Genomic DNA, 224,301 nt, shown 5'->3' with positions numbered 1-224,301 from the left:
CGGCGGCGCCGCCAACGCGGCCTCGGCAAGCTCACCCCCGTCGAGTACGAGCTCGCCTTCGCCCCTCACACCACCGACACCCCAGCCGCAGACGCGGCATGATCACTCACAACCACCGTCAACCGCACTCGCGGCAGTCCCTGGGTCATGGGGTGTACCGACGTGCCGCAACGGGCTCGCATGCCGCTCCGCCGGTGCCGATACTCAGGTCCCCGGTGCCCCGTCCGCCAGCCTCGACGCCAAGTAGCGGCCAACCGGAAACCGGACGCCACGCTCACTGGGCGTGGGAGGGCAACGTGCAATCCACTGTGGCCTCGGCGCTGGCCGCTGCGGGCTGGCAGCTGCGTTCCTTGGCCGACACCGCCACTCGGGCCCACGGTGTCGACATCACTGCGGTACGAGACGACCGCCGCCTGCTGGTCGAGGTCAAGGGCTACCCCGCCGGCTCATCGAGCGCCAACACCCAGGCCCGCCACCTATTCGGCGGCGCGCTTCTCGCCGGGATACTGATGGCGGAGGACAAAGGGGCGTGCCGCGTGCTGGCCTTCCCTGACTACCAGACGTACACGACGCTCGTGCGCCGAACCACGGCAGCACTCCAGCAGCTCGCAATCGGCGTGTTGCTCGTCGCCGAGCACGGCGAGGTCAGCGAAGCGATCTCGCCACCCGATGGCGCGGTGCTCTAACCGTGAATCGCGCGATCGTGCTTCTTTCGCCAGGTCCGCCGAATGGCTTCGATCTCCGCTCCGTGAATCTGCGTCAGGTCTGATCGCAGGCCTGGATCGAGCGACTTGTAGAAGGACCGCCGTATCTCCTTGCGGATCCGGTCGAACTGCTCTGGTGGCATGCCCGACTTCGTTCGGACGTCGGCGACAGCGTGCCAACCGTTCGGGCTGAACGCGACCGCGGCAGCGACGTAGCCACCCTTCGATCGCGTCGCCTCGACCGCCCTCTTGTCGCCACCCGGCACGGTCCCAGACGTGGATTCGTCCAGATTGAGATCAGCAGCGACGAGACGATCGATCCGGTCGAGACGCTTGCGCACCGGGTGGTAGCTCGACGCTTGGTGAACGGCGTCCTCGACGGGTCTCCCTGGCCATCGATGGTGGACGACTCGTCCCGCTCCGATCAGTACCTCGTCCCTCCCTCCCACCTCGGACTCTTCCGGCGTCGAGCGCACCAGGATCGAGATGGCCAAGGCCTGCTTGTCCTTGTCTCCCGACACCCGGAGGATTCGTCCCAGTCGCTGGATGCGCTGGCGTCTCGTTCGCGAACCCGCGGCGATCACGGCCACGGATGCATCCGGGACATCGATGCCCTCGTCGAGCGATCGAACGGCGACCAGTACGGTTGCTCGGCCCGAGCGGAAGCGCTTCAGGTCCACCTGCCGATTTGCTGCGGGCCGTTGTGAGTGGTCCAACGCCACGTTCGCTCCGAGCGCCCGCAGCTCTTCGGCGGCGTGCTCGGCGGCGTTGATGGTCTCGTGGAAGACAATCGACCGATGGCCCTGTTCCACGATCCATCGTTCGATCGACCCAAGACACGCTTGCCTGCTCCTCGCCTCGCTTATCAGCTTGCGCCGCCCTGCGACAAGGGCGACAACGCGCATTGCGGCGAGCTCTTCCTTCGCCGCAAGGTCACTGATCCGCTTCCACATGCGGCGCTCATCGCTGGTGATGCCCGGGTGCTCAGACTCGAGCCGCGCTAAGGCCACCCCCAGCTCGCGCCCCAGATGGTGCCATTCAAGGTCTTCCGATCGAGTGAAGTCGACGTACAGGTTCACGGACCGAAGGGGCGCGAGAACTCGGTCGTCAAGGGCCTTGAGGAGGGTGTATCGGTAGACCGGGTTGCCGAGACCGGGATAGATGTGCGTCTCGTGTCCTCTGTCGGATCGCTCCGGAGTGGCGCTCAAGCCGAGCGTGCGGTGAGCCGCCGTGCCCAGGATCTTCGAGTTCCAATCGCTGCCGACACGGTGGCACTCGTCGACCATCAGGAGAACGGTTCGGCCCGACTTGGCCCATCCGTCGATGATCTCCGGAAGCTTGGTCCGCGCCGTGTTGATGACCGTGATGAGCACGACGGTCCCAGAGTTGAACTCCCTCTGAGCCGCGGAGTGAAGCTCGCCGATGATCTGTGCCGGCACACCCAACGTGGTCTGGAACGATCGAACCCATTGCGTGGCCAGGGCCTGGGTCGGTACCACCACGACGATCTTCGCCATCGAGCCATGGGTCTCTCGCAGGCGGGCGGCGGCGGCCAGGGCGACGGCAGTCTTGCCGGTGCCCGTCGCTGCTTCGATGACCCCGCGCCAGTCGGAGCCTTCCCATGCCTTCAGCGCCTCGTTCTGCCATGGGCGAAGGGGGAACGCCAGCTTCCACGGCCTCAGCCGAGGGTTGGGCGGCTCTGGGTTCGCCGTCTCCGTCACCACCATCGAGGTCCTCTGACGTCCAGTCCCGAGCGGCCGAGTCTTCTTCGGCTTGCACAGTGAGCACCATCCCATCACGTGCTTCTGGCACTCACCGCCTGCCTGCCACGTCTCGAAGTTCACGCGTCTCCCCACGAAGATGTGCCAGCCAGCAGGTCGCGGGTCGGTCCAAATCCCACACACCCAGCTGCCCTGGATCGTGACTTCCATGTCGACCGTTTGGGCCTTGAGTTCACCACGAAGGACAACGCGAGGCTCGGCGCCAACCGCAACGGCGGAGCGCTAGCTCACGATTTCTGTCGTTGAGCCGCTAGGAGTTGGACACCGAACGGGAGATCAGACGTGCACATGCCTGCGGAGTGGGACCACATCGTCGTGATGAAGGCGGACGGCAACAACAACGTTCGACTGGCAGTACCTGCAGAAGCGTTCGACGCGGCAGACGTGAAGCCGTCGGAGCATCGCGAGGTCGTCGAGCCATCCAGCCGGCCCGGACATTTCGAGGTCACGGTCGGCGCCGCGGGCAGTCGCTACTTGGCCGACATGGCCAGACTTCCTGCCAAGGCCAAGGAGTGGCCCGAGCAGGTCGAGGGCATCGCGGCGGTGGTGGCTGAGGCGGTTCCCTTCACGACCGACCGCGTTCGTGGCGAACGCGAGAACGGGCAGAACCGGCGGGTGGCGATCTACTCCGGTGACCTCGCTCGTGGGCAGGGCGACTCGGTAGAAGAGGTCAGCCGTAAGTTCGGTGGTAGCTCGGCTCCCTCGACCGCGAACCGGGATCGTTCCCCGGCCGGCAGGAGCAAGGCCGAGATTTTGGCCGATCATCCGATGGCCGATCGGATCCTCGACGTGACCGCTCGCTTCATCGCCCTCGTCGTACCCGACCCAGTTACGACTGCCGGAGAATGTTGGGGCGTCACTGCACCCGGCCAGAAGTCCAAGGCGACCATCCGCGTCAACTGCGGGCGGCAGCATGTGTTCTGGGGCCGGTTCCTGTCCGCGGATGAACCCACGTGGTCCTTCTGCGTCGCATCAGGCGAGGGTCGCGCGGCTGCCCAGCAGTTGGCCCGAGAGCTGCCGGCCGAACTACTCGACTACGACTACACCGGTCCTCCTGTGAACGTGGCCTTGAGAGTCGGCGATTCTGAAATCGACTCGGTGCTCGCGTTGGATTCGGTCCTGACGACCACCCGCCACGTCACGCAGTCCTTGTGCGGTCGCCGGCTCCCGCAAGCCAACTTCCACGATCCCGCCGTTTACGAACTCCTGCTACCAACGCTCGGCGCCGGCTGAAAGTAGCGGTCGGACCGCGACGGGAGCGGCGCTCGCGGCCACCTGCGCAGCCAGTCGAGCGATGTGGCCCAGCAGATCCTTCGGCGGCTGGTCGAGGTCCAGCGCGGTGACCTCGATACGGGTGCCGGCGTTGAGGACTTGGTGAGTGGCCGGCTCCTCGTTTCCGGCGGCGTAGATCAGCTGGCCGGTGGGCAGGTCGAGGGCGGTGCAGTACGCGAGCGCCTGGTAGGCGTCGGCGTTGGGCATGTCGGCTTTGTACAACGACTTGTACTTGATGTCGGCCACGCCTCGGCATCGCCCCGCTGACCACCAGGTGAGGTCGGGCTTGATCGTGACGCGCCCCGCCTCGTCGAGGTAGCCACGCCACTGCGGCGTCACACGGAGGCCGAGGCGGCCGAACTCGACGGTGAGCGCGGCGGTCACGAAGTCCTCGAACACCTTGTTCATGTCGAACAGAAAGGACACTGCGGTGTGTCCGCCCCGGTGGAGCTCGACCGACAGGTTGTCCAAGATGAGCCTGGCCAGGGTCGTCGCACCGCGGTATCGATCGTTGAGGCGACTGAAACGGATCTCCGGTGGGCGGTGACCGGGGATGAGGTAGCTGACGCCCTCGAGCACCGCGTCCAGCCGAGCCAGCCGATGCCGGCTGCGGTCGTCGAGATCGCGCAGTTGGCGAAGCCTGGCTGCCGCCGATCGGATGAGCAGGTTCTCCGCGATATCGGTGGTGAAGTCGTCGTAGGCCACTTCGACGGGAAGGGCGAGCCCGAAGCGGCGTCGCACCTGGTCCGCCTCCCTGATGCGTCCTCGCACTGCCGGTATGGCCTCCTCCACCCGCCGATAACCCTGGAGGATGCCCTGGCTGAACGCACGATCGGTCTGATGGAGGAAGCCGTGGACCATCGCCGACACCAGGTCGTCCGCCTCTCCGAAGTCAGCGGCGTCCTGGTGCCAGCCGGTGCTGTCGGCTGCGTAGCCGAGCAGGAAGAACAGGCGCTCGACCGCGACCTTGGGGCGGATCCGCACCTCGCAGTCCCCAGCGAAGACGATGCCGACGTGCTGGGCAGCAGTGACGTCCCACCGGTCGGGGTCGAGTGTCGAGGGTGCGACAGACACAGCCTTCGATCCATGCAGTGCTGCCGCCGTGGGCTTGTCGAGCTCCACGCCTGCTGCGGTGCCGTACTCGACGAGATCGAGGTGCCTCATGGCTCGGGCTGGGCTTCGACCTGTTCCTGATCGCTCTCACCCATCCGGGCGAGGGCGGCCTCGATGGCTGTCAGACCGAACTCGCGCTCGACATCACGGCCCGATCCGGTGAAGTGCTCCTCGAGCAGCGGGAGGATGGCGTACCGCCAGACCCGTTCGAGTCCACCGTTCTCGTCGACACCGTCACCCATGACGTATGAAGGGCCGACCGCGAAGTCCTTGTCATCGATACGACGATTCAGCTCGTCGAGTACGTCGGCCAGATGGGACGATCGACCCGCCGCGGTCAGATGTGCTCGCAACATTCCGTTGACCGGCGGCGTCAGGGGCGAGAACTCTATGACGTAGAAGCGGCGGCGCATGGCCGCGTCGACGAGGGCGATCGAGCGATCGGCGGTGTTCATCGTCCCGATCAGGAACAGGTTGTCGGGCAGGGTGAAGTCGACCTCTGGGGAGTACTGAAGGCTTACCGCTTGGTCTCGATACTCGAGCAGGAAGTAGAGCTCGCCGAAGACCTTGGCCAGGTTGGCTCGGTTGATCTCGTCGATGATCAGCAGGTGGGGGACACCAGGCTCCTCCGCGGCGAGCTCGGCGATCTGGCGCAGGGGGCCTGGGACGAGCTCGAAGGACAGACCCGTGGACTCATCGGCGCTCTGTCGCGGGCGGAAGCCCTCGAAGAAGTCCTCGTAGGCGTACGACGGGTGGAACTGGAGCAGCTTCCACGACCCGCCGTCCTCGGTGAGGTGACGGGCTAGCGCCCTGGCGATGTATGTCTTGCCGGTCCCCGGCGGCCCGTAGAAGATCACCTGGCGCTTCTCCTGCAGGAGGTCGATCCACTCCTGCAGGTCAGCCCAGGGCAGGCTCAGCGTCTGGGCCAGGTCTGGGGTCGCGGCGGGAAGCATGGGTTCGCGCTCGCTCTCTGCGGCCGGTGGGTCGTCGGTATGGGTGACGGCCGCTTGGAACTCTTCGATTGATCTGGTCACCTCGGAAACCGCGGGCCGAAGGTTGAGCGCATCGACAGCAGGTCCCGGAAGGTCGTGGCGCTGGACCGGCGAGTCGGCGTTCAGCCACTCCACATCGCGGTGGCGTCGCTCGCTGGGACGCTCAGACTCGACCCAGTGCGCATCCGAGGTGATGGTGCCGAGGTAGACGTTGGCCCCGTCGACGGTCACGACCAGATCGCCAACCTCGATCTGGCTAAGGAACCGGTGGAGATTCGAGGCGCGGGCACGCACCGTGCCCACGGGCTCGTCCGGGTACGCCTCCTTAGTTAGGCGCGTGATGGCATCTCTCGACGCGCCAGTCGGGACATCACCGACCTCACCCCAGCCGATCGAGCAGAACCCTTCATCCAGCCATCGAGGCACGAGGTTCCGGTCCTTGACGGTTGCGCCACGCACCAACCAGGCGCGTCGTTGGCGGCCCCTGCTCGCACCCGATCCCGACTGTCGTGTCACCTGCCAGAGCGGCTTGATCGCGTCTTGGTAGAAGTCGAGCGGCTCGCCGTGCTCGGCGACCAGGCTCTGGCGGATGGCGAGGATGGCCTCATCGAGGTCATCGGCACCATCGGCTCGATCTGTGAACGCCTTGGCGATCGCCTGCTTGTGGTCGTTCGACACGATCGGCTCGAAGGTGTCCGGGTGGACGAAGTGCATCAGAGCATTGGCCTGTGCCTGGGAGGCGGGTACCTCGATGGTCTCGATTGCCTTCTTGAACGCCCAAGGATCGGTGAGCAGTCGCTCGCGCGCGGCAGGGTCGGCCTGCTTCCAGGCAAGGGTGAAATCGATCAGGAACTGGAATTGGTTCTTGCGGTATGTCTTGAACGCGATTCCCGTGTTCGCCAGGCCCGTCCCCAAAGCGTCGCCCAGATCGGGCGGGATGATCACCGTGCTGCCACCGACGCCCAGGATCCGTTCGATCAGCCCCCGCTTGGTCGGCTCCTGCATGTCGTTCGACATGACGAGGTGGACGAAAAGCATCTCGCCCGCGAGCTGAACGACTGCTGGCGCCGCCCCTTGCAGGTTGTCGCGGAGCTTGTCCTCGAAGCCGTCACCAGTGATCGTTCCGCGGGTCCTGAGGTCGGTGACGTTGGAGAGGGACCAAACGCTGGCACCGGGCGTGAACAGCGAATCGTCAGCGCGGAGGCATCGGTCGATCCACTGCTGCACGGCGGCGTACACCGCCGCCGTGTTCGGTCGCGCACTGACTGCCATCGAAAACCCCCGAGATGATCACCTGGCCCGCCGCACCGTACATGGAGTCGCCGAGCGCTCCGCCGCTCCCGAACTTGTCCAACTTGGCGAGTCCGCGGTGAAGCAGTGTGCCGTCTAGGTCCTCAGGGTCGTGAGCGGTCGCGGCGACGGGGAACCCATGCCTTTGAGTGCACGAGTCGCACACGCGGCGAAGACCTTGTCGGCGCCGGCGGCCCGAAGCGTTCGGGCGCACTCGCTGAGTGTCGCACCCGACTGCAATAGGTCGTCGACCAGCAAGACCTCGCCTTCTATGGGGCCCGCCACCTCGAAGGCACCGGCAACGGCTGCTGGACGTTGCTCCTCAGGGATGTGCTTCATCTCGGAGATCTTTCTGGCGACGACAAGTGAAGTGGGGTCGCTCCGAACGCCGGTTGCATCGCTGATCCCTCGGGCGAGGACCTCAGGCAGATTGTGAGGCCACCGCTGTCGCAGCGACGGCACCGGGATGATCAGGCTCAGCGCCGAACCGTGGCGCCCGTTCGTGGTCATGCAGCGGTACCACCAGCCGAGGTTCTCGGCGAGAACGGCGGCTGCGTCGGGATCTCCCGGCTTGTTGCCGTAGTGCTTGGCGTCGTACGCCAACCGTCCGGTCTGGGTCCGTTGACCGGCCTTGGTGTGGTGGTCCAAGACCCAACAGCACTCGATTTCAGGAACGCCCCGGATGCAGAGCATTCCCCTGATAGCGAGGTCATTCGGTGGATTGCCAACGTCGTGTGTCACTCGTTCCCCCCTTCGAGTGTCGCAACGAGTGTCGCATGCTTGTTCCAAAGGCGCTCCAGAAGCCGAATACCGGCCGGTGGTCATCGCTGTGGGCCTACCCTTCGTGGAGATGATGCCTGAGGACCGGTCCACGTACCGCGACCGAAACGCGAGTTGCCGTTCAGCGACGGGCGAGGGCAGCTGATGGCTGCGGTTAACGACCGGGCGTGCGCAGTCCTGGCCCTGTGCAGCCGCATCGTGCCGAGCGACAGCGCCGATCCACTCAAGGCCAAGGAGTACTGGGAGCTCGCCAGTCGCGTGGACGACGTCGCGTCCCTCCTGGGGCGGTCGGTCGAGGACCTCGTGCATGCTGGCTTGGCTCCAAATGAGGCGACGCGATGCGCCTCGCTGCTCGACCGGGCCAGCGCACTCGGGCCTGCCCTGGAGGAGCTCGAGGAGGCTGGAATCTGGACGGCCGTCGCAGGGGACGAGCGCTACCCCACCCGCCTGTGCGACTACTTGGGTCCCCAGGCCCCGCCGATTCTCCACGGTGCTGGCGCCGCGGATCTGATGACCCGACCATCGCTCGGAGTCGTCGGCTCGAGAAACGTCAGCGAGGAGGGCGCCGATGTAGCGAGGTCAGCGGCTCGCTTCGCGGTCGCTCGCAGCGAAGCGCTGATCTCGGGAGGCGCCCGAGGTGTCGACCAACTCGCCATGCTCGCCGCACTGGAGGCCGATGGCGCCAGCGTTGGTGTCCTCGCCGAGAGTCTGGTCAAACGCCTTCGCGAGTCGGGGGCGCGCCGTGCCGTCGACGATGACCGCCTGTGCCTCGTCACGCCGTACAAGCCGACCGCCGGCTTCAGCGTCGCGACTGCCATGGGGCGAAACAAGGTCGTGTATGCCCTTTCCGATGTCACGCTCGTCGTGGCGTCCGACCACGACACCGGCGGCACCTGGGCAGGGGCGGTCGAGGCCATCCGCAAAGGATTTGGAACAGTGGCCGTGTGGCGGGGGCCAGGGCAAGGTGACGGAAATGAGGCTTTGGTGGCGCGGGGTGGACACGCCGTCAACGCCATCGAAGATTTGAACGCCGTCGGCCGTGCACCAGTCGTAGCGCCCGAGAGCAACGACCAGCTGCAATTCGGTCTCTGAGGAAACCCCAGGACTGATCTCCTCCAGCGCAGCGTTGCTACCGTTCCGAGGTGGTGCGACGCTCCAACACTCCCCGCTATAGGGGGTCGGCTCCACCTGCGGCACCTCAAGCCCCGTTGCGAGGTCAGGCCGCCAAGCTCACGGCTGCGCTCGATGACGTGGCGAAGAACGTGAAGATCGCCGTCGATGACGCCAAGGGACAAGACCGCATGAGCACACAGCTCGGTCAGGCAGCGAACGACTGGAGCAAGGAGGTCGCCCGCCTCAGACACGAGATCGCCGTTGCGGCTCGCCTCACCGGACCGGCACAGAAGTCCGCGCTGAAACGTATCCGTCCGCAAGTCAACGCCGTCGAGCAGATCGGTCAGCGCCTAATCGAGAGCGCCTTCACCGAGCGCCTGGTGGACCCGACGCCGCTCCAACACGTGTCTGACAGCTTGGACGCCCTCGATCAGGCGTACCTCGAACTCGCAGAACTCGAGGGGACGCAACTGCCGCGAAGCACCAAGAAGACGATGGGTATCCGTCGGAACCGCAACGGCTGAAATCGGCGGATCAAGGCCCAGGGCGGCCCCGGCCCAACTCGTTGATCACAAGTCTGGATCGGAGCGGCGACCCTCGACGATGCGCACCCGGCCGTCCGCCCAGAACTCGGAGCCGCAGTTGCCGCACAAGTGGCTGGGATCGTCGCCGGTGACGACGCACCCGCCCAGGGCGACGTAGCCCTCCTCCCAGCCATCAGGCGGGCCCGTTGGCATACCCCAGAGGATGCTTGCGACCGGCGTGTGCCCGCAGACGGAACAGGGTTCGGCGAGGCTCCCGTGTGGGCCGAGGCTCGGCGTTCCGGTGGTCGGCACTACCTCAAGTCTCGCGCCGAAGTGCGCATCTCACCCGTCGGCATACTCGACGAACGCGCAAAGCGTGGAGATGAGGCGCATCTCCTCGACGGTGCGGGCTCGGCTATTCAAGAGCTCCTCGGTGCAGACGAGGTAGGCGAGGCAGCGGGCCCGGCTGATGGCCACGTTGAGACGGTTGCGGGAGAACAGGAAGTCGGGACCGCGGGGCATGTCCTCAGCGCTCGACGTGGTCATCGTAAAGAACACGACGGCCGCCTCGCGGCCCTGGAACTTGTCGACGGTGCCGACCGCCACGCCCTTCGTCCGCCTGTCCGCCTCGAGGCGGTCGCGGATCAAGCGGACCTGGTCGTTGTAGGGGGCCATCACCATGAAGTCGGCGGCCGTGAGGGGCGCCTCGACGCCCTCCTGATCGACCCTTGGGGCACCAATCATCCGGCCGATCTCGGCGGCGACGAGCTCGGCCTCCTCCATCGACTCGGTCGACCGGCTGGCATGGTGGGCGCGGATCCATCGCAAGCCAGTACCGAACTCGGTGCTCTGGGTGGCGCAGCTCGGATGGCTGGTCAGGCGGCCCTGGTAGATCTGCTCGGAGATGAACCGGCAGACGTCGGGGTGCATGCGACGGGTCTCGGCGAGGAACACGCCGCGGTCGGGTGGGATCGTCACCTCGTCGCGTAAGACGTGTTCGAGCACGCTGCTTCCGCCGCCGCCTGGGTGCGCTGCTTGCGCCACCTGAGGCAGCTGCAGCGGATCGCCCAGCAACACGAGGTTCCGGGCGGACCTCGAAGCCGCAAGCGCGTCGGCGATTGCCAGCTGTCCGGCCTCGTCGACGATGAGCACGTCGACCGGAGCGTCCTTCATGGCCTCGTTGGCGAACAGCCACGTGGTTCCGGCGACGAGGTTGACGTCGTCCTTCGTGCACTGGGGAACTGTCCCGTCGTAGGTGACAGCAGGAAGTCCTCCGCCGGCGGGCTCCTTGTGCCGTCGGACCGCTTTCAGCATGGCGAGGTCGCCCGCCTCCCTGAACACCTTCACCACTTCCTCGAGGAGGTTGTCGATGGCGCTGTGGCTCATCGCGGTGATGCCGACTCGCTGGCCGCCACTGATGAGGCTGTGGACCATGTGCGCGCCGCGAAAGGTCTTACCGGTGCCGGGTGGTCCCTGGACGGCGACGTAGCTGCAGTCGAGGTGTCGCACCCAGTCGGTCATCGCATCGACGTCGTCGGTGAACAAGTCTCCAACCGGACCGCTGCCCGACTTGAAGGTCGGCGGGTCGCTTCGGAGCAATGCCATCGACGCCAGGTTCGCCGGGCCGGCGGAGCCTGAGTCGAGCACCGACGCTGCGAGGCCGGCGAGCGCCGCCGGCTTGGGGTTGGGCGACACCCAGTCGTTGAGCACGATGACGGTCGGGATCGTCCCGAGCTCCTGGGACCGTTCGCTCCACAGGAGGTCAACCTCCCGCTTGGCTCGGTCGAGTCGGTCGACGCTCGAATACCCAACGGGACCATCCGGCCGTGCTGTAAACGACCGACGACATGCCTCCCGGCTCGAGATCGGCGGCGATCTCCTGGTCCGGCCAGCGGAAGGACATGGCAGGCGTGAGCACCCGGTCGTTCTTGCCGAGGCGTTCTGTCTGACCCATCAGCTCCATGCCAGCGATGACCTCGGGATCGTCGAGCAGGCTCGGGGTGTCGTGCGCAGTCTTGGCGAGCTTCGGGGCGATGTGTGCTCGGTACTCCCGCAGCCAGTAGCCCAGCAGATCGCCGAGAAGGTGCTCTGGCGTCTCCGGGCCGAAGGCATGCAGCGCTGCCACCTGCGCGTCGAGCTCCGGCTTGGCTTCTTCGGGCTCGATGTAGGCGGCCCGCCAGGCGAGGGCCGGCGGTCGCTCAGCGACGAGCCAGTCGCGCAGTGCTCTGGTTGCCCGCACGTCGTCCTCGTTGTAGGCGGCGATGCGGTCCAGGTGCGTCGGGTCGAGATCGCCGATGTAGGTCTCGTACTCGACGACCGCGCCCGATCCCTGGTCGATGTCGTGGCCGCGCGCGTACTCGGTGAGCTGCTCGATGTGCTTCAGACCGTACGACTCGGTGCCCACCTGCAACGCGTTGCGGACGATGACCAGCAAGTCGACGAACAGGCCCGTCTCCACCAACGTGTCCAGCGCTACCTCGCCGACGCCATGGTCGGCGGCGAGACGCTCGAGGGCCGAACGCTCCGTGTGGTTGTAGTGATACACGTGCATGCCAGGGTGGGCGGCACGACGCTGGACGAGGAAGTCGATGAGTTGCTGCGTAGCCGCGGCCTCCTCATCGCGGTCGTGGGCCCAGATGGTCTCGTAGCACCAGTCCCCATCGCCACCTCGGACGATGTAGCCGAGCAAGAAGAAGAGACCGGCGTCCGCCTGCCAGAACGGGTGGCCCTCGAAGTCGAGGAACACATCGCCGTCGTCGGGCTCGGGCAGGACGTCAAACCCGTGGCCCCACATGGGGTCGTCGCCCGGCTCGATGATCCTAAAGGGTGGCGGCGGACCGGGGTCATCGCGCGCCTCAACCTGCAGCGCCGCCTGTTCGACGAGGCGGCGGAGGCGCTCGGGCTGAAGGTCATCGACCGGTTCATCCCGGACCGCCAGCTCGCTGAGGGTCCTAGCGCCACTTGACTCGAGTGCCGCACGATCGGACTGTCGGATGCCGGCGACGTAGATCAGCGAATCGGCGCTTCGCCACTCGTGCTCACACGTCTCGAAGAACTCGCAGAAGTCACAGTGCGAGCACGGCTGTGGAGTCGACGCCGTGGTCGCAGTCTCGCTGTCGAGAAGCGTTGCGAGCTGACCACGGAGGCGGTTCCAGTAGGAGCGGAAGTCAGCGGTCAGAAGCGACTGCACCTGTCCCGAGCCGAGCCAGAGGTGAATGCGCTCTGGAGGCGTGCCGGTCGCCGCCTCCAAGGCCTCGGCGTAGAAGCACAGTTGGAGGACGTGGCCAGGCTTCGCTTCGGCTCTGGCCAGCTTGGCGTCGACGGGCTCGTACGTGATTGAGCCCGTCGCCTCATCCTCCACCCGGACGAGGAAGTCTGCGATACCGCGTACACCCTCGTGGACGAACGGCATCTGGTAGATGACGTCATAGCCCGCGTCGAACGGGCTGCCGACGCGGGCAATCCAGTCGGCGAACGACTCGTTCCGCAGTCGGGCTGGGATTTCGAGGACGCTTCGGCCCTGCCTGCGGTACTCCGCCAGACAGTCCGCCTCATGCTGCAGACCCTTATCCAACAGGAGCTGTGCAAGCGCGCCGAACGGTTGGCGCGGGATGCTCAGAGTCCCCGCCTCCACTTGGTGCCTGAGCGTGAGGTAGTGCGCGCAATCGAGCCACGCGGTGATCTTCGAGGGCGTGAGCAGGCGGTCCGTCATCGGACGTCGGCCATGCCGGCGAGGGATCGCGCAGCGGGGATCGTGGCCTCGACACACTGGTGTCGCTCGTCCCTGCTGTTACCAGCCGTTCGCCGACCGCGACGGGGCTGGCCCTGACCGGTGAGTGCATCCGCTGGGTGAACCGCAAGGCCACCGACCACCACGTCCGCGCCCTCGGGCAGCGCAGCTTCCTCCATCAATCGATAGAAGACCACACCAACGGCCGGATCCATTTCCGCCATGCACTCGCTCCTCGCGCGCCTATTGTTCTGTGGAGGCAGTGTCTCTCTACTACGTCGGGTTCTACAGCGGCGCCGTGACCGGCGACCCTCTCTTCATGTCATCCGTGACCCGCAGCAACGCGAGCCGGTTCACGGAAGACCTGGGTGGCGTGCCAGTCAAGGTTGATCGGCGCAGGCGGGGTCTCCCCGGCCTGAGGCTCGAGCATCGAGCGGCCGGCGAGATCGAGGACGAGGGTCTGGGCTGCGGCGCCTCGACCCACGAAGCGCTTCGACACCTGAACCTCGTAGTCCGCCGTTACGCCAAGCACCCCTTTGTCGAACAGCACGTGGTGGAGGCTGCACAAGCAAGCTGCGTTCTCGATGGTGTCGGGACCGCCGTCCGACCACCAGCGGACGTGGGCCGCCTCCAGCCCGACGGCGGCCCGGTCCATCCTCCCGTCGTAGCCACACATGGCGCAGCGGTACTCGTAGGCCATCAGGACCCGCTCCCGGAAGTGCGGGTCCCGGCGCCGGCGATCCTCGGCGAGGCGCTCGCGGACCAGGGCCACGTCCGCGACGTCGAGGTCAAGGCCGACCGAGGCGGCGATCTCGACGTGCAGGCTCTGCGGCCAGTTGTCCTCGAGCAGGAATCTGGCGAGCAGTACGACCAGGCCCGGGTCCGCCTGTAGAGCGCCCTCGAGCTCGGGACTGAACGATCCGACGGCGTCAAGCGCATTGAGCCGGCCGGCGGAGTCCCCCGGGTCCTCACCGCTCGGTGTGGTCAAGACCCAGATGCCATCGTCGTTCGCGAGCCGGCGGAAGGGATAGGAGGCGTGGCTCTTGCGCGGCGGCCCGAACTCGTCGAGCAGGAGGCTCACTTGGGGTTCGGCCTGGCGGTACGGGATCGGACCGCCGGCGCCGCTAGCCACTCGGCCAAGGGCATAGAGGAGGAGCAGCGGCTTGTGTGGCGCCCGCTCGCCGTGCTTGCGGAACTGGCGGACCCGAGCGACCCGACTGAGCCAGAGGTCCCGAGTGGCATCTCGGCTCAGGTCGGTCATGTGGCCAGTCGCAGAACGACCGGCCGGGTGGAGACAACGGTCACCCCTGGCAACTGGCGTAGAAGCGCCAGGACAGCCGACGACCGTTTGACCGTCTTGATGAGGTCGGTGTTCGAGAGCGACCGATCCGCCGTCAGATGTGCCCATGCCTCATTGAGCATCCACGCCGGCACTAACTGTGGGCCACGCTCGTTCGACGACTTGTCGGTGTTGATCCACACACCGTCCGGACCGATGTCCACGACCTTGTTCGGTTGGGAGTTGGCGATCGTCAGGATCGTGGTCCCGGCCTGCACCGCCGCCGACAGGCGACGCAGCAAGTCCGGCTCCATCTTCTCGTCACGAGCCCGGGCCACGTCGGCGACGGTACTGCGGTCGGGCCGGCGGCGTTCGGGAGAGCTACCCGGCCGCTGCGACCTGCGCGGAGAGGTCGTCTGGCGGCGAACGTCGAGCTTCCAGGTGATGGTCATCTCACTAAGCGATCGTCAGCTGGAGCGGAGGCGCCCGGTCTTCCTTGCCCAGGCCTCGACATCCGGCCAGGACCAGACCATGGCACGCTTCAACATCGCGACCGGCTCAGGGAAGTCGGGGTATCGGTTACGCCACGTGTGGACCATCTGCGAGTGCGCTAGGGAGAGCCGCTCGGCGATCTCGGCGGCACCGACGAGCTCATCTGCATACACCCGCCTTCGGCCCATCCGCTTTCCTCCCGACCGCTTCGGGTGCATGTGGTGATAGATTTCGAGTACAAACCAACTCAGCCCTAACTGAGTGGCCCCGGCGGTGCGGCAAACACCCCGGGGCCTGGCCGGCACCCCGGGAGGTACCGACATGCCAGATCCTACGGACTCATCCGAACCCGAGACCGTGACGCTCGCTGAGTTCGCTCGAGGCGAGTGGCTGCCGTCGATGCGGGGTCGCCTGAAACCAAGCACCTGGGATTCCTACCGACGGAACATGGAACTCCACGTGCTGCCACAACTTGGCAGTTCGTTGTTGACCGAGCTGACGCCCCGAAGTCTGAACGTCCTCTACGGGGGCCTCCTTGAGCACGGCAAGCGAAACGGTCGCGGCGGCCTGAGCGCGACGACAGTGCGATATATCCACGTCATCATCCATGGAGCGCTGGCCGACGCAGCAGACCTCGGTCTGGTCGCCGCAAATCCTGCCAGCCGGGCAAAGCCCCCAAGGGTGAACCGGCCGGTTCATGAGTCCAGTGCTTGGAACGCGGACGAGCTACAGACGTTCCTTCGTTCGGTGGCTGACGATCGCATCTATCCAGCGATCCACCTTGCTGCGCTCACCGGGATGCGACGCGGCGAGATCCTCGGCCTCCAGTGGGGCGACGTTGATCTTCCGAACAGTCGGCTCGTCGTTCGCCACACCCTGGTGTCCATCGGCTACCAGGTCCAGGAGTCGACACCGAAGACCCACAGGCCACGACAGGTGGAGCTTGACGAGGGCTCCTCGTCGACCCTGCAACGTCACCGGTCCGCCACGATCACCAGTGGTCAAGAGACTGGGTTTGGCGACCTCGTCTTCACCGATGACGCCGGAGAGCGGCTCCACCCTGATCTCTTCACTCAACGGTTCGACCGCCTCGTCGCCCGGTCGGGACTGCGGAGGATCCGGCTTCACGACCTCCGACACACCCACGCCACCCTCGCCCTGGCCGCCGGTGTGCCCGTCCGCGTCATGAGCGAGCGACTCGGCCACGCGTCGCCTGAGTTCACGATGAGGCAGTACCAGCACGTCCTCCCCGGCATGCAGGCAGCGGCCGCCCAGCAGATCGCCGACCTCGTCAGCGGCGGCGCCAACTGACGCCGGCCACTCGGGTCATGGGCCCGATCGCCAGACGGGCTGTCCGCTCCGGCCCACGGCTCGTCTTACGCGCGCCAAGTTCCCCCACGGAGCGTAGGAGAACCTCTTCATTGCTTGTCGCGGGATCCCGACCACGGCGCATCAACAGGCGTAATGGAAGCTCAACGACAACTGGTCTCCGAACTGCGCGGCTGGCGCTGTCTGGATGGCAGAGTGGTGGCTGGTCCGCGACGGCGGAACGGAAGCGGACGTCGCTCAGTCAGGGGTCATCCATGCCAGCCAACTACTACTCGGAAGCATGCGTCTGCCGGCGCGGCCACGTCTACGTGACCGATACGTCCCGCATGCCGCCGTCGGACCATTGCGAGACATGTGGCGCCATGCTCATAACGCACTGCGTTGACTGTGACGAAGCGCTTCGAGGTCTCTCGGCGCCTCCGGGAAAAATGGTGGCCTACAAGTCCCCTTACGATCCCCCGTCGTTCTGCTTCAACTGCGGAGGTCCGTTCCCGTGGGCGAGTCGCCAGGCGCGACTTTGGGAACTCGAGAACCGGCTCGACGAAGAGGCCGGGCTGACGGAAGCCGACCGTCTCACGATTCATGAGCAGCTGGAAGACCTGCGGTCCGGCGAACTCTCTGATGAGGAGGCAACCGAGCGGTGGCAACGACTGCACGATGTGGCACCGGGGGCCCTGGCGAAGGCCGTGAAGGTGGTGGAGACGGTGGCAACTGCGTACACGATGAAAAAGCTGGGGCTCGTTACCTAGCTGCCTGAGCTCATTTCGACTTATTGCCGCACATAACTCGCGGGACGGCTGCTTCCGAGGCACGTGGTGCTCGGCGTTCAGGCCCCTGACTTTCGGCTGGATCTCAGTTGGCGCGGAGTATTGAATCCAGCCGGAAGCCTCAGAGAGGTGCGGCGGCCCGTGATCCATCCCAGTTTGGCCGGCGAACACGGCGCCGATGAGGCTGAGCGCCTAGGCATCATTGTGGACGACCCGACCACGAGGGAGCGGCAGACCAGGCGTTCGACAGCGTTGCTGGAATAGCTCCTGTACCGGTTCGCGTGTCGGGCGTCGCGGCAATAGGGAGAACGTTCTGCGGGTCGCCGACATCATCTCGGCGGCCTTCGGGAGTGTTGAGCATGGCGTGCGCGATCGAGTGCCGACACCTCGACGCGCATTCGGACCGGCGTCGCTCAGCCAATCGGATGATGCATCCGAAGGCCGATCAGGTGTTTCGTCCGACTAGCGCTCGGGTCATGAGTCCGAGGTTTAACGGAGCCCCATCCGGGTCGAAAGATCGGCAACGGCCTGCGCCACTCGGCGGCATGGAGTCAATCAAATCTACGAAACCACGAGACCAGATTCGCCCCGATTGTCGACCTGCGGAGGTCACCGTCGACAGGCGAGGGCCAGTGGAACCAGACGGCTCTACCCCGTGGTCCTTCACCGAGTCGCCGCCACGAGCGAACGAAGACGCGGATCACAAAGGCCCGGGCTGACCGACCCCAGGGTCGGGCGCCGCTCTCGGCCACGCCTACGTGGCCTTCACCATGAGCACTGACCAGCACGTCCTCCCCGGCTAGCAGACCGAAGGTGCACGCGCCCTTTTCGATGCTGATCAACCGCCGACGGACGAACGAAACCGCCCCGTGGGGATGGCTTGTCGTGGGCGGCCATGCCGGCAGACGTGATGCCCCAACTGAGGAGCGCCAGACGACGCGTCAACGATTCCTAACCGCAGCGTGCAGCGAGCTGAAGTAGCTTGCGAACAGGCATCCCCACCCGGGGACCATGCCTAGATCTCGCGACGCCTACCGTTGTTGGGACACGTTGTGCTGCAAGCCTGCCCGGGATGTTCGTATGCCGGCACGACCGCCAAGGACGCCAGTTGGACGATCAACGCGAGGATCACGAAAAGAGTCACTTAGGGACAGTCCCGCCGAACCTCTCAGCAGCCTCACGCCGTCCCGGCGCTTCGGTCTTCGGCGCCTTCCAGTCGCAGTTTCTCATGACCGGCCTGGCGGACACCGTAGCGACAGCGGCGGGGGGAGTTCTTACCGAGGCTCCACTGATCATCGACTGCGGGTCTGGGGGCGGACGGCTGTCCGAGGCGCTCCTAGATCGTCTGCCAGAAGCGGGCTTGCGAATCGTGCTGTTGGACGTTGACCATGGTGCCGTGGCGGAGGGCGTCGGCCGTATGCGAGACCGAATCGTGGCTGGTCTGTGCGCAGACTTGGAGGTACTACCGTTTCGGCGGCGATGCGGGGCGGTCTTCATGCTCAGTCACGTCCTCTACTACACCCGCGACCGAGAGACTCTGCTCCAGAGATTGCTCTTCGAGTGCGCCTCATCGTGGGTGGTTGCGGTCGTCCGCGATCGGGAGTGCGTGACGGCACGGTTGTGGCGACACGTGACTGGCGGGGGACGACGAGCGACAGATTCTGTGTGGCTGCGCGATTTTATCGAACGGGACCCGAGAATTGAGGCGGCCGTGGTTGAGAACATCACCGACGCGCGCGGCATCCTGACTGATCTTCCCGAGTTCTTGGTTGATGCCCGCTCTGCTCCGAAGACGTCGGCCTTCGTGGAAGCGACCGTGTACCGCTCACCGCTTGTTGATCAGGTCTTGTACGACCAAGCGGTGGAGTTCTTCTCAAGCAGCAGCGATTTCCTTATTCGAGAGCACGTGTACGTGCTCAATTCAGCAGAGGTGCTCAAATGATCGGCCTCGTCGTCTGCGGTGGCCAAGGGACGCGACTGGGCCCCTTGGGTTCTGCCATTAACAAGTGCCTGTTGCCAGTGCGAGGGCGTCCGGCCCTGAGCTGGGCTATCGACCTGACACGCGACGTTGGGTGCGACCGGACTGTTCTCCTTGCCGGTCACCTGATCGGTCAGATCCGGACCTACGTCACGACTGAGGGCTTTCGAGATGTAGAGGTGCTCGATGCTGGAACTGACTCGACGGGTGTTGCAGTCGCTCGGGCGCTCGAGGAAGACGGCTCCGAACGGGTCGTGTACTCGCATGGCGACATCGTTCTCGGCGGCGTCGCCCGCCGGCGGCTCCACGCGGCGATCCATGGATTGGCTGATTCCGAGGGTCTGGTGGCAGTCAGTCGGCGTGATCGAGCTCCGACGCATCCCCACGCGGTTGTGGAGCGCGGTCGCGTGACCTCGTTCGTTCCCGCACGCGATGGTGCACGCTGCTGCGTGGGGGTGGCGTCCTTCACGCCAGCCATGCTGCCGACGGACACGCGTCGATCTGGAGCGCTTGAGTATCTGATCGACGAGAGTGCCATATCCGCCCGGCTTGTACGCGCCGCAGACATCGGCGCAGACTGGACGCACCTCGAGCGCCTCGACCTTTATGACCAGGTACGGTGAACCAATGAGGGGGGCGTCAGTCCCGGCGGAGTTGGTCGAGGAGTTGGGTTCCGCCTTCCGCACGGACGACCCCGGCCGCTGTCGGGAATTGGCAGCGGCGGTCGCTCAGCAGTTGCTCGAGACGCGCGCGGTCCCTGAGAGCATCTGGCATCCGCTCGGGTTCTATCGCATGGAGTTCGGCGCCGATTCGGCGGGCGACAGGTACGCATTCCACGTCTGGCCGGCGGGAATGCGGTCCACTCAGGAGCCGGAGTGGCTGGTGCACCGCCACGTATGGCCGTTGAAGAGCTTCGTTACCCTGGGACGGCTGCGCGATGACCAGTTCGATGAGCCCGCTGTACAGGCTGACGAAGTAGGCGCTCGCTACCTCGCCGTCGTCGTGCCGGGCAAGTCCACTCTTGTTCGAACCGGCGAGGAGCTGGCGCTCTCCGGCCTCGAGTCAGCGCTGTTCGAGGATGCGTTCTACGAGATCGATCTCAACCGGTTCCACCGCACCACGGTCCTGCTGGACGAGCTTTGCATCACGACCGTCCGTATCGGTCCTCGATCGAAGCCCAACTCGGACGTTCTCGGCGATGTTGATGGTCCGGCTGAGGTTGCCTACGAGCGGCGACCGGTGGACCTCGATTCCCGCATCCATGCTCTGCGTGAACTCAGGTCAGCCGCCGACTAGCGAGATGCCACCGTCGAGGACCAGCTCATGGCCGGTCATGAAGTCAGCGCCAAGAATGAACTCGACTGCATCTGCTACCTCGATCGGCGCGCCCAGGCGGCGCCAAGGTGTCTTCTGGACCACCTCGGAAACGTAGTCAGAGCCCGCCGACTGGGTCATCTCAGTGTCATAGTTACCCGGACTTATCGCGTTGACTCGAATGCGTCCGCCCGCCAATGAGACCGCTAACGAACGAGTCGTGCTGAGAAGCGCTGCTTTGGAAGCGGCGTAACTCACGATCTCTGGACACGCCAACGACCCATACACCGAGGTTATGTTGATGATGTTGCCGCCGCCGGCCTCGGTCATCGGCTGGGCGAGGAGCCGGCAGAACTCCAACGGAACTAGCGCATTGACCGAGAACGTCTTCAGAGCCGTCGATGGATCCTCCGATGGAAGGCCCTCATAGGCAAGTATGGCGCCAGCGTTGTTCACAACCACTGATGGGCAACCGTTCTCGGCAAGGACTCGGTCGACGACCCGACGCGGCGCATCAGAATCGCTCAGATCTACCGCGATATGCTTGCTCGCGCTCGAAGGGTCACGGTGTCGGCTGCAGCTGACTACTTCGTATCCGGCCGCGGCAAGTCGATCGGCGATGAGTCTACCGAGGCCCCGCTCGCCGCCGGTGACAAGGGCAACACCTGTCACGAAGTGCTCTCGGTCTCTTCGTCGAAGGCTGGGCTATCGACAACGAAGAGCCGCATCTCTGAGTCCGACCAGAAGTCATACAGAGTGTTCTTTGGGACGATGACCATCTCGTCGGGAGAGACCGCGACCTCCTCTCCAGCGACTGCGAAACGCCCGATCCCGGTCAGGACGAAGTAGACGCGGTCGTTGATTGGGCTGCTTGTCTCTCCATGACGCCCGGTAACAGTGATGACGGCTCCGCTGATTGCAGCGCAGTCGTCCTTGGTGGAGAGGGACACCCCGGCGATGTCCGCCCACCCCCAGTGCTCGCCATCGGCGACAGTGAAATGGAACCGGTTCATGCGTGTTTCCTCCTTCGATTCGGCGGTGCTGGCGTAGCGGCGCCTCGGCGCAACAGCGTTGATAGGGACTCAAGCCTGCGGATCTTCGCGTACTGACTCCGACGCGCACTATCCCACGACCTGAACAGGCCGTGCTCAGCAGTCTCGTCCACGTGACGGCGATCAGCCACCAAGGCGGCGAGTTCCGGCCACAGCGCCTCCGACACGCGTGCCGCTTCCGCGATCATCCGTCGCCCGTAGAACACGTTGAACCTGAGAGCGGATGCGACTAGCGCCGTTGTGAGGTCTGCTAGCTCCTCCAGCGACGCCCCAGCGGAGATCTGGACCTCGAGGATTCCATGACAGGCCACTGCTGCGACGTCGTTCGACTCCGCCGTTGGCGCTTCGAGGGCGACATGGCGGAGGTCGTCGATAGCGCCAGCTAGGTACGCCTCCCAGTGTCGCGCCAGGAGTCGCCCGCGGACGTTCTGCGACTTGCCGAGCACGGTGCACGCCTCTGCGAAAAGGCCTTCGTCCGCCGTCATGCGGCGCCGTGCCGTCGCCAGGTGCAGGAGGCAGAGCCCGTAGTGGTACCGATCGTCGGTGTAGAGGTCGGGTGCGTCGTGCGCGAGGAAGTCGAGCAGCTCGACAACTTCCTGCGGCCTACCCCCGAGGAGCAGAGTCTCGGCTTGGTGCGAGAGGATGTTTAGGCGGTATCCCTCGCCGTCGACATCCGCGAACCGAGTGAGGACCAACTTGGTCCATCGTTCAGCGGCAGTGATGTCGTCTGCGCAGCGCAGCAGTTCGGCTGTGTTCAGCGTTGCCACCGCTACCTGGAACTCGTCTTTCAACTCTCGAAAGAACCGTCGTGCTCCGCGCGCTCGCACGAGCCCGTGTGCGACATCGCCATCCATGGTGTGGGTCCACGAAGCCAGACTGTCTGCGAGTGCTCGAATGACCGCTTCATGGAGCTGTTGAGCGCGAGCTACAGCAGCGTCAGCGCGGGCACGAGCGAGCGCCCACTCGTTGCGCATCGCGTAGACGTAGCTGAGGACTATCAGGGCCTCGGCGGCGACGTCTTCCGCGACTGCCCCTTCCGCGAGCAGGCGCTCGCACTCCTTGATCGCCTGAGTGCTTGCAACTCGCCGACCGAGCACACCGTAGGTTTCCGCCAATCGCGCGAGGAAGACGGCTTCGGCGTCAACCAACCCTTCGGCGCGAGCCAGGGCGAGCCCTTCCGTGCACCAGGGCAAGGCCTCGCCGACGGCCGCCCGCCGGTGGCAGACATCGACGAGTCCCGTCAGCGCCGCGATTCTCGTCTCGGTTGGAAGGCGCGGATCATCCCCGGAGAGAACGTCTTCGAGTTCGAAGTACCCGGCGTCATACCGGCCTGAAGAGAGGTGGGCCAACCCGCTGATCGCCTTTAGCTCAGGGTGCTCTCGAGCGTCTATGGAGGTCGCGCGCACGGCATCGACTAGATCCGAAACGTCGTCGGCGACGAGAACGCCACGAACGCGGCTCGTCGCCAGCCGGAGTTCAGCTATCGCCGCTGGCAAGTCGGCCTGCGCGAGGAGAACCAAGCGCAGCGTTCGTAGCCGCTGACCCCGCGAGGTCGCTTGGTCGACGGATAGCAGCCGCTCCTCGCAGGCTCTTGTCGCCTTTGCGCACAGCTCCCTGTACCTGTCAGGCGCTCGGACGCGAAGGTCGGAAGCCACGTGGTCCGCGATGGGATCGTCAATCGTCCACCCGTCCGGGGAGGGCCGAAGGAACGACACGCGCGTCCTGAGAAACGCCAGATGCTCATGCGCCGGCCGCCCGATGACGTGGGCAACCATATCCTCGTCAAACTGACGGAACAGCGCCGCCGCCTCGATCACGGCCACCAGCCCTGGCTCGCTGGCGTCGAAGTGTGACAGGACTCGGGGTAAGAGCCTCCCGCGAAGAATTTCGTCAACGGTGTCCGCCGAAGCCTCGGGATGAGCGAGCAGTTCATCGACTGCGATGGCGAGAAGCCACGGCACCCCGCTCGACGCCGCCGCTACGGCTTTCACCACTTCGGATGACGCCGTGGGTAGGCGTCGATCTACGTAAGAAGCAACTCCGCTGTCGTCCAACGGTCCGAGGGGAATCTGCTCGATCGACTCGTGCCATTGGCCCCAGTCGCGAGCAACCTCCTCGAGTGGTTGGCGACCGCTGATGAGGATCGCTATCGGCCCGACGAAGTTCGGAGACGAGAGCAGAACAGCCCGAGTCCAGTCGTCCGTCGCTCTGGAGGCCAAGTGGTAGTCGTCGACGATCAGGCAGACGCCGTCGTGTGTCGCGAAGAGCGGATGCAAGTCCTGGAGGAACGCGTTCGTCAGCCGGCGCCGCGCCTGCGTGAGGATGTCCGCAGCGGCACCACCGAGTTGTGCGCCAAGGTTGTACAGCTCAGCGGCGTCGCCCATCGCTCCGGTGACCATGCCCCCGACCGGCGGGAGAGTGTCGCCGTTGTCAGTGGCATTCGTGTGCGTGGCAGCTGCCTGCTCATAGTCCACGACGGCTGCGCCGTAGAGCGGTCCTGGGTGCGGTTCAAGACTTGACTTCCACTGCGACATGATGTCGAACGGGCCCATCCCGAGGCGCAACTGCGCGTAGGCGGAGGTCCACCGACGATCGTGCGCTTCCTGCCTCAACCGCGCGATCAGAGTCGTCTTTCCGTAGCCGCCATCGGCGGTGAGTGCCAGAACCGCCACCGCACGCCGGCCTCTGGCGTCGTTAAGGAACGTTGCAAAGTGGGCCGTCTCCTCGTCGCGAGCGACGAAGTACGCGAGACGGTCGTGTTCGAGTCGATCCTGCAATGAGGCGGACGAGCGCACTGGGCGCCGCGCCTGTTTCGGCACTGACGTCGTCGGGCCACCCCTCACGGCGACTGCGATGCTGTGAGCCGAAGCGGACAACGCCTCGAGTCGCTGCTTGCGGTCGTCGCTAGATGTGCTGCTGCGTAGCTCATCGATTGCGGCCGCCAAGCGCTCGACGGTGTCGATCGTCACCGGTCGGCTGCCTGATAGTCCGCCCGACAGGGTCGCTGAACTCACTCCCATCGCCTTGGCAAGACCCGCCTGCGACAGGTGCAGAGCGTCTCGGACGGCAGCGACGACCGATCGAAACGCCTCCTGAGACGGCCCTTCGATGATTTCTCGTTTCACGAAAGCCTTTCGCCCCCTACGCCGCGGCGTGAAACGAGTGCCTCGCCACCGTCGACCTCATGACTTCCAAGCAGCAGCGTACGTCGGCAGAGCCGACCCAGCCCATGTGCTCCCACTCTGGCGCACTCCATACGGCCGTGCCCCTGACTGTGCACGGCGTCTCCGGTCGACGAGATCAGCTGCGACGCCTTCAGGCGCTCCGCGAACTCGTGGCGCATCTCGAGGCGAAGGACCAACTCTCCTCTCACGAGGCGGTCCTCCTGTTTCGCGTTACCGGAACGTCTTCGGCGTCGGGCGCCAACGAGGTGGTCGGCCACCGCGCTTCCGAGGTGCCGCAATGCTGAGTGCTGACCTGGCGCAACGCCTGGTGGACTTCTTCACGGAGCACCCGCCCGAGTGGTTGAGCCGCTATCAGCTGCCACCTCGTGCAAGGATGGCTCTCGCGTTCGCCGCGATGACCGGAGCGGGCTACGACTACGACGAGATCGCCGCCGCCGCCCACTACTCCGTTTGGACACCGAAGACCTACATCCGGGACGTCGCGGAATTCTGTGTCGATGGCCGGCACCGAACCAAGAAGGAGGGGCTCGAGCTCCTCGCCCACGCGCATCTAGTGTCCGCTAATCCAGCGCTCCTCGCCGAGTTGATCCGAACGGACCTACTTCGGTCGACCGCTTGACGGGTCGGGGGGAGACTTCAGTCAGACGGTGGACACAACGCTCGGAGTCGAGGCGGCCACCGCCCACACGAGCAGATTGCTGGTTCGGAGGCCACGGCTCTGATCGATGGGTCCGGTACAGGTGACCAGCAACAGCCGGGGCTCAGGTGAGAAACTGAACAGGCCAGGATCGAGCGCTCCTTTGGGGATTGTCGCCCAGCCCTGGACGGTGAACGGGTGACGCTCGCCCAACTCGTCGTCCACTATGACTGGTGAGCCGAGATCCAACTGGTCCAGATCGGCAAAGACCCCGTCGCTTCCTCCCCAGACGACGTGACCCGCCAGCAGCGCCGTGCCCAACTCGCCAGGCCGCGCTGACCCTTCGAACCACGCGACAGCATCGCCACGAAGATCGTCGGGCAGGCTGGCACCAGCGTCACGGTCCACCGGCGTAATGGCGCCATCGATGTCGGCGGTAGGCGCTGACACGAAGGCTGGAAGGCCTACGTGCTCACCTTCGTCCGGCGAGGGCGTGACCGTTGTCGCTGTCGGTTCAGCGGGTGCCGTCGGCGGCGTCGATTCCGCCTGAGGCTTGGGTGCGCAGCCGGACGCCAGCAGCAAGAGGGCGAGGACCGTCGTCGGCCGGCGCCGAACCAGCAGTGCTGCCGTCACCGCCAGAGCACTCAACCCTGCGGCGATCGCGGCGGTGTGCGGGCCGTGCGGCGCCGCGGGCGCGTCGGTGTCGATGGGAATTTCGGGGGGCGGTGAGTCGTGTGGCTGCCGCCCGTCCTCGACCCACAGGAGTCGCAACGGTGTCTCGGCACCGCCAGCCCACAGCGCGGTGTAGGCCGTGTCGGGCGCGGCTTCGACTGTCCGGTCCCCGAGTTGTTCGCCGGAAGGTGACAATGCCCGCAGGTCGAGCCGGCCCGAGAGTGCCTGGTGCCGCTCCGAGGAGGAGTAGGGCTCCGCAGGTGAGCCATCTCCAGCGGTGCCGTCATCGAGCTGCACGGTGCCGCTGTCGGCGGTGGCGTTGATGAACCGCAGAGAGGCTGCGCCTGGGGCGACTCGGCTGGCGGAGCACTCCGGGAACTCCCGCCACTGCCGACCGTCGTTGTCGGGCTCGACGAGGATGACAGTCACCAGGCACCCTGCGCTCGCCGTCTCGAGCCGAACCGACTCCTGCCCGATGTTGATGACCGGGTTCGCCGGCAGCCGCGCGAAGGTAGTCGCGGAGCCGAAGCCGAGACTCTGCGGGGTGGCGTCACCGAGAGTGACGTCAACGACGGCGTTGGAGGAGGCGGGGTTCGTGTTGATCACCCTGACCAACACGCCCGGGTCGAGGTCTGTCGGTGAGGCGCCCGCCGTCGGTGTGGCCAGAGCCACGCCGACGACGGCGACGAGGAGGCCGAGGAACACCTTGCGGGCACTCACGCTGACCGCCGACTGTCGGGCTCCTCGATCTGAGCGGTCTCCTTGGTCCACGCCCCGTCGACCCACGAGCGGGCGTCGTAGGGCAGCAGGTGGTGTGGAAGTGTGCCGGCGGCGATCTCCCGCTCCTGCTCGACCCAGGCGGGATCGGGCGCCCTGTAGAAGGGCTCGCCAGGCTTGCGCTCCTCGAAGGAGTAGGTGCCTGAGGCCACCGCGGCGTCCCACCGGGCGACGCGCTCGCCGCTGATGGAGATGCGCTTCTGCCCGTCGGAGCGAACCGAGGCTGCCTGCTTCTCGGCCTTGCGTTCCCGCTCGTGCTTCCGGCGGATGGCCCACCAGCGGGCCCGCCTGGCTCGACCGAGTTCGGCGGCGTCGTCGTCCGCGTGGCGGAAGGCCAAGTACGTCATGCCGGCGAACAGGGCGAGGGCGATGATGCCGAAGAGCAGGCCCCCGAGAAGACCCGAGCGCAGGCCTCGGATGACTCCGACGACGACAGCGTGGGCGACCCCGAGAACGAGGGCAGCGATGCCCATGGCGTGCTCGCCGGGGCTGATCTCCACGTCGGACGAGATCGCCTCGTGGCGCCGCCAGTAGTAGCCGCCAGCGGTGTGGGCGCACAGCAGGTCGACGGCGGGGACGGCGATGGCTAGCGCCATCGTGAGGCCGAGCGACAGCCCGAGCGCGAGCAGAGCGCCTCGGTCGACGATCTGCATGATCACGTAGAAGCCGAGACCGCAGAGGGCGTACATCCACGTGGGGACGGTGCGGCCAGTTTCACCGCGGCGACCGAGGTGGACGCGCCGGGCGGTGCGCTCGCGCACGTCATTGATGCGCGTCTCCGCCTCGCCGACGGAACGCTCGTGCTCCTTGACCTCCTCCACGGTCGCCTTGAGCTTGCCGAGCCCCTTACGGATCTTTGCCTCGACGGCATTGACGATCTTGCCGAACCGCTTGCGGTCAGCCTCGGTGGCACGATGCTTTGCCTCCGCGAGTTCCGGAGGTTCGCTACGGGGCCACTTGCTCCAGTCCCCCGAGATGGGGGTGACTTCACTCATCAGGATGGTCTCCTTGGTCAGTCCGAGTCGCGGCGGTCGCCGCTCCTCGGACCGTAAGAAAGGAAACCTGATTGGACGATCCCCCTCGGGGGACAACTCCTAGCTACTGCGGGCGCTCGCAAGCGCCGCCGAGTGCAGCGAGACCCTGAAGGTCGCCAGGGCCATAGTGGGCCGGCCGGGTGGGGACAACGTCGGGGTACATGACCTCGCCGGTGTCCTGCACGTGCGCGAGGCCGACGGCGTGCCCGAATTCGTGGAGGTAGGTGACCCCCCAGGAGCGGGTCCCGAAGCCGGGCGGGAGTCCGGCGTCCGCCGCCAGCGTGACGGTGCCGGAAGTGATGGTCAAGCCGATCGACATGAATTCGCCGGTGCCGACGGTGTCAGGCTCGGGCTCACCGGGAAGTTGCCACGGGGCCGACACCCACCTGACAACGATCGTTGGACCGTCGGCCGATCTGCCGGTCTGGAAGCCGACCGGCCGACCGTTTGCGATCGCGAGTCGAGGTACCGCTTCGGCGACGTCTCTGGATGCAGGGTACGGCTCGCCGTCCAACTGGTACCAGACCGACACGGTGTCGCAGGGGTCGAAGGTCACCGGCTTCCCGCCGTTGGTCTCGGCGAACGCGTACACACCCGGCGGGGAAGGGGCTGCTGGAGGCTGCGGCACCCGCCCGTTGCCGGTCGAGCCGCTACCTTCACCGCCTCCGATCGCCGGGATCCGTGCGCCTGGAAACGCCGTCGCACCCGCAGCGACCCCCATCAGCACAGCGAAGGCAATGACGTACACGCGCAGGAGGCGGCCGAGAGTGGCCGCCTCCCTACCGAGGATTCGGAGCGCGAATACTTGTCGGCTTAGGTGTCGGGGAGAAGGGTGGTTCCGGCCCGCGTGACCTGGCCATGCTTCTCGGCGACGAACCATGACCAGAAGTCCTCGAGTTCCGAGGGCGTCAGCGTCCCTGTTGAGTCCGATCCCGAGGAGAGACCCACGCCGGCCAACCAGACCTCCGTGGCGTCCAGGCCAGAGAAATCGGCGCCGCCGCAGTCAGCCATGACAGCGGCACGACCATCCGGGGAGTCGATATCGCGCCCCGTAAGGTTACAGCCCTGAGTCGTGTTGATGGCATCGCTGAGCATGACGATACGACGCATCTCTGCGTGGTCCGGCAAGAGGTTCGAACCCCAGGCGAGCGCACCGAACACGTCACTGCGATCAGCCGGTTCGCCCAGGAGTGCCGACCGCGTGCACCGGACGAACACCTCCTTCTGGTCTTCGGCCCAAGTCTGCTGGTTCTCTGGGTTGTCGGACCCGTCGCCCGTACGCAGGAAGCTGATGTCAGCCACGAGCGTCGGCGAGCGTTCCGAGTCGCCCGAGATCGTCCCCTCAATGACGCGCGCACCGTCCCGAGCCGCCTCTGGAAGGACGACCTCTTGGAGATGCCGCAGGTGGGTGTCCACCAGGTTGGCGTCGGACGCATTGGTGCCCAACAGCACGACGATGGTCGCCTGGGAGTCTGACGCCGGCTCGGTCCGGCACTCTCCAAGTTCCGATGTTGGCGGCTGATGGATGAGATCAGCCCCGGTGGCCACTGCGATTCCACCGGCGAGCACCAGCCCGGCTGTCGCAGCACCGATCCATTTCCACATGTGAGCCTCCAGAGGTCAGTCGATTGAACGAGTTGGAGGTCAACGTACGAACGGAAAGCTCCCCGCTCGATCCCCCGTGGGGGACATCCGCTCGCGACTCGCCAAGCAGCCGGGCGAGGTCCGTTCGAGCGCGCTCAGTTCGGCCTACCTTGGAGCAGTGATAAGCGTCCTAGTGCGTGAAGTCAGCTGTGGCGCTGATCGATGCTGTCTCGAAGCCGCTCCCGGACTCGCTGTCGATGCTTTCGGAGGAACGACGACGTCGGGTGTGATGGGTCGAAGCCGGCATCATCCCACCGCTCCGCGATCTCCGGGTCGGTCAGGCCCTGGACGTGCCACCACAGTGGCCACGAGTCGCGCGGATCAAGCTGGGAGAGAGCGTCCAGGACGCCAGCGAGCTTGAGTTTCTGCACCACGCGTTCGGCGGGATCGATCGCGTCCAACGCCCACGTTGCGTCCCGAGCGTACGCCTCCTCCCGTTGTCGGCGCCTGTCTTCGCTCCGATAGCGATCGATCGCACGATGCCTCAACGCTGTGAGGACGTATGGTGTGTCCGCTTCGAACAGCGCAGGGCCGAACCGGAACCACAGCTGTTGGAGGTCGTCGGGGCTGTGGGCCGCGTCGAGGAGTTGCTCGTACAGGCGTCGCCGGTCGGTTCGTCTCTCCTCAGTCACCACCGCATGCCTCGTACCTCATCACCGGTCGTGCTCAAACTAGGGGGCGGAGATCGCAATTCAGGGGAGGCTCGCACAGGAATCTTGTCACAGCCTGTCGCTCCACTCCGTTCACAAGGTGAAGAGCTCCTACAACCACTCTGGAGTGCATGATGGACCTACATGACCCACAGCCGATCGCACCGCTCTCATACTGGGCAGGCACCGAGGATCGGAGCCTGCCCCTGGGACTGAGCCCGGCGATTCTTGACTCACACGAGGGCTTGCAGGAGCGCGACTGGCGCGCGGAGCGCTTGGTTGAGCGCGCGTTCGACGTCCTTGCCACGGACACTGAACGATGCCTTGACGCCATGACGCTCGCCGCCTGCTCTGGGCTAGCGGAACAGATGAACGATCTCGCCAATTCCTCGGACGGAGAAGTCGCAGCAGTCGAGGCATTCCTTGCAGATCTCGGTATTGAAGTCGGTGCGTTGGAGCCGATCGCCGAGTCCGTCAAGGAGAAGGACTGGTTCCCTGCGGCCCAGACAGCCCTCGACGCGCTGCTCGAGTACTTGGTTGCCCACCGATCGACACGGGTCGAGCCCGAGGTGTGGGCAAAGGAGTGCAGCGCGCAGACTGACCTCGACGAGTTCTCATTCTTTTCGGGGCTGGATGCGTCCGGGGGCGACCTCGCCCTCGAGATCACGGCACGTTGCACCGCGAGCTGGCTCGGCGAGAATGGGAGACAAGAGCTCATGTACCGCAATCGCTTCGTTCAGCTGAGCGCGGCGGACGTGGGGGTTCAGGTCGACTCGTTCGTGCCCGGTGTACTCGTGGTGGATGCGGACGCCGTTAGCGACGGGGTCGGGGATAGTGGCACCCCGAGCATCGCGGCCATCCCCGTCGGTCCCGATGTCGAGGTTGAGCTCGATGTGAGCCTGGCGACGTTTCGCTTGAACGGCTGCCCTTCGGGCGAGGGTGCGTTCCTGCGGTTCGAGATGTCGTCTGGGCCGTCGCTGTGCGGACGTTCCTGTATAGCGCTCGGCGAGTTCGGGCCGCCGTCGACGAAGGGTGTCGTTCCCTGGGTGACCTCGGCAGGCACGCTATGGCAGTGGCAGGTTCCGGACGAGGAACGGGTCGACCCGGTTCCGATCGTTAGCACCCGAAGCGACGATCCGACGTTCGATGTGAACGACGTCCTCCGCTTCGTCTCTCTGCAGCCGCAGTATGGAGATCCCCCGATGTGACGGATCGCCAACGGTAGGACTGCCGGAGGTGATCTGTATCGACCCGGGCCACAGAGGGAGGTGCCGGTCATCCCGGCCATCCACCGAGCTGTCGGGGGGTGGAAAGATCCGATGGCGATGTCCGGCTAGCACGAGACTGACCTTGATGTCATTCAATGCTGCGCAAAGCTCGTCGGCATCGTCAAGGGCGCAGGTCGTTAGCGCTTGGAGGATGTGGTTATCGAACATGTGGGGAGGATGGTGCATAAGCGCGACACGAAGCGCGCCTGCTTGGGGAGCGCCGATAGCGCGGATCTCGCCCAGGGGGTCGGTGGCGGCGCTCAATGGCAACTCCGCACCGGGGAGATGGCCAGTGACGCGTCCCGATCCGCACACGCCTCCGCGAAGCGCTCCCATCAGGCCGGCGGCCCAAACCGTATTGACTAGGACAAAGGACAGGTCGTCACTGATCTCGACCAGGCGTGGCAGAGGTGGCGGCATGTGACCGTCATCGGCCAGCCGTCGCACAGCACCCATCTGTCCGATTGGGCGAAATAGAGGCCAGGTTCCAGGCCACACGTCGTGATTGCCGAACAGATCGATGATGTGCGCCACCCCCGCGTCTCGCAGTCGGGGATAGAGAGTCTCTTGAAGGAAGTCGAAGCCTTGGAATGGTTCTGTGCCTAACTGACCATATGCCTCTACATCTCCGGTCTGAACGACGATCACCGGGCCCGCCCCATCGATCCATTGCACCTCGCTTTCAACGGCTTGGGGAACAAGTCGCAGCAGGTTGCCAACGTCCCGGGGCCCCGCGTGGGCGAGTTCGTTCGCGAGAGGTCCTGCGAGCCGTGTCGCCCTCCGGGTGGCGGTGCGCTGCTCTTGTGGTGGTTTGGTGGCACCACGATGGTCAACAAAGAGATGAAGATCCGTGAGCTGCACGATGCTAGCGAAGGGCCTTAGATCCATGGTCTCTCTTGTGATCGAAGTTTGAGGGCCACGAGGGCGGATGCGCCAAGGTAGCGCTGAGGCAACCCTGCCCGCAGCTATCCAGCTACTTGCGTCAAGCGCAGACGCTCAGAGTCTTGTCCGACATCGATTTGTCACCACAGCCCTGGATCCCCTTCGACACCGCTGCAACGATAGGCAACCCAAGTCAAACTGAAGTGGCTTACTCGACCGTTGCGTTATGCGCGTGACGTGTCCCACATCCGGTTGCCTAACGGTGGCTTGGCGATATGCACTTGACGCATGGCGTTCACTACTCCCTGAGCAGCTTTTCGAGCGTGGTCAACTGTATCGCCGGCCGAAGGGCTGGTGCTGACGACATCACATGCGGGGTTTACCCGAGATCCCGCAGGGCTGGCCGAGCGGCGGCGGATGGCGGCGCCTGATGTCCACGCGGTGGCTGAACGACGCACAGCAGCAAGCAACCACCTCGCGAGTTCGCAACACAGTCGCGACGCTTGAGCAGTTACCGGAAGAGGCGCCATGGGCATGGCCCGTTGGGGTAGTCAGTCGTTACGACAGCCCGAGAGCGAAACGAACTAGCGGGGGACGCACGAGGTGTCGCCGCACACGCATTCGGACCGGCCCTCCGATCGACGGTCATCTCACCTACGGCGTGGGTAGAAGTTCGTCTGCCTTCGCAAGCCTGGGCGCCGTCGCGCGCCGTGGCGCGCCCGAACCACCACCGACAAGGCGGAACGTCCCATGGAGCTCTCGATCAAGCCGCGCCACGTCGCCCGTTACGGGGAGATCGGCGCGCTGCTCGTCAAGCATGCGCTGCGGGTGCGGCAGGCGAACGGTGACGTGCTGGCCGAGGGTGACGAGCTCGAGGCGGTCGACGAGGATGACGTCGCCGCCGCCGAGAAGCTGGCGGCGTCGCTCGAGTCGATGGGGCCCACGTTCGTCAAGCTCGGGCAGCTGCTGTCGACCCGGGCCGACCTGCTCCCGCCGGTGTACCTCGACGCGCTGGCGCGGCTGCAGGACGAGGTCGAGCCGTTCGGCTTCGCCGCCGTCGAGGAGATCGTTACCCGCGAGCTCGGCGTCCGCCTGTCCGACGCCTTCACCTTCTTCGACCACGAGCCGCTCGCCGCCGCCTCGCTCGGCCAGGTCCACCGGGCGACGCTGCGCAGCGGCAGGGACGTGGCGGTCAAGGTCCAGCGGCCCGACATCCGCGACCAGATCGTCGACGACATGGCGGTCATCGCCGAGCTGGCCGCCTTCGTCGACGAGCACACCCAGCTCGGCAGCGACCTCGGCTTCTCGGCCATGGTCACCGAGTTCCGCCGCTCCCTGCTCGACGAGCTCGACTACCGCCACGAGGCCGCCAACCTCGTCCTCCTCCGGGCCAACCTGGCCGACTACCCGCAGCTGATCGTGCCGGCCCCCGTCGACGACTACACGACCTCGCTGGTGCTCACCATGGAGTTCGTGCCCGGACGAAACGTCGCGTCGCTCGGCCCTCTCGCCCAGCTCGAGATCGACGGGCCGGCGCTGACCACCGCCCTGTTCGACGCCTACCTGGACCAGATCCTGGTCGACGGCTTCTTCCACGCCGACCCGCACCCCGGCAACATCCTGCTCACCGACGACGGTCGCCTGGCCCTGATCGACCTCGGGATGGCCGCCCGGGTGCAGGCGCCGCTGCAGGACCAGCTGGTGCGGCTGCTCATCGCCGTCGGCGAGGGTCGGGGCGACCGGGCCGCCGAGGTCCTCACCAAGATCGGCGACCCCCAGCCGCACTTCGACGCCGCCGCGTTCACCGCCGGCTGCGTCGACCTGCTCGACGAGTACCGCACCGCCCGCCTGGAGCAGATCCAGGCCGGACGCCTCGTCGGCGAGCTGGCCCGCACCTCCGCCGCCGCCGGCCTGCGCCCACCTCGTGAGCTGACCATGGTGTCGAAGGCGCTGCTCAACCTCGACGAGGTGGCCCGCCGCCTCGCCCCCACCTTCGACCCCAACGCCGAGATCCGGGACCACCTGCAGTCGATCATGCAGCGCAAGATGGCGGCCGGCGCCTCCCCCGGGAACCTGCTGACGGCCGCGCTCGACGCCAAGGAGTTCGCCGAGCACCTGCCCTCCCGGGTCAACAAGGTGATGGACGCCCTCGCCGAGGGCGAGCTGACCCTCAACGTGCAGGGCATCGACGACGCCGAGCTCATGCGGGGCATCCAGAAGATCGCCAACCGGGTCACCGCCGGCGTCATCACCGCCGCCCTGATCCTCGGCGCCTCGCTCTTCGGCCGCGGCGACGCCCGCCACGAGCTGTTCGGCTACCCCACCCTGTCGATCATCCTCCTGGGCCTCGCCGCATCGGCCGGCGTCTGGCTGCTGTGGTCGACCTTCCGCAACGACCTCCCTCAGCGCCGACGCCCCGGTCGCCCCTGACCGATCGGAGGCCACGCCGGCGCGAACCACCACCGCCGCCAGGCGAGGACCCGCTTGACCGCCCCGCCGGAGAGCCGTCGCTCAGGTCGGCCGGCGGAACTGGCGCCGCTTCTTGTCGGAGGCGATGTTGGCGAAGAGCCGGGCCGAGGAGTGGGCGGACTCGATGTCGCCGAGGGTCAGGCCGTCGGCGAGCTGCTCGGACTCGGCGTCCATGTCGATGCCCTTCTGGCCCAGTAGGACGACGCCTCCATCCGGTGGCGGCCGCTACGTAGGTCGGTGCGCTGGAGGTAGTAGTGGCTGATCATGTGGAACACCTCGCCTTCGCCCTGGCGGAAGGTGACGGCGACGGCCTCCTCGCCCCACTGGTCGCCGAGCTCGGGGCTGCGCAGCAGCACGTTCACCCGGGCGGGGTCGAGGACCGTGATCGGGTAGGACGACGCCTCGAGCCACCACTGCGGGTCGTCGCGCTGGTCCATCACGCCGGCGAGGTACGGGCTGGAGGGGTCGAGCACCTCGATGGGCACCACCGCGTCGGACGTGGGCCGGTGGTTGTAGGCGAGCACCCCCGGGAAGGCCGGCTCGATCACGTGGCGCAGGGCCCAGTCGGTGGTGAAGAGCGTGCCCCCGGTGTCGACGAAGCGCCCGACCGCGGCCAGGTCGATCTCCGACAGCTGGCCCGGGCAGTTGATCACCAGCAGCTGTCCGGGGTGCAGCCCGGCCGACGCGAGCTGGCCCGGGTGGACCATCACGTGCGGGAGCCCGAGCGCTTCGAGCACCTGCTCGACGTGGTCGTAGCCGCCCGGCACCACCACGATGTCGGACGCCTCGATGGCGGCGAGGGCCTCGGCGGCAAGGGGCGCCTCGGCCGCCATGCGGTCCCGGGTGAGCTTGGATGCGGCGGCGTAGGCACGGCGGCGATCGTCTGGCGGGGATGGAGGCACGGGCGGCTTCTGGAAGGTGGATGGACCTCTGTGGGTACGGCTCCGCTGTGACCGGTCGCCCGGCACCGTCGGTCGAAGGGGAATATTTAGTGCTAAATCGAGGTAGGAAGTCGGGTACGCCCCGAACTCCGACGGAGGATCCGTTCCATGGCCCGCTACGTGACCCGAGTGCAGACGCCGCTCTCGGCCGACGAGGCGTTCGACTACGTCGCCGACCTGACCAACTTCGCCGAGTGGGACCCCGGTGTGCGGCGGTCGGTCCAGGTGGCCGGCGCAGGATCGGAGTTGGGCGCCGCTTACGACGTCACCGTGGCGGCGGTCCCACGGGACCTGACCCTGCGCTACGAGGTGGTCGAGCACGACGCGCCCCGCAGCTGCCTCGTGGTGGCCCGCAGCGGGGTGTTCACCTCGACCGACCGCATCACCGTCGTGCCCGACGGCGACGGGTCGATCGTCACCTACGACGCCGAGCTGACGCTGAACGGGCCGCTCGGTCTGTTCGACCCGTTGCTGCGGCTGGCCTTCGGGCGCATCGGCGACCGGGCCGCCGCCGGGCTGCGCCGAGCGCTCGACGGCGTCGCCGTTCCGACATGAGCCACGCCGCCTTCTTCGACGCCGCGGCGGCGTGGGCCCTCTCGCCCGGCTTCAACCGGGTCAATCCCGTCGACGCATCGTCCATCGACAGCGCGGCGGCGCTCGAGGCGAACGCGGCGGACCCGAATACGGACGGGCGGCACTGCGGGGCGGCGACCGTCCCAGCGAGGCGGTGGTCCCCCAGGGCGGAGATGCCGGACCCGATGCGCAACCGGCGACTGGTCCCCGCCGCGGCGTACGACACTGCCCGCCGGGCGCACCGGTCCGCCGCACCCGAGCTCGACGGACGCCGGCCCATCGCCTCCGAGCCCCAACTGAGCACCTGGGGCGAGAGCGAGGCGTCGTGAACGCCGCCGACGTGGTCGACGCCGCACTCGAGTGGCCCATCGCCCCCAGCTTCACCCGGCTCGGGTACGACGTCCGCTCCTGCACCGAGGGGTGGAAGCGCCTCGACGAGTACGACCAGCGCGACCAGGTCGTCGTCATCACCGGTGCCACCTCGGGGCTCGGGCTCGCCGCCGCCCGGCAGATGGCGGCCAACGGCGCCACCCTCGTGCTCGTCGGCCGTGACGCCGCCAAGACCGATCGGGTGCGCGACGAGGTCGCCGACGCCACCGGCAACGCGCGGGTCGAGTCGGTGGTCGCCGACCTGTCCGAGCTCGACGCCGTCGAGGCTGCCGCGGCCGCCATCGCCGGCGCCCACGACCGGGTCGACGTGCTCGTCCACAACGCCGGTGCCCTCGACGCCGAGCGGCACGACAACTCCGATGGCATCGAGCGCACCGTCGCCGCCCAGGTCGTCGGGCCCTTCCTGCTCACCGCCCGGCTGCTCGACCGGCTCGGCGGCGGCGAGGACAACACGGGAGCAGCCGCCTCTCGGGTGCTGACCATGTCGTCGGGCGGGATGTACAGCGCCGCGCTCGACATCGACCACCTCGAGATGGACGCCGACCACTACAACGGCACCGAGCAGTACGCCCGGGCCAAGCGGGCGCAGGTCACTCTCAACGAGCTGTGGGCCGAGCGACTCGCCGACCGCAACGTGGTGTGCCACGCCGTGCACCCCGGCTGGGCCGACACCCCGGGCGTCGAGCGCTCGCTCCCCCGCTTCCGCACCATCGTCGGCCCACTGCTGCGCACGCCCGAGCAGGGCGCCGACACCCTCGTCTGGCTCGCCGCCGACACGGGCGAGCCGCTGGACACGTCGGGCCGCTTCTGGCTCGACCGGCGCCCCCGCCCCATCCACCGCCTGCCCGCCACCCGTCGCTCCGACACCCCCGATGAGCGGGCCCGCCTGTGGGACTGGTGCCTCGAGCGCAGCGGCGTGGGAGCCGAGCTGCTCGGCTGACCACGTCACGGCGGCGCGTCCGGCCGCCCCGCCGATGACACGCCCGAATGCGGGCCCAACGCCGATGGCCGCGGCTGCGCCCCCGGACCCGCCGTTATGACTCGTTCTCGAAGGCCACCGGGTCGAGGACAGCCCAGGCGGCGGCGAGGGCGACGCTCTGCGCCTCCCACTGGCCGTCGGCGCTGCGGAGGCGATGGACCGGGCCGTCGGCCCAGTCGCCGGCGAGGGCGTAGGCGGACCAGGAGCCGTCGGCGGCGGACTGGTCGACCACCGCGCGAGCGGTGCGGCCGTCGAGCGGGCAGGTCGCCACCAGGCGCCGCCCGTCGACCACGGCCACCTCCTGCCATTCGACCTCGGTGAACCCGGGGCCGAAGTGGGTGGCCTCGAAGCGCAGGCGGTACTGCCCCATCCGGTGGTTGAAGGCGTCGGCTTCGTCGGCGAGCTGTCGGCCGAGTGAGCGGGCCTCGCTGCTGTCGGGATCGATGTCGGGCACGGATGTTCCTCCTGGGTTGCCGGCGGGGTCGCCGGATCGGAGCCCCCGTGGCCCCGACCGCCGCCCCTACGCCCGGCGGTGTGACAGCGACTCGACCCGTCGGCGTTTCCCTCCGACCGCGGCTGGCGCCACCTGCGCCTGGAGAAGGAGTTCGCACGGCACGGTCTGCTGGTCACACCGGCCGGCGGCGGCCTCGACGCCACCCCGGCGCGGGGCGAGGGTGGCAGCGCCTCGACCCGCCGCCGCGGTCAGGCGCCGGCGGGCGCCAGGTGCTCGTCGAAGAAGGCGATCGTGCGGGACCAGGCGTCGTGGGCGCTGGGCTCGTGGTAGCTCTCCCGCTGGTCGCAATGGAAGCCGTGGCCGGCGTCGGCGTAGCGGACGACCTCGGCGGCCTGTCCCGACGTGGCCGCGGCCGCCCGCAGGCGCTCGACGTCGTCGACGGGGATGCCCTCGTCGAGGTCGCCGAAGAGCCCGAGCCACGGCGCCCGCAGGCGGGGCGCCTCTTCGATCAGCGGGTCGAACCCGAACCGTCCGCTGCTGAGCCCGCCGCCGTAGAAGGTGACGGCGGCACCGACGTCACGCCGGGTCGCCACCGCCAGCGAGACCGTCCCGCCCATGCAGAAGCCCACGACGCCGGACTGCGCCTGCGGCACTCCAGCCTCCGCCAGGTGGGCGAGCGCGGCGTCCACCTCGGTGAGGATGCCGTCGGCGGTGAGCGCCATGAAGTGGGGGACGACCTGCGACAGGTCGTCGTAGGGCAGGACGGGGTCGCCCGACCGGTGGAACAGGTGCGGAACGACAGCGAGGTACCCGGCGTCAGCGAACCGGCCGGCGACGTCGACGATGTGGTCGTTGACCCCGAACGCCTCCTGAACCACGACGACGCCGCCCTTCGGCGACGTGTCGGGCTCCCGGACGGTCAGCGGCGTGACGTCGGCCATCGCCGAACCCTAAGGCGCAGCGGCGATCTCATCTCCACGAGCAGCGAATGTGACGGTGGGACGCTTCCCCGCTTCCCGCAGGGGCCTGCGAGCTCGTCCCTGTCCTCCGGAGACCGCCGCTCTGGCTGACCGGCGCTCGTCGACGCTCTCGGCTGATCAAGCGGCGAGCAGCGCCGCCGGGATCACGGCGATGCCGTCGACTCGCCGATATGCCTCGGTGCCGGTGGTGACGATGGCGGCATCGAGGAGATCGTCGCCGATCGTGTCCGCGAGCCACCGGAGATGGCGCACGTCCTGGTCGCGAACAGTCGCCGCGAGCTTGACCTCCAGGGCCACGATGCGGCCATCGCCGCGCACGATGATGAGGTCGACCTCGTGCTCGCCGCCCCGGGTGCGCAGGTGGCGGACGTGCGCTTCGTGGGCCTGGGCGTAGGTGCGGACGGAGAGCGTCACGAGGGACTCGAACAGGGCTCCCAGCAAGGTGCCGTCGCGGGGCATCGGCGGCCCCGCCGGTCGGTCCTCGAGCAGTGCGTCGACATCGACGCCCAAGAGGCGGGCGGCGAGGGCCGGATCGGCCAGCTGGTGGACGGGCGACACACCGAGACGACGCAGCCGATGCCGGGCGGGTGCCCATGCCGGGACGTCCTCGATCATCCAGAGCTGCTCCAGGGTGGTCCGGTACGGGCCCGTGGTCGTCTTCGCCGGCTTGTCGTTCTCGCCCGCTGACGCCGCGTCCCGGATGGTCTCGAACGAGGCGGTCGTGGAGGACGCCGCTGCGTAGGCGGTGAGCCATCGACGAAGCGAGCCCCGATCCCGAACCCGGTGCCCGATGTCGGCGACGTCGCGCTCGACGATCCGATCGAGGTAGCCGTCGAGCTGGGACCGGAGGAGTCGACCGGACAGTGGGCGGATGGCGGGGAATCCCGACGCCGTGATCTCCGCGGCGTACTCCGCCAACCCGACGGTCGTGGCCCCGGCCACCGCCGGTCGTGAGCCGCTGAGGAGGTCGCCCAGCCGCACCGACGGCGCCTCGATGCCGCGCTCGGCGAGCGACATCGGCCGCATGCGCACGGTCACGATCCGCCCCGCGCCGGAATGGACCGGCGCCTCCGTTGGCGCTGCCGAACCCGTGAGCAGGAACCGCGCCGGTGCCGGGTCGCGATCGACGGCGCGGCGCACCAGATCCCACGAGGACGGGAGGCGCTGCCATTCGTCGATCAGCACCGGGGTCTCGCCTGATGTCAGGCGGTCCGGCGCGGCACGGAGGATCTCGAGCTGCCCGGGGTCGTCGAGCCTGAAGATGGTTGCCGCGCGACGCTTCGCCGTCTCGGTCTTGCCAACGGCCCGGGGACCCTCCAACGAGACCGCGGGCAGACCCGCAAGCAGCTCGTCGAGCTCGCCATCCACGATGCGCGCCTGGTAGCTCATGCAACGAACAGTACTAGTTGGACGGTTAGTACCCTACTATTCGGACGCTGCAAACCCTACTATTCGGACGCTGGTAGACCGCCGCCGCCGCCCCTCACACCTCGAACGTCGTGCCGACCAGTTCCTCGCTGAGGTCCCAGAGCGCCGCCGCCTTGGCGTCGTCGAGGAGGTAGGGCAGGAAGCCGTTGGCGCCCGGGTTGGCGCCGAGTACGCCGAGGCCGCAGTCGGCCAGGTAGGCGCCGTTGTTGGCGAGGAGATCGGCGTCGGTGGAGGTGGCGGCCCAGGTCTGGGTGGCGGCGCCGGCCTCGACGGACTTCCAGATGATGCCGCCCTCGATGCCGTGCTCGGCGGCCCGCTCCTTGGCGGTCTCCATCATCTCGTTCATCAGGTCCTCGGTGAGGTGGCGGCCGAGGTCGGTGATGATGGCGCCGGGGTGCACCGAGTACGACAGCAGCCCCTGGTCGCCGGCCCGGCGGGCGAGCTCACGGGCGAACAGGGCGTTGGCGGTCTTCGCCCGGCCGTAGGCGTCCCACGCCGAATACGGCGTGTGCTCGAAGTTGGGGTCGTCCAGGTCGACGTCGCAGCGCGAGTGGCCCGCCGAGCTGAGGGTCACCACCCGGGGGGCGTCGCCCCGCAGCAACGCCGGCGCCAGCCGCGCCGTCAGCAGGAAGTGCCCCAGGTGGTTGGTGCCGAACTGGGTCTCGAAGCCGTCGGCGGTGTGGCCGAACGGGCAGGCCATCACGCCGGCGTTGTTGATGAGCACGTCGAAGGCGTCATGGTCCGCCAGCCAGCTGTCGGCGAAGGCGTTGATGGACGCAAGGCTGCCGAGGTCGACGACGCCGGCGCCCACGTTGGCCCCCGGGACGAGCGTCGCCACCGCCGCCGCACCCTCGGCCGCCCGCTCGGCGCTGCGGGCGAGGACGGTCACCTCGGCGCCGTGGGCGGCCATGGTCCGGGCCGTCTCGCGCCCCAGCCCGACGGCGGCGCCGGTGATCAGCACGCGCCGGCCGGTCAGGTCGACGCCCTCCAGTACCTCGTCGGTCGTGGTCTGGTTGCCGAACTCGCTCATGGCGTCAGCATCCCAGGTTCGGGAGGACGCCGGCGGCGGTGCCCCCACTTATCGTTGGCCTGGTGCGATCTCGCGACACGAGTGCAGAGGCACGAGCGGTCCAGCTCGAGATCTACCGGTCGATGTCGCGGGCCGAACGCCTCGAGCTCGCCTTGTCGATGAGCGACGAGATGATGGCCGTGACCACCGCCGGGATCCGATCCCGTCGACCCGGCATCGCCGACGACGAGGTCCTCAGGGAGCTGCACCGCATCCTCGGCCACCGTGAACTGACCCGGTGACCGCCGCCGAGCTGCTGCGAGCGACGGTCTCCCTCCTCGACGACGCCGCCATCCCGCACATGCTGGCCGGTTCCGTGGCCAGCAGCTTCCACGGTGAGCCACGCTCGACCCAGGCCATCGACCTGGTGATCGATCCCGACGAGCGCTCGCTGACCCGGTTCCTCGACCACCTGGACCGTCATCGGTACTTCGTGGACGATGCCATGGACGCCCTGCGCCACCGTGGGCAGTTCAACGTGATCGACACGATGACTGGCTGGAAGGTCGACCTCGTCATTCGCAAGGAGCGCTCCTTCAGCCGGGAGGAGTTCGCCCGACGACGCTCCGTCGAGGTCCTCGGCCTCGCGACCTACATCGCGTCGGCCGAGGACACCGTCCTGGCCAAGCTCGAGTGGGCGAAGGCAGGCGGCTCGGAGCGCCAGATCGAGGACGTCGTCGGCGTCCTGTCGATGGCGCAGGGCTCCCTGGACGAGGACTACCTCGACCATTGGGCGGCAGAGCTCGGGGTCACCGATCTCCTGGACCGCGCCCGCAGCCTCAGCGACCAGTGACGGTCCAGCCCTCCACCTGCAGAGCCACGCCGCCGTCATCGAAGTGCTCTGGGGACACGGTTCGACGGGGACTCCTGCCGCCAGCGTCGTCCGGAGCAAGGATGCGCGCCCCGTTCGGGACGTAGCGTGCCCGGCGGAGGGATGACGTGAGCGCAACGACCGCAACGGACGACGAGCAGGGGACCGGGACGGCTCGCACGGTGGCGCGGGTGCTGTTGGGCGTCGCCCTCGCCTACGCCGGCCTCGCGCACCTCTTCTGGTCGCGTGACACCTTCCAGGCCCAGGTGCCCGACTGGGTGCCGCTCGACGCCGACCTCGTCGTGGTGCTGTCGGGCATCGTCGAGATCGCCCTGGGCGCGGCGCTGCTGTTCTTGCGCCGGCGCCGGGCACTGGTCGGCTGGGTGGTGGCCGCCTTCTTCGTGGCCGTCTTCCCGGGGAACATCTCGCAGTTCGTCGACGGCGACGCCGCCTTCGGGCTCGACTCGGACCTCGCCCGCGGCGTCCGCCTGCTGTTCCAGCCCCTGCTCGTCGTGTGGGCGCTGTGGTGCACCGGCGCCTGGGCGACGTGGCGGGCCTGCCGCCGGGCCTGATCCGGTCGGGCGCCGACCGGACTTCGAGGACGACCGGGGTCGCTGTCGCTCGCCCGGGACGTCCGCGTGCTCTTCCAGGCGCTGCTCGTCGTGTGGTGCACGGCGCCTGGGCCACGTGGCGTGCGTGCCGCCACTCGGCCAGGGTGTCTCCGCCGGCGCCGACCTGACGCCGGCGTCGCCGTCGGCGTCGACCACGAGGCCGCCGCCGCTCAGCCGATCGGCGTGGCCCGGATGAGGAGGCGTCCGTCGCCGGCGTCGCCGCCAGGGGTGGGCACGTCCTCGACCAGCTCGCCCTGCCAACCGGCGTCGGCCATCCACTGGAAGGCGGTCGACCGTGGCGGCAGGGTCAGGACGGTCTCGCCCAGGTCGGCGAGGAGCGCCTCGCGGGTGGCGGTCTCGTGGGTGACGGCGGCGTCGTCCTCCCGGGTGGAGAAGGTGAGGGCGAGGACGCTGCCCGGCGCCGACCGCTCACGGGTCGCCCCGAACACCTCTTGGACCGTTGCCTCGGGCAGGTAGCGCAGCAGGCCCTCGGCCAGGAAGAGCGTTGGCCGGGACGCGTCGTGGCCGGCGCCGGCGAGCGCCGGGGACAGGCCGCCGGCGGCCAGGTCGTGCGGGGCGAACACGATGCCGTCGCCGTCGATGGCCAGGCGGTCGAGTCGCTCGCGCTTGTCGGCCTGGGTGTTGGGGTGGTCCACCTCGAAGTAGGACACGCCCGGAGCGCGGAACCGCAGGCCGCGGCCGTCGTAGCCGGCGCCGAGGATCACCACCTGGCGGACGCCCCAGGCCAGCGCGTCGAGGATCTCGGCGTCGAAGAACCGGGTGCGGGCCGACACCCAGCCGAACACCTCGTCGCGGGCGTCGCCGAACCCGTCGATCAGGTCGGTGCAGAGGCGGTCGTCGCCGTCGGGATCGCCCGTGGGGGTGGACGGCCGGTCGAGCTCGGCCCGGTGCACGGCCACGATCCGTGCCGTCAGCGAGGGCCCGTCGGTGCGCACGATCTCATCAGAGCACAGCCGCCGACCGCCCGTGCGACCCGGTGGACGATCCCGCGAATCACCCGTTGAGCGGGGCAGCCCGAGCCGGTAGGTTCGCCGCCGCAGTCCTCCCGACCGGAACCAGCGAGATGCTCGGAGGGCCATCTCACCGGACTCCCGGGAGTTGACCCATGCCCGACCACCTCGTACTCGTCGAGGGCCTCGTACCCATCTGCCGCGATCGCACCAACCTCGGCGAGGACCCATGAGCGAGATCTCGCCAGCGACGGCGCCCTCAGACGACCAAGCGTTGTCAGGCGCAGGCGACGCACCATGGGGTGGCGGGGAGGACCTCGAGGCGGGCCGGGGCGATGGCGCCGCCGCACTCGTCGCACCGGCCGTAGGTGCCGGCCTCGATCCGCTCGATGGCGGCGTCGAGCTCGTCGAGGCGCCGCCGCGCGCTCTCCAGCAGCGACGCCACCTGCGCACGCTCGTAGGCGATGGTCGCGCCCTCGGGGTCATGCTCGTCGTCGGTGGACACGAGCTCGCTCGAGTCGACGATGTCTTCGAAGCTCTGCTCGAGGGAGGCGACCTGGGCGGCCACGGTGGCGCGTTCGTCGGCGACGACGTCGGCGTGGGACGAGTTGTGCATCCCCGTCCCTACCCAGGAGCGGGAGCGAGCATCGCACCTCGGTCGGCCAACAAGCGGCGCAGGACCGAGCGGTGACACCGGTCCGGGTCCTCGCAGTAGCACCCGACCGCGAGGTCGACCGCCGCCGACGCCGCCGCCAGCAGGTCCAGGACCCCGGCGGCGTCGGACCGCGCCATTTCGCGCTCGTAGCCCCGCACGAACTGCTGCCACTCCCGGTCGGTCGCGGCGGCCCGGCCCTTCGCCATCAGCTCGGCGCTCGGGGCGAGGACCGGCAGCCAGACGTCGTAGTAGTCGAGCCGCCCGAGGTCCTCCTTACGCACGCCCCGGGGCGGCCGGCGGACGGTCCCGAGGCGCAGTCCCTCGGACTGACCACGCGGCGATCCCAGGCGGACGACGTGGACGGCCACGACGCCAGTGTGCCCGGCGGCGCCGGCCGTGGCTCAGGGCCGAGACGCGACGAACTCGACGCAGTAGCCGTCGGATTCCGACAGCCATTGCGTCGAGTTCGAGTGGGCCGGGACGGGACGGGCCAGCCGGCGGGAAGGCGCCGGCGCCGCCGCCCCCGGCGCCTCAGACCGTGACGGGCGCCGCCGCGTCGGTCTCGGCCAGGAGCTCGCGGACCCTCGGGATCACCTCGGTGCCGTAGAGCTCGATGCTGCGGAGCATGGCGTCGTGGGGCAGGGTGCCGTGGCTGTACTTCAGGTCGAAGCGGGACAGGTCGAGCGTCGTCGCCGTCGCCGCGATCTTGGCGGCGACGGTCTCGGGCGAGCCGACGTAGAGCGAGCCGCCGGGGGCGGCCATTCCCGCGAACTCGCCAGGCGTCATCGGGCCCCAGCCCCGCTCGGCGCCGATGCGGTCCCGCATCTTCTTGAGGTGCGGGTACAGCTGCTCCTTCGCCTCGTCGTCGGTGGGGGCGATGTGGCCGGGCGAGTGGACGCCGACGGGCAGGCGAGGTGAGCCCGACTCGTCGAGCACCCGGTGGTAGAGGTCCACGAAGGGGCGGAAGCGCTCGCTGTTGCCGCCGATGATGGCGATCATCAGGGGCAGCTCGTAGCGGGCGGCCCGCACGACGGACTGGGGGCTGCCGCCGACGCCCACCCAGGTGGTGAGTCGGCCCGACTCGGTGGTCGGGTACACCTGCTGGTGGTCGAGCGCGGCCCGGGTGGCGCCCCGCCACGTGACCGGCTTCTCGTCGCGGAGCAGGGTGAAGAGGTCGAGGCGCTCCTCGAACAGCTCCTCGTAGTCCTCGAGGGCGAAGCCGAACAGCGGGAACGACTCGGTGAACGAGCCCCGGCCGACGATCACCTCGGCCCGGCCGTCGGACAGGGCGTCGAGGGTGGCGAAGCGCTGGAAGACCCGGACGGGGTCGTCGGAGCTGAGGACGGTGACCGCGGTGCCGAGGCGGATGCGCTCGGTGCGGGCGGCGATGGCGGCGAGGACGACCTCGGGGGCGGAGATGGCGAAGTCGTCACGGTGGTGCTCGCCGAGGCCGAGGAAGTCGACCCCCACCTGGTCGGCCAGCACGCCCTGCTCGACGACGTCTCGGAGCACCTGGGCGTCGGACTTCAGGCGCCCGTCGTCGTCGAAGGTGGCGTCCCCGAAGGTGTCGAGCCCGAGCTCGAGGTGGCGTCCAGTGGGATGTTCCATGCCGGCGATCCTCTCACAGTTCCTTGCGTCTGCAAGTATCAACGCAGGAGGGCGCCAGGCATTCCCGTCCGCAGGTGGCGGTCAGGGGCAGGTGTCGGGCGGGGTGTCGCCGGCGAGGATCGACTGCATCCACGCCAGCGCGTCGGGGGCCGACTCGTAGCCGATCACCGTGTGGCTCAGGCCGGGGTACACCTTGTAGTCGACGGTGTCGCCCTGCCGGCAGAGGTGGTGCACGAGGCGGTTGGTCGACCGCTCGGGCACCACCTCGTCGGCGCTGTCCTGCGCCAGGAACACCGGCGCGCCGGCGGGGTCCCCACCCGGGCTGTTCTCGGTGAGCAGGTCGCCCCACGGCGCCACCGACGCCGGGTCGTCGGTGGCGTAGAAGCCGCCGATGAGCGGCGTGGCGATGCGCTCGATGCGGGCGTACTGGCGGGGGATGACGTCGCACAGCCGCTCGAGCCGCGGGAGCGCGTCCTGACCGGCGCTGGTGACCATCTGGTCGATGTCCATGTCCGGGTTGTCGTCCTTGTACACCTGGTAGAAGGCGTTCATGGCCCACCCACCGAGGGCGATGCCGTCGACGGTGTTCTCGTCGAGGTCGAACACCTCGGCCAGCTCGCCCGCCGGCGCCGCCGCGGCGACACCGGCCAGCTCCAGCTCGGGGGCGTAGTCGGCGGCCATCTGGCCCGCGAACAGCGACGCCTGCCCACCTTGCGAGTGGCCCCACGTGAACACGGTGCTACCGGCGTGGGCCTCGTCGATCTGGCGGGCGGCCCGGACGGCGTCGAGCGTGCCCCGCCCCTCGGACTCGCCGATCAGGTACGGGTGCAGGCCCGGCGTGCCGAGGCCCTGGTAGTCGGTGGCGGCCACCACGAAGCCCGCGTCTAGGAAGGCGTCGAGCCCCGCCACCAGCGACGGGCCGTCGGACAGCACCGACGGGGCGCAGGTGTCGGCCACCCCCGTCGTCGGGTGGGCCCAGGCCACGACGGGGCGGTCACGACCGTCGCCGCCACCGCTCGACGCCGTCGTCGTGGTCGCGTCGGAGCCGGTGGTCGTGGTCGCCCCGCTCGCGGCGGTGGTCGTCGACCCGGACGAGGACGACGCGTCGTCGGGGGCGAAGACCATGCCGGACACCGCGATGGGCTCGTCGTCGAGGCCCGTGGACAGGTAGAGGATGCGCCACGCCCGGCTGCCGTCAGGCGCACCGTCGAGCGGCTCGGAGCGGATGAGGTCGCCCGGGTCGCCGTCGGGCAGCGGGTCGGGCGGCTGGTAGAACGGGCCGGCGGCAGGGTTGTCGCCGAGGAACGACGTGGTCGGCCCCGACGTGTCGTCGGACCCGGACGAACAGCCCGCCAGGGCCGCCGACCCGACCACCACCGCCAAGGCGAGACCGGCCCACCGGGCCCGACGCGCGCCAAGAGATCCCGCCCCTGCCTGCGATTCCGCCATGGCGCCATGCTCCCACACGCCCTCGGCTGGAGGAGATGACCCGCGACCGGCAGCGCGTTGCACTGCTCGGATCCGGCAGGCGTCAGAGATCGAGCAGCGCTCGCAGGCGGTTCACGTCGAAGGTGCCGCTGTTCTCGGGGGCGTCGCCGGCACGACGCTCGAAGTCGCGCAGCAGGCGCTCGAGGGCGTCGCGACGCGTGGGGTCGGCGGCGCACTCACGGGGCGTCTTGCCGTCCAGCGCCGGCACGGGCTCGTCGCACCAGCGCCGCTCCATCTCCACGATGAACGACTGGAGCGCCTCGGCCACCTCGGGGTCATCAGGATCGAGGGTCACGGCGGCCTCGCCGTCGTCCTCGGCGGCCGCGAATTCCTCCAGTTCGGCCACGGTCACCCTGCGGCCGTCCGGCAGCACCAGCGTCGGCGGTCGTTCGAGGTCGGCGACGTAGCCGGCGATGGCGACGGGGTCGCCCTCGTCGAGAAGGTCGAACACCCGTGCCTCGGTGCCGGGGGCCACCGCGAAGACCCCGCCGGCGATCTGGTGGCCCTCGCCGTCGGGTACCACCCGCAGGCAGTAGCGATCCCCCACCCGCGCCGTGTGGGCGAAGGCGTGGTCGACCACCACGTGGCGCTCACCGCTGCGCAGGTCGAGCAGGGTCAGGTGTGCCCCGGGCGCCGCCTCGACCAGCTCGTGGACGCTGCGGTCGACCAGCAGCCAGCTCGCCGCCAGCAGGGCCTCGTCGTCGGGCAGCAGCGGGCCCCGCTCGGTGAGGAACTCGTCGAACCAGCCGCCCTCGGTCAGCACCAGGTCGAGCACGAGCGGGTCCTGGAAGGACTCGACCACGGCCGACGGGTCGACCAGGTCGACGGTGCGGGCGAAGGCCACGGCGAGGGCGTCGTCCTCGGTGCGGTCGAGGCGGCGGGTGACGTAGGCGACCGACTTCCGCATGAGCCACGGCACCCGGTCGGCGAGGGGCGGCACCGGCACCTCGCCGAGGTGGCACTGCTTGTACTTGCGCCCCGAGCCGCACCAGCAGGGGTCGTTGCGGCCGGGTTCCGACCCAGCCGACGACCTCGCCATCTCGAGGAACGGCGCCAGGTGGGCGAGGTCCTCCTCGATGACGGGGGTCGGCTCGAGCCGATGCCACAGCCGGGCCGCCCGCAGGGCGTCGCCGCGGTCGGACACGTACCAGGCGAGGCGGTCGACCACCGCGGGGTTCTCGGGGTCGGCCTTCTCGGCGAGGACGAGGTGCTGCTCGGCCACGAGCGTCTCGCCCGCCCCCTCGGCCACCCGGGCGGCCAGGTAGCGGGCGGCGGCGACGTCGTGCGAACGGGTGGCGGCGTCGACCAGCACGTCGACGAGGCCCTCGGCCCAACTCGACGTGTCGGGGTCGCCGAGCGCGTCGGCGAGCTCGTCGGCCACGAAGAGCAGGACGAGCTCGTCGTCGAGCGCGGCCAGGGCGCGACGGATCGTCGTCGGGTTCACCCCGTCGAGGCCCGCCAGCCCGATGTCTTCCGGGTCCTCGCCGTCGATGACGTCGGCCAGGTACAGGACGAAGCGGGCCTCGTCGCCGGCGGCCTCTTCCTCCCGGCCGAAGAAGTCGAGGATGCGGCCGAAGCGGGCCAGCTGCCGACCTGACCGCCAGACGGACTCGTCGTGGGCGACCTCGTCGCCTCGTCGTTCGAGCCCGGCGGCGGCCGCCAGCTCGGTCAGCGGCGGGCGGGGACGTCGGAAGGTGTCGGGGTCCTCGAGCTGGAGACCGAGCAACAGGTCGCCTGCGGGGATGGGTACCCACGGCTCGGCCACCTCGCCGTCGTAGACGGCCCGTAGGCGCTCGGCGAGACCCGGGTCGGCCTCGGACTCGGCGACCACCTCGATGGCCACCCGGCCCACGGGAGCACCACGGCCCTGCTCCTCCGCCTCACCGCCGCCGGCCGGGTTGACGTCCTCGACCCGCACCGCAAGCAGGTCGCCCGGTGCGAACCCATCGAGCCACCCGTCGGGCCCCACCCACAGGAGGTCGCGTGCGTGCTCGCCCGAGAGCTCGACCGGCGAGCCGTCGGTCAACTCGAGGAGCTCACGCTCAGCCACGATGGGCAGGTCGAAGGCCACGTCGAGCACCCCCGTCCGCTGCTCGTCCTCGCTCAGGCGGTGGGTGAGGACGAGGCCGCCGGTGAGCGCGAACGGGCTGACCACCCGGTCGCCGGCGAGCAACTCGAGGACGCCGACGCGAAGGAGCTGGTCGGTCACCGTGTCCAGCAACATCTCGACGACCGGGTCGTCGGCGACACCCCCGAGCGCCTCGACGACCTGCGCCTGCAGATCGTCCAGCCCGATGCCCGGCTGTGCCCCGGCGCGCTCGACCAGCGCCGCCTCGACCTCGCCGGCCTCGGGGAGGGGGAGACGGGCGAGGGCGGCGGTGTAGGCGTCGGGATCGAACAGGGCACGCTCGGCGAGCGCGTCGCGCAGTTGGGAGGCGAGCACCATGGTGAGCTGCCGGAAGGCCGACTCGGGCTCGACGCCGGCGGCCAGCAGGCGCTGGGCCGTGGCCCACACCTCGGGCGGCTGCCCGTCGAGGATCTGGTTGGCGATCACCGACCGCGCGACGTGCTGTGGCCCGCTCAGGTCCTCGGGGAAGCGCTCGTCGTAGACGTACGAGCGCTGGTCGAGGTCGCTCGGGTCGTCGAGGTCGTCGAAGACGTCGGCGCCGACGTCGGGCCCGAACACGAAGGCGATGCGCTCGGCGTCGAAGGTGCTCATGGCCCGAACCTACCGGCGCGCCGCAGCGCCGAGGGGCGCCGCGCCGAGCGTCGGCGCCGGCCCGTCAGCTGCCGCCTGCTACCAGAGGGCGTTCCAGTCGAGGATGGTGAGCTTGCCGATGGGGGGCAGGTCGGCTTGGGCCTTGTCGATGCGGCGGGTCTCGGCCTCGATGTAGGTCAGGCCGTCGAGGCCCGCCTCGCGCCAGTCGCCCACCTCGTGGGACTGCCAGTCACGGGCCCGCCGGCCGCCCTCGCTGTAGCCGGGGCGGACGAGGAACTCGCGGTCGTTCACACCCACGACCACGCACGGGCGGCGCTTGGCCTCCATGCCGCCGGACTCCTCGTTGTCGAACCAGATCTCGGCGATGACGATCGAGCCCACGTAGGCGTCGTCGACGTCGAAGTCGCGGGCGTCGTCGCCGGTGAGGGCGGCACGCCGGCGGGCGACGGGCGCCCGGGACGCGGTGCCGGCGCCGGTGCTGACGGGGCGGGCGCCGGGGGGCGGGCCGACCGGACGGGCACCGGGGGGCGCGCCGAGGGGACGGGCACCGGGCGGCGCGCCGAGGGGCGCCGCCTTGGGGGCGGGAGCCGCCGGTGCCGCCGGGGCGGGCGCCGGCGGGGTGGGGGTGACCAGGCCGGTGCCCGCGGTGGACACGACCGCGCTGACCGTCCGGTCGTCCTCGTCCTCCTCGTCGGCGGCCCGGACGGGGCCGGCGGCCGCGGCCTTCTGCTCGGCCTTGCGCTTGGCGTCGGCGGCGGCCTTCTTCTCGGCCTGGAGGCGCTTGCGCTCGGCCTCCTCGGCCTTGCGGGCCTTGCGGGCGGCCTTCTTGTCGGCGTCGGCGACGCGCGCCGTGGGGGTGGGGGCCACCGCGAGCACCGGGGCGCTCTCCAGCTCGGCCTCGTCGGGGGTGGCGAAGCGCTCGTCGGTGTCGAGCAGGTCGTTGCAGACCTCGGACGCCTCGGCGCCACCGGCCGCCACCATGGCCAGGGTCAGGCGCACCATCGCCAGCGGGTACTCGGTGTCGGTGATCGCGTTCACGGTCTCGAGCACGGCCTCGGCGGACGGGTCGTCGGCCTCGTCGCCCAGCCGCTCGCGGATCGTGTCGATGCAGTCGCTGCTGACCGCGCTGGCCACCGTGTCGAGCAGCAGAGGGTCGTGCAGGCGGCGCAGCACGTTGGGCGAGCCCGCACGCAGCACCGGCGGGCGCACCCGCACGGCCTTGGCCACCGAGTCGAGCACCGGGGCGGGAAGGCCCTTCAGCGCCCGGCGCACGGCCGCCTGGTCCACCGCCAGCAGACACACCCGCAGACGCTCGAGGCGGCGCACCTGCTCTTCGGGGTCGCGGGGCTCGTCGTCGTGATCGTGGTCGTGGTCGTGCTCGTCGACGTCCTCGGGAGCGTCGGTGGTGGAGGCGTTGGTCATGCGTTCTTCCGTGCGTTCAGTGAATGGTCCGGATGCACCCTAGGCGCCCCCCTCCCCCATCAGGCCAGCCCGTAGAAGGTTCTCGGGCCGTGCGCGGCCGGCGTTCACCTTCCCGTCACGCACCGGTGATGACCGCGAGACGCCCGTTGCCTAGCGTTTCGGCCATGGGTGACCCGACCCGCGTCCGCTTCCGCACCGTGCACGGCCACCGCCGGGCCTACCGCATCGCCGGCAGCGGGCCGCCCCTGCTGCTCCTGCACGGCATCGGCGACAGCTCGGTGGGCTGGCTCGACGTCATGGACGAGCTGGCCGAGGACCACACCGTCATCGCCCCCGACCTGCTGGGCCACGGGCAGTCGGCCCGACCCCGCGCGGACTACTCGGTGGCGGCCTACGCCAACGGCATGCGCGACCTGCTCACCCTCCTCGGGGTCGACCGGGTCACCGTGGTGGGCCACTCCCTCGGCGGCGGCGTGGCCGCCCAGTTCGCCTACCAGTACCCCGAGCGCTGTGAGCGCCTGGTGCTCGTGGCCACCGGCGGCGTGGCCAAGGCCGTCAACCCGTTCCTGCGGATCGCCGCCGCGCCCCTCGCCGAGATCTTCCTCGTCCCCCTCAGCCTCCCCTTCGCCAAGCCCATCGGCCGCCTCGGCCTCGAGGCCCTCCGCCTCAGCGGCACCGACCTGGGCCGCGACCACGACCAGATCGCCCGGGTCTTCGACGCCCTGCCCGACCGGGACGCCCGGGTGGCCTTCACCCGCACCCTGCGCTCCGGGGTGGACTGGCGGGGCCAGGTGGTCACCCTGCGGGACCGGTGCTACCTGGCCGAGGCGATGCCCACCCTCATCGTGTGGGGCACCCGCGACGGCGTGATCCCGGTCAGCCACGCCCACGCCGCCCACGCGGCCATGCCGGGCAGCCGCCTCGAGCTGTTCGAGGGCGCCGGCCACTTCCCCCACCACGACGACCCCGAGCGCTTCGTCGAGCTCATCCAGACCTTCGTGGCCACCACCCGCCCGGCCGACCACGACCCGGCCCACTGGCGCGACCTGCTCGAGTCCGGCCGGCCCGGCAGCGACGCCTCCGGCGACGACCCGCTCCCCCGGCTCGACCTCGCCCCCAGCGGCACCGACGCCCGGCCCCGGGCGGTCAAGACCGCCTGACCCGGCGGCGCCGCCGGCTGGACACGAGGACCGCCGGCGACGCCGTCCCCCGGGGCGCTTAGGCTCGCCGGCATGGGCGTCGAGCACCCCACCCCGTTCGCCAACCGCTGGCGGTCACGCTGGATCTGGTTCGAGCGGCCCGCCATCCGCCTGGCCACGCTCACCCGGCCCGAGCGCGACGTCGCCGGCGACCGGGTCGGGCTGTTCCGCCGCCGCTTCGAGCTGTCCGCGGTGCCCGCCACCGCCCCGGCCCGCATCTGGACCGACGGGCGCCACGTCCTGCGGGTGAACGGGGTCGAGGTGGCCCGGGGCCCGGTGCGGGCCAACCCCCGGCGCGCCCGCTACGACGCGTTCGACCTCGCGCCCCACCTCCGCGTGGGCGCCAACGTGCTCACCATCACCGCGGTGCACTTCGAGCAGCAGACGTCGTGGTGGACGCCGGTCCCGCCCTCGTACACGCTCGGCGCCGGCAGCCTGGCGGTCGAGGCCTGGCTGGGCGACACGCTCGTCGCCCCCGGGACCGCCGCCGCCGACGAGGACGACGCCGGCTGGCTGGTGGGCGACGCGTCCTGGAGCACCGTGCCGGGCGACGCCTGGACGCCGATGCCCATGCCGGGCGACGTCGCCTGCCTCCCCCTCGAGTCCTTCGATGCCCGGGTCCTCCCACCGGGCTGGGAGGACCCGGGCTTCGACGACGCCGGCTGGGCGCCGGCGATCGAGATCCAGCCCGTCCACACCGGCACCCACGGCGACCCCCACCCGCCCAGCGAGCCCTTCGGCCTGCTGCTGCCCCCGGTGCGGACGGGCGCCGGTGCCGGCCGGCCGGTCCGCCACGACGCCACCCTCGTCGGGCGCCTCCCCCTCCCCGCGGTGGTGGCCGCCGACGAGGGGGTGGACGGGCCCGACGACGCCCACACCGCGCTCGACCCCGTCGACCAGGTGCTGGCCGACGAGCAGCGGGCCGGGTTCCTCGCCGCCGCCGAGCACGGCTCGGACCACGCCCACGACGCCCCCACCCCCGCGGCCGGCGAGGTGCTGCGCTTCGACCTCGGCCACGTCGCCGCCGGCACCGTGGTGCTCGACATCGACGGTGCTGCCCCCGGCTCCGTGATCGACCTCGCCGCGGCCGACCAGGTGGACGACCACGGCCGCCTCGGCCCCATCGGCCAGCACGCCGGCCTGCGCTACGTCTGCCGGGGCGGAGCCGAGCGCTTCGAGTCGCTCGACGTGCTCGGCGCCCGCCACCTGCACCTGTCCGTGCGACCGCCCGCCGGCGCCGGCGAGACCCCAGACGGAGCCTCCGACGGGCTCCGGGGCGAGGCCCCCACGATCGCCGTCTCGGTCAACGAGCGCCTCCGCCCGAGACCCGAGGGAGCGTCGTTCGCCTGCAGCGACCCCGCCCTCGATCGCATCCACGCCATCGGCCTGCGCACCGTCGACCTCTGCGCCCACGACGCCTACGTCGACTGCCCCACCCGCGAGCAGCGGGCTTGGACGGGCGACTCGGTGGTCCACCAGATGGTCGACCTCGTCACCAACCCCGACTGGTCCCTGGCCCGCTGGCACCCGGTGCTCGCCGCCAGCCCCCGCAGCGACGGCCTCGTGCCCATGACCGCGGCCGCCGACTTCACCTACGAGGACCGCACCATCCTCCCCGACTGGTCGCTGCACTGGGTGCGGTCGGTGCACAACCTCTGGCGGGCCACCGGCGACCGCACCACGGTGGCCGAGCTGTTGCCCGTGGCCGAGCGCACCCTGCGCTGGTTCGAGCCCTACCAGGGCGACGATGGCCTGCTCGACGGGGTCACCGGCTGGACGCTGATCGACTGGGCCAGCCTGTACAGCTCGGGATGCTCGTCTCCCGTGAACGCCCTGTGGGCCCGGGCCCTCGAGGACCTCGCCGCCATGGCCGACTGGCTGGGCAACGCCGCCACCGCCGAGTGGGCCCGCGCCCGCCACGGTGAGGTCGCCGCCGCCTTCGACGCCTTCTGGGACGACGGCCGGGGCGTCTACGTCGACCACGTCGTCGACGGCGAGCAACAGCCCGTCGCCGCCCAGCACGGGGGTGCGGCGGCGCTCGCCGCCGGGCTCGTCCCCGCCGAGCGCACCGAGCGGGTCATCGCCCGGCTCACCGACCGCTCCCGGCTGATTCGCCACTCATGGGTGATGGACACCGCCACCATCGAGCGGGGCAACGACGGCGGCGCCTACCTTGCCTTCGGCTACCCCGAGCCCGACTGGGACGTGCACGAGCAGATGGTCGAGTGCGAGCCGTTCTTCCGCTACGTGCTCCACGACGGCATCGCCCGGGCCGGCCGGGCCGATCTCATCGCCGGCCTGTGCCGGGACTGGCAGGTCTTCGTCGACGCCGGCGAGACCAGCTGGCCCGAGAACTGGAACGGGGGCACCCGCTGCCACGGCTGGTCCTCGACTCCCACCCGCGACCTCATCGTCCACGTGCTGGGCATCACCCCGTTCGAGCCCGGCTACGACGAGGTGCGCGTGGCACCCGCCCTCGGCGACCTCGAGTGGGCCCGCGCCACGGTCCCCACCCCCCACGGCTTCGTGACCGTCGAGGCGCACGCCGACGGCCGGGTGGACATCGACAGCCCCGTCCCCGTCGTCCGCGACTGAGAGGCGACGACCCGCCGATGACCCCGCCCGGAGGAGCGGACCCGCTGTACGACGCCATCGGCGTCGGGTACTCGGCCAAGCGCCGACCCGACCCGCGGGTCGCCGCCCAGATCCACGGCCACCTCGGGTCGCCGGCCGAGCGGCCCCACCTGCTCAACGTCGGCGCCGGGACGGGCTCCTACGAGCCCGACGACCGGCGGATCACCGCGGTCGAGCCGTCGCCCGAGATGATCCGCCAGCGCCCGGCGGCGCCCCCCACCACCCAGGTGGTCCGGGCGGTCGGCGGCGCCCTTCCCTTCCCGGACGGCACCTTCGACGCGGCCACCGCCCTGCTCACCGTCCACCACTGGCCCGACATCGATGCCGGGCTGGCCGAGGTGCGCCGGGTCACGACCGGGCCGGTGGTGGTCTTCACCTTCGACTTCGAGGTGCACGGCCGCCAGTGGCTGGTCACCGACTACTTCCCCGAGATGCTCCAGTTCGACGTCGACCTGCCCGCGCCCACCGCGCTGGCCGACGCCCTCGGCGGCGGCACCGTCGAGGTGGTGCCGGTCCCCCGCGACTGCACCGACGGGTTCATGCACGCCTGGTGGTGCCGACCCGAGGCCTACCTCGACCCCGGCGTGCGGGCCGCCATCTCCGGGCTCGCTCGCCTGCCCGACGACGTGGTGGCCGCCGGCGTCGAGCGCCTCGCGCAGGACCTGGCCTCCGGCGCGTTCGCCGAGCGCCACGCCGACCTGCTCACCCAGGACGCCATCGACGGGGGCTACCGCCTCGTCATCAGTCCCGGCGCCGGCTGACCGGCCGGACACCGCTGGGTCGACACGCCGCCCGACCACCCGGCCTGCACCGGCGGCGACGCCATCGGCGGGGGCGGACGCTCCCCACGGTCCGGACGCGGGACGGCCCGGGCGCTGCCGCAGCAGGCCCGGGCCGTCCGGGGGTGACCTGCGTGATCAGTCGGAGTCGGTGGGCGTGACGTCCGCCTCCGGGGCATCGGGCACGTCGGGGCTGGTGGCCTCCGCCGCTGTCCCGCCTTCGCCGTGCTGACCGTGACCGTGACCGTGGTGGCCATGGCCCCGTCCGGGACCTCGGCCTCGACCCCGTCCCCGGTTGCGCCGGCGCTCGAGGTGGGCGTCGAAACGCGCCCGCTGCTCGTCGTCGAGCACGTCCCGGATGATCTCGACCGCCTGGCGGCGGTGCTCGCCGAGGCGCTCGCGCAGGGTCTCGGCCTGCTCGTCGGTGAGGTCGAGGCGGCGGCGCATCATCTCGATCCGGCGCCCGCCGGGGCCTCGCTGCTTGGTTTGAGCCGACATGGGCTCCTCCTTCGTTCAAACTGTGCAACACGTTGTTGCGCTACAGACTGTTGTACAGTGATGCGCAGAGAAACGCAACACAGTGTTTCGTACTTCTTGACCTGACCCGGATCGAGACCCATGCCCCCGCACCGACGAGGACCCCACGGTGGTCCCCACCGCCGCCGCCGCCGTGAGGGCGAAGCCGGCGACGACCCTCGCGTCACCCGGACGCGGGAGGCCGTGCTGAAGGCCGGGCGGGACCTGCTCGACGCCGAGGGCCCTGACGCCGTCACCCACCTGCGCATCGGCGAGGCCACCGGGATCGCCCGCACCACCATCTACCGCCACTGGCCCGACCACGAGGCCCTCCTGGCCGCCGTCCTCAGCGACACGGGCACGGCGCCGGTCGGCCCCGACACGGGCGAGGTACGGGGCGACCTGCACCTCTACCTCGACCAGCTCCGCACCGGCGTCGGCCGCCGCCGCGAGCACGCCGGCATGACCGAGCTGGTGGCGCGCTCGGAGGGCGACCGCACGTTCGCCGACCTGCGCCGCGCCCGCATCGAGCGTCGCCTCGGGCCGCTACGGGACATCCTCACCCGGGGCGTCGAGCGGGGCGAGCTCCGGGCCGAACTCGACGTCGACGAGGTGGCCATCGACTTCGTGGCCCCGGTCTTCTTCCGTCGCTTCTTCCTCGGCGAGCGCCTTTCCGACGAGCGCATCGACACCATGGTCGACGAGTTCCTCACCCGCCACGGCACCTGAGACCGACGGCCGCTCGACAACTGCGCCGCCCGGTGATCCGGGCGGGAGGGCAGCGGCGAATGCGCCCGAACGATCCGGGCGAACCAGGAGCAGATCATGAGGACCAAGAGCGACGTCGTCGCCGCCATCTACCAGGCCTTCGCGGAGGGGGATGTGGGGACGATCCTCACCCACCTCACCGACGACGTGGACTGGGCGCCCGAGGCCTCGGGCACCGTCGCCCCCTGGTGGGGTCAGTACGAGGGCAAGGACGAGGTCCCCGGGTTCTTCCGGGCGCTGGCCGAGGCGGTCGACGTCACCGAGTTCACGCCGCTGGCCATGGTCGAGGGCCCCGAAGACGTCATGGCCATCATCCGCTTCGGGGTCACGGTGAAGTCGACCGGGCGCTCCGGGACCATGGCGCTCCACCACTGGTGGCACTTCGAGGGCGACAAGGTGGCCCGCTACCGCGGCACCGAGGACACCGACCTGACCGCCCGCCTCTTCGCCAGCTGAGCCCGGCGGCACGCCGACACGCCGACACGCCGGAACCACGGGAAACACGGGAGCGGCGGGTCGCCGCGACCGCGCGCGTCGTACTCAGCGGGCGGGGTGGCCGATCGCGAGCACGACGTGGACGATCCACCCGGAACGGTCGCGCACCGCGGCGGACACCGTGCGGACGCGGCACAGCTCGGCGCGCGGCACCGAGTCCGGCCCGTCGACGTCGGTGTCGGCGGCGGCGATGCCCGTGGTAGCCGTGTACGTCCGCTCCACGACCTCGCCGGTCGCCCCGAGCCCTTCGGCATCGGCATCGAGCTCGGCATCGAGCTCGGGCTCGGGTGTCAGGGTCCCGAATCGCCGAGCGAGCGCATCGTCGAGCCGGTCGACATGGATGCCGATGACGCTCGCCCGCTCGACGCCCAACCAGTCGGCCGCCTCCGGTGAGCAGTCGCGGATGATGTCGTTCGGGCCGACCTCGAGCACCCGGCTGGCGCGGTCCAGGCGCCGACCGAGCAACGCGTCGAGGTCGACACCGGGGTTCGCGGGCTCCTCGAGGCGGGCACCGACCACCACCCGGTCGCCTCCCGACCGTGCCCGTCGGGGGAAGCCGAGCACCTGCTCGTACTCGATCGTCTCCGCCGGCTCCTGCTCGTCGCGCTGCTCGACCCAGGTCCGCACCCGGTCGACCTGCTGCACCAACGCGGACGCGTTGTGCCCTCGGAGCTGCGGGAGCACCCGTTCGGCCTGGGCGCGCAGCGACGCGAGCACCGTCGCCAGCTCGCTGGCATCCAGGCGCTCCATGGAATGGTCGGCCGGCGTGGTGACGACCCCGACGTGCACCTTCATGCCCCGGGCCTCGGCGTACAGGAGGAGGTCACCGAACTCGTGGTGGTTCTGGGGCATGAGGCAGTGCGAGATGTCGACCCGCGTCCCCACCTCACGGGCATGCCCGAGGAAGCGCTCGACGTTGGCCATCACCTCGTGGAAGTCGGACCCCTGGCGGATGGACTCGAAGGTGGCAGGGGTGGTCCCGTCGATCGACACCTGCACGGCGGGGCGCAGGGTCCGCAGCACCTCCTCCACCCGGGGGTCCCACTGGGTGGCGTTCGTGGTGATGTCGATGGCCGCCGGGCCGCCGTGGCGGGCCAGCAGGTCCCACACCCGGTAGTTCTCGGGCCCCAGGAAAGGCTCGCCGCCGACGAAGTTGGCGTGACGCAGGTGCGGGATGAACGCCTCGAGATCCTCGAAGAACCGGTCGCCGTACGACCTCGGCGACGCCGAGCGTCCCTCACGGTGGATTCGGATGGCCGACGAGTTCTCGCCGCTGCACATCGTGCACTGCAGGTTGCAGGCGTTGGTGAGGGCGAACTCCATCCGGATGGGGAACGCCGGGGCGGGCGCGCGCACGTCGAGCACGTCGTAGTAGCGCGCGTAGGTACCGATGCCGCGCTCGTCCTGCCACCCGCAGAACCCGCACCCGTACGAGTAGTCCTGCTCGCCGAGGTGACGACGGAGCTCGAGCTGTTGCACCCCGTTCCAGATCTCGGGGAGGCGCTGCACCCGGATGTTCCCCAGGTATTGGGACTGCACGCAGCAGGCTCGCACCTCCCCCTGGGGCCCGAGGTAGAGGTTGGCGTACGGAGCGAGGCACGGGGTGCCCAGGCGTCGACGCTGCGCATCCCGGCGGAGCACACCGACCTTGCCGCGCACGCGGCGCGGGACGTCGACCACCGAACGTCCGCTCGCCCCCATGGGCCAACCGTAGTGATCGATCGGAGGTGGCGCTCCGGGCCCGCCCCGAGGGCGCTCAGCCGTGCTCGGCGTCGAGCTCGGAGAGCACCGCTTCGGTGTCGGCGCCGAGGGGACGGCCGGCCCAGCGGATGGCACCGGGCGTCGCCGACAGGCGGGCCACCAGGCCCTGCATGGGCACCCCGTCCACCTCGACCACGGCGCCGCGCGCCGCGTAGTGCGGGTCGGCGGCGATGTCGGCCATGTCGAAGATGGGCGCCGCTGCGGCGTTGGCCGCCTCGAAGGCGGCGAGCACGTCGGCGAGCGATCGCTCGGCGATCCACGCCGTCATCAGCTCGTCGAGCTCGATCCGGTGGGCGGCGCGGTCGGCGAACGACCCGAAGCGGGGGTCCCCCTGCACGCCGAGCAGGTCGAGCACCCGCTGGGCCACCGACTCGGCCGACGTCGACACCGCCACCCAGCGGTCGTCGGCGGTCCGGTAGACGTTGCGGGGCACCGAGTAGGGGATGCCCGAGCCCAGCCGGGGCTGCAGCTCGCCGCGCAGCAGGTAGCCCGAGATGAGCGGCCCCATGATCTGGAACATGGACTCGAGCAGGTTGACGTCGACCACCTGGCCGACGCCCGAGTGCACCGCCACCATGGTGGCGAACGCGGCCACCAGGCCGGTGATCTCGTCGGTGAGGGCGATGGGCGGCAGGACCGGCCCGCCGTCGGCCTCGCCGTTGATGGCGGCGAAGCCCGACATCGCCTCGGCCATCGTGGCGAAGCCGGGGCGCCCGGCGTAGGGGCCGTCCTGGCCGAAGCCCGTCACCCGGGTGACGACCAGCGAGGGGCGACGGGCCAGCAGGACGTCGGGGCCGAGGCCGAGGCGCTCGAGGGTGCCGGGGCGGAAGTTCTCCACGAGCACGTCGGCGGTGTCGCACAGGGCGAGGAAGGCCTCGCGCCCCTCGTCGGACTTCAGGTCGAGGGCCACGCTGCGCTTGCCCCGACCCTCGAGCTTCCACCAGAGGGTGACGCCGTCGCGAGGGTCGACCCACCCCATGGTGCGCGTGGTGTCGCCGCCGTCGGGCCGCTCGACCTTGATGACGTCGGCCCCGAAGTCGGCCAGGTAGCGGGCGCACCCGGGCCCGGCCACGACGGTGGAGACGTCGACCACCCGAAGGTCGGCCAGCGGTCCCGGTGAGGAGGCGCCCGGCGACGGCCCGTCGGGGGCGACGCCCCCGTCGTGCACGTCGGCGGTCACGAAGGCGGGCCGGTCAGCGGTTGGCGCCCTGCACCGACGAGGTGAGGGGCGAGGAGTCGCCGCTGGTGGCCACGCAGATCACCTCGCGGTCGTCGAGCTGGTTCCACGTCTGCTCGGTGGGGTTGATGGAGGTGGCGTTGAACTCCGACTGAGCGAAGGGCACGCCCACGTAGTCGGTGAAGAGCGCCCCGGTGCACTGGTCCTGCGCCTGGCTGCTGATGGCCGCCACCCCCGGGAACGGGGCGTTGGGGCCGCCGGCGATCTCGAAGATGGCGAACACCTCGTTGTCGTGGGGTTCGTCGCAGTCGATCCCGTCGACGTTGGTGATGTTGCCGCTGGTGGGCACGTCGAAGCAGTCGCCCACCGCCAGGTCGAAGACGTTGATCGACGTGCTGTTGCCACCTCCGGTGGTGGTGGTGAGCGCGCTGTCGCCGGGCTGGGCGGCCTCGGTGGTGGTGCTGCCCGGCTCGAAGTCGGGCGCGGTGGTCGCCGAGGTGGCGAGGGTGGTGCGGTCCACCGACGGGGCGTCGTCGTCGCCGGCGAGGACCGCGGTGATGATGACGCCCACGATCACGAGCGCGAGCAGCGCGCCGATGACCCCCAGCACGATGAACAGCGCCTTCTTGCCTCCACCCCCGGACGGCGGCGGTGCCCCATAGGGCGGTACCCCACCACCGCCGGCGCCCCAGCCGGCCTCGGTGGGCGGCGGGCCCTGCGGCGGGTAGCCCGGGGCGGCGGCGGGTGCGGCGACGCCGCCGGGCGGGTAGGCGCCGGGCTGGCCGGGCGCGGCCGGGGGGTAGCCCGCTGCCGGCGCCTGCGCCGGCGGGTACGGGGCCGCGGCGGGGTACTCGGGCTGTGGCGCCGTGGGCGGGTAGTCCGCGGCGGGAGGAGGAGTCGGCGCGGGTGGCGGCGTGGCCGCCGGCGGCGGGGTCGGCTCGGGGGTCGGGTACTGCGGCAACGGGCCGGTCACGGTCTCACCGGGATCGGGGAGCGGGGCCGGGGGCTCGGGCGCCGCGCCCTCCGCGGGCGTGCCGTCCGGCGGCGGTGGGGTGTCGGACATGGGTGCTCCTCTCGGCCCTCACGGCCACGCCCCGATCTGCGGCGCGGCGGGCGCCGGCGCCCGGGCGGGGCGCCGGCGGGTCTCGACTACTCCGCGGTGCCCTGGATGGAGCCCGTGATCTGGGTCCCGTCCACGGTGTTGGCGGTGCAGAGGATCTCGCGGTCGTTCAGCTCGCTCTCCCAGCTCTCCTGGGTGGGCGTGATGGGGAAGGCCTGGAAGCGCGAGCTGGCGTAGTCGAGGCCCACGTAGTCCTCGAAGAGCGCACCGATGCACTCCTCGGAGGCGGTCTCGACGGCGGCCTGGCCCGGGAACGGCGCGTCGTCGCCGCCCTCCATGTCGAACTTGGCGTACAGCTCGGTGTCGTGCGGCTCGCTGCAGGGCACCGCGGCCACCTCGAGGATGTTGCCGTCCGGCGGCTGATCGAAGCAGTCACCCACCTCGAGGGTGAAGATGCCGACGTCGCCGCCCTCGGTGATGTTGCCCTCGTCGTCCCGAGTCGAGTTGTCGGCCGTCGATTCGTCGCTGCTGCATGAGGTGGCCAGTGCCAGCACCAACAGCACCGCCCCGAGCGCCTTCAGCCAAGTCCGCATTGCCCATCCGCTCCATCGTGTCGTCCCGACGCGCTCCGGTTCGCGCACCTGGGTTTCGTGAGCGACCTTAGCCGTCGGACCCCTGGCCCCCGCCCGAGCCGCCGGCCGCGACGCTCCCCTCCAACTGGCCACCGTCGGAGGCGATGATCGAGCAGAGCACCCGGCGGTCCCCGCGGTCCTCCCACGACTTGCGCGTCGGGGCGATGGCCGAGAAGTAGTAGGCCGAGTCCTCATAGGCCTGACCGACGTAGTCGGCGAAGCGGTCCTGACAGCCCAACTGGGCGAGGCTCTGCACCTCGGCGCCCCCGGGGAAGGGGGCGTCGGCACCGGCCGGGAGCGCGAAGACCGCGTAGGCCTCACCGTCGTGGGCCTCGTCGCAGTCGACCTCCTCGACGGCGCGCACGTCGGTGTTGGCCGGAGCCAGGAAGCAGGTGCCGGGCTCGAGGTCGACGATCCGCACCCCGTTGGGCACGGTCGTGGCGGTGGTCTCGTCGTCACCGAAGGCCGAGCAGCCGGCCAGCACCAGCAACGAGACCGGGACGACCACCGAAAGCACCGCGGCCCGCCACCTCGCCCCTCGCAGGCCGCGCCGCCCCGGTCCGGTCATCGCCACATCATCACCCGCGCCGGGGCCAGATGGGGTAGCACCGCTCGTCCAGGGCGCCGAAGGCGTACTCGAAGTAGGTGCCGTCGTACATGTCCCGGGTCTTGTCGCTCCACGCGAGTGCCTCGGGCGACGAGATGCGCCGGTGGATGGCGAGGATCCCTCCCTCGAACACCCGGTACTCGGCCCACGTGCCCGGGAAGTCCTTCACGCACGCCACCTCGGCCCACGGCACGTCGCCCGTGGCGGGGAAGCGGCGCACCCGGTTCCGGTGGGTGTGCCCGGCCGAGTAGGCCACGATCGAGCGATGGGCGGCCACCACGTCGATGAGGCGCTCGGAGTCGTCGGGGTTGATGCCGAAGTAGTCGTCGGGGCGGTGGTTCGAGGTCGGGTCCCAGACGTGGTGGTGGCCGAACACGAACACGGGACGGTCGCTCTCGGCGGCCACGTCGGCCAGCCACTCGAGCTGCTCGCTCGTGACTCGTCCCGGCGTGTGGAGCGGGATGGTGGTGTCGAGCACGGCCAGGGACACGCCAGGCAGCTCGACGAGGAACGGGGCGTCGCTGGCGAAGGTCCCGCCGTGGTAGCCGTCGTGGTTGCCGCGGACGTGGTGGAGGCGGTCGCCGAAGGCGCCCTGGTAGCAGTCGAGGAACTGCTCATACTCCTCCTGGCTGCCCACGTTGGTCAGATCGCCCTTGACCAGGACGGCATCGGGGTCGATGGCGGCGATGTCGGCCACCGCTCCCCGGTTCATGACCTCGGGGTAGGGGTCCTCACCCGGCTCGCTGCGGTAGGTGGGGCCGAGGTCGAGGCCCTCGATCACCCCGCACTCCACCTCGCCGAAGTGCACGTCGTTGACCGTGGCGAAGGTGGCGAGGCGCTCTCCCGGCGCGGGGAGGGTGCGGAACGAGAATCCGTCGAGCTGGTGTTCGGTGTCGGGCGCGAGGCCGGCGTGGACCCGGGCCACGGGCCCGTCGTGGACGACGGCCTCGTCGTCGGCGACGGTGGTCAGGTCCATGGGCGGCGAGGCTACCGACTCCGTCGGGCGCCGCCCCGGCGACGGGGCGCGACCCGGCGCGGGTCGCGATGCTCAGGAGGGGCGGTCGCGCCGACTGGGGATGGGCTTGGTCCACCACCGGCCCGAGAACCGCCAACGCGGCGTGGCGGCGCGGGGGTCGGTGTCGGCCGCGGATGGGCGGGGCCAGGCCACCTCGATGGCCGCCATGATGGCCGCCATCTCCTCGGGCCCCGGGGGCGCGAGACGGGTGCGGGCACCGTCGACGGAGACCACCGGCTCGGTGGCCGGCGCCGGGGCGTCGCTCAAAGGGGCACGTTCCCGTGCTTGCGCTTGGGCAGCTCCTCGCGCTTCGAGCGCAGCATCTCGAAGCCGGCGATCACCTTCCGGCGGGTGTCGGCCGGGTCGATGACGTCATCGACCATGCCCCGCTCGGCGGCGATGTAGGGGTTGGTGAAGCGCTCGGTGTACTCCTCGACCAGCTCGGCCCGGCGGGCCTCGGGGTCGGCCGCCGACGTCAGCTCACGGCGGTAGACGATCTCGACCGCACCGTGCGGGCCCATCACCGCCAGCTCGGCCGAGGGCCAGGCGTAGGCCAGGTCGGCGCCGATGGACTTGGCGTTCATGACCACGTAGGCGCCGCCGTAGGCCTTGCGGGTGATGACCTGGATGCGGGGCACGGTGGCCTCGCAGAACGCGTAGAGCAGCTTGGCCCCGTGGCGAATGATGCCGCCGTACTCCTGGTCGACGCCGGGCAGGAAGCCGGGGACGTCGACGAAGGTGAGGATGGGGATGTTGAACGCGTCGCAGGTGCGCACGAAGCGGGCGCCCTTCTCGGACGCCTCGATGTCGAGCACGCCGGCCAGCATCATGGGCTGGTTGCCGATCACGCCCACGGGGTGGCCGTCGAGGCGGGCGAACCCGCAGACGAGATTCATGCCCCAGTGGGGGAAGTACTCGAAGAAGTCGCCGTCGTCGACGGTGGCCCGGATCACCTGGTGCATGTCGTAGGGCAGGTTCGACGAGGCCGGCATGAGGTCGTACAGCTCGGTGAGCTGCCGGTTCGGATCGTCCGTGGGGGCGAACCACGGCGGCTCCTCGAGGTTGTTCGAGGGCAGGTACGACAGCAGGTACTTCACGTCGTCGAGGACGGCTTCCTCGCTGTCGGCCACGTAGGTGGCCACCCCGGACTTGGTGGCGTGGCTCATGGCGCCGCCCAGCTCCTCGAGGGTGACCTCCTCGCCCGTCACCGTCTTCACCACGTCGGGGCCGGTGATGAACATGTGCGACGTCTCGCGCACCATGAAGATGAAGTCCGTCATGGCCGGGCTGTAGACCGCGCCGCCGGCGCAGGGGCCGAGGATGACGCTGATCTGGGGCGTGACGCCCGAGGCCAGCACGTTGCGGTAGAAGATGCCGCCGTAGCTGTCGAGGGAGACCGCGCCCTCCTGGATGCGGGCACCGGCGCCGTCGTTCAGGCCGATGAGCGGCGCGCCGACCGACAGGGCGAGGTCCATGAGCTTGTGGATCTTCTCGGCGAACACCTCGCCCAGGGCGCCGCCGAACACCGTGAAGTCCTGCGAGAACACGAAGACCTTGCGGCCGTCGATGGTGCCCCACCCGGTGATGACGCCGTCGGTGTAGGGACGCTCCTGGAGCCCGCTGTCGTGGGCCCGGTGCTTGGCCAACATGTCGAGCTCGTGGAACGAGCCGTCGTCGAGCAGGTACTCGACCCGCTCGCGGGCGAGCATCTTGCCCTTCGCGTGTTGGCGCTCGACGGAGCGCTCGGAGCCGGCGTGGCGGGCCTCGTCCTTGCGCTTCTCGAGCTCCGCCAGGCGCTCACGCAGTGGGTGTTCGGTCACGAGGGAGCACAATACGTTCGCACGCCGAGTCCGACCCAATGAGGCCCCGGGTGGTTACCGGGGGGGCGCTCAGCCGGGGTCGTAGTCGAAGCCCAGCGCCGGCGCCGGCACGAGGGCGTGCAGGGGGATGCCGGCGGCCTCGGCGAGGGCGGCGACGGTGCCGCCGCGGTCCACGAGGGGCAGGAGCAGCACGGGGTCGGCCCGGCCCTCGTCGCGCACCACCTCGGCGGCCTCGAGCATCGACACGCCGCGGGTGACGGCGTCCTCGGTGATGACGACCTTGGCGCCGGGCTCGAGGACGCCGGCGATGCGGCCGCCCGTGCCGCCGGCCTTGGCCTCCTTGCGCACCGTGAAGCTGGTGAGCATGCGGCCGCGGGTCGCGGCGATGGCGGCGATGGCGTAGGCCATGGCGTCGGCGCCGACCGTGAGCCCGCCGATGGCCGTCACGTCGTCGGGGATGACCTCGAGGGCGGCGTCGGCGACCAGGAGCATGCCCTCGGGCGAGCAGGTGGTGGCCTTGGCGTCGATGAACCAGTCGCTCTGGCGCCCCGACTTCAGCGTGTACGGCCCGTCGGTGCGCACCGCGTGCTCCCGGAGGTGGGCGATGAGGGCGTCGATCGTCGTCATGTGAGATGCACCTCACCGGTGCCGGGAGTGATGGTGCCGATCTCGACCGCGGCGTGGCCGTGCTCGGCGAGGACGGACAGCGCGGCGCCGGCGTCCGACGGCGGCACCACCAGGACCATGCCGATGCCCAGGTTGAACACGCGGGCCATCTCGTCGGGTTCCACCGAACCCAGGCGCTGGATCTCGCTGAAGATGCGGGGCGACTCCCAGGCGCTCGTCTCGACCTGGGCGTCGGCGCCGTCGGGCAGGACCCGGTTGAGGTTGCCGGCCATGCCGCCGCCGGTGATGTGGGCGACGGCCCGCACGTCCACCGCCTCGGTGGCGGCGCGCACCGCAGGCGCGTAGATCACCGAGGGCAGCAGCAACTCGTCGCCCACCGTGGTGGGCGCGCCCTCGTAGGCAGGGGCGTCGAGGTCGAGGCCGGCGATCTCGAGCAGCACCTTGCGCGCCAGCGTGTACCCGTTCGAGCGGAGGCCCGGCGACGGCAGCCCGATGAGGGTGTCGCCCACGGCGACGTGCTCGCCGGTGATGATGCGGTCCCGGTCGACCACGCCGACGGCGAAGCCCACGAGGTCGAAGTCGTCGTCGGGCATGACGCCGGGGTGCTCGGCCATCTCGCCGCCGATGAGGGCGCATCCGGCCTGCCGGCACCCCTCGGCCACCCCCGCCACCAGCGCCTCCATGCGCTCGGGCACGAGCTTGCCGACCGAGATGTAATCGAGGAAGAACAGCGGCTCGGCGCCCTGACAGACCAGGTCGTCCACGCACATGGCCACCAGGTCGATGCCGATGGTGTCGAGGCGGCCGAGGGCCCGGGCGATCTGCGACTTCGTGCCGACCCCGTCGGTGGCCGACACCAGCACCGGTTGCGGCCGCCCCTCGGTGGACAGGGCGAACAGGCCGCCGAACCCGCCGATGTCGCCCAGCACCTCGGGCCGGTAGGTGGAGCGGACCGCGGCCTTGATGCGGTCGACCGCGTCCTCGCCGGCGGCGATGTCGACGTCGTAGGTGGCGCCCTGCTCTGCGCCTCGTCCGTCACTCACGGCAGCACCGGGGCCCGTTCTGGCCGCGAGATCTCTGGCGTGGGAACAGGTCGCCGCGGCCAGAACGAGTGGGGTGCGGTTCTGGCCGCGAGATCTCTGGCGTGAGAACAGCCGGCCGCGGCCAGAAGCTCGGGCGGTGGGCTCAAGGCTGGTTGCGGGCAGCCGCGTCGGCCGCGGGAAAGAGCGAGTCGCCGGTGGCGACGGCTGCGGGCGTTGAGCCCGCGGCCGGCTCACGGCGGATCGGGGTGCCGTTCTCGTCGCGCTCGACGGGGTCGACCTCGAGGACGGCCTTGCGCAGGTTCACCGGCACCTCGATGGGGTACTCGCCGGTGAGGCAGGCGTCGCAGAAGCCGGCGTTGACCGCACCGGTGGCCTCGAGCAGTCGGTCGAGGGTGAGGTAGGAGATGGTGTCGACGTCGACGTAGTCGCGGATCTCGTCGACGGTGAGGTTGGCGGCCAGCAGCTCGCCGCGAGTGCCCGTGTCCATACCGTAGAAGCAGGGCCACTTGTAGGGCGGCGACGAAATGCGCAGGTGGACCTCGCGAGCGCCGGCCTCGCGCAGCATCTTGACCATGGCCCGGGTGGTGGTGCCCCGCACGATCGAGTCGTCGACGACCACCAGGCGCTTGCCGGCGATGTTGTCCCGCAGGGGGTTGAGCTTCATGCGCACCCCGAGGGCCCGCATCTCCTGGGTGGGGGCGATGAAGGTGCGCCCGATGTAGCGGTTCTTCACCAGGCCCTGGCCGAAGGGGATACCGCTCTGGCGGGCGTAGCCCTCGGCGGCGGCGATGCCGGACTCGGGCACACCCATGACGAGGTCGGCCTCGACCGGTGCCTGCTCGGCCAGGCGCTCGCCCATCTTCACCCGGGCGTGGTGCACGCTGCGGCCGTAGAGCTGGCTGTCGGGGCGGGCGAAGTACACGAACTCGAACAGGCAGAGCTTGGGGTCGATGCGCTCGGCGTCGAAGGGGCGGACCGAGCGGTAGCCGGTGGCGTCGATGATGACCATCTCACCGGGCTCGAGCTCGCGCACGAAGTGGGCGCCGACGACGTCGAGCGCCGGCGTCTCGGAGGCGAGAACCCAGCCGTGGTCGAGCTTGCCGAGGCACAGCGGGCGGAAGCCGTTGGGATCGCGCACACCGATGACGTGGCCCTCGTCCATCAGCACGAACGAGAAGGCGCCCTCGAGACGGGGCAGCACCTTGACCAGCGCGTGCTCGAGCTCGCGCTCGTCGCTGCGGGGGCCGGCGGCGGCCATCTCGGTGGCGAGCATCTCGGCCACGAGGTCGGTGTCGCTGGTCACGGTGCCCGGCAACATGCCCTGCTCGTCGGCGAGGGCCTCGGTGTTGACCAGGTTTCCGTTGTGGCCGAGCGCGAACTCGGCCTCGGCGGTGGCCCGGAACACCGGCTGGGCGTTGCGCCAGGTGCTCGACCCGGTGGTGGAGTAGCGGGTGTGGCCGATGGCCAGGTGGCCCCGGAGCGATGCGAGCTTGATGTCGTCGAACACGTGGGCGACGAGGCCCATGTCCTTCTGCACCATCAGCGTCTCGCCGTTGCTGACCGCCATGCCGGCCGACTCCTGCCCGCGGTGCTGCAAGGCGTAGAGGCCGAGGTAGGTCAGGTGGGCCACCGGCTGGCCGGGGGCGTAGACCCCGAAGACGCCGCACGCCTCTTTCGGGGTGTCGTCGTCGGGGTCGGCCGCACCCGCCGGATCGACCAGGTCAGAAGCGGTGTCTGGCTGCTCCGACGCCCTCACGTCCTCATCGTCGCACACTGCTCGGTGGACCCCGCGAATCGGTGGCTGTGAGCCCTCAGGCTACCGGCCGATCCGGGCCCTCGGACCGGGCCGGCGGCGGCGCCGAGGCCGATCTGGGATGCTGACGGCCGGCGCCGGGACGGACCCGGTCGGGAGGGTTCGCATGGGACGGTTGGACGACAAGGTCGCGTTGATCACGGGGGCCGCCCGCGGCCAGGGTGCGGCCGAGGCCCGGCTGTTCGCCGCCGAGGGCGCCCGGGTGTACCTCAGCGACGTGCTCGACGACGAGGGGGCCGCCGTCGCCGCCGACATCGGCGCCGCCGCCTCCTACCACCACCTCGACGTGACCGACGGGGACGCCTGGATCACCCTGGTGGAGCAGATCGTCGAGACCGAGGGGCGCCTCGACGTGCTGGTCAACAACGCCGGCATCTTCCGGGTGATGCCGACGGTGTTGACCTCCGAGGCCGAGTACCGCCAGATCATCGACATCAACCAGGTCGGCACCTTCCTCGGGATGAAGACGGTGATCCCGACGATGGTGCAGGCCGAGTCGGGCTCGATCGTCAACATCTCGTCGGTGGCCGGCCTCCAGGGTGCGGCCGGCACCATGGCCTACGCCGCCAGCAAGTGGGCGGTGCGGGGCATGACCAAGGTGGCCGCCAAGGAGGTCGCCCCCTTCGGCGTCCGGGTCAACTCGGTCCACCCCGGGATCATCGACACCCCGATGATGGCCGAGGCCACCGTCGAGGGGGCGATGCTCGAGCGCGTCGTGCGGGCCATCCCGATGGGCCAGGTGGCGCAGGCCGACGACGTGGCCAACCTGGTCCTCTACCTGGCCAGCGACGAGAGCCGGTACTCCACCGGGAGTGAGTTCGTGGTGGACGGAGGGATGACGGCCTGAGCGGTTCTCTCTCCTTCGCTTTCCCTCTTTCTTCCTCGCGCTCGTTACCTCCCGGCCCCGACCGGGACCCGGGGGCTTGCTCCTAGTCGCCTCGGGGGCGCCTGCGGCGCGGGACTCGCTCCGATGTCGCGGCGCTCCCCGGCTCCCGTCCGTGGCCTACCTCCTCGGTGCTCGTCGTCGTCGGCCGGCGCTCCCGGGGCCGGTCCCCCTCGGCGTCTGGGGCTGGGGTGGGGTGCCGCTGCCGCGCTCCCCCCGGCTCTCGTCCGTGGCCGACCCGCTCGGTGCTCCGTCGTCGGCCGGCGCTCCCGGGGCCGGTCCCGCTCGGCGTCTGGGGCTGGGGTGGGGGTGCCGCTGCCGCGCTCCCCCCGGCTCCCGTCCGCGCCTTGCGACGGCACCCGGGCACCCGATTCGGCCCGTCGACAGGCACCGATCGCGGGGCTAGGTTGCTCGCACTTCCCCTCCTGATGTTCGTCTTCTCAGGAGGTTCGCCATGCCACATCGCAGAGTCACCAGGCGGAGCCCGTGACCGGGCCGCTCTACGAAATGCCTGCGTCCATCGAGCTCACGTGGGCGGAGTACCGGCTCATCATGCGCGCGCTTTTCGACGCGGAGGACGAATTCACCCGTTGGGGGCCGGCCTACGGCGCGCTGCTCGGGCGCGCCCGCGAGGCCCTCGAGGTGCTCCTGCACCGGGTGTGGCCAGAACTCGGTGAGATCGACGACGGAGGTACGGTGGAGCCATGACGGAGCAGCGCTGGTTGACGACCGGTGAGGCGGCACAGCGACTGGGCATCAGCTCCGGAGACGTGGCGTGTCTCGTTCTCGACGGGGAGCTGCCGGGGCGGCCGGCATCGGACTACAGCCGGCTGTTGGTGCGGGAAGTCGACCTCGAGGAGTACCTCGCCCGTCATCCCCAGACCACGTCGACCTGACGCTCGTGCGGCGGCTCGGCCGGCTCCCTTTTCGTCGTCATCGACACGACGGCCTCGACGCAGTCCGCCCGGGTTCGGGTAGCACGACACCATGAGCTTCGCGGTGAAAGCGGCGGTGGGTGCGCCCCTCTCGGTGGGCGCGACCCTCACACTGGTCGAGAAGGCGATGTACGGCGGGTGGAAGGTCGCGCCTGACCATCAGATCTTTGTCTTCGACTCGGATCACCAGGGCGGTGCCGGCCTCTGCGCCCGGGGCGTGATCACCTCCGTCGAGCACGCCCCCGAGCACCGGTGGAAGGTGCAGATCCGCATCGAGGCGCAGGCCCGCCGCCCGCTCGGGCGGGGCGAGCTACGGCCCTACCGGGACCTCGACGACGGCTCCCCCGAAGCCGAGATCGCCCGCAAGCTCTACCGCCAGGCCACCAACAAGTTCGTCGCCGTCGGCGAGGGAGAGACCGCCTTCCTCACCTCGTACTTCTGATCTGAGCGCCCGGCGCTTCGGGCCACCGCGGCGGGCGCAGCCCGCCGCCCAGCAAAACGGGGTGGTGAGTCGCGCCGGTGAGGAGCTCGGGGGGTGGCGGCGGAACGGCTTCGGGCCACCCGCGGCGGGCGCAGCCCGCCGCCCGCAAAACGGGGTGGCGAGCCACAGAGCCAGCCGGCCGGGTGGCGGCGGAACGGCTTCGGGCCACGCGCAGCGAGCGACGAGCGCAGCGAGGACCGAGCGAGCATGGCCCGAAACGGATGTCCGCCGACAGGACCCGGCCGGCGGGACACGGGGGACTCGCGGGGGTGGCCCCCTCGAGCTAGTCGTGCGTGACGGCGGCGCCGAAGGCGGTGGGGAGGCGGTCGCGCCAGGCGGTGGTGGCGTCGGCGAGGCCGACGTCGAGCAGGTCCTTCACCGACAGGCGGTCGCCGGCGGCGAGGCCCAGCTGGGTGACGGGGACGCCGGCGGCCTCGGCCCGGTCGATGATCTCGCGGGCCCGGTCGGCGGCGACGCAGACGACCACACGGCCGGCGGACTCGGACCAGAGCTCGGCCTCGTCGTGGATGCGGGCCACCTGGAAGCCGACGCCGCTGCGCACGGCCATCTCCGCCAACGCGACGGCGAGACCGCCCTCGGCGACGTCGTGGGCGCCCAGCACGGCCCGCTCGGCCACGAGGCCACGCACCAGGTCGGCCACCTTGGCGACCGCGGCGAGATCCGCCGGCGGGAGCGTGCCCCGACGGGCCTGACCCGTGTGGGTGGCCCAGCGCGAGCCGGCGAGGCCCGGCCAGGTGTCGCCGAGGAGCAGGATGCGCCCGCCATCCACCAGGCCGGCGCCCGGCGGCGGGGAGGACAGGTCGTCGACCATGCCCAGCAGCCCGATCACCGGGGTGGGGTCGATGTCGGCGCCGCGTGACTCGTTGTAGAGGCTGACGTTGCCGCCGATGACGGGCAGGCCGAACGCGTTGCAGGCCTCGGTCATCCCGTCGATGGCGCCCGAGAGCTGCCACATCACCTCGGGGTGCTCGGGATTGCCGAAGTTGAGGCAGTTGACGACCGCCAGCGGGCGGGCGCCGACGCAGGCGAGGTTGAGCACCGACTCGGCCACGACCATGGCCGTGCCCTGGTGGGGGTCGACCGCGCACCAGCGATGGTTGCCGTCGGTGGTGAGGGCCAGGCCCCGGCCGGTGGCCTCGCCCGTGACGGGGTGCTTGAGGCGCAGCACGGTGGCATCGCCGCCGGGCCCCACCACGGTGTTGAGGAAGAGCTGGTGGTCGTACTGCGACGAGACCCAGGTGGTGTCGGTGAGCAGGTCGAGCAGGACGTCGCCGACGGGGAAGCCGTCGGCGGGTGACGAGGGCTCGGTCGCCCGGCGCTCGGCCAGGTCGGCGGGCTCGGCCCGGGGGCGGTCGTAGAGGGGGGCGTCCTCGTGGAGCGAGGCGGCGGGCACGTCGCAGAGGACCTCGCCCTCGAAGCCGTCGCGTATCCGCAAGGCGCCGCCGTCGGTGACCTTGCCGATGACGCTGGCCCGCACCTCCCAGCGCTCGCAGATGCGCAGCACCTCGTCGAGGTTGACGGGCTCGACGATGGCCAGCATGCGCTCCTGGCTCTCGCTGGTCATCACCTCGAACGGCTCCATGCCCGGCTCTCGGCGGGGCACGGCGTTGACGTCGACGTCCATGCCCACGCCGCCGCGCGACGCCGTCTCGCTGGTGGCGCAGGCGAGACCGGCGCCGCCGAGGTCCTGGATGCCGACGACCAGCCCGGCGTCGAGCAGGGCGAGACAGGCCTCGATGAGGCGCTTCTCCTCGAAGGGGTCGCCCACCTGCACCGACGGGCGCTTCTCGGCGTCGGCCTCGTCGTCGGCGAAGCCGGCGGAGGCGAGCACGCTCACGCCGCCGATGCCGTCACGCCCGGTGGACGATCCCAGGAGCACGGCGAGGTTGCCGACCCCGCTGGCCTGCCCGAGCACGAGGCGGTCGGTGGGCAGGATGCCGAGGCACAGCACGTTGACGAGGGGGTTGTCGGCGTAGGTCTCGTCGAAGACCACCTCGCCGCCGACGGTGGGCACGCCGACCGAGTTGCCGTAGCCGGACACCCCGGACACCACGCCCTCGGCGATCCAGCGGCTGCGGGGGTCGTCGAGGGGACCGAAGCGCAGGGGGTCCATCACCGCGATCGGGCGGGCCCCCATGGTGAAGATGTCGCGCAGGATGCCGCCCACGCCGGTGGCCGCGCCCTGGTAGGGCTCGATGGCCGACGGGTGGTTGTGGCTCTCGATGCGGATGGCGGCGGCGATGCCGTCGCCCACGTCCATGACGCCGGCGTTCTCGCCCGGCCCCACGAGGACCCCTTCCCCGGTGGTGGGGAGGCGCTTCAGGTGGATCCGCGACGACTTGTACGAGCAGTGCTCGGACCACATGACCGCGTACATGGCCAGTTCGAGGTGGTTCGGCTCACGCCCGAGGATGCCCCGGATGGACTCCAGCTCGTCGTCGGTGAGCCCCAGTGCCCGGTGGACCGGCTCGTCGGACGCGGGTTGCGGAGGCGTGTCGGCGGACGTGTCGGCCATGCCTGCACGCTACCCCGCGACGAGCCCGGCAAGGTGCGGCGGATGGAGGACCAGAAGGGGGTTGTCGACCCCCTCGAATGGGCGCCTTCCTCACCGGTCAGAAAGGCAAAGATTGCGACAAATGTGTCGCCCTGACTTGCTATGTCATTGCTTCTGTGTTGCCATGCTCGTATGGCAAATGCATCGACCCGCTCAACGGGAATGTCCGCGCAGCACAAGGCGGCACTTGCGGAAGGGAGGGTCCAAGGGAGGGCCGTTCGTGTGTATCTCGAGGCCCTCGCCGCCAACCGCCCCAAGCGGGGCCGAAAGCGCACCAAGGAGTCGGTCGAGAAGCGCCTCGAGCGCATCGGGGCCGAGCTCCCCGACGCCAGCCCGGTGCAGCGCCTCCAGCTCGTGCAGGAGCGCATGGACCTCGAGCAGGAGCTGGCCAGCAGCGGTGAGACCGTCGACCTGAGCGCGCTCGAAGCCAACTTCGTGAGCGCGGCGAAGGGCTACAGCGAGCGCAAGGGCATCTCGTACGCGGCCTGGCGTGAGGCCGGGGTCCCCGCCGCGACCCTCAAGGCCGCCGGGATCTCACGCGGTCGCTGACGCCGGCTCGCCCAGACGGGCCCCTGCGGCACCCGCTGCCGCGGCCAGGAGGGACTCGAGCAGCACCCGGCCGTCCCCACTGCCGAGCAGCGGGTCGTAGGCGCGCTCGGGGTGGGGCATGAGCCCCACCACGTTGCGACCCGACGAGCAGATGCCGGCGATGTCGCCCACGGAGCCATTGGGGTTGTCGACGTAGCGGACGACGACCCGATCCTCGCCCTCGAGCTCGGCGAGCACCTCCGGCGAGCAGGTGAAATTTCCCTCGAAGTGGTTGATGGGGATGCGCAGGCGGGCGCCGGCATCGGCCTGATTGGTGAGGGCGGAATCCGTGGTCGCCACCTCGAGCTCGACCGTGGTGCACAGGAACTTGAGGCCACGGTTCTTCTGGAGCGCGCCGGGCAGCAGGCCCGCCTCGGTGAGCACCTGGAAGCCGTTGCAGATGCCGACCACCGGACCGCCGGCGGCGGCGAACTCGGCGACCGCGGCCATGACCGGCGAGAAGCGGGCGATGGCGCCGGGCCGCAGGTAGTCACCGTGGGCGAACCCACCGGGCACCACGACGGCATCGACGTCCCCGAGGGACGAGTCCCCGTGCCAGAGCAGGCGACCCTCACCCCCGAGGGCACCGACGGCCTCGAGCACGTCGAACTCGCAGTTCGACCCGGGGAAGAGGACGACGCCGACGCTGGCACCCATCAGACCGCAGCCGCCTCGTGGAGGGTGACCGTGGCGTCCTCGATCACCGGGTTGGTGAGGAAGCGGGCGCAGAGGTCCTCGGCTTCGGCCCGGGCGGCGGCCTCGTCGTCGGCATCCATGGTGAAGCGGATGCACTTGCCCACCCGCACCCCGGAGATGCCGCCGAAGCCCAGCGTGGGCAGCGACCGCTCGATGGTGGCGCCCTGCGGATCGGCCACGCCCGGCCGCAGTTGCACCTCGACCACTACATCGAACGTCATGGCCTCACTCTAGGCGGCGCCGCCTGCGGCTCCAGACCTCGATCGGGCCGGCCGACGCACCGTCGACCGAGGTGGAGGCGAGCGCGTCCGGATTCCGGATGCTGCCGCCTCCGGTTCGTCAGGACCAGGACGTGAATGCGGCGCCGACGAGGTGAGGGACGACGCCGGACACGTCGTGCGCGGCGGCGAGGTCGACGTCGGCGGACTGGCCCCGCTCGGCCTTCTCGAGGCCCGAGGCGCAGCGATGGAGCACGTCGGCCAGGCCTCGTGTCGCAGCCGCCCGGAACGCGTCGGCGGCGACCACGGCCTCGGGGGTGGCACCGGCCTCGGGAAGGGCGGCGAGCACGGCGCCGGCGCCCAGGAGGTCCTCGAGGGCGGGGCGTAGCGGGCCGGTGGCGCCATTCCAGCGCTCGCCCGCGGCGATCACGGTGACGACCCCGTCCGGGCCGGCCAGGGCGGTCGCAGCCAGGCCGACGGCGGAGGCGTTGCGCAGGCACCCGGCCAGCACGATGCGGGCGCCGGCTTCGGCGGCCCCGAACGACAGCGCCGAGCCGTTGGGCGACGGCAGCACCAGACGCGTGCCGGCGGGCAGGTCGACGAGGGTGGCAGGGGCGAGAGTCCAGGCCGCGGCCGGCCCCTCCCCCGCCACCAGCGCGTCATGGGCGGCGGCGTGGGCCTGTTCGCCGCCGTCGTGCCAGCGGTAGGGCAACACGGTGGCGCCGCGCCCGAGGGCGACGTCCACGGCCGTGGTGAAGGACAGCACGTCCACGATCACGACCACGTCGGACCCCGGGGCGAGGCGACGCAGCCCGTTCGGGCCCCACTCGAAGCGGACCGAGGGGGAGGACGGCTCTACGGGCATCACCCGATTGTCCACCATTGCCCGTGGGTCACCGGAGGTGGAGGTGAGGGCTTCCGGATTCCGGACGCCGTCGCCTCCACCTCCGGGGGACGGTCAGGAACCGGTGCCGGCGCCGGGCCAGTCGGCGAAGGACTTCTGGGTGATGCGCTCGTAGGCCTCGATGTAGCGGGCCGACGACGAGGCCACCACCTCGTCGGGAAGCGGCGGCGGGGGCGGCTGCTTGTCCCAGTCGAGGCCGTCGAGGTAGTCCCGCACGGGCTGCTTGTCGAACGACGGCGGGGTGGAGCCCACCTGCCACTGGTCGGCGGGCCAGAAGCGGGACGAGTCCGGCGTGAGGACCTCGTCGCAGACGATGAGCTCGCCGTCGACCATCCCCAACTCGAACTTGGTGTCGGCGATGACGATCCCCCGCTCGGCGGCCAGCGCCGCGCCCCGCTGGTAGAGCTCGAGGCTGATGGACCGGGCCTTGCCCGCCACCTCGGCACCGACGAGGTCGACGGCCTCGCTGAGGGAGATGTTGATGTCGTGGTCGCCCTCCTCGGCCTTCGTCGACGGGGTGAACACCGGCTCGGGCAGCTTCGACGACTCCTGGAGCCCCTCGGGCAGGCGCTCACCGTGCATCGTGCCGCTGCGCTGGTACTCCTTCCACGCCGAGCCGGTGAGGTACCCGCGCACGATGCACTCGAGAGGCAGCATCTCGGCCTTCTTCACCAGCATCACCCGCCCGGCGAGGCTCGGGTCCTGGGCGCCGGCGGGCACGTCGGCGAGGTCGGTCGAGAGCAGGTGGTGGGGGGCCACCGAACCGAGCTCGTCGAACCAGAACGCCGAGATGGCGGTGAGCACCCGGCCCTTGTCGGGGATGGGCTGGTCCATGACCACGTCGAACGCCGAGATGCGGTCGGAGGTGACGATGAGCAGGCGGTCGTCGCCGGCGTCGTAGATGTCCCGCACCTTCCCGGTGGCGAGGTGGGGCAGGTCGATGGTGGCCATGGGTGCTCCTCGGAGATTGGCGAGCAGGGTCGGGTGGAGAACGGGGTTGGGAAGATGGGGCTGGGGAGAGCGGAGGCGGCGCCGCCAGTCTCTCAGATGACGAACTCAGCTTCGTACTTTGCCGCCTCGGGGTGCTGCGCGGCCACTTCCCCTACCCGCTCGGCGAACACGCCGACCTGGCGACCGGCGTCGCCCACGAAGGTGATGGGGTCACCCACCAGCGCCTCCACCTCGGCAGCCGTCAGCGGCAGGCGGGGGTCGGCGCCGAGGCGCTCGTACAGGTCGTTGGCGTCTCCGCCGGATTCACGCAGGGCCAGCGCCGCCGCGACCGCGTGCTCCTTGACCACCTCGTGGGCTTCCTCACGCCCCAAGCCGAGGCGCACGGCGGCGAGGAGGATCTTGGTGGTGGCGAGGAACGGCAGGTAGCGGCGCAGCTCGCGCTCGATGACCGCCGGGTAGGCCCCGAAGGCACCGAGCACGTCGAGCAAGGTCTGGAAGGCGCCGTCGGCGGCGAAGAAGGCGTCGGGCAGCATCACCCGTCGCACCACCGAGCAGCTCACGTCGCCTTCGTTCCACTGGTCGCCGGCGAGGCCCGTGGCCATCGTCACGTGGCCGGCGAGGATGGTGCCGAAACCGCAGATGCGCTCGCACGAACGGCTGTTCATCTTGTGGGGCATGGCCGACGAACCCACCTGACCCGGACGGAACCCCTCGGTGGCCAGCTCCTGGCCGGCCATGAGGCGGATGGTCGTGGCGAGGCTCGAGGGGCCGGCCACGGCCTGGGCCAGTGCGGTGACCACGTCGAGATCGAGCGAGCGCGGGTAGACCTGGCCGACGCTGCCGAGCACCCGGGCGAAGCCGAGCTCGGCGGCCACCTGCTGCTCGAGCCGGTCGAGCTTGTCGGTGTCGCCCCCGAAGAGGTCGAGCTGGTCCTGCGAGGTGCCCACCGGGCCCTTCAGGCCCCGCAGCGGGTAGCGGCCGAGCAGGTCCTCGATCCGCTCGTAGGCGACGAGCAGCTCCTCGCCGGCGCTGGCGAAGCGCTTGCCCAGCGTCGTGGCCTGAGCGGGCACGTTGTGACTGCGACCCGTGATGACGGTGTCGCGGTGCTCGACGGCTCGGTCGGCCAGGACGACGAGGGCGGCGACCATGCGGTCCCGGACGAGCTCGAGTGAGCGCCGCACCTGCAGCTGCTCGACGTTCTCGGTGAGGTCACGCGAGGTCATGGCCTTGTGGACGTGCTCGTGGCCCGCGAGGGCGGAGAACTCCTCCACCCGGGCCTTCACGTCGTGGCGGGTGACCCGCTCACGGGCGTCGATCGAGGCGAGGTCCACCTGGTCGATCACGCCCTCGTACGCCTCGATCACCCCGTCGGGCACGTCGACGCCGAGGTCGCGCTGGGCCCGCAGGATGGCGACCCAGAGCTGCCGCTCCAGCACCACCTTGTGCGACGGCGACCACAGCGCCGCCACGGGCGCGCTGGCGTACCGGGAGGCCAGGACGTTGGGGATCATCGGGTCATGTTCCATCAAGAACCACCATTCCGCTGCCGACGTGAAACCGGATGGAGGGCCGCTGCGCGAAGCACCAGTTCGAAGCTGCAGAAGACGTCTGCCGCGAATGCGGCAACGAGTTCTGCAGCGAGTGCCTGGTGTACTCGTTCGGGCCCAAGAAGCCACCTTTTTGCATCGCGTGCGCCCTGGCCGCTGCCGGCGTGCGCACCACTGCGGCGAACGCCCCGGCGAAGCCGAAGAAGGAGCTGAAGAAGGAGGTGCGCGCCCGCCGCAAGGCGGCCAAGGAGTCCCAGAAGCACGGCGCCGGCTCGGTGGAGGTGGAGTGGTCGATCACCGCCGACCCGACCGAGGGGCTGACCGAGCAGGACCTGCGCCTGCCCTCGGCGCCCGTGGATGCCGCTCTGCCTCCCCTCCCGCCGGTCGTCGAGGGCACAGGGACCGGCGGGGACGACCGGACGGACGCCGGCCCCGACCATGGGTCGGCTCCCGGCTTCGACGACGCCACGGCCCCTGCGGTGGTGGCCACGTTCTCGCCACCCCCTCCCCCGCCGCCGGCCCCCGCGCCGTCCGACGTGGTGCCCGCCGGCGCTCCACCGGGTGCAGGGGACGAGCCGCCGCAGTTCCTGCTGCGCCAGTCGGAGATCCCCGCGCTGCCCGACGAGCCGCCCGCGCCGCCGCTGCTGCCGCCGCTGCCGCCCCCCGTGTTCGAGCCGGTGGGCGCAGCCGATCCGCGGGCACCGTTGGCGGGTCTCGGCGAGCTGCCCGACCCTGGCCCGATGCTGCCGCCGGAGTCCCTCACCCCGCCGCCGCCGTCGCCCACCATGGCGGCGCCGCCCCTGCTCGCGCCGTCGGGGACGGCCCCGGTCGACCGATCAGCGGCCGACGACCTCACCGCGATCATCCCGGCATCGGCGGCCGACGACCTCGGCGCCATCATCCCCCCACCCCCACCTGCGGCCGGCGACCTGGGCGCGATCGTCGCCCCACCCCCACCCGCGGCCGACGACCTGGGCGCGCCCCCGCCGGCTCCCGCCGCCCTACCCCTCCTCGAGCCCGCGGGCTTCGACACGGTGGCCACCGAGCTGGTCCCCCCCGAACGGCGCCCGCGGCCACGCCCCCAGCGTGACGAGCCGACCTCCGCCGTGGTCCCCCCGCCGCCAGCACCGCCGGCCCCGGCCGTCGACCTTCCCACGGACCGCTCGTCCTCCCCGCCGCTCGTGCCGGAAGCCGACCACGAGCTGGGCCTCGCCGAACCTCCGCCTGCGTTCGCGTCGCCCGCCGACGACCTCGCCGCGGCAATCGACCCGACGCCTTCCCACGTCCCGCCCGTGCCTCCCGCGTCACCGATCACCCCTGCCGCCGGCGACGCGACGGCTCTGCCAGACCCGCCGTCGGTCCCCGTGCCGCCGCCCCCCTTCCGGCCGCCGACACGCGTCGCCCCCAGCCCGGCCGCGGCGGTACCCAGCCCACCGCCTCCTCCGCCTCCGCCGCCGCCTCCCCCGCCGCCGCCCCCGCCGGTCGTGGCTCCAGCCCACGACGGCGAACCCGCCAGGACGCCACCCGAGGAGAACTGGGCCCCGTCGGCCGACCCCTTCGAGGGGCTGCCCCCCATGCCGGGGTTCTCGGGGGACACCTCACCGCTGCCGGAGGCGCCCCTGCCCCCTGCGGCGCCACCGGGCACGCCGGACCCCGAGGTCGCGCCCCACGTCGACGTCGACCAGCTCTTCACCGCCGACACGCCACCGGTCCAACGCGCGCAGGCGTCGATCCCCGACGCCGCCTCGGCGTGGGAGCACGTCAACAGCGGACGCCCGACCCTGCGGGTGCGCGACCTGTTGGCCGGCCCCGAGGAAGGCGCCCCGCCCCCGCCACCACCACCGCCGCCCCCGCCGCCGAAGCGCGCCGAGCCATCGTTCTTCGCCCCGGTCACTCCCGAGCAGCTGGGCGAGGACCCCACGCCGCCCCCGCGCTGAGGCGACCGCCCGGCACCCGGCTCACCCCCCGGCCATCTCCCGGCGGTGATCGGCCAGCTTGGCGGCGAGACCCTCGTCGCTGATGGCCAGCATCTGGACGACCAGCAGGGCGGCGTTCATCGAGCCGTTGACGGCCACGGTGGCCACCGGGATGCCCTTGGGCATCTGAACGGTGGAGTAGAGGGCGTCGACACCGTCGAGGGCTCCGCCCGAAAGCGGCACCCCGACGACCGGCAGCGTGGTCTGAGCGGCCACCGCGCCGGCGAGGTGGGCGGCCATGCCCGCCCCGCAGATGAAGGCGACGTACCCGTTGTCGCGGGCGGTGCTGGCCAGCTCGGCCACCTTGGCGGGGGTGCGGTGGGCGGAGAGCACCCGCACGTCGGCCTCGATGCCGAACTTGGCGAGCGTGTCAGCGGCAGGCGCCATCTTGTCCTTGTCGGACTCCGACCCCATCAGCACGGCGACCTTCATCAGTAGACCCTCCTGGTCAGTGTGGGCGGGAGCTCCCGCCCGTTGATAGCTACTACTGCCCGGCCGCCCGCCGCGCGATGTCCGTCCGCCTCTGCATACCAGGCCACGAGATGCAGTCCACCGCCGCATATGCGGCGTCACGGGCGGCGCCGATGGTCGGACCCGACCCGGTGACCGCCAGCACCCGGCCGCCGGCGGTGACCAGGCGACCCTCGTCGTCGGCGGTGACGCCGGCGCAGAACACCGAGGCGCCGGTGGCTTCCGCCGCGTCCATGCCCTCGATGACGTCGCCGGTGCGGGGCGCCGAGGGGTAGTGCTCGGCGGCGCAAACCACGGTGACGAAGGCATCCTCGACGAAGGTCGGCGTGGCCGTCATCTCGCCGGCGGCGGCCTGGGCCAGCAACTCGACGAGGTCGGACGAGAGCCGCGGCAACACGACCTGGGTCTCGGGGTCGCCGAAGCGGACGTTGTACTCGAGCATCTTCGGCCCATCAGCGGTGAGCACGAGCCCCGCGTAGAGCACGCCTCGGTAGTCGATGCCACGGTCGCGCAGCGCCGCCAGGGTGGGCTCGACTGCCGCGTGCATGACCTCGTCGACCACGTCCGGACCGGCGAAGGGCACCGGGGTGTAGGCGCCCATGCCGCCGGTGTTGGGGCCGGCGTCACCGTCGCCGATGCGCTTGAAGTCCTGCGCCGGCGCCAGGGCCACGGCGCGCCGGCCGTCGCACACGGCGAGGATGGAGAGCTCGGGACCGTCGAGGAACTCTTCGATGACGAGGCGCTGGCCCGCCGCGCCGAAGGCCGAGCCCGAGAGGTAGGCGATGACGGCGTTGCGGGCCTCGTCGAACGACTCGGTGACCACGACACCCTTGCCCGCAGCCAGCCCGTCGGTCTTGACCACGTAGGGCCCGGCCATCGAGCCCAGGAAGTCGAGGGCGGCGCGCTCCTCGTCGGCGGAGAAGGTGCCGTAGGCGGCAGTGGGCACGCCGGCGTCGACGAGCACCTGCTTCATCCATGCCTTCGAGCCCTCGAGCCGGGCCCCGTCGGCACCCGGGCCGAACACGAGCTTGCCCTGGGCCCGTAGGCGATCGGCCATCCCGTCCACCAACGGCGCCTCGGGGCCGATCACGAAGAGATCGGCATCGATCTCCTCGGGCGGTGTGGGCACCGAGCCCGGGATGCCGGGGTTGCCCGGGGTGACCACGACCGACGAGGCGGTCCGGGCCAGCACGTGCGCGAGCGCGTGCTCGCGACCTCCACTCCCGACCACACAGACCTTCATGGACGACCCTCCCGGTGGCTAGGCGGCGAAGTGCAGGAACTGGTCGCGCCCGGGGCCGACGCCCACGAGGCGGATGGGGACCCCGATCTGCTCCTCGAGGAACGCGATGTAGTCGAGGGCGGCCGGGGGCAGCTCGGACCGCTCGGTGACCGCGGTGAGGTCCTGCTGCCACCCGGGCAGCTCCTCGTAGACCGGGGTGCAGTCGTGGAGCACGGACTGGTGGTACGGCAGGTGCTCGTAGCGCACGCCGTCGGCTTCGTAGGCCACGCACACCTTCAGGGTGTCGAGGGTGTCGAGCACGTCGAGCTTGGTGAGGGCCACCTCGGACAGCGAGTTGACCCGCACCGCTTGGCGCAGCATCACCGCGTCGAACCAGCCCGGGCGCCGGCGGCGACCGGTGTTGGTCCCGTACTCGTGGCCGCGATCGACGAGCAGGTCGCCCACCTCGTCGAACAGCTCGGTGACGAAGGGACCCGCGCCCACCCGGGTGATGTACGCCTTGGCGATGCCGATGACCCGGTCGATGTACAGCGGCCCGACGCCGGCGCCGGTGCAGGCGCCGCCCGCCACCGGGTTCGACGACGTGACGTAGGGGTACGTGCCGTGGTCGAGATCCAGGAAGGTGGCCTGCGCGCCTTCGAGCAGCACGTGCTGGCCGGCGTCGAGCGCGTCGTGCACCAGGGTGACGGTGTCGGCGATGTAGGGCTCGAGGCGGGGCAGGCACTCGTCGAGGTAGAGGCTGGCGATCTCGTCGGCGTCCGGGGGAAGGCGGTTGTAGACCTTCGCCAGGAGCGGCGCCTTCTCCTTCAGCACCAGGTCGAGCTTGGCCCGGAAGATCTTGGGGTCGAGCAGGTCCTGGACGCGGATGCCCACCCGGGTGGCCTTGTCGGCGTAGGCCGGGCCGATGCCCCGCTTGGTGGTGCCGAGCTTGTTCTTCCCCAGGTGGCGCTCGGTGATGGCGTCGATCTCCTGGTGGTACGGGAGGATCAGGTGGGCGTTGCCGCTGACCTTCAGGCGGGAGCAGTCCACGCCCTTGCCCTCGAGCATGTCGACCTCGGCCAGGAGCACCACGGGGTCGACCACCACCCCGTTGCCGATCACGGGGGTGATGTGGTCGTAGAGGATCCCACTGGGCACCAGCTGGAGGGCGAAGCTCTGGCCGTCCACCACGATGGTGTGGCCGGCGTTGTGGCCACCCTGGTAGCGGACCACGAGCTGCATCTCTTTGGCGACGAGGTCGGTGAACTTGCCCTTGCCTTCGTCGCCCCACTGGGTGCCGACAACCACGGTTGCGGGCACTGGCGTCTCCGTTCGTTTCTGGGGGCGCTTACGGACCGACTCTAGTCGGTCGCGGGGAAAGGGCCCGCTTCCCCGTTCGGGCCGTGCGACCTAGGCCGAACGTGTCATTCCCGGTGTGACCGGCCGGTTCCCCTCACGGTGACTCACGAGTCGGTCGATGGGGGGACATGCGACTGCGAAGGGACCGCGACGACAACGCGGACCTCTCGGACGAGGAGCACGCCTGGTGGTCGGGCCGGGACCGGCGCAAGGAGGCCGGCGAGCCGCCGGCGGGCATGGGCGAGCGCCGCCAGCACGACACCCTCACCCTCATGACCGCTCCTCCGCCGCCTCCCCCTCCTCCCCCTCCGCCACCTCCCCCGCCACCGGCCCCTCTTCGTGTCCCGGCCCCCGAGGCACCTGCCGCTGCCCGCGCCGACGTCCTCGATGGACCTGCTTCGGCGCCGGCCATCAGCCTGCCCACCCTGGTTCCCGTAGGAGCCTCCGGTGCCGCGGAGTCGCAGGCCGAGCGGGTGGGGTCGACGTCGACGGCGTTCCCGTTCGAGCGCGAGGCGCTGGGGATGACCGGCGCCGAGCCGGTCGAGGACCCGTGGCACCGATCCACCTCCCCGGAGGCGCTGGCCGCCTATCGGGCCCTTGGCATCGACTGGGAGGCCACCTGGGACGAGGTGGTCGAGGTGTTCCGCGACCACGCCGCCCTCTGGCACCCGGACCGCCTGGCGGGCACCGACCCCCTGGTCCAGGCCGAGGGCCAGCGGCGCATGAGCGAGCTCAACCGGGCCTACGCCGAGCTCAAGCGCATGCTCCGCCCGTCCCGGCGGGAGCTCTTCGGCTCCTGACCCGCAGGCCCTGGGCGCTCCACCCACCCCACGGGTGGGAAATGGGACGTTCGGCCCGGGACGTCGACCGTCCCGCCGGGTAGAAGGAGGAGATGTCCTCCGAGATCGAAGTGTTCGCCGACGTCGGATGCCCCTTCACCCATGTCGGGCTCCGCCGCTTCGTGGAGCGCCGCGACGCCGACCCCGCCCTCGCCGAGGTGCGCCTCCGGGTGCGCTCCTGGCCCCTCGAGATCGTGAACGGCGAGCCGTTGGACCCGCAGTTCATCGCCGACGAGGTGGACGAGATCCGCGAGCAGGTCGCCGGCGACCTGTTCCGGTCGTTCGACCCCGAGGCCTTCCCGGCCACCTCGCTGCCCGCCATGGCGCTGGCGGCCGCCGGCTACCGGGTCGACGTCGCCACCGGTGAGGCCGTCAGCCTGGAGCTGCGCGACCTGCTGTTCGAGCAGGGGCGGGACATCGCCGACCCCGCGGTGCTGTCGGAGGTGGCGGAGCGCCACGGCGTGGACTTCGACGTCGACGACCCGCCCGTCGAGCTGGTGGAGGCGGACCACGCCGAGGGCGGGGGCCGCGGCGTCCAGGGCTCCCCTCACTTCTTCACCCCGGCCGGCGCCTTCTTCTGCCCGTCACTCGACATCTCCCGCGACGCCGATGGCCACCTGCGCATCACCGCCGACCCCGTCGGCTTCGAGCAGTTCCTCGACTCCTGCTTCGCCTAGGAGCCGCAGCACCGACGAACCGTGTGGCCAAGCCGCGGCGACGAAGTCCGAGCCAGTGTCACGTGTTCTGCGCCACCATGCCACCGTCGACGCTGAGCACCGAGCCGTTGACGAACGAGGCGCCCGGCAGGACGAGTGACCAGATGGCTTGGGCGACCTCGGCGGGGTCGCCGTAGCGGCCGGCGGGGACCCGTCGGCGGGCGAACTTGGCCTTGGCCTCGTCGGGGATGATCGACGTCATCCCGGTGTGGATCGGGCCCGGGCACACCGCGTTGACGGTGACGCCGCTGCGGCCGAGCTCGACCGCCAGCGCCTTGGTCAGGCCCACGACGCCATGCTTCGAGGCGGTGTAGGCGGACAGGTAGGCGGTGGCGCCGAGCGCCTCGCTGGAGGCGATGTTGACCACCCGCCCGTCGCCGTTGCGCCGCAGGTCATCGACGCAGGCCCGGACGGTGCAAGCCATGCCGGTGAGGTTCACGGCGAGGGTCCGGTCCCACGACGCCTCGAAGTCGGGGCCGTCGATCGCCGCCGGCAGGGACACGCCGGCGCAGTTCACGAGGATGTCGACCGGCCCGAGCGCCGCCCGCACCTCGGCCAGTACGGCGTCCACCCGGTCGCCGTCGGTCACGTCGCACGCCCACGCCCGCCCCCCGGCCGGCGCCTCCGGCTCGTCCCGGTCCAGTGCAGCCACGAGCGCGCCGTCCTCGGCGAGCAGCGCCGCGGTCGCCCTTCCGATCCCCGAGGCGGCGCCGGTCACCACCGCCACCCGCCCTCGAACGGACCGTCGGTCAGCCACGGGGTCGCGCCTCGTCGATCATCGCCGGAACGCTAACCGGACGGCCGAGTCACCGACTCGGGGCACCCCTCAGCCGGGCGGGTCGATGTCCACCGGGGCCCCGAAGTCGTAGAACTCGGTGGTCGTTCGCAGGTCCCCCGGGCCCGTCTCGTTCGCCTCCCACTGGGACACGACCTCGATGCGACGGATGAGACCGTCCCCCAACCAGACGTCGAGCGTCTCTGCCTCCTCGGGGTACTCCAGCTCGAACCACGCCAGCTGCCCAGGGGTCAGCCGGCCCAGCGCGCTCCGAGAGGGTTCGTCGAGCTCGATCCGATAGTGGGTTGCCGATTGCCCCCGCACCTCCTCCTCGCCGATCGCGACCACCGAGTCGCTGCGGAGCGCGGCCAGGACAACCGCCTCGGACGACGACCCGAACGGCGCCAGACGGCCGGTGGGTGACAACGTCGAGGGCGTCGGATCGTCGCCCTCCCAGATCTGGTCGCCCACCACGGTGAAGGACTGCGATCGGCCGTCGCCGCGCACCTGGATGTCCGCTCCGTCGACCTCGAGATCCGACGAGCGCACCGCGCCGTTCTCCTCCACCACAAGGCGACCGCGGAACCTGGTCGCGTCACCGGTGGCCCGGGCCGCCCGGGTGACGAGCTCGGCGGCGCTGGCGGGATCGACCGTCCCCGACCGCCCGAGCGCCACCGCGGCCACGACCACGACGAGCACGACCGCGGCCGCCAGGGCGGCCAAGCGTCGCGGGTGCACGATGCGTCGGCGGGAGGAGTGCGCCGCGGGCCTCGGGGTCGCGGTTGCGGTAGCCGTCGAGGTCGCGGCATCGGCGTCGTACGCCATGGCTCGCGCGTGGATCGCCGCATACCGGTCCGAGGCGGGGGGCGGCGGCGACTCGTGGCAGACCGGGTCGAGGGCCACCAGGTCGTGCCAGAGCTCTGCGTCATCAGTCATCGGCCACCGCCTCTCGCTGTGGTTCGTCAGTCGGGACCGCCGATCGAGGCGTGCCCTCCGAGTCGTCCGCCTCGGCCAGGAGCGCCGCCAGGCGACCCCGGGCCTTGTGCAGACGGCCCGAGGCGGCGTTCGGCGTGCAGCCGAGGAGGGCGGCGATGTCGGTGACCGACAGGCCGTCCCAGGCCCGCAGGATGAGCAGCTCGCGGTCGTCGCCCGAAAGGGACGAGAGCGCGCCAGCCAGGCGCCGGCCGACAGCATCGACGACCACCGCCGCCGGATCCGCCACGGTCGGACCGGGCTCACCCGCCAGTCGGAGGTCGAGCCGACTCCTGCGGTCGTCGCTCCGGCGCCGGTTGGCCAGGACCAGGCGCGCCGTGCCGAACAGCCACAGGCGGGCGTCGGGTGCGGGTGGGACACCGGCGCGTCGACGCCACGCCACCGCGAAGGTCTCGGCGGTGACGTCGTCGGCCTCGTGTCCGGACGCACAGCGCCGGCGGGCGAAGCGCCAGACGTCGGCGAAGTGCTCCCGGAAGAGGTCGTGGAAGGCCGCTTCATCCATGTCCGCGCCCCGGTGTGCTCGCTCCCACGCTTGCCATCACCGTCCACGTGTCCGGGACGACCCGGATCTTTCCGCGGTAGCGCGCGCCAGGGAGAACGAACGTCGCCCGCGGGGCGACGGCGGCAGTCAGAGCGTGGCGAGGGCGCCGGCGAGGAGGTCGACGGCGAGGTCGGCTTGCTCGGGGGTGACCACGAGGGGCGGGGCCAGGCGGACCGCGGCCGGGCCACAGGTGAGCACGAGGAGGCCGGCCCGGAAGCACGCCTGCTCGAGTGCCTCGGCGGCGTCGTGGTCGGGCAGCTCGATGCCGATCATGAGGCCTCGTCCCCGCACGTCGACGACGGTGTCGGGATGGTCGGCCCGCACGGTCCGCAGCCGCTCCATGATCTGGGCGCCCCCCTTGGCGGCATGCTCTGCGAGGCCCCCCTCGACGAGGTCGAGGGTGGCGAGCGCGGCGGCGCAGGCGACGGCGTTGCCGCCGAAGGTGGAGCCGTGGCGGCCGGCGCCCCAGGTGAAGAGATCGGCCCGGCCCACGACCGCAGCGAGGGGGAGACCCGAGGCCAGGCCCTTGCCGGTGAGCAGCACGTCGGGGGCCACGTCGTCCTGCTCGATGGTCCACATGGTGCCGGTGCGGCCCACCCCCGACTGCACCTCGTCGGCCACGAGCACGATGCCGTGGCGGTCGCACACGTCGCGCAGCTCGGCCAGCCATCCGGGCGGCGGGACGAGGTAGCCGCCCTCGCCCTGGAGGGGCTCGACCACGATGGCGGCGACGTCCTCGGGCACGGTGAGGTGCCGGAAGATCACGTCCTCGATGTAGCCCGATACGCCGTAGGGGGCGTGGTAGACGCCGGCCTGGAGCGGGCCGAAGCCGCCGCGGTAGTGCGCCTTGCTGGCGGTCAGCGAGAGGCTGCCCAGCGAGCGGCCGTGGAAGGCGCCGAGGAAGGCGATGACGTTCGGCCGGCCGGTGGCCGCGCGGGCCAGCTTGATGGCGCCCTCGACCGCCTCGGTGCCGGAGTTGGCGAGGAACACCCGACTCGCGCCGTCCCACGGAGCGGAGGCGGCGAGGCGCTCGCACACCTCGGTGTAGCCGGGCATGGCCCAGTCGCTGCCGCAGTAGTGGATGAGGTCGCGGGCCTGGCGCTCGATGGCCTCGACCACCGCCGGGTGGCAGTGGCCCGTGGCGGTGACCGCGATGCCGGCGTTGAAGTCGAGGAAGCGGTTGCCGTCGACGTCCTCGATGGTGCAGCCGGCGCCGCGAGCGGGCACGAGGTCGTAGACGCGCGCCATCGACGGGCTGGCGACGGCGGCGTCGCGGGCGATCCACTCGCGGGCCTTGGGGCCAGGCAGGTCGGTGGTCAGGTGCGGCACCGAGGCGGTGGCGAGGTCGTCGGTCATGTGGGGCTCCCCCCGAGGTGTGCGTTCACGGCCGCCGACGGCGATCCGGATCCTGCGTCGCTGCGTGGCGGCCGTGCCGCCGGCGGTTCAGCCCAGCTGCTCGTGCAGGAACCCGACCACCTGCGGCCAGATCTGCTCGGCGAGCTCGGCGTCGAGGGTGCCGAGCGCGTTGTGCGGGCCCATGAACGCGTGACCGGTCCCCGGGTGCACCGTGAGCTGCACGTCCTTGCCGAGGCCCTGCAGCTTGGCCTCGAGCGCGTGGGCGCCCTCGGGTCCGAAGAAGTCGTCGGTCTCGGCCATGTGGCCCCGCACCACCGCGGTGAGCCCGGACCAGTCGGGCTCGCCGTCGCCGGACGGATAGCCGTAGAACGGCACTGCCGCCTTCACCTTGTCGCCTCGGTTGGCGGCGATCAGGAAGGTGAGCATGCCGCCCATGCAGAAGCCGACCACGCCGACACCGTCGCCGGTGGTCGCGTCGTGGGCGACCAGGTAGTCGACGGCGCCGCTCATGTCCTTGCCGGCCCGGTCGGCGGGCATGGCGTTCATGAGGGCGGCGGCCTTGTCCATCTCCTGGTGCTCGGGGTCGGCCAGCTCGCCGCGGTAGAGATCGGGGGCGAGGGCGACGAAGCCCTCGCCGGCGAGGCGGTCGCAGACGTCCTTGAGGCTCTGGCTCACACCCCACCACTCCTGGATGACGAGCAGCCCCGGACCGGTGCCGCCCTCGGGGAGGGCCAGGTAGCCGGACGCGGTGTTGCCGTTGGATGCGAATTCGACGGTCTGGGCCATGGCCAGACCCTACCGAGCGGGCCGCCCCCCTGCCGTCGGCCGGGCACTGTCAGATCCGCGTCAGACCGTCGGTTCTCCGGGTCGGTCCACAGGGCCGCCGAGGAGCGGGTCGTCCGTGCCCGAGCGACTCGACGGGGCGTCCAGCAGCGGGGCGTACGTGTCGGGGCGACGGGTGGTGAGGAAGGGGAAGAGGGTGAGCCAGTCGCCCCGCTGGTCGAGGTCGAGGTCGGCCACGAGGACCGCGGGCTCGTCCCGGGGCGCCTGGACGAGCACCCGGCCGTACGGGTCGCTGATGAACGACGACCCGTAGAAGGTCAGCGGCGGTTCGTCGCCGATGCGGTTGACCGCGACCATGAAGGTGCCGTTGGCGATGCCGTTGCCGACGATCACCTGCTGCCACAGGGGCTGGGTGTCGAAGCCGGGGTGGTCGGGCTCGGAGCCGATGGCAGTCGGGTAGACGATGACCTCGGCGCCGGCCAGCGAGTACGCCCGGGCCAGCTCGGGGAACCACTGGTCCCAGCAGGTGGGGAACCCGAAGCGCGCCTCGCCCAGGCCGACCACGGGGTAGCCGCCGTCACCCGGCCGGAAGTACCGGTCCTCGTAGTAGCCCGCGGTGACGGGGATGTGGAGCTTGCGGGTGCGAGCGGCGAGAGCGCCGTCGGGGGTGACCACGATGGCGGTGTTGTAGGCGAGGCCGTCGGTGCCGGTCTCGTGGGGCCCCGGCCGCTCGTAGAGCGAGGCGTGGACGGCGACGCCGGTCTCGGCGGCGAGGGTGGCGGCCAGCTCGTAGGTGGGGCCGCCGGGCAGGTCCTCGGGCTCGGCGCCGACCGCGGCGGGACCGTCGGCGGTGATGGCGAAGTACGGCGAGAGGGTCAGCTCCTGGAGGCAGACCAGCTCGGCGCCCTCGCCGGCGGCCATGCGCACGCCCTCGGCCAGCGCGGCCCGATGCTCGTCCGGATCGGGGTGCCAGCGATGCTGGACCGCGCCGATGCGGAACGGCGGCCGGGTCGGGGCATCGACCCGCGCCGGCGAGTCGGGCACCCCGTCGGCGACGAGCAGGCGAACGGTCTCGCTCATCGTCCGGCTGTCCTCTGGCGGTGTTCACTCCCGCACCCTCGGTTCTGGCACCGGATCTCGGTGCCAGGGCACCGAAATCCGGTGCCGGTTCGGAGGAGGTCGATGCTCACGGCGCCACCGCCGGCACCTGCTGGGTGATGCAGTGCACGCCGCCGCCCCCGAAGGCCAGGACCGAGCCGGGCACGCCCACCACCTCGTGGCTGGGGAGCACCGACTGGACCGCGTCGAGGGCCTTGTCGAGGTCGCTGCCCGCGGTCACCGGGACGATGGCGGCGCCGTTGGCCAGGTAGAAGTTGGTGGGCGGCACCACGACGGTCTCGCCCCCGATCTCCGCGTAGGGCAGCACGTCGATGGTGCGCACCTCGTAGCCGGCGGCCTCGAGCACCTCGAGGTTGCGGTGCAGGCGGCCGTAGTTCGGGTTGGTGCGGTCCGCCGTGGTCTGGGCCACGACCACGTTCGGCCCGATGCTGGCGGCGACGTTGTCGACGTGGCCGTCCGTGTCGTCGTCCTCGACCAGCCCGAACGGCAGCCAGACGACGTGGTCGACGCCCAGCCACGTCTCGAGCTCGGCCTCGAGGTGGCCCTTCGACAGGTCGGGGTTGCGGTTGGGGTGGAGCAGGCACTGCTCGGTGGTGATCACGCCGCCGGCGCCGTCGACGCAGACCGAGCCGCCCTCGAGGACCAGGTGGTCCGCGTCGTAGCGCTCGATGCCGAGGTGGGCGCACATGCGCTCGGCGAAGCGGGCGTCCTCGTCGTACGGAGTGAACTTCTCGCCCCAGGCGTTGAAGGCGAAGTCGACACCGGCCCGCCGGCCGGTGCCGTCGGTGACCACGAGGGCGCCGATGTCACGCGCCCACGAGTCGTCGAGGCCCCACTCGACCACCTCGATGTCGTAGCTGCCGGCCTCGCAGGCCGCGCTGGCCTCCTCGCCGTCCCCGGGGCGGGCGACGAGGAGCACCGGCTCGTAGCGGGAGATGGTGCGGGCGATCTCGGCGTAGTCGTCCTTGGCGGCGGCGAACTGCTCGCCCCACATCGACGCACGGGCGGGCCACGCCATGACGCAGCGCTCGTGCGGCGCCCACTCGGGCGGCATGGTCAACCCGTCGGTATGGGGCGTCGAGGCGCCCGGCTCTCCCTCACCAAAGATCACGCCGCCATCTTGCTACGCCGCCGGCGTCACGCCGTCGTCGCCGGAGAGGATCGGATCCCGGCTGGTCCGATCCACGGCCGTGGGAGAGCGGCGCCGGATGGCGCGACGCGTAGCGTCGGCGGTGTGAGCACCGCACTCGACGCCACCACCGCCCGGCGGATGTGGGCGGTGGGCGAGCCCGTCCACGCCCTCGGCTACTTCGCCCCCGAGTCGCGGGCGGCGTGGGAGGACGCCGGGCTGCGCGGCTTCTGGCGGGGCTACTTCGCCACCCGGGCGGCGCCGCTCGGGCCGGCGAGCGCCCCCGTCGTCACCGCCGCCTTCTACAACTTCGCGCCGTCGTTCGTGGCCCGCTCCATCCCCGAGGTCTGGACGATGGCGTCGCCGACCGACGCCTGGGCGGCCCGCCTCGTCGGCATGGATGCTGCGCTCCGGGCGACGCTCGACGACCCGTCGGTGCTCGACGGTGCCGAGGTGGCAGAGGCCGCCGACCTGGCCCGCCGGGCGGCCGAGGCCTCCCCCGCCGCCGGCCGCACGTTCTTCGCCGCCCACCTCGACCTCGACTGGCCGGCGGCACCCCATCTCGTCCTCTGGCAGGCCCTCACCCTGCTTCGGGAGTACCGCGGCGACGGCCACAACGCCGCCCTGCTGGCCGCCAACGTCGACGGCTGCCAGTGCCACGTGCTCGCCGCCGCCTGCGCCGGCCCGCCACGGGAGATGCTCCAGGTGGCGCGGGGCTGGACCGACGACGAGTGGGACTCGGCCGCCGCCGGTCTCACCGACCGGGGCCTGCTCGTCCCCGGCCGCCCCGACGAGGCCACCGAGGCCGGCCGGGCACTCCGTGACTCGATCGAGCTCTGCACCGACCAGACCGACCTCGCGCCCTGGCGGTCCATCGGCGCCGACGCCACCGAGCGCCTGCACGCCCTGTTGCGTCCGCTGGCCAAGGCCGTGGCCGAGAGCGGCGTCCTGCCCGGCGTCAACCCCATCGGCATCCGCTGGTAGCCCCCCTCCTCTCGTTCTGGTCCCTCGCCTGCAACACCAGGGGGCTGTCGCGCAATGGGACCAGAACGCATAGCCATGCTCGGACCTGCGCGACGATGCATTCCCACCAGGGGAAACGCTCGGCCGCGCTGGCCGTATGCAGGCGCCGCTGGAAAGATCGACGCTCCCCCAGCGTCGCCAACTCGCTACCAGAACGAGTGGGGTCAGGAGGGAGCGGGTGGTGAGCCGGCGGCGGCCTCGGCTCGTGCGGCGCGACCTGCAGCGCGGCGCTCGCGGAGACGGGCGCCGCGACTCCACTCCATGGGGTCGAAGTCGGGCGGGTCGGGCGGGATGGTGCCGGGCTCGACGAGGGCCTGGCCCAGGACCATCTCGATGAGCAGCGGCCGGTCGAGGATCTCGCCGGCGCAGTTCACGCCGCCCACCATCGTCCCGGCGATGCCGTGGCCCGACGCGGTGTTGGCGCCGACCACCCACAGCCCGTCGATCTCGGTGCGGTGCTGGGGCCGGCGGTCACCGCTCTGCTCGGGCGAGTGGACGTAGCCGTAGCTCGTCCCACCGGTGGAGTGCGTGTAGCGCTCCTGGCTGAGCGGCGTGGCCGTCTCGACGTGGACGATGTGGTCGCGGAACGGCCCGAGCACCTGCTCGGCCGCGGTCAGGAGGTGCTCGGTGAGCGCCTCCTTGCGGGCCCGGTAGGCCTTGCTGCGGCGGTAGGAGCCGCCGTCGGCGGGCCCGGCGTCGACCCCCCAGTACCCGTAGCCGGCCGGCGCCAGCGTCATGACCTGGAAGTTGGTGTGCCCGGGCGGGCACAGGTGCTCGTTGCCGGGATCCTTGCGCGACGCCATGGCCACATAGGCGAAGAGCTCGTCGTCGGCCATCCCGTCGCCGGCGTAGAGCCGGTCGTACAGCCCCTCGACGTCGTCGTTGGAGAACACGAAGTAGTTGGTGTTCGGCCCGGGCAGGTCGATGTCGACCACGACGTACACACAGACGAGCCCGACGGTCATCGTGGCGTGCTCGACCCAGTCGAGGGTGGCGGGATCCCACTGGGACCGGTCGACCAGGCCTTGGACGGTTCGGGCGTAGTCAGCGTTCGAGATCACGAGGGGCGCACCGACGCGGGTGCCGTCGTCCAGCACGACCCCCTCGGCCACCTTGTCGCGCACGACGATCTCGCGCACGGGCGTGAGGGTCCGCACCTCGCCGCCGTGGGCCTCGATCACCTGGATGAGACGGGCGGGCAGCACCTGACCGCCGCCCTCGGGGTAGTAGGCGCCCCGCATGTAGTGGTCGATGATGCTGGCGTGCATCGCGGTGGCGGTCTGGCTCGGGCCGCCCCCGTAGAGGCCGGACCAGTGGTCGAGCACCGCCGCCGCACTCGGCGAGAGCTCGCACTCGGCGAACAGCTCGGACAGCGGCCGGAAGGCCCACCGGTCGAATGTCGGCGTCTCGACGCCGGGGATCAGCCGGCTGCGGCTCTCCTCGGCGACGTCTCGCAGCGTGCGCAGACACCGCTCGAGGCCGGCCTGGTCGTCGGGGAAGGCGCCCGTGAGACGGCGGCCATACTCGTCCCAGTCGGCGGGAACCCGCAGCTCGACCCCGGGGAAGCGCAGGGTGTCGAAGCCGTCGGGGTCGAGGGGGCGGAACTCGATGCGATCACCGACGCCGAGCGCACCGAAGATGCTCGGGAACAGGCCCCCGGGCCCACAGTCACCGATGTAGTGGATGCCGACGTCGAACTCGTACTCGGCCCCCTGGTGGTGCCGGCGGAAGACCTGGGCGTTGCCGCCGGCGAGGTCATGGCGCTCGACCACGAGCACCCTCCGCCCGGCGGCGGCGAGGCTCGCGCCGGCGGTCAGCCCGCCCGGGCCCGAACCGACGACCACGACGTCCCACTGCTCATCCCACGGCTCGTCCACGCGCGCCCTCCCGTCCCCGGAACGCCCCGAACGCTAACCCGTGGCGAACGGGCTCCCGATCGCCGCTCTCTGGCACCGGGCTCCGGCACCAGGACGAATCGATGTCGCTGCCCGGACGAGCGTGGTCGGGAGTAGGACGGACGGCCCGCCGCCGGAGCGGCGAGACTGGTGGGGTGGACGCTCCCCGATGGTTTCCCCTCAAGCACCGGGACGACCCGGCGGTCCAGCGGGACCTGAACTGGGGGCGCGGCGGCGCCGGCGAACACCTGCCCACCGGCCTCGAGGTGCAGTGGCTGGGGACGGCCGGGTTCCGCCTGACCTACGAGGGCACGACGATCCTGATCGACCCGTACGTCTCGCGAGCGCCGCTCGGTGCGGTCGCCCGCCAGCGCCGACCACTGCACGCCGACGCCGGCCTCGTGGCCGACCTGCTCCCCGCTGCCGACGCGGTCCTGCTCGGCCACACCCACTTCGACCACGCCATCGACGCCGCCGCCGTTGCCGCCGCCCACGACTGCCCGGTCTACGGCTCGTCGTCCGCACGGCACCTGCTGGCCCTCCACGGGCGCCCCGAGCTCGCCGTCGCGGTCGAGCCGCACCAGCCCTACGCCATCGGCCCCTTCACGGTCCGCTTCACCCCGAGCCGCCACTCGAAGCTGCTCTTCGGTCTGGCCGTGCCGAGCGACGGCGAGCTGACCTGCGACTCGCTCGACCACCTCGGCGCCGGCGCCTACCGCTGCGGGCAGGTGTGGGGTATCGCCATCGAGGTCGCCGGCACGACCATCTACCACCAGGGCAGCGCCGACCTCGTCGACGACGAGATCCGTGACCGCGACGTCGACGTCTTCCTGTGCGGCATCGCCGGTCGCGTCTACACGGACCGCTTCGTCGAGCGGGTCCTCGGGCGGCTCTCCCCCAAGGTGATCGTCGCCCACCACCACGACGACTTCTTCCGGCCCTTGGCGTCCGACGCCGACGCCATGGGCTTCTCGTTCAACGTGAACCTCGGTGGCTTCGTCACCGACGTGGCCAAGGTGGCGCCCGGCACCCCGGTGCGCGTCCTCGACCCGCTCCAGGCCGTCGCCGGCGCCTGAGCCCCGCCGTCGCCCCTACCTGCGGCGAACTGGCACCGGCTTTCGGTGCCCTGGCACCGAAATCCGGTGCCAGAACGGGAGGAGGGGCGGGGTCAGCGATCGAGGGCGGCCCGCCAGAGGGACTGGAACTGGGCCACGCCGGCCTCGTGGCGGGGGCTGAGCACGCCGGTGTCGTACACGCCGGCGTCGAGGTTGCGCTGGACCTCCTCGCACATCGCCTTGTCCTCGTCCATGAGCAGCATCGAGAGGCGCTCGGACTCCTTGGCGCCCGCGCTGCCCGGCTCGCAGAACCAGTACGTGTAGACGATGGTCGTGCGGTCCGGGCCGTTCGGGAGGATGCGCTCGACGTTCATGCCGTCCGGGTACAGGTTGAGGGCGAGGTTCGGCCAGCGGAACAGCCAGCGGCCGGCGCTGAGGGTGCCGGTCCGAGTGTTCGACGAGTGGATGCAGTAGCGATCGCCCTCGCGCACCTCGACCCGGTACGTCGCCATGTCGAGCTCCCGGTTCAGCTCGGGGTGCAGGAAGGGGACGTGGTAGCCCTCGAGGTAGTTGTCGCAGTAGGTCTTCCAGTTGCAGGCCAGGTCGTGGACCACCTCGTGGCTGAAGCGGTAATCGGCGACGGGGAAGCCGTCGGCCTCCGCCGCGAACCCGCCGAGGTCGTCCAGAAGCACCGGCGCGTCGAGCGAGAGGTTCACCCAGACGAGCCCGCACCACTCCCCCACCTGCACCGGGTGGAGGCCCCACTCGTCAGGGTCGAGGGCCTCGTCGCCGAAGTCCCGCGCCCGGCGCAGCGAGCCGTCGAGCTCGTAGCTCCACCCGTGGTAGCCGCAGACCAGCCCACCCTTGCACGGGTGGCTCCCGTCCTTGGCGACCTGCGCCGCCCGGTGACGGCACACGTTGTGGAACCCCCGCAGCCCGCCGTCGAGGTCGCGCACCACGACGATCGGGTAGCCGGCGATGGCCTTGGCCACGCTCGTCCCGGGGCCCGGCGCCTCGTCGGCCCGGGCGAACACCAGCCACTCCCGCCCGAACACCGCCCGCCGCTCGGCGGCGTAGACCTCGGGGTCCCGGTACGCCGACGCCGGCAGGGTCTCCATCCCCGCCGACGCTACCCGCGGCCGCGAGCGCGCGAACTCGAGGCAAGAGCCCGCAGATTCCGGGGGGCTCTTGCCTCGAGAAGCTGGCCGGCGGCGCGCCGGCGTCAGCGCAGGACGAGGGCGCCGGCGAGGGGGTGGCCCTCGTCGTCGGTGCCGCCGTCCTCGGCGTCGACCACCACGGTGTCGCCCTCGGCGTACTTGCCGTCGAGCAGCGCCACCGCGAGACGATCGCCGATCTCGCGCTGGATGACCCGCTTGAGGGGCCGGGCGCCGTAGGCGGGGTCGAAGCCCTCGCTGGCTATGAGCGCCTCCGCGGCCGGGGTGACCTCGAGCCCGATGCGGCGGGCCTCGAGGCGGCGCTTCAGCACGTCGAGCTGGATGCGCACGATCTCGGTGAGATCCTCCTGGGTGAGGCTCCGGAAGCGGATGATGTCGTCGACCCGGTTGATGAACTCCGGCTTGAAGAAGTCGGCGGGATCACCGGGCAGGTTCGACGTCATGATCAGCACCGCGTTGGTGAAGTCGACGGTGCGGCCCTGGCCGTCGGTGAGGCGGCCGTCGTCGAGCACCTGGAGCAGCACGTTGAACACGTCGGGGTGGGCCTTCTCGATCTCGTCGAGCAGCACGACGGAGTAGGGGCGCCGGCGCACGGCCTCGGTGAGCTGGCCGCCCTCGTCGTAGCCCACGTAGCCCGGGGGCGCGCCGATCAGGCGGCTGACCGTGTGCTTCTCCTGGTACTCGCCCATGTCGATGCGGACCATGGCCCGCTCGTCGTCGAAGAGGAAGTCGGCCAGCGACCGGGCCAGCTCGGTCTTGCCCACGCCGGTGGGGCCGAGGAACAGGAACGAGCCGATGGGCCGGTTGGGGTCGGACAGGCCGGCCCGGCTGCGGCGGATGGCGTTGGCCACCGCGGTGACCGCCGCGTCCTGGCCGATGACCCGCTCGTGCAGCACCGACTCGAGGCGCAGCAGCTTGGCCATCTCGCCCTCCATGAGGCGCGAGACGGGGACGCCGGTCCACTTGGCCACGACCTCGGCGACGTCCTCCTCGTCGACCTCCTCCTTCAGCATCTTCTGGGTGGCCTGGAGCTCGTCGAGGTGGGCGGTGGCCTCGGCCACGCGGTGCTCGAGCTCGGGGATCTGGCCGTAGCGGATCTCGGCCGCCTTCTCCAGGTCGGTCTCGCGCTCGGACAGCTCGCGCAGGGCCTCGAGCTGTTCCTTCTGCTCCCGGATGGCCGCGATGGCGTCCTTCTCGGACTGCCAGTGGGCGACCATCGACGACTTCTGCTCGGTGAGGTTGGCGAGCTCCTCCTCCAGTGACGCCAGACGGTCCTTCGAGGCGGCGTCGGTCTCCTTGGCCAGCGCCACCCGCTCGATCTCGAGCTGGCGGATGCGGCGCTCCACCACGTCGATCTCGGTGGGCATCGAGTCGATCTCGATGCGCAGCTTGGAGGCGGCCTCGTCCACGAGGTCGATGGCCTTGTCGGGCATGAAGCGGCCCGTGAGGTAGCGGTCGGACAGGACCGCGGCGGCCACGAGGGCCGCGTCCTGGATGCGGACACCGTGGTGCACCTCGTAGCGCTCCTTCAGGCCGCGCAGGATGGCGATGGTGTCCTCGACCGAGGGCTCGCCCACGAAGACCTGCTGGAAGCGGCGCTCGAGGGCGGCGTCCTTCTCGATGTGCTTGCGGAACTCGTCGAGGGTGGTGGCGCCGATCATGCGCAGCTCGCCCCGGGCGAGCATGGGCTTGATCATGTTGCCGGCGTCCATGGCGCCCTCGGCGGCGCCCGCGCCCACGATGGTGTGGAGCTCGTCGATGAAGGTGATGACCTCGCCCTCGCTGTCGGTGATCTCCTTCAGCACGGCCTTGAGGCGGTCCTCGAACTCACCGCGGTACTTGGCGCCGGCGACCATGCTCGACAGGTCGAGGCTGATGAGGCGCTTGTTCTTCAGGCCCTCGGGCACGTCGCCCTCGACGATGCGGCGGGCCAGGCCCTCGACGATCGCGGTCTTGCCGACGCCGGGCTCGCCGATGAGGACCGGGTTGTTCTTGGTGCGGCGCGACAGCACCTGGATGGTGCGGCGGATCTCGTCGTCGCGGCCGATGACCGGGTCGAGCTTGCCGGCGCGGGCGGCCTCGGTGAGGTCGCGGCCGTACTTCTCGAGCGCCTGGTACTGCTCCTCGGGGTTCTGGCTGGTGACCCGGTGGCTGCCGCGGACCTCGCGCAGGGCGGCGAGCAGCTCGTCGCGGGCGACGCCGACCTTGTCGGCCATGGCCAGCAGCAGGTGCTCGGTCGACAGGTACTCGTCGGTGAGCTCGGTGCGGGCGGCGTCGGCCTGGTCCATCAGGTCGGTCAGCGCCTTGGCCATGCGGGACTCGCCGCCGTAGGCGCTGGGGAGCTTGGCGATGGCGTTCTCGGCCTCGTTGCGCAGCGAGACCGGGTTCTTGCCCACCTTCTGCAGGATGGGGAGGACCACGCTCTCGGCCTGGCCCAGCAGGGCCACGAGGAGGTGGTCGGGGGTGACCTCGGGATTGCTGTGCTGGCGGGCCGAGTCGACGGCGGCCTGGAAGGCTTCCTGGGTCTTCAGGGTCCAGCGGTTCGGGTCAAGAGCCATGGCACCAGTCTACCGGGACAGGCAGAAAACTTGACAGAGGCATTGTCAACTTTGTGTCGGATCCTTCGTCCGGGAGCCGGGACGAGGCAGGGCCGCCGCCACGGCGATGCACCCGCCGCCCACGAGGGTGAGGAAGAGGCCAGCGCCGAGGTCCGGCCGCGGGCTCGGGAACGAGGCGTAGAGGCGCAGGAACAACAGCACCAGGACGATGGGGACGGCACCCAGGAGTGCGAGCAGCGGCCGAGGGAGGCCGGTGCCGAGGATCGGGCCCACGACCACAACGACGACGGGCAGGAGGAACCAGCCCATGTCGGGTCCCGAGGCGGTGGACGCCTTGTCGAGCAGCCTCGTCACCGACAGGTCGAAGGCGTTGACCGAGTCGACCACGGAGAACCACGGCAGCACCGCCCCCACGACGACGAGCGCGGCACCGACGACGGGCAGCCACACCGCCACACGGTCGGCCCTGCCCACGCGGACGCCCGCCGGTGCCTGCGGCGACGACACGGGCTCGGCGTCCGGCACCGGGCCCGCCGTCGGCACAGTGCCCGGGGTCGAGGCGAGGAGGGGCGCCGCGACGGGCACAGGCGGCTCCGCCGACAGGGGCATCAGGGTGCGGCCGTCCACCCACCGCACCCAGTCGTTGCTGCAGCGCACCTGTGCCCAGGCGCCGGCCTTCGAGACGACCTGGACGGGCAGGCCGGGGTCGAGGCGTCCGTCGGCGGGGAGGCCCGGGTCGGGCGCAGGCCAGGTCCTCGTCCCCTGCGGTGGCACCGTGTGGGTCGGCGAGAACGCCCCGCTCAGCACACCGCCGAGCGTAGGCCACCCTTCTCTCGCGGCGTCCCATCAGCATCGCCGTGCTAGAACACGCGCCAAGGTGGACCACGTGGTTGCACCCAGGGAGACGACGATGCGCACATCCATCCTCACGACTCGAAACCTGGCCGGGGTTCTGCTCGCCGCGTCGCTCGTCCTCGGGGCGACGGCTGTCAGCCCCGCCGGAGCCATCCCGGGCCAGAGTGGCCAGAGTGGCCAGAGCGGCGAGGCAGCCGCTCCGGAAGCTGCGCCGGTCCCACGGGCGGACTACAAGTTCAAAGGCAACCGCAACAGCTCGGTGGCCGGCGCCCCCGCGCTCTTCAACGTCGGTCCCGGCGCCAACACCTTCGCCACCGAGAACGTCGACGGTGTGAACCGCACCGTGCTGCGGTTCCCCCAAGCCAACGGTGTCGAGCTCCGCAACGCCACGAGCGTCATCCCGCGCGACCGCTACACGATCGTGATGAAGTTCCGCCTCGACGACGTCTCCGGGTACCGGCGCCTCATCAACTACGTCCGCTCGGGGTCGTTGGCGGACGACGGCCTCTACAACCTGGCCGGCAGCGTCGTGCTCCTGCCGAACGTGTTCTCGGCGCCGGCACCCATCGACCCTGACGAGTACGTGAACCTGGTGCTGACCCGCTCGCAGCAGGGGCGCCTGCGGGCGTACGTCGATCAGGTCCAGGTGTTCGACTTCGTCGCCAACGTCGGCGACCCCGACGGCGTCATCAGCGCGCAGAACATCCTGCGCTTCTTCCGCGACAACGCCGACCGCCAGGAGTCCTCTGGCGCGGTGAGCCGCATCCGCCTCTACGACAAGGCCATGACCTTCGAGCAGGTCGTCGCCCTCGGCACCTGAATCGGCGACCGTCGGCGTCTCGGCCTCTTCGCTCCGTCAGGGGTTGGCGGGCAGGTTGTCGATCGCCGTGCCCACGGCCTCGACGAGCAGGTCGAGGCCACCCTCGGGCTTGTCGTCGCCGGTGATGTTGAAGGTGAGCACGACGCCGCCGGAGCGGACGGTCATGGTGTCGCTGTAGCCCTCGGCACCGAAGGAGTCGAGGAGGAAGAACGCCTCGTCGCCCACGCCCGACGTCGAGTCGGAGCCCTGGATGGGGCTGGAGGGTCGCAGGAGCTCGTAGGTGCGGTTGGCGTCGCCGCCGATGGCCGGCACCGACAGGACGCTGAGGGTCAGCGCCTCCTCGCCGGCCTTGGTCTGCCAGGTGCACGCCCCGACATCACCGACTGCGGGCACCTCGGACGGCTCGCCGCTCCCGGGTGACGTCCCCGTGTCCAGGGGCCGGCCCTGGTCGAAGCCCCGCCCGTAGACCGCTCGGAGGTCGGCGGGGGCCAGGAGGTCGCAGATCTGCTCGCTGGAGAGCGGGGTGGCCGCGACGGGCCGGCCCTCGGCGCGGTCCGGGAGCTGGAAGTTCGTTGACGAGGACGGATCGTCGGCGCCGCCGAGGAAGAACCGCACCGCGACGACCGCCACCGCGGCCAGCGTGCCCACACCCGCGGCGTTGCGGCGGCGATGGCCGCCGCGGGGGGTCATCCGCCGGCGTCCCGACGAAGCCGGGCCCTCGTCGCCGGTCGGGAAAGGCGCCGGCGGCGGCGCGAACCCGTCGCCCGATGGGGGCGGGGGCGGATAGCCGCCCGGCGGGGGTGGAGCGGCCCAACCGGCCTCGTCCTCCGAGGGGCCGTGCTGCGCCGGAGGTGGCAGCGGTGTGGGCACCGCACCGGGCGGTGGTGGCGCGGCCCCACCCGTGGCCGGCGGCCGGGCACCGAGGGAGGAGTCGTCGCTCACGCCGCCATCCTCGCGTCACCGGGGGATCGGCGCTCGATCACGTCCGAGGCAGCGCCGAGAAGAGCTAGCGTCACCGGGTCCGCACGGCGATGCGGCGGGCGTGGACCGGCACTCGAGGGGCGGAGACACAACATGCGGGCACGGAGGGCGGCCGTCGCCGCCATCGTCATCACCACTCTCTCGGCGGGACTCCTCGCCACCACCGCCGGCGCCACGCCGCACGCTGCTGACCCCGAAACCGCGCCGCTGCCGGTCCAGGTCGTGGCCGGCTACACCCACACCTGCGCGCTCCTCGACGACGGCACGGTCAAGTGCTGGGGCGCCAACCACCGCGGCCAGCTCGGCTACGGCGACACCAATGACCGTGGTGACGCCAACGGGGAGATGGGCGACGACCTTCCGACGGTGAGCCTGGGCGCCGGGCGCACCGCCGTCGGCCTCACGACGGGCCGGGACCACACCTGCGCCATCCTCGACGACGGCCACGTCAAGTGCTGGGGCCGCAACGACCTCGGCCAGCTGGGCCTCGGGGACACCAACGACCGCGGCGACGCCAACGGGGAGATGGGCGACAGCCTCCCGGCGGTGAACCTCGGCACCGGCCGCACCGCCATCGGCCTCGTGGCCGGCGACTACCACACCTGTGTCCTGCTCGACAACGAGACCGTGAAGTGCTGGGGCGACGGCTTCAGCGCCCAACTGGGCCAAGGCAACCTGACCATGCGGGGCGACGCCGCCGGCGAGATGGGCGACAACCTCCCGCCGATCAGCCTCGGCACCGGCCGCACCGCCATCGCTCTCGCCGCCGGCGAGCACCACACCTGCGCGCTCCTCGACGACGGACGCATCAAGTGCTGGGGCGAGAACTTCCGGGGCCAACTCGGCTACGAGGACCTGGACATGCGCAGCGACTTCGCCGGCGAAATGGGCGACAACCTCCCCTTCGTGGACCTCGGCACGGGCCGCACCGCGGTGACCGTGACCGCCGGGCTCTCGCACACCTGTGCGGTGCTGGACGACGGCACCCTGAAGTGCTGGGGTTTCAACAACTTCGGCCAGCTCGGCCTCGGCGACACCGACAACCGGGGCGACGCCCTCGACGAGATGGGCGACCAGCTCCCCACCGTCAACCTAGGCGCCGGCCGCACCGCCGACTTCGTCGTCACCGGCGACCAGCACACCTGCGTCCGCCTCGACGACGACAGCGTCAAGTGCTTCGGCTACAACGGCTTCGGCCAACTCGGCCTCGGCGACACCGCGGCGCGGGGAGACGGCGCGAACGAGACGGGTGCCGCGCTCGCGGTGACGGCCCTCGGCACCGGGCGCCACGCCGTGCAGCTCACCGCCGGTGCCGCCCACACCTGCGCCCGGCTCGACAACGACTCGGTCAAGTGCTGGGGGGACAGCTCCAGAGGCCAGCTGGGCTACGGGTCCTTCGCCAACCGGGGCGACGCCGCCGGCGAGATGGGCGACGCCCTGCCCGCCGTCGACCTCGGCGGAGGCACGCCTCCGGTGACCCGTCAGGTCGATGCGGAGATCCGCAAGTCGACCCAGACCACCTACACCGGCAACGACGTCCGCAACACCAACGCCGCCGGCCAGACCATCAACCACAGCGTGCGTCGCGGCACGTCGGCCAGCTACGTCGTGCGGCTCCGCAACGAAGGGAGTGCGACGGACGACCTCCGTGTGAGCGGACCCGCCTCGTCTGGAGCCTTCACCATCAGGTACTTCAACGGCGCCACCAACGTGACGACCCAGGTCGTCGCCGGCACCTTCACGTTCGCAGGCGTCCCGGCCAACGCCACCCGCAAGCTCTCCGTGCGGGTGACGGTGGCGGCCAACGCCACCGTCAACTCGACCAAGACGGTCAAGGTCCGTGCCACCTCGGTGGGCGACACCACCAAGAAGGATGCCGTCGCCGTCGTGGTCAAGTCGGTGCGCTGACCGCCACCGCTCGGGCCGCCCTGACGGAACGCCTCGCGCCGGGTGGCCGTCGGGCTCAGCCCCGACGGCGGCGCTGGTAGAGGGTGATCGCCTGGTTCACCGGGACGAGGTCCCGGCGGTACTGGCGGTGGGTCTCGCTGACGGCCTCGTGCGCCTGCGCCCGGAGCTGGTCGATCTGAGCCCGCAGCTCCTCGACCTGCGCCTCGAGGGCCAGCACCTGGCGGACACCCTCGAGGTTGAGACCTTCGTTGGTGAGGTCCTGGATGCGCCGCAGCAACGCGATGTCCTCATCGGAGTAGCGCCGGCTGCCACCTCCCGTGCGAGCGGGGTCGACGAGGCCCTTACGCTCGTAGATGCGCAGGGTCTGCGGGTGCACGCCGGCCAGTTCGGCCGCGACGGAGATCACGTAGACGGCCTGGGTGGTGGTGCGGTCCGCGCCGCCCGACCCTCGCCCTGCCGCCGCCACCTCAGCTCACCCCCAGGTGGGCCCGGGGGGACTCGGTGCCGGCCGCGGCAAGCGCCTCGACGGCCTTGCGCTCGGCGGCCGAGAGCTTCTGGGGCACGGCCACCTCGACGGTGGCGAGCAGGTCGCCGGTGCCCTTCTTGGTGGCGACCCCGCGGCCCTTCACCCGGAAGGTACGGCCGTTCCGCGTGCCCGCGGGCAGGCGGATCTTGACCGGCTCACCCTCGAGGGTCGGCACCGCGACGTCGGCCCCGAGCGCCGCCTCGGCGAAGGTGACGGGCACGGTGAGGGTGAGGTCGCGGCCGGTGCGGCCGAAGAAGTCGTGGGGACGCACCCGCACGACGACGTAGAGGTCACCCGCAGGCCCACCGTTGCGCCCCGGGCCGCCGCGGCCCTTGAGGCGGATGCGCTGCCGGTCCTGCACGCCGGCCGGCACGCGGATCTTCACGTCGCGGGGCCGGCGCTCGACCCCCGTGCCGCGGCAGGTGGGGCAGGGGTCCTCGACCACGGTGCCCCGGCCGGCGCACTGGGGGCAGGCCTGGCTGAAGCTGAACATGCCCTGGTTCTCGTCGAGGACCCCGCGGCCGCCACAGCGCGAGCAGGTGACCGGGGTGGAACCCGGCGCCGCCCCCGAGCCATGGCAGGTGTGGCACGGCGCGTCGCTGGTGAGGTTCACCGCCGTGGTGACCCCGCGCACGGCCTCGTCGAAGGCGAGGTGCAGCTCGGCCTCGAGATCGTCGCCGCGTTGCGGACCGGCGCCGCGCGGCGCGCCACCGCCCCGCCGACCGCCACGGCCGAACAGGCCGCCCAGGAGGTCGCCGAGGTTGCCCATGTCGCCGAGGTCCTCGGCGGTGAACGTGGCCCCGCCGGGTCCCCCGAAGCCGCCGAAGCCACCGCCCGGCCCGCCGAAGCCCCCACCCATCGGGCCGAGGCGACGGACCTCGTCGTACTCCTTGCGCTTGTCGGCGTCGCCGACGACGTCGTAGGCGGCGGAGACCTCCTTGAAGCGCTCCTCGGCGTCGGGGTCCTTGTTGGTGTCGGGATGCAGCTCGCGCGCCAGCTTGCGGTAGGCCTTGGTGACGTCCTTCTGGGATGCCGTCTCCGAGACGCCGAGGACCTTGTAGTAGTCCTTCTCGAACCACTCGCGCTGCGCGGCCACGGGCCTAGCCCTTGACCTTCACCATGGCGGGCCGCAGCACGCGGCCCTTCCACGTGTAGCCGGTACGGAGCACCTCGGCGACCACCGGGCCGTCGTCACCGTCGCCGGCCTCGTGCATGACGGCCTCGTGGAAGTTCGGGTCGAACGCGTCACCCGCGGGGTCGAGGCGCTCGAGACCGAGCTTGGTGAGGGTGTCGACGAGCTGGCTCTGCACGGGCACGACGTCCTCGGCGCCGTGCTGGACCGCAGCGTCGCAGGCGTCGAGGACGGGCAGCAGCTGCTGCACGAGCGACTCGGCGGCGCGCTCGACGACGTCGGCCTGCTGGCCGATCACCCGCTTGCGGTAGTTCTCGAAGTCCGCCTGCACCCGACGGAGCTGGTCGAGGTAGTCGTCGCGCTCGCGCTCGAGGGCCACGAAGTCGTTCTGCACGAGCAGAGCGGCCTCGGCGAGGGCCTCCTCGCTGAGCTCGCTGGTCGTCTCCTCGGCCTTGCGGCGGTCGGGACCCGTGTAGGGCGCACCGTCGCCGGTGTCGCTCGCCCCACCGGGGTCGGCCCCACCGCCGGCATCGGCGTTCGCCCGCGAGCGCGGGCCCATACCGGGCGGGCGGCGCTGCACCGTGGGCGACTCCTCGGCCCACGGCAGGTCGTCGAAGACGCCCGAGGGCTCGTCGCCCCCGGCGCCTTCGGCGTCCTCGCGCCTCTTGTCCTTGTCCTTGGGCATGGTCAGTGACCTCTCCTCGCCGCGCCGGCGGGGCTCACTGGTCCTCGTCGTCGACGATCTCGGCGTCCACCACGTCGTCGTCCGCCGCGGTGGGGTCGGCCGACTCGCCGCCGCCACTGGCCGCCTGCTCGGCGGCCGCCTGCTCGTAGAGCTGCTGGGCGAAGCTCTGGCTGGCGGTCATGAGCACCTCGGTGGCCGACTTGATGGCCTCGAGGTCGGTGCCGTTGAGGGCCGACTTCAGGTCCTCGAGGGCGGCACTGACCTTGTCCTTCTCGTCGCCGCTGATCTTCTCGCCCTGCTCACGCAGCAGCTTCTCGGTCTGGTAGACGAGGCTGTCGGCGTTGTTGCGGACCTCGGCCTCCTCCTTCTTGCGGCGGTCCTCCTCGGCGTGGGCCTCGGCGTCCTTCACCATCTGCTCGATGGTGTTCTTGTCGAGCGACGACTGACCGGTGATGGTCATCGACTGCTCCTTGCCGGTGGCCCGGTCCTTGGCGGCCACGTGCACGATGCCGTTGGCGTCGATGTCGAAGGTGACCTCGATCTGGGGCACGCCACGGGGGGCGGGCGGCAGGTCCACGAGCTGGAACTTGCCGAGCGTCTTGTTGTACTGCGCCATCTCGCGCTCGCCCTGCAGCACGTGGATCTCCACCGACGGCTGCATGTCGTCCGCGGTGGTGAACACCTCGGTGCGGCGGGTGGGGATGGTGGTGTTGCGCTCGATGAGGCGGGTCATGACCCCGCCCTTGGTCTCGATGCCGAGCGACAGCGGCGTGACGTCGAGGAGCAGGACGTCCTTGACGTCGCCCTTCAGCACGCCGGCCTGGATGGCGGCGCCGACGGCGACCACCTCGTCCGGGTTGACGCCCTTGTTGGGCTCCTTGCCGGTGTAGCCGGACACCAGCTCGGCCACCGCGGGCATGCGGGTGGAGCCGCCGACCAGGATGACGTGGTCGATCTGGTCCTTGGACAGGCCGGCGTCCTTGATGGCCTGGTCGAAGGGGGTCTTCACCCGCTCGAGCAGGTCGGCGGTGAGCTCCTGGAACTTGGCCCGGGTGAGGTTGTAGTCCAGGTGCAGCGGGCCGGCGTCGGTGGCGGTGATGAAGGGCAGGTTGATCTGGGTCTGCTGGACCGAGGACAGCTCGATCTTGGCCTTCTCGGCGGCCTCCTTGAGGCGCTGCACGGCCATGTTGTCCTTGGACAGGTCGACGCCGTGGTCGCCCTTGAAGGACTCGGTCAGCCAGTCGATGACCCGCTGGTCCCAGTCGTCACCACCGAGGTTGGTGTCACCGTGGGTGGCCTTCACCTCGAACACGCCGTCGCCGATCTCCAGCACGGACACGTCGAAGGTGCCGCCGCCGAGGTCGAACACGAGGATGGTCTGCTCCTCGCCCTCCTTGTCGAGGCCGTACGCGAGGGCCGCGGCGGTGGGCTCGTTGATGATGCGCAGCACCTCGAGGCCGGCGACCGCGCCTGCCTCCTTGGTGGCGGTGCGCTGGGCGTCGTCGAAGTAGGCGGGGACGGTGATGACGGCCTGGGTGACGGTGTCGCCCAGGTACGCCTCGGCGTCGGCCTTCAACTTCTGGAGGATGCGGGCGGAGATCTCCTGGGCGGCGTAGCCCTTGCCGTCGATGTCGATCTTCCAGCTGGTGCCCATGTGGCGCTTGACCGACCGGATGGTGCGGTCGGGGTTGGTGATGGCCTGGCGCTTGGCCACCTCACCCACGAGGACCTCGCCGTTCTTGGCGAAGGCGACCACCGACGGGGTCGTACGCGACCCTTCGGCGTTGGGGATGACGACCGGCTCGCCGGCCTCGAGGACGCTGACGACCGAGTTGGTGGTTCCGAGGTCGATTCCGACGGCCTTGGGCATTGAGGTGACTCCTGTTGCTGGGGGTTTGGCGGGACTTGCGGGGGATCTGACCGTTGGATGGTCGGCAGATCGAGATCTTGCGTGAGTGCCAGGGTACAAAGTTGAGTCACTCGTTATCAACCTCGTGCACTGAGGATTCCGTTGTGGGACCACGAACTTCGTGGAACACTGAGTCCGTGAGGAACGTGACCATCGTGTTGGACGACGAGACGGCCCGCTGGGCCCGCATCGAAGCCGCCCGCCAGGACACCAGCGTCTCCAAGTTCGTCGGCGCCATGCTCCGCGAACGGATGCAACGCGAGGACGAGTTCGAGCGGGCGAGGCGCTCCTACTTCAGCCGAAAGCCAGTGCCCATGAGCAGGCCCGGCGACCGGTACCCGACACGCGAAGAGCTGTACGAGCGGTGACGATCTTCGTCGACACGAACGTCCTCGTGTACGCCCGAGACCCGGGCCAGCCGGACAAGCAACGCTTGGCGGAGACCTGGCTCGAGCACCTGTGGGCCACACCCGGCGCACGGGTGAGCAACCAGGTGCTCAACGAGTACTACGTCACGGTCACCCGCAAGCTCCCCGCACCCCTGACGAAGGAGGCGGCGCGAGCAGACGTGGCGGACTTCGCCAGCTGGCAGCCGATCGGCATCGACGAGGACCTGATCGGCGCCGCGTGGGAGATCGAGGACCGCTATGGGTTCCACTTCTGGGACGCGCTCGTGGTCGCCGCGGCCAAGGCCGCGGGGTGCGACACCCTGCTCAGCGAGGACCTCCAGCACGGTCAGGACCTCGACGGGCTCCGGGTGGTGAGCCCCTTCGTCGAGGCGCCGCCCGGCGCGGACTGATTCGGCTGGGTCCCTACGCGCCGCTCAGCTTTCTGCGGCTGCAGCGGCAGGGTTACCGTCGAAACCATGGCTTCGACGCTCGTCCTCCTCCGCCACGGCCAGAGCACGTGGAACGCCGAGAACCTCTTCACCGGCTGGTACGACGCCGACCTCACCGAGCTGGGCCTCGAGGAGGCCCGCCGGGGCGGCACCCTCATGGCCGAGGCCGGGATCCTGCCCGACGTCGTCCACACCTCGCTCCAGGTCCGCGCCATCCGCACCGCCAACGAGGCACTCGACGCCATGGGCCGGCTGTGGATCCCGGTGCGCCGCCACTGGCGCCTCAACGAGCGCCACTACGGCGACCTCCAGGGCCGCAACAAGAAGGAGACCGCCGACAAGTACGGCATCGACCAGGTGAAGGTCTGGCGGCGCTCCTACGCCACCCCGCCGCCGCCGCTCGACCCGGGCGACGAGCGCAGCGCCCACCACGACCCCCGCTACGGCGACCTGGCCCCCGACATCATCCCCGGCTCGGAGTGCCTGAAGGACGTCGTCGAGCGCATGCTCCCCTACTGGTACGACGCCGTCGTCCCCGACCTGCGCGCCGGCAAGGTCACCCTCCTGGCCGCCCACGGCAACTCGCTGCGGGCCCTGGTCAAGCACCTCGACGGCATCTCCGACGACGACATCTCCGAGCTGAACATCCCCACGGGCATGCCCCTGGTGTTCGAGCTGGGCGACGACCTTCAACCCCTCGAGGCCAAGCCCCTCACCGACCGCTACCTCGACCCCGAGGCGGCCGCCGCGGCGGCGGAGGCCGTGGCCAAGCAGGCCGGCTGACGGGCGGCAGCAGTCGGGATTCGGTCCTCCGCGCCCCGAGCCGGCTCGCTCAGCGGTTCTCGACCACGGCTCGCAGACGGAGGGCGATGTCGACCACCTCCCGCGCGTCGGCCCGGCCCTCTTGGCGCCCGATCTCCCGGCCACGGCCGGGTGGATCGGGCGCCAGGTCGACGGGATCGACGAGGCGGGGTGTCAGCTGGTGCGCAGTGCCTCGAGCACGGGGACCCGGGCCGCCTTGCGGGCAGGGAGGAGCGCCACGGCCACGCCGGCGAGCGCAGCGAGGGCGGTGATGACCGCCAACTGGGCCACGGGCACCGACAGCACCTCGAACCCCTGGGAAGCCAAGGTGTCGACGAGGGCCCAGGCGAACCCCAGCCCGATGACGAGCCCGAGGACCGTGCCCAGCAGGGCGATGATCACCGACTCCCAGCGCACGGCGGCCCGGACCTGGCTGCGGGCCATCCCGACCGCCCGCAAGCCCCAGCTCTCGGGTGCGCTCGTGCACCGAGAGCGCCAGGGTGTTGGCGACGCCGAACAGGGCGATCAGCACGGCGAGGACCAGCAGCGCGTAGATCAGGTTGAGCATCTGGCCGATCACCGCGGCCCGGCTCTCGGCGAACTCGTCGGTGGTGAAGAGCTCGGCCGTCGGGTAGTCGCGCAAGGCCGACTCGATGGCGGCTCGGGCCTCGTCCATGGAGACGCCGTCGGCGTTGGTCATGAACAAGAAGCTGTCCACCCGCTCGACGCCGTTGGCGTCGAAGGCGGCGAGGCTCATCGTGTACGGGCCCATCGGCTCGAGGGTGTCGTAGATCGCCGCGACCCGGAAGGCCTGGGCCCCCGTTCGGGCGAACTCCACCGTGAGCTCGTCGCCGACCGCGATGCCGTCCGCCTCGGCCGTGGTGGCGTTGACCGCGATCTCGTCCGCCGCCAGGTCGACGGTGCTGCCGTCGGTGACGGCCAGGTCGACGACCTCGTCGATCTGAGCCGGGTCCATGGCCGAGAGGGTGGCACCGGCACCGTCCACCCGGGCCGGGGTGTAGCGCATGGGGGACATCGCCCCGACCTCGGGGAGCGCCGCCACGGTCTCGCCGGCTTCGGGGCTGAGGCCACCCTGGCCGAAGGTGGTGTGGACGATCCACTGGGCACGGGCGGCCGTGTCCACGCTGTCGGCGATCGAGGCCCGGGCCGAGGCGCTGAAGACGGTGATGAACACCACCAGGCCGAGGCCGACCATGAGCGCCGAGGCGGTCGCCGAGGTGCGCTTGGGGTTCCGGATGGCGTTCTCGCGGGCCATCGTGCCGGTCACGCCCCGCAGGCGGGGCAACGGGGCGCCGACCAGACGGCTGACCGGCCGTGCGATGACCGGGCCGAGGACGCCGACGCCGAGGAACACCACGAGGGCACCGAGGCCGACCACACCGGCGTCGCCGCCGCTGAGGCCCAGGGCCAGCGCGGCCACCCCGAGCGCGGTGACCAGGCCGCCGGCCACGGCACGGCCGACCGAGCGGCCCGAGCGGTCGAGGGCCACGCCCCGCATCGCGGCGATGGGCGCCACCTTGGCGGCACGTCGGGCCGGGACGATGGCGGCCACGAAGGTCACGAGGATGCCGACGCCCATGCAGATGGCCACGGTCGAGGCGTTGACCACGAGCCCACCTTCGGGCAGGTCGAGGCCGAAGCCGGCGAGCAGGGCACGGAGGCCGACGGCGGCGCCGATGCCCAGGACCACGCCGAGGGCGGACCCCAGGACGCCCGTGACCAAGGCCTCGACCTTGGTGGCCCGGGCGACCTGCCGACGGCTGGCGCCGATGGCCCGCAGCATGGCGGTCTCCCTGATGCGCTGGGCCACCGTGATGGAGAAGGTGTTCGAGATCACGAACGACCCGACCAGGAGCGCCACGAGGGCGAAGGCCAGGAGGAAGGTGCTCATGAAGGCCACGCCTTCGCCCCCTTCCGCCTCGGCGGCCGCCACCGCCTCGTCGTGATCGAGCGCCTCGACGTCGGGCGTGCCCTGCAGGGCCTGCTCGACACCGGCGGCGACCTCGGCCGGGGAGACACCGGGACCGGCGCGGACGGCGATGGCGTCGTACCGGCCCGGCTCGCCGATGGTGTCCGAGGCCGTGGCCGGCGTGAACGCCACCACCGGCGAGCCCGCGGCATCGTCGGCCCCGCCGTAGGTGACCACGCCCGCGAGCGTGTAGGTGTCGGAGCCCGCAGGGGTGAGGACCCGGATCGGGTCGCCGATGGCGAAGCCGCCGACGCCGGCGGTCGTGCGGTCGATGACGATCTCGTCGGCGGCGGCGGGCGCTCGTCCCTCGACCAGTTCGAGGGGGCTGAGCTGCTCGTCGGCGCTCCAGGCGAGGGCCAGGGGCACGGCGCGGTTCTCGTCGTCGTCGAGAAGGCGGCCGTCGTCGCCGACCACCTGGGCGATGCCCTCGATCCGGGGCGCCACGGCGGCGACGCCGGGCGCTCCCCGGACCGCGTCCAGGACCGAGTCGTCGACCGTGGCACGGACGACGGTGCCGTCGTTGCCGGCGATCTCCTGGGTCGAGCGCACGAGGGCGTCGGTGCCCTCGAGGGCGTTGCTGGAGACGGTCTCGTAGGCACGGGACAGCGTCGCGGTGAGCACCAGGGTGCCGGCCATGAAGGCCACCCCCAGGGCGACCGCCACGGCGGTGAAAGCGAAGCGGGCCCGGTGGGCCCGGACGTTGGCGATGGTGAGCTTGGACATTGCAGGCATGGGGATCACGCTCCGAGGTGCCGCATGCGGTCGAAGACCGAGTCGGCGGTGGGGTCGGGGAGGTCGTCGACGATCCGGCCGTCCTCGAGGAACAGGGCCCGATCGGCGTAGGAGGAGGCGACCGGGTCGTGGGTCACCATGACGATGGTCTGGCCGAGCTCACGCACGGCCTGACGCATGAACGAGAGGATCTCGGCACCGGTGCGGGAGTCGAGGTTGCCGGTCGGCTCGTCGGCGAAGACGATCTCCGGGCGACTGGCCAGGGCCCGGGCCACGGCGACCCGCTGCTGCTGGCCGCCGGAGAGCTCGGACGGCCGGTGCTCGAGGCGGGGGCGCAGGCCGACGGTGTCGATCACGTGGTCGACCCACGCCTGGTCGGGGCGACGCCCGGCCAGCGCCATCGGGAGGGTGATGTTCTCCTCGGCGGACAGCGTCGGCACCAGGTTGAAGGCCTGGAACACGAACCCGATGCGGTCCCGGCGAAGCTTGGTGAGCTGGCGCTCCTTGAGCGCGCTCAGGTCGGTGTCCCCCACCCGGACCGAGCCGCTCGACAGGGTGTCGAGGCCGGCGAGGCAGTGCATGAGGGTGGATTTGCCCGAGCCCGATGGACCCATGATGGCGGTGAAGCGTCCGCCGCCGAAGGCGACGGTGACGCCGTCGAGGGCGCGGACCTCGGCTTCGCCGCGGCCGTAGACCTTGGTGGCCTCGACCGCAGCGGCGGCCGGCGTCGGCGCGCCCGACGTGGCGCCGAGGAGACCTGGGGCCACGGGGAGGCGGGGGGTCGCGAGGGTGCTGGACATGCGGGGCTCCGTTCGTCGGTGTCGGCCGGCGTTTCCGGCCACGTCCCACGGTGCGCCCCGGCGCCGGCCGCGTCGTCGGCCCCGCGTCGTGTTCGCCGTCCGCCCTCCGGAGGATTCCGGTGCGCTGATCCGGGGCGATCGAAGCGATCGTGTGCGCCATGCGTCACCGGGGCCGTACACCTCCAGGCGTACACGCAGAGCACCTCGAGGCGGATGCGGCCGGCCCCCACCCGTCCTACCGTTGCCGTGTGGACGCCGTCGCGACCGGGACCCGCTGGAAGCGCGCCGCCGCCGAGCACCCCGCGGTGGTCGACGCGGCCTGGACCACCCTCTTCCTCGTCGTGGCCTTCGTGTCGACCTCGGGGAGCCCCACCAATCGTGACGTGGTCGAGCCCACCTCCGAAGCGCTCGGCACGCTGTTGCTCCTCGGGACGGCCGTCCCCTACTTCGTGCGCCGGAAGGCCCCGTTCGCCGTGTTCGTGCTGGCCTCGTCGGCCGTCCTCGTGCTGTCAGGACTCGGCTACTTCGAGGGGGCCACGCCGATCATCGCCCTGTTCGGCGCCTTCACGGTCGGCGCCCGCTGCACCCTCCGGTGGGTCGTCGGTGGGTACGTGTTCGTGGTCGTCGGGCTCGTCACGCTCTATCTCTCCGATCCACCCGGCTTCGACTTCGGCGGCCTGGTGGCCAACGTGGGGACGTTCGCGGCCGCCTTCCTCCTCGGCTGGGCGCAGCAGTCCCGGGCCGCCCGGCTCGAGGCCTTCGAGCAGCGCACGGAGGCGGTCGCCCGCGAGCAGGCGGAGGAGGCCCGACGGGCGCTCGCCGACGAGCGCCTGCGCATCGCCCAGGAGCTCCACGACGTCGTCGCCCACTCCATGGGGGTCATCGCCGTGCAGGCGGGCGCGGGCATGCACGTGATCGACACGGACCCGGCCGAGGCCAAGCGTTCGCTGGAGGCGATCTCGTCCACCAGCCGCTCGACCCTCACCGAGATCCGCCGCCTGCTCGGCGTGCTGCGCGACGACGAAGGCACCGCGACCGCCCGCAACCCGGCACCGGGCCTCGCCGACCTGTCCGCCCTCGCCGCCGACCTCAACGATGCGGGGGTGCCCACGCAGCTTCGCATCGACGGCCACGACGGCCCCGACGACGACATCCCGAAGGGCGTCGAGCTCACGACCTACCGGGTCGTGCAGGAAGCCCTGACGAACGTGTTGAAGCACGGCGGGCCCGGCGCGACCGCCCGGGCCGTCGTCGCGCTCGTCCCCGGTGCCGTGGAGATCGATGTCACCGACGACGGACGCGGCATCGACCTCGCCGCCGACCCCGACGCGGGCCATGGCCTGATGGGGATGCGCGAACGGGTGGCGGTGTACGGGGGAACCCTCGACGCGCGGCCGCAGGCGGCCGGCGGCTTCCGAGTCCACGCCCGGCTGCCGTTCGACCCGGAGGCGGCCGACGACGCGGTCGCGCTCCTGGGCCCATCCGTCGACGAGGCCACCCGATGATCCGCGTCGCCGTCGTCGACGACCAGGCCCTCGTGCGCAGCGGCTTCACGGTGCTGTTGCGCTCGGACCCCGAGATCGAGGTCGTGGGCGAAGCGGCCAACGGAGCGGAGGCGGTGGCGCTGGCCGAGCGCGAGCGGCCCGACGTCATCCTCATGGACATTCGCATGCCCGAGGTCGACGGCCTCGAGGCCACCCGCCGGATCACCGCCGCCGAGCGCACCGAGTCGTGCCGCGTGTTGATCCTGACCACGTTCGATCTCGACGAGTACGTGTTCGAGGCGCTGCGGGCCGGCGCCAGCGGCTTCCTGCTCAAGGACACGCTGCCCGACGAGCTGCTGGCCGCGGTGCGGGTGGTGGCCGACGGCGACGCCCTCCTTGCGCCGAGCATCACCCGCCGTCTGATCGAGGAGTTCGCCGAGCGACCGGCGACGAGTCCTGCCGAGACCAACCCCGGGCTGGCGCTGCTGACCGAACGCGAACACGAGGTGCTCGTGGCCGTCGCCCGGGGTTGCTCGAACGCCGAGATCGCCGAGACCCTCTTCATGTCGCCGGCCACGGCCAAGACCCACGTCAGCCGCCTGCTCACCAAGCTCGGGGTCCGCGACCGGGCCCAACTCGTGGTCGAGGCCTACGAGTCCGGTGTCGTCACGCCCGGCGGCGCCTGAACGGATTGGACCAAGTCCGGCGGGTCCTCCGACGGCGTGTCGAGGTCCTTCGCCGTGGCGTCCGCTTTGCGCACCACCTCCCGGAACCGAACGGCTTCGTCCTCTTCACGGAAGATCACGATGATGTCCTTGACGGACGTTGCGGGCGCCTCCTGCCACCGGAGCACGGCTCTGTAGATCTCCAGCGTCGCGACCTCGTGGGTCATCTCGCCCCTGCCCGTGCCCAGGAGGGGCAGCGCCACGCTGGCGAGCCCCTCCTCCGCTGCGAGGGCCAGGACGTCGAGCACCGCCTTCTCGACCTCCCCGGCGCTGAGCGACCGACCGACGAGGGGCAAGTGGATCACGTGGTGGGCAGGCAGCGTCCCCGCGTTGGTGATCCACGACTCCCGGGCCTCGCCGTCCCCCTCCACGTCACGCCTGCCTGCGACCGCGGCCATCGACTCGGCCTCAATCCCACTCCCGCCCATCGCGAAGAGGTGGACCGCGACCTCGCCCTTCATGGCCCCGTCCGCCGTGTCAGTGGACACGACTGCGTCGACGGGAACCTGAGTGATGCTGCACACCAGCGTCCAGACCGTCCTCGTCGAGCCAGCGTCGATCAGCTTGTGCGAGCTCGACTTCCACTCGTCGAGCCGCTCCTTCCCGGACTCCTCGTGGAGCACCGCCCACCAGTACTTGATGCCGCAGTTCCAGCAGAAGCTCTCGTCGGCGTCAATCAGCCACCGCCCGCAACCCTTGCAGGAATGCTCCAACTCCCGGCCGCACTTGGGACAGCTGCGATGAATGAAGCTGTGGGCGACCCGACCCTCGACCCGGCCCGTGAGTCCGAGCCAGGTCATCGCGGAAGGCATGGCGTTGCGCGCGAAGCCGATGGTCCCTGCCACGCCTGCGAAGATCAGCGCCAGACGGGCCGCGGTGTTCAGATTGAAGATGAAGGCGGCCAGTACCAGAGAGAGGCTGGACAGTGACAGCCCGAGCAGGACCTTGTCCCGGGTGGGCACCCTGGTGTGCACCTGGCGGACCGTGACCCGCTGCACCGCCGTCTCCGAGAAGTGGCCGTCTGCGGTCGGGCACACCCGCACCGGTGGCGGGGGCACGCCCGCCTGCGCGCTCTCTGCGCCGAAGAGGCGGTTCGTCGGCCCGACGTCCTCTGGGAACAGGGTGAGGGTGCGATCGTCCCACACGTCGAACGAGGCCGGTTCCGCCGGCGGGGCGGGACCCGTCGGCGATCCAGTGCCGCCTCCCGACGGCGCCGCGTCAGCGGGTCGGGGCCCGACCTCGCTCACGGGAGCCCGTCGCGGAACTCCGCTGCCAGGTCGTCGACCTCGGCGAGGAAGTCGAGCCGGTCCAGGTTCACCTTGGTGACGGCCGAGTACAGGGTGACCTCCTTCCTCACCCCCTCGAGCGCCTGACGGACGGTCCCGTGGGTCGGCAGGTAGTCGCGAAGCGCCGACTCGTCATCGTTGTCCTCCCGCTGGGTGATCACCGCCGCCCTCCCGCGGCAGAGGAAGTTGGCCTCGTGCAGCAGGACCCGGCTCCGCGGCTCGTAGCGACGGTCGACGTCGTCGGACACCCGCTCCGCGAGCGCTGCGTAGCGCTCGGGACGGGGGCACGGGGCCTCGCCGAGCTCGCTCAGGCGCCACTCGCACTCAAGCAGGCCAAGCTCGGCGTACCAGCTCGGCTTGGCGTCGACGGAGTCCTGGTACGCCGCCGCCGCTTGCCGCCAGGCCGCCGCCTGCTCGGCGGGTTCGGGTGCCTGAAGCGCGACCCAGGTACGGATGTTCCCGTCAATGTTCGAAAGCTGGGCACGTTCGGCAGTGAACCCGCGCCGTCGTGCCTCCTCGATCAGGAGTTCGAGCGCGCTGCGGATCTCCTTGACAGCCTCGATCGTGTCCGGCTTCGGGTCCCTCTCGAACGCGGCAGCCAGCCCGAAGAAGGTGCTCTCGTGTTCCTTGGCCGACAGGTCCAGGGCCACCCTGTCGCGACCGCTCTGCGTCGCCCGCTCGCGAGCGCGGGCGAATGTGTTGCGGCCCTGGTCGTACTGGCCGAGGTTGTTGTGCTCGTAGGCGATCCAGTAGTAGGCGAGGTCGATCAGCTGCTCGCCGTCCCTGCTCGCGACCGCGTCGTTGAGGTCGGAGATAGCGGAACCAGGGTCCTGGCGGAGGTGGCTGGCCATCCCCCGCATGAACAGGCAGGGGGCCGTGAGGCTGATGTCCTGGACCGAGAACAGTCCCTCCAACGTGCGAAGCTCGTCGGCGATCGCCAGCGTCTCCTTGGTGGTGTTCGGCTCGGTCACGAGGCTCTTGAACTCGCCGCTGATGATGAACTGCGACAGCTCCTTGCGAGCGCGCGAGGTGAGGTCGTTGAGCTTGCCGTTCGCCCGCTCGGCCATGCTCGTTGCGGCGCGTGCGCTCGCGTCCTTGGCCAGCTCCAGCGTCTCGTTGACGAGGGTCAAGGTCTTCTGGGAGGCATCGAGAAAGGTCACGTGCGACTGCTCGGCCCGGAGCTGGGCGGTCGCTTCGCCGGACATCGCGAGCTGGTGCATCTGCCCCGCCCGGTTGTCCATCCGCATGGAGTTCACCGTGCCGGCGATCCCTCCGGCTGCAAGCAGGCCGACAAGGACCGCGATGGGCGCGAACGCCCAAGTCAGGAAGGTCTCGAGCGAGTCCACCGACGACGTGGAGGCAGCGGTCTCCTGCTCGACTGCGCCGAGTCTTGCGTTGAGCACCGCTAGCTGGGCGTCGAGCTCGTCCAGTTGATCCTGCGCGCCGGGTGCGACGACCACTGGGGTCGGGGCAGTGGTGCTCGTCGAGGACGTCGGCGCGTCTTGGGCCAACGCTCCAGGCGCCAGCGCCAGCGCCACCAGCACGGCGCCCCCGACCATGGTCCCGCCGACGAGTGCTCGCCGCGGGGTGCGTAGGCGGTCGGACATCAGCTCACCCCTTCGACCGGCCCGCTGTCGCCCGACGTGCTGTCCGCCCACAGAGTGAGCACACGTTGAACCACCTCCTCGAGGCTGAGGGTCGTCGTGTCGATGACAGAGGCGTCAGGGGCCGGCCGAAGGGGCGAGTGACTCCGTACCGTGTCGCGCTCGTCCCGTTCGGCAAGGCTCGACTGGACCTCGGAAGCGTCCGAGCCACCGGCCTGCGCTGACCGCCGCCTCGCCCGCTCGCCCAGATCGGCGGTGAGGAAGACCTTGAGGTCGGCGTCCGGGAACACGACCGTCCCAATGTCGCGACCCTCGACCACCACGGAGGGACGAGCGCTCGCCCACTCGCGCTGAACCGCCCGCATCGCCTCGCGTACCTGCGTCGACGCCGCGACCACAGCAACGACGCTGTCCACCTCCGACGTCCTGAGCTCAGGGGAGGACAGCTCGAAGCCGGCGATGGTGACCCGTGGGCTCGTCGTGATCTCCAGGTTCTGTAGAAAGGACTCCAGGGCGCCGTCGATCGCAGGGTCGACGCCGGCGGAGAGCACCGCTGCGGTGACCGCCCTGTAGAGCGCGCCCGTGTCCAAGGGGTCCGCCCCCACCGCTTCGGCCACTAGGCGAGTGACGGTCGACTTACCTGCACCCGCCGGCCCGTCGATCGCGATGATCTCCGTCGGCGTCACCGAGGTCGATCCCGACCGATCATGCGCAGGACGCTAGCGCTCTCTCGACGCCCGCACGACGATCGCAGCGCCCGTTGTCCGAGCGGGAACCCCCGGCTCGCGGCCGTCCACTGCCGACATCACGGGCGCGGCGCTCGTCGCAGCGGGATCACCGTGACGCTGTACAGGGTCGACGGCGGGATGACCGAGGGGCGGCTGCCGCCGGAAGGCCGGTCGAGCCCGATCAGCGGGGCGAGCCCCGTCGCTCCGTACGAGTTGCTCTCACCGTGGCGACCCTTACGGTCGCGCTTGGTCCGGGCGGACGGAGTGGCCCCTCGGGGTCGGCGGAGGCGGTTCCCAACAGGAGTTCGACGGCCGGGCACGGGTCGGCACCGACACGGTGAACGACGGGTAGAACGGCAACGACTGCCAGGCCGGCCACCTACACCATCACCCAGCGCGCGCTCGGCGGCTTCAGCCTCACGTCGCTCGTGTGCGACACCAGTGAGTCTGTCGACCTGGCCAACCGGGTGACGATCTCTCCCGGCGCCGCCGAGCACACCACCTGCACCTTCACCAACCGGTCGGCGGCCATCACCATCGTCCAGGACAGCGGACCGACTCCAGTCAGGATTTCGCGTTCAGCGGCTGCCAGGGTGTGGCCTGCACACCTTCTCGCTCAACGACGACAGCGAACCGGCGCTGCCGCGATCGGTCACCGGCGCAGAGCTCACCCCCGGCACCTACTCCATCACCCAGACCGCCGTCTCCGGTTGGTCGTTGACCTCGTTGACGTGCACCACCGGGGACTCGGTGGCCTCGCGAACCGGCGCGTCACGATCTCACTCGCCTCCGACGAGCACACCACCTGCACCTTCACCACCACGGCGGCGAACGACTCGTTCGCGGGGCACTCCCGGTCAGCAGCGCCGGCGGTACGATGTCGGGCTCCAACGTCGGGGCCACCCAGGACCCGGGCGAGCCGAACCACGCCGCCAAAGCCGGGGGGCCTCGGTGTGGTATCGCTGGGACCGCCCCCGCCACGGGCCTAGTGACCGTGAACACCTGTGGCAGGTCGTTCGACACGACGTCGGCGGCCGACACCGGTGCCTCGGTGTACGCCCTCACCGAGGTCGCCGCCAACGACGGTTCGGCTGCCCGACGCCGTTCGTGACAGAGCAACATCGGCTTCCTCGCCGTGGCCGGCGGCGCCTGAGCCGCCGGTCGCCGACGCCGGCTGTGTAGCCTCACACGACGATCCGCGAGCGGTGAGCGAGGGTGATGGCCGGGGGCCTGGTCGGACTGTTCGATGATGTGGCGGCGCTGGCCAAGCTGGCGGCCGCGTCCGTCGACGACGTGGGCGCCGCCGCCGGCCGCGCCAGCATGAAGGCCGCCGGTGTCGTCGTCGACGACACCGCCGTGACCCCGAACTACGTGCAGGGCCTCGCGGCGTCGCGGGAGCTTCCCATCATCCGCAAGATCGCGGTCGGTTCACTGCGCAACAAGCTGCTGTTCATCCTGCCGGCGGCGCTGATCCTGAGTGCGATCGCCCCCACGCTGGTCGAGATCATCCTGATGAGCGGCGGTGCCTTCCTCTGCTACGAGGGCGCCCACAAGGTGATCCACGCCCTGAAGCACGACGACCACGCGCACGACGTGCCGGTGGCCCTGCAGGGGCCCGATGCCGAACGGAGCACCATCTCCGGCGCCATCCGCACCGACTTCATCCTCTCCGCGGAGATCATGGTGATCGCCCTGAAGGAGGTCATCGACGAGCCCATCGTGTCCCGGGCCGTCATCCTCGTGGTCGTCGCGGTGCTCATCACGGCGATCGTCTACGGGGTCGTCGCCCTCATCGTGAAGATGGACGATGCCGGGCTGGCCCTCGCGCAGAGGGACTCCCCCTCGTCGCAGCGTGCCGGGCGCCTCCTGGTGCGGGGCATGCCGAAGCTCCTGAAGGTGCTCTCGATCGTGGGCACCGCGGCGATGCTCTGGGTGGGCGGGCACATCATCCTCGCCGGCGCCGACGAGCTGGGGTGGCACGCTCCCTACGACGTCGTCCACGACCTCGAGCACACCGTCCACGACGTCGGCAGCGCCGCCGGTGTCCTCGAGTGGCTGATCAACACCGCCGCCTCCGCGGCGCTGGGCTTCGTGGTCGGCGCCGTCATCGTGGGGGTGATCTCGCTGCTCCCGAAGCGCAAGCCCAAGGCCGGCGCCGGGACCGGGCCGACGCCCGAAGCGACACCCGAGGCGCCTCCCGCCCACTGAGCACGGGCGCCTCACCAGCCCGTGCGGAACACCGCCTGGACCACCAGCGCCACCGCCACCTGGGCACCGAGCCACCACCGCAGTGACGCCGGTCCCCATCGCCGGACGGCGACCCCGCCGGCGGCCAGCAACCACACCGTGAACGCCAGCCAGATCCGCTCGACCTCGCCCTTCGACAGGCCGACGAGCGCAGCGAGGGCGACGGCCGCCAGCGCACCCCCGACCACGCGCCAGACCTGCCGGTCGCGCAGCGCCACGAGGCCCACGATCACCGCGGGCCCCGCGGCCAGGGCCAGTGCAGCCGCGTTGGAGACCAGCGAGAAGACGTACGGCCGGGTGCGCTGGACGCTCTCGGCGACCTCTCGCCGCGTCACTTCGAACGCGGCGAGGTAGTCGAAGCCGGCCAGCGCGAAGACCCCCACCACCGCGGCGGCCGACGCCAGGGCGATGACGAGCACCCGCGGCCGCCGCCGGTGGAGCAGGACCGGGAGCGGGACCAGCCACAGCAGGCCGAGGCCGTAGGACAAAAGGGCACACGCGCCGAGGAGCACCCCACCGGCGAGTGCGAAGGGGGCGGCCGTCCGCCCGGGACGCCGAGAGGCGAGGATCAGCGTGGTCACCCCGACGGCACCCACCCCGGCGTAGAGCGCGTCCGCGGTGGTGGCGACCCACAGCGCCGCCGGCGACACCGCGACGAAGGGCGCGGCGGCGCGCGCCCACTGCTCCCCCGCCACGTCCCGGGTGGCCACCAGCACCGCGGGGGCGGCGAGGGCCCCGCCGAGGATGCAGAGCGCCGCCGCCCAGCCGGCGCCGCCGAGACCGAGGCCGTCCAGCGCCCAGAGGAGCAGCAGGAAGCCGGGGGGATGGCTGCGGACGTGGACGTTGTAGTCGTCGATGCGCTCGGGGAAGTCCTGCAGGAACGCCCTCGGCCCGCCGGCGGCGTCGACCTCGCCCACGTCGGGCAGGTACTCGTCGCCCGCGCGGGTCAAGGGGGCGGTGAGGGCCTCGGGCCCGCGCGACAGGTTCACGGCCACCGGCCACACGACGGCGCCGACCAGCACCGCCACCAGGAGGGCACGCCACCGGAGCCGGACGAGGTGGGGGGCGAGGGCGACGGCTGCCACCCCCACGGCGAGCCCGACCAGCGTCATCGGGGCCACCAGGAAGTCACCGCGACCGACGAGCGGCGCCGCGCCGAGCCGGAGCGCCTCGAACCCCTGGTCGCGGACGATGGCGAGCGCCCAGGCCCGGGCCACGAGCACCAGGAGCAGCCAGGCGCCGATGCCGACGATCGCCGGCCACCAGCCGAGGCGGCGTCCCGCCCCGTGGTCGGCCAGGTCGGACGGGTCCCCGGTGGTGGACGGCGGCGGTGACGCCGACGACGGGGTCGCCCCTTCGGTCATCGTCATCGCCCGGACCACCGCCTCCGTAGGCGCCCCCCGACGAACCAGACCCCGACCGCGCCCCAGACGAGCGCCAGGGCGGTGAGGGTCGACGTGGCGTAGTTCAAGGGCTGGATGGTGGGGTTGCCCGTCCCGCCGGCCGTGCCCGCGAGCGGCAGCACGGCGAGGAGCAGCACGAACGCGCTGATCACGACCCCGGCCTGGACGGGCGGCCACCACCGGTCGGGCACCACCCGGGCGAGACCCCAGGCGGCGAGGGCGACGACGGGTGCCACCACCAGGTCGTGCACGAGGTCCGCCCCCACGAGCCAGGTGGCGAAGCTCCGCCGCGCCTCCCCCGACGAGGTGGCGCCGAGGAAGAGCCACACGCCCCAACCCATGACGACCACGCCCACGCACAGCGACACCCAGAAGCGCGCACCACCGTGCTCGTCGTCCTGCAGCGGGATCCGGTTCACGCGACCTCCAGGCGGGCGACCCACTTGGTCTGCTGCACGCCGGGCCGGTTGGGCCCGATGAGGCGGACCGGGAAGCCGTGGTCCGGGGCGAGCACCTCTCCGCCCACCTCGAGGGCCAGCAGCGTGTCGGGGTCGGCGGCCTGGGCCGAGGAGAGCGGCGACGTCCGCTGGCGCGGATTGTCGTGCAGCGCCACCACCGTGGCCTCGGCACCCTCGCGGGCACCGGCGAGAGCCAAGAGGTCGCGCACCGGCACCCCCCGCCAGCGTTGGTTCGTGCTCCACCCCTCGACGCAGGCGATGGGCAGGGTGGCCTCACGCTGCGGGAGGGACCGCAGGTCGTCGTAGCTCAGCGACAGCGAGCGGGTGACCCCGTCCCCGACCACCTCGAGCCGGTAGGCGGCGAGGTCCACGTCGGTGAGCCCGACGGAGGCCGCGGTCCGGTTGACGGGGAAGCCCTGGGGACCGCTGTCGGGCCGCCGCGGGGCGAGGAAGGCGAGGTGGCGCAGCGGGGCGAACGTCTGGCCCACGGTGAACAGGGCGAGCGCACCGCTCGCCGCGGCGGTCGTGCCGAGGAAGGCCCGGCGGCTGAGGCCGCTCGACGGGGCGGCGTCCTCGACGTCGGTCGGTCCGTTCGCCGGCGGGTTCGCGCGGCGACGGGTGAACACGTCGCGCGTGGTCGCCCACCGGGCCCCGACGTGGACCACCAGCGCCCCCACGACGATCCACGCCGCGGCGTAGTGACCGGTGCGGAAGCTGAAGTCGTAGGGCCGCCAGATGTTCACGTTGCCCACCCCGGTGACGAGCAGGAAGAGGCTGGCGCCGACGAGGGGCAGGAGGGCCAGACGCTCGACCGCCTGCGCCACGGACCGGAAGGGGGGCCAGGCGAAGAGCTTCGGGAAGACCACCCAGAGCTTCGCCAGCAGCAGCGGGATGGCGGCGATGCCGGTGGTGACGTGCAGCCCCTGGTTCAGTCGGTAGAGGCCCGCCGGCCGGGCCGGCCAGTGGAACCACGACGCCGGGTCCTGGACCAGGTGGGACACGACGCCGGTGACGAAGCAGATCGTGAAGCAGGCACCGAGGGCGATGCCCAGCCAGGCGGCGTTCACCTCGTCGTGTTGACGGCTCGCGAACCGGGGCACCCTCACCGCCCGGGACGTGGCGACGGCGCTCACCGCTGGCCTCGCCGCAGCACGGCGAACCAGCGGCCGTCCCGCTCCCAGACATCGTCGACCGCGAGGTCGACGTCTTCGGCGAGCGCGGCCAGGTGGTCGATGGGGACCCGGTCCCAGGCGAACCAGGGCCCGGGCGCACCCGCCACCTCGAGGCGGGCGCTCGTCGGGCGTGCCGGCGTCCCGGGTGGATCGAGTTCTGCGACCACGAGGCCCCCGGGGGCCAGCAGCTCCGTGGACCGGCGCAGCAGCGCCTCGGGGTCGCCGCCGATGCCGAGGTTGCCGTCCAGCAGCAGCACCGTGCCCCACCGGCCGGTGCCGGGGAGCCGGTCGAACACGCTGCGGTGCAACACGAGCGCACCGCGGGGCAGCGCCCACTCGACCGCGGCCGGCGTGATGTCCACGCCGAGCGCGGGGACGCCGCGCCGGCCAAGGGCGACCGTGTGGCGCCCCGGCCCGCACCCGACGTCGAGGACCGGCGGGCGGCAGCGGTCGAGCGCGTCCTCGTCGGCCAGCTCGAGCGGCGCCACCCAGCGTCCTCCGTCGGTGATCTCACCGGCCCCGGTGCGCAGGACGGTGGCGCCCGCCGTGGTGGGTCTCGCGGTCAACGTCGTCGCCGTCACCGGGGCACCGCCAGCGACGCCTCGATCTGCGCGACCAGGGCGGCGGTGCGCGTCCGGGGCGCCGCCGCCGCCACCGCCAGGGCGTCGGGCCAGTGGTCGATGTCGATGAGCTCCGCGCCTCGCCGCACGTCGAGACCGCAGCGCCGGAGCTGCTCGGTCTGGCGGGCACCGGTGTCGTCCCGACTCATGGGGACATCACGGAAGACCGCCCCGTCGGCGCGATGCAGGCCGAGGGCCCACCAGCCGCCGTCGGCGGCCGGGGCGAGGACGGCCCGTCCGGGTCCGATCCCGCCGAGGATCACGGTGATCGCCTCCGGCGTGACCTGGGGCGTGTCCATGCCGATCACGGCCACCGGCCCGCCGACCCGCTCGACAGCGCGGGCCAGGCGCTCGTCGAGGCCGTCGCCCTCTTGTCCCACGACTTCGAAGCCACGCGGCAGCCAGGACCCGACCGATCCGTCCAGGGCGACGACCCGCCGCACGCCGGGCGTGGCCAGCACGGCGTCGAGGGTGTCGCGCAGCGCCGCCTCGGCCAGGGCGGACGCCTGCTCGGGCCGGCAGGGCGGGCACAGCCGGGTCTTGGACCGACCGGCCTGGGGCGCCTTGGCCATCACCACCACCGCGGGCAGCCGGCTCATCGGACCGAGCCCCCAACTCGAAGTGACCCCGCGACCTGCGCCATGTCCCGGACCGTGCGGACCGTGCCTCGCACCGTGCCCGTCACCTTCGACCGCCCCACGCGCGGCGAGTACCCGACGGGGATCTCCTCGATCCTCCAGCCGTCGGCGGCGGCCCGCAGCACCATCTCGAGGGGCCACCCGAAGCGGCGGTCGTCGATCCCCAAGGCCAGCAACGGCTCGCGTCGGGCGGCCCGCAGTGGGCCGAGGTCGTGCAGCGGCAAGCCCGTCCGACGTCGGATGTCGGACGCCAACACCCGGTTGGCCACCCGGGCGTGCAGTGGCCAGGCCCCCGGTTCGGGCTGTCGCGCCCCGAGCACGAGGTCGGCGCGGCCATCGAGGACCGCCTCGGCCGCCCTCGGGAGGTCCGCCCCGCTCATCGAGGCGTCGGCGTCCATGAAGCACACGACCTCGGCACGGGCGGCCACGAGGCCGCGGTGGCAGGCCGCGCCGAAGCCCCGGCGAGGCTCGTGCACCACCTCGGCGCCGTGAGCGCGGGCCACCTCGGCCGACCCGTCGGTCGAGCCGTTGTCCACCACGATCGGGTGGTAGCCGGGGGGCAGGCCGGCGAGGACCGCAGGCAGGGCCTCGGCCTCGTCGAGCACGGGAAGGATCACGTCGGGCATGCGGCGGAACGTAACGACGGGCCCCGGCCCCGAGGCCGGAGTTCGCCTTACGATCCGCGAAACCCGCCGAGAGTCTTACGAGCCGCGAAACATCCGCCGCCCGCCCTCCCCCACGCAGGGGACCGGTCCTACCCTCGCGAGCGTGAGCACCCCCGAACCGGCCCCCGCCGCCGGCGTGTCGGACCGCACGGACGAGCCCGATCCCACCGCCACGGCATCCGTGCTGATGATCGAGGACGATCCGACCGTGGCCGAGATCGTCGTGCGCTATCTCGAACGGGAGGGCTTCGAGGCGAGGTGGGAGTCGAACGGCGCCGTCGGCCTCGCCGTGGCGCTCGATCAGGAGCCCGACCTCGTGGTGCTCGACCTGATGCTGCCCGGCATGGACGGCTACGAGGTGTGCCGGCGCCTGCGCGAGACCTTGCCGGTGCCCATCATCATGCTGACCGCCCGCGGCGACGAGACCGACCGCCTCCTGGGCCTCGAGCTCGGCGCCGACGACTACGTGGCCAAGCCCTTCTCGCCCCGCGAGCTGGTCGCCCGCGTCCGCGCCGTGCTGCGCCGGGCGGGCGGCCAGGTGCTGCCCCCGGCGGGGGCCACCATCGTGCGAGCCGGCACCCTCGTCATCGACCTCGCCGCCCGCCAGGTGACCCGCCGGCGCGGCGGGGACCCTGAGCTGGTGTCACTCACCGCCCGGGAGTTCGACCTGCTCGCCCACCTCTGCACGCACCCCGGGAAGGCGTTCGCCCGCGAGGAGCTGCTCGAGGCCGTGTGGGGCTACACCTACGGCGACGCGTCCACGGTCACCGTCCACGTCCGCCGCCTGCGCGAGAAGATCGAGGAGGACCCCTCGGCCCCTGTGCTCATCCGCACCGTCTGGGGCGTGGGCTACCGGTGGGACGGATGACCCGGGCCGCCTCGCTCGATCGCTGGGCCGCCGGCCTCGCCGTGCTCGGCGGCATCGCGCTACTCATCACCGGCGTGCGCTCCGGCATGGGCGCCGCCGATGCCGCGTCCCTCCTGGCCCTCGGCGCGGGCACGGCGCTCGTCGCCGTCGGCGTCGCCGCGATCCTGTTGGGCCGGTCGCGGACCCGGTCCTTCGCCACGCAGATCACCCTGGTCGCCGTGGTCCCGCTGGCGGCGGCGCTGCTGGCCACCTTCCTCGGCGCCCGTGCGATGTTCTTCTCGCCCCACGACGAAGCCGCCCTGGTGATCCTGCTGCTCGGCGCAGGGACGGTGGCCCTCGTCACCGCCCTCGTGCTGGGCAGCCGGGTCGCCCGCTCGGGCGAGGCCCTCGTGCAAGCCGCCAAGGCGCTCGGCGACGGCGACCGCCTGGCCGTGGGCGGACGGGGGTACGGCTCGGCCGAGCTCGATGCCCTCGCCGAGGAGCTCGACGCCAGCGCCCACCGCCTGTGCGAGGCCAGGCAGCGCGAACAGGCCCTCGAGGACTCGCGTCGAGAGCTGATCGCCTGGGTCTCCCACGACCTGCGCACGCCCCTCGCCGGCATCCGCGCCATCGCCGAGGCCCTCGAGGACGGCATCGTGGACGACCCCGCCACCGTGACCCGCTACCACGCCACCCTCGGACGTGAGGTCGAACGCCTGGGTGCGCTGATCGATGATCTCTTCGAGCTCAGCCGGGCCCAGAGCGGCGTCCTGCGCCTCGAGTGCGAGCGGGTGTCGCTGGACGAGCTCGTGACCGACGCCATCGCCGGGGTGCGACCGGTCGCCGAAGCCAAGGGGGTGGTCGTCGAGGGTCGCCTCCCTGGCGACGGGATGGCGTTGCAGGGCTCGCCGTCCGAGCTGGTGCGCGTGCTTCGGAACATCCTGGCCAACGCCGTCCGCCACACCCCCGCCGACGGCTCGGTGGTGGTCGAGGCCACCGTGGACGGCACCGACGCGCTCGTCTCGGTCGCCGACACCGGCGGCGGGATCCCCGAGGACCACCTCGACCGGGTCTTCGACGCCGGCTTCCGGGGCGACGCCGCCCGCACCCCCGGCACCGGCGGAGGTGCCGGCCTGGGGCTGGCCATCGCCCGGGCCCTGGTCACCGCCCACGACGGCGACATCACCGTGTCGAACGTCGACGGCGGCGCCCGCTTCGTGGTGCGCCTGCCGGTGCACGGCCGCGACGGGGTGGCGGCCCGTTGACGCGCGTGCTCGTCACCGGCGGCGCCGGGTTCATCGGGTCACACCTCGTCGACGCCCTCGTCGCCGAAGGCCATGAGGTCGTCGTGCTCGACGCCTGCCTGCCCGACGCCCACACCGCTCCGCCCGACTACCTGAACCCGGCGGCCGAGTACGTGTGGGGGGACTGCGCCGACCACGAGCTCGTGCGCCGGGTGGCGGCGGGGTGCACGCTGGTGAGCCACCAGGCGGCCATGGTCGGCCTCGGGGTCGACTTCGCCGACGTGGCCACCTACTGCCGCCACAACGACCTCGGCACCGCGGGCCTCCTGCGGGCGCTGCACGACGACGGCTTCCAGGGCCGCCTGGTCCTGGCCAGCTCGATGGTGATCTACGGCGAGGGCCGCTACGCCTGCCCCACCCACGGGCCCACGCCCGCACCGCCGCGGCGGGTCGACGACCTCGACGCCGGCGCCTGGGAGCCCCGCTGCCCGCGCTGCGACCGAGCCCTCGACCCCCGGACCGTCCCCGAGGATGCCCCGGCGGACCCCCGCAACGTCTACGCCGCCACCAAGCTGCACCAGGAGCACCTGGTCGCCTGTTACGAGCGCGAGCACCCGGGGACCGTGGCCATCGCCCTGCGGTACCACAACGTCTACGGCCCACGGATGCCCCGGGACACGCCCTACGCGGGCGTGGCGAGCATCTTCCGCAGCGCCCTCGAGCGCGGCGAGGCCCCCCGCCTGTTCGAGGACGGCGGGCAGCGCCGCGACTTCGTCCACGTCCACGACGTGGCCCGCGCCAACCTCGCCGCCCTCACCGCGCCGGCGCCCCCGTCGCGGGCGTTCAACGTGGCCAGCGGCACCCCCCACACCGTCGGCGAGATGGCCGGCGCGCTCAGTGCCGCCTTCGGCGACGACGCCCCCGAGCCCGAGGTGGTGGGCGGGTACCGGCTCGGCGACGTCCGCCACGTGGTGGCCTCCCCGGAGCGGGCCGCCGCCGAGCTCGGCTACCGCGCCGGCATCAGCTTCGACGACGGCATGCGTGAATTCGCGTCGGCGCCCCTGCGCTGAGGAGGAAGGATCCGAGTGCTGCGATCAAAAGCCCGAACCGAGCAAGCCCACCCCGCGGAGCAGGAAGGCCACGGCGGCCTCCGCCGACGCCCGGTCAGCGCGGAGCTCGTCGTAGGCGAGGACCGCACCGAACGGCGCGTTCCAGTAGGAGGAGTCGCCGGGGCGGTCGGCGTCCCACGGCCCCACGTACAGGTAGGGCTGGGCGCTGAAGCCGTCCCCAGGGGAGGCGCCCAGGTTCACCCGCCGCCCGGGCGCGGCGGCGACATCGACGCCGGCGTCGAAGTGCTCGGGCCAGAGCTGCAGGACCGACGGGGTGGCGTCAGCACCGAGCCCGACCACGGCGGCATCGATCGCCCCCCAACCGAGCCGGTACCACTCGGCCAGGACGGCGGCGGCGTCAGGATCGACGGCCAGTGGCGCCGTGACGTCGCCGACCGGCGGCGTGTCGTGGCCGGCCTCGAAGGGTGCGTCCAGATCGACCTCGACCAGCGCGGCGGCTTCCGCCAAGGTCGCGCTGCGGAGATCGAGCGCGGCGGTCGTGTTGGTGTCACCCGTCCGCTCGCGCGCCAGGTGGGTGCCGGCGACCCGGACCACCTCGTGCTCGGGCCCGCACGCAGGGGTCCCGAAGCCGCCCGGCGTGGCCCGCAGGCCGAACTTCCCGCTCAGCGCGAAGCGGCGCCGGGCGAGGACGTGGGTGGCGACCCGCTGGAGGGCGTCGCGCGTGCTGGCGTAGGTCTCGGGCAGCGGGTGGAGGCTCGTCACGATGGAGCGAACCCGCTGGCGGCGCCGTTTCTTCCGAACCTGGCGCCAGGGAATGCCCGTTGGCCCGACAGGGTTCCCAGCAGGGTGCGACTTCCACGCCTTCGTCTGCTGGCCCTCGTCGCCGCCCTCGCCTTGGGCGCCGCAGCATGCGGTGGTGGCGGTGGTGGTGGTGACAGCTCAGACGAGGCCGGTCCCTTCACCGCCCCCACGTTGGGAGGTGGCGAGCTCGCCTCCAGCTCCTTCGACGGGCAGGACACGGTGCTGTGGTTCTGGGCGCCGTGGTGCACGACGTGTCGTGGCGAGGCGGACGACGTCGTGGCATCGGCTGCTGCGCTCGAGGGGTCCGTCGAGATCATTGGCGTGGCGGGCCGGGGCGACGTCCCGGAGATGGAGGACTTCCTGTCCGACACGGGCACCGGTGACCTCACCCACGTCGTCGACGCCGATGGAGCGATCTGGTCCGACTACGGCGTGGCCTCCCAACCTGCCTACGCCTTCATCGACGACAGCGGTGACGTCGAGGTCGTGCTCGGTGCGCTCGGCGCCGACGGCCTCACCGAGCGCATGCAGGCCCTCGCCGACGCCTGAATCCGAACGGCCCTCGAGAGAGATCCTGCGCCGCCGCCGGCGTTCAGCCGGCTTCGGGGAGGCGGACGCCGTGGGCCATGCGCACCTCGCGCACGTCACGGACCCGGCCGAACCCCTTGATGCGCCGCGTGCCCCGGTCGACCACCTCGACCCAGCCCGGCGCCATGAGGGCGACCTCGCCGTCGGCGAGGATCTGGCCGGGGCGGGCCTGGTCGCTCAGTCGGGCGGCGAGGTTGACGGGGCGACCGATGTAGTCGTCACCCTCGAACAGGAGGCACTCACCCGAGGCGATGCCCGCCCGCACCGGCAGGGGGCAGTCGTCCAGGCGGGCCAGCAGCTCGCTGACCGCGGCCACCATGGGACCGGGGTCGGTGCTCACCAGCATCACGCCGTCGCCGAGCCACTTGGCGATACGCACCCCTCGGCGGGCGGCGAGCTGGCGGGCGCACGTGCGGAACTCGCCGAGCACCTCCACGGCCTGCTTGGCGCCCTCGGCCTCGGTGAAGGCGGTGAACCCGCAGAGGTCGAGGAAGGCGAAGGTGCGCTCGACCGCCTGGGGCCCCGACGAGTCGGGCAGGAACTCGGGCAACTCCATCCCCGACACGCCGGCCTCGAACCCGTCGTCCCCCGTAGGGACGGCGGCGCTCCGGGCGGCGGCGAGGGTGGTGGAACGGCTCATCTGCTAACCAAAGCTAGCAGCGGGCAGCCTCCGGACAGCAGACATTCCGTAAACAGTTCGTAACATCCCGCTGACGTCCGTCCCAGGGAGGGGCGCCCGTGGGCTAGACCAGCGCCGTGGCCGAGCGGCAGCACCTCCGGTCGTCGATCGTGGTGGTCGCCGCCTGCCTGGTGGTCACGGCGGCCGTGTTCGCCCTCGACGCCGCCCGGGCCGACGACCGCTACCGCAGCCACGTGGACTTCTCGATGGACGTCGTCCTCCCCAGTGCCCACTGGGACCCCGAGGTCGCGGCGCTCGCCCCCGACGAGGCCATGGCAGGTGCGATCGCCTTCGCCGGGAGCGACCGGGTGCGCGGGTCGGTCGAGACCGAGCTGACCTACGACCACTCGCTGGACGTCGAAGCGGTCGACGACCACGTGCTGCGCTTCACCGCCGAGGCCGACGACCCCGCCCTCGCCGTGAACGCCGCCACCGCGGCGGCCGCCATCTTCGGCCAACAGCGCGTCGAGGTGGCCCAGGCGGAGGCCCGGGAGGCGCTGCCGACACTGAGAGAGCAGGCCGACGCCGCGACCGGCGCCGACGCCGAGGTGGCCCAGGGCCGACTCGGCGCTGCGGAGGACACCGTCGAGCTCGGCCCCGCCGGCGGCCCGGTCGCCGAGGCGGCGGTGCCTTGTTGCCCGGTGGCCCGCCCCGTGCTCCCGGCGACGGGCCGCGGGGCGCTCCTCGGGCTGCTCCTCGGACTGGCGGTGGTCGGGGTCTGGTGGTTCGAGCGGACGCGGGCCCCGGCCCTGGCCGGGGGGCCGACCAGGGCCCCAGCCACCGTCGGCGCCCCCGTCGGCGAGGGCAACGGCGCCACGGCCACCGACGAGAGCGGCACCACGGAGAGCGTCACCATCGGGCCCGACGAGTCGCCCCAGCCGGGCGGCGATGCGCCCCCGCCCGCGCTCCCCTGGCGGTGGCTCGGGCCGGCGGTCGTGTCGGCCCTCGTGGCCGGCCGCGCGCTGTACTACGCCGTCCTGGGACCGAGGCTCATCCTCGACGACTGGCTGCTGGTCTACCGCCACCAGGAGCTCGGCCTGCTGCACACCGTCCCGGAGTTCACCCGCACCGAGCTGCCCGTGAAGTGGGCCTGGCTCACCACCCTCTTCGGGCTGGCCGACGGGCGACCCCTGGTCCTGTTCGCCCTGGTGACCCTGCTCAACCTGGCTGCTGCCCTCGCGCTCTACTACGCGCTCGCCCGCTTCTTCCCGGCGCCGGTCCCCGTGCTGGTGGCCGGGCTCTGGGTGCTCACCGCCAACCACAGCGCCCTGACCGTGTGGGCCGCGGCCAGCCAGGGTGTGGTGTCCCTGGCGCTCTGTTGCGTCGGCGTGCTGCTGGTGTCCAAGGGACGCTGGCTGGTCGCGCTGCTCGCTTTCGCGGCCTCGATGCTGGCCTACGAGTTCACCATCCCGATCTGCTTCGCCGCCGCAGTCCTGGTGGGCGGAACCCTGGCGCCGCCCCGCCCCGAGCTCCCGATCGTGCGCTCGCTGCGTCCCTGGCACCGGGCGGTCATGGTGGGCGGGATGGGGCTCGTGGTCTGGTGGATCGCCGAGCATCCCAAGTATCCGGTGGCGTGGCGGCCGCCGAGCGCCTGGGACACCTGGGCCGGCCACGTCTCCTCGGGTCTCCTGTCGACCGACGACACGTCCGGGCTCCTCCTGCGCGCGCTCGAGGTCGGGGTCGCGGTCGGGATCGTGTGCTGCCTCGTCGCCTGGTGGCAGGGCGATCGCGGCCGGGACCGGGGCCCCACCCTCGTCCTCAGCGGCACGGCCGTCATGGCCCTCGGCCTGGTGACCACGCTGCTACTCCCCGGGGACACCGTCGGGCTGTCCAACCGCCTCTACGGGGCCTCGGCGGTCGGCACCGCCATGGTGCTGACGGGCATCGCCCTGACGGTGTGGCACCGCCTGCGCACCGTGGGCCTTGCCCTCGCGGTCAGCCTCGTCACCCTCTGCGTCGTCGGCCAGGTCATCGGATTGCGGGCCGCCCACCGCGGCGGCGAGGACGTGCTCGCCCTGCTGCGCCACCTCGAGCGCATCTCCGACGACCCCGCCGACACCTCGTTCCTCGTCGAGCCCCGTCCGGAGCACGACGGCTTCTACGCCGTCGACCACTTCTTCGGGGTGTACCCCTACCGCCTCACGTACCCGGGCGGCGACGGGACCCTCCGTCTCGCCATCGACACCGACGAGTTCGAGCAGCCCGAGCCCGGCGAGGTGCAGGTGCGGTGGGACGAGGTGCTCGGCGACGACCGCTGAGCCGACCGGTCAGAGCTGGTCGTCCTCGGCCAGGTGGTCGATCACGACGTCGTCACGCTCCCAGTCGCCGTGGCGGTGCGCGGCCCGGCCGACCAGGTGCGCCGACACGGGCGCGGTGACGAACTGCAAGATGATGGTGAGCACGAGCAGGGTGATGGCGCCGGCGCTGTTGATGTGGAACATGGCCCCGGTGGCCACCAGGAGAAGGCCGAGCGTGCCCGGCTTCGTGGCGATGTGCATGCGGGTCATCAGGTCGCTGAAGCGGACCTGGCCGATGCCCGACAGGGCGCCGAAGGCGGCCCCCACCAGGATGAGGAAGCTCCCGACGACGTCGCTCACCGGCGCCGGCCTCCCTCGATGAAGCGGGCGAACGCCGACGTGCCGAGGAAGGCCACCAGCGCCACCACCACCCCGACGGTGAGGTAGGTGCTGCGGCCGGTGTAGGCGCCCCAGGCGGCCATGGCGGTGACCACGATGGTGAGGAGGCCGTCGAGCGACACCACCCGGTCGGCCAGGGTCGGGCCGATCACCAGCTTGGCGAGGAAGCCGGCGCCGCCGATGGCGAGCAGCACGAGTGCGGCGGCGATCACGGCGAGGCCTCCCCATCCGACCCATCCGACCCATCCGACCCATCCGACCCATCCGACCCGCCCGATCCCTCCGACCCGCCCGCACTGCCGGCGCCGTCGAGCACTGCGGGGTCGCCACAGACCCGGGCCACGTCCTCGGCGGTCCCGAAGGCGCGCACGGCACGTCGCTCGAGGTCCTCCACGTCGGCGACCGCGGAGGCCTCGTCGGTGAAGGAGAGGACGTGCACGTACAACAGCGCCGGTCGGCCGCGGGCGTCGATGGTGAGGGTCCCCGGGGTCAAGGTGATGGCGTTGGCGATGATGGTGGCGAGGCGACCGGACCGGGTGCGCAGCCGCACGGCGACCACGGCGGGGCGGATCTGCGACCGGGTCCGGGGCAAGAGCACCTCGCGCGCCACTGCCACGTTGGTGATGACCAACTGCCAGAGGAACCACACCAGGAACGAGATTGCGGCCACGGGGCGCACGACGATCGGGTCGTCGTTGGAGGTCGCCGGCGGAAAGACGAGGACGAGCCCGACGGCCACGACCACGCCGGTCAGCACGTTGGCCAGGCTCAGGTCGCCCCACAGCAGCACCCACATGACCGTCAACCACGTGGCGATCACGGCCCGGCCGGCGGTGACGCGGCCCCCGCTCATCCGAGGACCGCCGTCCGGTAGGCGACGGGGTCGAGCAGGTCGACCGCCGCCCGTTGGCAGAGCTCGTAGAGGGGCCCGGCGAACAGGGCCAGGGCCACCGTGCCCACCACCAGGGCGCCGGTGGACACCACCATCGGGACGGTGCCACCGAAGCGCGCCGTGGCCGCGTCACCGGGCTCGAGCACCACCTCGGGCGTGCCCCAGAAGGCGCCGCCCCAGATCTTGGTCATGGAGTAGAGGGTCAGGACGCTCACGGCCAGGCTGGCCGCGACCACGGCCCACGCCTTCTCGTCGAAGCCGGCCTCGACCACGGCCAGCTTGGCCACGAAGCCGGAGAACGGCGGGATGCCGGCGAGGCTCAGCGCCGGCAGCAGGAAGATCCAGCCGAGCACCGGGAACTTCCGGGCCAGGCCGCCGATGCGCGTCAGCTGGGCCGAGCCGGCGGAGTGGTCGACCATTCCGGCGCTCAGCAGCAGGGTGCTCTTGAGGACGATCTGGTTGACCACGAACAAGATGGCGGCGGCGACGCCAGCCACGGTGAACAGGGCGAGGCCGAGGATCATGTACCCGATCTGGCTGACGATGTGGAAGCTCAAGATGCGCTTCATGTCGTTCTGGGCGATGGCGCCGAGGACGCCGATCACCATGGTGAGCCCGGCGATGACGAGCAGGAAGCCGATGGGTCGATCCGCTTCCGGCACGATCAGCGTCTGGGTCCGGATGATGCAGTAGACGCCGACCTTGGTGAGTAGGCCTGCGAACACGGCCGTGACCGCGGTCGGCGCCGTCGGGTAGCTGTCGGGTAGCCAGAAGAAGAGAGGGAAGACCGCGGCCTTGATCCCGAAGACCACGAACATCATCAGGGCGAACGCGAGGCGGAGGCTGGGCGACAACGACCCCATGCCCTCGGCCAGGTCGGCCATGTTCACGGTGCCCAGCGCGGCGTACAGCAGGCCGAGCATCCCCACGAACAGCACCGACGCCACGAGGTTGATGACCACGTAGGTCATGCCCGACCGCACCTGGTCGGCGCGCCCGCCGATGGTGATCAGCACGTAGCTCGCGGTGAGCATCATCTCGAAGGCCACGAACAGGTTGAACAGGTCACCGGTGAGGAACGACAGGGCGACCCCCGCGGCCAGCACGAGGTAGACGGGGTGGAAGCCGGGCTGCTCGCGCTCGGTCCCGGGCTGGCCGATGGCGAAGATGAGCACGGCCACGAGCACGGGCGACGCAACGGCGAGGAGCAGCGCGCTGAAGCGGTCGGCCACGAGCGAGATGCCGACCGGCGCCTCCCAGCCCCCCATGAACGCCGCGGCGGGACCGTCCTGATCGACCCCCACGAGGATGGCGACCGAGACCGCAGTTGTGATGCTGAGCACACCGATCCCGATGGCCCGCTGGAGCCACCGCCGCCGTGCCGCCGCCATGGAGAGCCCGGCCCCCAACAGCGGGAGGACCACGGGCAGCGGCAACAGGACGCGCATCACCCCTCCTCCCCGGTCGTCTCGCCGCCGCTGTCGGCGTCGACGGTCGCGGCCGACAGCGCCTCCTGGTCCACGACCTCCTCGTCGACGGCACCTTCGCCCTCCCGGGCGATGCGTCGATCCTCGACGTCGTCCTCGACCAGGTCGTCGCCGGTGAGCTGCCAACTGCGGTAGGCCAGCGCCAGCAGGAAGGCCGTCACGCCGAACGAGATCACGATGGCGGTGAGGGCCAGTGCCTGCGGCATCGGGTCGGCGGGGCGGCTCGAGCCGATCGAGCCGACGAAGGGGGCGACGCCCCGCCGTTGACCCGAGAGCATCAGGAGCAGGTTGGCGCCGTGGCCGAGCAGGCCGAGCCCGATGATGATGCGGCTCAGGCTGCGCTGGAGCAGCAGCCAGGTGCCGAGCGAGAAGAGGGCCGCCGCGCTGACGGCGAGCACGAGGCTCATCGGTCCCGCTCGTCCCGGAGCAGCCACGGGGCGCCGAACAGCGGCAGGCGCTCGCCGAACGCGACCAGCAGGAGCAGCACCATGCCCACGACCACGAAGGCGACCCCGACGTCGAAGAAGAGTGCGGTGTTGACGTGCGCCTCGCCGAGGATCCCGAGGTGGAGGTCGAGCTTGGCGTGCTCCATGAGCTGGCGGCCGAACACCAGGGGCAGGAGCAATGTCGAGGCGGCGATCACCAGGCCGGTGCCCAGCAGCGTCCACGGGCGGACGGGCAACGTGTCGCGCACCTCGTCGATGCCGCCCGCCACGTAACGCAGGGAAACCGCTGCGCCCGCCACGAGTCCGCCGACGAAGCCGCCGCCGGGACGGTTGTGGCCCGTGAACAGGAGGAACAGGCCGAGCAGGAGCGCCGAGTGGAACACCAGGCGCACCACCACGTCGAGGATCAGCGACCGCCTCACGAGCGACCTCGCGCCTCGTCGGCGTCACGGGCGGCCCGCGCCGGGGTGAAGGAGCGGTCCTCGTGGCGCTCGCGCCGCGAGAGACGGGCGAGCGCGTACACGCCGATCGATGCGACGGCGAGCACCGTGATCTCTCCCATGGTGTCGAACCCGCGGATGTCGACGAGCACCACGTTGACGACGTTGCGCCCGCCGCCCTCCTCGAGGGCCCGCTCGATGAAAGCGCTCGAGATGCTCGGGTCGACTCGGGCGTCGCCGGCCACGAGGAGGAAGCCGAGCACGAACAGCCCGACCAGCCCGGAGACGACCAGGCGCAGCGTCCGCCCGAAGGGGGTGGCACGGACGCCGAAGCGCTGCGGCAGGTGGCGCAGGACCAGGACGAACACCACGGCGCCGATGGTGTCGACGCAGACCTGGGTGAGCGCGAGGTCCGGAGCCCCCTGGAGGACGAAGACCAGCGCCATGCCGAAGCCCACGGCCCCGAGGCACAGCACCGCCGCCATGCGCTGGCGCACCACGGCGGCCGCGGCGCCGCCGCACACGAGCAGCGCGGCCGCCGCCCAGTCGCCCGGACCGGACGTGAGGGGCGGCAGAGCCGGCGCCGGACCCTGGAGCAGCGCCCACCCGGGCACGACGGCCGCGGTCGTGAGGATGACCGCCAGGTAGACCGGGAGCGAGCCCGACTGCATGACCCCGGTGACGCGGTCGGCCACGCGGTTGAGCGTGCGCATGGTACCGAGGTAGGCGACGTCCCCGTCGACCGGGTGGGGCAGGGCCCGCTGCAGTCGGGCCACGACCGGCCCGCCTACCACGAGCAACACCCCGAGCAGCACGGTCAGGCCGGAGAGCGCGAGGGCCGGGTTGAACCCGTGCCAGATGGCCAGGTGCACGTGCTCCACCCCGGGGTCGATGCTGTGCGCGGCGGCGCCCACCATCCCCGAGGCCAGGTTCGGCACGAGGCCGAGCACCACGGTGAGGGCCCCGAGCACCGCGGCCGGCAGCCAGAACGCCGTGGCGGGGGCCGGCGGTGGTTCGATCGGCACGGGGCCTTCCACCACGTCGCGCTCGCTCAGCACGCCCGGCCGGAAGGCGCCGAGCAGCAGGCGAGCGGTGTAGGCGAACGTGAGCACCGAACCGGCGACGATGCCGGCGAGCACCAGTGCGCTGCCGGCGAGCTCGCCGTGCACCCAGGCGTCGTAGGCGAGCTCCTTGGCCACGAACCCGAAGAGCAGTGGGATGCCCGCCATGGACGCGCCCGACAAGAGGGCCACGACCAGGGGACCCCGCCACCCGGGCCCGTAGGCGCCCAGGGCGCGGATGTCGCGCGTGTGGGCCTGGTGGTCGATGACGCCCACCACGAGGAAGAGGCCGGCCTTGAACAGGGCGTGGGCCAGCAACAGCGTCACCCCGGCGACCGTGGCCTCGGGAAGGCCCGCCCCGAACAGCACCACCATGAAGCCGAGCTGGCTGACCGTCCCGTAGGCGAGGATGCGCTTCAGGTCGTACTGGCGCAGCGCCCTCCAGCCGCCGGTGAGCATCGTGATCAGCCCGACACCGATCACCAGCGGCCGCCAGATCCCGTCGCCGGCGAAGATCGGCGCCAGGAGGGCGATCAGGTACACGCCGGCCTTCACCATGGTCGCCGAGTGCAGGAAGGCGCTCACCGGCGTCGGCGCCACCATGGCCCCCGGAAGCCAGGCCGAGAACGGGAACTGCGCGGACTTGGTGAACGCGCCGAGGAGGACGAGCACGACCGCGACGTCCACCACCGTGCCGGTCGGGGGCGAAGCCGCCAGCGCGGCGAGGTCGTAGGTGCCGGCGGACTCCCCGATCAACACGAAGCCGCCCAGCATGGCCACGCCGCCGGCGCCCGTCGTCAGCAGAGCCTGGAGGGCGGAGGCTCGGGCCTTGGGGTCGCGGTCGGTCCACCCGATGAGGAGGTACGACGTGACCGACGTCAGCTCCCAGGCCAGGTAGAGCACGAGCAGGTTGGCCGCCGTGACGACGCCGAGCATGGCGCCGGTGAACAGCAGCAACAGCCCGGCGAGGCGGTGTAGGCCTTCACGGTCCGGGGCGAAGTACTGGCGGGCGTACGCCTGGACGAGGAACCCGATCCCCGTGATCAACAGGAACATCAGCAGGGCGAAGCCGTTCAGGCGCAGGTCGATCGACAGCCCGAGGGCGGGGACCCAGGTCCACTGCTGGGCGACGACCTCCCCGTCGATCACCTCGGGGTAGCGCGCCGCGGCCCACACGAAGCCGGCGAGCGGCGCCAGGGCCGCGACGGCGAAGGCCCGCCGACCGAGGCGGTGGCCCGCGGCGACGAGGGCCAGACCCAGTGCCACATGGAACAGCAGCACGGCGGTCAGCGGAGGCTCCTCGGAGTCGGGTCGGTCGGGGTCGCTCGGGACGGATCAGGCGTCCGGCCCGGCGAAGGCGGAGAGTACGAAGGAACGGTTTCGGCTCGGTTCCGGGATTGAGTCCGGAATGTGACGGCTCGTTCCGACCGGGTGAGGTGCCCCGGCCCGTGTGGGCCGGGGCACCTCCCGGGCGTCGGGCGCTCGCTAGAGGGCGTCGCTCCCGCGCTCGCCCGTGCGGATCCGGACCACCTCGCCGACATCGAGGACCCAGAGCTTGCCGTCGCCGATCTCGCCCGTGGCCGCGCTGGCCACGATGGCGTCGACGACCTTGGTGGCGTCCTCGTCATCGACCACGACGTCGAGCTTCACCTTCGGCACGAAGTCGATCTTGTACTCCGAGCCCCGGTAGGTCTCGGAGTGGCCGCCCTGGCGACCGAAGCCCCGGACCTCCGAGACGGTGATGCCCACCACGCCGGCCGCCTTGAGGGCGTCCTTCACGTCGTCGAGCTTGTACGGCTTGATGATGGCGGTGACGAGTTTCATCGGTCGCCGTCCTTTCTGGGATCTGTCCCGTTGTGCGCCATCACATGCGCTCCATGGTCTGCGTGCCGCCGTGGTAGGCGGTCTCCGAGTGCTCTTCGAGATCGAGCCCGGTGAGCTCGGTCTTCTCGCTCACCCGGATGCCCAGGGTCGCGTCCAGCACCTTGAACAGCAGGAAGGTCACCACGAACGAGAACACGATGACCACACCGTTGGCCAGCGCCTGCTCGCCCAGGAGCTCGAGGCCCCCGCCGTAGAACAGGCCCTCCTTGAACTCGCCCCCGAAGAACTCGGGATCGGCGAAGAGCCCGATCAGGAGCGAGCCCACGAGGCCGCCCACGAAGTGCACGCCGACGACGTCGAGGGCGTCGTCGTAGCCCGCCTTGAACTTCAGCCCCACGGCGAAGCTGCACACGATGCCGGCGATGAGCCCGATCCAGATGGGCGACATGCCCGCCACGAAGCCGGCACCGGGGGTGATGGCCACGAGCCCGGCGACGATGCCGGAGGCCACGCCGAGGTTGGTGAAGTGCCCGTCACGGATGCGCTCCACCACGGCCCAGGCCAGACCGGCGGCCGCCGCAGCCAGGAAGGTGTTCATGAAGGCCTGGATGGCGACCCCGTTGGCGGCGAAGGCCGAGCCGGCGTTGAAGCCGAACCAGCCGAACCAGAGGATGCCGGTGCCCAGCATGACCAGCGGCATCGAGTGGGGCGGGTGGCCCTCACCCGGCCAGCCCTTGCGCTTGCCCAGGGCCAGGACTCCGGCCAGTGCAGCGATGCCGGCGTTGACGTGGATGACCGTGCCGCCGGCGAAGTCGAGCGAGCCACGCGAGCCGAGCCAGCCGGTCAGGCCCTCGCCCCACACGCCGCCGTAGATCCAGAAGGACACCGGGCAGTAGACGAGGACGAGCCACAGCGGGACGAAGAGCGCCCACGCCGAGAACTTCATGCGGTCGGCGACCGCGCCCGAGATGAGCGCCGGGGTGATCACCGCGAACATGCCGAGGAAGATCACCGCCAACAACGTCGATCCGCCACCCTCGTCGGTGATGGTCAGGTCGCTGAGGAAGAACCAGTCGAAGTTGCCGATGACCGATCCGGCCCCGCTGTAGGCGAGGGAGAACCCGGCGATCACCCACACGAGCGGGATGACCAGCAGGCACCAGAAGTTCATCATCAACATGTTGAGGACGTTCCGACTGCGGTCCATGCCCCCGTAGAACAGGGCCAGTCCCGGCGTCATGAACAGGACGAGCGCTGACGACGTCAGCACCCATGCGGCGTCTCCGGTATCCATCAGCGAACCCCTTCCGTGCGCTGCGTCTCGGGCGGTGCGGTCATGTCGTTGCCTCCGGGTCGTCGGACGCACGAAAGGTACGAGTCAGTTGTTTCCCGAGTGTTTCCTCGGGGTGAATGGACCCTGTCCAGCGCGGAGCGCACCGAGCCGGTGCGCTCGTGGTCAGGGTTGGGCGGGCACGCCACTCGGCGCGTCGCGAGAATGCTCATTCGTCTCTCCAAAGGTCTCAGGCCACCGCGGCGGTGACGAGGAAGGCGACGCCGGGGGGCTCCCCGGCGTCGTCACACCACGGAGCCGAGCGGCGGGCCGCGCGGGACCTGAAAGGGACGAATCGGGCGCGGCCGCGACCCGGTCCGACCGCCGGCGAGACGACACCACCGCGTCGCGATCACGACCGACGCCATCGCGAGCACGCCGAGCGCCGGCGCGACCCGGTGCGTGTCCGGGCCCCGCACCGGAGAAGGTGCACGTACCGCCGCGACGACTGCGCGCTCGGTGTGGCCGGAACGGTCCGGGAGCCAGCTCGGTCCGTCGGCGCGGATCGCCGCTCCGCCCATCGCCGCCACCCCGAGGGCGACCACCAGCGCGGCCGCCAGGACGACCGGACGAGGCCGGTGGTGGGGCACGGCCCACCGCTTCCGTGATCGGCTCACGACGGGAGGCCGCCCAGCACGCCCACGGCGAGGAGGTAGCCGCACCCACGCACGGTGTGGACCCGCACCCCGAGGTGGTCGACCTTGCGGCGCAGGCGGGCGACCCCGCGGTCGAGCGCCCGCTCCTCGACGTCCTGGTCGGGCCACACCGCCCCGAGCAACTCGTGGCGGCCCACGAGGCGACCGGGTGGCTCGAGCAGTCGCGCCGCGAGGGCCTGCTCGACCGGGGCGAGGGCCACCCAGTGCGCACCTCGCCAGAGCAGGCCCCCCTCGTCGAGGTGGACGGCATCCGGGGGGGCGCTCGCTCGACGGAGCGCTTCGATCCGATGGTGGAGATCCACGGGGTCCGCCGGGGTGCGGATCCAGTCCTCACGTGGGTCCCCGCCCTCCGGCGGCGTCGCGCCGGCCGCCACCAGGAGGAGCCGGGGGACGCCCTCGGCGGCGAGGCGGTCCCGCTCGACCCGTTCACTCGGCCAGCGCACCAGAACGACGTCGGCGACGACGCCCGTCGGGGCCAGGAGGGACATGGCCGGGACGCTACGGAGACCGGGTCTCCGCCCTGTCGCGGAGAGATGACCGCTTCATGGCCATACTCTTTCGGCTTTCTGACCTCCCCGGGGCGCTGGGCGGTGCCTCGAGCCGGGGCGCGGAGCGGGTGCGGGCCCGAAGGCCCGCACCCGTCCCGGACGCTGCTGTGGTGCGGAGGTGACGACTACTTGTGGGTCATCTCCACGCCGGACGGATCGTGGGTCTGCTGCTCCTCGAGGCCAGGGACGTGCGAGCCCATGAACTCGGGGTAGGCGAGCATGCCCATCTCGGGCAGATCGAGGCCCTCGATCTCGTCGGCCTCCTTGCTGCGGATCCCACCCTTCATGACCGCGTTCTGGATCTTGAAGAAGGCGTAGGCCACCCCGAAGATCACCGTGCAGATCACGAGGGCGCCGATGGCCTGCGAGGCCAGCTGCTTGGCGCCGTCCGAGGTGTCGTAGAGGATGCCGGTGATGCCGGTGACCTCGGTGCCGTTCCAGCCGGCGCCGTACTGGCCGTCGGCGAAGATCCCCACGCAGAGCACACCGAAGATGCCGCCCACGCCGTGGACCGAGATGGCGCCCACCGGGTCGTCGATGCCGCGCTTCTCGAAGAAGCCCAGCGACACCGGGATCAGCAGGCCGGCGATGATGCCGATGACCGCTGCCGCCCAGGGCTGCACGAAGGCGCACGGGGCGGTGATGGCCACGAGGCCGCCGAGCATGCCGTTGACCATCATGCCGGGGTCCGGCTTCTTGTCACCGCGGCTCATCATGAAGAACATCGCCGTGGTGGCACCGAAGGCGGCGGCGAGGGCGGTGTTCAGGGCCACGACGGCGAAGCGGGTGTCGGTGGCCGCGAACGTCGAGGCGGCGTTGAACCCGAACCAGCCGAAGAGCAGGATGAAGGTGCCCAGCATGGCCATGGGGATGTGGTGGCCCGGCATCACGTTGGCCGAGCCGTCCTCGTTGAACTTGCCGATGCGGGCCCCGAGGACCAGTGCACCGGCGAGGCCGGCCACACCACCGACGGCGTGCACCACGCCGGAGCCGGCGAAGTCCACGTAGCCGGCGCCCAGGTCCATGGAGTTGCCGAGCTGGGCCAGCCAGCCGCCGCCCCACGTCCAGGCCCCGAACAGCGGGTAGTAGATGGCGCCGCAGAAGAGGCCCCATCCCACGAAGGCGCTCCACTTCCACCGCTCGGCCATGGCCCCGGTGGGGATGGTCGCCACGGTGTCCATGAAGGCCACCATGTAGAGGAAGAAGGCCATCGCTCCGGCGGTGTAGAAGGCGGAGCCGCTGCCGGCCCAGCCTCCCTGCCACAGGAAGACCCACTCACCCGAGCCGATGAGGTTCGTGCCCGTCGGCGTATCCATGCCGATGAGCGGGAGGCTGTAGCCGCCGAACATCAGGGGGTAGCCGACCAGGAAGAACGCCACGAAGCCGAGGCCGAAGATGGCGAAGTTCGTGGAGACCACGTGCGAGGCGTGCTTGGCCCGGCAGAAGCCGGTCTCGACCAGGGCGAACCCGGCCTGCATGAAGATGACGAGGATGGCGCCGATGACGACCCAGAGCAGGTTCAGCTGGATGCCGAGATCGGTCACTGCCTCGACGGGGTCGACGTCCTGAGCGCCGGCCGCCACCGAGGTCAGGAGGACAAGTGCGCCGGTGATGCCGGCGCCCACCAGGAGCTTCTTCTTCATCGACACGCTCCCCTCGTGCGTGACCTCGTGGTACGAGGTGCTGACATGTCCGATTCCTTTCGTTGGTTCCACCACGCGGGCAGTTCGCCCGCTCGGAAGGAACCTAGGTAGGGCCGATCACGAGACAGTGACGCCGATGTGAACGGCTCCACACAGGCGTCTCGCGGTCCTGTCCCGCGTTCCTTTCGCCTTTCTTTCGCATCTCGGGACCGACCGCAGGAACGTCGACGCAACGAGGAAGAGGCGCCCGCGTCGGGCGCCTCTCTTCGTACTTCCGTGCTGGATCGACTCGTGCCCGGGCGCGGCCGGCGGGCCGCGGCGATCAGATCGCGTCGACGCCCTGCTCGCCCGTGCGGACGCGGACGACGCGCTCGAGGGGCATCGACCAGACCTTGCCGTCGCCGATCTTGCCCGTCTTGGCCGCCTCGGTGACCACCTCGACCGCCCGGTCCGCGTCGCCGTCATCCACGATGAGGTCGAGGCGGATCTTGGGGACGTACTCGACGGTGTACTCGGCCCCGCGGAAGGTCTCGGTCCGGCCCGCCTGGCGGCCGTAGCCCTGCACCTCGCTCACCGTGAGCCCGGCGATCCCGGCCCCCAAGAGCGCCTCACGCACCTCTTCGAGCTTGAAGGGCTTGATGATCGCGGTCACGAGCACGGGCATGGGGTCTCCAGGATGAGCGAGAAGAGGAGAGCGGTTTCGACCGACCGCTCCGGCAGGTTCAGGCGCCGTCGGCCATCTGGCCGTTCGCACGCGTCCGACGCTCGAGCAGGTAGCCGCGTGAGCGCACGGTGCGGATGGCGAGGCCGACGGGCTCGAGTCGACGCCGGAGGCGCAGCACGTGGACGTCCAGGGCGTTGCGACCGGGAGCGCCCGACGGCCAACCGGCACGGGCGAGTGCCTCCCGACTCACGACGGCGCCGAAGCGCTCCAGCAAGGCGGCGGTCAGGCGGAGCTCGACCGGCGGCAGCGCCACCCACTCGTCATCGAGGCGGAGCACGCCGTCGTCGTCGAGCACGGGCGGGGCGGCCCGCAGGTGGCGGCAGCGCCGCTCGAGCCCGTCGACACGGGCCCGCAGGTCGATCTCGTCGGCCGGCACCCGGATCCAGTCCTCGAGGCCGTCGCCCACCGCAGGAGGCGGGGCATCGGTCTGGACGAGCAGGAGACGGGGCCGACCCTGGTCGCGCAGCTGCTCGAGCCGCTCGGCCTCATCGGGCCAGCGCACGAGGACCACGTCGTTGTCCGGCATCGGCGGGGACGGTACGGAAGCGAGGTTTCCCAAGTGTTTCGTCGAAGTGAATTGGACGGCCGCGCGGAATTCGGGCGGGCGAATCGGCCCGGCTAGCGTCGTTGGCGCCATGAAGCGCCTACCGATCAAGCCGCATGTCGCCGTCATCCTGCTCGGCGTCGCCATCGCCCTCTTCACCATGGGCTCGGGCATCATCCCGATCGTCACCCAGTGGCACGACGACTCGGACGTCGCGCGCGAGGTGTTCGTCAACATCCCCGACGTGCTGATCGTCGCGTTCTACACGGTCATCCCGATCATGATCGTGTACGGGGCGGTGCTGTTCAGCCAGCGGGTGCGCAACTGGGAGCGGGGCGCCCCCGACGACCGCCGCACCACCCCCAAGAACGTCAAGCGCCGCTTCAAGGACTTCCGCGCCGGCGTGTTCATGCAGACCCTGCTGCGGGACCCCGCCGCCGGCATCATGCACTCGCTGATCTACTTCAGCTTCCTCATCCTGCTGGCCGTCACCACGGTGCTGGAGATCGACCACCAGCTCCCCGAGAGCGCCAAGTTCCTCCACGGCACCACGTACCAGGCCTACAGCTTCGTGGGCGACGCCGCCGGCCTGCTCTTCCTCGTCGGCATCGTCTGGGCCATCGTCCGGCGCTACGTCGCCCGGCCCTACCGCATCCGCATCAAGTCCAAGCCCGAGCACGCCGTGATCCTCGGCATCTTCCTCGTCATCGGGGTCACGGGCTTCACCACCGAGATCTTCCGCCTCGCCGAGGAGGGCCGCCCCGAGTTCGAGCAGTGGGCCTTCGTCAGCTACCCGCTCTCGGGCCTCGTCGACGGCTGGAGCAACCTCGACGCGCTGCACCAGGCCAGCTGGGGCCTCCACGTCATCGCCTTCATCGCGTTCCTGGCCATCCTCCCGACCACCATGCTGCGCCACATGTTCACGTCCCCGATGAACATGTACCTGCGTGACCGCGAGCGGCCCAAGGGCGCCATGAAGGCCATGCCCAACCTGATGGAGACCGAGCTCGAGAGCTTCGGCGCCAGCCAGGTGGCCGACCTCACGTGGAAGCAGCTGCTCGACACCGACTCCTGCACGATGTGCGGTCGCTGCACCTCGGTCTGCCCCGCCCACGCCACCGGCAAGCCCCTCGACCCCCGAGAGATCGTCCTCAAGACGGGCGAGGTCATGGCCGCCACCGGCAGCCCGCAGGTGTCGCCCCCCATCGGCGTCGACCGCGAGATCACCGTCGACGCCGACTCGCTCTTCGAGCGCATCACCGCCGAAGAGGTCTGGTCGTGCACGTCCTGCAAGGCCTGCGACGAGATCTGCCCGGTCAACATCGAGATCCTCGACAAGATCCTCGACATGCGGCGCTACCTGTCACTGATGGAGTCCAACTTCCCCACCGAGCTCGGCAACGCCTACCGCTCGATGGAGAACTCCTCGAACCCGTGGGGCATGAGCCAGGGTGAGCGGGCCGACTGGGCCAAGGGCCTCGACGGCATCGACGTGGTCGAGCCCACCGACGCCTTCGACCACGAGTACCTGTACTGGGTGGGCTGCGCCGGCTCGTTCGACGACAAGAACAAGAAGGTCACCCAGTCGATGGCCAAGCTCATGCAGCGGGCCGGCATCGACTTCGCCATCCTCGGCCCGTCCGAGCTGTGCACCGGCGACCCCGCCCGCCGCTCGGGCAACGAGTACATCTTCCAGATGCTGGCGATGCAGAACATCGAGACGCTGAACGGCATGGGCGTGAAGAAGATCGTCACCCAGTGCCCGCACTGCTTCAACACCCTCATGAACGAGTACCCGCAACTCGGCGGCAACTACGAGGTGGTGCACCACAGCCAGTTCCTCGAGTGGCTGGTCGACCAGGGCAAGCTCGACCTCTCGGGGGCCCGCCTCGACGAGCGCCTCGTCTACCACGACTCGTGCTACCTCGGCCGCCACAACGACGTGTACCTCTCCCCCCGGAAGGTCATCGGCTCGCTGGGCGGTGTCGAGATCCTCGAGGCCCCCCGCAACGGCACCAAGGGCATGTGCTGCGGCGCCGGCGGCGCCCGCATGTGGATGGAGGAGTCCATCGGGAAGCAGGTCAACGTCGAGCGCAGCCAGGAGCTCATCGCCACCGGGGCCGAGCGTGTCGCCACCGCCTGCCCCTTCTGCTACATCATGATCGACGACGGGGTGAAGGGCGAGGGCCTCGACGACGATGCAGTGAAGGTGGCCGACATCGCGATGCACGTGCTCGAGGCGCTCGAGCGCTCCGAGGCGCCCGTGAGCATCACCGCCGGCGGATCGACGTCGGGTGCCGGCGCAGGGGACGCCGACGGTGCTGCGCCGGTCGAGGAGTAGCGAGCCCGCTGGCCACCGGTCCGGCACCGCCACCACCGGGGTGGTGGTCGCCGGCGACGACCCCGACGCCCTCGAGCTGATGGGTCGTCTCCTCACGCCGCTCGGCGAGCCCGTCTCGCTCATCGGCGACACCGCCTCGGCGGTGGCCGCCGTCGCCGCCTCGCCCTGCCGGGTGCTGGTGCTCGCCTTCAGCGGCGAGGCCCAGCGCACCAACCTGTCCACCCTGGCGGCGGTCCAGCGCCGCACCGAGCCCGCGGTGGCGTCCACGCCGGTGGTGATGGTGGCGGACGACGACCACCACCTGCTCGATGCCTGGCAGGCCGGCATCGACGACCACCTGGTGCGCCCCGTGCACGCCGACGCCCTCGTCGCCGCGGTCCGGGGCGCCCTCGAGCGCACCGAAGCCGAACGCGCCGACCACCAACGCCAAGGCCTCAACCGGGCACGAGCGGCGGCGCTCGCCGACCCCGACGACGTCTGAGCCGGCGTGAGCCGGTGTGGCCCTGGGTCCGGCACGATGGGCCGACGATTCCTAAGCTGACGGGTCGGTATGCGGCTCCCGGGGAGGGGCCAGGGAGGCGGGTGAGCATGGGCGGGATCCGGTTCGTGGTGCGGGCGACGGCGGCCACGGCGGCAATGGCGCTGTTGGGCGCCCTGGCGGTCGGCGCACCGTCGGTGCCGGTCGCCGCCGACGGCAACGAGGCACCGGGGAGCCCCACCTCGTTCGAGCACCTCACCCTCGGAGGCAGTGCGGTCTGTGTGGTGAACGACGCGGGGGCGCTGCGCTGCTGGGGCCAGGGCGCCAACGGCCGACTCGGTTCGGGCGACACGGCGAACCGCGGTGACGAGCCGGGCGAGATGGGCGCCTTCCTCCCCACCGTCGACGTGGGCAGCGGCCGCACCGTCAGCGCGGTCGCCGGAGGACGCACGTTCATGTGCGCGGTCCTGGACGACGGGTCGCTGAAGTGCTGGGGCTCGGGAAACTCCGGCCAGCTCGGTCAGGGGAACACGGCCTCGATCGGCGACAACCCGAACGAGATGGGCGACGACCTCCCCGCCATCGCCCTCGGCACCGGACGAACGGCGACCGCCGTCACCGGTGGGGTGAGCCACACCTGTGCGTTGCTCGACAACGCCAAGGTGAAGTGCTGGGGGGACAACGCCTACGGCCAGCTCGGCCAAGGCGACACCACCCGCCGTGGCGAAGGCCCGAACGAGATGGGCGACAACCTCCCCACCGTCGCCCTGGGCACCGGTCGCACGGCCACGGCCATCACCGCCGGCGAGACCCACGTCTGTGCCCTGATGGACAACGGCCGGATCAAGTGCTGGGGCCGGAACACCAGCGGTGAGCTCGGGCTGGGCGATACCGCCAACCGAGGCGACGGGCCCACCGAGATGGGCGGCAACCTGCCGGCCGTCGCCCTCGGCACCGGTCGCACCGCCACCGCCATCAGCGCGGGCTACGACCACGTGTGCGCGCTCCTGGACGACGGCTCGATCAAGTGCTGGGGCAACAACCTGTACGGCCAGCTCGGCCTCGGTGACGTCAACCACCGCGGCGACGGGCCCAACGAGATGGGCGACAACCTCCCGGCCGTCGACCTCGGCGCCGGCCGCACCGCCACCGCGGTGGCGGCGATGACCTGGGCCACCTGCGCGTTGTTGGACAACGGTGCCGTCAAGTGCTGGGGCCGCAACCTCTCCGGCCAGCTCGGCCTCGGGAACGCGGCCAACCGCGGCGACGGGCCCAACGAGATGGGCGACAGCCTGCCCGTCGTCAACCTCGGCACCGGCCGCACCGCCACCGTCGTGACCGCCGGCGGACAGCAGGCCTGCGCACGGCTCGACAACGGCGCGCTGAAGTGTTGGGGCGAGAACCTCGCCGGCACGCTCGGCCAGGAGGACACCGCCACGCGCGGCGACAGCGCCACCGAGATGGGCGACAACCTGCCCGCCGTGTTCCTGCCTCCGGCGGGGCTCATGGGCGGCACCATCACCGACGCCGTGACCGGGCTCCCGGTGGTGGGTGCCGGCGTGATCGCCCTCCGGACCTCCGACTTCGGCACCGCCGCCTCGGCGACCACCGACGCCGCCGGCAACTACCTGATGCAGGCGCCGACGGGCACCTACTTCCTCTACCTCGTCGACCCCACCGGGAGCCACGCCGACGGCTTCCTCGGGGCACCCCAGCAGGTGACCGTGACCGACGGCGCCGCCATCGACACGGACGGGACCATGGCCGGGAGCGCGGCGCGCGGCGCCTTCTCGGGCACCGTGACCGACCAGGCCACCGGCGCCGCCGTGCCCGGCGCCATCGTGTACGCGATCGGCGCCTCGGGCATCGCCGGCGGGACCGTCACGGCGAGCAACGGCACCTACATCCTCACCGGCCTGGTGCCCGGCACCTACCGAGCCGTCTTCGTCAACGGCAGCGGCCGACGAGTCACCGAGTATTGGAACAACAGCCCCAACTACGACGGCGCCGCGACCATCAACGTCAGTGCCGGGACGACGACGCCCAACGTCAACGCCGCCCTCTTCCGCCCCTGAGGGGATCCGAGACTTCCGGACACCCGGCGGACGTCTGGAGTCGTCGACGCCACGTCCAGAGCCGTCGGCGCCGGTTCGGCGCGGCGGTCGATCCGCTCAGCCCTTCAAGACGGCGGCGAGGGCTTGCTGGGTGGCGCCGACGTAGGAGCCGCCGAACTTGATGGCGTGCACCGCCAGCGGCGCCAGCTGGTGGAGCGGGACCCGGGCCTCCCAGCCGTCGGCGAGGGGGGACGCCTCGGCGTAGGCCGCGAAGCACTCGCCGCCGAAGCCCCCGAAGAGCCGCATCATCGCCAGGTCGAACTCGCGGTGGCCGCCCTGGGCGGCCGGGTCGATCAACCAGTTGACCCCGCCGGCGCCCACCAGTCGGTTGCCCGCCCAGAGGTCGCCGTGCAGGCGCGCTGGCGGCTCGGGAGGTCCGCCGAGCTCGGGCAGGCGGTCGGCCACGGCCTCGAGGTCGCGGCACGCCGGCTCGGGCAGTGCGCCCTCGTCCCGAGCCAGGCGGGCCAGGGGGAGCAGCCGGTTGGCGGCGAACGCGGCCGCCCAGGTGTCGTGGGGCTCGTTGGGCAGGCCGCGGCTCCCGGTGGTGCGACGGTCCTCCCGCCCGAAGCACGGCGCACCGGCCGCGTGGAGCGCGGCGAGGGCACGACCCAGGTCGGCCTCCGTCGTCGGCCCCGGCCGACCCTCGTCGATCCACTCGAGCACCAGCGCCGGCGGGTCGTCGAGGACGGCCAGCACCTCGGGCACCGCGACGGTGCCGGCGCCGCGCAGCCACGTGAGGCCGGCGGCCTCGGTGTCGAAGAAGTCGGGCGGCGGCCGGCGGTGGGTCTTGGCGAACACGACGCAGCCGTCGGCGAGGCCCACGCGGAACGCTTCGGCGACGTCCCCGCCGTGCACCGGGGCGAGCGAGGCCACCTCCGCACCCAGATTCCGGCCGACGGCATCTCGCAATGCCTCCATCCGCCCCGAGCGATCGGCGACCATCGCCCGGACCGTACCGGGCAGGACCCGTCGACGGCGCTGAGCCATTCACACGTTCACCACGTGTGGATCGCTGCTACGGTCCCGGCTGCCTCATCACCTGTCCTGTCGGAGGAAAGCACCATGTCTCAGTCGGCCGAAGAGTTCCTCGCCTCGCACGAGCTCCTCACCCTCGCCACCGCCTCTTCGTCCGGCGAGCCGCATGCGGCTCCCGTCTTCTACGCCACCGAGGGCACCACGATCTTCTTCTCGCTGAACGCGAGCTCGCAGTCGTACAAGAACATCAAGGCCAACGGCCGGGCCTCGGTCGCCGTGGGCGACGCCCCCGACGAGGGCCAGGACTGGAAGGCCGCGAAGGGCATCCAGATCACCGGCTCGGTCACCGACATCGACGGCGACGAGGAGCGCGAGGCCGGCGCCAAGGTCGCGGCCCGCTACTCCTACCTCGACGACGTCTTCAGTGGCGGCGACTTCTTCCGGCTCGACCCCGACGAGGTCCACTACGTGGACAACTCGGGCGACGGCGACGAGGCCTTCGAGGCCCTCGGCGTCGAGTGGAAGCGCTCGACGGTCGAGTAGGACGCCGAGCCGAGGGTCGGGGGGAACGTCATGCGAGTGATGGTCGTGTCCGCGATCGGGCGGGAGTCGTCGACCTGCTTCATCCTGGCCCAGCGCATCGCCAACATCTGCACGGGCCTGGGCGTGGAGGTGGACTTCGCCACCCCCACCCAGGTCGCCCTGCCGGTCAATGACGGCAACGTCGCGTGGGACCTTCCCGAGGTCACCGCGTGGCGCGAGCGCATCGAGAAGACCCACGCCCACCTGTGGGTCTCGCCCGAGTACCACTCCGCCATGACGGGCGGGTTCAAGAACCTGTTCGACTACCTCGACAAGGCGCCCCTCCAGGGTGACGTCGTCGGCCTCTTCGCCCTCGCCGGCGGGGCCATGGCCGCCCTCAACACCTTGAACGGCATGTCGGTCATGGCCCGCTCGCTCGGCGCCTGGGTGGCGCCCGACTACTGCGCCCTCAACTCGAACGACGTGAAGGAAGGCCTCGACGAGCGCACCGACGCCCGCGTCGCCCGTCTCTGCGAGACCGTGGTCGAGACCGCCGACCGCATCAACGCCCCCGGCGCCAACCTCATCGACGACCTCCCCCTCGAGTAGCGGCGCCGATCCGGCTTCGGCCCGAACGGCCGCCGGCGGTACAGTGACCCCTTCTGCGGGTGTAGTTCAGAGGCAGAACATCAGCTTCCCAAGCTGAGAACGCGGGTTCGATTCCCGTCACCCGCTCCACTGCGAACGCAACCGCCGCTGATGTTCTGCCTCGGCAGACCCCTCTCCGGTCGCTGCGCTCCACCCAGCTTCCCAAGCTGAGAACGCGGGTTCGATTCCCGTCACCCGCTCCAATCACACCAGCGCGCAGAGGGTCACGCCGCCGGCGGGGTGAGGGCGTCGGCGGTGACCTCCATGTGGCCGAGGTGCTGGAACAGCTCCTCGAGGACGTGCAGGACCAGGGCGCCGTCGGTGCGGTCGGTGCCGGGCATGAAGCCGCGCCAGTCGTGGTCGGTGGCGGTCGGGCCGGCGACGAACTCGGCGATGAGGGCGTTCGTGCGCTCGACGGCGGCGGCGATGCGGTCGCGCAGCTCGGCGATGGTGGCCTGGGTGCGGAACTCGGCGTCGCGGTCGCGGACGCTGTCGCGACCGAGGCCGGGCATCTCGAACCACGAGGGCGCCAGCTCGCAGCAGTGGACCACGAGGCCCGCCACGCTGTTGGTCCCCCACCCGTTGGGCCGCTGGTTCACCGTGTCGTCGTCGAGGCGGTCGAGCACCGCCTCCATCCCCCGGAACGCGTGGCCCACGTAGAACTCGATGCTGTCACCGGTCAGCTCCATGGGCCCGACGCTACGCGCCCGGTATCCCTTTTCGGGCCTCGTTCGTCTTGGAGGGTGAACAGTCCGTTGTGCGGCTCACCGGAGCCGGAACGCCAAGGAGATGGCCATGTCATTCGTGAACGAAGCAGGTTGGGATCGGATCGCCCGGGTGGTGCTCGGCATCGTGTTGCTGGTCGTGGGCCTCGGCGTCGTTGGCGGCACCGGCGGCACGATCCTCGCCGTGGTGGGCCTGATCCCGCTGCTCACCGGCGCCGTCGGGTACTGCCCGCTCTACAGCGTCTTCCACCTGCGCACGAACCACCCGGACGAGACCGCCACGAAGGCATGAGGCCGACCGGGCCGGCACCACGGGGCACCCAGCCTCCGGTGCCGGCCTCCGTCGCGCCCGTGCGAGGCTCACGACCGTGAACGAGTCGAACGAGCCCGCCACGGCGACCGAGCCGACCGGCGGCGCTCCGGATGACGAGGTGATGGCCGCCGCCCTCGTCGAGCTGTACCCGTTCGCCCTGTCGCTGACGCGCGACCCGGACCGGGCCGCCGACCTCATCCAGGACGCGTGGCTGCGGGCCTCCCGCTCCGCCGGGCAATGGCGGGGCGATGCCCCGCTGAAGTCCTGGCTCCGCCGCATCATCCACAACCTGGCCATCGACTCGGCCCGCCGGTCGGGGCGCGAAGTGCTCGCCGAGGACGTCGAGCAGCGCTGGCGGGACGACGAGTACACCGTCGACGCCGCCGTCGTGGCCGAGCGGGCGCAGACCCGCGAGGAACTGGAGGACGGCCTCGTCCGGCTCCCGTTCATCTACCGGTCCGTGGTGATGCTCCACGACGTCGAGGGCTGGACCGTGGCCGAGATCGCCGAGCTGCTCGAGCTCGGCCTGCCGGCGGCGAAGCAGCGCCTGCGGCGGGGGCGGATGATGCTCGTCACCGCGCTCGCCGACGGCCAGGAACGCCGCCAGAACCTGAAAGGTGTGCCCATGCGCTGTTGGGATGCCCGCCAGCACGTGTCCGAGTACCTCAACGGTGACCTCGATCCCGAGGTGGCGGCGCTGCTCGAGCGTCATCTCGAGGCGTGCCCGACGTGCCCGCCCCTGTACGCCTCGCTCGTCGGGGTGTGCGACGAGCTCGGCACCCTCCGCGACCCCGACACCGTGGTTCCCCCGGAGCTGGCCGGCCGGCTCACCGCCGGCGCTCCACCCGGCAGCTGAGCGACGGACCGGCCGGCGCCGCTCCGTCGTCACGGGACGACGATGCCGGAATCAGGGTCGAGCCCATCAGCGCACCTGGCACTTGCCCGACGCGTGCCGGTGCACCCCCTCGCCCGCGATCACCCGCGTGGAGCGCGCAGCTCTCGGCGCGACCGGATGCCGAGCTTCGAGAAGATGTTGCCCATGTGGTACTCGACCGCCTTCACGCTGACGAACAGCGTCTCAGCGACCTCCCGATTCGTGTAGCCCTGGCGCACCAGCGCCACGACGTCTCGCTCGCGCTCGGTGAGTCCGGCCGCGAGGTCGTCCGTGGGAAGGTCCAGCTCGGCGCCGGCGGCGTTCAGGTCGGCGCGGATGTGCTCGACGAGCGGGCCCGGGCCGAGGGGGGCCACGAGGCGCTCGGCGGCGTGGAGCTGGGTGCGGGCCTCCTCGAGGCGGCCGACGGCCAGCAGCTGCGCGCCGTGGTGGCGGTGCAGGTGGAACCGCTCCAGCACCGCCGTGTCGGACGTGACCGCCGACTGCGCCCGCTCGAATGCCGCCAGCGCCGCGGCGGCGTCGCCGTCGAGCGCGGTGCGACGCGCCTCCATCGTCGCGACCACCACCGTCAGCTCGCCGCTCCGGCGTCGAGCCAGCGTGGCCAGCAGGTCGATGCGCCGGCGGGCCTCCGCCGTTCGGCCCAGATCGAGGAAGGCACCGGTGAGGCGTGGCAGCCACAAGGTCGCGAACACGGGCCCCGCCTCGTCGCGAGGACCACCTTCCAAGGGTTCGAGCAGGGCGACGACCTCGTCGGGCCGCGAGGTGGCTTCGGCCAGGGCCGCCGCAGCGAGCCGGGCCCAGACGTCGGCCTCCGCGGTCCCCGCGCCGTCAGCGGCCCGCCGTGCCCGCTCGACGTACCCGGAGGCGCTGTCGCTCGCGGCCCCCGGCGCCAAGGCCATGGCGGCGACGGCTTCTGCCTGGGCGAGCACGAGCGCCAGCCCCTCGTCGCCGGCGAGGTCGATCGCCGTGCGTGCATGCACCGCCGCTTCGTCCCAGGCACCACGGGCCAGCAGCGCGAACGCGAGCAGCGTCTCCGCTCGAGCCAGGTGGACCGTCTGGAGCCCCTGCTGTGAGCGTTCGATGAACGCATGCAGGTCGGAGACCGCGGCGCGCTGTCGGCCTGCGTAGGCCTCGAACATCCCCCGGGTGCCGACCACGAGCGCACCGAGGCTCGGCGCCAGCGGCCGCTCCTCGGGGAACCGCGCCACGAGGTCCGCCAGGCCGGCCTCGGCCCCCCACTGCTGCGAGACGCCGATGGCGTGCAGGACGTCGGCGACGCCGGCCTGTTCGCTGTCCGCCCCCACGAGCGAGGCCACCGGAGCGACGGCGTCCACCGCGTCGACGCCTTGCGACAGCGCCGTGAACAGGTACCCGAGCTGGACCAGCGCGGTAGCGGCGAGGCTCGGGTCGGCGCCGGTGGCGGACCGCTTCAACAGCTGCTCCCCGGCGAGCATGTCGCCCGAGGCGGCCGCCAGCATGCCCCGCACGAGGCAGTGGAGCTGTTGGTCGTCATCGGCGACCGAGGTCGGGCACCGATCGTGGGCGGCGCTCAGCTCGCCGGCATCGATGAGCGCGAGGCTCGCCTCGAGGGCCCGGCGCCTTCGGGTCGCCGGGGACGAGGTGATCTCCCCGGCCCACAGTAAATGGCGCGCGGCAAGGGCACCGTGGCCGGCGGCCCTCGCAGCCTCCGCGGCGACGAGCAGGTCGTGCTCGAGGGACGTGTCGGCCGGATCCGCGGCGAGGGCACGGTGGCGAAGCGCCTCGTCGGCGGGCAGCACGTGCGCGGCCGCCGTGTGCAGGGCGGTGCGTCGACCCGGGGCGAGGTCCTCGTACACCGCCAGCTCCTGCAACGGGTGCACGAACGCGAGCGCCGTCCGCCCAGGGGTGGTCGAGACGTCGACGAGGGAGCTCGCCCCGCTCCCGTCGAGCACGGCGAGGGCAGAGGGCACACCGGCGACCGCCTCCACGACGGGGACCGACGCACGCCCCCCGAGGACCGCCAGCGCCTCGCACACCGCAGCGGCCTCGGGCGCCAGCCCGGCCACCTGCGCGTTGATGATGGCGCTCAGAGAGCGCGGGACCGGCAGGTCCGGCCCGGGACGGGTGAGCTGGGAGGGCGTGAGCTCGTCGAGCAGCGTCCGAATGTAGAGGGCGTTGCCGGCGGTGTGGCGGGCGAGGCGGTCGGCCGCCTCGGGTGGGAGGGCCGTGCCTGCCGCCGAGGCGAGCTCGGCACACTCCTGCCCGGTCAACGGTGGGACGACGATCGGTCGGCAGCGATCGGGATCGGCCCGGAGCCGACCCCACCGCTCGTCCCGGGGCGCCGAGTCCTCTCGGATGGTCACGACCACGAGCACTCGATCGTGGTCGAGGCGCCGCATCGCCGTGACCAGCGCCTGCACGGAGGGCCGGTCGGCCCAGTGGAGGTCCTCGACCGCCAGCACCGCAACCTTTCCGCCCTGCTGAAGGTCGGCGAGATGATCGATCAGCTGCAACGCGGCGGCGAACGGCGCGTCGTCGGTGGCCCGGGTGACCTGTCCGAGCAGGGCCATGGGCACGTCCACCGCCAGGTCGTCGCCGTAGGCCCGCTCGATCAGGTACTCGTCGCCGAGCACGTCGAGGCACGCCCGCAGCAACGCCGACTTGCCGGACCCGGCCGGGCCCTCGATGGTCACCAGCCACGGGCGGCCCTCCGCGGCATCGCGCGCCGCTGCCAGGAAGCGCTCCGACTCGACCGCTCGTCCGACGAACGGCACCCGTCCGGTCACGTCGGCCCGCGGCCGACGTGCGCGACGGCGCCGGCGACGTGGCCAACGGCGCCCGGCGACCTGCCACCACGGCTCAACCTGCCACCTCCGACTCGTCCCGGACCTCGAGGGGAGCGTAGGTGCTGGCAACTGCCTCCGATCCGACCGGCGCAGGACCCTAGGGACCGGGCCGGCCGTCACACCGGAGATCTAGGGATCACCCCTAGGGCGGGCCGAAGGCGAAACGCCGACCATGGGGACACCGACCGCATCGGCCACTCCGTGGAGGACGCAAGCCATGACGACGACCCCCGAACGCACCTCGCCACCGACGAGCCGACCGGCCGCCGCCGCGCCCACCCTGAGCCCCCGCCGGCGTCGCCTGGTGATGGCCGTCGTCGGTCTGGCCCTCGTCATGGTGGTGTCAGCGGTCAGCGGACTGAACGTGGCCATGCCCGACATCGCACGGAGCACCGGGGCGAGCCAGTCGCAGCTGCAGTGGATCGTCGACGCCTACGAGATCCTCTTCGCCGGCCTGTTGCTCCCCGCCGGCCTGCTCGGCGACCGCTTCGGCCGGCGCCGCATCCTGCTGGCCGGCCTGGTGGTGTTCGGTGCCTTCGCCGGCGCGGCGACGTTCGCCACCGACCCGTCCACGCTCATCTGGCTGCGGGCGGGGATGGGGCTCGGTGCCGCGCTCGTCATGCCCGCCACGCTCTCGACGCTGACCACGACCTTCCCTCCCGAGGAGCGGGGCAAGGCGGTGGGCGCCTGGGCCGGCCTCGCCGGCGCCGGCGCCGTCGTGGGCCTCTTCGCCTCCGGCCTGCTGCTCGAGTGGTTCGACTGGAGCTCGTTCTTCGCGCTCAACGCGGCGCTGGCGGTGGTGGCCGTGGTGGGGGCGATCGTCTTCGTGCCCGAGACCCGCGACGAACGGCCGATCCCGTTCGACGTCGTCGGCTCGGTGCTCTCGTTCCTCGCCGTCGCCGGCGTGATCTTCGGCATCATCGAAGGACCCGTGCGGGGCTGGAGCGACCCCTCGATCATCGCCGGACTGGTCGGTGGGGCCGTCGCTGCCATCGCCTTCGTCCTGTGGGAGCTGCGACGGCGCGACCCGATGCTCGACCCGCGCCTGTTCGCCCGCCGGGGCTTCGGTACGGGCGCCGCCGCGATCACCGTGCAGTTCCTCGCCTTCTTCGGCTTCATCTTCGTCGCCATGCAGTACCTGCAGTTCATCGCCGGGTACTCGGCGCTGAAGGCCGCTGTGGCGATGCTTCCCTTCGCCATGGTGATGATCCCCCTGGCCCGCAACGCGCCCCGGGTGGCCGCCCGCTTCGGTGCGAACCGGGTCGGCGCCGCGGGCCTCGTGCTCATGGCCGTCGCCATGGTGGTGTTCTCCCGGCTGCAGGTCGAGCTGCACTACGGCGTCTTCGTGGCCGGGCTGGTGCTGCTCGCCGCCGGCCTCGGCTTGTCGAGCACACCCGCCACGACCGCCATCGTCGACTCGCTGCCACCGGAGCAGCAGGGCACGGCCTCTGCGGTCAACGACACCTCACGAGAGCTGGGCACCGCCCTCGGCATCGCCGTGCTCGGGAGCATCGTCACCAGCCGCTACACGTCGGGCGTGGCGGGCGAGCTCACCGGGATCCCACCGAAGATCGCCGACGCCATCGAGTCTTCGATCGCCGTCGCCGAGAGCGCCCCGCAGCACGCCGGCGCCCGAGGCGTCGAGATCGCCCACGCCGCGTCGCGGGCGTTCGTCGACGGCATGCACGCCGCCACCCTCACCGCCGCCGGGATCCTCCTGATCGCCGCAGTGTTCGTGGCCCTCCGGGCACCGAAGCAGGTGGTCGACGTCACGTCCGCCGACCTCTGAGCCGCACCCCGACACCCGACACCCGACCCCCGACCGAACCCAGACACAGGAGACCGACCCATGACCAACACCGACCAGCCCGGACGCATCACCGGCCCGCTGAAGACCTGGTACGACCTGCACGAGGCGCTCGACCACGAGGTCACCGGCATCGCCGAAGACGCCGAGGCGCTCACCCTCGACCGCCTCGATGCCTTCGCCACGCGCTTCTGGGCCTTCGACCGCGAGCTCCGTGCCCACTCCGAGGTGGAGGACGGGATCATGTTCCCCGCCATCGCCGAACGGGGCGGTTCCATCGAGGCCGACCTCGGGCAGGAGCACCGCGACGAGCAGCTCGCGGTGTACGCCGTCGGCGCCGCACTCCTGGCGGCCAACGCCACCCGGGCAGCGGACGCCCTCACCGAGCTGGTCGGCCTCACGGCGGACATGCGCGATTCGCTGAAGGCGCACCTCGAGCACGAAGAAGCCACCGCGCTCACCCAGGTGGACGGCCTCTTCAGCACGGACGAGCAGTCCGCACTCTTCCGCACCATCATCAGCTCGCTGCCGGCGGATCCACAGCTGCAGCCCTGGGTCACGTCGGCGCTCAGCCCCGACCACCTCGAGCTCCGGCTCCGCAACATCGCCTCGGCGATGCCCGCGCCGGCCCTCGCCGCCCTTATGGCCCAGATCCACGACGGCGTCGACGCCGCCACGTGGTCGGTCGTCGAGTCGCGCACCCCGGACCTCGCCTCCCTCGTCGACCGGCCCAGCGCCTCCTGACCCGGTCCAAGGCGGGTGACCCCGCCTGACCGCCGGCGCGGCGCTCCGCCGTCCGCCGCCCGGGAGCCGCCCGCCGCCCGCTTCAGGGCACGACGATGTCGAAGTCGGGGTCGACCGGCGCGATCAGGCCGACGAGGCGACCCAGCACGCCGGGGTCGCCGTCGACCGTCACGGTGCCGTCGGCGATGGCGCCCGCGAGGTCGAGCGTCCCGGTGACCAGCCCGATGAGCGCCACCCGGGCCAGGGTGAAGGTGGTGACGCCGTCGGGCACCGCCGTCACGGTGCGATGGTGCAGGGCGCCGTGGCGGAGCTCGGTCAGGTAGACGGCGTCCTCGTCGGTGATCCGCCAGGCGAGACGCAGGTGCTCGTCCCAGGCGCGAGGCCCGTCGATGCGCACCGCAACGCTGTCGAAGACCTGCGACACGCTCAGGGCCAGCACCATGTCGGGTGACGTCGTGGCGGGGGTGCCGAACGAGCCGCTCCGCAGCTCGGTGGCGCCAGCCAGGTACGCGTTGCGCCACGTCCCGTTCTCCGCGCCGAACCCGAGCTGCTCCAGGGCGTCGGCGAGCAGCATCCGGGCGTCCTCGTCACCGGGGTCGGCGAAGACGAGGTGCTTGCCGACCTCGGCGCACCAGCGGTAGTCGCCCTCGTCCCACGCCTGTCGCGCAACGGCGAGGGCACCGTCGCGGCCGCCCATCGCCCGGACGTAGCGGCCGGCCACCGCCTCGGGCGGATGGGGCCAGAGGTTGGCGGGGTTGGCGTCGTACCAGCCCATGTAGCGCTGGTAGATGGCCTTCACGTTGTGGCTGACCGAGCCGTAGTACCCGTGGGTGTGCCACTGCTGCTCGAGCGCCGGCGGCATCCTGATCGCCTCTGCGATCTCGGGGCCGGTGCACCCCTGGTTGATCATGCGCAGCGTCTGGTCGTGCAGGTAGAGGTAGAGGTCCCGTTGCATGGCGAGGAACTCGACGCCTTGCTCGCGTCCCCAGGTCGGCCAGTGGTGGGAGGCGAAGACGACGTCGAGCTCGCCGCCCCACAAGGCCAGGGTCTCGGTGAGGTAGTGCGCCCAGGCGTGGGCGTCGCGCACCACCGCTCCGCGGATGGTCAGGACGTTGTGGAGCGTGTGCGAGGTGTTCTCCGCCGTGCACAGCGCCCGGTGCTGCGGGAAGAAGAAGTTCATCTCCGCCGGCGCCTCGGTGCCCGGGGTCAGCTGGAACTCGATCTCGACGCCGTCGACCGTGACGGTCTGGCCGGTGTGAGTGATGTCGACCGTTGGCGCGATGAGGCTCACCGTGCCCGTCGAGGTGGTCTGGCCGAGGCCGGTGCCGATCTGGCCGGCCGGCCCGACGTCGAGCGCGGCGCCGTACATGTAGCCGGCCCGACGCAGCATGGCGGTGCCGGCGAAGACGTTCTCGGCGATGGCGTGGTGCATGAACCCTTCGGGGGCGATCACGGCCACCTCGCCGGCGGCCACCTGCTCGTCGGTGATGATGCCCTTCACCCCGCCGAAGTGGTCCACGTGCGAGTGGGTGTAGATCATCGCCTTGACCGGGCGATCGCCGCGGTGTTCGGTGTACAGGGCGAACGCGGCCGCCGCGGTCTCGCTGGAGATGAGCGGGTCGATCACGATGACCCCGGTCTCCCCCTCGACGATGCTCATCACCGAGAGGTCGAAGCCGCGCAACTGGTAGATGCCCGGGACGACCTCGAACAGCCCGTCCTCGATGAGCACCTGGCCCTGGCGCCACAGGCTGGGGTTGGCGGTGTCCGGCGCGTCGGCGCTGCGGAGGAAGTCGTAGGCGTCGAGGTCCCACACGACCCGGCCGTCGTCGGCGGTGACCTGGCGCTGCTCGGACCGGCCGAGGAAGCCCCGGGTGGCGTCGGCGAAGTCCTGACGGTCGTGCATCGGCAACGACGCCGCCATCTCGGCGATGGCGGCTCGGGTCGCCTCGGTTGCCTGGGGGTCGGTCATGGTCGCTCCTCGGATGGGTGCACGGCGGGGCCACCCGGTCGCAGGGGCCATCATGTGATGCTCGTTCGGGACGGTAGCGCGGGCCCGCGCTCTGTGACCCGCTGCCTACACCTCCCCCTCAGCGGTGCGCGTCGACCCAGGCCTGGGCGTCGGCCGAGGCCCGTTCGATCGTCGCGCCGACGCGCTCGTCACCCGGGTAGACGGCGTCGGCCCCGATCACCGCGGTGATGCCGGTGACGGCCAGCTGCTCGATGATCCGGTCGTTGGCCGAGACCACCATCAGGCGGCTGCCGGCGGAAGTCAGTGCCTCGGCGTAGCGGTGGAGGACGTCCATGAACGACGTCCCCAGGTCGCTGCGGCCCCGCAGGCGGAGGATGACCACCGAGCCGGTCGACCCGTCGCCCACCGCCGGCAGGGCTCCCTCGAAGACCGGCGCCGCCGCGAAGAACAGGCTGCCGTACGGCTGGAGCACCACGACCTCGTGCGCCGGCAGCACGGCGGGAGGGTCGACCTCGACGACGTAGCCGTCGGAGCCGGCGACCCGCCGGCGGATCGCCACCTGGTTGGACTGACGCACGACGTGGAGCACCACCGAGAGCCCGACGCCGAGGAGGACGGCGTACTGCAACGGCACGACCAGGGTGAGGACGAAGGTGACGCCGAGAACCGCCTTCTGCACGACCCCGGTACGCCACACCGACTCGAGGTCCGCCGGCTTGATGGTCCGGTAGCCGATCAGGATCAGCAGCCCGGCCAGCGCCGGCATGGCCACGTCGCCGACGGCGTCACCGAACAACACGATCACCGCCGCCATCACCACCGAGGCGATCAGCAACGACTGGCGCGAGCGGGCGCCCGCCACCTTGTTCAGCGACGTGGCCGACACGGAGCCACCGACGGGCATGCCCTGCAACAGACCCGAGGCGACATTGCCCGCGCCCTGACCGATGAAGTCACGGGACGCCTCGGGGTAGCTGCCGTCGGGGTTGGGGAAGTTCGCGGAGATCCCCGCCCCCTGCACCAGGCCCACGAACGCGAGGGAGACCGCCGGCACGATCAGCGCCGGCACCATCCGCAGCAGCGGGAGCTCGGGCGTCGGGAGGGAGTCGGCCACGACGCCGAGGTCGGCCAGCGTGGCCACGCTGTCCCAACCCGCCAGCTGAGCGAAGGCCGAGGTCACCACGACCGCGACGACGAGGCCCATCGCCCGGAGACGGGTCCGCTCGAGGACCACGATGAGCGCGATGGTGGCGAGGCCGGTCACGAGGCTCCAACCGTCGAGACGTCCCGGATGGAGCACGGTGTTGACCGCCCGGATCAGACGGTTCGCGCCCTCGGCCTGGTAGCCGGTCAGGTTGGCCAGCTGCCCGAGCACGATGTTCACGCCGACGGCGTTGATGAAGCCCACCATCACCGCGTTGGACACGAAGCGCAGGACGGTGCCGAGCCGGAACAGCCCCGCCGCGATCATCACGGCGCCGGTGAGGACCGAGAGCGTCACGAGGGCACGCGCCGGGTCGGACGCGTCCCGGATGGCGGGCACGTCGGCGATGACCATCGCCATCGCCCCGGTGCCCTGGACCGCCATGAAGGTCGAGCTGGTGAACAGGGCGCCCGCCGCCGTGCCCACCAGGTAGCCGTTGAGGCCGGCCAGCGGATTGAGCCCGGCAAGGAGGCCGGTCGCGAGCCCGTCGGGCACGGACTGGAGGCCCAGCACCAACCCCGCCGTGGCGTCCTGTCGAAGGGTGCGCGCCCGAAACGGCCCGCGCCACCTCATTGCCGCCGCCCTCGACCTCGCATCGACCCGAGCGTAGGCGGGCAGTCCGGCGAACCTGGACGCGAGGTCCGCCTCCCATCGCGGACATGATGAACGGACAGGATGTGCATCGCTGACCGTGGGCGGTGCGACGAAGGAGACCGCATGACCGACACCGCCGCCGACACCGCCGTGGCCGACGACCTGCTCGACCGCCTGCGTGCCCTCGTCGGCAGCGAGGGCCCGCCGACCGTGCCCCGCCACGCCGTGAACGAGGCGATGGTCGCCCACTGGTGCGACGCCATGGGCGACGACAACCCGCTCTACCTCGACGACGGCTTCGCCGCCGGCACGCCCCTCGGCGGCATCGTGGCCCCGCCGGCCATGCTCGACGTCTGGGACCGAGGCGGCCTCAAGCACCAGCGCAGCGCCGAGAGCCCCCGGGGCCGCGCCCTCGCTCTCCTCGAGGCCGCCGGCTTCACCTCCGTGGTGGCGGTGAACTCCGAGCTCGAGCTGCAGCGCTACGTCCGCCCCGGCGAGCGCCTGTCGAACGTCGAGGTGCTCGACGCCGTGTCCGAGGAGAAGGCCACCGGTCTCGGCATCGGTCACTTCGTCACCACCCGCCACCGCTACTCGACCGAGGGCGGCGAGCACGTCGGCGACCTGCTCTTCCGGGTCCTCAAGTTCAAGCCGGGCACGGGCAAGCAGGCCGCCGCCCCCGCCGAGGGCGCCAAGCCGGCACCCGACCCGGACCCGGCCCGCCGGCCCCGACCCGCCATCAACCTCGACAACCAGTTCTTCTGGGACGGCGCCCGCCGCCACGAGCTGCGCATCCAGCAGTGCCAGGGCTGCCAGGCCCTGCACAGTCCGCCGACTCCCCGCTGCCCCGACTGCGGCAGCTTCGACCAGGGCTGGATCGTGGCCTCGGGTCGTGGGCACCTCTACTCGTTCGCGGTGCCGCAGTACCCCCAGGTCAACGGCTTCCGCTATCCGGTCTTCGTGGGCCTCATCGAGCTGGAGGAAGGCCCCCGGATCGTGTCCAACGTGGTCGGCGTCACCCGTGACCAGCTGGCGGTGGGCATGCCCCTCGAGGTCACCTGGCTGGACAGCCACCCGGCCCAGGAAGAGGGGGCCCTCGACGCCCGCGGCTCGATCACCCTGCCCCAGTTCCGTCCCGCCACGCCGGCTCCCCGCAAGGGCACGCTCACCGCCACCGAAGCCACCGAGGGCGACGTGCTCCCGCTGTTCGCCGTGCCCGTCACCCCGACATTGGTGGTGGCCGGCGCACTGGCCACCCGGGACTTCACCGAGGTCCACCACGACCGCGACATCGCCGTGAACGCCGGCTCGAAGGACATCTTCATGAACATCAACACCACGCTCGGGCTGACCGAGCGCTACGTCACCGACTGGGCCGGACCGGGCGCCCTCGTGCGTGCCCTGCGGGTGCGCCTCGGCGCCCCGAACTACCCCGGCGACACCATGACCTACTCGGGGTCGGTGCAGTCCGCCGACCCCACGACCGGCGAGGTCACCGTCGCCCTCGAGGGGGTGAACTCGCTCGGCGCCCACGTCACCGGCACCGTCGAGCTCGTCCTGCCCGGCGGCTCCTCGTACCAAGCGGCCGCCACGACCCAGGAGGTCTCCGCATGAGCGCCCACGCCTACGCCGGCAAGACCGCCATCGCCGGGATCGGCGCCACCGAGTTCTCGAAGCGGTCGGGCCGCAGCGAGCTGCGCCTCGCCCTCGAGGCCTGCGTCAACGCGCTCGAGGACGCCGGCGTCGCCCCCGAGCAGGTCAGCGGCCTGTCGACGTTCACCATGGAGACCAATCCCGAGAGCGACGTCATGCGCAGCCTCGGCATCAAGGAGCTGACCCACTTCAGCCGCATCCACTTCGGCGGCGGCGCCCCCTGCGGCACCGTGCAGCTGGCGGCCATGGCCGTCAACGAGGGCGTAGCCGACTACGTGCTCTGCTACCGGGCCTTCAACGAGCGCAGCGGCCACCGCTTCGGCACCGGCGTCCAGGACCGGGCACCGGGCCACACCGCCGAGGAGGCGTCCTACGCCTGGACCTCGCCGTTCGGCCTGCTCACCCCGGCGTCGTGGATCGCCATGTTCGCCACGCGCATCATGCACGAGTACGGCGTGACGTCCGAGGACTTCGGCCGGGTCGCGGTCGCCGACCGCCGCCACGCCGCCACCAACCCGGCGGCGTGGTTCTACGAGCAGCCCATCACCCTCGAGGACCACCAGAACAGCCGCTGGATCGTCGAGCCCCTCCACCTGCTCGACTGCTGCCAGGAGACCGACGGCGGCCAGGCCATCCTCGTCACCTCGCTCGAGCGGGCCCGCGACTTGCGCCAGCCGCCCGTCGTGATCGAGGGTGCCGCCCAGGGCATGGCCGAGGACCAGCAGATGATGCGCTCGTTCTTCCGGGACGAGATCACCGGCCTGCCCGAGATGGGGGTGTGCGCCCGCCAGATCTGGGAGACGTCCGGCCTCGGGCCCGACGACGTGCAGACCGCGGTCATCTACGACCACTTCACCCCCTTCGTGCTGCCCCAGCTCGAGGAGTTCGGCTTCTGCGCACCGGGTGAGGCCAAGGACTTCATCGCCGACGGCAACATCGAGCTCGGCGGGCGGCTGCCCATCAACACCCACGGCGGCCAGCTCGGTGAGGGCTACCTCCACGGCATGAACGGCATCGCCGAGGGCGTCCGCCAGGTGCGGGGCACCTCCTACAACCAGGTCGACGACGTCGAGCACGTGCTCGTCACCGGCGGCACGGGGGTCCCCACCTCGGCCCTCCTCCTCGGCGGCGCCTGACGGTCGGGCCGACCGCCACCCGCTCCCCTATCCTCGGCTGGCCGTCCCGGCCCGAACCCCGAAGAGGTCCCCATGAGCACCCCCGAGCTGTCCGCGTCGAACCTGTTCTCCGTGGCGGGAAAGACCGTCCTCGTCACCGGCGGGTCCCGGGGCATCGGCGAGATGATCGCCGCCGGGTTCCTCGCCAACGGCGCCGACGTCTACATCAGCTCGCGCAAGGCCGAGGTGTGCGACGCCACCGCGGCCCGCCTGGCCGAGACCTACGGCGGCACGTGCGTCTCCGTGCCCGCCGACCTCTCCACCCTCGAGGGCATCGACGCCCTCGTGGAGAAGCTCGCCGACGTCCCCTCGATCGACGTGCTGGTGAACAACGCCGGCGCCTCGTGGGGGGCCAGCATCGAGGACTTCCCCGAGGTCGGCTGGGACAAGGTGATGGACACCAACGTCAAGGGCGTGTTCTTCCTCACCCAGCGCCTGCTGTCCAAGTTGGAGGAGGGCGCCACCGCTGACGACCCGGCCCGCATCATCAACATCGGATCCATCGACGGGATCCGGTCGCCCACGTTCGACACGTGGTCCTACGGCGCCTCGAAGGCTGCGCTCCACGCCCTCACCCGCCAGATGGGCAACCGCCTGGTGAAGCGCAACGTCATCGCCAACGCCATCGCCCCCGGGCCCTTCCCCACGTGGATGCTCAGCACCGGCGTCGGCACTGGCGGCGACGTGGAGGGCACCGACTGGGACGCCGTGGGCGGCACCGTCCCCCGCGGCCGCGTCGGCACCCCCGAGGACGTCGCCGGCACCGCCATCTTCCTGGCGTCGCGCGCCGGCGCCTACGTCGTCGGCGAGGTCATCGCCCTCGACGGCGGCATCGTCGTCTCCTGACCCGCCCTCGCTGATGTCGCCTTTATACCCCTAGGGGTATCCTGTGGGCATGCCCACGACGATCGAGAGCCGCACCACCCCACCTGAGGCATCGCCGGGCGCCACCGACGTGCTGTCGCCCCCTGCCCTCGAGCGCCGAGGGCTCTGGTGGCTGCTGTGGTCATTCCTGTTGTGCCCCTGCCACCTCCCGCTGTCGCTCGGCGTGCTGACCGCGCTGCTCGCCGGCACCTCGCTCGGCGCGGTGTTCCGCGACCACACCTGGGTGGCGGGCACCCTCCTCACGATCACCTGGCTCGCCGGCACCGCCTACGGGTTCCACCTCATCCGCCAGGCCAAGCGCGCCGGCGGCGCCTGCCCCTCCCGGGACCCGTCGACGGACGCCTGACACCAGCGGGTCAGGTCGGGAAGCGGAGGCGCATGGTCGTGGCGCCGCGGTTGGCCCAGTCGGCGTAGGGCACCGGACGGGCGGCGACGGGCGTCGGCGCCGCGCCCTCGGGCCCGGTCACGCCGAGCGGGTAGTGGAGCGCCGGCGCCAGCGGACGGACGGCGAAGGCGTCGGCGACCGGTGCTGCCGGGTCGACCACGACGTCGCGGAGGTCGACGCCGGCGTGGTCCACGCCCTCGAGGCAGTGGACGACCGGGCCGCGGCGCAGGTGGACGGTGCCGGCGGCGCCCTCGACCCGGTGGTCGGTGGTCCACCACTGCCAGTCGACGGGCAGGGAGACCCGCCCGTCGGCCGGGATCGGCTCGTGGCACGACAGGCCCGACCAGCCGACCCACCCCGGGCGGCGCACGCGCGCCGACGAACGGTCCGACGGCGCCGTGTGCACGGTCACGGTGATCTCGCCCTCGAACGGGTAGCCGCCACCGACCTCGACATCCCACCCGTCGCCCCGGATGCGGCACGCGAGCGGCAGGTGCACCAGCAGGTCGCCGGCGGCGTCGACCTCGGCCACGTGACGGTCGACCGACGCGAACATGCGGGCCAGGTTCGGCGGGCAGCACGGCACGAGGAACCAGTCGTGGCGTCGGGCCGGGAACCACTCGGCCAGCATCATCATCCCGTAGTCGAAGTCGTAGACCCACGGGTTGAGGTCGGGCGCCACCTCCCCCACGGCGTGGGGCTGGGAGTAGAACCACGTGTCGCCCTCGGCGCCCACGCCGCACGGCACGGCGTTGTACAGCAGGACCTCGGCCTGGTCGAGAGCCGCCGGGTCACCGGTGAGCCGCCACACCCGCTCGCAGAACTGGGTGGCGGCCACCGCCGCGCAGCTCTCGGTGTAGGAGGCGGCGTCGGGTTGCTCGTACGGGCGGCCCACCATCTCGCCCAGCCAGCGGCCGCCGACCGCACCCGTGGGGTAGGCGTGTCGCTCGACCAGCGCGTCGAACTGGCGCTGGGCGGCGAGCGACCACCGCTCTTCCCCGGTCGCCAGCGCCACCTCGGCGAACCCCGAGGCGAGGTACAGCGCCCGGACCGCGTGGCCCGACAACGAGTACTCGTCGAGTGACGAACCCGCCGCCGCCAGCCGGTGCTCGAGGGCCCAGGCGGCGTGATCGACGTAGCGCTCGGTCCCCGTCGCCGCCGCCAGACGGCAGAGGGCGAGCTCCACCTCGGGGTGGGCATCCGTGCGCTCGTCCCGGCCGGGGCCGAAGGTCGCCACCAGGTGATCGGCGAGGCGCACCGCCACCGCGAGCAGCTGCTCGGAGCCGGTGGCCGAGTGGTGAGCGGCGGCCGCCTCGAAGAGGTGACCGAAGCAGTAGTGCTCGTGGCCGAAGTCGAGGTCGGAGTAGCGGGCGGGCAGGCCCTCGACGCCGTAGTGGGTGTGGACGTAGCCGTCGGGCTGCTGCACGGCCTCGATCAGGTCGATCACCGGGTCGGCGAGGTCGAGGCGTCCGGCGAGCACCGCCGCTTCGAGCCACTTGTAGAGGTCGGAGTCGCAGAAGTGCATGGCCCGGCGGGGCGTGGCGCCGGGGTCGATCACGCCGGCCAGGCGGCGGAAGTTGTCGACCACGCCCTGGCCCTCGAGGCGGCCGAGGACCACCTCGATCGTGTGCTCACGCAGCTGCGCCTGCCGCGGCGCCCAGAACCCGTCCGCCAACTCGATGTCCACGGCCGCAGTCAACCAGACCCCGACCGCGGCCCGAGACGACCGTCGAGGTCCGTCCCGGGTTGGTCAGGCGCCGCCAAGCGACCGGTAGCCTCGACCCTCGATGCCTGACCGCCACCACGCGCGGGCGGCGCACCAGCAGCGCCGGCGATCCCGGTGGCGGCACGCATGCTGAGCCGCCTGCTGCGGTCGCACCTGCGCCCCTACACCCGGCTCCTCTGGTACGTGGTCGGTCTCCAGATCGTGGCCACCATGGCCACCCTCACCCTGCCGAACCTCAACGCCGACATCATCGACAACGGCGTGGTCACCGGCGACACGGGCTACATCTGGCGGGTCGGCGCCGTGATGCTCGTCGTCACCGCGGTGCAGGTCTTCTTCGCCATCGGAGCCACCTACTTCGGGTCGCAGGCGGCCATGGCCTTCGGGCGCGACGTGCGCGGCGGGCTCTTCGAGCGGGTCACCGAGTTCTCGGCGCAGGAGGTCGGCCGCTTCGGTGCCCCGTCGCTGATCACCCGCATCACCAACGACGTGACCCAGGTGCAGGTCCTGGTGGTCATGTGCTGCACCATGCTGATCGCCGCGCCGATCACCGTCGTCGGCGGCGTGATCATGGCCGTGCGCGAGGACGGCCCGCTGTCGCTCCTCCTGCTCGTCAGCGTCCCCGCCCTGCTGCTCGGCGTCGGCAACGTGATCGTGCGCATGGTCCCGCAGTTCCAGGCCATGCAGACCCGCATCGACCGTGTGAACGAGGTGCTGCGCGAGCAGATCACCGGCATCAGGGTCGTGCGGGCCTTCATCCGCGAGCCCGAGGAGTCGGCCCGGTTCGCCCTCGCCAACGACGACCTGACCCTCACGTCCCTCCGGGCCGGCCGGCTCATGGCCTACATGTTCCCGACCGTGATGATCGTGCTGAACCTCTCGAGCATCGCCGCGGTGTGGTTCGGCGGCAACCGCATCGGCGCCGGCGACATGCAGATCGGCGCCCTGATCGCATTCCTCAGCTACCTCATCCAGATCCTGATGTCGGTGATGATGGCGACCTTCGTGGCCATGATGGTCCCGCGCGCCTCCGTGTGTGCCGAGCGCATCGGCGAGGTCCTCGACACCCAGTCGTCGGTGGCGCAGCCCGCCCAGCCGGTCACCTCCCTGCCCGAGCGCAACACCCTCGAGCTCAGCGGGGTGGCCTTCTGCTACCCCGGCGCCGAGCACCCGGTGCTGTGCGACATCGACCTGCGGGCCGAGCCCGGGACCACGACGGCCATCATCGGCAGCACCGGCGCGGGCAAGACGACCCTCGTGAACCTGGTCCCCCGCCTCTTCGACGTCACCGCCGGCTCGGTGTCCATCGACGGGGTCGACGTGCGCGACCTCGACCTCGAGCTGCTCTGGAGCCGCATCGGCCTCGTCCCCCAGAAGCCCTATCTGTTCACGGGCACGGTGGCGTCGAACCTGCGTCAGGCCGACCCCGACGCCACCGACGACGAGCTGTGGGCCGCGCTCGAGGTCGCCCAGGCCCGGGACTTCGTCGAGGCCATGGACGGCGGCCTCGACGCCCGGATCAGCCAGGGCGGCACCAACGTCTCGGGCGGCCAGCGCCAGCGCCTCGCCATCGCCCGGGCCATCGTGCGCAAGCCCGGGATCTACCTCTTCGACGACTCGTTCTCGGCCCTCGACCTCGCCACCGACGCCCGGCTGCGCGCCGCGCTGGCGCCCATCACCGCGAACGCCACCGTGCTGATCGTGGCCCAGCGGGTCTCGACCATCATCAACGCCGACCAGATCCTCGTCCTCGAGGACGGTCAGGCCGTCGGCCTCGGCACCCACCGCGACCTGCTGGCGTCGTGCCCCACCTACGCCGAGATCATCGAGTCCCAGCGCACCGAGGAGGCGGTGGCGTGACCCGCGCCGCACTCCAGATCCCGCGAACTCGAGGCAATAGCCCCCGGCTTCCGGGGGCTATTGCCTCGAGAATGCCTCGTCCCGGGGCGGTGCGACCGTGACGGGGCCGATCCCGCCGGGCGCCGCCGAGGGCGAGGCCGAGCTCGAAGCCGATCAGCAGGCGACGACGCCCCCGATCGGCGAAGCGCGGGCCGCCGGCCGCTGGTCGGCCGCCGGCATGCCGGTCGAGCGCTCGGCCGACTTCGCGGCGTCCACCCGCCGGCTGCTGCGTCGCATGGGCCCGGACCGCTTCTGGGCCTTCCTCGTGGTCGTGCTCGCGCTGGCCAGCGTGGCCCTCTCGGTGAGCGGCCCCCGCATCCTCGGGCGGGCCACCAACGTCATCGTGGCCGGCGTGTTCGGCGGGACGGGGATCGACTACGCCCAGCTCCACCGCACCCTGCTGTTCGCCGCCGCGGTCTACGCCGCTTCGGCGCTGCTGTCGTTCCTCCAGTCCTACGTGCTCGCCGGCGTCGTCCAGCGCACGATGTTCCAGCTGCGCGCCGACGTCGAGGAGAAGCTCCACCGCCTGCCGCTCTCCTACGTCGACCGCCACGCCCGGGGCGACCTCCTCAGCCGGGTCACCAACGACATCGACAACGTGGCCCAGAGCCTCCAGCAGACCCTGAGCCAGATGCTGACCAGCACCCTCACCATCGTGGGCGTGCTGGTGATGATGTTCACGATCTCCTGGGAGCTCGCCCTCATCGCGCTCGTGACGGTGCCGCTGTCGCTCTGGACGGTGCGGGTCATCGCCCGGCGCTCGAAGCCGCGCTTCATCGCCCAGTGGCGTCACACCGGCGCCCTGAACGCCCAGGTCGAGGAGGCGTTCACCGGCCACACCCTGATCCGGGTGCTCGGCCGCCAGGAGGACGTGCGCCGCCGCTTCGACGAGGAGAACGAGCAACTCTTCAAGGCCAGCTTCGGCGCCCAGTTCATCTCGGGCACGATCCAGCCGGCGATGATGTTCTTCGGGAACCTGAACTACGTGGCCATCGCCGTGGTGGGCGGCATGAAGGTCGCCAGCGGGTCCATGAGCATCGGCGACATCCAGGCCTTCATCCAGTACACCCGCCAGTTCACCCAGCCGCTGACCCAGCTGGCCTCGATGGCCAACGTGATGCAGTCGGGCATCGCCTCGGCCGAGCGGGTCTTCGAGCTGCTCGACGCCGAGGAGGAGTCGCCCGACGACCCCGAGCCGCTCGTCGACCCCGAGCCCCGTGGTCGGGTCGAGTTCGACCACGTCCGCTTCTCCTACGACCCGGACCGACCCCTCATCGAGGACCTCACCTTCACCGCCGAGCCCGGCGAGACCGTCGCCATCGTCGGCCCCACGGGAGCGGGCAAGACAACGCTCGTGAACCTGATCATGCGCTTCTACGAGATCGACGGCGGGCAGATCCGTCTCGACGGCAACGACACCGCCCGCATGACCCGCCGCGAGCTGCGCAGCAACGTCGGGATGGTGCTCCAGGACACCTGGCTCTTCGGTGGCACCATCCGCGACAACATCGCCTACGGCAACTTCGACGCCACCGACGAGCAGATCATCGAGGCGGCCAAGGCCACCTACGTCGACCGGTTCGTCCACTCGCTCCCGGACGGCTACGACACCGTGCTCGAGGACGAGGGCGCCAGCGTGAGCACCGGCGAGAAGCAGCTGCTGACCATCGCCCGGGCGTTCCTCGCCGACCCCACCATCTTGATCCTCGACGAGGCCACCAGCTCGGTCGACACCCGCACCGAGGTGCTCATCCAGCACGCCATGGCCGCACTCCGATCCAACCGCACCAGCTTCGTGATCGCCCACCGCCTGTCGACCATCCGCGACGCCGACATCATCCTCGTCATGGAGCACGGTCGGATCGTCGAGCAGGGCAACCACGAGGACCTCCTCGCCGCCGGCGGTGCGTACCACGACCTGTACCAGGCCCAGTTCGCGGCCGCCGCCGCCGAGATCACCTGAGGCCGTGACCGTCTCCGACGAGCTCCTGGTCGCCGTGGCCGAGCTGATGCGCGAGGCGAGCACGACCGCCATCGAGCCCCGCTTCCACGCCCTCGGCGACGGCGACGTGATCGAGAAGGCGGCCGGCGAGTTGGTGACGGTGGCCGACCGGGAGGCCGAGGCGTTGATCACCGACGGCCTCGCCCGGCTCGACCCCGGCGTGCCGGTCGTGGGCGAAGAAGCGGTCGCCGCCGACGCGACCCGCCTGGAGGACCTGGCCGCGCCACGAGTGTGGGTGGTCGATCCCCTCGACGGCACCGCCAATTTCGTCAACGGTTCCCCGGACTGGGCGGTGATGGTGGCGCTGATCCTCGACGGCGCCACCGCGGCGTCGTGGATCTGGCAGCCCCTCGAGCAACGCATGTACGCCGCCCGTCGCGGCCGCGGCGCCACGTGCAACGGACGGCGCCTGGTGGCCGCGCCCCGCCCCCGGTCCGAGGCCGAGCTCACCGGTGCCGTGCTCACCCGCTACCTCGACCAGCCCACCCGCGAGCGGGTCGACCGCAACGTCGGGCGCTTCGGGACGGTCACCGCCGGCCGGCACTGCGCCGGGGTCGAGTACCCCGCCCTCATCGACGGGACGACGGACTTCGCCTTCTTCTGGCGCACCCTGCCCTGGGACCACGCTCCGGGCACGCTGCTCGTGGAGGAGGCCGGCGGGGTCGCGGCCCGTCCCGACGGCTCTTCCTACCGCCCCGGGCCCGGCGGCGTCGGCCTGCTCGTCGCCGCCGACCGACCCACGTGGGACCTGGCGCACGGCCTCTTGGACTGATCCGGCCGGCCTCTCGTCGGGCCGCACCGGACCTGGCCCGACGTCGCCCACCGGCGGTCGGAGCCATTCGTGTATACCCCCACCGGTATGGACCTTCGACCCTACCGCTCATCGCTCCGTCGGGAGAAGCTGCACCAGAGCCACCACGACACCGGGAACCACGCCATGAGCACAACCACCGTCGAGTCCAGCAACCACTACCACGAGGTCGCCGCGGATCTCCGACTCCCGACCCGGGAGCTGCGCAAGGCCATCCCCGACACGTGGGCGGGCTTCGCCCAGCTGCACCAGAGCGCGATGGCCGAGGGTGCACTCCCCACCAAGGTGAAGGAGCTGATGGCCCTCGTCGTCGGCGTCGTCAAGCACTGCGACGGCTGTGTGGCCTACCACGCACGCGGCGCCGCAGCCGCCGGCGCCACGGAGGCCGAGGTGGTCGAGGCCCTCGGCGTGGCCCTGCTCATGGAAGGCGGGCCGGCCAGCGTGTGGGCACCGCGCGCCCTCGAGGCCTTCCGGGAGTTCGCCGGGCCCCCCGCCGGCTGACGGACACGAACACGGCGGCCCTGCCGCCCCGAGGTCCCTCCCCGGTCCCCGATCCCGCCCCGTCGGCGGGGTCGGGGACCGATGGGACGGAGGGTCCGATGATGGACGGAGGACCCGATGGACGGAGGGCGCGGCGATCAGCCGGGGAGTTGCACCGGTCTGCCGCGGAGCACGTTCCAGAGCCCGGCCATGCCGCCCCGCCACCCGAGTGAACGGGCCGCGGGCGAGTAGCCGAAAGCGTGGTTCGGGAGCCGGACCCGGACCGGTTCGGGACGGATGGAGAACTCGAGGGGCGGGTCCATCAGCATGGACTCGCCGTCGAGGCCGATCTCGACCGGGTCCTCGGAGGTCACGGTGAAGCTCGCCGTCGCCCACTGGTCGAACCCCTCGAAGCGCTCAGGACGCCCGGTCGCGAGCGCGGCGAGGAACGCGGCCGCCGCACCCGGCTTGTCGAGCACGAGCGACACCACCCCGAGCCGGTGCGTGTCGAGGCGCGGGCGACCGGTCCGGCTGGCCATGGTCTCGCCGTAGGGGTTGTTGGAGATCTGGATGATGTGGGCGCCACGGTGCTCGCTGCCGTCGGGACGGGTGAAGCGCAGGTCGAAGGGCTCGGACTCCGGTCCGAGCACTTGGGGCAAGGTCGCCAAGGTGGTGTCGCGCTTGTTGTCGCGGTACTCCGGCGAGCGCACGATGGCCGCGTAGAGGCCCAGCGAGACGTTGTTGACGAACACGTGCCCGTTCAGGTCGGCGAGGTCCATCTGGCGTTCCACGGCGGCGCCGTAGGCGTCGAGGGCGCCCACCACGTCCTCGCGGTCGAGGCCGAGGTCGAGGGCGAGGTGGTTGCGGGTGCCGGCGGGGACCACCACCATCGGCAGGTCGAGCTCCGCGGCGACGGTGCCGACCATCGCCTGCGAGCCGTCGCCCCCGGCCATGCCCAACACGTCGACGCCACTGGCGGCCTTGTCCCGCACGACCTGGAGCCAGTCCTGCCCCGGCTCGAGCACGACCGGCTCGATCCCGCGGCGGCGGCACTCCTCCACCAGGCGGAACCGCTCGGCCTTGCCCCCACCCGACTTCAGGTTCATGAAGAGGACCCCCCGCTGCGCCGGCGGGACCGGGGTGCCCGGGGTCTCGGCGCGAACGAGCGCGGTGCGCGTCGTCCCGAGGGCGTGACGGACGAGGGCCAGTGCCCCGAGGACGGCCAGGACCCGCAGCACCAGGGACGCGACGATCGCGCCCTCGGCGGCGACGACGGAGACGACCAGGCCCGCCAGCACCGCGACCGCCACCCCCACGGCGACGGTGCGGGTGTGCCCCGAGCGGGTGAGTGCCTTCCAGCCCGCGCCGAGCAGCACCAGGAGCAGCACCGCTTGCAGCAGCACCCGGCCGGTGTCGTCGACCACGCGGACGGCCGTGGCCACGGCCACGAGGGCGAAGACCACGAACGATCCCGCCGCCGCCAGGCGCTGCGACAGGGTGGGCGGCGTGCCCGAGATGGTCAAGACCTCGCCTCCTGAGGTGGACGGACGACCGGTCCCAGCATGACCGATCGGTGACGGTCGAGGCCAAGGACCCGAGGGACGCGCCACGGCGCCGTGGGCTACCGTCTCCCCTGCGCCCACGGGCGCACACCGGACCGCGGCCGGCAGAGGTGGGGACATGGCAAGAGGGGCGAAGATCCGTCGCAGCGTGGCACGTGCGTTGACGGCGACGCTGCTGGTCTCGGGCGTCGCGTTCGTGGGGCCTGATCCGGCGGGCGCCGTCACCAACCCGCCACCGTTCCTCCTCAAGTGGGGCACCCTCGGCACCGGCACGACGCAGTTCGACACGCCCTCGGCCGTGGCCATCGGACCGGGCGGCGAGGTCTACACCCTCGACTCGGTGAACAACAGGGTGCAGGTGTTCACCCCGGAGGGCGCCTTCCTGCGCCAGATCGGCCGCACCGGCACCGGCCGCGGGCAGTTCACCAACCCCGAGGGACTGGCGGTCGATTCCGAGGGCAACGTCTACGTGAGCGACGACGGCGACCGCGTGCAGAAGTTCGACCCCACCGGCGCGTGGCTGATGCGCATCGGCCTGAGCGGGAGCGCCCTCGGCCGCCTGTCCGATCCCGCCGGCATCGCCGTCGACCCCGCCGACAACATCTACGTCGTCGACCGCGGCAACAGTCGGGTGCAGAAGTTCAACAGCGAGACCGGCCGCTTCCTAAACGCGTTCGGCGTGGCGGGCGGCGCGAACGGTCAGTTCAACGCCCCCCGTTCGGTGGCGGTGGACAGCGACGACCACGTGCTCGTGGCCGACACCGGCAACCACCGCGTCCAGGTCTTCAGCCTCTTCGGCGCCTTCGTGCGGTCGTTCGGCGGGCAGGGCTCGGCGGCGGGGCAGTTCCAGTCCCCGGGCAGCATCGCCGTCGACAGCGAGAACCGGGTGTACGTCGCCGACACGGGCAACGACCGCATGCAGCTCCTGAGCGCGACCGGGGCCCCGCTGGCCGCCTGGGGCGTCACGGGCAGCGGCAAGGGCAAGTTCCGCGGCCCGAACGGCGTGGCCCTCGACGACGTCGACGACGTGTACGTCGCCGACGGCGGCAATCATCGCGTCCAGGCGTTCGGACCCCTGCCGCAACCCGACGGCTCCATCCGCGTGGGCACCACCGGCGCCTTCGCCGGCGACAACATCCACAACACCTCTGGTCGCGGCCAGACCGCCGCCGCCACGACGGCCGCCGGACGAGCCGCCACGTACGACGTCACCTGGCAGAACGACGGCGTCTTCCAGGAGAGGCTCCGGCTGCGGGGTACCGCGTCCACCGCCCGGTTCTCGGTGCGGTACACGGTCGGCGGCACCAACGTCACCTCGGCCGTGGTCGCGGGCACCTACCGCACGCCGAGCCTGGCGCCCGGCGCCACGGCGACGATGCGGGTCACGGTCACCCCCGCGGCCGGGGCCTCGGCGCTGAGCGCCACGCTTCGGGGCACGTCGGTCCTCGACAGCACCCGGATCGACGTGGTGCGCTTCGTCACCACGCGCGGCTGAGCCCGGGATCAGGGCGAGGGGCGACGACGACGATGGTCCTTCGACGCGCGGCCTTCCGGCCCTGTGCCCGACGCGGGCGCCGGCACAGGATCGAGACGTGAGAGCGATCCACCGCGTCGCCTGCCTGCTCGTGCTGATCGCCTTGGTGCCCGTGGGCGCGGCGGCAGAGCCGGCACCCACGCCGTCGGGGGTCGGCACCTTCGCCCCGACCGCGGCGACCCCCGCGTCCTCCGCAACCACCACCTCGGCCGCCCCCGCCCCCACCACGACCGTCGCCGTCGTCCCATCGCCCCCGGCCGGCGAGGTCGGTCCCGTCGCCGAACCGGGCACCACCACCCCGGACACCACCACCCCGGACACCACCGTCCCCCCCGACGTCACCCCGCCGTCGCTCGGCCTGCACATCGCCCACCCGCACTTCAGCCCCAACGGGGACCGGGTCCGGGACAAGACGTTCTTCGGGCTCACCGCCACCGAGCGTGTCGTGGTGGACATCGTCATCCGCAACGCGAGCGGTACCGCCCGCAAGACCGAGACGGTCACCTTCGGCCCCGGCGAGCGCTCGGTCACCTGGGGCGGCCGCATCGAGCGTCGAGGGGTCTGGGGTCGGGCCGCGGACGGGGACTACACGGTGAAGTTCGTCGCCCGGGACGCCGCCGGCAACGCCACGAAGAAGATCCGGACGGTGACCGTCGACACGACCGCACCCCGCCTGACGTGGGGCTCGATCACCCCGGACCCGTGGGGCGCGACCGGCGCGATCTCGTACAACTTCACCACCGCCGACGCCTCGCCGCCCCTGCGCCTCTACGCCTCGGCCTCGAGCCGGATCGGCGTGCTCGACCGCAGCAGCACCACGAGCCACCCACGCGGCGCCACCCGGCTGGCGTGGCGGCCGAACTACTCGGACGGCACCGTGTTCCTCCCTGGCAACTACTTCGGGGCCGTGCGCGCCACCGACGACGCCGGCAACGCCGCCACCAGCGCGTTCCGAGCGTTCCGGGTGGACCGCTCGGTGCCGTCGCTCGTGGTGCGACGCGTGGAGGCGGCGGGCAACCGGGTGGCGCTCACCTTCGACGACTGCATCGAGGGCGCGGCGTGGGACTCGATCCTGTCCACGCTGCGGGCCTACGGCGTGCGGGCCACCTTCTTCTGCCCGGGTGACCAGGTGTACGCCCACCCCGGCCAGGCGCAGGCCACCGTCGCCGCCGGCCACGACGCGGGCAGCCACAGCAACGGCCACGCCCTGCTCTCCCACCTGTCGTACGCCGACATCGCCAGCCGCCTGGCCATCGACAAGACGGCGTGGTGGTCGGTCGCCCGTGCCACCCCGACGCCGTACTTCCGACCTCCGTACGGCGACTACGACGCGACCGTGCTCGACGCCGCCGGCGACCAGGGCTTCCGCTACACCGTCATCTGGGACGTCGATCCCAACGACTGGCAGAGCCCGGGTTCCTCAGCGATCGCTTCTCGGGTCCTCGGCTCGGCCCGGCCGGGCTCCATCGTCCTGCTCCACGTGAAGTCCCAGACCGCGGCGGCGCTGCCCACGATCCTCGCCGGCCTGCGTGCCCGCGGCCTCCAGCAGTCCAGCCTCAGCGAGCTCTTCCGGGCCAACGGCTGGCACTGATCCCGGCCGAATCCGGTGGCGGAACCGTCGGACCAGTGATAGGAATGAGTCTCATTCCTATCATGACGGAGGATCTGTGGACCTTGACCAGCACCTGCACCGGGTGCAGCACCTGGACTGTTCTGGGCGGATCTCGCACACCCTGACCCTGCTCATCGACGGCACCGTCGAGATCTCGTTCGCCGACGGTCGGCGAGCCAGGCTGGACCCGGCGTCGGGCACCAATCTCACGCCCGACGTGCACGTGCCCCCCGGCCTGGTGCACCAGGCCGGCCAGCTCCGACCGTGGTGAGCATCGACGCCGAGGTCGAGCTTCTCATCGTCGGCGCCGGGCCACACGGCCTCTCGTCGGCACTTCACCTGGTCGAAGCCGACCCCTCACTGCGGCACCAGATGGCCGTGGTCGACCCTGACGGCTGGCTCGGGCGCTGGGATCGCCAGTTCGCCCAGTTGGACATCGCCCATCTGCGCTCCCCTGCCGTCCACCACCCCGGACCCGACGCCAGCACCTTCAGCCGGTGGTGCGCCGAGGAGGGCGTCTCCCTCGAGCGCCCCTACGGCATCCCGGATGCGACGGCCTTCCGCGCCCACTGCGCCCACCTCATCAGCGATGCGGGACTGGAGGAAGCGGTCACCCCGACCTCCGTGCATCGCATCGGCGTGACCGAGGGGGACGTCACCGCCCTGCTCACGGACGGGACGACCATCCGCGCCCGACATGTCGTGCTGGCCGTCAATCCAGCTCGGCGCCGACTCCCCAACTGGGTCTTCGACGTCCTGCCGGTTCCAGGGTCGGCGCTCGACCACGCCGGCGACGTCGACCTGCGAGATGTGTCCCTCGACGCCGAGCACGTCGTCGTGGTCGGCGGGGGCCTGACCGCTGGCCACCTCGCTGTGGGAGCTGCCCGGCGGGGCGCCCACGTCACCCTGCTGGCTCGCCGCCCCTTGCGCTCGTCGATGTTCGACACCGACCCGGGGTGGCTCGGGCCCCGCGAGCTGAACGGCTTCACCGCCATTGCCGATCCCCGAGCCCGACTGTCAGCGTGCCGGGCCGCACGGAACGGCGGCAGCATGCCCCCCTGGATGTTGCACCGGATCCGCTCGCTCTCGGCGGCCGGTGCCGTCGACGTGCGCGCACCCGCTCGGATCTGCGGTGCGCAGCGGGCCGGCATCGGTCTCGACCTCGTGCTGGGCGACGAGACCGTCCTGCACGCCGACCGTGTGTGGCTGGCCACGGGCACCGACTCCGATGTCCGCGCCCACCGACTGACCGCACCCCTCCTCGAGTCACACCCGACCCCCGTGTGCGACGGGTTCCCCGTGCTCGACGAGACCCTCCGGTGGCCGGGCACCTCCGTGCACCTGATCGGGCGCCCCGCCATGCTCACGCTCGGGCCGGCCGCCGGGAACCTCTGGGGTGCACGCATGGGCGCCCGGGCCATCACGGCCCACCTCACCGGCCGCCCGGTCGGCGCCATCGAGGCTCCCGCCGCCCCGTTGATGGGGAGAGGCTGGTGTGGGCCCGTCTGGGCCTGAGCGCTAAGGCCTGGAGAGCTTGGCCCGGACGACCTTGGCGGCGTCGCGGGGGTCGGGCAGGGCGAAGCCCTTGCGCAGCAGCGCTTCCTTCTTCTCGGAGAAGGGCGGGTACATCATGGGCGGGTCCATCTTGGTGCTGCGCTCGTGCACAGCCCGCAAGTGGCTGAACGTGTCGAAGCCGAACTTGCCGTGGTACGAGCCCATGCCGCTCGGGCCCACGCCGCCGAAGGGCAGCTCGGGGTTGGACACGTGGAAGATGGTGCCGTTCACGCAGGCGCCGCCGCTGCTCGTGCGATCGAGGACCGCCTCGGTCTCGTCGTCGCGCTCGGAGAACACGTAGAGGGCCAACGGCTTGTCGTTGGCGTTGACGAAGGCGACGGCGTCGTCGAGGCCGTCGGTGGGCAGCACGGGCAGCACCGGGCCGAAGATCTCGTCGGCCATCGCCGGTGCGTCGCGTTCGACGTCGGTGAGGATGGTCGGCGCGATGTAGCGATCGTCCTCGTCGGTGACCCCGCCGGTGGCCGCCGTCCCCGAGTCGAGGAGCTTCTCGAGCCGGTGGAACTGGGAGGAGTTCACGATGCGGGCGTAGTCGGCGCTCTTCTGCGGGTCGTCCCCGTAGAACTCGCCGACGGCGGCGACCATGCGCTCGACGAGGCCGTCGTGCACCGAGCGTTCGACCAGCACGTAGTCGGGGGCGATGCAGGTCTGGCCCGCGTTGAGGAACTTGCCCCACACGATGCGCTTGGCGGCCACGTCGAGGTTGGCCTCGGAGGTGACGATGGCCGGGCTCTTGCCGCCGAGTTCGAGCGTGACGGGGGTGAGGTGCTCGGCGGCCGCGGCCATGACCACCCGGGCCACCCGGCCGTTGCCCGTGTAGAAGATGTGGTCCACCCGCTGGGCGAGGAGCTCGGTGGTCTCGGCGACACCGCCCTGCACCACCTGGAGGGCCGGGTCGCCGAGGCCGTGGACGATGTCGGCGATGACCGCGGCGCTGGCCGGCGCCAGCTCGGACGGCTTGACCACGACCGCGTTGCCGGCGGCGACCGCGGCGGCGAGGGGCTGGAGGGCGAGCTGCACCGGGTAGTTCCAGGGGGCGATCACGGTGACCACGCCCAGCGGCTCGGGCACCAGCTTGGACGTCCCCGGCTTGAAGGTGAGCGGGGTGCGCACCCGTCGGGGCTTCATCCACGAGCGCAGGTGGGCGACCGAGTGGTCGATCTCGCTGATGCCGAAGCCGATGTCGGCCGTCCAGGCCTCGAAGGTGGGCTTGCCGAGGTCGAGGCGCAGCGCCTCGAGCAGCTCGGCCTCGCGGTCGACGAGGGCGGCCCGGAGCGCGGCGAGGGTGTCGAGGCGCCACGCCAGCGGCTTGGTGCGACCGTCGTCGAACGCGGCCCGGGCCGCAGCCACGAGGCCGGCGATCGCGTCGACCGGGGTGGCCTCGAAGCCGAAGGTGTCGGTGCTGGCCTGGGTGGCGGTCATGGGTGCTCTCCTCGCGAGGGTCCCGGCAAGGCTACGCCCGGGTGCCCGCAGGCGCGGGTCCGCTCGAGCTCCTGGAGCTCAGTACTGCATGAACTCGTGGACCACGAAGTAGTAGCCACAGCCCTTGGCCACCCCCGTCCCCGAGTAGTTGAAGGCCGGGTTCAAGATGTTGGCGCGGTGGGAGGACGAGTTCATGAAGGCGTTGTGCATGGCGGAGAGCGAGGTGGCGCGGCCCACGTTCTCGGCGAGGCGGCGCCAGCGGTAGGGGTTCGCCGACGCGTAGGTCCGGCTGTGCCCCACCGTGCAGGTGGCGGCCATCCACTCGGCCCAGTCCTGGGCGAAGTCCGACAGCCACTGGTTCGCCCCGGTGGCCCCGATACCGCGCGACGTCCGTGAGTTGTTGATCTGGTTGAACACCGTCGTCTGGTCGGACGAGACGCACGAGGACGCGACGAGGCTGACGGTCAGCCCCAGCGCGAGGAGGGCGACGACGCGGCGCCGGCGGCGGGGCCGACGCGACGTCGGAGGGACCTGGGAGTGCACCTGGGTCGACATGGCTCTGGCTCCTTCTCGCCCGCTGCGACCCGCCCGGGGAACACGATGACCTTACCCGGCGACCTCCGGATCGACGCCCGAGAGCAACTCGTCGAGCGACCGCAGGTCGCTCGCGCTGAGCGCCAGGAGCGCGTCGGGCGGCACGCTCATCCGCTCGTGGAGGGTGGCGCGGGCGGCGAGGCCGGCGTCGGTGAGCTGGAGGATCTTCACCCGCCGATCGGTCGGGCTGACCCGCCGCTCGACGTAGCCGGCCTCCTCGAGGCGATCGGCCAGGAAGGTGACGTTGGACGCGTCGCACTTCCAGTCCGCGGCCAGCGAGCGCATGGGCTTGGGCTCGTCGGGGTCCAGCGAGAGCAGGGCGTGCATGTGGGCAGGCGTCAGCCCCACCTCGGCGGAGATGGCGAGGAACTCGTCCTTGCGGCTCTGCACGAGACGGAAGATGCGCTGCCAGACCGACGAGGCCAGCTCGTCCTTGCTCGCGCCCATGCCCCTCAGGATACCCACGTTCTTTGGCCCTTCAATGATTGAGTCGTTAAACACTTGACCAAGTTCAAGGATCCGTGGATAGGGTGGCCGCCATGACAGAGCCCGCCATCGTCGTGGACGGCATCGGCAAGCGCTTCGGTGAGGTCGAGGCCCTGCGCGACGTGTCCTTCGACGTCCCCCGCGGCACGGTGCTCGGCCTGCTCGGCCCCAACGGGGCGGGCAAGACCACCTCCGTGCGCATCCTCACCACCCTCCTCCCGCCCGACACCGGCACCGCCCACGTGCTCGGGCGGGACGTGACCACCGACCGCCAGGCGGTCCGCACCTCGATCGGGCTCGCCGGCCAGTACGCCGCAGTGGACGAGTTCCTCACCGGCCGCGAGAACCTGCACATGGTGGGGCGCCTCACCCACCTCGGCAAGGCCGCGATCCGGGCCCGGGCGGACGAACTGCTCGAGCAGTTCGACCTGGCCGATGCCGCCGACGATCGCCAGGTGCGCACCTACTCCGGCGGTATGCGCCGGCGCCTCGACCTCGCCGCCGCCCTCGTGCACCGTCCGCCGGTCCTCTTCCTCGACGAGCCCACGACGGGGCTCGACCCGCAGGGTCGCAACGACCTGTGGGCCACCATCGAGCAGCTCGTCGACGACGGCACCACCCTGCTGTTGACCACCCAGTACCTGGAGGAGGCCGACCGACTGGCCGACCGCATCGTGGTCATCGACCACGGGACCGTCATCGCCGAGGGCACGGCGACGGAGCTGAAGGCCCGCCTCGGCTCGACCGTCCTCGAGCTGGGCTTCACCAACCAGGACGAAACCACCCGGGCGAGCGGCCTGCTCGCCGACATCGGCCAGCCGGCCGTGGACGGCCACCTCCTGCGGGTCACGGTCAGCGAAGGCGCCCGCTCGATGCTCGCCGCGGTCCGCGTCCTCGACGAGGCCGGGCTCGAGCCCACCACCGCCGCCCTGCGCGAGCCCACCCTCGACGACGTCTTCCTCAGCCTCACCGGCCGCCCGGCCGAGGACCCCCCGTCCGACGGCGCCCCGGTCGCCGAGACCCGAGGAGCCGCCTGATGGCCACCGCCACGCTCGACCCCACCGGCCGCGTCGGCTCACCCGCCGCCGGCTCACGCCACACCGCCGTGGCAGACGCGATGACCCTCACGTGGCGCAACCTGCTGAACCTGCGCCGCAAGCCGCAGCTCATCGTGTTCGCCACCGTGCAGCCGGTGATCTTCGTGCTGATGTTCCGCTTCGTGTTCGGCGGCGCCATCTCCGTGCCGGGCACGTCGTACGTGAACTACCTGATGGCCGGGATCTTCGTGCAGACCGTCACCTTCGGCGCGCTGAGCACCGGTGTCGGCCTCGCCGAGGACATGCAGAACGGTCTCATCGACCGCTTCCGGTCGCTTCCGATGGCCCGGTCGGCGGTCCTGGTCGGTCGTACCCTCGCCGATCTGTGCCGCAACGTCTTCGTGGTGGCACTGATGGCGGTGGTCGGCTTCCTCGTCGGCTTCCGCTGGGAGACCAACGCCCTGGCCTTCCTCGCCGGCCTCGGCATCGTCCTGCTCTTCTCGTTCGCGCTGTCATGGGTCTTCGCCTTCGTGGGCATGACCGTGGGCGACGCCGAGACCGCGCAGGCGGCGTCGTTCCCCATCCTCGCCCCGCTGGTGTTCGCCTCGTCGGCCTTCGTGCCGCTGAACACGATGCCCGGCTGGCTGCAGGCCTTCGCCGAGCACCAACCGGTCTCCATCACCGTCGACGCGGTCCGGGCCCTCTGCCTCGGCGGGCCCACCGCGGGACCGGTGTTCAAGGCCTTCCTGTGGATGATCGCCATCGTGGCGGTCTTCGCTCCCCTGGCCATCCGCCGCTACCGCCAGGTCTGACCCGGCCCCAGAATCGGATGGGCGGGGCGCGACCGGGGAGACTGGGGGCGTGCCCCTCGAGCTCTCGTGGTTCGCGCCGTCGTGTCTCGGCGACACGGCCCGCCTCGGCGTGGCCGACCCGGCGCGGCGGGCGACGTTCGCCTACAACCGCCGGGTCATCGGCCTGGCCGACACCCTGGGCTTCCAGAACGTCCTGATCCCGTCGAGCTACGTGCCGGGGATGGACCCGTGGACGCTGGCGTCGGCGCTCGGGCCGATGACCGGGTCGACCCGCTTGTTGCCGGCGGTGCGGGTGGGCGAGTTCGACCCGCCGATGTTCGCCCGGGCGGCCAAGTCGCTCCAGCAGGTCATGGACGGGCGGCTGACCGTCAACATCATCTCCAGCGAACTGGCCGGCGAGACCCTGTCCTCGGAGGACCGCTACGCCCGCACGGCCGAGGCCATGGCCCTGTTGCGGGCGTTCTGGACCGCCGACCACGTGCGCCACGAGGGGCGGTGGTGGACCTACGACCTGCCCACCGCGCCGACCCGAACCCGCACGCCGCCGCCGATGTACTTCGGGGGGACCTCCGAGCCTGCCAAGGCCGTCGCCGCCGAGCACGCCGACTGCTACCTGATGTGGGTGGAGGGGGTGGCGTCCATCGGGGCGCTCGTGGAGGACCTGCGGGGTCGGGCCGCCGCCCACGATCGCACCCTCGCGTTCGGGCTGCGCACCCACGTGATCGTCCGCCCCACCGAGGCCGAGGCCCGGCGGGCGGCCGCCGAGCTGGTGAGCGAGCTCGACCCGGACGTCGGCCGACGCCTCAAGGAGTCGTCCCACGACCACCAGTCGGTCGGCGTGCAGCGCCAGGACGCGCTGCGGGCGGCAGCGGGCGACGACGGCTTCGCCGAGGAGCACCTCTGGACGGGCATCGGCGTGGCCCGCAGCGGCGTCGGCGCGGCGATCGTCGGCGACCCCGACCAGGTCGAGGCCAAGCTCCGCGCCTACGCGGCGCTCGGCATCGACTCGTTCATCCTCTCGGGCTACCCGCTGGACGACGAGGCCCGACGGTTCGCCGAGCTGGTCCTCCCCCGCTTCGCCGACGAGGTCGGCGCTCTGACGTTCTCCGATGAGCTCGCTTGGAGCGACGAGGCGACCCGCAGAATGATCGCCGACGAGCCGTGGTGACTCCCTCGCACCCGACGTGACGAGGTCGAGAGCCGACGCCGCTTTCAACTCTACTGAGCCGCGAGAAGGCGACCCTGGAGATCGGTGAGCAGGTAGGTGGCACGGTCACGGGTCCACGCTTGGCCGGACTGCGGGTCGTACTCGCCGGGCAGGTCCACGCCCTCGGGCACGGCGGCGCCGGCCATCCCCGCGGCCTCGCTGGTGAGCACGCAGCGCACCGCATGGTCGGCGAAGGCGATGACGCCCACTTGGCCGAGGTCGACCCCGGCGTCGTCTGCCAGGGTGACGGCTTTCTCGGCCACCCCGGCGGTGCTCAGGTAGACGACCTCGCCGTCGGGCCCCGTGTCGGGGTCGATGGAGGTGACGTCGGCGACGCCCTGGTCGACCAGCAGCTCGGCGACCTCCCACTGGGCGAAGACGGGGACGGGGTGCTCGGCCACGAAGTCGGCGGTGACCTGGGCAAGGTCCTCGTTCATGGGCCCGGCGCTGAGCGTTCCGTCGGCGGCCTCCCGGTTGCCGAAGGCGTAGACCACGACGCTGTCGACCTCGTCGACGGGCACGGTGGGCGGCACCATCGACACGAGCGGGTCGGTGAAGACGGCGTCGAGGCCGACCAGCGCCTCGAACTGCGCCACGCCGTCGGCGCCGAGGCCGTCGACGAGCTCCTGCGCGAGCGTGGCGTCGCCGAGCTCGTCGGTCCACCGGGCCACGAGGCCGTCGGCGAAGGTGGCGGGGGCGGTCGTGGAGGGGGTGGACGACGTCGTGGTGACCTCCTCGGTCGTCGCCGTGGGGGCGCTGGTGGCACTGGCCTCGGCGTCGCTCCCTCCTCCGCTCCCGCAGGCGCCGAGTGAACCGGTCGCCAGCGTGGCGGCGAGGAGCAGGAGGAGGCGCCGGCGGGGGCTGGTCACGGCGGCAACGTACCCGACCGGTCACGGCCGCGTTCGCCCGGATCGGCCGACGGGCAGCCGGGTCGTGAACACCAGGGCTAGGGTCCGCGGCCGATGGCCGACGTGACCTTCCTCGCCGACGGGGGCATGGACTTCGCCGTGCGCTGCGTGCTCAGCGGCGCGCCGTACGCCACCGCCGAGCCCGGCGAGGTGCTGGCGGTGGTGGCCGAGGTCGTCGACGGCGATCCGTCGTCGTGGCGCGACACCTGGCTGGCGCGGGGCAGGGCGCTGGCGACGGCGGCTGCTTCGGATGCCGCTGCCGGTCGGCCACGGTCGGCATGCGGCGGCGCGCTGCGGGCCGCCAACTACCTCTTCGCCGGCAACTACTACGCCCCGGCCTGCACCGACGCGGCCGGCGCCCGCTCGGTCTGGGCCGAGCACCGGGCGGCGTGGGATCTCGCCGTGTCGTGCTGGCCCACGCCGGCGGCGTTGGCGGCGATCGACACACCCGCCGGGACACTTCCCGGCTACTGGTTCGCGGGCGCGGCGCCCGCGGGCGAGCGCCGCCCCGTCGTGGTGCTCATCGGCGGCATCGAGACGCCGATGTCCGACGCTCCCATGACCGGGCTCACCGACGCCCTCGCCCGCGGCTACCGGGTGCTGCTGCTGGACGGCCCCGGCCAGGGGGCCGCGCTCTACGACGGTGGCCTGACGTTGGCGCCGCGCTGGGACGACGTGTGGCCGGCTGTGCTCGACGGGCTGGCGGCGCAACCCGGGGTCGACGCCGACCGGGTGTGCCTGATGGGCATCAACCACGGCGGGCTGTGGGCGGCGCAGGGCGCGGCGATCGGCGGAGATCGGGTGGCGGCGTTGGTCCTCGACCCGGCCGTGACCGGCCTCGTCGACGACGTGGTGGCCGGACTTCCCGAGGAGCTCGCCGCCCTCTGGCGGTCGCAGCCGGAGGCGCTGGACCGGGCCGTCGCCGACCGGGCGGCGTCCGATGCCGACTTGGCCTTCTGGGTCGCGAAGACGCTCGACCCGTTCCCGGGCGGCGGCGGGGTGCGCGCCGCCCTGGATGCACTGGCGGCTGCGGTCCTCACCGAAGCCGACCTCGCCGCCGTGGCCTCTCCCACCCTCGTGTGCGTGGCCGAGCACGCGTCGGCCTTCGTGGGCCAGGCCGACCCGGTCCTCGCCGCCCTCGGCCCGCGCGCCACCCGCCTCGACTTCACGGCCGCCGAGGGCGCCGGCCTCGACTGCGAGATCGGCGCGCCACAGGTCCGCAACGCCCGGGTCTACGACCGCCTCGACGCCCTCTTCGCCGGCTGATCCGGCCCTCCTGCTTCGCCCCCGGCACTCCGGGACCGCCCTGATGTCCGAGGGCACAACCTCGTGGTCCCGGAGCGAGGGCCCTGCGCGGGTGCCGGACCCGGATCTCGCACTCGGGGACCACCGTGCTGTTCCCGGGCACATCCACGTGGTCCCAGAGCGGGAGCGGGGGGCGGGTACGGTCGGACCGAAGCAGCCGACGACGACAGGACGGGCAATGGCAGGCATCGGGTGGTTCCGGGCGCTGGTGGTGGACGCCGACGACTACGAGGGCCTGGCCGAGTTCTGGCGCCAGCTGCTCGACGTCGAGGTGGCCGAACGGGTCGAGGAGTGGGTGCAGCTGACGCCGGACAAAGGCGGCGTCTACCTGGCGTTCCAGCCCGCGCCTGCGGGCGAGGAGCCGACGGGGCTGCGGGTGCGCCCCGACATCGAGGTCGACGACGTCGACGCCGCCAAGGCACGCATCATCGAGCTCGGCGGCCACGAGGTGCGAGTGGTGCACGAGCCCGACGGCGACACCCACATCGTGATGGCCGACCCCGAGGGCAACGAGTTCTGCATCCTGCCGCCGCTGCCGCCGGAGCTGGCCCGGCCTTCCTGACGATCCCGTGGACGATGTCGCCCCTCGCGCCGTCCGACGGCGGGCCCACGCGATGCGGGTCCCCCGCACCGCACCGGGCCGCGCTGCCGCGGAACCCGTGATCACCTCGGCAGCCGTCCCCAGCGGGACGATGAACGCGTGCCAGGCCTGAACGTCCCCGCGCCCGCCCACCGTCCGCTCTTCGCGGCCGGGCTCATGGGAGCGCTGTGTCCCGAGGGTCGCACCCTGGACCCGGGCCAACAGGCGGTGTTCGACGCCATCCGCGCGGCGTTCCGCGAGGGTGTGGTCGGCGAGACCCCCGCCGAGGTCACCGCGTTGCCACCGGTCGAGCCGGCGCCGGCGGCCGAGGTCGCCGCGGTCCTGTCCGAGACGGAGCGCAACGTGCTGGCCCACGCCGTCGCTGCCCTCGAGCTCATCGCCCACCCGCTCGACCCCGCGGTCGAGCGCCACGCCGGCCGTTACCTCTCCGAGCTCGGGGTGCACGCCCCCTACCAGTCCCTCTGCAGGGAGACGGCCCGCGGCGAGCTCGCCCTCCTCCACGCCGACTTCATCCGCCACAGCTGGACGACCGAGGTGACCCTGCACGAGGGCTTCCGCCACGGCCGCCTGCTCGAGCTGGCCCGGTCGAAGGCCGCCTACTACGGCGTGGGCGGCGAGCCCGCGGTGGCTCGGCGCTGGGAGGCGCTCGCGTCCTGCCCCGACGGGTCCTGGGGAAAGGCGGTGGCCGAGTTCTACGCCCTCCACCGCTTCCCGTTCCCCGGTGAGCCCCACGGCATCTACGAGGTGGGCGCGGCCCACGACTGGGTGCACGTCCTGTGCGACTACGGGACCGACCCGGAGGGCGAGATCGAGGTCTTCGGCTTCATCGCCGGCGCCTCCGACGACCCCCGGGCCTTCGTGAACTTCGCCTTCACCCTCGCCCTGTTCCAGAACGCCTCGGTGCGCACCGTCGGCGGCAAGAAGGTGGGCATCGCCCGGGCCGACACCCTGGCCGAGCCAGGCGCCGCCGACCGCTTCGCCGACGCGATGCGCCGGTCGAGGTCGGCCACCGCCGACGTCATCGCCCTCGACCACTTCTCCTACGCCGACGTGCCGTTGGACGAGGCCCGGTCACGCTTCGGCATCGTCCACAAGGGCGTCCCGGGACCCGGCTGGAGGGGCTGACGCGGTGCGCTCCCGCGGGCCTCAGCCGTGGAGGGCCTGGAACACGTCGTAGACCATCCACGCGGGCCAGAAGATGCCCTGGAAGAGCACGAAGACGTACTCCCAGAACGTGTCGGCCTGCTGCCAGAACCAGACCCAGGCCCCGAACATCCCGAGGCAGTAGATGGCGCCGCTCCCGGCGGCGTTGGCGTGCTCCTTGGCCATGACGCGCTCCTCCTCGATCGGCGGTGCATCCGAGCGGCCCGGCGGCGCATGCTCGGCGGGCCGCGTCCACCCACGGCGACCGTACGACGCCCCACCGGACGACAGTAGGGGCGGAGGTCCCGCCGCGCCTTCGCTGCCGAGGTCGGTCGCCACCCTGCGTGACGTCCCCCGTCGCGAAGCCTGCATTGGAGGAACTGCCAGTCACCGGTGACTGCCATTTCCTCCAGAGATCGTCGTTCGGCGATGCGGAACCACTCTCCGAGGTGCGACCGGGACGGGACGCCGACAGACCGGACCGCCGACCGCATGCCGGCGGCTCGACGGATGCCGTCGGCGAAGGTCGAAGCCGGAGCGCCGGCTACGCCGGCGAACCATCCGGCCGGGCCCGAGCGGCGCCGACGCCGGCACGGACGCCGGCCGCCACGGCGGCGCCGGCGAGGGAGACGGCCAACAGGACGAGGGCGGCCAGGCGGAGGCCCTCGGCGAAGGCCGCCGCGTCGACCGCCGACGCGGCGGCGCCGGCGGTCACCGAGGTGGGCACGCCGCCGCCGGAGCGGTCGAGGGCCAGGGTCGACACGGTGATACCGGCCACGATGCCCAGGTTGCGCAGGGTGGTGAGCAGCCCCGAGGCGACGCTGGCGTCCTCGGCGGGCGCCGCCGCCAGCGAGGTGCTGGTGGTGAGGGTGAAGGCCAGCCCCTGGCCCAGTCCGCTGATGGCCAGGCCGACGAGGGCGGCGGTGACCTCGGACGACCCCGCCAGCGCCGCCACCGCGGCGAAGGACGCTGCGATCAGTAGTTGGCCGACCACGAGCGACCAGCGCTCGCCGAGGCGGCGGGTGATGCGGCCGATGCCGAGGCCGACCGCGGCGAAGGGCACCGAGTAGAGGAGGAAGGCGGCGCCAGCCTCGAGCGCGATCCAGCCGGCGACGTCCTGGAGGGCCAGGGTGAGCAGGAACTGGAGCGCCCCGAAGCCGACGTTGGCCAGCAGGGCGACGGTCACCGGCACCCAGAACGAGCGGCGCCGCCAGAGCACCGGGTCGACGACGGGCGGCGGCTCGGGCCGGCGCTCGCGTCGGGCGAACACGGCGGCGCTTCCCAGGGCGATGGTCGCCGCCGCGAGGGTCGCCGGCGCCAGCCATCCCTGGGTGCCGACGGTCTGCACCGCGAAGGTCAGCGCGGCGACGGCGGCGGTCACCGCCACGGCAGCGCGTCGGTCGAGCGCCGGCCGTGCTCCCGGTCGAGCCGGCGCGTCGTGCACCGAGCGATGGACGAGGACGAGTGCGATCAGCAGGGGCGGGAGGTCGGCGAGGAAGAAGTAGCGCCACGACCCGAGGTCGGTGAGCACCCCGCCGACCAGCGGCCCGACCGCGAGGGCGAGTCCGCCGACCGCCGACCACACCCCGACGGCCCGGGTGCGGAAGGGCTCGACCGTCCCCGCGCTGAGCGCCCCCAGCGAGGCAGTCATGAACAGCGCCATGCCCACGCCCTGCACGAGGCGGCCGAGGACGAGCACCAGGAAGGTCGGCGCCGCCAGGCAGGCGACCGTCCCGGCGAGGAAGCACCAGAGCCCGGCCAGCAGCAGGCGTCGGCGCCCCGCCGTGTCGGCCACCCGGCCGGCGACGATCAGCGGCGCCGCCGACCCCAGCGCGAAGGCGCTGACCACCCAACCGAGCAGCGCCTGGTCGACCCCGAGGTCGGTCCCGATCGCTGGCAGGGCGACTACGACGCCGGCGAAGTCGATGCTGAGCACCGCCACCGGCACGCAGATGGCGACGACCAGCGCCCAGTCCCCCCGCTCCCCCGTCGCTGTCGACTCCACCCTCGGACTATCGCAGCCCGGGCCACTCCGGACGGGGAGGAACCTTTCGGGCCGCCGTCGCGTCTAAGCCTTCGACATGGCGGGGATCCAATCAGCGGAGGAGTTCGCCGACCACTACCGCGCCGAGGCCACCGCATGCCTCGGTCTGGCCTACGCCCTGTGCGGTGACCGATCCCTCGCCGAGGAGGTGGTGGCTGATGCGTTTGCACGGACATGGCCGGCGTTCCAGGAGGGCCGGATCGACGACGTGCACGCCTACGTGCGGCGGGCCGTCGTGAACACGATGAACGGGCGGTTCCGGCGGCGCGCCGTCGAGCGCCGGCACGCGGCCCGCGAGGCGAACGAGGCCGAGCGGACGGCGTCGGGCGGAGCCGAGCGCGTCGTTGACCACGTGTCGTTGTGGCCCGCCCTTCAGTCGCTGCCGGCCCCGCAGCGGGCCGTGCTGGTCCTGCGTTTCCTCGAAGACCAGTCCGAACAGCAGACCGCCACGCTGCTCGGCGTCCGCGTGGGCACGGTGAAGTCGCGGACCGCCCGGGGGCTGGCCCGCCTGCAGGAACTGCTCGAGGAGGATCGATGACCGACACCCGACAGGCCCTCCGCCGGGCCCTGTCCGACCAGACCGCCACGGTGGACCTGTCGCCCTCGTTTGCCGACCGCGTCGGGGACGCCACGGCGCGCCACGCCCGCCGGCGGCGTCGTACGGCCCGCGTCGTCGCGGTGGCAGTGGTGGCCGTGCTGGCCGGCGGCGCGTTCGTCGCGCTCCGGGCCACGGGTGACAGCGCCCCCAACCGCGTGGTTGCCGGGCCCGATGGCGCGCCGTCGGAGACCTGGGTGTCCATGCCCGACGGGCCCCTCTCGCCGAGGGACTCTGCGCTGGCCTTCACCGTCGGCGACGAGGTCCTCATCTTCGGCGGGCGGGCCGAGCCCGGATGCCCGGCGGGTGCCGATTGCATCGCACCGGACGACCCGCCGCTGATCGACGGCGCCGCCTACGACCCAGGTTCCCGGACGTGGCGACCGATCGCCGACACCCCGGAACCGGTCCTCTCGGCCAGCGGGGCCGTCCTAGGCGATCGCCTCTACCTCTGGGCGACGATCCCTTGCCCGGCGAACGCCGACTGTACCCAAGCCACGTTCGAGACAATCCTCGTGTACGACCTCCGCGAGGACGCGTGGAGCCGCCTCGTGTACCCCGACCAGCCGGTCGCCGGTCTCCGCTTCGCCGCCGCCGGCGACCGGATCATCGCCTACCACTCGGAGGCCGGCGTCGGCGTGGCGGACCTCGCCTACGACCCCGCCAACAACACCTGGAGCGAGCTCCCCGTCGATCCTCTTCAGCCCGGGTTCGACCGCGTGGTGGTCCCCCACGACGGCAACCTCTACCTCTTCTCCGTTCCGACCCGGGCGAGCCGGCCGAGCCCCGACGACCCCGGCTACTACCAGACGACGGTGCTGGACGCCGGGGCCACCTCGTGGCGGAGGCTGCCGGACTCGGACCTCGTCGGCTTCTCGGCCACCTGGGCTTCCTTCGGCGACCAGATCATCAACCCCTTGCCCCCTGCACCCGCCGGAACGCCAGGTCGGTCGTTCCCACCGGGAGCGGCGTTCGACACGAGTACCGAAGAGTGGGCACCGCTCCCCGAGGCACCGGCGCCCACCGGTCCGTACCACGAGCTCGGCATCGTGCTCGGCGAGCGGTACGTGGCGTCCTACGGATTCGTCCTCGACCCGCTCGCCGGCACGTGGTCCGACCTACCCGTCCCACCCGACGCCGCCGACCAAGGCGCCGCCGCTGCCTGGGTGGGCGACACCCTCGTGGTCTGGGGTGGTACCGGTGACGGCGCGACCATCGACACCGGTGCCACCTGGACCGTCGGCGGATCGTCCGTCGACGCCGTTGATCCACCGACGGACGAGGGCGCCGGAGCGACGCCCGGTCTCCCCACCCCGGAGATGCAGGCGGCACTCGACGCCGGAGAACCCGTGGTGATCGACGACACCGGCGACGTGTACTGCGTGCAAGACGCCGAAGGCGGGTCGTGCGGGCGCCTCGATGATCCCGATCCAAGCGTCTCCCTGCGGTGGAACTACCGGGAAGGCAGCGGGACAATCATCGTGGTCGACGGTCAACGGCGTCTCGATCACCTCGAGGTCCTCGGCGCCACCGGTCGTGTGGTCCGGACCGTCGACGCAAGGGAAGACGGCCTGTACCTGAGGGCCTCCGCCACTCAGGTCCCGGACACGATCCGCGTCGTGGCTCGAGACGGCACCGTTCTGCGCACGCTGCACCCCGCAGCGATGGCCGCCGACAACCTCGACGCGGTCGCTTCTTCCGGCAGCGCCGCCGACTGACGTCGGGCGGGCACTACTCGGTGTCGGCGTCGTCCGGCGGGTCGGGCTCGTCGAACGCGAGCTGCCGATACGGCGGGGGCCGGTCGGGGTCGTTGTAGGGCCGCTTGCCGTGCACGGGGCACTTGGCGATCAGCTCCTCACGGGCGGGCTCGATCACATCACGGCCACCGCCGACCCGCCCGATGTAGCCCGCCGGCCAGGGGCCGACGAGCCGCTCGTCGCAGATCGGGCAGCGCGTCGACCTCCGCGGCACCCGCTCGACCGGCGATGCCACGACGTAGGACAGCGAGTCGCGGAGGCGCCGCCACCAGCCCGCCATCGCGTCAGCCTTCGTCCTCGGGGGCGTCGGTTGGCGGTCGGCGCCGGCGATCGATGGAGTTGAGCGGATCGGCTTCGTCGTCGGCCAAGAGCCGGACCCGGCGCTCGGTCGGGACGTTGTAGGGCGGGTGGCCGTGCACCGGGCAGGCCGCCACCAGCTCGTCGCGGTTCGGGCGGTACCGGGTACCGGCCCGGTGGCCCGTCAGGTACGGACCGTCCAGGCGGGCATCACAGATCGGGCAGTGCAGCCACGCCCTCGGCGCTCGCTCCGGCGTCCCGGCCCAGGCGTAGCGCGCGGCGGCCTCGAGCCCAGTCCTGATCCGATCCCAACGCCGGCCCACGCCGCCGACGCTACGCCCTCTCCGCCGTCGCGGATCAGCCGATGCCCTAGCCTCGCCGGCCATGAGCGAAGCGAGGGCCCGAGCGGCCCGGCGCCGCAGGCGACAGGAGCGGGAGACATGAGCGACACGGGGGAAGCAGGCGCACAGGTGGCAGCGGGGCGGGGCATGTACCCGGGATTCGAGGGCGTCGTGGGGCGCACGTTCGCCGGGTCCGAGGGGTGGTGGCCCGAGCGGGCCGAGCCGCCGGCCGACGCCCCCAACATCATCGTGATGCTGGTCGACGACCTCGGCTACGCCGACCTCGGCTGCTACGGGTCCGAGATCGACACCCCCAACCTCGACCGCCTCGCCGCCGGCGGCCTGCGCTACACGAACTTCCACGTCGCCCCGATGTGCTCGCCCACCCGGGCGGCGCTGCTGACCGGGCAGGAGTCGCACCGGGCCGGCGTCGGCTCGGTGGCCCACTCGGACGCCGGCTTCCCCGGGTACGCCATGGAGCTCGGCGCCAACGTCGTGACGATCCCCGAGCTGCTCCGTGAGCAGGGGTACGCCACGATGATGCTCGGCAAGTGGCACCTGGCGAAGGACTCGGACTGCTCGGCAGCCGGGCCCAAACACTCCTGGCCGTGCCAGCGGGGCTTCGACCGCTTCTACGGGATCCTCGACGCCTTCACCAACCTGCACCACCCGCACCGGCTGACACAGGACAACTCGCCGGTCGAGACCGATCAGTACCCCGAGGACTACTACCTCACCGACGACCTGACCGACCGGGCCATCTCGATGATGCGCGAGGTGAAGTCGTCCAACCCGGCGAAGCCGTTCTTCTGCTACTTCGCCCACCCCGCCGTGCACGCACCCCTGCACGCCCGGCCCGAGGACATCGCCAAGTACCAGGGCCGCTACGACGCCGGCTGGGACGTCATCCGCGAGCAGCGGTACGAGCGCCAGGTCGCCATGAGCCTCTTGCCGGACGGGACCCAGCTGGCGCCCCGCAACACCGAGGCCAACCACGACGTGCGCCCGTGGGACGAACAGTCCGACGCCGAGCACGAGCTCTACGCCCGCCACATGGAGGTGTTCGCGGGCATGGTCGACCGCATCGACCAGAACGTCGGTCGCCTCCTCGCCGCCCTCGACGAGATGGGCCAACTCGACAACACGCTGTTCGTGTTCCTGTCCGACAACGGCGCCTCCCGCGAGGGCGAGGTCACGGGCACCACCTCGTACTACGTGCACCTGCTCCAGGGCGACGACGTCGAGGCCGACCGGGCCCGGCTGGACCTCATCGGCGGGCCGCAGACCACCCCGCACTACCCGCGGGGCTGGGCGATGGCCGGCTGCACCCCGTGGCGGCTCTACAAGATCAACACCCACGCCGGCGGCCACTCGGTGCCGTTCGTGGTGTCGTGGCCGGCGGGCCAGCGGGCGGGGCGCATGGGTGGCGGGTCGGGCGACGCCTTCAGGGACCAGTACACCCACGTGACCGACCTGCTGCCGACGCTCGCCGACCTGCTCGGCATCGACGTCCCCACCGAGCGCAACGGCCACACCATCGACCCGCTCGCCGGCACCAGCTTCCTCCCGACCCTCGCCGACGCCTCCCTCCCGAGCGCCCATCACGAGCAGGTCTTCGAGAACAACGGCCACCGCGGGTTCTACCGCGACGGCTGGGAGATCGTCACCTGCCACCAGGCCATGTCGTCGTTCGACGACGCGGAGTGGGAGCTGTACCACGTGGCCGAGGACCGCACCGAGCTGCGCAACCTCGCCGCCGAGGAGCCCGAGCGCCTGCGGGAGATGATCGACGCGTGGGAGGCGGCGGCGTGGGAGAACCGCATCTACCCGCTCGACGAGGGCACGTCGATCAAGTACCTCGTGCGCCCGCCCCGGAGCGCGGTGTTCACCGAGGCGCCGGTCACCATCCCCGCGGGGACGGCCACACTCGAGCGATGGCGCTCGGTGCAGCTCATCTGGTTCAAGGCCTTCACGGTCGAGGTGGACCTCGGCGCGGGCGGCTACCAAGCGGGCGATCAGGGCTACCTCGTGGCCCACGGCGACCAGGGCGCCGGCTACGGGCTGTACGTCCTCGACGGCCACCTGCACTTCGTGCACAACGACGGGCGGGGCCACCTGCGCCGCCTCGACGGCGGACCCGTCCCCACCGGCGCCACCTCGGTAGTCGCCGACTTCGCGGCGCCGGGCGGCAACGTGTGGACGGTCTCGCTGTCGGTCGACGGCGACGCCCGCGGTTCGATCGAGGGGGTACCCATGCTGTTCGGTATGGCGCCGTTCGAGGGCATCAGCGTCGGACGGGACCCCCGCTCCCCCGTCGACTGGGACCTGAACCGCCGCTTCGGCTCGTTCGCGTGGACGGGGACGCTGTCGTCGGCGACCTACACCCCCGGCCCCGACGCCCCCGACGCCCCCAGCACCATGGTCGACATGCTCCGCGAGATCGGCCGCGCCTTCGAATAGCCGCCGGCGGCGGTCAGGGTGCCCAGCGGCTCAGGGTGGGGGTCGAGCCTTCGGGCAGGGTGAAGTAGGCGTCGCCGGCGGGCGTGAGGGCGACGGCCTCGCCCTGGGCCTCGACGGGAACGGGGCCGCGGCAGGGCTCGGTGGCGAGGGTGTCGGCCACCGACGTGCCCTCCGGGCGGGCGAACAGGTGCACGCCGCCGTAGGTGCGCACGGCGATGGCGTCGCCCGCCGGGCTCATGTCGGCGCCCGTGACGGAGGCGGCGATGGTCGGGCCCGGCCGGAACGTGCCGACCCGCTCCAGGGTGACCGGTACGGCCGGCGCCGCGTCCCAGCCCGCCACCGACCCCCGGTAGATGCCGACGGGGCCACCGGTGAGGGACTTCTCGATCACGTAGAAGCTGCCGTCCGTGCGGTCGACGAACAGCGCCTCGGCGTCGCGGGGGCCGTCGGGGTACTGGTAGGTGAAGGACTCGACGTCGTCGAGCCGCACCCGGCCGGCGCCGGCGGCGACCTCGGGCTCGCTCACGCGGTAGAGCGTGACGGCGCCGCGCACCGCGTCGTTGTCGCCGAAGTCGGCAACGTAGAGGGCGTCCCGGTCGGCGACGGGGTCCCCGGCGTCGTCGACGTCGGGCCCGAGGGCCATGTCCTCCCAGTCAGTGGCGCCGGCGCCCACCAGCTTGAAGGTGCCGAGGCGCCCACCGTCCTCGCCGAAGGCGAACACCCGGGCGGTGTCACCCGAGTCGTTGTGGGCCCACAGCACCCCCTCGTTGGCGCGGCTCACGGCAAGGCCCGACGCCTCGACCAGCGGCGCCACGTCGAGCCGCACCGTCTGCGGCGACTCGAGGAGGCCGTCGCAGGCCGCCTGGAAGATCGACGAGGCGCCGATCGGGCCGACCGTCGTCGGGGTCGGGTCACCCGCACCCCCGCCGGCCGTGGTGCTCGTGGCGTCGCCGGCCGCGGTCGTGGCCGGGCCGCCGGCGTCGTCCTGGCCGTCGCTCGAGCACGCCGCGCCGACCAGCACGAACACGGCGACGAGGGCGGCGGCGGGAACCAGGCGGTGACAGCGCACGACGTCGGACCCTACGCCAGCACGATCCGGTCGTTCTGCCAGCAACCCGCTGTCCGCCACGACAGGCTCGTGCTGGCAGAACAGGCGACTCGATGGACCGGTGATCCGCCCGGCGAGGACCCGACGAATGGGGACCGTCGCCGACCAAGGAGCACAGGAGCCATGAGCAACCTCGAGACCACCCAGCAGATCTACGAGGCCTTCGGGCGGGGCGACGTGCCCGCCATCCTCCAGCGCCTGGCGCCGGACGTCGCGTGGGAAGACTTCGCCGACAGCACCGCCCAGGCCGCCGGCGTGCCCTGGCTCGCCCGTCGTAACAGCCCGGACGAGGTCGGCCAGTTCTTCGGGCTGATCGGCAACGGGGACCTGGTGGTGTCCGATTTCCAGGTGCTCGGCCTGACCGGCGGCACGGGCGACAAGGTGGCCGTCGAGTGCGTGATCGAGGCCACGGTCGCCGCCACCGGGAAGACCTTCCGGGACGAGGAGCTCCACCTCTGGACCTTCGACGACGCCGGCCGGGTCGTGGCCATGCGCCACTACGTAGACACCGCCAAGCACATCGCCGCCTCCACCGACTGACCCCGCGGAGCGCGCGGCGGTCAGGCGTCGGCCTCGGCCTCGCCGAGGTAGCTGGCGGCCAGCAGGTGGTGGTCGGCGGCGAGGTCGGCCGCCGTGCCCTCGGCCATGACCTCGCCGTGGTTCAGCACGTAGCCGCGATCGGCGACGTGCAGCGCCACGGCCACGTGCTGTTCGACCAGCAGCACGCCGGTGCCGAGCTCGTCGGCGATGCGACGCACGACGGGGACGAGGCGCTCGACGATCACGGGCGCGAGCCCGAGGCTCATCTCGTCGACCAGCAGCAGCTTGGGCCGGCGCACGAGCGCCCGGGCGAGCGCCAGCATCTGCTGCTCGCCACCGGACAACAGCCCCGCCTTCCGGTCGAGCAGCGCCTCGAGCGCGGGGAAGTACTCCAGCACCTGGGCCAGGGACGCCCCCCGCCGGTCCCGGGCGCCGCCGACGGCGAGGTTCTCCCGCACGGTCAGCTGCGAGAACAGGGCGCGGTCCTCGGGCACGTGGGCCACGCCCTGCCGGGCGAGGCGGTGCGGGCGGGTGCTGGGCGTGACGGGCTCGCCGAGCACCTCCACCTCGCCACCGAGCGCCGGCAGCAGGGCCGAGACGGTGAGCAGCGTCGTGGTCTTGCCGGCCCCGTTCGGCCCGAGCAGGGCCACGACCTCGCCAGGGGCGACTTCGAGCGAGAGGCCCCGCACGACGGGAACGCCGTCGTAGCCGGCGACCAGCCCGCGCAGCGCGAGCACGGGCGCCGTCACCGGGCACCTCGAGATCGGCCGGGGCCGAGACCGGGCCGAGGGGAACGGCCACGGTCGCTCCCCGGTCGGGGTCGCTCAGTCCCTCGTGACGCCGGCACGACGGCCGGCGCACCGCACCGCGAGACGGCGCCCGACGTCGTCACTGGCCGACTCCTTCGCCCAGGTACGCCGCCACCACGGCGGGGTCGGCGCGCACCGCCGCCGGCGGACCCGAGGCGATGATCCAGCCCGCGTCGAGCACGTGCACCTCCTCGCAGGTGCCGAGCACCAGGCCCATGTCGTGGTCGACCAGCAGCACCCCGATCCCGGCGTCCGCCATGGCCACCACGTGGGCGCCGAAGCGGCGGCTCTCCTCGGTGTCGAGGCCGGCGGCGGGCTCGTCCAGCAGGACGAGCCGGGGGCGAGCGGCGAGGGCGCGGGCGACGCCGACGAGCTTGCGCTGCCCGAGGGACAGCTCGCTCGGGTGCGCGCCGGCCAGATCCGTGAGGCCGACGACGGCCAGCGCCTCCTCGACCGTGTCGGCCCCGTGGTGGCGCTTCGGCCGGAAGACGTCGGCCACCACCGAGCGCAGCCCCTCCGGAGCGACCGCGACCAGGCAGTTCTCGGCGACCGTGAGGTCGTCGAAGAGCTCGAGGCTCTGCCAGGTGCGGGCGAGGCCCGCACGCGCCCGGCGGTGCGGGGCGAGGCCCTCGATGGCGCGACCGGCGAAGCGGATGGTGCCGCGGTGGGGCACGTTGCCGCAGACCGCGTCGATGAAGGTCGTCTTGCCGGCACCGTTGGGGCCGATCAGCCCGACGATGGCGCCGGCACCGACGGCCAGCGACACCCGGTCGAGGGCGTGCACCCCGCCGAAGGTGACCCCCAGGTCGACCACGTCGAGCAGCGCTCCGTCCCCCTCCCCCACGGGGCAGGGTCTAGCACCTCGACGGTCAGGCGGCGGTGCCGTCGCTCTCGGCTCGGCGGGCGGCGAGCTGCTCGCGGCTGGGGATGGTGCGGGCCGCGGCCTTGGGGGCCAGCAACCGGTAGATGGTGAAGAACACGATCGCCATGGCGCCCGCGAGCGCCGCCCAACGCAGCGCCGGCGTGGACGAGTCGGTGCCCGCGGTCAGCAGGTGGACGGTGGAGGAGACGGCCACGACGTAGCTCGTCAGGTGGATCGAGTGCCACACGTTCTTGGGGATCTTCTTCATGAAGAGCGACGTGCCCTCGACGAGCAGGAGGAACCAGAAGGCCACGACGCCCCACGTCACGGCGCCCGGCTTGTACTCGGTGGAGGCCATGGGCACGAACAGCTCGGCCCAGCTGTAGTGCAGGTAGTTGTCGCCCACCAGGGAAACGAGGTGCACGCCCACGAAGGCCACGGTGAGCGCACCCAGCCAGCGGTGCAGGTCCAACAACCAGGGCGCCCGGGGCTTCGGCCCGAGGGCCCGGGTCGAAAGGGCGAGGCCCCACAGCACCGAGGCGATGGCGAGGAACCAGGCCACGATGCCCGACGACCGCGCCATGTACCACCAGAAGTGGTTCTCCATCGTCGTCCTCCCGTGCTTCGTCGCGAACGCTAGCTGCCGCTGCTGCGGGTCACCGGCGCCGGGGCCAGCGACGTTGCGGGCACCGGGGCCGGTGACGAGGTGGCGGCACGGCCGTCCGTGGGGGTCGACGCCGAGGCCGCCGGCCCACCCGGGGCGGCGGCGACGGCGCCATGGGGCAAGGCCATCGCCGCGACCATCCCGAAGGCGGCGGTGCCGGCGATCCCGGCCGTGATGATCCGGGCTCGGGCAGCGGCGTGCGGGCGGCGCTTGGCGGGGTTCGGGCGTGCGGCCCGGGGACCGGCGGAGGGCCGGGAGGTCGAGGCCGGTGCGGGATCAGTCATCGTCGTGGTCCTCGCCGTGCTCGCCGTCCTCGTGCTCGCCGTCCTCGTGCTCGTCGCCGTGCTCGTCGTCCTCGTGCTCGTCGTCGTCATCGGAGAACGTGGAGACGACGTCGTCGAGCGCGGTGCCGGTGCCCTGGTCGACGGTGGCGGCGCCGGAGGCCGTCACCCCGCTGACCGCGGCGGTCGGCGCCGGGGTGGCGCCGGCGCCCAGGAACCCGAAGTTGAGGGCGAGGGCGGCGACGGCGGCGGCGATCACACCGGTGATGCTCACCGACAGGGCGAGGGCCTTGGGGCGATCCATGAGGCGTCCTTTCAGGGGCCGAGGGGAGGGGTCGTGGTGACCTGCTCCTCACGGTACGGAGGGCCCCTCCAGGCACGGGTCAGGCCCGTGCCAAGGAATGGCAAAGTCTCAGACGACCGCCGCAGCCGTCGTGGTTCCCCGGTGGCTCAGCCCGCGAACAGGCTGCCCAGCGCCCACACCGCGGCGATGCCGCCGAGCACCGCCATCACCACGCTGCGCCCCACCGGGGCACGCTCGAGCTCGCCGTCCTTGGGGGCCTCGGGCGGTCGCACCAGTGCGAGCACGTTGCCGACGCACAATGCGCCGCCGATGGCCAGCACCAGCCACGCCAGCAGGTCTTCACCCAGGAACACCGGCGACCTCCGGGGACGCGACGGGGGGACGATCAGGGCCGAACAGCACCACCACGCCGGCGACGACGATGAGGATGCCGCCGGCCACGGTACCCACCGTGAGCCCCTCGCCCAGCAGCCACCAGCCGAAGAGCACGCCGGCGGCGGGCTCGAGGTACGACAGCACCCCGGCCTCGGTGGCCGGGACCCGGGCCAGGCAGCTGTAGTAGATGGCCAGGAAGAGCCCGGTCAGCACCACCCCCAGGACGAGGAGCAGACGCCACTCGGCGGCGTCGGGCGCCGACGGGTCACTGGCCACCGTGAAGGGGACGAGGACCACGGTGGCCACCGACATCTCGACGAGGGCCACCCGCACCCCGCCGTGCTCCTCGGCCACGGGCTTCATCAACAGGACCAGGCCGGCGTAGGACACCGCGGCGAGGAAGGCCAGGACGAGCCCGGCGGTGGTGGTGCCGCTGCCACCCGGCGCCCCGACCACGAGAACGGACCCGGCCAGGCCCAACGCGAGGCCCACCACCGTGCGGCGCGCCACCCGCTCTCCGAGCAGGACGGGTGCCGCCACGGCGAGGAAGACGGGGGCCAGGAAGGTGATCAGCAGCACGGTGCCGACGGGCGCGCGCTTGAAGGCGGCGAAGAAGCAGACCCAGTGCGCGGCGACGAGCACGCCGCCCAGAGCCGCCCGCAGCAGTGAGCGCCGGTGGAAGGCCGCTCCGGGCAGCCAGCGCCGGCCGAGCAGCAGCGCCAGGGCGAGGGTGGGCACGGCGATGGCCGTGCGGGCCTGGACGATGGCCACCGCCGGGAGGTCGACCTCCTTGACGATGACCCCGACCGTGCCCCAGGCCGCCGAGATGGCGGCGATGCCGAAGCCCGCCGGTCGCGAGGCGGGCGGTGCGGTCACGGCGTCGCTCCGCCCGGGCCCGGGCGCGCAACGACCCCGCCGGGGGCGGGGTCGAGGGGACGGGAGCGGGGCGAAGGCCGCTGAGTGCCAGCACCCTGGGAAAGCGCTGGTGGCGATGCAAATGGAGAGAGTGCGACCTCCGCCCCGTGTCCGTTGGTACCGGCGGGGGCGAAATCCACCGGCAGTAGCAATGATCGGCGGAGGTGTCGGGTCACTGAAGGAAAACCTCACGCAGAGTGACGGAAAAGTTCATCCTCCGTCGGATTCGGTGGTGGTCGTCGATGCGTCCTCGTTGGGGAGGAAGCCGCCATCGGGCTGGGCGGGTGCCCGGTCCCCCGTCTCCGGGGGGCGCAGGTCGCCGGCGCGCACGTCGCCCGTGACCGAGGTGGCCTCGGTGACGTCGACCGCTTCGTCCCGTTCGATGCGCAGAAGGGTGAGGGCGCCGGTGTCGTCGTCGAAGCAGAACCGTGCCGAGGTGCCGTAGGGCGGCGCCGGCAGGGGCCGGACCTGGTCGAGGTCGAAGCAGTCGCCGTCGGCCGTCACGGAGTACAGGGGGAGGTCGCCGCCGAGATAGGTGGCCAGGGCCTCGACCTCGTCGGCGACGAGTCCCCGGTAGGACCGCTCGGCGCGGCCCGTGGTGCAGCGGTAGCGGTTGGCCTCGGTGACCCGGCAGAGCGTGACCTCCGGGCCGAGGCGGGCTGTCACCGACCCCAGGCTCCGCTCGAGGCGGTCGGGAGGATCCTGGGCGACGCTCGACTCGGCGGTGAAGCCCTCCCCTCCGGGAAAGGTGCGCTGGAGGGTGGACTCGACCACGAAGGTGCCGAGGCGGCTGCGCTCGAACGCGGCGAGGAAGTCCCCGGCGTCCTGGGCTCGCTGTTCGGCTTCGTCGGCCGCCTGGTCGCCCGCGTCCCCGGACCCGTCGACCTCGCCGGTGGGGTCGGTGGGCGCGCCAGCCTCGTCGTCGAGGACCCCGGAGGCGATCAGCGCGCCCGTTGCCAGTGCGCCCACCGCCACCCCGGCGACGACCCAGACCCCGAACGGCACGCGCACCGCTCCATCATCGCCCGCCGGGGCGCGAAGCTGGAGCCATGGCGTTCCACCACGTGGCCCTGGCCACCACCGATCTCCCCGCCACCCACCGCTTCTACACCGAGGCCATGGGCTTCGCCCTGGTGAAGGCCGTGGTCGCGCCCACCCCCGAGGGTGGAGGAGGTTGGGCCAAGCACGTCTTCTACGACACCGGGGGCACCCACCAGCCCGGTGCGGCCACCGAGGGCGGCGAGCTCCTCGCGTTCTGGGAGATGAACGGCCCGTCGGCCCCCGCGTTCGACCCGGCCATGTCCACCAGCCACGGCCTGCCCGTGTGGGCCAACCACCTGGCCTTCTTCGCCCGGGACCGCGACGACCTCGAGGCCCGCAAGCTGCACTGGCTGGCCTGCGGCCACGACGTGGCCGAGATCGACCACGGCTTCTGCGTGTCCGTCTACACCACCGACCCCAACGGCACGATGGTCGAGTGGTGCGTCGACACGCGCCCCCTCGACGACGACGACCGGGCCCACGCCGAGGCCCTGTTGGCCGACCCCTCGCCGGCGCTGGAGGACCCGCCCGAGCCCCAGTTCTTCCTCGCCGCCGAGCACGCCGCCACGACCTGATAGACACTCGCCGCACCCCGGCGTCAGACTCCCGAAAGGCGGATCGCCGTGCTCCTCGCCTCACTCCAGCAGACCGACAACCTGTACCGGTTCCTGGTCTTCCTGCACGTGCTCACCGTGATCGTCGGCTTCGGGTCGACCTTCGTCTATCCCCTGCTCGGCAACGAGGCCAAGAAGCACCCGGGCCTCGAGGCCAAGGGCATCAGCAACGCCAACCTCCTCGCGGGCCAGCGCCTGACCGAGCCCGCCATCTACGCCGCCGGCGCCCTCGGCGTGGTGCTCGTCTTCGTGGGCCCCTTCGAGTGGGAGGACCCCTGGGTCGGCCTCAGCCTCGTGATCTACGTGGCCGCGCTGTTCTTCTCGCTCTTCGTGCACCAGCCCAACCTCAAGCGCATGGACGCGCTGGTGAACGAGCTCGCCGCCATGGGCCCGCCCCCCGAGGGTGTCGCCGCCGGCGGCCCGCCCCCCCAGGTCGTCGAGATGGAGCAGCGGGGCAAGGCCGCCGCCCGCAACGGCGGCATCCTGCACCTCGCCTTCGTCGTCATCCTCGTGCTGATGGTGTTCGGCGCCCGCGGCGGCTTCGCCTAGCCCGAACGGGCCCCGGCGTCAGACCGGGCCGATGAGGATGACCGTGTCGTCGTCGGCGAGGTCGACGGTGGCGGTCTTGGCGGGGTTCACCACGACGTCGTTGGTGGCGGTGATGCGGTAGCCGAGGGCCACCTCGCCGAGCGCCGCCGCCGACGCCACGACGTCGGCGAAGGGCACCGCGCCCGCCGGCACGTACTGGCGGGCGGGGTGCATCTGCACCGCCGACCCGTCCGAGTCGAACAGGTCGATGAACACGTCGTGCAGCTCGGCGCGCTCGGCGAGCTGCGCCATCATGTAGCTCGCCAGGGCGTCGCTGACCACGAAGTCGTCGGCGCCGGTGACGACGGCGAGGTCCACGTCGCGGGCGTCGAGCAGCTCGGTGACGATGCGGGGGCGGCGGTGCACCTCCCGCAGCGACCGGTTGAGGAGCAGGAGGTTGAGGAGGGTCTTGGCGTCGGCCTCGGCGGGCGAGGCGCTCTCCCGGTAGCCGAGGATGATGACGCTTCCATAGGGACGGGAGGACGCGACCTCGTCGTACTCGTCGGTGTGGCCGCCGATGTGGCGCAGGTGCACCTCGAGGTGCTCGAGCGGGGGCACGGGGAGCTCGAGGTGGTCGATGGTGTCCTCGTGCACGAGCACGTCCGCCACCGAGCCGGGGACCACGAACTGGTCGAGGTGATGCAGCACGAGGGGGGCGAGGTCGTTCCAGCCCACGAGGAGCAGGTGCTCGGGCGCCGCCGGCGTGGGGTCGACGGGCATCGGCGTCGGGGCCGGACGATCGGAGAAGCCGGTGAAGACCACCGTGTCGTCGTCCTCCGACACTGCGATGACCGAGTCGCCCTCGGCGAAGACGGTGTCCATGGGCGGGTTCACCTGGACGACGCCGTCGGCGGTGTACCGGCCGAGGACCGTCGAGGTCTCGTAGGCGAGGAGCGCCTCGCCGAACGTGTGGCCCACCAGTTCGGGGGCGGGCTGGAAGTAGATCTCGTCGCCGTCGAAGTCGAGCAGCTCCTGGAAGACGAAGCTGAGGCCACTCTGGCGACACGCCTGGGCGGTGACGCGAGCCACGACGTCGGCGGCTCGCACCGGCAGGATGCGGCCCTCGCCGGCGGCGAAGAGGGCGGCCACGGTGCCGGGGTCGGACATCTCGACCACCACGGGCGACTGCTCGAGCTCGGGATCGCGGCTCATCACGGCCAGCACGGCCTTGACCGCCTCGGCGTCCCCGGCGGCGCCGGCCTCGGCCAGGACGATGATCGAGCGGGCCGAGCCGACGTTGACCATGGCCAGGTCGTTCAGGCTGGAGGGGTCGCCGGTGCGACAGACGATGCGGGTGCCGCCGGGATCGCCGGCGCGGTCGCGCAGCTCGTCCTCCATGACGGTCTTGTCCTCGGGGGCGAGGACGACGATGCAGGCGCCGGGCTGGTTCTCGTTGGCCACGACGAGCTCGGAGACGATGGTGAAGATGCGCGGCGACCACCCGAGGATCAGGGTGTGGCCGGACTCGACCACGAAGCTGCGGCCCTTGCGGAGGTTCTCGATCTTCTGGTCGAGGGCCACCGCGATGATGCCGATCAGGGCGCTGGCGAGGAAGATGCCGGCGAGCGTGACCAGCAGCGACAGGAAGCGCAGGCTCCACCCGCCGTCTCCCGACATGGTGCCCGGGTCGATGACGCGGAGCATGGCCTGCCACATGCCCTCGCCGTACGAGTCGGAGTCGCCGAACTGCAACCGGAACAGGGCGAGGCCGGTGGCGGCCAGGACGACGATGAGCGCGGTGGCGGCCACGAGGGCCAGCACGATCATGGAGGTACCGCGCGAGAACAGGAGGTCCACCTGGTAGCGGAGCTTGTCCCCGAACGAGATCTGGTGATCGAGCATCTCGGGGCGGTTGGTCGTGCCCGTCTTGGACGCCTCGTGGCGCGGCCCGCGCCTCGCTCGACCCAGCTTCTGTGCCACCGCTGCCTCCCCGGCCGGTCCCGCATCGTCGTGCGACGACGCCCGCAGCGTAGTGGTCGGCCAGAATGGGGCCATGACCATGTTGAACGAGGCCCCCACCGCCATCCACCGGGGCGACGACGAGCTGCCGTGGGTCGACCTCGGCGAGGGCGTCGAGCTCAAGGTGCTCCAGGTGAACATCAACCACGGCCTGTGGGTGATCCGCAACCGCTTCGCCCCCGGCGCGGCCGTGCAGATCCACAAGCACACCGGCCAGGTGTTCGCCTTCACCCACTCGGGGTCCTGGAAGTACAAGGAGTCGGACTACGTCAACACCGCCGGCTCGTACCTCTACGAGCCCGCCGGCTCCGTGCACACGCTGATCGTGCCCGACACCAACACCGAGCCGACCGACGTGCACTTCGCCATCTACGGCGCCAACCTCAACCTCGACGCCGAGGGCAACGTCGAGATGGTGATCGACGCCGGCCTGATCCTCCAGGTCTACCGGGGCATGTGCGAGGCCATCGGCCACCCCGACCCCCCGGTCATCGTCGACGTCTGATCCGGCCTGATCCGTTCTGCCAGCACGAGCCTGTTCTGCAGAACATGCTGGTGCTGGCAGAACGAGCGATCAGGTGAGGGCGCGGAGGGCGTCGGACTGGCCGAAGCAGTCGTAGAGCGAGCCGGCGTAGGACTCGGGCAGGTCGGCGGCGCTGACCACCGGGCAGGACGACGACACCGCGCTCAGCACCGATGAGGAGCCGCCCCCCATACCGCCCATGCCGCCGCCGGGGCCGCCGCCCATCCCGCCGCCGCTGACCAGCACGTAGCGGACGGCGCCGGAATCGACGAGGTCGGCGAAGTCGGCGACGGTGAGGGTCTGGTCGGTGCCCATGAACCCGCCGAGGGCCATGACCGAGACGCCCTGGTCGGCGATGAGGCCGGAGGCGGTCTGGGCCGAGCCCACCACGAGCGCCCAGGTCTCGCCGTCGGTGTGGGCCTCGAGCCACGCCGCCAGCTCGGGGTCGCCGTTCGACGATGCCGAGCCGAAGCTCGAGCCGGCGGTGCCCTCACGGGGGCCGGCCTGGGGCAGCGTCGAGTTGAGCACCGGGTTGGCGGTCTCGCTGACCGCCCACGCCGCCGGGCTCACGAGCAGGGCGGCGAGCCCCACCGCGAGGCCGGCGAGCACCGTGCGGCCCCGGCGGGTGACCAGGCCGTGGACGACCGCGGCGACCGCTACGGCCGCGAGCAGGACGAGCGGGGCACGGGTCCAGCCGTAGAAGCCGGGCAGCCGACCGGAGAGCTCGAGCTGGAGCAGGACCGTCACCGCGCCCGCGGCGCCGAGCACCGCCAGCCACCAGCGACTGCGGCGGACGAAGGGGACCGCCGCGGCGGCGCCGATGCCGATCAGCGCAGCGACGCCGGGAACGAGGGCGGACGTGTAGTAGCTGTGGAACGTCCCCTCGGCCCGGCTGAAGACCACGGCGAAGAGGAGCGCCCAGCCCGCCCAAAGGGCGACGTGGGCCCGTCGCACCCGGTCGGACCGCCAGAGCCAGAGGGACGCGATGGCCGCGACCGCGGCGAGGGGCAGCAGCCAGGCCACCTGACCACCGACGGCGTCGCTGAACAGCCGCAACGGGCCGGCGCTGCCGCCGAAGATCCCGCCGATGCCGCCCATCGCCCCGCCGCCGATGCCCCCGCCAGGACCGCCGCCGCCCGGACCGGCGCCGCCGCCGACCATGCCCGAGCCCCCGTTGACCCGGCCGAGGCCGTTGTAGCCGAGGACGAGGTCGAGCACGGTGTCGTCGGTGCTGCCGCCGATGTAGGGGTGGGAGCCGGCGAGTACGTCGACCGCGAAGATCCACGGCGCCGAGCAGACGACGGTGCTGACCAGCAGGACGCCGAGGCGCTTGGCCCGCTCCCACCACGCCGTGGCGCCCATCCCCGAGACGCCGACGACCAGCGCCAGCGCGAGCGCCGGACCGGGGATGTAGGCGGCCAGCATCTTGGTGTTGAAGGCCAGGCCCACGCAGGCGCCCGCCATCGCGACCCAACGCATCCAGTGGCGTTCGTCCTCGACGGCCTTGAGGGTGGCCCACGCGGCCGCCACCAGGAACAGGATCAGGAAGGGCTCGGGGATGTTGAGCCGGTTCACCGCCACGTTCACCGGGCTGAGGGCGAGCACCATGCCGGCGACCGTCGCCGCGACCGTCCCGAACCGGGGCCGGACGATGCACCACAGCAGCGCCACCGCGGCGGCGCCGGCCAGGGCACTCGGGAGCAGCAGGCTCCAGCTGTTGACGCCGAAGACCCGGGCCGACAGCGCCGCGATCCACAGCGCCACGGGGGGCTTGTCGACCGTGATGAAGCCGCCAGGGTCGAGCGAGGCGAAGAAGAAGTTCGACCACGACGTCGTCATCGAGCGGGTGGCCGCCGCGTAGTACTGGTTGCCGAGCCCGTTCAGGGTGAGCGCCCAGGCGTTGAGGGCGAACGAGACCAGGGTGACGGCCATGAGCCCGGCCGGCGGCCGGTGGACACGGCGACGCGCCGGCGAGGGATCCGCCGGCGACAGGTCGGGCTCGGCGGGGATCGGCGCCGGCGGCGCGTCGAGGGTGAGGGCCATTCACAGATCCTCCCCACCCAGGGTCAGACCGCCCTCGGCCCCACCTGGGAATCTCCTGAGAGGGGTTTCGAGGTCAGCGGGGGAGGCGGAGGGTGAAGCGGGCGCCGCCGCCGTCGGCGGCGGGGACGTTCTCGACCGAGGCCTCGCCGCCGTGGGCGGCGGCGATGGCGGCGACGATGGACAGGCCGAGGCCGGCGCCGTCGCCGACGCGGGACTCGTCGGCCCGCCAGAAGCGGTCGAAGACCCGCTCGGCGTCCTCGCCGGCGATGCCCGGGCCGTGGTCGCGCACGGTCACGACCGCCCGGTCGGCGACCACGTGGGCGCCGACGTCGATGGGTGAGCCCTCGGGCGTGTGCTTGATGGCGTTGGTGACGAGGTTGGCGATGGCCTGGCGCAGCTGGTCCCGATCGCCCTTGAGGACGACGGGATCCGGGGCGTCGAGCGTGACCCGGCGGTCGGAGGCGGCCGCGACCGCGTCGGTGCAGGCGTCGGCGGCCAACACCGACAGGTCCACCGGGGCGGACTCGATCTCGCGGGTCTCGTCCAGGCGGGCCAGCATGAGCAGGTCCTCGACGAGTGTCTTCATGCGGGCCGACTCCTCCTCGATGCGGCGGAGGATGACGGGCAGGTCGACCGCGGGCTCGCCATCGGGGCCGGCCGGGCGCTCCTGGCCGAGGCGGAACAGCTCGGCGAAGCCCTGGATGGACGTCAGCGGCGTCCGCAGCTCGTGGGAGGCGTCGGCGAGGAACTGGCGCAGCTTGCGCTCGGTGGCGTCGCGCTCGGCGAAGGCCTCCTCGAGCTCGGTGAGCATGGTGTTGATGGCGAGGCCGAGCTCGCCCACCTCGGAGCGGTCGTCGGCGGGCTCGACCCGCTGGTGGAGGTCGCCCGCCCGGATGGTCCGCGCCGTGCCGGCCATCCGCTCCAGCGGGTGCAGGCCCCGCCGCAGGATGAGCCACGACCCGCCTGCGAGGAGGGCCAGCAGGGTGGCGCCGGCGACGGTCTCGATGAGGATCAGCTGCTGGAGCGACTGGTCGACCTCGTCCAGGGGGATGGCCACGATGGTCACGAGGCCGGAGCGACCGTCCACCGGGCCGGCGAACACCCGCCAGCGGGTCCCGCCCTCGACCGAGCCGGTCTCGAAGACCTCGCTCCCCCCGGCGACGTCGACGTCGTCGGGGATGTCCGGCTGGGCGTAGTCGTCCGACAGCTGGACGCTGGCGAGGACGGTGCCGTCGGCGTCCTGGAGCTCGCCGTAGGTGCCGGTGGGCGCCACCACCTGGGGCTGGGGTCGGTTGGGGTCGCCCGCGTCCTGCCCGGGGAGGCCACCGGTGCGGCCGTCGCCGTCGAGGTCGATGCCGTCGGCCTCTCCCCCGGCCTGGCCCAGCATGGTGATGGTGACGGGGGCGACCGACGACCGGAGCTGCTCGTCGACCTGGTCGTAGCGCGACCGGGCGTACAGGGAATAGGTGGCGAACCCGAAGATGAGCAGGCCGACGGTGGCCAGCGCGGTGAGTCCGAGGGTGAGGCGGGCACGGAGGGTCACGGCTCAGCCCCTCGGCCGGCGGTCCGCAGGGCGCTCACGACCCGCATCCTGGCGCATCCCCGGGACGGGAGCGAGCACGCGGCGGTGCGCCGGGGCGGCGGGCGCACCCGTGCCCCTGTCCACGCCGGCGGTTTCGGCCGCGAGCGTCCTGCGGAACGCTCGCCCGGGTCGGCGTCCCTCCCGGACGGCCATCAGGCGGCGACCGGGATGCGGCCCGGCGGCGCGGGCGGCGCCGGGACCACGTCCCGGTCCAGCGCGACCCCGTGTGCGGCCACGGCCGCCGGGGCCTCGACGGGCCCACGGCCGTCGGCGCCGACCGCGGGAGCGAGATCGGTGGGAGCGAGGTCGGAGGGGGCGTGGGCGTCGATGCCGGCGCCGGCCGCGGGGGCCGGGACCGAGACGGCCATCGGGCCGGCGCAGGCGGGGAGGGGCCCTTCGTCCCCCGCACCCGAGCCGTCGGTGCGGGGTCCGGGGCCGCGCCGGGCGAAGAGCACCCGGTCGAGCACGAGGAACTGGAGGACCCACAGCGAGCCGAAGGCCGCCAGGTTGGCGACCTCGACCGCCGCGGTGCGCCAGAACGCGTCGAGACCCGCGGCCGTGGCCCACTGCCCGACGGTCGCCACGAGGAAGGTGGAGAGGGCGAGGCCGGCGAAGGAGAGGACGCAGAACGGCCCGATCTCGGCGGCCAGCGAGCGCCTGCCGGTCCTGCCCCAGACCCAGCGGCGGTTGAGCTCGAAGGACGGGACGGTGCCCACCCCCGTGGCCACGATGTTGGCCCAGCCGGGGGTGAGGGTGGCGGTGGCGACGAGGGCACCGAGCACGGTCATGCTCGTGGCCGTCGCGATCAGCGAGACGGTGCCGTAGCGCGCGAGCTGCCACACGCGGTGAGCCAGGTGGCCGAGGCCGAGCCGAGCCAGCAGCCCGTCGACCCGGCCGCGCACGCCCTCGATTCGAGCACCTCCGAGGACGGCGCCGGAGGTGTCGGCCGCTGCGCCGCTCGAGGTGGAGGCGACGGCGTTCGGATTCCGGACGCGCTCGCCTCCACCTCGGCTCGGGAGGGGCGTCCGGCTCATCGGACGCCGGAGCGGGCCGCGGCGCCGGCGGGGCGGAAGACCCAGCGGCGCAGGAGCAGGAAGCGGGCGACGGCGGCGACGCCGTTCACCAGGGTGAGCACCAGCAGCTGGGCGCCCAGGCTCGTGGTCCCGGCCGCGGCCAACACGCCGAGCGCGACGAGGTCGAGCACCAGGGGGAAGGCCGCCACCGCGGCACCGGCCACCACGTGACGGCGGCGCTCGCTGCGGCCCGAAAGGGAGAAGGTGAGGCGGCGGTTGGCCGCGGTGTTGACCACCGAACAGAGGCCGAAGGCGACGAACAGCGCCCCGACCGCCCCGAGGGGGCCGACGAGCAGCGCGAAGAGCACCGCGAACACGACGGTGGACACGAGGCCGATGGATGCGAAGCGGACCAGTTGCGCCGCCAGAGTCGGTCGGGCGGCGTTCAGGCCACTGGGGGTGGGTGCCGGCAGTCCCGCAGTGAGGGTCACCTCGCCCCGGGCCGTGCGCTTGAGCATGCGCCAGATGCCGAGGAGGTCGTCCCGGGCGGTGCTGACCACGTCGACGCGCGAGTCCGGGTCGTCGACCCAGTCCACCGGCACCTCGTGGATGCGCAGCCCGTTGGCCTCGGCCAGCACGAGCAGCTCCGTGTCGAAGAACCAGCCCTGGTCCTCGACCAGGGGCAACAGGGCGCGGGCCACGTCGCTCCGCACGGCTTTGAAGCCGCACTGCGCGTCGGAGAAGCCGTTGTGGAGGGTGGCCCGGAGCAGGAGGTTGTAGCTGCGCGAGATGGCCTCTCGCTTCGGGCCCCGCACGATGCGCGACGCCGCCGCGAGGCGGGTGCCGATGGCGACGTCGCTGTGGCCCGACACCAGCGGGGCGACGAGGGGCAGCAGCGCGTCGAGGTCGGTGGAGAGGTCGACGTCCATGTAGGCCACCACGGGTGCGGGGCTCGCCGTCCACGCCGCCCGGAGCGCACGCCCCCGACCCTTCGCGTCGAGGTGCACGCCCTGGACCCCCTCGAGCTCGTAGGCCAGCCGGCAGGCGATGGGCCAGGTGCGGTCGGTGCTGGCGTTGTCGGCCACCGTGATCAGCCACGGCAGCGGGAACTCCTCGGTGAGGTAGGCGTGGAGCCGCCGGACCGACGCCTCGATGCCCGACTCCTCGTTGTAGACGGGCACCACGATCTCGACGACGGCCGTCCGCCGGCGTGCATCGCTGGCCAGCACGGACAGCAGGTCCCGGTCGGCCACGACGCCCGGCACGCCCGTGCTCGGGTGGTGGACCCGGGCCGCCTGGGCGACCCGACCCGAGGCCGTCGACGAGGCGGTGGTGTCGACGTGGCGGGGAGGGGCCGCGGAGGTCGTCGGGGTGGCGGGGACGGCGAGGTCGCTCATGGGGGCAGGTTCGGCGCCGGCGCTCAGGGCATCCTCGGCCCTTCCTGGGAGTTCGCTGAGAAAGCCGGCGAGAACGTCGATCGCGGCCCGCGCCGCATCTACGGTGGCGTCCGTGAGCGACGACGGCGGCCAGCCCACGATTCTCGTGGTCGACGACGAGGAGCACATCACCGAGCTCCTGTCGATGGGCCTCGGCATGCACGGCTTCGAGGTCGTGCGCGCCGCCAACGGCCGCGAGGGCCTGGCCAAGGTCGAGGAGGTGCGCCCCGACCTCATCGTGCTCGACGTGATGATGCCCGAGCTCGACGGGTTCGAGGTGGCCCGCCGCCTCCGCCAGGTCGAGGGCGCCGGCACCCGCATCCCCATCATCTTCCTGACCGCCCGGGACACCACCGCCGACAAGGTCGAGGGGCTCCGCCTCGGGAGCGACGACTACGTCACCAAGCCCTTCAGCATCGAGGAACTGGTCGAGCGGGTGAAGGCGGTGCTGCGGCGGACGTCCGGCGTGCGCGCCGGGGGCACCAAGCTCACCTACGCAGACCTCGAGCTCGACGAGGAGACCCGCGACGTCTGGCGCGGCGGCCAGCCAGTGGATCTGACCCCCACCGAGTACAAGCTGCTGCACTACCTGCTCTCGAACCCGCGACGGGTGCTCACCCGCAACCAGATCCTCGAGCACGTGTGGGACTACACCTTCGAGGGCAACGCCAGCGTGCTCGAGACCTACATCTCGTACCTGCGCCAGAAGGTCGACCACGTCGACCCGCCGCTCATCCACACGGTGCGCGGCGTGGGCTACAGCCTCCGCCTCCCTCGCGACGCCACCGCCTGACCCCCCGACTTGGGCCGCTGACGGCCGCGCCGGGCTTCGCTAACGTGCTCGGAGGCGGGTCCGCGGGTGGCCCCCAGGCGGAGGGTGAGATGGGCACGAGGCACAACCGGGGACCGTGCCGGCAGGCGCCGCTCCGAGCCGTCCGGTCCCTCGCCGTGGCCAGCCTTCTGGCCGTCACCGTCCTGACGTCGACGTCCACGGCGACCGCCGGCGCGCAGACGACTGCCCCCGAGGTCGCCGCCCCCGAAGCGTCGGCCCGCTGGCTCCAGGTCGACGCGGGCTTCCTCCACACCTGCGGCATCACCACCGGGCACCGCCTCTACTGCTGGGGCTTCGACGGCGGCTTCGCCCTGGGCGACGGCGGCGGGCGGCGCAGTCGCAACGTCCCCGTCGAGGTCGCCGGCCACACCGCCGACTGGGCCCAGGTCTCGGCCGGCTACGACCAGACGTGCGCGGTGAAGCTCGATCACCGGCTCTTCTGCTGGGGCACCGACACCCTCGGCCTGCTCGGCAACGGCCCGGGCCAGCAGGACGCGGCCGGGCCGGTGGAGGTCGCCGGTCTCACCACCGACTGGGCCCAGGTGGCCGCCGGGGGCAACACGTGCGCCATCAAGACCACCGGTCACCTGTTCTGCTGGGGCAGCGACCGGTACGGCGGCGTCGGGGACGGCGGTGGGCGTGGCGACACCGGCGTTCCCGTCGAGGTCGCCGGGCAGTCGAACGACTGGCAGCAGGTGTCGGCGGGCCTCGCCCACGTCTGCGCGGTCAACACCGCCGACCGCCTCCGGTGCTGGGGCCAGGACTTCTTCGGCCAGGTCGGTGACGACGAGGCCCGGGCGGACCGCACGGCGCCCACACCCGTCTCGGGAGACCCCGCCGTGTGGGCGTCCGTGGCCGCCTCGGAAGGCCACACCTGCGCGACCACCACGTCGGACCGCCTCTTCTGCTGGGGCCACGACCACTACGGCCAGCTCGCCGCCCCGGGTCAGGACACCGCCGACCGCGGGACACCGACCGAGGTGCAGCGGAACCGCACCGACTGGGGCAGGGTGAGCGGCGGCGGCTTCGCCCACACCTGTGCCACCCGGACCACCGGGCTCCTCTACTGCTGGGGCCAGACGTGGCGGGCGGCCCTCGGGCGGAAGATCCCGTATGGGCTGCAGTTCACGCCATTGAAGGTCTTGGGCTTCACCGACTGGGCATCGGTGACGGCCGGCCTGGGCAGCACCTGCGCGCTGCGGGCCAACGGCCTCCTCTACTGCTGGGGCAACAACGAGTTCGGCCAGGCCGGAGTCGCCTCGACCGCCCGGAAGATCGTCGGCCCCACCAGGGTGGCGCTCAGCGTGTGAGCGCGTCCGCCGGCGCGCTCCTTCGCTCCTAGGGTGACGGCCATGATGGCCGAGCGGCGGTTCCGGGTGATGGGCAGCGACGCCCACGTGATCGTGGTGGGCGGCGCCGACGACGACGCCGGCGAGGCGGTCGAGCGTCGGGCCGACGAGTCGCTCCTCGACCACGCGCAGCAGCGCCTCGACCGGCTCGAATCGCTGTGGTCGCGCTTCCAGCCCGACAGCGAGGTCACGCAGCTCACCGAGTGCGCCGGCGAATGGGTCACCGTGAGCGAGGAAACGTCGATCCTCGTGCGTCGGGCCGTCGAGGCCTGGCGCATCAGCGGCGCCTCCTTCGACCCCACCGTGCTGGGCGACATGATCCGGGCCGGCTACGACCGCACCTTCGACGCCCTGGCCGCCACGCCGGGGCGCTCCGGGATCAGCCGCCTGCTTCACGGCGCCGGCGAGATCGAGGTGGACGGCAACCGGGTGCGCCTGCCCGAGGGCACGGGCTTCGACCCCGGCGGCATCGGCAAGGGTCTCGCTGCCGACTTCGTGACCGGCGAACTGCTGGCGGCGGGCGCCGCCGGCGTGTGCGTGAACGTCGGCGGCGACCTGCGCGTCCGGGGCACCGGCCCCGGCGAGGGCGGCGCCTGGACCGTGGGCATCGAGCACCCGTGGTTGGACGAGCCCCTCGCCCTCGTGGGCCTGCTCGACGGCGCCATGGTCACCTCCACCACCCTGAAGCGGCACTGGACCGTCGACGGCGAGGAGCGCCACCACCTCATCGACCCCGGCACGGGCCGGCCGTCCACCAGCGACCTCACCCTCGTGACCGTCATCGCCACCGAGGGCTGGCGGGCCGAGATCCTGGCCAAGGCCGTCCTGCTGCGGGGAAGCGAGCACCCCTTCGACCTGCTCGGCGGCACCGGAGCGGAGGCGATGTGCCTCGACCGCGACGGCCGGGTGCAGGCCACCGACGGCTTCGCCGCCTTCCTCGGCACGGCGGCGCTGCCCGACCGCGTCGACGCCTCCCCTCCCACCGGCGCCTGACCGGCGGCGGCCGGGTCAGCGGTCAGGAGGCAGGTAGCTCCTGGATGTAGGCGACGAGGGCGTCGACCTCCTGGGGTGACAGGTCGTAGCTCGGCATGATCGGCGAGAAGCCCTCGACGGTCGCCGACGCCGGGTCCTGGATGGACTGCTTCAGGTAGGCGGCGTCGGCCACGACCGTCTCGCCGTCGCTCAGCTCGACCTCGGACCCGGCGAGTCCCTGCCACGTCGGGCCCGTGCCCCCGGACCCGTCGATCGAGTGGCACGACTGGCAGCCGTTGTCGGCGGCCACCTCGGCGCCCTCCTGCGCCTGCGGCGACAGGTCGAGGTCCGCCGACGACTCGTCGGAGCCGCAGGCGGCCAACGACAAGGCGGCGGCAAGGCCGGCGAGAGCCAGCCCGGTCCCACGAATGATCCGCGACTTCGTTCGAGCCATGAGATGGAGGTCGTCTCACGGGGGCCCCTGGTTCCCGAGGCCCCTCGAGGGACCAGGTGCCAGAATCTGGACCATGGCGAACGGCGATGTGGGCGACCCGCCACCGGCCGACGCAGCAGGCCGGACCTGGGCCCCGCCGATCTGGGACGGCTCGGCCTGGGTGGTGCCGGGTACCACCTGGGCGTGGGACGGCGCCCAGTGGGTGGACCGCGCGCCGGCACCCGTCCCCGCGCCTCCGCCGCCACCCCCGCCGCCCCGTCCTCAGATGGCGACACCGGCCACGGCGCCGATGCCCACGGGCCCCGTGCCGGGCCCGCCGCCTGCCGGGGCGCCGACGTCGTGGGCGCCCGGTGGGGCGACCGGTACCGCCCCTCCCGTCAGTCGGGGCGCCGTGTTCGGCCACGTGCTGTGGCGGGTGGCCGTGGTCTGCGTCGGCGGCGGGGCCGTGGTGGGGTTCCTCTTCGTGCTCGTCCTCGTCGTGGTCGGCGACGACGGCGACCGCCCGTTCTCGTTCTTGCCCGTCGGCCTGCTGGTCGGCGGGGTCCTCGGGGCCATGCTCGCCGTCGTCGCGGCACCGACGATCGCCGGCGTGTGTTCCGGCGTCCTCGTCCCCTATCCCGGTCGGGCGAAGACGCTCCTCACCGTCCGCCTGTTGGCAATGGGTCTCGTGGCCCTCTTCCTGCTGCTGTTGTTGTCCGGCGCGGTCCTCGACGTCGGCGTCATCGCGGCCCTGGCCGGAATCACGGCGGCGTCGCTCGCCGGCGCCTGGTTCGGCTCGCCCTGGGTGATCGGCTGGTACGTCAAGCGCTGCGAGGATCCCGCCCTGGCCTGACAACACGATTCGTTGGGGCGAGCGGCACGAACGAGGTGGAACCCTTCGGGCGACTCGTGCGTCTCTACTGGTGCCATGGCGGTCGACCGAGCGGCGGAGGAATTCGCCCAGCACTACCTCGAGGAGGTGAGCCGCTGTGTGGGACTCGCCTACGTGCTCTGTGGTGACGAGGGGACGGCCGAGGAGGTGGTGGCCGACGCCTTCGCCGCCTGCTGGCCCCACTTCCGCGCCGGGAAGGTCGACGACGTTCACGCCTACCTGCGCCGGGCGGTGGTCAACACCATGAACAGCCGCCTGCGCCGCCGGCGCCACGAGCGCGCCCACCTCGAGGGGCTCCGGGCGGCGAGCGGTGCGGCGGCCGGCGGCTCGGGCGCAGGGTCGGGCTCGGGGGAGGCCGTCGCCGCCGACCGGTCCGAGCTGTGGCCGGCGCTGCTGACCCTGCCCATGGACCAGCGCACCGTGTTGGCCCTGCGCTTCCTCGAGGACCGCAGCGAGGCCGAGACCGCCGCCGTGCTCGGGGTGAAGGTCGGGACCGTGAAGTCCCGCACCTCCCGGGCCCTCAGCCAACTGCGGGCGGCGCTCGGAGAGGAGCCCACCGATGTCTGACCTGGCGACGCACCTGCGGGGCGAGCTGTCCGAGCGGGCCGATGGACCGCGCTCGGCGTCCGATCTGCCCCGAAAGCTGGGCGAGGCGGTGAGCCGGCGTCGGCGGCGGGACCGGCTCGTCCTCGGCGCCGCAGTGGTCGCACTGCTGGCTATGGGCGCTACCAGCGTCGTGCTCCGCCTCTCGGGTGACGAGGACTCGACTCCCGTCGTCACCGGCCCCGACGGCGGCGCCGGCCAGTGGGTCCCGATGCCCGAGAGCCCGCTCTCCCCCCGCACGAAGGCGCTCACCTTCACGCTCGGCGACGAGGCGTTCCTCCTCGCCGGTCAACGTCTGTGCCCGCCGAACGCGCAATGTGCGATCACGGCGGCTGAGGATGGCGCTGCCTACGACCCGACCGCCCGCTCGTGGCGGTCCATCGCCAACCTCCCCGTCGGCTTGACCCATGCGACGGTCACGGTGCTCGACGGACGCGCCTACGTGTGGGGTGAGTACTACCGGGCGGTGCCGTGCCCACCGGGAGGGACCTGTGACCCCTTCGTCGACATCTTCCTCGCGTACGACGCCACCGAGGACACCTGGACCGAGCTCCCCCTGCCGTCGCAGGTCGGGCTCGAAGCGAACCGGCTCCAGGCGGGTGATGTGCCGCCGCAACTCACGACGGACGGGAGACGAGTCATCGCCTACCTGCCGGACGAGCAGGCTGCGTCCGACGATCCCTCCGCGCCATCAGCCGTCCACGCGCTCGCCTACGAACCACCGGAACCGGCGTGCTCGACGCCGCAGATCGCGATCTCCTGCCGCAGCCCCTGGGTCGAGCTCCCCTTCGACACGCTGCGGTCGTCGACCGACCGGACCCTCGTCGGCCACGACGGCGACCTCTACCTGTTCGCCACGCTGACCACCGGCGGTACGCGTGCCGCCCTGCTCCGAGCCGGCGCCGACGAATGGACCGCTCTCCCCGACCCGCCCGGTCCGCTCGATTTCGGCGCCTACGACGTCGGAGACCTGATCGTGTCGCCCTCGCCGGGGCCCACCTCGGGGGTCCCCCCGGAGGTGCTCGTCACCGCATCGCCTGCAGCGGTCTTCGACACGAGATCCGCACAGTGGCTGGATCCACCCCAACTTCCGTTCGACGCCATGCCCCGCCCGGAACCGGCGCTGGACCGCCTCGGGGTCGTCGCCGGTCCCCGTCTCATCGCTGTGGGCGGTCTGGTCTTGGACCTCGACGCTGCATCGTGGTCGGCTCTCCCTGCGCCTACGACCCTCACCGACGAGGGCCGGGCCGCGACGTGGGTCGACGACACGCTCGTCGTGTGGGGCGGCCAGTCGCCCGACGGCGAGGTCAGCGCTGCCGGGGCCACCTGGACCCCGGGTGCGATCGACGAGTCGCCCGTTCCCGACGGCACGGCCACCGGCGGATGGGTACCCATGGCGGACAGCCCGCTCTCTCCCGTGTACAACCCCGTCGCCTTCACGGTCGGGGACGAGGTGCTGGTGATGGGCGGCGGCCCCGCCTGCCCCGCCGGCGCGGACTGCGTGACGGCGAGCTGGAGCGGCTCGACCGCCGCGGCCGCGTACGACTCGGCCGCCGACTCGTGGCGCTCGATCGCCCCGCTCCCCCACACCCTCGACGAGGCGCGCGGCGTCGTCCTCGACGGCCACCTCTTCCTGTGGGCCTGGTACTGGTGCGAGGACGAGTCCGTGTGCGGCGACGGCTACGTCGACGAGTTCTGGTCGTACGACGCCAGCGACGACACCTGGTCGACGCTCACCCCGCCGCCTGACGGGACGGTCGACGGCGAGCGGGACGCCGCCTTCGGGCTCACCACCGACGGGCGGGGGATCATCGCCTTCGGCTCGATCCGTGCCGGCGACGACGCCGACGTCGCGTACGACCCTGCGGAGGACGCGTGGTCGCCCCTGCCGGTCGATCCCCTGCGCCCCACGTATCCCCGCACGATCATCGGGGTCGGCCGCGACCTCTACCTGTTCGCCGGCGTCGACGCCGATCCCACGAGCACCCGGGTCGCCGTCCTGCGGGAGGGTGCGGCCTCGTGGGAGACCCTGGCGACATCGCACGCGCTGGCCGATCCCTACTGGTACGGGATCGGCTGGTACAGGGTCGGCAACCTGGCCGTCCAACCGTCACCGGGGCCGCCCGCGGGCGACGGGGCCGACCCGTCAGCGCCGTACACGGGCATCTTCGACACCACCGCCGACGCGTGGGTCGACCCGCCCGTCTCGCCGACCGACCCGCCGCCGTACGACACCGCCGTGCTCGGCCCCGTCGCCGGTGACCGGCTCATCGAGGTCGCCGGCTACGTGTTCGATGCCGGCGCGGGCACCTGGACGCCCCTTCCCCCCACCGACCTCCTGGCCGACGGCGGCGCCGCCGGCGCCTGGATCGGTGACACCCTCGTGATGTGGGGCGGCGCTGACGAGCTCGGCAACGACGAATCCGACCGCGGCGCCGCCTGGTCACCGGCACCCTGACCCCTCGCGCCGAGTGGAGCCGCGCCGGCACACCGTCGATGGCGCCTTCGCAGTGACGCCGGTGGCCTGGCCTCGCCGCTTCGATCAGCCGATCGGGCCGCCGCGAACGCCTCGACGAGCACCTCTGAGCAGGAGCAGCGACGACCCCATACCTGTCATACCCCCTGGTGAGAATGGGGGCATGGTCGATCCCGCCGCCGCTCCCTTCGCCGGCGCCGGCGCGCCGGGGGACGGGGTGGCGGTCGAGGATCGGGTGGGGTGGGGGCCGGGGGCTCGGACGCAGCGGGTGCGGGACCTGTTCGCCCAAAAGGAGCGCACCGAGGCGGCGTTGCTCGCCGAGGTCGCCCAGTGGGACGCCGCGAAGGATTGGGCGCTCGACGGTCAGCTCTCCGCGCCGACGTGGCTGGCGTGGCAGACCCCGGTCACCAAGACCGTCGGCGGGCGTTTGATCGCCGACGCCACGTTCCTCCGGGCCCACGACGACATCGGCGCCCTGTTGGCCGCGGGTGAGTTGTGCTGCGCGCACGTGACCGCGATGGCCAAAGCCGCCAAGGGCCACGAGACCGAGTTCGCCATCTGCAAAGAGTCCCTGGTGGGCTCGGCCCGCGAGATGAACGCCACGGACTTCGCCGCGGTGATGGCCGGG

Annotated in this window: 210 protein-coding genes and 1 tRNA gene; 87 read left to right on the top strand and 124 right to left on the bottom strand. The window is 71.6% G+C overall.

From position 1 onward, the window contains the following. The first annotated feature begins 296 nt into the window (after positions 1–296). Positions 297–686 (top strand): hypothetical protein, encoded by a 390-nt coding sequence (locus JNK12_05445; GenBank protein MBL8775350.1) that lies wholly within the window; start codon positions 297–299, stop codon positions 684–686. Here the strand turns inward: JNK12_05445 and JNK12_05440 are convergent. Continuing rightward, entirely contained in the window at positions 683–2,548 is a 1,866-nt protein-coding gene (locus tag JNK12_05440; GenBank protein ID MBL8775349.1) for a DEAD/DEAH box helicase, read from the bottom strand. The genes JNK12_05445 and JNK12_05440 overlap by 4 nt on opposite strands. A gap of 225 nt (positions 2,549–2,773) precedes the next feature. On the opposite strand from JNK12_05440, the gene JNK12_05435 reads away from it, so the two are divergent. Continuing rightward, positions 2,774–3,718 carry a hypothetical protein gene (locus JNK12_05435; protein ID MBL8775348.1) on the top strand — a complete coding sequence of 315 codons (945 nt, stop codon included), beginning with the start codon at positions 2,774–2,776 and terminating at the stop codon, positions 3,716–3,718. Here JNK12_05435 and JNK12_05430 read toward each other — a convergent pair. The 3 genes from JNK12_05430 to JNK12_05420 form a co-directional block, all read right to left on the bottom strand. Then, a complete protein-coding gene (locus tag JNK12_05430; GenBank protein MBL8775347.1) occupies positions 3,695–4,831 on the bottom strand; it encodes a hypothetical protein in 1,137 nt (378 codons plus the stop codon). The two genes, JNK12_05435 and JNK12_05430, sit on opposite strands and share 24 nt — an antisense overlap. Positions 4,832–4,917: 86 nt before the next feature. Next, positions 4,918–7,134 carry an AAA family ATPase gene (locus tag JNK12_05425; GenBank protein ID MBL8775346.1) on the bottom strand — a complete coding sequence of 739 codons (2,217 nt, stop codon included), beginning with the start codon at positions 7,132–7,134 and terminating at the stop codon, positions 4,918–4,920. 114 nt (positions 7,135–7,248) lie between these two features. After that, the gene (locus JNK12_05420) at positions 7,249–7,755 is read right to left on the bottom strand and encodes a ComF family protein (protein MBL8775345.1); all 507 of its coding nucleotides are present in this window, start codon (positions 7,753–7,755) and stop codon (positions 7,249–7,251) included. 321 nt (positions 7,756–8,076) lie between these two features. On the opposite strand from JNK12_05420, the gene JNK12_05415 reads away from it, so the two are divergent. Together JNK12_05415 and JNK12_05410 are read left to right on the top strand one after the other, a co-directional pair. Next, positions 8,077–9,024, top strand: a complete 948-nt coding sequence (locus JNK12_05415; GenBank protein MBL8775344.1) for a DNA-protecting protein DprA — start codon at positions 8,077–8,079, stop codon at positions 9,022–9,024. Between the two features lie 158 nt (positions 9,025–9,182). Further along, a complete protein-coding gene (locus JNK12_05410; protein MBL8775343.1) occupies positions 9,183–9,569 on the top strand; it encodes a hypothetical protein in 387 nt (128 codons plus the stop codon). 45 nt (positions 9,570–9,614) lie between these two features. Here the strand turns inward: JNK12_05410 and JNK12_05405 are convergent, their stop codons facing one another. The 5 genes from JNK12_05405 to JNK12_05385 all read right to left on the bottom strand — a co-directional run bounded on the left by JNK12_05405 (position 9,615) and on the right by JNK12_05385 (position 15,030). After that, entirely contained in the window at positions 9,615–9,782 is a 168-nt protein-coding gene (locus JNK12_05405; GenBank protein ID MBL8775342.1) for a hypothetical protein, read from the bottom strand. 129 nt (positions 9,783–9,911) lie between these two features. Next, on the bottom strand, positions 9,912–11,279 hold the full coding sequence (locus JNK12_05400; GenBank protein MBL8775341.1) for an ATP-binding protein: 1,368 nt from the start codon (positions 11,277–11,279) through the stop codon (positions 9,912–9,914). A 52-nt stretch (positions 11,280–11,331) separates the two neighbouring features. Continuing rightward, complete coding sequence (locus JNK12_05395; protein ID MBL8775340.1) at positions 11,332–13,281, bottom strand: TM0106 family RecB-like putative nuclease; 1,950 nt, start codon at positions 13,279–13,281, stop codon at positions 11,332–11,334. Positions 13,282–13,621: 340 nt separating this feature from the next. Then, positions 13,622–14,560 (bottom strand): HNH endonuclease, encoded by a 939-nt coding sequence (locus tag JNK12_05390; protein ID MBL8775339.1) that lies wholly within the window; start codon positions 14,558–14,560, stop codon positions 13,622–13,624. Next, complete coding sequence (locus JNK12_05385) at positions 14,557–15,030, bottom strand: hypothetical protein (GenBank protein ID MBL8775338.1); 474 nt, start codon at positions 15,028–15,030, stop codon at positions 14,557–14,559. Before JNK12_05385 ends, JNK12_05390 begins: the two co-directional genes overlap by 4 nt. Before the next feature lie 397 nt (positions 15,031–15,427). Here JNK12_05385 and JNK12_05380 point away from each other — a divergent pair, with 397 nt between their 5' ends. The 5 genes from JNK12_05380 to JNK12_05360 all read left to right on the top strand — a co-directional run bounded on the left by JNK12_05380 (position 15,428) and on the right by JNK12_05360 (position 20,440). Further along, complete coding sequence (locus JNK12_05380; GenBank protein ID MBL8775337.1) at positions 15,428–16,381, top strand: site-specific integrase; 954 nt, start codon at positions 15,428–15,430, stop codon at positions 16,379–16,381. 272 nt (positions 16,382–16,653) lie between these two features. Then, positions 16,654–17,148, top strand: coding sequence for a DUF2321 domain-containing protein (locus tag JNK12_05375; GenBank protein ID MBL8775336.1), 495 nt, complete (start codon positions 16,654–16,656; stop codon positions 17,146–17,148). A gap of 1,126 nt (positions 17,149–18,274) precedes the next feature. Further along, positions 18,275–19,108, top strand: coding sequence for a class I SAM-dependent methyltransferase (locus JNK12_05370; protein MBL8775335.1), 834 nt, complete (start codon positions 18,275–18,277; stop codon positions 19,106–19,108). Then, positions 19,105–19,767 (top strand): NTP transferase domain-containing protein, encoded by a 663-nt coding sequence (locus JNK12_05365; protein ID MBL8775334.1) that lies wholly within the window; start codon positions 19,105–19,107, stop codon positions 19,765–19,767. Before JNK12_05370 ends, JNK12_05365 begins: the two co-directional genes overlap by 4 nt. 4 nt (positions 19,768–19,771) lie before the next feature. Further along, the gene (locus JNK12_05360) at positions 19,772–20,440 is read left to right on the top strand and encodes a hypothetical protein (protein ID MBL8775333.1); all 669 of its coding nucleotides are present in this window, start codon (positions 19,772–19,774) and stop codon (positions 20,438–20,440) included. Here JNK12_05360 and JNK12_05355 read toward each other — a convergent pair. From JNK12_05355 to JNK12_05345, 3 genes are read right to left on the bottom strand one after another with little or no spacing between them, the layout of a single operon-like run. Beyond that, the gene (locus JNK12_05355) at positions 20,426–21,130 is read right to left on the bottom strand and encodes an SDR family oxidoreductase (GenBank protein ID MBL8775332.1); all 705 of its coding nucleotides are present in this window, start codon (positions 21,128–21,130) and stop codon (positions 20,426–20,428) included. The genes JNK12_05360 and JNK12_05355 overlap by 15 nt on opposite strands. Then, complete coding sequence (locus tag JNK12_05350; protein MBL8775331.1) at positions 21,127–21,471, bottom strand: cupin domain-containing protein; 345 nt, start codon at positions 21,469–21,471, stop codon at positions 21,127–21,129. Before JNK12_05350 ends, JNK12_05355 begins: the two co-directional genes overlap by 4 nt. Then, positions 21,468–24,635 carry an AAA family ATPase gene (locus JNK12_05345; GenBank protein MBL8775330.1) on the bottom strand — a complete coding sequence of 1,056 codons (3,168 nt, stop codon included), beginning with the start codon at positions 24,633–24,635 and terminating at the stop codon, positions 21,468–21,470. Before JNK12_05345 ends, JNK12_05350 begins: the two co-directional genes overlap by 4 nt. A gap of 367 nt (positions 24,636–25,002) precedes the next feature. Between JNK12_05345 and JNK12_05340 the strand changes: the two genes are divergently transcribed. Beyond that, complete coding sequence (locus JNK12_05340) at positions 25,003–25,314, top strand: hypothetical protein (GenBank protein MBL8775329.1); 312 nt, start codon at positions 25,003–25,005, stop codon at positions 25,312–25,314. 21 nt (positions 25,315–25,335) lie between these two features. On the opposite strand, the gene JNK12_05335 is transcribed toward JNK12_05340, so the two are convergent. The 6 genes from JNK12_05335 to JNK12_05310 form a co-directional block, all read right to left on the bottom strand. After that, positions 25,336–26,724 (bottom strand): sortase, encoded by a 1,389-nt coding sequence (locus JNK12_05335; protein ID MBL8775328.1) that lies wholly within the window; start codon positions 26,722–26,724, stop codon positions 25,336–25,338. Further along, positions 26,721–27,776, bottom strand: a complete 1,056-nt coding sequence (locus tag JNK12_05330; protein MBL8775327.1) for a hypothetical protein — start codon at positions 27,774–27,776, stop codon at positions 26,721–26,723. The genes JNK12_05335 and JNK12_05330 overlap by 4 nt, the downstream gene beginning before the upstream one ends. A 103-nt stretch (positions 27,777–27,879) precedes the next feature. Further along, positions 27,880–28,563 (bottom strand): matrixin family metalloprotease, encoded by a 684-nt coding sequence (locus tag JNK12_05325; protein MBL8775326.1) that lies wholly within the window; start codon positions 28,561–28,563, stop codon positions 27,880–27,882. Positions 28,564–28,628: 65 nt separating this feature from the next. Continuing rightward, positions 28,629–29,420: a hypothetical protein gene (locus JNK12_05320; protein ID MBL8775325.1), complete on the bottom strand. Its 792-nt coding sequence runs from the start codon at positions 29,418–29,420 to the stop codon at positions 28,629–28,631. Between the two features lie 182 nt (positions 29,421–29,602). Then, positions 29,603–30,094 (bottom strand): hypothetical protein, encoded by a 492-nt coding sequence (locus tag JNK12_05315; GenBank protein ID MBL8775324.1) that lies wholly within the window; start codon positions 30,092–30,094, stop codon positions 29,603–29,605. A gap of 1,079 nt (positions 30,095–31,173) precedes the next feature. Next, positions 31,174–32,238 (bottom strand): hypothetical protein, encoded by a 1,065-nt coding sequence (locus tag JNK12_05310; GenBank protein MBL8775323.1) that lies wholly within the window; start codon positions 32,236–32,238, stop codon positions 31,174–31,176. A gap of 771 nt (positions 32,239–33,009) precedes the next feature. Here JNK12_05310 and JNK12_05305 point away from each other — a divergent pair. Then, complete coding sequence (locus tag JNK12_05305) at positions 33,010–34,689, top strand: AarF/ABC1/UbiB kinase family protein (protein ID MBL8775322.1); 1,680 nt, start codon at positions 33,010–33,012, stop codon at positions 34,687–34,689. Between the two features lie 176 nt (positions 34,690–34,865). On the opposite strand, the gene JNK12_05300 is transcribed toward JNK12_05305, so the two are convergent. Further along, positions 34,866–35,630 (bottom strand): hypothetical protein, encoded by a 765-nt coding sequence (locus JNK12_05300; GenBank protein ID MBL8775321.1) that lies wholly within the window; start codon positions 35,628–35,630, stop codon positions 34,866–34,868. 147 nt (positions 35,631–35,777) lie between these two features. Between JNK12_05300 and JNK12_05295 the strand changes: the two genes are divergently transcribed. Genes JNK12_05295 through JNK12_05285 form a run of 3 tightly spaced genes read left to right on the top strand, consistent with a single transcriptional unit; the run spans position 35,778 to position 37,572 of the window. Continuing rightward, on the top strand, positions 35,778–36,224 hold the full coding sequence (locus JNK12_05295) for an SRPBCC family protein (GenBank protein ID MBL8775320.1): 447 nt from the start codon (positions 35,778–35,780) through the stop codon (positions 36,222–36,224). Then, on the top strand, positions 36,221–36,571 hold the full coding sequence (locus tag JNK12_05290; protein ID MBL8775319.1) for a hypothetical protein: 351 nt from the start codon (positions 36,221–36,223) through the stop codon (positions 36,569–36,571). Before JNK12_05295 ends, JNK12_05290 begins: the two co-directional genes overlap by 4 nt. After that, entirely contained in the window at positions 36,568–37,572 is a 1,005-nt protein-coding gene (locus JNK12_05285) for an SDR family NAD(P)-dependent oxidoreductase (protein MBL8775318.1), read from the top strand. Before JNK12_05290 ends, JNK12_05285 begins: the two co-directional genes overlap by 4 nt. 94 nt (positions 37,573–37,666) lie before the next feature. On the opposite strand, the gene JNK12_05280 is transcribed toward JNK12_05285, so the two are convergent. From JNK12_05280 to JNK12_05265, 4 genes are all read right to left on the bottom strand, one after another. Beyond that, positions 37,667–38,065: a hypothetical protein gene (locus JNK12_05280; GenBank protein ID MBL8775317.1), complete on the bottom strand. Its 399-nt coding sequence runs from the start codon at positions 38,063–38,065 to the stop codon at positions 37,667–37,669. Positions 38,066–38,313: 248 nt separating this feature from the next. Further along, complete coding sequence (locus JNK12_05275; GenBank protein MBL8775316.1) at positions 38,314–39,006, bottom strand: dienelactone hydrolase family protein; 693 nt, start codon at positions 39,004–39,006, stop codon at positions 38,314–38,316. A gap of 156 nt (positions 39,007–39,162) precedes the next feature. Further along, a complete protein-coding gene (locus JNK12_05270) occupies positions 39,163–40,434 on the bottom strand; it encodes an ATP-binding protein (protein ID MBL8775315.1) in 1,272 nt (423 codons plus the stop codon). Positions 40,435–40,528: 94 nt separating this feature from the next. Next, a complete protein-coding gene (locus JNK12_05265) occupies positions 40,529–41,503 on the bottom strand; it encodes an SDR family NAD(P)-dependent oxidoreductase (GenBank protein ID MBL8775314.1) in 975 nt (324 codons plus the stop codon). A 62-nt stretch (positions 41,504–41,565) separates the two neighbouring features. Here JNK12_05265 and JNK12_05260 point away from each other — a divergent pair, with 62 nt between their 5' ends. The 3 genes from JNK12_05260 (at position 41,566) to JNK12_05250 (ending at position 42,925) form a co-directional block, all read left to right on the top strand. Beyond that, positions 41,566–41,784: a hypothetical protein gene (locus JNK12_05260; GenBank protein ID MBL8775313.1), complete on the top strand. Its 219-nt coding sequence runs from the start codon at positions 41,566–41,568 to the stop codon at positions 41,782–41,784. Next, positions 41,781–42,335, top strand: a complete 555-nt coding sequence (locus tag JNK12_05255) for a hypothetical protein (GenBank protein MBL8775312.1) — start codon at positions 41,781–41,783, stop codon at positions 42,333–42,335. The genes JNK12_05260 and JNK12_05255 overlap by 4 nt, the downstream gene beginning before the upstream one ends. A gap of 146 nt (positions 42,336–42,481) precedes the next feature. Continuing rightward, complete coding sequence (locus JNK12_05250; protein MBL8775311.1) at positions 42,482–42,925, top strand: DoxX family membrane protein; 444 nt, start codon at positions 42,482–42,484, stop codon at positions 42,923–42,925. 209 nt (positions 42,926–43,134) lie between these two features. On the opposite strand, the gene JNK12_05245 is transcribed toward JNK12_05250, so the two are convergent. The 7 genes from JNK12_05245 to JNK12_05215 form a co-directional block, all read right to left on the bottom strand. Next, positions 43,135–43,920 carry a class I SAM-dependent methyltransferase gene (locus JNK12_05245; GenBank protein MBL8775310.1) on the bottom strand — a complete coding sequence of 262 codons (786 nt, stop codon included), beginning with the start codon at positions 43,918–43,920 and terminating at the stop codon, positions 43,135–43,137. Positions 43,921–44,212: 292 nt separating this feature from the next. After that, complete coding sequence (locus JNK12_05240) at positions 44,213–44,551, bottom strand: TraR/DksA C4-type zinc finger protein (GenBank protein ID MBL8775309.1); 339 nt, start codon at positions 44,549–44,551, stop codon at positions 44,213–44,215. 8 nt (positions 44,552–44,559) lie between these two features. After that, the gene (locus JNK12_05235) at positions 44,560–44,958 is read right to left on the bottom strand and encodes a DUF488 family protein (GenBank protein MBL8775308.1); all 399 of its coding nucleotides are present in this window, start codon (positions 44,956–44,958) and stop codon (positions 44,560–44,562) included. A 163-nt stretch (positions 44,959–45,121) separates the two neighbouring features. Beyond that, the gene (locus tag JNK12_05230) at positions 45,122–46,198 is read right to left on the bottom strand and encodes an LLM class flavin-dependent oxidoreductase (GenBank protein ID MBL8775307.1); all 1,077 of its coding nucleotides are present in this window, start codon (positions 46,196–46,198) and stop codon (positions 45,122–45,124) included. A gap of 81 nt (positions 46,199–46,279) precedes the next feature. Next, the gene (locus JNK12_05225; GenBank protein ID MBL8775306.1) at positions 46,280–47,647 is read right to left on the bottom strand and encodes an alpha/beta hydrolase; all 1,368 of its coding nucleotides are present in this window, start codon (positions 47,645–47,647) and stop codon (positions 46,280–46,282) included. An 82-nt stretch (positions 47,648–47,729) separates the two neighbouring features. Next, positions 47,730–50,405 carry an SEC-C domain-containing protein gene (locus JNK12_05220; GenBank protein MBL8775305.1) on the bottom strand — a complete coding sequence of 892 codons (2,676 nt, stop codon included), beginning with the start codon at positions 50,403–50,405 and terminating at the stop codon, positions 47,730–47,732. A gap of 78 nt (positions 50,406–50,483) precedes the next feature. After that, positions 50,484–51,827, bottom strand: coding sequence for a hypothetical protein (locus tag JNK12_05215; protein MBL8775304.1), 1,344 nt, complete (start codon positions 51,825–51,827; stop codon positions 50,484–50,486). 164 nt (positions 51,828–51,991) lie between these two features. Here JNK12_05215 and JNK12_05210 point away from each other — a divergent pair, with 164 nt between their 5' ends. The 3 genes from JNK12_05210 to JNK12_05200 all read left to right on the top strand — a co-directional run bounded on the left by JNK12_05210 (position 51,992) and on the right by JNK12_05200 (position 56,421). Further along, complete coding sequence (locus tag JNK12_05210; protein ID MBL8775303.1) at positions 51,992–52,987, top strand: alpha/beta hydrolase; 996 nt, start codon at positions 51,992–51,994, stop codon at positions 52,985–52,987. A gap of 72 nt (positions 52,988–53,059) precedes the next feature. Further along, positions 53,060–55,621 (top strand): hypothetical protein, encoded by a 2,562-nt coding sequence (locus JNK12_05205; GenBank protein ID MBL8775302.1) that lies wholly within the window; start codon positions 53,060–53,062, stop codon positions 55,619–55,621. A 17-nt stretch (positions 55,622–55,638) separates the two neighbouring features. After that, positions 55,639–56,421 (top strand): class I SAM-dependent methyltransferase, encoded by a 783-nt coding sequence (locus JNK12_05200; GenBank protein MBL8775301.1) that lies wholly within the window; start codon positions 55,639–55,641, stop codon positions 56,419–56,421. Between the two features lie 156 nt (positions 56,422–56,577). Here JNK12_05200 and JNK12_05195 read toward each other — a convergent pair whose 3' ends face one another. Further along, positions 56,578–56,937: a hypothetical protein gene (locus JNK12_05195; protein MBL8775300.1), complete on the bottom strand. Its 360-nt coding sequence runs from the start codon at positions 56,935–56,937 to the stop codon at positions 56,578–56,580. A 222-nt stretch (positions 56,938–57,159) separates the two neighbouring features. Here JNK12_05195 and JNK12_05190 point away from each other — a divergent pair, with 222 nt between their 5' ends. Together JNK12_05190 and JNK12_05185 are read left to right on the top strand one after the other, a co-directional pair. Next, the gene (locus JNK12_05190; protein MBL8775299.1) at positions 57,160–57,684 is read left to right on the top strand and encodes a TetR/AcrR family transcriptional regulator; all 525 of its coding nucleotides are present in this window, start codon (positions 57,160–57,162) and stop codon (positions 57,682–57,684) included. 96 nt (positions 57,685–57,780) lie between these two features. Further along, the gene (locus tag JNK12_05185) at positions 57,781–58,179 is read left to right on the top strand and encodes a nuclear transport factor 2 family protein (protein ID MBL8775298.1); all 399 of its coding nucleotides are present in this window, start codon (positions 57,781–57,783) and stop codon (positions 58,177–58,179) included. A gap of 84 nt (positions 58,180–58,263) precedes the next feature. On the opposite strand, the gene JNK12_05180 is transcribed toward JNK12_05185, so the two are convergent. From JNK12_05180 to purF, 11 genes are all read right to left on the bottom strand, one after another. Beyond that, the gene (locus tag JNK12_05180) at positions 58,264–59,919 is read right to left on the bottom strand and encodes a radical SAM protein (protein MBL8775297.1); all 1,656 of its coding nucleotides are present in this window, start codon (positions 59,917–59,919) and stop codon (positions 58,264–58,266) included. Between the two features lie 55 nt (positions 59,920–59,974). After that, positions 59,975–61,147: a CoA transferase gene (locus JNK12_05175; GenBank protein MBL8775296.1), complete on the bottom strand. Its 1,173-nt coding sequence runs from the start codon at positions 61,145–61,147 to the stop codon at positions 59,975–59,977. A 25-nt stretch (positions 61,148–61,172) separates the two neighbouring features. Next, positions 61,173–62,219 carry a septum formation family protein gene (locus JNK12_05170; GenBank protein ID MBL8775295.1) on the bottom strand — a complete coding sequence of 349 codons (1,047 nt, stop codon included), beginning with the start codon at positions 62,217–62,219 and terminating at the stop codon, positions 61,173–61,175. Positions 62,220–62,305: 86 nt separating this feature from the next. Beyond that, on the bottom strand, positions 62,306–62,809 hold the full coding sequence (locus JNK12_05165; GenBank protein MBL8775294.1) for a septum formation family protein: 504 nt from the start codon (positions 62,807–62,809) through the stop codon (positions 62,306–62,308). Between the two features lie 67 nt (positions 62,810–62,876). Further along, positions 62,877–63,416: a septum formation family protein gene (locus tag JNK12_05160; GenBank protein ID MBL8775293.1), complete on the bottom strand. Its 540-nt coding sequence runs from the start codon at positions 63,414–63,416 to the stop codon at positions 62,877–62,879. Positions 63,417–63,426: 10 nt separating this feature from the next. Beyond that, on the bottom strand, positions 63,427–64,431 hold the full coding sequence (locus JNK12_05155; protein ID MBL8775292.1) for a metallophosphoesterase: 1,005 nt from the start codon (positions 64,429–64,431) through the stop codon (positions 63,427–63,429). Positions 64,432–64,503: 72 nt separating this feature from the next. Continuing rightward, positions 64,504–64,737 carry a hypothetical protein gene (locus JNK12_05150; GenBank protein ID MBL8775291.1) on the bottom strand — a complete coding sequence of 78 codons (234 nt, stop codon included), beginning with the start codon at positions 64,735–64,737 and terminating at the stop codon, positions 64,504–64,506. Beyond that, positions 64,734–66,275: an acyl-CoA carboxylase subunit beta gene (locus tag JNK12_05145; protein ID MBL8775290.1), complete on the bottom strand. Its 1,542-nt coding sequence runs from the start codon at positions 66,273–66,275 to the stop codon at positions 64,734–64,736. The genes JNK12_05150 and JNK12_05145 overlap by 4 nt, the downstream gene beginning before the upstream one ends. 84 nt (positions 66,276–66,359) lie before the next feature. Continuing rightward, entirely contained in the window at positions 66,360–66,917 is a 558-nt protein-coding gene (locus JNK12_05140) for a hypothetical protein (GenBank protein ID MBL8775289.1), read from the bottom strand. After that, positions 66,914–67,960 (bottom strand): phosphoribosylformylglycinamidine cyclo-ligase, encoded by a 1,047-nt coding sequence (locus JNK12_05135; protein ID MBL8775288.1) that lies wholly within the window; start codon positions 67,958–67,960, stop codon positions 66,914–66,916. The genes JNK12_05140 and JNK12_05135 overlap by 4 nt, the downstream gene beginning before the upstream one ends. Positions 67,961–68,102: 142 nt before the next feature. Then, entirely contained in the window at positions 68,103–69,680 is a 1,578-nt protein-coding gene (gene purF, locus JNK12_05130) for an amidophosphoribosyltransferase (GenBank protein MBL8775287.1), read from the bottom strand. 199 nt (positions 69,681–69,879) lie between these two features. Between purF and JNK12_05125 the strand changes: the two genes are divergently transcribed. The 4 genes from JNK12_05125 to JNK12_05110 all read left to right on the top strand — a co-directional run bounded on the left by JNK12_05125 (position 69,880) and on the right by JNK12_05110 (position 72,033). Then, positions 69,880–70,620, top strand: a complete 741-nt coding sequence (locus JNK12_05125; GenBank protein MBL8775286.1) for a glucose 1-dehydrogenase — start codon at positions 69,880–69,882, stop codon at positions 70,618–70,620. 522 nt (positions 70,621–71,142) lie between these two features. Next, a complete protein-coding gene (locus tag JNK12_05120) occupies positions 71,143–71,364 on the top strand; it encodes a hypothetical protein (protein ID MBL8775285.1) in 222 nt (73 codons plus the stop codon). After that, on the top strand, positions 71,361–71,552 hold the full coding sequence (locus JNK12_05115; protein MBL8775284.1) for a helix-turn-helix domain-containing protein: 192 nt from the start codon (positions 71,361–71,363) through the stop codon (positions 71,550–71,552). Before JNK12_05120 ends, JNK12_05115 begins: the two co-directional genes overlap by 4 nt. Before the next feature lie 91 nt (positions 71,553–71,643). Further along, positions 71,644–72,033 (top strand): hypothetical protein, encoded by a 390-nt coding sequence (locus JNK12_05110; protein MBL8775283.1) that lies wholly within the window; start codon positions 71,644–71,646, stop codon positions 72,031–72,033. A 322-nt stretch (positions 72,034–72,355) separates the two neighbouring features. On the opposite strand, the gene purL is transcribed toward JNK12_05110, so the two are convergent. Continuing rightward, a complete protein-coding gene (gene purL / locus JNK12_05105; protein MBL8775282.1) occupies positions 72,356–74,608 on the bottom strand; it encodes a phosphoribosylformylglycinamidine synthase subunit PurL in 2,253 nt (750 codons plus the stop codon). 261 nt (positions 74,609–74,869) lie between these two features. Between purL and JNK12_05100 the strand changes: the two genes are divergently transcribed. After that, on the top strand, positions 74,870–75,196 hold the full coding sequence (locus JNK12_05100) for a hypothetical protein (GenBank protein ID MBL8775281.1): 327 nt from the start codon (positions 74,870–74,872) through the stop codon (positions 75,194–75,196). Here JNK12_05100 and purQ read toward each other — a convergent pair. The 5 genes from purQ to JNK12_05075 form a co-directional block, all read right to left on the bottom strand. Further along, positions 75,182–75,892 (bottom strand): phosphoribosylformylglycinamidine synthase subunit PurQ, encoded by a 711-nt coding sequence (gene purQ, locus JNK12_05095; GenBank protein MBL8775280.1) that lies wholly within the window; start codon positions 75,890–75,892, stop codon positions 75,182–75,184. The genes JNK12_05100 and purQ overlap by 15 nt on opposite strands. After that, positions 75,892–76,152, bottom strand: a complete 261-nt coding sequence (gene purS / locus JNK12_05090; GenBank protein ID MBL8775279.1) for a phosphoribosylformylglycinamidine synthase subunit PurS — start codon at positions 76,150–76,152, stop codon at positions 75,892–75,894. The genes purQ and purS overlap by 1 nt, the downstream gene beginning before the upstream one ends. 118 nt (positions 76,153–76,270) lie before the next feature. Further along, positions 76,271–77,014, bottom strand: coding sequence for a 2-phosphosulfolactate phosphatase (locus JNK12_05085; GenBank protein MBL8775278.1), 744 nt, complete (start codon positions 77,012–77,014; stop codon positions 76,271–76,273). 93 nt (positions 77,015–77,107) lie between these two features. Next, positions 77,108–78,004, bottom strand: a complete 897-nt coding sequence (locus JNK12_05080; GenBank protein MBL8775277.1) for a phosphoribosylaminoimidazolesuccinocarboxamide synthase — start codon at positions 78,002–78,004, stop codon at positions 77,108–77,110. A 92-nt stretch (positions 78,005–78,096) separates the two neighbouring features. Beyond that, on the bottom strand, positions 78,097–79,530 hold the full coding sequence (locus JNK12_05075; GenBank protein MBL8775276.1) for an adenylosuccinate lyase: 1,434 nt from the start codon (positions 79,528–79,530) through the stop codon (positions 78,097–78,099). A gap of 35 nt (positions 79,531–79,565) precedes the next feature. Between JNK12_05075 and JNK12_05070 the strand changes: the two genes are divergently transcribed. Continuing rightward, positions 79,566–81,488, top strand: coding sequence for a hypothetical protein (locus tag JNK12_05070; protein ID MBL8775275.1), 1,923 nt, complete (start codon positions 79,566–79,568; stop codon positions 81,486–81,488). 21 nt (positions 81,489–81,509) lie between these two features. On the opposite strand, the gene purE is transcribed toward JNK12_05070, so the two are convergent. From purE to JNK12_05055, 3 genes are read right to left on the bottom strand one after another with little or no spacing between them, the layout of a single operon-like run. Beyond that, the gene (gene purE / locus JNK12_05065) at positions 81,510–81,959 is read right to left on the bottom strand and encodes a 5-(carboxyamino)imidazole ribonucleotide mutase (GenBank protein MBL8775274.1); all 450 of its coding nucleotides are present in this window, start codon (positions 81,957–81,959) and stop codon (positions 81,510–81,512) included. A 52-nt stretch (positions 81,960–82,011) separates the two neighbouring features. Next, positions 82,012–83,241 (bottom strand): phosphoribosylamine--glycine ligase, encoded by a 1,230-nt coding sequence (gene purD / locus JNK12_05060; protein ID MBL8775273.1) that lies wholly within the window; start codon positions 83,239–83,241, stop codon positions 82,012–82,014. Between the two features lie 18 nt (positions 83,242–83,259). After that, positions 83,260–84,540, bottom strand: a complete 1,281-nt coding sequence (locus JNK12_05055; GenBank protein ID MBL8775272.1) for an adenylosuccinate synthase — start codon at positions 84,538–84,540, stop codon at positions 83,260–83,262. Between the two features lie 167 nt (positions 84,541–84,707). Here JNK12_05055 and JNK12_05050 point away from each other — a divergent pair, with 167 nt between their 5' ends. Continuing rightward, positions 84,708–85,379, top strand: coding sequence for a J domain-containing protein (locus JNK12_05050; protein MBL8775271.1), 672 nt, complete (start codon positions 84,708–84,710; stop codon positions 85,377–85,379). A 92-nt stretch (positions 85,380–85,471) separates the two neighbouring features. Next, a complete protein-coding gene (locus tag JNK12_05045; GenBank protein ID MBL8775270.1) occupies positions 85,472–86,095 on the top strand; it encodes a DsbA family protein in 624 nt (207 codons plus the stop codon). A gap of 58 nt (positions 86,096–86,153) precedes the next feature. Here JNK12_05045 and JNK12_05040 read toward each other — a convergent pair whose 3' ends face one another. From JNK12_05040 to JNK12_05010, 7 genes are all read right to left on the bottom strand, one after another. Further along, on the bottom strand, positions 86,154–86,891 hold the full coding sequence (locus tag JNK12_05040; protein ID MBL8775269.1) for an SDR family oxidoreductase: 738 nt from the start codon (positions 86,889–86,891) through the stop codon (positions 86,154–86,156). A gap of 69 nt (positions 86,892–86,960) precedes the next feature. Then, complete coding sequence (locus JNK12_05035; protein MBL8775268.1) at positions 86,961–87,845, bottom strand: hypothetical protein; 885 nt, start codon at positions 87,843–87,845, stop codon at positions 86,961–86,963. Continuing rightward, positions 87,838–88,404 (bottom strand): sigma-70 family RNA polymerase sigma factor, encoded by a 567-nt coding sequence (locus tag JNK12_05030; GenBank protein ID MBL8775267.1) that lies wholly within the window; start codon positions 88,402–88,404, stop codon positions 87,838–87,840. The genes JNK12_05035 and JNK12_05030 overlap by 8 nt, the downstream gene beginning before the upstream one ends. A 126-nt stretch (positions 88,405–88,530) precedes the next feature. Then, the gene (locus JNK12_05025) at positions 88,531–89,799 is read right to left on the bottom strand and encodes an aminotransferase class III-fold pyridoxal phosphate-dependent enzyme (GenBank protein ID MBL8775266.1); all 1,269 of its coding nucleotides are present in this window, start codon (positions 89,797–89,799) and stop codon (positions 88,531–88,533) included. Between the two features lie 87 nt (positions 89,800–89,886). After that, on the bottom strand, positions 89,887–90,585 hold the full coding sequence (locus JNK12_05020; GenBank protein ID MBL8775265.1) for a dienelactone hydrolase family protein: 699 nt from the start codon (positions 90,583–90,585) through the stop codon (positions 89,887–89,889). A 60-nt stretch (positions 90,586–90,645) separates the two neighbouring features. After that, the gene (locus JNK12_05015; protein MBL8775264.1) at positions 90,646–91,662 is read right to left on the bottom strand and encodes a carbon-nitrogen hydrolase; all 1,017 of its coding nucleotides are present in this window, start codon (positions 91,660–91,662) and stop codon (positions 90,646–90,648) included. A gap of 106 nt (positions 91,663–91,768) precedes the next feature. After that, a complete protein-coding gene (locus tag JNK12_05010; GenBank protein ID MBL8775263.1) occupies positions 91,769–92,755 on the bottom strand; it encodes an agmatine deiminase family protein in 987 nt (328 codons plus the stop codon). Positions 92,756–92,935: 180 nt separating this feature from the next. Between JNK12_05010 and JNK12_05005 the strand changes: the two genes are divergently transcribed. Then, positions 92,936–93,814, top strand: coding sequence for a hypothetical protein (locus JNK12_05005; GenBank protein ID MBL8775262.1), 879 nt, complete (start codon positions 92,936–92,938; stop codon positions 93,812–93,814). 203 nt (positions 93,815–94,017) lie between these two features. Here JNK12_05005 and JNK12_05000 read toward each other — a convergent pair whose 3' ends face one another. Then, positions 94,018–95,730: an NAD(P)/FAD-dependent oxidoreductase gene (locus tag JNK12_05000; protein MBL8775261.1), complete on the bottom strand. Its 1,713-nt coding sequence runs from the start codon at positions 95,728–95,730 to the stop codon at positions 94,018–94,020. A gap of 101 nt (positions 95,731–95,831) precedes the next feature. Between JNK12_05000 and JNK12_04995 the strand changes: the two genes are divergently transcribed. After that, positions 95,832–96,824 (top strand): MBL fold metallo-hydrolase, encoded by a 993-nt coding sequence (locus tag JNK12_04995; protein ID MBL8775260.1) that lies wholly within the window; start codon positions 95,832–95,834, stop codon positions 96,822–96,824. Positions 96,825–96,916: 92 nt separating this feature from the next. On the opposite strand, the gene JNK12_04990 is transcribed toward JNK12_04995, so the two are convergent. The 3 genes from JNK12_04990 to JNK12_04980 form a co-directional block, all read right to left on the bottom strand. Next, positions 96,917–97,921, bottom strand: coding sequence for a Rieske 2Fe-2S domain-containing protein (locus tag JNK12_04990; protein ID MBL8775259.1), 1,005 nt, complete (start codon positions 97,919–97,921; stop codon positions 96,917–96,919). Positions 97,922–98,025: 104 nt separating this feature from the next. Beyond that, the gene (locus JNK12_04985) at positions 98,026–100,536 is read right to left on the bottom strand and encodes an AAA family ATPase (GenBank protein MBL8775258.1); all 2,511 of its coding nucleotides are present in this window, start codon (positions 100,534–100,536) and stop codon (positions 98,026–98,028) included. A 45-nt stretch (positions 100,537–100,581) separates the two neighbouring features. Further along, entirely contained in the window at positions 100,582–101,343 is a 762-nt protein-coding gene (locus JNK12_04980) for a hypothetical protein (protein ID MBL8775257.1), read from the bottom strand. 103 nt (positions 101,344–101,446) lie between these two features. On the opposite strand from JNK12_04980, the gene JNK12_04975 reads away from it, so the two are divergent. Continuing rightward, positions 101,447–102,211 carry a hypothetical protein gene (locus JNK12_04975; protein ID MBL8775256.1) on the top strand — a complete coding sequence of 255 codons (765 nt, stop codon included), beginning with the start codon at positions 101,447–101,449 and terminating at the stop codon, positions 102,209–102,211. A 36-nt stretch (positions 102,212–102,247) separates the two neighbouring features. Here the strand turns inward: JNK12_04975 and JNK12_04970 are convergent, their stop codons facing one another. Beyond that, the gene (locus JNK12_04970) at positions 102,248–103,153 is read right to left on the bottom strand and encodes a hypothetical protein (protein MBL8775255.1); all 906 of its coding nucleotides are present in this window, start codon (positions 103,151–103,153) and stop codon (positions 102,248–102,250) included. 132 nt (positions 103,154–103,285) lie between these two features. Between JNK12_04970 and JNK12_04965 the strand changes: the two genes are divergently transcribed. After that, positions 103,286–105,100 carry a hypothetical protein gene (locus JNK12_04965; protein MBL8775254.1) on the top strand — a complete coding sequence of 605 codons (1,815 nt, stop codon included), beginning with the start codon at positions 103,286–103,288 and terminating at the stop codon, positions 105,098–105,100. 55 nt (positions 105,101–105,155) lie between these two features. Here JNK12_04965 and JNK12_04960 read toward each other — a convergent pair whose 3' ends face one another. The 4 genes from JNK12_04960 to dnaK are packed head-to-tail and all read right to left on the bottom strand — an operon-like array spanning position 105,156 to position 109,313. Then, complete coding sequence (locus JNK12_04960) at positions 105,156–105,566, bottom strand: helix-turn-helix transcriptional regulator (protein MBL8775253.1); 411 nt, start codon at positions 105,564–105,566, stop codon at positions 105,156–105,158. Position 105,567: 1 nt separating this feature from the next. Further along, positions 105,568–106,722 carry a molecular chaperone DnaJ gene (dnaJ, locus tag JNK12_04955; protein MBL8775252.1) on the bottom strand — a complete coding sequence of 385 codons (1,155 nt, stop codon included), beginning with the start codon at positions 106,720–106,722 and terminating at the stop codon, positions 105,568–105,570. A gap of 4 nt (positions 106,723–106,726) precedes the next feature. Then, positions 106,727–107,443 (bottom strand): nucleotide exchange factor GrpE, encoded by a 717-nt coding sequence (locus tag JNK12_04950; protein ID MBL8775251.1) that lies wholly within the window; start codon positions 107,441–107,443, stop codon positions 106,727–106,729. A 34-nt stretch (positions 107,444–107,477) separates the two neighbouring features. Further along, a complete protein-coding gene (dnaK, locus tag JNK12_04945) occupies positions 107,478–109,313 on the bottom strand; it encodes a molecular chaperone DnaK (protein MBL8775250.1) in 1,836 nt (611 codons plus the stop codon). 176 nt (positions 109,314–109,489) lie between these two features. On the opposite strand from dnaK, the gene JNK12_04940 reads away from it, so the two are divergent. From JNK12_04940 to JNK12_04930, 3 genes are all read left to right on the top strand, one after another. Further along, positions 109,490–109,720 carry a hypothetical protein gene (locus JNK12_04940; GenBank protein MBL8775249.1) on the top strand — a complete coding sequence of 77 codons (231 nt, stop codon included), beginning with the start codon at positions 109,490–109,492 and terminating at the stop codon, positions 109,718–109,720. Then, positions 109,717–110,151 carry a PIN domain-containing protein gene (locus JNK12_04935; protein MBL8775248.1) on the top strand — a complete coding sequence of 145 codons (435 nt, stop codon included), beginning with the start codon at positions 109,717–109,719 and terminating at the stop codon, positions 110,149–110,151. Before JNK12_04940 ends, JNK12_04935 begins: the two co-directional genes overlap by 4 nt. Positions 110,152–110,217: 66 nt before the next feature. Next, the gene (locus JNK12_04930; GenBank protein MBL8775247.1) at positions 110,218–110,973 is read left to right on the top strand and encodes a phosphoglyceromutase; all 756 of its coding nucleotides are present in this window, start codon (positions 110,218–110,220) and stop codon (positions 110,971–110,973) included. 49 nt (positions 110,974–111,022) lie between these two features. On the opposite strand, the gene JNK12_04925 is transcribed toward JNK12_04930, so the two are convergent. Together JNK12_04925 and JNK12_04920 are read right to left on the bottom strand one after the other, a co-directional pair. Continuing rightward, a complete protein-coding gene (locus JNK12_04925; protein MBL8775246.1) occupies positions 111,023–113,713 on the bottom strand; it encodes an ABC transporter permease in 2,691 nt (896 codons plus the stop codon). A gap of 5 nt (positions 113,714–113,718) precedes the next feature. Beyond that, complete coding sequence (locus JNK12_04920) at positions 113,719–114,513, bottom strand: ABC transporter ATP-binding protein (protein ID MBL8775245.1); 795 nt, start codon at positions 114,511–114,513, stop codon at positions 113,719–113,721. A gap of 248 nt (positions 114,514–114,761) precedes the next feature. Here JNK12_04920 and JNK12_04915 point away from each other — a divergent pair, with 248 nt between their 5' ends. Together JNK12_04915 and JNK12_04910 are read left to right on the top strand one after the other, a co-directional pair. After that, entirely contained in the window at positions 114,762–116,018 is a 1,257-nt protein-coding gene (locus JNK12_04915; protein MBL8775244.1) for a sensor histidine kinase, read from the top strand. Continuing rightward, the gene (locus JNK12_04910; GenBank protein MBL8775243.1) at positions 116,015–116,683 is read left to right on the top strand and encodes a response regulator transcription factor; all 669 of its coding nucleotides are present in this window, start codon (positions 116,015–116,017) and stop codon (positions 116,681–116,683) included. Before JNK12_04915 ends, JNK12_04910 begins: the two co-directional genes overlap by 4 nt. Here JNK12_04910 and JNK12_04905 read toward each other — a convergent pair. The 4 genes from JNK12_04905 to JNK12_04890 all read right to left on the bottom strand — a co-directional run bounded on the left by JNK12_04905 (position 116,647) and on the right by JNK12_04890 (position 120,872). Continuing rightward, a complete protein-coding gene (locus tag JNK12_04905) occupies positions 116,647–117,684 on the bottom strand; it encodes a macro domain-containing protein (protein ID MBL8775242.1) in 1,038 nt (345 codons plus the stop codon). The genes JNK12_04910 and JNK12_04905 overlap by 37 nt on opposite strands. 281 nt (positions 117,685–117,965) lie before the next feature. Further along, positions 117,966–119,615: a hypothetical protein gene (locus JNK12_04900; protein MBL8775241.1), complete on the bottom strand. Its 1,650-nt coding sequence runs from the start codon at positions 119,613–119,615 to the stop codon at positions 117,966–117,968. Continuing rightward, on the bottom strand, positions 119,615–120,298 hold the full coding sequence (locus JNK12_04895; GenBank protein ID MBL8775240.1) for a (d)CMP kinase: 684 nt from the start codon (positions 120,296–120,298) through the stop codon (positions 119,615–119,617). Before JNK12_04895 ends, JNK12_04900 begins: the two co-directional genes overlap by 1 nt. Positions 120,299–120,719: 421 nt before the next feature. Further along, a complete protein-coding gene (locus JNK12_04890; GenBank protein MBL8775239.1) occupies positions 120,720–120,872 on the bottom strand; it encodes a hypothetical protein in 153 nt (50 codons plus the stop codon). A gap of 686 nt (positions 120,873–121,558) precedes the next feature. Between JNK12_04890 and JNK12_04885 the strand changes: the two genes are divergently transcribed. After that, a complete protein-coding gene (locus JNK12_04885) occupies positions 121,559–122,548 on the top strand; it encodes a DUF808 domain-containing protein (GenBank protein MBL8775238.1) in 990 nt (329 codons plus the stop codon). Positions 122,549–122,559: 11 nt separating this feature from the next. Here the strand turns inward: JNK12_04885 and JNK12_04880 are convergent, their stop codons facing one another. The 6 genes from JNK12_04880 to JNK12_04855 are packed head-to-tail and all read right to left on the bottom strand — an operon-like array spanning position 122,560 to position 127,504. After that, positions 122,560–123,957 (bottom strand): hypothetical protein, encoded by a 1,398-nt coding sequence (locus JNK12_04880; GenBank protein ID MBL8775237.1) that lies wholly within the window; start codon positions 123,955–123,957, stop codon positions 122,560–122,562. Beyond that, complete coding sequence (locus JNK12_04875; GenBank protein MBL8775236.1) at positions 123,954–124,409, bottom strand: hypothetical protein; 456 nt, start codon at positions 124,407–124,409, stop codon at positions 123,954–123,956. The genes JNK12_04880 and JNK12_04875 overlap by 4 nt, the downstream gene beginning before the upstream one ends. Beyond that, entirely contained in the window at positions 124,406–125,581 is a 1,176-nt protein-coding gene (locus tag JNK12_04870; GenBank protein MBL8775235.1) for a molybdopterin-dependent oxidoreductase, read from the bottom strand. Before JNK12_04870 ends, JNK12_04875 begins: the two co-directional genes overlap by 4 nt. After that, on the bottom strand, positions 125,578–126,186 hold the full coding sequence (locus JNK12_04865) for a methyltransferase domain-containing protein (GenBank protein ID MBL8775234.1): 609 nt from the start codon (positions 126,184–126,186) through the stop codon (positions 125,578–125,580). The genes JNK12_04870 and JNK12_04865 overlap by 4 nt, the downstream gene beginning before the upstream one ends. An 11-nt stretch (positions 126,187–126,197) precedes the next feature. After that, complete coding sequence (locus tag JNK12_04860) at positions 126,198–126,839, bottom strand: DUF2064 domain-containing protein (protein ID MBL8775233.1); 642 nt, start codon at positions 126,837–126,839, stop codon at positions 126,198–126,200. Further along, positions 126,836–127,504, bottom strand: a complete 669-nt coding sequence (locus JNK12_04855) for a glycosyltransferase family 2 protein (protein ID MBL8775232.1) — start codon at positions 127,502–127,504, stop codon at positions 126,836–126,838. Before JNK12_04855 ends, JNK12_04860 begins: the two co-directional genes overlap by 4 nt. 226 nt (positions 127,505–127,730) lie before the next feature. On the opposite strand from JNK12_04855, the gene JNK12_04850 reads away from it, so the two are divergent. Genes JNK12_04850 through JNK12_04840 form a run of 3 tightly spaced genes read left to right on the top strand, consistent with a single transcriptional unit; the run spans position 127,731 to position 130,704 of the window. Continuing rightward, a complete protein-coding gene (locus JNK12_04850) occupies positions 127,731–128,411 on the top strand; it encodes a response regulator transcription factor (protein ID MBL8775231.1) in 681 nt (226 codons plus the stop codon). Continuing rightward, positions 128,408–129,655, top strand: a complete 1,248-nt coding sequence (locus JNK12_04845; GenBank protein ID MBL8775230.1) for a HAMP domain-containing histidine kinase — start codon at positions 128,408–128,410, stop codon at positions 129,653–129,655. Before JNK12_04850 ends, JNK12_04845 begins: the two co-directional genes overlap by 4 nt. 5 nt (positions 129,656–129,660) lie before the next feature. Beyond that, entirely contained in the window at positions 129,661–130,704 is a 1,044-nt protein-coding gene (locus tag JNK12_04840) for an NAD-dependent epimerase/dehydratase family protein (protein ID MBL8775229.1), read from the top strand. A 24-nt stretch (positions 130,705–130,728) separates the two neighbouring features. Here the strand turns inward: JNK12_04840 and JNK12_04835 are convergent, their stop codons facing one another. After that, on the bottom strand, positions 130,729–131,466 hold the full coding sequence (locus JNK12_04835) for a hypothetical protein (protein MBL8775228.1): 738 nt from the start codon (positions 131,464–131,466) through the stop codon (positions 130,729–130,731). Between the two features lie 84 nt (positions 131,467–131,550). Here JNK12_04835 and JNK12_04830 point away from each other — a divergent pair, with 84 nt between their 5' ends. Further along, positions 131,551–132,054 (top strand): redoxin domain-containing protein, encoded by a 504-nt coding sequence (locus JNK12_04830; protein MBL8775227.1) that lies wholly within the window; start codon positions 131,551–131,553, stop codon positions 132,052–132,054. A gap of 43 nt (positions 132,055–132,097) precedes the next feature. Here the strand turns inward: JNK12_04830 and JNK12_04825 are convergent, their stop codons facing one another. Then, positions 132,098–132,733, bottom strand: coding sequence for an adenylate/guanylate cyclase domain-containing protein (locus tag JNK12_04825; protein ID MBL8775226.1), 636 nt, complete (start codon positions 132,731–132,733; stop codon positions 132,098–132,100). 116 nt (positions 132,734–132,849) lie between these two features. Here JNK12_04825 and JNK12_04820 point away from each other — a divergent pair, with 116 nt between their 5' ends. Continuing rightward, positions 132,850–135,030 carry a hypothetical protein gene (locus tag JNK12_04820; GenBank protein ID MBL8775225.1) on the top strand — a complete coding sequence of 727 codons (2,181 nt, stop codon included), beginning with the start codon at positions 132,850–132,852 and terminating at the stop codon, positions 135,028–135,030. Between the two features lie 9 nt (positions 135,031–135,039). Here the strand turns inward: JNK12_04820 and JNK12_04815 are convergent, their stop codons facing one another. From JNK12_04815 to JNK12_04755, 13 genes are all read right to left on the bottom strand, one after another. Beyond that, positions 135,040–135,369, bottom strand: coding sequence for a monovalent cation/H(+) antiporter subunit G (locus JNK12_04815; GenBank protein ID MBL8775224.1), 330 nt, complete (start codon positions 135,367–135,369; stop codon positions 135,040–135,042). Then, positions 135,366–135,620, bottom strand: a complete 255-nt coding sequence (locus JNK12_04810; GenBank protein MBL8775223.1) for a hypothetical protein — start codon at positions 135,618–135,620, stop codon at positions 135,366–135,368. Before JNK12_04810 ends, JNK12_04815 begins: the two co-directional genes overlap by 4 nt. Then, on the bottom strand, positions 135,617–136,261 hold the full coding sequence (locus JNK12_04805) for a Na+/H+ antiporter subunit E (protein MBL8775222.1): 645 nt from the start codon (positions 136,259–136,261) through the stop codon (positions 135,617–135,619). Before JNK12_04805 ends, JNK12_04810 begins: the two co-directional genes overlap by 4 nt. Next, positions 136,258–137,748: a Na+/H+ antiporter subunit D gene (locus JNK12_04800; GenBank protein MBL8775221.1), complete on the bottom strand. Its 1,491-nt coding sequence runs from the start codon at positions 137,746–137,748 to the stop codon at positions 136,258–136,260. The genes JNK12_04805 and JNK12_04800 overlap by 4 nt, the downstream gene beginning before the upstream one ends. After that, complete coding sequence (locus tag JNK12_04795) at positions 137,748–138,194, bottom strand: NADH-quinone oxidoreductase subunit K (protein MBL8775220.1); 447 nt, start codon at positions 138,192–138,194, stop codon at positions 137,748–137,750. The genes JNK12_04800 and JNK12_04795 overlap by 1 nt, the downstream gene beginning before the upstream one ends. Then, positions 138,191–138,655, bottom strand: coding sequence for a hypothetical protein (locus JNK12_04790; GenBank protein ID MBL8775219.1), 465 nt, complete (start codon positions 138,653–138,655; stop codon positions 138,191–138,193). Before JNK12_04790 ends, JNK12_04795 begins: the two co-directional genes overlap by 4 nt. Next, the gene (locus JNK12_04785) at positions 138,652–141,015 is read right to left on the bottom strand and encodes a DUF4040 domain-containing protein (protein ID MBL8775218.1); all 2,364 of its coding nucleotides are present in this window, start codon (positions 141,013–141,015) and stop codon (positions 138,652–138,654) included. Before JNK12_04785 ends, JNK12_04790 begins: the two co-directional genes overlap by 4 nt. A gap of 204 nt (positions 141,016–141,219) precedes the next feature. After that, positions 141,220–141,558 carry a P-II family nitrogen regulator gene (locus tag JNK12_04780; GenBank protein MBL8775217.1) on the bottom strand — a complete coding sequence of 113 codons (339 nt, stop codon included), beginning with the start codon at positions 141,556–141,558 and terminating at the stop codon, positions 141,220–141,222. Positions 141,559–141,598: 40 nt separating this feature from the next. Next, positions 141,599–142,852, bottom strand: coding sequence for an ammonium transporter (locus JNK12_04775; protein MBL8775216.1), 1,254 nt, complete (start codon positions 142,850–142,852; stop codon positions 141,599–141,601). Positions 142,853–143,501: 649 nt separating this feature from the next. After that, the gene (locus JNK12_04770) at positions 143,502–144,032 is read right to left on the bottom strand and encodes a winged helix-turn-helix domain-containing protein (protein ID MBL8775215.1); all 531 of its coding nucleotides are present in this window, start codon (positions 144,030–144,032) and stop codon (positions 143,502–143,504) included. A 185-nt stretch (positions 144,033–144,217) separates the two neighbouring features. Then, entirely contained in the window at positions 144,218–145,735 is a 1,518-nt protein-coding gene (locus JNK12_04765) for an ammonium transporter (protein ID MBL8775214.1), read from the bottom strand. A 322-nt stretch (positions 145,736–146,057) separates the two neighbouring features. After that, a complete protein-coding gene (locus JNK12_04760) occupies positions 146,058–146,399 on the bottom strand; it encodes a P-II family nitrogen regulator (GenBank protein ID MBL8775213.1) in 342 nt (113 codons plus the stop codon). 58 nt (positions 146,400–146,457) lie between these two features. After that, positions 146,458–146,985, bottom strand: a complete 528-nt coding sequence (locus JNK12_04755; protein ID MBL8775212.1) for a winged helix-turn-helix domain-containing protein — start codon at positions 146,983–146,985, stop codon at positions 146,458–146,460. Between the two features lie 109 nt (positions 146,986–147,094). On the opposite strand from JNK12_04755, the gene JNK12_04750 reads away from it, so the two are divergent. The 3 genes from JNK12_04750 (at position 147,095) to JNK12_04740 (ending at position 151,897) form a co-directional block, all read left to right on the top strand. Next, complete coding sequence (locus tag JNK12_04750; protein MBL8775211.1) at positions 147,095–149,344, top strand: 4Fe-4S dicluster domain-containing protein; 2,250 nt, start codon at positions 147,095–147,097, stop codon at positions 149,342–149,344. Beyond that, positions 149,298–149,825: a response regulator transcription factor gene (locus JNK12_04745; GenBank protein ID MBL8775210.1), complete on the top strand. Its 528-nt coding sequence runs from the start codon at positions 149,298–149,300 to the stop codon at positions 149,823–149,825. Before JNK12_04750 ends, JNK12_04745 begins: the two co-directional genes overlap by 47 nt. A 107-nt stretch (positions 149,826–149,932) precedes the next feature. Next, entirely contained in the window at positions 149,933–151,897 is a 1,965-nt protein-coding gene (locus tag JNK12_04740) for a carboxypeptidase regulatory-like domain-containing protein (GenBank protein ID MBL8775209.1), read from the top strand. 96 nt (positions 151,898–151,993) lie between these two features. Here the strand turns inward: JNK12_04740 and JNK12_04735 are convergent, their stop codons facing one another. After that, positions 151,994–152,878, bottom strand: a complete 885-nt coding sequence (locus tag JNK12_04735; GenBank protein MBL8775208.1) for a fructosamine kinase family protein — start codon at positions 152,876–152,878, stop codon at positions 151,994–151,996. A gap of 120 nt (positions 152,879–152,998) precedes the next feature. Here JNK12_04735 and JNK12_04730 point away from each other — a divergent pair, with 120 nt between their 5' ends. From JNK12_04730 to JNK12_04720, 3 genes are all read left to right on the top strand, one after another. Then, complete coding sequence (locus JNK12_04730; GenBank protein ID MBL8775207.1) at positions 152,999–153,454, top strand: pyridoxamine 5'-phosphate oxidase family protein; 456 nt, start codon at positions 152,999–153,001, stop codon at positions 153,452–153,454. 30 nt (positions 153,455–153,484) lie between these two features. Continuing rightward, complete coding sequence (locus tag JNK12_04725) at positions 153,485–154,042, top strand: NAD(P)H-dependent oxidoreductase (GenBank protein MBL8775206.1); 558 nt, start codon at positions 153,485–153,487, stop codon at positions 154,040–154,042. 55 nt (positions 154,043–154,097) lie between these two features. After that, positions 154,098–154,171 (top strand) — tRNA-Gly (locus JNK12_04720). Positions 154,172–154,305: 134 nt separating this feature from the next. On the opposite strand, the gene JNK12_04715 is transcribed toward JNK12_04720, so the two are convergent. Continuing rightward, positions 154,306–154,770, bottom strand: coding sequence for a DinB family protein (locus tag JNK12_04715; GenBank protein MBL8775205.1), 465 nt, complete (start codon positions 154,768–154,770; stop codon positions 154,306–154,308). Positions 154,771–154,876: 106 nt separating this feature from the next. On the opposite strand from JNK12_04715, the gene JNK12_04710 reads away from it, so the two are divergent. After that, on the top strand, positions 154,877–155,098 hold the full coding sequence (locus tag JNK12_04710; GenBank protein ID MBL8775204.1) for a DUF2892 domain-containing protein: 222 nt from the start codon (positions 154,877–154,879) through the stop codon (positions 155,096–155,098). A 76-nt stretch (positions 155,099–155,174) separates the two neighbouring features. Further along, the gene (locus JNK12_04705; GenBank protein MBL8775203.1) at positions 155,175–155,975 is read left to right on the top strand and encodes a sigma-70 family RNA polymerase sigma factor; all 801 of its coding nucleotides are present in this window, start codon (positions 155,175–155,177) and stop codon (positions 155,973–155,975) included. A 119-nt stretch (positions 155,976–156,094) separates the two neighbouring features. Here JNK12_04705 and JNK12_04700 read toward each other — a convergent pair whose 3' ends face one another. Beyond that, positions 156,095–158,764, bottom strand: coding sequence for an AAA family ATPase (locus tag JNK12_04700; GenBank protein MBL8775202.1), 2,670 nt, complete (start codon positions 158,762–158,764; stop codon positions 156,095–156,097). 289 nt (positions 158,765–159,053) lie between these two features. Here JNK12_04700 and JNK12_04695 point away from each other — a divergent pair, with 289 nt between their 5' ends. Together JNK12_04695 and JNK12_04690 are read left to right on the top strand one after the other, a co-directional pair. Beyond that, positions 159,054–160,625 (top strand): MFS transporter, encoded by a 1,572-nt coding sequence (locus tag JNK12_04695; GenBank protein ID MBL8775201.1) that lies wholly within the window; start codon positions 159,054–159,056, stop codon positions 160,623–160,625. A gap of 60 nt (positions 160,626–160,685) precedes the next feature. After that, positions 160,686–161,387: a hemerythrin domain-containing protein gene (locus JNK12_04690; protein MBL8775200.1), complete on the top strand. Its 702-nt coding sequence runs from the start codon at positions 160,686–160,688 to the stop codon at positions 161,385–161,387. Positions 161,388–161,469: 82 nt separating this feature from the next. Here JNK12_04690 and JNK12_04685 read toward each other — a convergent pair whose 3' ends face one another. Both JNK12_04685 and JNK12_04680 read right to left on the bottom strand, forming a co-directional pair. Then, positions 161,470–163,359: an MBL fold metallo-hydrolase gene (locus tag JNK12_04685; GenBank protein ID MBL8775199.1), complete on the bottom strand. Its 1,890-nt coding sequence runs from the start codon at positions 163,357–163,359 to the stop codon at positions 161,470–161,472. A gap of 118 nt (positions 163,360–163,477) precedes the next feature. Beyond that, a complete protein-coding gene (locus tag JNK12_04680) occupies positions 163,478–165,136 on the bottom strand; it encodes a SulP family inorganic anion transporter (GenBank protein ID MBL8775198.1) in 1,659 nt (552 codons plus the stop codon). Positions 165,137–165,280: 144 nt separating this feature from the next. On the opposite strand from JNK12_04680, the gene JNK12_04675 reads away from it, so the two are divergent. The 4 genes from JNK12_04675 to JNK12_04660 all read left to right on the top strand — a co-directional run bounded on the left by JNK12_04675 (position 165,281) and on the right by JNK12_04660 (position 169,213). Continuing rightward, complete coding sequence (locus tag JNK12_04675; protein MBL8775197.1) at positions 165,281–166,768, top strand: OB-fold domain-containing protein; 1,488 nt, start codon at positions 165,281–165,283, stop codon at positions 166,766–166,768. After that, complete coding sequence (locus JNK12_04670) at positions 166,765–167,943, top strand: lipid-transfer protein (GenBank protein ID MBL8775196.1); 1,179 nt, start codon at positions 166,765–166,767, stop codon at positions 167,941–167,943. The genes JNK12_04675 and JNK12_04670 overlap by 4 nt, the downstream gene beginning before the upstream one ends. Positions 167,944–168,015: 72 nt before the next feature. Next, positions 168,016–168,828, top strand: coding sequence for an SDR family oxidoreductase (locus tag JNK12_04665; protein ID MBL8775195.1), 813 nt, complete (start codon positions 168,016–168,018; stop codon positions 168,826–168,828). 49 nt (positions 168,829–168,877) lie between these two features. Then, complete coding sequence (locus tag JNK12_04660) at positions 168,878–169,213, top strand: hypothetical protein (protein ID MBL8775194.1); 336 nt, start codon at positions 168,878–168,880, stop codon at positions 169,211–169,213. Between the two features lie 10 nt (positions 169,214–169,223). On the opposite strand, the gene JNK12_04655 is transcribed toward JNK12_04660, so the two are convergent. After that, positions 169,224–170,939, bottom strand: coding sequence for a glycoside hydrolase family 127 protein (locus JNK12_04655; GenBank protein MBL8775193.1), 1,716 nt, complete (start codon positions 170,937–170,939; stop codon positions 169,224–169,226). A gap of 165 nt (positions 170,940–171,104) precedes the next feature. Between JNK12_04655 and JNK12_04650 the strand changes: the two genes are divergently transcribed. The 4 genes from JNK12_04650 to JNK12_04635 all read left to right on the top strand — a co-directional run bounded on the left by JNK12_04650 (position 171,105) and on the right by JNK12_04635 (position 176,191). After that, the gene (locus JNK12_04650; protein MBL8775192.1) at positions 171,105–172,838 is read left to right on the top strand and encodes an ABC transporter ATP-binding protein; all 1,734 of its coding nucleotides are present in this window, start codon (positions 171,105–171,107) and stop codon (positions 172,836–172,838) included. Between the two features lie 217 nt (positions 172,839–173,055). Then, positions 173,056–174,840 (top strand): ABC transporter ATP-binding protein, encoded by a 1,785-nt coding sequence (locus JNK12_04645; protein MBL8775191.1) that lies wholly within the window; start codon positions 173,056–173,058, stop codon positions 174,838–174,840. Positions 174,841–174,844: 4 nt separating this feature from the next. Continuing rightward, positions 174,845–175,651, top strand: coding sequence for a hypothetical protein (locus tag JNK12_04640; GenBank protein MBL8775190.1), 807 nt, complete (start codon positions 174,845–174,847; stop codon positions 175,649–175,651). Positions 175,652–175,816: 165 nt separating this feature from the next. Further along, positions 175,817–176,191, top strand: a complete 375-nt coding sequence (locus JNK12_04635) for a carboxymuconolactone decarboxylase family protein (protein MBL8775189.1) — start codon at positions 175,817–175,819, stop codon at positions 176,189–176,191. Between the two features lie 137 nt (positions 176,192–176,328). Here JNK12_04635 and JNK12_04630 read toward each other — a convergent pair whose 3' ends face one another. Beyond that, positions 176,329–177,693, bottom strand: coding sequence for an NAD(+)/NADH kinase (locus JNK12_04630; protein ID MBL8775188.1), 1,365 nt, complete (start codon positions 177,691–177,693; stop codon positions 176,329–176,331). A 187-nt stretch (positions 177,694–177,880) separates the two neighbouring features. Here JNK12_04630 and JNK12_04625 point away from each other — a divergent pair, with 187 nt between their 5' ends. The 4 genes from JNK12_04625 to JNK12_04610 all read left to right on the top strand — a co-directional run bounded on the left by JNK12_04625 (position 177,881) and on the right by JNK12_04610 (position 182,393). Continuing rightward, positions 177,881–179,227, top strand: a complete 1,347-nt coding sequence (locus tag JNK12_04625) for a 6-bladed beta-propeller (GenBank protein ID MBL8775187.1) — start codon at positions 177,881–177,883, stop codon at positions 179,225–179,227. Positions 179,228–179,324: 97 nt separating this feature from the next. Beyond that, entirely contained in the window at positions 179,325–180,857 is a 1,533-nt protein-coding gene (locus JNK12_04620; GenBank protein MBL8775186.1) for a polysaccharide deacetylase family protein, read from the top strand. A 76-nt stretch (positions 180,858–180,933) separates the two neighbouring features. Continuing rightward, positions 180,934–181,149, top strand: a complete 216-nt coding sequence (locus tag JNK12_04615; GenBank protein MBL8775185.1) for a hypothetical protein — start codon at positions 180,934–180,936, stop codon at positions 181,147–181,149. Next, positions 181,146–182,393, top strand: a complete 1,248-nt coding sequence (locus JNK12_04610; GenBank protein MBL8775184.1) for a SidA/IucD/PvdA family monooxygenase — start codon at positions 181,146–181,148, stop codon at positions 182,391–182,393. The genes JNK12_04615 and JNK12_04610 overlap by 4 nt, the downstream gene beginning before the upstream one ends. Before the next feature lie 3 nt (positions 182,394–182,396). Here JNK12_04610 and JNK12_04605 read toward each other — a convergent pair whose 3' ends face one another. The 3 genes from JNK12_04605 to JNK12_04595 form a co-directional block, all read right to left on the bottom strand. Beyond that, entirely contained in the window at positions 182,397–183,872 is a 1,476-nt protein-coding gene (locus JNK12_04605) for an aldehyde dehydrogenase family protein (GenBank protein MBL8775183.1), read from the bottom strand. 78 nt (positions 183,873–183,950) lie between these two features. Then, the gene (locus tag JNK12_04600; GenBank protein MBL8775182.1) at positions 183,951–184,427 is read right to left on the bottom strand and encodes a CAP domain-containing protein; all 477 of its coding nucleotides are present in this window, start codon (positions 184,425–184,427) and stop codon (positions 183,951–183,953) included. A gap of 51 nt (positions 184,428–184,478) precedes the next feature. Next, complete coding sequence (locus JNK12_04595; protein MBL8775181.1) at positions 184,479–184,913, bottom strand: MarR family transcriptional regulator; 435 nt, start codon at positions 184,911–184,913, stop codon at positions 184,479–184,481. 92 nt (positions 184,914–185,005) lie between these two features. On the opposite strand from JNK12_04595, the gene JNK12_04590 reads away from it, so the two are divergent. From JNK12_04590 to JNK12_04580, 3 genes are read left to right on the top strand one after another with little or no spacing between them, the layout of a single operon-like run. Further along, entirely contained in the window at positions 185,006–185,989 is a 984-nt protein-coding gene (locus JNK12_04590) for an ATP-binding cassette domain-containing protein (protein MBL8775180.1), read from the top strand. Further along, positions 185,989–186,801: an ABC transporter permease gene (locus JNK12_04585; GenBank protein MBL8775179.1), complete on the top strand. Its 813-nt coding sequence runs from the start codon at positions 185,989–185,991 to the stop codon at positions 186,799–186,801. Before JNK12_04590 ends, JNK12_04585 begins: the two co-directional genes overlap by 1 nt. A gap of 49 nt (positions 186,802–186,850) precedes the next feature. Further along, positions 186,851–187,969 (top strand): LLM class flavin-dependent oxidoreductase, encoded by a 1,119-nt coding sequence (locus tag JNK12_04580; protein MBL8775178.1) that lies wholly within the window; start codon positions 186,851–186,853, stop codon positions 187,967–187,969. 50 nt (positions 187,970–188,019) lie between these two features. Here JNK12_04580 and JNK12_04575 read toward each other — a convergent pair whose 3' ends face one another. Beyond that, positions 188,020–188,877: a hypothetical protein gene (locus JNK12_04575; GenBank protein ID MBL8775177.1), complete on the bottom strand. Its 858-nt coding sequence runs from the start codon at positions 188,875–188,877 to the stop codon at positions 188,020–188,022. Between the two features lie 93 nt (positions 188,878–188,970). On the opposite strand from JNK12_04575, the gene JNK12_04570 reads away from it, so the two are divergent. The 3 genes from JNK12_04570 to JNK12_04560 all read left to right on the top strand — a co-directional run bounded on the left by JNK12_04570 (position 188,971) and on the right by JNK12_04560 (position 191,947). Then, positions 188,971–190,182, top strand: coding sequence for a hypothetical protein (locus JNK12_04570; protein MBL8775176.1), 1,212 nt, complete (start codon positions 188,971–188,973; stop codon positions 190,180–190,182). A gap of 217 nt (positions 190,183–190,399) precedes the next feature. Next, positions 190,400–190,783, top strand: coding sequence for a hypothetical protein (locus JNK12_04565; GenBank protein ID MBL8775175.1), 384 nt, complete (start codon positions 190,400–190,402; stop codon positions 190,781–190,783). Positions 190,784–190,921: 138 nt separating this feature from the next. Further along, a complete protein-coding gene (locus JNK12_04560) occupies positions 190,922–191,947 on the top strand; it encodes a hypothetical protein (protein MBL8775174.1) in 1,026 nt (341 codons plus the stop codon). 21 nt (positions 191,948–191,968) lie between these two features. Here JNK12_04560 and JNK12_04555 read toward each other — a convergent pair whose 3' ends face one another. Together JNK12_04555 and JNK12_04550 are read right to left on the bottom strand one after the other, a co-directional pair. Further along, positions 191,969–192,151 (bottom strand): hypothetical protein, encoded by a 183-nt coding sequence (locus tag JNK12_04555; GenBank protein ID MBL8775173.1) that lies wholly within the window; start codon positions 192,149–192,151, stop codon positions 191,969–191,971. Between the two features lie 358 nt (positions 192,152–192,509). Next, on the bottom strand, positions 192,510–193,970 hold the full coding sequence (locus tag JNK12_04550; protein MBL8775172.1) for an MFS transporter: 1,461 nt from the start codon (positions 193,968–193,970) through the stop codon (positions 192,510–192,512). 76 nt (positions 193,971–194,046) lie between these two features. On the opposite strand from JNK12_04550, the gene JNK12_04545 reads away from it, so the two are divergent. Together JNK12_04545 and JNK12_04540 are read left to right on the top strand one after the other, a co-directional pair. Further along, positions 194,047–194,547 (top strand): SigE family RNA polymerase sigma factor, encoded by a 501-nt coding sequence (locus JNK12_04545; protein MBL8775171.1) that lies wholly within the window; start codon positions 194,047–194,049, stop codon positions 194,545–194,547. Further along, complete coding sequence (locus tag JNK12_04540; GenBank protein MBL8775170.1) at positions 194,544–196,322, top strand: hypothetical protein; 1,779 nt, start codon at positions 194,544–194,546, stop codon at positions 196,320–196,322. The genes JNK12_04545 and JNK12_04540 overlap by 4 nt, the downstream gene beginning before the upstream one ends. 13 nt (positions 196,323–196,335) lie before the next feature. On the opposite strand, the gene JNK12_04535 is transcribed toward JNK12_04540, so the two are convergent. Next, positions 196,336–196,641 carry a hypothetical protein gene (locus JNK12_04535; protein MBL8775169.1) on the bottom strand — a complete coding sequence of 102 codons (306 nt, stop codon included), beginning with the start codon at positions 196,639–196,641 and terminating at the stop codon, positions 196,336–196,338. 4 nt (positions 196,642–196,645) lie between these two features. Then, complete coding sequence (locus tag JNK12_04530; protein ID MBL8775168.1) at positions 196,646–196,981, bottom strand: hypothetical protein; 336 nt, start codon at positions 196,979–196,981, stop codon at positions 196,646–196,648. 117 nt (positions 196,982–197,098) lie between these two features. Between JNK12_04530 and JNK12_04525 the strand changes: the two genes are divergently transcribed. Next, the gene (locus tag JNK12_04525) at positions 197,099–199,459 is read left to right on the top strand and encodes an arylsulfatase (protein MBL8775167.1); all 2,361 of its coding nucleotides are present in this window, start codon (positions 197,099–197,101) and stop codon (positions 199,457–199,459) included. Between the two features lie 13 nt (positions 199,460–199,472). Here the strand turns inward: JNK12_04525 and JNK12_04520 are convergent, their stop codons facing one another. Continuing rightward, on the bottom strand, positions 199,473–200,528 hold the full coding sequence (locus JNK12_04520) for a hypothetical protein (protein MBL8775166.1): 1,056 nt from the start codon (positions 200,526–200,528) through the stop codon (positions 199,473–199,475). Between the two features lie 162 nt (positions 200,529–200,690). Between JNK12_04520 and JNK12_04515 the strand changes: the two genes are divergently transcribed. After that, complete coding sequence (locus JNK12_04515; GenBank protein ID MBL8775165.1) at positions 200,691–201,107, top strand: nuclear transport factor 2 family protein; 417 nt, start codon at positions 200,691–200,693, stop codon at positions 201,105–201,107. Positions 201,108–201,127: 20 nt separating this feature from the next. On the opposite strand, the gene JNK12_04510 is transcribed toward JNK12_04515, so the two are convergent. From JNK12_04510 to JNK12_04475, 8 genes are all read right to left on the bottom strand, one after another. Further along, positions 201,128–201,856: an ABC transporter ATP-binding protein gene (locus JNK12_04510; GenBank protein ID MBL8775164.1), complete on the bottom strand. Its 729-nt coding sequence runs from the start codon at positions 201,854–201,856 to the stop codon at positions 201,128–201,130. A gap of 139 nt (positions 201,857–201,995) precedes the next feature. Beyond that, positions 201,996–202,739: an ABC transporter ATP-binding protein gene (locus JNK12_04505; GenBank protein ID MBL8775163.1), complete on the bottom strand. Its 744-nt coding sequence runs from the start codon at positions 202,737–202,739 to the stop codon at positions 201,996–201,998. 46 nt (positions 202,740–202,785) lie between these two features. Further along, positions 202,786–203,385: a ferric reductase-like transmembrane domain-containing protein gene (locus JNK12_04500; protein MBL8775162.1), complete on the bottom strand. Its 600-nt coding sequence runs from the start codon at positions 203,383–203,385 to the stop codon at positions 202,786–202,788. 29 nt (positions 203,386–203,414) lie between these two features. Further along, entirely contained in the window at positions 203,415–203,726 is a 312-nt protein-coding gene (locus tag JNK12_04495) for a hypothetical protein (protein ID MBL8775161.1), read from the bottom strand. Continuing rightward, positions 203,719–204,027, bottom strand: coding sequence for a hypothetical protein (locus JNK12_04490; protein ID MBL8775160.1), 309 nt, complete (start codon positions 204,025–204,027; stop codon positions 203,719–203,721). Before JNK12_04490 ends, JNK12_04495 begins: the two co-directional genes overlap by 8 nt. 146 nt (positions 204,028–204,173) lie before the next feature. Further along, a complete protein-coding gene (locus JNK12_04485) occupies positions 204,174–204,380 on the bottom strand; it encodes a hypothetical protein (protein ID MBL8775159.1) in 207 nt (68 codons plus the stop codon). Then, entirely contained in the window at positions 204,367–205,278 is a 912-nt protein-coding gene (locus JNK12_04480; GenBank protein MBL8775158.1) for an EamA family transporter, read from the bottom strand. Before JNK12_04480 ends, JNK12_04485 begins: the two co-directional genes overlap by 14 nt. 249 nt (positions 205,279–205,527) lie before the next feature. After that, on the bottom strand, positions 205,528–206,328 hold the full coding sequence (locus tag JNK12_04475) for a hypothetical protein (GenBank protein ID MBL8775157.1): 801 nt from the start codon (positions 206,326–206,328) through the stop codon (positions 205,528–205,530). Positions 206,329–206,366: 38 nt separating this feature from the next. Here JNK12_04475 and JNK12_04470 point away from each other — a divergent pair, with 38 nt between their 5' ends. Next, positions 206,367–206,933: a VOC family protein gene (locus JNK12_04470; GenBank protein ID MBL8775156.1), complete on the top strand. Its 567-nt coding sequence runs from the start codon at positions 206,367–206,369 to the stop codon at positions 206,931–206,933. A 48-nt stretch (positions 206,934–206,981) separates the two neighbouring features. Beyond that, complete coding sequence (locus tag JNK12_04465; protein ID MBL8775155.1) at positions 206,982–207,521, top strand: DUF2269 family protein; 540 nt, start codon at positions 206,982–206,984, stop codon at positions 207,519–207,521. 18 nt (positions 207,522–207,539) lie between these two features. Here JNK12_04465 and JNK12_04460 read toward each other — a convergent pair whose 3' ends face one another. Beyond that, on the bottom strand, positions 207,540–209,480 hold the full coding sequence (locus tag JNK12_04460; GenBank protein ID MBL8775154.1) for a hypothetical protein: 1,941 nt from the start codon (positions 209,478–209,480) through the stop codon (positions 207,540–207,542). A 73-nt stretch (positions 209,481–209,553) separates the two neighbouring features. On the opposite strand from JNK12_04460, the gene JNK12_04455 reads away from it, so the two are divergent. Beyond that, positions 209,554–210,024 carry a 2,4'-dihydroxyacetophenone dioxygenase family protein gene (locus tag JNK12_04455; GenBank protein MBL8775153.1) on the top strand — a complete coding sequence of 157 codons (471 nt, stop codon included), beginning with the start codon at positions 209,554–209,556 and terminating at the stop codon, positions 210,022–210,024. Positions 210,025–210,093: 69 nt separating this feature from the next. On the opposite strand, the gene JNK12_04450 is transcribed toward JNK12_04455, so the two are convergent. From JNK12_04450 to JNK12_04435, 4 genes are all read right to left on the bottom strand, one after another. Further along, positions 210,094–212,085, bottom strand: coding sequence for a glycosyltransferase family 39 protein (locus tag JNK12_04450; GenBank protein MBL8775152.1), 1,992 nt, complete (start codon positions 212,083–212,085; stop codon positions 210,094–210,096). Positions 212,086–212,158: 73 nt separating this feature from the next. Beyond that, the gene (locus JNK12_04445; protein ID MBL8775151.1) at positions 212,159–213,628 is read right to left on the bottom strand and encodes a HAMP domain-containing histidine kinase; all 1,470 of its coding nucleotides are present in this window, start codon (positions 213,626–213,628) and stop codon (positions 212,159–212,161) included. 191 nt (positions 213,629–213,819) lie between these two features. After that, positions 213,820–214,569 carry a GtrA family protein gene (locus tag JNK12_04440; GenBank protein ID MBL8775150.1) on the bottom strand — a complete coding sequence of 250 codons (750 nt, stop codon included), beginning with the start codon at positions 214,567–214,569 and terminating at the stop codon, positions 213,820–213,822. Between the two features lie 128 nt (positions 214,570–214,697). Further along, complete coding sequence (locus tag JNK12_04435) at positions 214,698–216,077, bottom strand: bifunctional glycosyltransferase family 2/GtrA family protein (protein MBL8775149.1); 1,380 nt, start codon at positions 216,075–216,077, stop codon at positions 214,698–214,700. Between JNK12_04435 and JNK12_04430 the strand changes: the two genes are divergently transcribed. The 3 genes from JNK12_04430 (at position 216,076) to JNK12_04420 (ending at position 219,290) form a co-directional block, all read left to right on the top strand. Beyond that, entirely contained in the window at positions 216,076–216,909 is an 834-nt protein-coding gene (locus JNK12_04430) for a response regulator transcription factor (protein MBL8775148.1), read from the top strand. The two genes, JNK12_04435 and JNK12_04430, sit on opposite strands and share 2 nt — an antisense overlap. A gap of 155 nt (positions 216,910–217,064) precedes the next feature. Continuing rightward, the gene (locus JNK12_04425; protein MBL8775147.1) at positions 217,065–218,258 is read left to right on the top strand and encodes a hypothetical protein; all 1,194 of its coding nucleotides are present in this window, start codon (positions 217,065–217,067) and stop codon (positions 218,256–218,258) included. 42 nt (positions 218,259–218,300) lie between these two features. Beyond that, positions 218,301–219,290 carry an FAD:protein FMN transferase gene (locus JNK12_04420; protein MBL8775146.1) on the top strand — a complete coding sequence of 330 codons (990 nt, stop codon included), beginning with the start codon at positions 218,301–218,303 and terminating at the stop codon, positions 219,288–219,290. Between the two features lie 22 nt (positions 219,291–219,312). On the opposite strand, the gene JNK12_04415 is transcribed toward JNK12_04420, so the two are convergent. Then, the gene (locus JNK12_04415; protein MBL8775145.1) at positions 219,313–219,723 is read right to left on the bottom strand and encodes a cytochrome c; all 411 of its coding nucleotides are present in this window, start codon (positions 219,721–219,723) and stop codon (positions 219,313–219,315) included. A 73-nt stretch (positions 219,724–219,796) separates the two neighbouring features. Here JNK12_04415 and JNK12_04410 point away from each other — a divergent pair, with 73 nt between their 5' ends. The 4 genes from JNK12_04410 to JNK12_04395 form a co-directional block, all read left to right on the top strand. Further along, the gene (locus JNK12_04410) at positions 219,797–220,555 is read left to right on the top strand and encodes a hypothetical protein (protein ID MBL8775144.1); all 759 of its coding nucleotides are present in this window, start codon (positions 219,797–219,799) and stop codon (positions 220,553–220,555) included. Between the two features lie 75 nt (positions 220,556–220,630). Further along, positions 220,631–221,161 (top strand): sigma-70 family RNA polymerase sigma factor, encoded by a 531-nt coding sequence (locus tag JNK12_04405; GenBank protein ID MBL8775143.1) that lies wholly within the window; start codon positions 220,631–220,633, stop codon positions 221,159–221,161. Beyond that, positions 221,154–223,655, top strand: coding sequence for a hypothetical protein (locus tag JNK12_04400; protein ID MBL8775142.1), 2,502 nt, complete (start codon positions 221,154–221,156; stop codon positions 223,653–223,655). Before JNK12_04405 ends, JNK12_04400 begins: the two co-directional genes overlap by 8 nt. A gap of 181 nt (positions 223,656–223,836) precedes the next feature. After that, on the top strand, positions 223,837–224,301 hold a 465-nt coding region (locus JNK12_04395; GenBank protein MBL8775141.1), incomplete at its 3' end, for a hypothetical protein.

This window comes from Acidimicrobiales bacterium (assembly GCA_016794585.1).
GTDB lineage: Bacteria > Actinomycetota > Acidimicrobiia > Acidimicrobiales > DATDAH01 > JAEUJM01.
This window is presented reverse-complemented; position numbering and strand designations above follow the sequence as displayed.

Coding starts and splice junctions, on each gene's coding strand:
- JNK12_05435 (MBL8775348.1), top strand. CDS start 2,774: ATGCCTGCGGAGTGGGACCACATCGTCGTGATGAAGGCGGACGGCAAC.
- JNK12_05425 (MBL8775346.1), bottom strand. CDS start 7,134: ATGGCAGTCAGTGCGCGACCGAACACGGCGGCGGTGTACGCCGCCGTG.
- JNK12_05415 (MBL8775344.1), top strand. CDS start 8,077: ATGGCTGCGGTTAACGACCGGGCGTGCGCAGTCCTGGCCCTGTGCAGC.
- JNK12_05405 (MBL8775342.1), bottom strand. CDS start 9,782: ATGCCAACGGGCCCGCCTGATGGCTGGGAGGAGGGCTACGTCGCCCTG.
- JNK12_05395 (MBL8775340.1), bottom strand. CDS start 13,281: ATGACGGACCGCCTGCTCACGCCCTCGAAGATCACCGCGTGGCTCGAT.
- JNK12_05390 (MBL8775339.1), bottom strand. CDS start 14,560: ATGACCGACCTGAGCCGAGATGCCACTCGGGACCTCTGGCTCAGTCGG.
- JNK12_05385 (MBL8775338.1), bottom strand. CDS start 15,030: ATGACCATCACCTGGAAGCTCGACGTTCGCCGCCAGACGACCTCTCCG.
- JNK12_05375 (MBL8775336.1), top strand. CDS start 16,654: ATGCCAGCCAACTACTACTCGGAAGCATGCGTCTGCCGGCGCGGCCAC.
- JNK12_05365 (MBL8775334.1), top strand. CDS start 19,105: ATGATCGGCCTCGTCGTCTGCGGTGGCCAAGGGACGCGACTGGGCCCC.
- JNK12_05360 (MBL8775333.1), top strand. CDS start 19,772: ATGAGGGGGGCGTCAGTCCCGGCGGAGTTGGTCGAGGAGTTGGGTTCC.
- JNK12_05350 (MBL8775331.1), bottom strand. CDS start 21,471: ATGAACCGGTTCCATTTCACTGTCGCCGATGGCGAGCACTGGGGGTGG.
- JNK12_05330 (MBL8775327.1), bottom strand. CDS start 27,776: ATGAGTGAAGTCACCCCCATCTCGGGGGACTGGAGCAAGTGGCCCCGT.
- JNK12_05320 (MBL8775325.1), bottom strand. CDS start 29,420: ATGTGGAAATGGATCGGTGCTGCGACAGCCGGGCTGGTGCTCGCCGGT.
- JNK12_05305 (MBL8775322.1), top strand. CDS start 33,010: ATGGAGCTCTCGATCAAGCCGCGCCACGTCGCCCGTTACGGGGAGATC.
- JNK12_05295 (MBL8775320.1), top strand. CDS start 35,778: ATGGCCCGCTACGTGACCCGAGTGCAGACGCCGCTCTCGGCCGACGAG.
- JNK12_05290 (MBL8775319.1), top strand. CDS start 36,221: ATGAGCCACGCCGCCTTCTTCGACGCCGCGGCGGCGTGGGCCCTCTCG.
- JNK12_05275 (MBL8775316.1), bottom strand. CDS start 39,006: ATGGCCGACGTCACGCCGCTGACCGTCCGGGAGCCCGACACGTCGCCG.
- JNK12_05270 (MBL8775315.1), bottom strand. CDS start 40,434: ATGAGCTACCAGGCGCGCATCGTGGATGGCGAGCTCGACGAGCTGCTT.
- JNK12_05265 (MBL8775314.1), bottom strand. CDS start 41,503: ATGAGCGAGTTCGGCAACCAGACCACGACCGACGAGGTACTGGAGGGC.
- JNK12_05240 (MBL8775309.1), bottom strand. CDS start 44,551: ATGCACAACTCGTCCCACGCCGACGTCGTCGCCGACGAACGCGCCACC.
- JNK12_05230 (MBL8775307.1), bottom strand. CDS start 46,198: ATGGAACATCCCACTGGACGCCACCTCGAGCTCGGGCTCGACACCTTC.
- JNK12_05225 (MBL8775306.1), bottom strand. CDS start 47,647: ATGGCGGAATCGCAGGCAGGGGCGGGATCTCTTGGCGCGCGTCGGGCC.
- JNK12_05220 (MBL8775305.1), bottom strand. CDS start 50,405: ATGAGCACCTTCGACGCCGAGCGCATCGCCTTCGTGTTCGGGCCCGAC.
- JNK12_05215 (MBL8775304.1), bottom strand. CDS start 51,827: ATGACCAACGCCTCCACCACCGACGCTCCCGAGGACGTCGACGAGCAC.
- JNK12_05210 (MBL8775303.1), top strand. CDS start 51,992: ATGGGTGACCCGACCCGCGTCCGCTTCCGCACCGTGCACGGCCACCGC.
- JNK12_05205 (MBL8775302.1), top strand. CDS start 53,060: ATGGGCGTCGAGCACCCCACCCCGTTCGCCAACCGCTGGCGGTCACGC.
- JNK12_05200 (MBL8775301.1), top strand. CDS start 55,639: ATGACCCCGCCCGGAGGAGCGGACCCGCTGTACGACGCCATCGGCGTC.
- JNK12_05195 (MBL8775300.1), bottom strand. CDS start 56,937: ATGTCGGCTCAAACCAAGCAGCGAGGCCCCGGCGGGCGCCGGATCGAG.
- JNK12_05185 (MBL8775298.1), top strand. CDS start 57,781: ATGAGGACCAAGAGCGACGTCGTCGCCGCCATCTACCAGGCCTTCGCG.
- JNK12_05180 (MBL8775297.1), bottom strand. CDS start 59,919: ATGGGGGCGAGCGGACGTTCGGTGGTCGACGTCCCGCGCCGCGTGCGC.
- JNK12_05170 (MBL8775295.1), bottom strand. CDS start 62,219: ATGTCCGACACCCCACCGCCGCCGGACGGCACGCCCGCGGAGGGCGCG.
- JNK12_05165 (MBL8775294.1), bottom strand. CDS start 62,809: ATGCGGACTTGGCTGAAGGCGCTCGGGGCGGTGCTGTTGGTGCTGGCA.
- JNK12_05160 (MBL8775293.1), bottom strand. CDS start 63,416: ATGACCGGACCGGGGCGGCGCGGCCTGCGAGGGGCGAGGTGGCGGGCC.
- JNK12_05155 (MBL8775292.1), bottom strand. CDS start 64,431: ATGGACCTGACCACCGTCGCCGACGACGAGGCCGTCGTCCACGACGGG.
- JNK12_05140 (MBL8775289.1), bottom strand. CDS start 66,917: ATGACGACGATCGACGCCCTCATCGCCCACCTCCGGGAGCACGCGGTG.
- JNK12_05125 (MBL8775286.1), top strand. CDS start 69,880: ATGGGACGGTTGGACGACAAGGTCGCGTTGATCACGGGGGCCGCCCGC.
- JNK12_05115 (MBL8775284.1), top strand. CDS start 71,361: ATGACGGAGCAGCGCTGGTTGACGACCGGTGAGGCGGCACAGCGACTG.
- JNK12_05110 (MBL8775283.1), top strand. CDS start 71,644: ATGAGCTTCGCGGTGAAAGCGGCGGTGGGTGCGCCCCTCTCGGTGGGC.
- purL (MBL8775282.1), bottom strand. CDS start 74,608: ATGGCCGACACGTCCGCCGACACGCCTCCGCAACCCGCGTCCGACGAG.
- purQ (MBL8775280.1), bottom strand. CDS start 75,892: ATGGGTGCCAGCGTCGGCGTCGTCCTCTTCCCCGGGTCGAACTGCGAG.
- purS (MBL8775279.1), bottom strand. CDS start 76,152: ATGACGTTCGATGTAGTGGTCGAGGTGCAACTGCGGCCGGGCGTGGCC.
- JNK12_05085 (MBL8775278.1), bottom strand. CDS start 77,014: ATGCCCGTAGAGCCGTCCTCCCCCTCGGTCCGCTTCGAGTGGGGCCCG.
- JNK12_05080 (MBL8775277.1), bottom strand. CDS start 78,004: ATGGCCACCATCGACCTGCCCCACCTCGCCACCGGGAAGGTGCGGGAC.
- JNK12_05075 (MBL8775276.1), bottom strand. CDS start 79,530: ATGGAACATGACCCGATGATCCCCAACGTCCTGGCCTCCCGGTACGCC.
- JNK12_05070 (MBL8775275.1), top strand. CDS start 79,566: ATGGAGGGCCGCTGCGCGAAGCACCAGTTCGAAGCTGCAGAAGACGTC.
- purE (MBL8775274.1), bottom strand. CDS start 81,959: ATGAAGGTCGCCGTGCTGATGGGGTCGGAGTCCGACAAGGACAAGATG.
- purD (MBL8775273.1), bottom strand. CDS start 83,241: ATGAAGGTCTGTGTGGTCGGGAGTGGAGGTCGCGAGCACGCGCTCGCG.
- JNK12_05050 (MBL8775271.1), top strand. CDS start 84,708: ATGCGACTGCGAAGGGACCGCGACGACAACGCGGACCTCTCGGACGAG.
- JNK12_05045 (MBL8775270.1), top strand. CDS start 85,472: ATGTCCTCCGAGATCGAAGTGTTCGCCGACGTCGGATGCCCCTTCACC.
- JNK12_05035 (MBL8775268.1), bottom strand. CDS start 87,845: ATGACTGATGACGCAGAGCTCTGGCACGACCTGGTGGCCCTCGACCCG.
- JNK12_05030 (MBL8775267.1), bottom strand. CDS start 88,404: ATGGATGAAGCGGCCTTCCACGACCTCTTCCGGGAGCACTTCGCCGAC.
- JNK12_05025 (MBL8775266.1), bottom strand. CDS start 89,799: ATGACCGACGACCTCGCCACCGCCTCGGTGCCGCACCTGACCACCGAC.
- JNK12_05020 (MBL8775265.1), bottom strand. CDS start 90,585: ATGGCCCAGACCGTCGAATTCGCATCCAACGGCAACACCGCGTCCGGC.
- JNK12_05015 (MBL8775264.1), bottom strand. CDS start 91,662: ATGAGCGAGACCGTTCGCCTGCTCGTCGCCGACGGGGTGCCCGACTCG.
- JNK12_05010 (MBL8775263.1), bottom strand. CDS start 92,755: ATGCCGCCCGAGTGGGCGCCGCACGAGCGCTGCGTCATGGCGTGGCCC.
- JNK12_04995 (MBL8775260.1), top strand. CDS start 95,832: ATGTCGCTGCCCGGACGAGCGTGGTCGGGAGTAGGACGGACGGCCCGC.
- JNK12_04990 (MBL8775259.1), bottom strand. CDS start 97,921: ATGGAGACCCTGCCGGCGTCGGCGTACCGGGACCCCGAGGTCTACGCC.
- JNK12_04985 (MBL8775258.1), bottom strand. CDS start 100,536: ATGGCTCTTGACCCGAACCGCTGGACCCTGAAGACCCAGGAAGCCTTC.
- JNK12_04975 (MBL8775256.1), top strand. CDS start 101,447: ATGCGCACATCCATCCTCACGACTCGAAACCTGGCCGGGGTTCTGCTC.
- JNK12_04965 (MBL8775254.1), top strand. CDS start 103,286: ATGCGGGCACGGAGGGCGGCCGTCGCCGCCATCGTCATCACCACTCTC.
- JNK12_04950 (MBL8775251.1), bottom strand. CDS start 107,443: ATGCCCAAGGACAAGGACAAGAGGCGCGAGGACGCCGAAGGCGCCGGG.
- dnaK (MBL8775250.1), bottom strand. CDS start 109,313: ATGCCCAAGGCCGTCGGAATCGACCTCGGAACCACCAACTCGGTCGTC.
- JNK12_04930 (MBL8775247.1), top strand. CDS start 110,218: ATGGCTTCGACGCTCGTCCTCCTCCGCCACGGCCAGAGCACGTGGAAC.
- JNK12_04925 (MBL8775246.1), bottom strand. CDS start 113,713: ATGCCTGCAATGTCCAAGCTCACCATCGCCAACGTCCGGGCCCACCGG.
- JNK12_04920 (MBL8775245.1), bottom strand. CDS start 114,513: ATGTCCAGCACCCTCGCGACCCCCCGCCTCCCCGTGGCCCCAGGTCTC.
- JNK12_04910 (MBL8775243.1), top strand. CDS start 116,015: ATGATCCGCGTCGCCGTCGTCGACGACCAGGCCCTCGTGCGCAGCGGC.
- JNK12_04900 (MBL8775241.1), bottom strand. CDS start 119,615: ATGTCCGACCGCCTACGCACCCCGCGGCGAGCACTCGTCGGCGGGACC.
- JNK12_04890 (MBL8775239.1), bottom strand. CDS start 120,872: ATGGCCGCCGACCGGTTGGTGAAGGTGCAGGTGGTGTGCTCGGCGGCG.
- JNK12_04885 (MBL8775238.1), top strand. CDS start 121,559: ATGGCCGGGGGCCTGGTCGGACTGTTCGATGATGTGGCGGCGCTGGCC.
- JNK12_04880 (MBL8775237.1), bottom strand. CDS start 123,957: ATGACGATGACCGAAGGGGCGACCCCGTCGTCGGCGTCACCGCCGCCG.
- JNK12_04860 (MBL8775233.1), bottom strand. CDS start 126,839: ATGAGCCGGCTGCCCGCGGTGGTGGTGATGGCCAAGGCGCCCCAGGCC.
- JNK12_04855 (MBL8775232.1), bottom strand. CDS start 127,504: ATGCCCGACGTGATCCTTCCCGTGCTCGACGAGGCCGAGGCCCTGCCT.
- JNK12_04850 (MBL8775231.1), top strand. CDS start 127,731: ATGATCGAGGACGATCCGACCGTGGCCGAGATCGTCGTGCGCTATCTC.
- JNK12_04845 (MBL8775230.1), top strand. CDS start 128,408: ATGACCCGGGCCGCCTCGCTCGATCGCTGGGCCGCCGGCCTCGCCGTG.
- JNK12_04825 (MBL8775226.1), bottom strand. CDS start 132,733: ATGAGCCGTTCCACCACCCTCGCCGCCGCCCGGAGCGCCGCCGTCCCT.
- JNK12_04805 (MBL8775222.1), bottom strand. CDS start 136,261: ATGAGCGGGGGCCGCGTCACCGCCGGCCGGGCCGTGATCGCCACGTGG.
- JNK12_04800 (MBL8775221.1), bottom strand. CDS start 137,748: ATGCGCGTCCTGTTGCCGCTGCCCGTGGTCCTCCCGCTGTTGGGGGCC.
- JNK12_04795 (MBL8775220.1), bottom strand. CDS start 138,194: ATGAGCCTCGTGCTCGCCGTCAGCGCGGCGGCCCTCTTCTCGCTCGGC.
- JNK12_04780 (MBL8775217.1), bottom strand. CDS start 141,558: ATGAAACTCGTCACCGCCATCATCAAGCCGTACAAGCTCGACGACGTG.
- JNK12_04775 (MBL8775216.1), bottom strand. CDS start 142,852: ATGGATACCGGAGACGCCGCATGGGTGCTGACGTCGTCAGCGCTCGTC.
- JNK12_04770 (MBL8775215.1), bottom strand. CDS start 144,032: ATGTCCCTCCTGGCCCCGACGGGCGTCGTCGCCGACGTCGTTCTGGTG.
- JNK12_04765 (MBL8775214.1), bottom strand. CDS start 145,735: ATGAAGAAGAAGCTCCTGGTGGGCGCCGGCATCACCGGCGCACTTGTC.
- JNK12_04760 (MBL8775213.1), bottom strand. CDS start 146,399: ATGCCCGTGCTCGTGACCGCGATCATCAAGCCCTTCAAGCTCGAAGAG.
- JNK12_04755 (MBL8775212.1), bottom strand. CDS start 146,985: ATGCCGGACAACGACGTGGTCCTCGTGCGCTGGCCCGATGAGGCCGAG.
- JNK12_04750 (MBL8775211.1), top strand. CDS start 147,095: ATGAAGCGCCTACCGATCAAGCCGCATGTCGCCGTCATCCTGCTCGGC.
- JNK12_04740 (MBL8775209.1), top strand. CDS start 149,933: ATGGGCGGGATCCGGTTCGTGGTGCGGGCGACGGCGGCCACGGCGGCA.
- JNK12_04735 (MBL8775208.1), bottom strand. CDS start 152,878: ATGGTCGCCGATCGCTCGGGGCGGATGGAGGCATTGCGAGATGCCGTC.
- JNK12_04730 (MBL8775207.1), top strand. CDS start 152,999: ATGTCTCAGTCGGCCGAAGAGTTCCTCGCCTCGCACGAGCTCCTCACC.
- JNK12_04725 (MBL8775206.1), top strand. CDS start 153,485: ATGCGAGTGATGGTCGTGTCCGCGATCGGGCGGGAGTCGTCGACCTGC.
- JNK12_04715 (MBL8775205.1), bottom strand. CDS start 154,770: ATGGAGCTGACCGGTGACAGCATCGAGTTCTACGTGGGCCACGCGTTC.
- JNK12_04710 (MBL8775204.1), top strand. CDS start 154,877: ATGTCATTCGTGAACGAAGCAGGTTGGGATCGGATCGCCCGGGTGGTG.
- JNK12_04695 (MBL8775201.1), top strand. CDS start 159,054: ATGACGACGACCCCCGAACGCACCTCGCCACCGACGAGCCGACCGGCC.
- JNK12_04690 (MBL8775200.1), top strand. CDS start 160,686: ATGACCAACACCGACCAGCCCGGACGCATCACCGGCCCGCTGAAGACC.
- JNK12_04685 (MBL8775199.1), bottom strand. CDS start 163,359: ATGACCGACCCCCAGGCAACCGAGGCGACCCGAGCCGCCATCGCCGAG.
- JNK12_04680 (MBL8775198.1), bottom strand. CDS start 165,136: ATGAGGTGGCGCGGGCCGTTTCGGGCGCGCACCCTTCGACAGGACGCC.
- JNK12_04675 (MBL8775197.1), top strand. CDS start 165,281: ATGACCGACACCGCCGCCGACACCGCCGTGGCCGACGACCTGCTCGAC.
- JNK12_04670 (MBL8775196.1), top strand. CDS start 166,765: ATGAGCGCCCACGCCTACGCCGGCAAGACCGCCATCGCCGGGATCGGC.
- JNK12_04665 (MBL8775195.1), top strand. CDS start 168,016: ATGAGCACCCCCGAGCTGTCCGCGTCGAACCTGTTCTCCGTGGCGGGA.
- JNK12_04660 (MBL8775194.1), top strand. CDS start 168,878: ATGCCCACGACGATCGAGAGCCGCACCACCCCACCTGAGGCATCGCCG.
- JNK12_04650 (MBL8775192.1), top strand. CDS start 171,105: ATGCTGAGCCGCCTGCTGCGGTCGCACCTGCGCCCCTACACCCGGCTC.
- JNK12_04645 (MBL8775191.1), top strand. CDS start 173,056: ATGCCGGTCGAGCGCTCGGCCGACTTCGCGGCGTCCACCCGCCGGCTG.
- JNK12_04635 (MBL8775189.1), top strand. CDS start 175,817: ATGAGCACAACCACCGTCGAGTCCAGCAACCACTACCACGAGGTCGCC.
- JNK12_04605 (MBL8775183.1), bottom strand. CDS start 183,872: ATGACCGCCACCCAGGCCAGCACCGACACCTTCGGCTTCGAGGCCACC.
- JNK12_04600 (MBL8775182.1), bottom strand. CDS start 184,427: ATGTCGACCCAGGTGCACTCCCAGGTCCCTCCGACGTCGCGTCGGCCC.
- JNK12_04595 (MBL8775181.1), bottom strand. CDS start 184,913: ATGGGCGCGAGCAAGGACGAGCTGGCCTCGTCGGTCTGGCAGCGCATC.
- JNK12_04590 (MBL8775180.1), top strand. CDS start 185,006: ATGACAGAGCCCGCCATCGTCGTGGACGGCATCGGCAAGCGCTTCGGT.
- JNK12_04585 (MBL8775179.1), top strand. CDS start 185,989: ATGGCCACCGCCACGCTCGACCCCACCGGCCGCGTCGGCTCACCCGCC.
- JNK12_04570 (MBL8775176.1), top strand. CDS start 188,971: ATGGCCGACGTGACCTTCCTCGCCGACGGGGGCATGGACTTCGCCGTG.
- JNK12_04565 (MBL8775175.1), top strand. CDS start 190,400: ATGGCAGGCATCGGGTGGTTCCGGGCGCTGGTGGTGGACGCCGACGAC.
- JNK12_04555 (MBL8775173.1), bottom strand. CDS start 192,151: ATGGCCAAGGAGCACGCCAACGCCGCCGGGAGCGGCGCCATCTACTGC.
- JNK12_04545 (MBL8775171.1), top strand. CDS start 194,047: ATGGCGGGGATCCAATCAGCGGAGGAGTTCGCCGACCACTACCGCGCC.
- JNK12_04540 (MBL8775170.1), top strand. CDS start 194,544: ATGACCGACACCCGACAGGCCCTCCGCCGGGCCCTGTCCGACCAGACC.
- JNK12_04535 (MBL8775169.1), bottom strand. CDS start 196,641: ATGGCGGGCTGGTGGCGGCGCCTCCGCGACTCGCTGTCCTACGTCGTG.
- JNK12_04525 (MBL8775167.1), top strand. CDS start 197,099: ATGAGCGACACGGGGGAAGCAGGCGCACAGGTGGCAGCGGGGCGGGGC.
- JNK12_04515 (MBL8775165.1), top strand. CDS start 200,691: ATGAGCAACCTCGAGACCACCCAGCAGATCTACGAGGCCTTCGGGCGG.
- JNK12_04500 (MBL8775162.1), bottom strand. CDS start 203,385: ATGGAGAACCACTTCTGGTGGTACATGGCGCGGTCGTCGGGCATCGTG.
- JNK12_04495 (MBL8775161.1), bottom strand. CDS start 203,726: ATGACTGATCCCGCACCGGCCTCGACCTCCCGGCCCTCCGCCGGTCCC.
- JNK12_04490 (MBL8775160.1), bottom strand. CDS start 204,027: ATGGATCGCCCCAAGGCCCTCGCCCTGTCGGTGAGCATCACCGGTGTG.
- JNK12_04470 (MBL8775156.1), top strand. CDS start 206,367: ATGGCGTTCCACCACGTGGCCCTGGCCACCACCGATCTCCCCGCCACC.
- JNK12_04455 (MBL8775153.1), top strand. CDS start 209,554: ATGACCATGTTGAACGAGGCCCCCACCGCCATCCACCGGGGCGACGAC.
- JNK12_04450 (MBL8775152.1), bottom strand. CDS start 212,085: ATGGCCCTCACCCTCGACGCGCCGCCGGCGCCGATCCCCGCCGAGCCC.
- JNK12_04430 (MBL8775148.1), top strand. CDS start 216,076: ATGGGGGCAGGTTCGGCGCCGGCGCTCAGGGCATCCTCGGCCCTTCCT.
- JNK12_04435 (MBL8775149.1), bottom strand. CDS start 216,077: ATGAGCGACCTCGCCGTCCCCGCCACCCCGACGACCTCCGCGGCCCCT.
- JNK12_04420 (MBL8775146.1), top strand. CDS start 218,301: ATGATGGCCGAGCGGCGGTTCCGGGTGATGGGCAGCGACGCCCACGTG.
- JNK12_04415 (MBL8775145.1), bottom strand. CDS start 219,723: ATGGCTCGAACGAAGTCGCGGATCATTCGTGGGACCGGGCTGGCTCTC.
- JNK12_04410 (MBL8775144.1), top strand. CDS start 219,797: ATGGCGAACGGCGATGTGGGCGACCCGCCACCGGCCGACGCAGCAGGC.
- JNK12_04405 (MBL8775143.1), top strand. CDS start 220,631: ATGGCGGTCGACCGAGCGGCGGAGGAATTCGCCCAGCACTACCTCGAG.
- JNK12_04400 (MBL8775142.1), top strand. CDS start 221,154: ATGTCTGACCTGGCGACGCACCTGCGGGGCGAGCTGTCCGAGCGGGCC.